The organism is Bacillus sp. SJ-10 (assembly GCF_002843505.1).
GTDB lineage: Bacteria > Bacillota > Bacilli > Bacillales > Bacillaceae > Bacillus > Bacillus velezensis.
In genome coordinates this window covers 645,001-875,686 of sequence record NZ_CP025258.1, presented here as the reverse complement: position 1 = coordinate 875,686, position 230,686 = coordinate 645,001, and the positions used below count along the sequence as shown (strand labels likewise).

At 44.4% G+C, this 230,686-nt stretch carries 207 protein-coding genes, 6 tRNA genes, 2 rRNA genes, 5 pseudogenes and 1 riboswitch (1 of these 221 cut by a window edge); of the genes and pseudogenes, 67 read left to right on the top strand and 153 right to left on the bottom strand.

The window, feature by feature from the left end:
* Positions 1-178: 178 nt before the first annotated feature.
* Positions 179-2,230: a catalase gene (locus CXL14_RS04450; RefSeq protein ID WP_014419245.1), complete on the bottom strand. Its 2,052-nt coding sequence runs from the start codon at positions 2,228-2,230 to the stop codon at positions 179-181.
* A gap of 200 nt (positions 2,231-2,430) precedes the next feature.
* Here CXL14_RS04450 and citH point away from each other — a divergent pair, with 200 nt between their 5' ends.
* Positions 2,431-3,711 (top strand): citrate transporter CitH, encoded by a 1,281-nt coding sequence (gene citH / locus CXL14_RS04445; protein WP_014419246.1) that lies wholly within the window; start codon positions 2,431-2,433, stop codon positions 3,709-3,711.
* A 41-nt stretch (positions 3,712-3,752) separates the two neighbouring features.
* Here citH and bglS read toward each other — a convergent pair whose 3' ends face one another.
* Both bglS and licT read right to left on the bottom strand, forming a co-directional pair.
* A complete protein-coding gene (gene bglS, locus CXL14_RS04440; RefSeq protein WP_014419247.1) occupies positions 3,753-4,484 on the bottom strand; it encodes a beta-glucanase in 732 nt (243 codons plus the stop codon).
* Positions 4,485-4,715: 231 nt separating this feature from the next.
* Positions 4,716-5,543, bottom strand: a complete 828-nt coding sequence (gene licT, locus CXL14_RS04435) for a BglG family transcription antiterminator LicT (RefSeq protein ID WP_014419248.1) — start codon at positions 5,541-5,543, stop codon at positions 4,716-4,718.
* 171 nt (positions 5,544-5,714) lie between these two features.
* Here licT and CXL14_RS04430 point away from each other — a divergent pair, with 171 nt between their 5' ends.
* The gene (locus tag CXL14_RS04430; protein ID WP_101287936.1) at positions 5,715-6,965 is read left to right on the top strand and encodes an MFS transporter; all 1,251 of its coding nucleotides are present in this window, start codon (positions 5,715-5,717) and stop codon (positions 6,963-6,965) included.
* Positions 6,966-6,995: 30 nt separating this feature from the next.
* Here CXL14_RS04430 and CXL14_RS04425 read toward each other — a convergent pair whose 3' ends face one another.
* The 14 genes and pseudogenes from CXL14_RS04425 to CXL14_RS04360 form a co-directional block, all read right to left on the bottom strand.
* Positions 6,996-8,435, bottom strand: coding sequence for a DEAD/DEAH box helicase (locus CXL14_RS04425; RefSeq protein WP_014419250.1), 1,440 nt, complete (start codon positions 8,433-8,435; stop codon positions 6,996-6,998).
* Between the two features lie 54 nt (positions 8,436-8,489).
* A complete protein-coding gene (locus CXL14_RS04420) occupies positions 8,490-8,864 on the bottom strand; it encodes a hypothetical protein (protein WP_014419251.1) in 375 nt (124 codons plus the stop codon).
* Positions 8,865-8,965: 101 nt separating this feature from the next.
* Complete coding sequence (locus tag CXL14_RS04415; RefSeq protein ID WP_014722030.1) at positions 8,966-9,181, bottom strand: hypothetical protein; 216 nt, start codon at positions 9,179-9,181, stop codon at positions 8,966-8,968.
* A 16-nt stretch (positions 9,182-9,197) separates the two neighbouring features.
* The gene (locus tag CXL14_RS04410) at positions 9,198-9,563 is read right to left on the bottom strand and encodes a YxiJ family protein (RefSeq protein WP_014722031.1); all 366 of its coding nucleotides are present in this window, start codon (positions 9,561-9,563) and stop codon (positions 9,198-9,200) included.
* 1 nt (position 9,564) lies between these two features.
* On the bottom strand, positions 9,565-10,410 hold the full coding sequence (locus CXL14_RS04405; protein WP_014419254.1) for a hypothetical protein: 846 nt from the start codon (positions 10,408-10,410) through the stop codon (positions 9,565-9,567).
* Position 10,411: 1 nt separating this feature from the next.
* Positions 10,412-11,017, bottom strand: a pseudogene (locus tag CXL14_RS04400) (hypothetical protein).
* Positions 10,944-11,255, bottom strand: coding sequence for a YxiF family protein (locus CXL14_RS20380; protein ID WP_232789963.1), 312 nt, complete (start codon positions 11,253-11,255; stop codon positions 10,944-10,946). The pseudogene CXL14_RS04400 and the gene CXL14_RS20380 overlap by 74 nt, the downstream one beginning before the upstream one ends.
* Positions 11,256-11,338: 83 nt before the next feature.
* Positions 11,339-11,630 (bottom strand): annotated as a pseudogene (locus CXL14_RS04390) (YxiG family protein).
* Positions 11,614-12,042, bottom strand: coding sequence for a WapI family immunity protein (locus CXL14_RS04385; RefSeq protein WP_014419257.1), 429 nt, complete (start codon positions 12,040-12,042; stop codon positions 11,614-11,616). The pseudogene CXL14_RS04390 and the gene CXL14_RS04385 overlap by 17 nt, the downstream one beginning before the upstream one ends.
* 185 nt (positions 12,043-12,227) lie before the next feature.
* The gene (locus CXL14_RS04380) at positions 12,228-12,674 is read right to left on the bottom strand and encodes a hypothetical protein (protein WP_014419258.1); all 447 of its coding nucleotides are present in this window, start codon (positions 12,672-12,674) and stop codon (positions 12,228-12,230) included.
* A 14-nt stretch (positions 12,675-12,688) separates the two neighbouring features.
* A complete protein-coding gene (locus CXL14_RS04375) occupies positions 12,689-19,648 on the bottom strand; it encodes a DNRLRE domain-containing protein (protein ID WP_014419259.1) in 6,960 nt (2,319 codons plus the stop codon).
* 161 nt (positions 19,649-19,809) lie between these two features.
* The gene (locus CXL14_RS04370; RefSeq protein WP_025650036.1) at positions 19,810-20,874 is read right to left on the bottom strand and encodes a polysaccharide lyase family 1 protein; all 1,065 of its coding nucleotides are present in this window, start codon (positions 20,872-20,874) and stop codon (positions 19,810-19,812) included.
* Positions 20,875-21,015: 141 nt separating this feature from the next.
* Positions 21,016-21,927 carry a DMT family transporter gene (locus CXL14_RS04365; RefSeq protein WP_021494691.1) on the bottom strand — a complete coding sequence of 304 codons (912 nt, stop codon included), beginning with the start codon at positions 21,925-21,927 and terminating at the stop codon, positions 21,016-21,018.
* Positions 21,928-22,074: 147 nt separating this feature from the next.
* Positions 22,075-22,521, bottom strand: a complete 447-nt coding sequence (locus CXL14_RS04360) for a universal stress protein (RefSeq protein WP_017418568.1) — start codon at positions 22,519-22,521, stop codon at positions 22,075-22,077.
* Positions 22,522-22,770: 249 nt separating this feature from the next.
* On the opposite strand from CXL14_RS04360, the gene CXL14_RS04355 reads away from it, so the two are divergent.
* Positions 22,771-25,902 carry a DUF3427 domain-containing protein gene (locus tag CXL14_RS04355; RefSeq protein ID WP_029972973.1) on the top strand — a complete coding sequence of 1,044 codons (3,132 nt, stop codon included), beginning with the start codon at positions 22,771-22,773 and terminating at the stop codon, positions 25,900-25,902.
* Here the strand turns inward: CXL14_RS04355 and CXL14_RS04350 are convergent.
* The 3 genes from CXL14_RS04350 to CXL14_RS04340 form a co-directional block, all read right to left on the bottom strand.
* Positions 25,891-26,280, bottom strand: a complete 390-nt coding sequence (locus tag CXL14_RS04350; protein ID WP_014419264.1) for a (deoxy)nucleoside triphosphate pyrophosphohydrolase — start codon at positions 26,278-26,280, stop codon at positions 25,891-25,893. The two genes, CXL14_RS04355 and CXL14_RS04350, sit on opposite strands and share 12 nt — an antisense overlap.
* Before the next feature lie 218 nt (positions 26,281-26,498).
* Positions 26,499-29,228: an AAA domain-containing protein gene (locus CXL14_RS04345; protein ID WP_014419265.1), complete on the bottom strand. Its 2,730-nt coding sequence runs from the start codon at positions 29,226-29,228 to the stop codon at positions 26,499-26,501.
* Between the two features lie 123 nt (positions 29,229-29,351).
* On the bottom strand, positions 29,352-30,758 hold the full coding sequence (locus CXL14_RS04340) for an arabinan endo-1,5-alpha-L-arabinosidase AbnB (RefSeq protein ID WP_014419266.1): 1,407 nt from the start codon (positions 30,756-30,758) through the stop codon (positions 29,352-29,354).
* Between the two features lie 241 nt (positions 30,759-30,999).
* Between CXL14_RS04340 and hutP the strand changes: the two genes are divergently transcribed.
* From hutP to CXL14_RS04310, 6 genes are all read left to right on the top strand, one after another.
* On the top strand, positions 31,000-31,446 hold the full coding sequence (gene hutP, locus CXL14_RS04335; protein ID WP_004393292.1) for a histidine utilization transcription antiterminator HutP: 447 nt from the start codon (positions 31,000-31,002) through the stop codon (positions 31,444-31,446).
* A 112-nt stretch (positions 31,447-31,558) separates the two neighbouring features.
* Entirely contained in the window at positions 31,559-33,097 is a 1,539-nt protein-coding gene (gene hutH / locus CXL14_RS04330) for a histidine ammonia-lyase (protein ID WP_014722041.1), read from the top strand.
* Positions 33,094-34,758: a urocanate hydratase gene (gene hutU / locus CXL14_RS04325; protein WP_014419268.1), complete on the top strand. Its 1,665-nt coding sequence runs from the start codon at positions 33,094-33,096 to the stop codon at positions 34,756-34,758. The genes hutH and hutU overlap by 4 nt, the downstream gene beginning before the upstream one ends.
* Position 34,759: 1 nt before the next feature.
* Positions 34,760-36,025, top strand: coding sequence for an imidazolonepropionase (hutI, locus tag CXL14_RS04320; RefSeq protein ID WP_014419269.1), 1,266 nt, complete (start codon positions 34,760-34,762; stop codon positions 36,023-36,025).
* Entirely contained in the window at positions 36,018-36,968 is a 951-nt protein-coding gene (gene hutG, locus CXL14_RS04315; protein WP_014419270.1) for a formimidoylglutamase, read from the top strand. The genes hutI and hutG overlap by 8 nt, the downstream gene beginning before the upstream one ends.
* A gap of 70 nt (positions 36,969-37,038) precedes the next feature.
* The gene (locus tag CXL14_RS04310; protein ID WP_014419271.1) at positions 37,039-38,457 is read left to right on the top strand and encodes an amino acid permease; all 1,419 of its coding nucleotides are present in this window, start codon (positions 37,039-37,041) and stop codon (positions 38,455-38,457) included.
* A gap of 38 nt (positions 38,458-38,495) precedes the next feature.
* Here CXL14_RS04310 and CXL14_RS04305 read toward each other — a convergent pair whose 3' ends face one another.
* From CXL14_RS04305 to CXL14_RS04275, 7 genes are all read right to left on the bottom strand, one after another.
* The gene (locus CXL14_RS04305; RefSeq protein WP_014419272.1) at positions 38,496-39,797 is read right to left on the bottom strand and encodes a pyrimidine-nucleoside phosphorylase; all 1,302 of its coding nucleotides are present in this window, start codon (positions 39,795-39,797) and stop codon (positions 38,496-38,498) included.
* A gap of 27 nt (positions 39,798-39,824) precedes the next feature.
* Positions 39,825-41,006 carry a NupC/NupG family nucleoside CNT transporter gene (locus CXL14_RS04300; protein WP_004393280.1) on the bottom strand — a complete coding sequence of 394 codons (1,182 nt, stop codon included), beginning with the start codon at positions 41,004-41,006 and terminating at the stop codon, positions 39,825-39,827.
* A gap of 92 nt (positions 41,007-41,098) precedes the next feature.
* Positions 41,099-41,767: a deoxyribose-phosphate aldolase gene (gene deoC / locus CXL14_RS04295; RefSeq protein ID WP_004393277.1), complete on the bottom strand. Its 669-nt coding sequence runs from the start codon at positions 41,765-41,767 to the stop codon at positions 41,099-41,101.
* 90 nt (positions 41,768-41,857) lie between these two features.
* A complete protein-coding gene (locus CXL14_RS04290) occupies positions 41,858-42,799 on the bottom strand; it encodes a DNA-binding transcriptional repressor DeoR (protein WP_014419273.1) in 942 nt (313 codons plus the stop codon).
* Between the two features lie 70 nt (positions 42,800-42,869).
* Positions 42,870-43,682 carry a sugar-phosphatase gene (gene yidA / locus CXL14_RS04285; RefSeq protein ID WP_014419274.1) on the bottom strand — a complete coding sequence of 271 codons (813 nt, stop codon included), beginning with the start codon at positions 43,680-43,682 and terminating at the stop codon, positions 42,870-42,872.
* Between the two features lie 68 nt (positions 43,683-43,750).
* Positions 43,751-44,275: a hypothetical protein gene (locus CXL14_RS04280; RefSeq protein WP_014419275.1), complete on the bottom strand. Its 525-nt coding sequence runs from the start codon at positions 44,273-44,275 to the stop codon at positions 43,751-43,753.
* Positions 44,265-44,684 carry a lipocalin family protein gene (locus CXL14_RS04275; RefSeq protein WP_007407821.1) on the bottom strand — a complete coding sequence of 140 codons (420 nt, stop codon included), beginning with the start codon at positions 44,682-44,684 and terminating at the stop codon, positions 44,265-44,267. The genes CXL14_RS04280 and CXL14_RS04275 overlap by 11 nt, the downstream gene beginning before the upstream one ends.
* A gap of 110 nt (positions 44,685-44,794) precedes the next feature.
* On the opposite strand from CXL14_RS04275, the gene CXL14_RS04270 reads away from it, so the two are divergent.
* Complete coding sequence (locus CXL14_RS04270; RefSeq protein ID WP_014419276.1) at positions 44,795-45,181, top strand: hypothetical protein; 387 nt, start codon at positions 44,795-44,797, stop codon at positions 45,179-45,181.
* Between the two features lie 160 nt (positions 45,182-45,341).
* Entirely contained in the window at positions 45,342-45,704 is a 363-nt protein-coding gene (locus CXL14_RS04265; RefSeq protein WP_007407823.1) for a hypothetical protein, read from the top strand.
* A gap of 50 nt (positions 45,705-45,754) precedes the next feature.
* Here CXL14_RS04265 and CXL14_RS04260 read toward each other — a convergent pair whose 3' ends face one another.
* A complete protein-coding gene (locus tag CXL14_RS04260) occupies positions 45,755-46,147 on the bottom strand; it encodes a hypothetical protein (protein ID WP_007407824.1) in 393 nt (130 codons plus the stop codon).
* Positions 46,148-46,276: 129 nt separating this feature from the next.
* Between CXL14_RS04260 and CXL14_RS04255 the strand changes: the two genes are divergently transcribed.
* The gene (locus CXL14_RS04255; protein WP_022554000.1) at positions 46,277-47,239 is read left to right on the top strand and encodes an iron-hydroxamate ABC transporter substrate-binding protein; all 963 of its coding nucleotides are present in this window, start codon (positions 46,277-46,279) and stop codon (positions 47,237-47,239) included.
* 40 nt (positions 47,240-47,279) lie between these two features.
* On the opposite strand, the gene CXL14_RS04250 is transcribed toward CXL14_RS04255, so the two are convergent.
* The 7 genes from CXL14_RS04250 to CXL14_RS04220 form a co-directional block, all read right to left on the bottom strand.
* On the bottom strand, positions 47,280-47,627 hold the full coding sequence (locus tag CXL14_RS04250; protein ID WP_004393256.1) for a YxeA family protein: 348 nt from the start codon (positions 47,625-47,627) through the stop codon (positions 47,280-47,282).
* 13 nt (positions 47,628-47,640) lie between these two features.
* Positions 47,641-49,509: an ABC transporter permease YxdM gene (gene yxdM / locus CXL14_RS04245; RefSeq protein ID WP_094296185.1), complete on the bottom strand. Its 1,869-nt coding sequence runs from the start codon at positions 49,507-49,509 to the stop codon at positions 47,641-47,643.
* Positions 49,484-50,257 carry an ABC transporter ATP-binding protein YxdL gene (gene yxdL, locus CXL14_RS04240; RefSeq protein WP_007614823.1) on the bottom strand — a complete coding sequence of 258 codons (774 nt, stop codon included), beginning with the start codon at positions 50,255-50,257 and terminating at the stop codon, positions 49,484-49,486. The genes yxdM and yxdL overlap by 26 nt, the downstream gene beginning before the upstream one ends.
* A gap of 143 nt (positions 50,258-50,400) precedes the next feature.
* The gene (yxdK, locus tag CXL14_RS04235) at positions 50,401-51,378 is read right to left on the bottom strand and encodes a two-component system sensor histidine kinase YxdK (RefSeq protein ID WP_088056366.1); all 978 of its coding nucleotides are present in this window, start codon (positions 51,376-51,378) and stop codon (positions 50,401-50,403) included.
* Positions 51,375-52,064, bottom strand: a complete 690-nt coding sequence (gene yxdJ, locus CXL14_RS04230; RefSeq protein ID WP_004393241.1) for a two-component system response regulator YxdJ — start codon at positions 52,062-52,064, stop codon at positions 51,375-51,377. Before yxdJ ends, yxdK begins: the two co-directional genes overlap by 4 nt.
* 149 nt (positions 52,065-52,213) lie before the next feature.
* The gene (locus tag CXL14_RS04225; protein WP_088056365.1) at positions 52,214-53,653 is read right to left on the bottom strand and encodes a sensor histidine kinase; all 1,440 of its coding nucleotides are present in this window, start codon (positions 53,651-53,653) and stop codon (positions 52,214-52,216) included.
* The gene (locus CXL14_RS04220; RefSeq protein WP_014419282.1) at positions 53,650-54,372 is read right to left on the bottom strand and encodes a response regulator transcription factor; all 723 of its coding nucleotides are present in this window, start codon (positions 54,370-54,372) and stop codon (positions 53,650-53,652) included. The genes CXL14_RS04225 and CXL14_RS04220 overlap by 4 nt, the downstream gene beginning before the upstream one ends.
* Positions 54,373-54,614: 242 nt before the next feature.
* Between CXL14_RS04220 and CXL14_RS04215 the strand changes: the two genes are divergently transcribed.
* The 5 genes from CXL14_RS04215 to CXL14_RS04195 all read left to right on the top strand — a co-directional run bounded on the left by CXL14_RS04215 (position 54,615) and on the right by CXL14_RS04195 (position 58,260).
* Positions 54,615-55,526: an ABC transporter ATP-binding protein gene (locus CXL14_RS04215; protein ID WP_014419283.1), complete on the top strand. Its 912-nt coding sequence runs from the start codon at positions 54,615-54,617 to the stop codon at positions 55,524-55,526.
* Positions 55,523-56,281, top strand: a complete 759-nt coding sequence (locus CXL14_RS04210; RefSeq protein ID WP_007614844.1) for an ABC transporter permease — start codon at positions 55,523-55,525, stop codon at positions 56,279-56,281. Before CXL14_RS04215 ends, CXL14_RS04210 begins: the two co-directional genes overlap by 4 nt.
* A 16-nt stretch (positions 56,282-56,297) precedes the next feature.
* The gene (locus CXL14_RS04205; RefSeq protein ID WP_021494674.1) at positions 56,298-57,032 is read left to right on the top strand and encodes an ABC transporter permease; all 735 of its coding nucleotides are present in this window, start codon (positions 56,298-56,300) and stop codon (positions 57,030-57,032) included.
* Between the two features lie 284 nt (positions 57,033-57,316).
* A complete protein-coding gene (locus tag CXL14_RS04200; RefSeq protein ID WP_029325769.1) occupies positions 57,317-57,523 on the top strand; it encodes a plantaricin C family lantibiotic in 207 nt (68 codons plus the stop codon).
* 95 nt (positions 57,524-57,618) lie between these two features.
* A complete protein-coding gene (locus tag CXL14_RS04195; protein ID WP_007614849.1) occupies positions 57,619-58,260 on the top strand; it encodes a response regulator transcription factor in 642 nt (213 codons plus the stop codon).
* A gap of 48 nt (positions 58,261-58,308) precedes the next feature.
* On the opposite strand, the gene CXL14_RS04190 is transcribed toward CXL14_RS04195, so the two are convergent.
* Positions 58,309-58,893 carry a flavoprotein gene (locus tag CXL14_RS04190; protein WP_032863857.1) on the bottom strand — a complete coding sequence of 195 codons (585 nt, stop codon included), beginning with the start codon at positions 58,891-58,893 and terminating at the stop codon, positions 58,309-58,311.
* Between the two features lie 211 nt (positions 58,894-59,104).
* Here CXL14_RS04190 and CXL14_RS04185 point away from each other — a divergent pair, with 211 nt between their 5' ends.
* Together CXL14_RS04185 and CXL14_RS04180 are read left to right on the top strand one after the other, a co-directional pair.
* Positions 59,105-62,293, top strand: coding sequence for a type 2 lanthipeptide synthetase LanM family protein (locus CXL14_RS04185; RefSeq protein WP_014419285.1), 3,189 nt, complete (start codon positions 59,105-59,107; stop codon positions 62,291-62,293).
* A gap of 51 nt (positions 62,294-62,344) precedes the next feature.
* Positions 62,345-64,537, top strand: a complete 2,193-nt coding sequence (locus CXL14_RS04180) for a peptidase domain-containing ABC transporter (protein ID WP_053285296.1) — start codon at positions 62,345-62,347, stop codon at positions 64,535-64,537.
* 291 nt (positions 64,538-64,828) lie between these two features.
* Here the strand turns inward: CXL14_RS04180 and iolJ are convergent, their stop codons facing one another.
* The 10 genes from iolJ to iolA form a co-directional block, all read right to left on the bottom strand.
* Entirely contained in the window at positions 64,829-65,701 is an 873-nt protein-coding gene (gene iolJ, locus CXL14_RS04175; RefSeq protein WP_053285295.1) for a 6-phospho-5-dehydro-2-deoxy-D-gluconate aldolase, read from the bottom strand.
* Between the two features lie 2 nt (positions 65,702-65,703).
* A complete protein-coding gene (iolI, locus tag CXL14_RS04170) occupies positions 65,704-66,546 on the bottom strand; it encodes a 2-keto-myo-inositol isomerase (protein WP_007407832.1) in 843 nt (280 codons plus the stop codon).
* 87 nt (positions 66,547-66,633) lie between these two features.
* On the bottom strand, positions 66,634-67,503 hold the full coding sequence (locus tag CXL14_RS04165) for a sugar phosphate isomerase/epimerase family protein (protein WP_007407833.1): 870 nt from the start codon (positions 67,501-67,503) through the stop codon (positions 66,634-66,636).
* 19 nt (positions 67,504-67,522) lie between these two features.
* Positions 67,523-68,557 carry a bifunctional inositol 2-dehydrogenase/D-chiro-inositol 1-dehydrogenase gene (locus CXL14_RS04160; protein WP_014419289.1) on the bottom strand — a complete coding sequence of 345 codons (1,035 nt, stop codon included), beginning with the start codon at positions 68,555-68,557 and terminating at the stop codon, positions 67,523-67,525.
* A gap of 22 nt (positions 68,558-68,579) precedes the next feature.
* Positions 68,580-69,875: an MFS transporter gene (locus CXL14_RS04155; protein WP_053285294.1), complete on the bottom strand. Its 1,296-nt coding sequence runs from the start codon at positions 69,873-69,875 to the stop codon at positions 68,580-68,582.
* Positions 69,876-69,887: 12 nt separating this feature from the next.
* Positions 69,888-70,784, bottom strand: a complete 897-nt coding sequence (gene iolE, locus CXL14_RS04150) for a myo-inosose-2 dehydratase (protein ID WP_032875530.1) — start codon at positions 70,782-70,784, stop codon at positions 69,888-69,890.
* Between the two features lie 15 nt (positions 70,785-70,799).
* Positions 70,800-72,713 carry a 3D-(3,5/4)-trihydroxycyclohexane-1,2-dione acylhydrolase (decyclizing) gene (gene iolD, locus CXL14_RS04145; protein ID WP_101287698.1) on the bottom strand — a complete coding sequence of 638 codons (1,914 nt, stop codon included), beginning with the start codon at positions 72,711-72,713 and terminating at the stop codon, positions 70,800-70,802.
* A gap of 24 nt (positions 72,714-72,737) precedes the next feature.
* Positions 72,738-73,730, bottom strand: coding sequence for a 5-dehydro-2-deoxygluconokinase (gene iolC / locus CXL14_RS04140; RefSeq protein WP_007407838.1), 993 nt, complete (start codon positions 73,728-73,730; stop codon positions 72,738-72,740).
* A 23-nt stretch (positions 73,731-73,753) separates the two neighbouring features.
* Complete coding sequence (gene iolB / locus CXL14_RS04135) at positions 73,754-74,569, bottom strand: 5-deoxy-glucuronate isomerase (RefSeq protein ID WP_101287697.1); 816 nt, start codon at positions 74,567-74,569, stop codon at positions 73,754-73,756.
* Positions 74,570-74,642: 73 nt separating this feature from the next.
* Positions 74,643-76,106 (bottom strand): methylmalonate-semialdehyde dehydrogenase, encoded by a 1,464-nt coding sequence (gene iolA, locus CXL14_RS04130; protein ID WP_045209395.1) that lies wholly within the window; start codon positions 76,104-76,106, stop codon positions 74,643-74,645.
* Between the two features lie 443 nt (positions 76,107-76,549).
* Between iolA and CXL14_RS04125 the strand changes: the two genes are divergently transcribed.
* The 3 genes from CXL14_RS04125 (at position 76,550) to CXL14_RS04115 (ending at position 79,825) form a co-directional block, all read left to right on the top strand.
* Positions 76,550-77,305 carry a DeoR/GlpR family DNA-binding transcription regulator gene (locus CXL14_RS04125; protein WP_014419296.1) on the top strand — a complete coding sequence of 252 codons (756 nt, stop codon included), beginning with the start codon at positions 76,550-76,552 and terminating at the stop codon, positions 77,303-77,305.
* Positions 77,306-77,382: 77 nt separating this feature from the next.
* Entirely contained in the window at positions 77,383-78,315 is a 933-nt protein-coding gene (locus CXL14_RS04120) for an aldo/keto reductase (RefSeq protein ID WP_014419297.1), read from the top strand.
* A 121-nt stretch (positions 78,316-78,436) separates the two neighbouring features.
* Positions 78,437-79,825: a sugar porter family MFS transporter gene (locus CXL14_RS04115; protein ID WP_014419298.1), complete on the top strand. Its 1,389-nt coding sequence runs from the start codon at positions 78,437-78,439 to the stop codon at positions 79,823-79,825.
* Positions 79,826-79,867: 42 nt separating this feature from the next.
* Here the strand turns inward: CXL14_RS04115 and htpG are convergent, their stop codons facing one another.
* Together htpG and CXL14_RS20375 are read right to left on the bottom strand one after the other, a co-directional pair.
* Positions 79,868-81,748 (bottom strand): molecular chaperone HtpG, encoded by a 1,881-nt coding sequence (gene htpG / locus CXL14_RS04110; protein WP_014419299.1) that lies wholly within the window; start codon positions 81,746-81,748, stop codon positions 79,868-79,870.
* Positions 81,749-81,919: 171 nt separating this feature from the next.
* The gene (locus CXL14_RS20375) at positions 81,920-82,168 is read right to left on the bottom strand and encodes a hypothetical protein (RefSeq protein ID WP_014306134.1); all 249 of its coding nucleotides are present in this window, start codon (positions 82,166-82,168) and stop codon (positions 81,920-81,922) included.
* A gap of 127 nt (positions 82,169-82,295) precedes the next feature.
* Here CXL14_RS20375 and CXL14_RS04100 point away from each other — a divergent pair, with 127 nt between their 5' ends.
* Complete coding sequence (locus tag CXL14_RS04100; RefSeq protein ID WP_014419300.1) at positions 82,296-83,117, top strand: SDR family oxidoreductase; 822 nt, start codon at positions 82,296-82,298, stop codon at positions 83,115-83,117.
* Between the two features lie 56 nt (positions 83,118-83,173).
* Here CXL14_RS04100 and CXL14_RS04095 read toward each other — a convergent pair whose 3' ends face one another.
* The 4 genes from CXL14_RS04095 to CXL14_RS04075 form a co-directional block, all read right to left on the bottom strand.
* Complete coding sequence (locus CXL14_RS04095; RefSeq protein WP_014419301.1) at positions 83,174-83,773, bottom strand: response regulator transcription factor; 600 nt, start codon at positions 83,771-83,773, stop codon at positions 83,174-83,176.
* Complete coding sequence (locus tag CXL14_RS04090) at positions 83,770-84,906, bottom strand: sensor histidine kinase (protein WP_014419302.1); 1,137 nt, start codon at positions 84,904-84,906, stop codon at positions 83,770-83,772. The genes CXL14_RS04095 and CXL14_RS04090 overlap by 4 nt, the downstream gene beginning before the upstream one ends.
* A 118-nt stretch (positions 84,907-85,024) precedes the next feature.
* Positions 85,025-86,074 (bottom strand): Delta(5) desaturase DesA, encoded by a 1,050-nt coding sequence (locus CXL14_RS04085; RefSeq protein WP_014419303.1) that lies wholly within the window; start codon positions 86,072-86,074, stop codon positions 85,025-85,027.
* 244 nt (positions 86,075-86,318) lie between these two features.
* Positions 86,319-87,476 (bottom strand): TetR/AcrR family transcriptional regulator, encoded by a 1,158-nt coding sequence (locus CXL14_RS04075; RefSeq protein ID WP_014419304.1) that lies wholly within the window; start codon positions 87,474-87,476, stop codon positions 86,319-86,321.
* Between the two features lie 141 nt (positions 87,477-87,617).
* Between CXL14_RS04075 and CXL14_RS04070 the strand changes: the two genes are divergently transcribed.
* Positions 87,618-88,955 carry an aldehyde dehydrogenase family protein gene (locus tag CXL14_RS04070; RefSeq protein ID WP_014419305.1) on the top strand — a complete coding sequence of 446 codons (1,338 nt, stop codon included), beginning with the start codon at positions 87,618-87,620 and terminating at the stop codon, positions 88,953-88,955.
* Between the two features lie 37 nt (positions 88,956-88,992).
* Here CXL14_RS04070 and CXL14_RS04065 read toward each other — a convergent pair whose 3' ends face one another.
* Positions 88,993-90,213: an outer membrane protein assembly factor BamB family protein gene (locus tag CXL14_RS04065; protein ID WP_089072494.1), complete on the bottom strand. Its 1,221-nt coding sequence runs from the start codon at positions 90,211-90,213 to the stop codon at positions 88,993-88,995.
* A 130-nt stretch (positions 90,214-90,343) separates the two neighbouring features.
* The gene (locus CXL14_RS04060) at positions 90,344-90,781 is read right to left on the bottom strand and encodes a DUF5391 family protein (protein ID WP_101287695.1); all 438 of its coding nucleotides are present in this window, start codon (positions 90,779-90,781) and stop codon (positions 90,344-90,346) included.
* Positions 90,782-90,904: 123 nt separating this feature from the next.
* Between CXL14_RS04060 and CXL14_RS04055 the strand changes: the two genes are divergently transcribed.
* The 3 genes from CXL14_RS04055 (at position 90,905) to CXL14_RS04045 (ending at position 92,985) form a co-directional block, all read left to right on the top strand.
* The gene (locus tag CXL14_RS04055; RefSeq protein ID WP_014722059.1) at positions 90,905-91,216 is read left to right on the top strand and encodes an ArsR/SmtB family transcription factor; all 312 of its coding nucleotides are present in this window, start codon (positions 90,905-90,907) and stop codon (positions 91,214-91,216) included.
* Positions 91,217-91,293: 77 nt separating this feature from the next.
* Positions 91,294-92,460 (top strand): MFS transporter, encoded by a 1,167-nt coding sequence (locus CXL14_RS04050; protein WP_014419309.1) that lies wholly within the window; start codon positions 91,294-91,296, stop codon positions 92,458-92,460.
* Positions 92,461-92,529: 69 nt separating this feature from the next.
* On the top strand, positions 92,530-92,985 hold the full coding sequence (locus CXL14_RS04045; protein ID WP_014419310.1) for an RDD family protein: 456 nt from the start codon (positions 92,530-92,532) through the stop codon (positions 92,983-92,985).
* Positions 92,986-93,021: 36 nt separating this feature from the next.
* Here the strand turns inward: CXL14_RS04045 and CXL14_RS04040 are convergent, their stop codons facing one another.
* A complete protein-coding gene (locus CXL14_RS04040; protein ID WP_014419311.1) occupies positions 93,022-93,708 on the bottom strand; it encodes a VOC family protein in 687 nt (228 codons plus the stop codon).
* 298 nt (positions 93,709-94,006) lie between these two features.
* Here CXL14_RS04040 and ahpC point away from each other — a divergent pair, with 298 nt between their 5' ends.
* A complete protein-coding gene (ahpC, locus tag CXL14_RS04035) occupies positions 94,007-94,570 on the top strand; it encodes an alkyl hydroperoxide reductase subunit C (RefSeq protein ID WP_004393188.1) in 564 nt (187 codons plus the stop codon).
* A 13-nt stretch (positions 94,571-94,583) separates the two neighbouring features.
* Entirely contained in the window at positions 94,584-96,113 is a 1,530-nt protein-coding gene (ahpF, locus tag CXL14_RS04030; protein WP_007614902.1) for an alkyl hydroperoxide reductase subunit F, read from the top strand.
* A 42-nt stretch (positions 96,114-96,155) separates the two neighbouring features.
* On the opposite strand, the gene CXL14_RS04025 is transcribed toward ahpF, so the two are convergent.
* Together CXL14_RS04025 and CXL14_RS04020 are read right to left on the bottom strand one after the other, a co-directional pair.
* Entirely contained in the window at positions 96,156-97,388 is a 1,233-nt protein-coding gene (locus CXL14_RS04025) for a Fic family protein (RefSeq protein ID WP_014419312.1), read from the bottom strand.
* Between the two features lie 140 nt (positions 97,389-97,528).
* A complete protein-coding gene (locus CXL14_RS04020; RefSeq protein ID WP_014419313.1) occupies positions 97,529-98,875 on the bottom strand; it encodes an amino acid permease in 1,347 nt (448 codons plus the stop codon).
* A gap of 145 nt (positions 98,876-99,020) precedes the next feature.
* Positions 99,021-99,101, bottom strand: a riboswitch (glycine riboswitch).
* A gap of 298 nt (positions 99,102-99,399) precedes the next feature.
* Here CXL14_RS04020 and fbp point away from each other — a divergent pair.
* The gene (gene fbp / locus CXL14_RS04015; protein ID WP_014419314.1) at positions 99,400-101,325 is read left to right on the top strand and encodes a fructose-1,6-bisphosphatase; all 1,926 of its coding nucleotides are present in this window, start codon (positions 99,400-99,402) and stop codon (positions 101,323-101,325) included.
* Positions 101,326-101,378: 53 nt separating this feature from the next.
* On the opposite strand, the gene CXL14_RS04010 is transcribed toward fbp, so the two are convergent.
* The 6 genes from CXL14_RS04010 to CXL14_RS03985 form a co-directional block, all read right to left on the bottom strand.
* The gene (locus tag CXL14_RS04010; RefSeq protein ID WP_101287693.1) at positions 101,379-101,843 is read right to left on the bottom strand and encodes a (2Fe-2S)-binding protein; all 465 of its coding nucleotides are present in this window, start codon (positions 101,841-101,843) and stop codon (positions 101,379-101,381) included.
* Complete coding sequence (locus CXL14_RS04005; RefSeq protein ID WP_101287691.1) at positions 101,836-102,678, bottom strand: FAD binding domain-containing protein; 843 nt, start codon at positions 102,676-102,678, stop codon at positions 101,836-101,838. Before CXL14_RS04005 ends, CXL14_RS04010 begins: the two co-directional genes overlap by 8 nt.
* Positions 102,665-104,995, bottom strand: coding sequence for a xanthine dehydrogenase family protein molybdopterin-binding subunit (locus CXL14_RS04000; protein WP_101287689.1), 2,331 nt, complete (start codon positions 104,993-104,995; stop codon positions 102,665-102,667). The genes CXL14_RS04005 and CXL14_RS04000 overlap by 14 nt, the downstream gene beginning before the upstream one ends.
* A gap of 5 nt (positions 104,996-105,000) precedes the next feature.
* Positions 105,001-105,621 (bottom strand): NTP transferase domain-containing protein, encoded by a 621-nt coding sequence (locus CXL14_RS03995; RefSeq protein WP_101287687.1) that lies wholly within the window; start codon positions 105,619-105,621, stop codon positions 105,001-105,003.
* Complete coding sequence (locus CXL14_RS03990) at positions 105,618-106,634, bottom strand: XdhC family protein (protein ID WP_101287685.1); 1,017 nt, start codon at positions 106,632-106,634, stop codon at positions 105,618-105,620. Before CXL14_RS03990 ends, CXL14_RS03995 begins: the two co-directional genes overlap by 4 nt.
* Before the next feature lie 69 nt (positions 106,635-106,703).
* Positions 106,704-107,720, bottom strand: a complete 1,017-nt coding sequence (locus tag CXL14_RS03985; protein WP_101287683.1) for an FUSC family protein — start codon at positions 107,718-107,720, stop codon at positions 106,704-106,706.
* Between the two features lie 235 nt (positions 107,721-107,955).
* Between CXL14_RS03985 and CXL14_RS03980 the strand changes: the two are divergent.
* Positions 107,956-108,284: pseudogene (locus CXL14_RS03980) on the top strand (fructose-bisphosphatase class III); the annotation flags it as partial.
* A 95-nt stretch (positions 108,285-108,379) separates the two neighbouring features.
* Here CXL14_RS03980 and CXL14_RS03975 read toward each other — a convergent pair.
* Positions 108,380-111,409 carry a DEAD/DEAH box helicase gene (locus tag CXL14_RS03975; protein ID WP_101287681.1) on the bottom strand — a complete coding sequence of 1,010 codons (3,030 nt, stop codon included), beginning with the start codon at positions 111,407-111,409 and terminating at the stop codon, positions 108,380-108,382.
* 188 nt (positions 111,410-111,597) lie between these two features.
* On the opposite strand from CXL14_RS03975, the gene CXL14_RS03970 reads away from it, so the two are divergent.
* A complete protein-coding gene (locus CXL14_RS03970; protein WP_032868085.1) occupies positions 111,598-113,244 on the top strand; it encodes a DUF2075 domain-containing protein in 1,647 nt (548 codons plus the stop codon).
* Complete coding sequence (locus CXL14_RS03965) at positions 113,241-113,546, top strand: nucleotide pyrophosphohydrolase (protein ID WP_032868087.1); 306 nt, start codon at positions 113,241-113,243, stop codon at positions 113,544-113,546. Before CXL14_RS03970 ends, CXL14_RS03965 begins: the two co-directional genes overlap by 4 nt.
* Positions 113,547-113,913: 367 nt before the next feature.
* Here the strand turns inward: CXL14_RS03965 and CXL14_RS03960 are convergent, their stop codons facing one another.
* The 5 genes from CXL14_RS03960 to CXL14_RS20365 form a co-directional block, all read right to left on the bottom strand.
* Positions 113,914-115,797: a UvrD-helicase domain-containing protein gene (locus CXL14_RS03960; RefSeq protein WP_101287679.1), complete on the bottom strand. Its 1,884-nt coding sequence runs from the start codon at positions 115,795-115,797 to the stop codon at positions 113,914-113,916.
* Complete coding sequence (locus CXL14_RS03955) at positions 115,778-117,811, bottom strand: AAA family ATPase (RefSeq protein ID WP_101287678.1); 2,034 nt, start codon at positions 117,809-117,811, stop codon at positions 115,778-115,780. The genes CXL14_RS03960 and CXL14_RS03955 overlap by 20 nt, the downstream gene beginning before the upstream one ends.
* Positions 117,812-118,006: 195 nt before the next feature.
* Complete coding sequence (locus CXL14_RS03950) at positions 118,007-118,960, bottom strand: hypothetical protein (RefSeq protein ID WP_225917429.1); 954 nt, start codon at positions 118,958-118,960, stop codon at positions 118,007-118,009.
* 557 nt (positions 118,961-119,517) lie between these two features.
* Positions 119,518-119,832: a hypothetical protein gene (locus CXL14_RS20370; protein WP_232789955.1), complete on the bottom strand. Its 315-nt coding sequence runs from the start codon at positions 119,830-119,832 to the stop codon at positions 119,518-119,520.
* Complete coding sequence (locus CXL14_RS20365) at positions 119,822-120,349, bottom strand: type I restriction enzyme subunit R domain-containing protein (protein ID WP_232789954.1); 528 nt, start codon at positions 120,347-120,349, stop codon at positions 119,822-119,824. The genes CXL14_RS20370 and CXL14_RS20365 overlap by 11 nt, the downstream gene beginning before the upstream one ends.
* Before the next feature lie 309 nt (positions 120,350-120,658).
* Here CXL14_RS20365 and CXL14_RS03940 point away from each other — a divergent pair, with 309 nt between their 5' ends.
* Positions 120,659-120,871, top strand: a complete 213-nt coding sequence (locus CXL14_RS03940) for a hypothetical protein (protein ID WP_050594981.1) — start codon at positions 120,659-120,661, stop codon at positions 120,869-120,871.
* A 221-nt stretch (positions 120,872-121,092) separates the two neighbouring features.
* On the opposite strand, the gene rlmH is transcribed toward CXL14_RS03940, so the two are convergent.
* The 5 genes from rlmH to CXL14_RS03915 form a co-directional block, all read right to left on the bottom strand.
* Positions 121,093-121,572 (bottom strand): 23S rRNA (pseudouridine(1915)-N(3))-methyltransferase RlmH, encoded by a 480-nt coding sequence (gene rlmH / locus CXL14_RS03935; RefSeq protein ID WP_007407874.1) that lies wholly within the window; start codon positions 121,570-121,572, stop codon positions 121,093-121,095.
* 80 nt (positions 121,573-121,652) lie between these two features.
* On the bottom strand, positions 121,653-121,823 hold the full coding sequence (locus CXL14_RS03930) for a CxxH/CxxC protein (RefSeq protein WP_004393147.1): 171 nt from the start codon (positions 121,821-121,823) through the stop codon (positions 121,653-121,655).
* A gap of 153 nt (positions 121,824-121,976) precedes the next feature.
* Positions 121,977-122,105: a hypothetical protein gene (locus tag CXL14_RS20505; RefSeq protein WP_254926342.1), complete on the bottom strand. Its 129-nt coding sequence runs from the start codon at positions 122,103-122,105 to the stop codon at positions 121,977-121,979.
* A 289-nt stretch (positions 122,106-122,394) separates the two neighbouring features.
* Positions 122,395-123,558, bottom strand: coding sequence for a hypothetical protein (locus CXL14_RS03920; RefSeq protein WP_101287676.1), 1,164 nt, complete (start codon positions 123,556-123,558; stop codon positions 122,395-122,397).
* Positions 123,559-123,568: 10 nt separating this feature from the next.
* Positions 123,569-124,318, bottom strand: a complete 750-nt coding sequence (locus CXL14_RS03915) for a YiiX/YebB-like N1pC/P60 family cysteine hydrolase (RefSeq protein ID WP_101287933.1) — start codon at positions 124,316-124,318, stop codon at positions 123,569-123,571.
* Positions 124,319-124,499: 181 nt separating this feature from the next.
* Between CXL14_RS03915 and CXL14_RS03910 the strand changes: the two genes are divergently transcribed.
* The gene (locus tag CXL14_RS03910; protein WP_101287674.1) at positions 124,500-125,480 is read left to right on the top strand and encodes an aldo/keto reductase; all 981 of its coding nucleotides are present in this window, start codon (positions 124,500-124,502) and stop codon (positions 125,478-125,480) included.
* 29 nt (positions 125,481-125,509) lie between these two features.
* Here the strand turns inward: CXL14_RS03910 and CXL14_RS03905 are convergent, their stop codons facing one another.
* The 8 genes from CXL14_RS03905 to CXL14_RS03875 all read right to left on the bottom strand — a co-directional run bounded on the left by CXL14_RS03905 (position 125,510) and on the right by CXL14_RS03875 (position 132,340).
* A complete protein-coding gene (locus CXL14_RS03905) occupies positions 125,510-125,983 on the bottom strand; it encodes a GNAT family N-acetyltransferase (RefSeq protein ID WP_101287672.1) in 474 nt (157 codons plus the stop codon).
* A 47-nt stretch (positions 125,984-126,030) separates the two neighbouring features.
* Entirely contained in the window at positions 126,031-126,165 is a 135-nt protein-coding gene (locus tag CXL14_RS20500) for a hypothetical protein (RefSeq protein ID WP_007407881.1), read from the bottom strand.
* Positions 126,152-127,267: a response regulator aspartate phosphatase gene (locus tag CXL14_RS03900; RefSeq protein ID WP_101287670.1), complete on the bottom strand. Its 1,116-nt coding sequence runs from the start codon at positions 127,265-127,267 to the stop codon at positions 126,152-126,154. Before CXL14_RS03900 ends, CXL14_RS20500 begins: the two co-directional genes overlap by 14 nt.
* A 130-nt stretch (positions 127,268-127,397) precedes the next feature.
* Positions 127,398-128,288: an arginase gene (rocF, locus tag CXL14_RS03895; protein WP_007407883.1), complete on the bottom strand. Its 891-nt coding sequence runs from the start codon at positions 128,286-128,288 to the stop codon at positions 127,398-127,400.
* Positions 128,289-128,361: 73 nt separating this feature from the next.
* The gene (locus CXL14_RS03890) at positions 128,362-129,762 is read right to left on the bottom strand and encodes an amino acid permease (RefSeq protein ID WP_021494640.1); all 1,401 of its coding nucleotides are present in this window, start codon (positions 129,760-129,762) and stop codon (positions 128,362-128,364) included.
* 223 nt (positions 129,763-129,985) lie between these two features.
* Entirely contained in the window at positions 129,986-131,191 is a 1,206-nt protein-coding gene (locus CXL14_RS03885) for an ornithine--oxo-acid transaminase (protein ID WP_004393130.1), read from the bottom strand.
* A 229-nt stretch (positions 131,192-131,420) separates the two neighbouring features.
* Positions 131,421-132,056 (bottom strand): SdpI family protein, encoded by a 636-nt coding sequence (locus tag CXL14_RS03880; RefSeq protein WP_053285282.1) that lies wholly within the window; start codon positions 132,054-132,056, stop codon positions 131,421-131,423.
* Positions 132,053-132,340 carry an autorepressor SdpR family transcription factor gene (locus CXL14_RS03875; RefSeq protein ID WP_015240946.1) on the bottom strand — a complete coding sequence of 96 codons (288 nt, stop codon included), beginning with the start codon at positions 132,338-132,340 and terminating at the stop codon, positions 132,053-132,055. Before CXL14_RS03875 ends, CXL14_RS03880 begins: the two co-directional genes overlap by 4 nt.
* 174 nt (positions 132,341-132,514) lie before the next feature.
* Between CXL14_RS03875 and CXL14_RS03870 the strand changes: the two genes are divergently transcribed.
* Positions 132,515-133,930, top strand: a complete 1,416-nt coding sequence (locus tag CXL14_RS03870; protein WP_053285281.1) for a sigma-54 interaction domain-containing protein — start codon at positions 132,515-132,517, stop codon at positions 133,928-133,930.
* 45 nt (positions 133,931-133,975) lie between these two features.
* On the opposite strand, the gene CXL14_RS03865 is transcribed toward CXL14_RS03870, so the two are convergent.
* The 7 genes from CXL14_RS03865 to CXL14_RS03835 form a co-directional block, all read right to left on the bottom strand.
* Entirely contained in the window at positions 133,976-134,695 is a 720-nt protein-coding gene (locus CXL14_RS03865) for a cupin-like domain-containing protein (protein WP_007407887.1), read from the bottom strand.
* A gap of 13 nt (positions 134,696-134,708) precedes the next feature.
* Entirely contained in the window at positions 134,709-136,334 is a 1,626-nt protein-coding gene (locus CXL14_RS03860) for an ABC-F family ATP-binding cassette domain-containing protein (protein WP_007614956.1), read from the bottom strand.
* 27 nt (positions 136,335-136,361) lie between these two features.
* Complete coding sequence (locus CXL14_RS03855) at positions 136,362-137,552, bottom strand: MFS transporter (protein WP_012118887.1); 1,191 nt, start codon at positions 137,550-137,552, stop codon at positions 136,362-136,364.
* Between the two features lie 18 nt (positions 137,553-137,570).
* Positions 137,571-138,893 carry a periplasmic substrate-binding domain-containing protein gene (locus tag CXL14_RS03850; RefSeq protein ID WP_014419334.1) on the bottom strand — a complete coding sequence of 441 codons (1,323 nt, stop codon included), beginning with the start codon at positions 138,891-138,893 and terminating at the stop codon, positions 137,571-137,573.
* Complete coding sequence (locus tag CXL14_RS03845) at positions 138,890-139,897, bottom strand: ThiF family adenylyltransferase (protein ID WP_014419335.1); 1,008 nt, start codon at positions 139,895-139,897, stop codon at positions 138,890-138,892. Before CXL14_RS03845 ends, CXL14_RS03850 begins: the two co-directional genes overlap by 4 nt.
* A 231-nt stretch (positions 139,898-140,128) precedes the next feature.
* Positions 140,129-141,547: a sensor histidine kinase gene (locus CXL14_RS03840; RefSeq protein ID WP_014419336.1), complete on the bottom strand. Its 1,419-nt coding sequence runs from the start codon at positions 141,545-141,547 to the stop codon at positions 140,129-140,131.
* Positions 141,544-142,227: a response regulator transcription factor gene (locus CXL14_RS03835; RefSeq protein ID WP_014419337.1), complete on the bottom strand. Its 684-nt coding sequence runs from the start codon at positions 142,225-142,227 to the stop codon at positions 141,544-141,546. The genes CXL14_RS03840 and CXL14_RS03835 overlap by 4 nt, the downstream gene beginning before the upstream one ends.
* 213 nt (positions 142,228-142,440) lie before the next feature.
* Between CXL14_RS03835 and CXL14_RS03830 the strand changes: the two genes are divergently transcribed.
* Positions 142,441-143,352 carry a PepSY domain-containing protein gene (locus CXL14_RS03830; RefSeq protein ID WP_017418499.1) on the top strand — a complete coding sequence of 304 codons (912 nt, stop codon included), beginning with the start codon at positions 142,441-142,443 and terminating at the stop codon, positions 143,350-143,352.
* 387 nt (positions 143,353-143,739) lie between these two features.
* Here the strand turns inward: CXL14_RS03830 and CXL14_RS03825 are convergent, their stop codons facing one another.
* The 13 genes from CXL14_RS03825 to dnaB form a co-directional block, all read right to left on the bottom strand.
* On the bottom strand, positions 143,740-144,936 hold the full coding sequence (locus CXL14_RS03825; RefSeq protein ID WP_053285279.1) for a S1C family serine protease: 1,197 nt from the start codon (positions 144,934-144,936) through the stop codon (positions 143,740-143,742).
* A gap of 86 nt (positions 144,937-145,022) precedes the next feature.
* A complete protein-coding gene (locus tag CXL14_RS03820) occupies positions 145,023-145,817 on the bottom strand; it encodes an MBL fold metallo-hydrolase (protein WP_007407895.1) in 795 nt (264 codons plus the stop codon).
* A 14-nt stretch (positions 145,818-145,831) separates the two neighbouring features.
* Entirely contained in the window at positions 145,832-146,671 is an 840-nt protein-coding gene (locus CXL14_RS03815) for a two-component system regulatory protein YycI (protein ID WP_014419340.1), read from the bottom strand.
* A complete protein-coding gene (gene yycH, locus CXL14_RS03810) occupies positions 146,658-148,016 on the bottom strand; it encodes a two-component system activity regulator YycH (RefSeq protein ID WP_014419341.1) in 1,359 nt (452 codons plus the stop codon). The genes CXL14_RS03815 and yycH overlap by 14 nt, the downstream gene beginning before the upstream one ends.
* Positions 148,006-149,841 carry a cell wall metabolism sensor histidine kinase WalK gene (walK, locus tag CXL14_RS03805; RefSeq protein WP_004393106.1) on the bottom strand — a complete coding sequence of 612 codons (1,836 nt, stop codon included), beginning with the start codon at positions 149,839-149,841 and terminating at the stop codon, positions 148,006-148,008. Before walK ends, yycH begins: the two co-directional genes overlap by 11 nt.
* A gap of 6 nt (positions 149,842-149,847) precedes the next feature.
* Entirely contained in the window at positions 149,848-150,555 is a 708-nt protein-coding gene (gene walR, locus CXL14_RS03800; RefSeq protein ID WP_004393104.1) for a cell wall metabolism DNA-binding response regulator WalR, read from the bottom strand.
* A 336-nt stretch (positions 150,556-150,891) separates the two neighbouring features.
* Positions 150,892-150,964 (bottom strand) — tRNA-Phe (locus CXL14_RS03790).
* 36 nt (positions 150,965-151,000) lie between these two features.
* Positions 151,001-151,077 (bottom strand) — tRNA-Asp (locus CXL14_RS03785).
* A gap of 84 nt (positions 151,078-151,161) precedes the next feature.
* Positions 151,162-151,233 (bottom strand) — tRNA-Glu (locus CXL14_RS03780).
* 8 nt (positions 151,234-151,241) lie between these two features.
* A tRNA-Lys gene (locus CXL14_RS03775) sits at positions 151,242-151,317 on the bottom strand.
* A 202-nt stretch (positions 151,318-151,519) separates the two neighbouring features.
* Positions 151,520-152,812, bottom strand: a complete 1,293-nt coding sequence (gene purA, locus CXL14_RS03770; protein WP_014419343.1) for an adenylosuccinate synthase — start codon at positions 152,810-152,812, stop codon at positions 151,520-151,522.
* A gap of 238 nt (positions 152,813-153,050) precedes the next feature.
* A complete protein-coding gene (locus CXL14_RS03765; RefSeq protein ID WP_088056355.1) occupies positions 153,051-153,464 on the bottom strand; it encodes a VOC family protein in 414 nt (137 codons plus the stop codon).
* Positions 153,465-153,581: 117 nt separating this feature from the next.
* A complete protein-coding gene (dnaB, locus tag CXL14_RS03760) occupies positions 153,582-154,946 on the bottom strand; it encodes a replicative DNA helicase (protein WP_004393100.1) in 1,365 nt (454 codons plus the stop codon).
* Between the two features lie 170 nt (positions 154,947-155,116).
* On the opposite strand from dnaB, the gene CXL14_RS03755 reads away from it, so the two are divergent.
* Positions 155,117-155,314, top strand: a complete 198-nt coding sequence (locus CXL14_RS03755) for a DUF2188 domain-containing protein (protein ID WP_007407900.1) — start codon at positions 155,117-155,119, stop codon at positions 155,312-155,314.
* 30 nt (positions 155,315-155,344) lie between these two features.
* Here the strand turns inward: CXL14_RS03755 and CXL14_RS03750 are convergent, their stop codons facing one another.
* The gene (locus tag CXL14_RS03750; protein WP_015418617.1) at positions 155,345-155,554 is read right to left on the bottom strand and encodes a hypothetical protein; all 210 of its coding nucleotides are present in this window, start codon (positions 155,552-155,554) and stop codon (positions 155,345-155,347) included.
* A gap of 118 nt (positions 155,555-155,672) precedes the next feature.
* Between CXL14_RS03750 and CXL14_RS03745 the strand changes: the two genes are divergently transcribed.
* Both CXL14_RS03745 and CXL14_RS03740 read left to right on the top strand, forming a co-directional pair.
* Positions 155,673-155,816 carry a YycC family protein gene (locus CXL14_RS03745; RefSeq protein ID WP_014306172.1) on the top strand — a complete coding sequence of 48 codons (144 nt, stop codon included), beginning with the start codon at positions 155,673-155,675 and terminating at the stop codon, positions 155,814-155,816.
* Positions 155,817-155,979: 163 nt separating this feature from the next.
* Positions 155,980-158,022, top strand: a complete 2,043-nt coding sequence (locus tag CXL14_RS03740; RefSeq protein ID WP_088056354.1) for an ArnT family glycosyltransferase — start codon at positions 155,980-155,982, stop codon at positions 158,020-158,022.
* An 80-nt stretch (positions 158,023-158,102) separates the two neighbouring features.
* Here the strand turns inward: CXL14_RS03740 and CXL14_RS03735 are convergent, their stop codons facing one another.
* The 10 genes from CXL14_RS03735 to CXL14_RS03690 all read right to left on the bottom strand — a co-directional run bounded on the left by CXL14_RS03735 (position 158,103) and on the right by CXL14_RS03690 (position 168,209).
* A complete protein-coding gene (locus CXL14_RS03735) occupies positions 158,103-159,395 on the bottom strand; it encodes a glycosyltransferase family 4 protein (protein ID WP_088056353.1) in 1,293 nt (430 codons plus the stop codon).
* 22 nt (positions 159,396-159,417) lie between these two features.
* Complete coding sequence (locus CXL14_RS03730) at positions 159,418-160,473, bottom strand: phosphotransferase (RefSeq protein WP_088056352.1); 1,056 nt, start codon at positions 160,471-160,473, stop codon at positions 159,418-159,420.
* Complete coding sequence (locus CXL14_RS03725; RefSeq protein ID WP_021494623.1) at positions 160,466-161,653, bottom strand: carboxylate--amine ligase; 1,188 nt, start codon at positions 161,651-161,653, stop codon at positions 160,466-160,468. The genes CXL14_RS03730 and CXL14_RS03725 overlap by 8 nt, the downstream gene beginning before the upstream one ends.
* A complete protein-coding gene (locus CXL14_RS03720; RefSeq protein ID WP_088056351.1) occupies positions 161,643-162,977 on the bottom strand; it encodes a glycosyltransferase family 4 protein in 1,335 nt (444 codons plus the stop codon). The genes CXL14_RS03725 and CXL14_RS03720 overlap by 11 nt, the downstream gene beginning before the upstream one ends.
* Positions 162,974-163,630, bottom strand: coding sequence for a PIG-L deacetylase family protein (locus CXL14_RS03715; RefSeq protein WP_017418490.1), 657 nt, complete (start codon positions 163,628-163,630; stop codon positions 162,974-162,976). Before CXL14_RS03715 ends, CXL14_RS03720 begins: the two co-directional genes overlap by 4 nt.
* Before the next feature lie 87 nt (positions 163,631-163,717).
* Positions 163,718-164,281, bottom strand: coding sequence for a protein kinase family protein (locus tag CXL14_RS03710; RefSeq protein ID WP_014419354.1), 564 nt, complete (start codon positions 164,279-164,281; stop codon positions 163,718-163,720).
* Positions 164,282-164,421: 140 nt separating this feature from the next.
* Positions 164,422-164,871, bottom strand: a complete 450-nt coding sequence (gene rplI / locus CXL14_RS03705; protein WP_004393063.1) for a 50S ribosomal protein L9 — start codon at positions 164,869-164,871, stop codon at positions 164,422-164,424.
* Positions 164,868-166,847: a DHH family phosphoesterase gene (locus CXL14_RS03700; protein ID WP_007615000.1), complete on the bottom strand. Its 1,980-nt coding sequence runs from the start codon at positions 166,845-166,847 to the stop codon at positions 164,868-164,870. Before CXL14_RS03700 ends, rplI begins: the two co-directional genes overlap by 4 nt.
* Before the next feature lie 30 nt (positions 166,848-166,877).
* The gene (locus CXL14_RS03695; protein ID WP_014419355.1) at positions 166,878-167,813 is read right to left on the bottom strand and encodes a YybS family protein; all 936 of its coding nucleotides are present in this window, start codon (positions 167,811-167,813) and stop codon (positions 166,878-166,880) included.
* Between the two features lie 243 nt (positions 167,814-168,056).
* Positions 168,057-168,209, bottom strand: a complete 153-nt coding sequence (locus tag CXL14_RS03690) for a hypothetical protein (protein ID WP_004393059.1) — start codon at positions 168,207-168,209, stop codon at positions 168,057-168,059.
* A 133-nt stretch (positions 168,210-168,342) separates the two neighbouring features.
* On the opposite strand from CXL14_RS03690, the gene CXL14_RS03685 reads away from it, so the two are divergent.
* A complete protein-coding gene (locus CXL14_RS03685; protein ID WP_025650095.1) occupies positions 168,343-168,828 on the top strand; it encodes a spore coat protein in 486 nt (161 codons plus the stop codon).
* A 36-nt stretch (positions 168,829-168,864) separates the two neighbouring features.
* Here the strand turns inward: CXL14_RS03685 and CXL14_RS03680 are convergent, their stop codons facing one another.
* The gene (locus tag CXL14_RS03680) at positions 168,865-169,236 is read right to left on the bottom strand and encodes a winged helix-turn-helix transcriptional regulator (protein WP_007615010.1); all 372 of its coding nucleotides are present in this window, start codon (positions 169,234-169,236) and stop codon (positions 168,865-168,867) included.
* Positions 169,237-169,442: 206 nt separating this feature from the next.
* Between CXL14_RS03680 and CXL14_RS03675 the strand changes: the two genes are divergently transcribed.
* From CXL14_RS03675 to CXL14_RS03655, 5 genes are all read left to right on the top strand, one after another.
* A complete protein-coding gene (locus CXL14_RS03675) occupies positions 169,443-170,372 on the top strand; it encodes a manganese-dependent inorganic pyrophosphatase (protein ID WP_004393053.1) in 930 nt (309 codons plus the stop codon).
* Between the two features lie 190 nt (positions 170,373-170,562).
* The gene (locus CXL14_RS03670) at positions 170,563-171,474 is read left to right on the top strand and encodes a DMT family transporter (RefSeq protein WP_278103941.1); all 912 of its coding nucleotides are present in this window, start codon (positions 170,563-170,565) and stop codon (positions 171,472-171,474) included.
* Positions 171,475-171,820: 346 nt separating this feature from the next.
* Positions 171,821-173,242: a glycoside hydrolase family 68 protein gene (locus CXL14_RS03665; protein WP_014419358.1), complete on the top strand. Its 1,422-nt coding sequence runs from the start codon at positions 171,821-171,823 to the stop codon at positions 173,240-173,242.
* 73 nt (positions 173,243-173,315) lie between these two features.
* On the top strand, positions 173,316-174,860 hold the full coding sequence (locus CXL14_RS03660) for a glycoside hydrolase family 32 protein (protein ID WP_014419359.1): 1,545 nt from the start codon (positions 173,316-173,318) through the stop codon (positions 174,858-174,860).
* Between the two features lie 79 nt (positions 174,861-174,939).
* Complete coding sequence (locus tag CXL14_RS03655; RefSeq protein ID WP_014419360.1) at positions 174,940-175,602, top strand: GntR family transcriptional regulator; 663 nt, start codon at positions 174,940-174,942, stop codon at positions 175,600-175,602.
* Positions 175,603-175,679: 77 nt separating this feature from the next.
* On the opposite strand, the gene CXL14_RS03650 is transcribed toward CXL14_RS03655, so the two are convergent.
* From CXL14_RS03650 to CXL14_RS03615, 8 genes are all read right to left on the bottom strand, one after another.
* Complete coding sequence (locus CXL14_RS03650; protein ID WP_014419361.1) at positions 175,680-176,189, bottom strand: DinB family protein; 510 nt, start codon at positions 176,187-176,189, stop codon at positions 175,680-175,682.
* A gap of 50 nt (positions 176,190-176,239) precedes the next feature.
* Positions 176,240-177,457, bottom strand: a complete 1,218-nt coding sequence (locus CXL14_RS03645) for an MFS transporter (protein ID WP_014419362.1) — start codon at positions 177,455-177,457, stop codon at positions 176,240-176,242.
* A 91-nt stretch (positions 177,458-177,548) separates the two neighbouring features.
* Positions 177,549-178,442: a DMT family transporter gene (locus CXL14_RS03640; RefSeq protein WP_014419363.1), complete on the bottom strand. Its 894-nt coding sequence runs from the start codon at positions 178,440-178,442 to the stop codon at positions 177,549-177,551.
* A 301-nt stretch (positions 178,443-178,743) separates the two neighbouring features.
* Positions 178,744-179,112, bottom strand: coding sequence for a DUF1304 domain-containing protein (locus CXL14_RS03635; RefSeq protein ID WP_014419364.1), 369 nt, complete (start codon positions 179,110-179,112; stop codon positions 178,744-178,746).
* A 30-nt stretch (positions 179,113-179,142) separates the two neighbouring features.
* Positions 179,143-179,781, bottom strand: coding sequence for a nitroreductase family protein (locus CXL14_RS03630; protein WP_014419365.1), 639 nt, complete (start codon positions 179,779-179,781; stop codon positions 179,143-179,145).
* A 13-nt stretch (positions 179,782-179,794) separates the two neighbouring features.
* Complete coding sequence (locus tag CXL14_RS03625) at positions 179,795-180,256, bottom strand: MarR family winged helix-turn-helix transcriptional regulator (RefSeq protein WP_014722085.1); 462 nt, start codon at positions 180,254-180,256, stop codon at positions 179,795-179,797.
* Positions 180,257-180,367: 111 nt separating this feature from the next.
* Complete coding sequence (locus CXL14_RS03620; RefSeq protein WP_012118921.1) at positions 180,368-181,246, bottom strand: YitT family protein; 879 nt, start codon at positions 181,244-181,246, stop codon at positions 180,368-180,370.
* 168 nt (positions 181,247-181,414) lie between these two features.
* On the bottom strand, positions 181,415-181,867 hold the full coding sequence (locus CXL14_RS03615) for a MarR family winged helix-turn-helix transcriptional regulator (RefSeq protein WP_014419366.1): 453 nt from the start codon (positions 181,865-181,867) through the stop codon (positions 181,415-181,417).
* Positions 181,868-181,987: 120 nt separating this feature from the next.
* Between CXL14_RS03615 and CXL14_RS03610 the strand changes: the two genes are divergently transcribed.
* Together CXL14_RS03610 and CXL14_RS03605 are read left to right on the top strand one after the other, a co-directional pair.
* On the top strand, positions 181,988-182,419 hold the full coding sequence (locus CXL14_RS03610) for a GNAT family N-acetyltransferase (RefSeq protein WP_014419367.1): 432 nt from the start codon (positions 181,988-181,990) through the stop codon (positions 182,417-182,419).
* Between the two features lie 335 nt (positions 182,420-182,754).
* Positions 182,755-183,621, top strand: a complete 867-nt coding sequence (locus CXL14_RS03605) for a DUF1259 domain-containing protein (RefSeq protein WP_014419368.1) — start codon at positions 182,755-182,757, stop codon at positions 183,619-183,621.
* A gap of 246 nt (positions 183,622-183,867) precedes the next feature.
* On the opposite strand, the gene CXL14_RS03600 is transcribed toward CXL14_RS03605, so the two are convergent.
* From CXL14_RS03600 to CXL14_RS03590, 3 genes are read right to left on the bottom strand one after another with little or no spacing between them, the layout of a single operon-like run.
* Complete coding sequence (locus CXL14_RS03600) at positions 183,868-184,515, bottom strand: HAD family hydrolase (protein WP_014419369.1); 648 nt, start codon at positions 184,513-184,515, stop codon at positions 183,868-183,870.
* A gap of 2 nt (positions 184,516-184,517) precedes the next feature.
* A complete protein-coding gene (locus CXL14_RS03595; protein WP_014419370.1) occupies positions 184,518-184,946 on the bottom strand; it encodes an NUDIX domain-containing protein in 429 nt (142 codons plus the stop codon).
* Between the two features lie 14 nt (positions 184,947-184,960).
* Entirely contained in the window at positions 184,961-185,413 is a 453-nt protein-coding gene (locus CXL14_RS03590) for a hypothetical protein (RefSeq protein ID WP_014419371.1), read from the bottom strand.
* Between the two features lie 304 nt (positions 185,414-185,717).
* Here CXL14_RS03590 and CXL14_RS03585 point away from each other — a divergent pair, with 304 nt between their 5' ends.
* A complete protein-coding gene (locus CXL14_RS03585; RefSeq protein WP_014419372.1) occupies positions 185,718-186,263 on the top strand; it encodes a hypothetical protein in 546 nt (181 codons plus the stop codon).
* 128 nt (positions 186,264-186,391) lie between these two features.
* Here CXL14_RS03585 and CXL14_RS03580 read toward each other — a convergent pair whose 3' ends face one another.
* The 3 genes from CXL14_RS03580 to CXL14_RS03570 all read right to left on the bottom strand — a co-directional run bounded on the left by CXL14_RS03580 (position 186,392) and on the right by CXL14_RS03570 (position 188,702).
* Positions 186,392-186,850, bottom strand: a complete 459-nt coding sequence (locus tag CXL14_RS03580) for a hypothetical protein (protein ID WP_014419373.1) — start codon at positions 186,848-186,850, stop codon at positions 186,392-186,394.
* Positions 186,851-186,912: 62 nt separating this feature from the next.
* Positions 186,913-187,698 carry an SAR2788 family putative toxin gene (locus CXL14_RS03575; protein WP_101287668.1) on the bottom strand — a complete coding sequence of 262 codons (786 nt, stop codon included), beginning with the start codon at positions 187,696-187,698 and terminating at the stop codon, positions 186,913-186,915.
* A 14-nt stretch (positions 187,699-187,712) separates the two neighbouring features.
* A complete protein-coding gene (locus CXL14_RS03570; RefSeq protein ID WP_014419375.1) occupies positions 187,713-188,702 on the bottom strand; it encodes a S8 family peptidase in 990 nt (329 codons plus the stop codon).
* 388 nt (positions 188,703-189,090) lie between these two features.
* On the opposite strand from CXL14_RS03570, the pseudogene CXL14_RS20360 reads away from it, so the two are divergent.
* Positions 189,091-189,232: pseudogene (locus CXL14_RS20360) on the top strand (DUF255 domain-containing protein); the annotation flags it as partial.
* A gap of 42 nt (positions 189,233-189,274) precedes the next feature.
* Here CXL14_RS20360 and pdxR read toward each other — a convergent pair.
* Complete coding sequence (gene pdxR / locus CXL14_RS03560; protein WP_014419376.1) at positions 189,275-190,723, bottom strand: MocR-like pyridoxine biosynthesis transcription factor PdxR; 1,449 nt, start codon at positions 190,721-190,723, stop codon at positions 189,275-189,277.
* 128 nt (positions 190,724-190,851) lie between these two features.
* On the opposite strand from pdxR, the gene CXL14_RS03555 reads away from it, so the two are divergent.
* Positions 190,852-191,733: a DMT family transporter gene (locus CXL14_RS03555; protein WP_061890931.1), complete on the top strand. Its 882-nt coding sequence runs from the start codon at positions 190,852-190,854 to the stop codon at positions 191,731-191,733.
* 137 nt (positions 191,734-191,870) lie between these two features.
* On the top strand, positions 191,871-192,848 hold the full coding sequence (locus CXL14_RS03550; RefSeq protein ID WP_022554054.1) for an HD domain-containing protein: 978 nt from the start codon (positions 191,871-191,873) through the stop codon (positions 192,846-192,848).
* A gap of 212 nt (positions 192,849-193,060) precedes the next feature.
* Here CXL14_RS03550 and CXL14_RS03545 read toward each other — a convergent pair whose 3' ends face one another.
* Positions 193,061-193,537: a DUF4944 domain-containing protein gene (locus CXL14_RS03545; RefSeq protein WP_021494598.1), complete on the bottom strand. Its 477-nt coding sequence runs from the start codon at positions 193,535-193,537 to the stop codon at positions 193,061-193,063.
* Between the two features lie 267 nt (positions 193,538-193,804).
* Between CXL14_RS03545 and CXL14_RS03540 the strand changes: the two genes are divergently transcribed.
* Positions 193,805-195,874 carry a thioredoxin domain-containing protein gene (locus CXL14_RS03540; RefSeq protein WP_101287667.1) on the top strand — a complete coding sequence of 690 codons (2,070 nt, stop codon included), beginning with the start codon at positions 193,805-193,807 and terminating at the stop codon, positions 195,872-195,874.
* Here the strand turns inward: CXL14_RS03540 and CXL14_RS03535 are convergent.
* Positions 195,871-196,767: a CPBP family intramembrane glutamic endopeptidase gene (locus tag CXL14_RS03535; RefSeq protein WP_017418443.1), complete on the bottom strand. Its 897-nt coding sequence runs from the start codon at positions 196,765-196,767 to the stop codon at positions 195,871-195,873. The genes CXL14_RS03540 and CXL14_RS03535 overlap by 4 nt on opposite strands.
* A gap of 214 nt (positions 196,768-196,981) precedes the next feature.
* On the opposite strand from CXL14_RS03535, the gene CXL14_RS03530 reads away from it, so the two are divergent.
* Positions 196,982-198,313, top strand: coding sequence for an MFS transporter (locus CXL14_RS03530; RefSeq protein WP_101287665.1), 1,332 nt, complete (start codon positions 196,982-196,984; stop codon positions 198,311-198,313).
* A 31-nt stretch (positions 198,314-198,344) separates the two neighbouring features.
* On the opposite strand, the gene CXL14_RS03525 is transcribed toward CXL14_RS03530, so the two are convergent.
* From CXL14_RS03525 to CXL14_RS03470, 12 genes and pseudogenes are all read right to left on the bottom strand, one after another.
* Positions 198,345-198,725 carry a VOC family protein gene (locus tag CXL14_RS03525; RefSeq protein ID WP_094296144.1) on the bottom strand — a complete coding sequence of 127 codons (381 nt, stop codon included), beginning with the start codon at positions 198,723-198,725 and terminating at the stop codon, positions 198,345-198,347.
* A gap of 55 nt (positions 198,726-198,780) precedes the next feature.
* Positions 198,781-199,719, bottom strand: coding sequence for a LacI family DNA-binding transcriptional regulator (locus CXL14_RS03520; protein ID WP_021494593.1), 939 nt, complete (start codon positions 199,717-199,719; stop codon positions 198,781-198,783).
* Positions 199,720-199,781: 62 nt separating this feature from the next.
* A pseudogene (locus CXL14_RS20615) lies at positions 199,782-200,348 on the bottom strand (endonuclease/exonuclease/phosphatase family protein).
* Positions 200,345-200,902 (bottom strand): methylated-DNA--[protein]-cysteine S-methyltransferase, encoded by a 558-nt coding sequence (locus CXL14_RS03510; protein WP_101287663.1) that lies wholly within the window; start codon positions 200,900-200,902, stop codon positions 200,345-200,347. The pseudogene CXL14_RS20615 and the gene CXL14_RS03510 overlap by 4 nt, the downstream one beginning before the upstream one ends.
* Positions 200,899-201,480, bottom strand: a complete 582-nt coding sequence (locus CXL14_RS03505; RefSeq protein WP_101287662.1) for a bifunctional transcriptional activator/DNA repair enzyme AdaA — start codon at positions 201,478-201,480, stop codon at positions 200,899-200,901. The genes CXL14_RS03510 and CXL14_RS03505 overlap by 4 nt, the downstream gene beginning before the upstream one ends.
* Positions 201,481-201,674: 194 nt before the next feature.
* Positions 201,675-201,914, bottom strand: coding sequence for a 30S ribosomal protein S18 (gene rpsR, locus CXL14_RS03500; RefSeq protein WP_004392983.1), 240 nt, complete (start codon positions 201,912-201,914; stop codon positions 201,675-201,677).
* Positions 201,915-201,957: 43 nt separating this feature from the next.
* On the bottom strand, positions 201,958-202,476 hold the full coding sequence (gene ssbA, locus CXL14_RS03495; protein WP_004392979.1) for a single-stranded DNA-binding protein SsbA: 519 nt from the start codon (positions 202,474-202,476) through the stop codon (positions 201,958-201,960).
* A 39-nt stretch (positions 202,477-202,515) separates the two neighbouring features.
* Positions 202,516-202,803, bottom strand: coding sequence for a 30S ribosomal protein S6 (rpsF, locus tag CXL14_RS03490; protein ID WP_004392977.1), 288 nt, complete (start codon positions 202,801-202,803; stop codon positions 202,516-202,518).
* 111 nt (positions 202,804-202,914) lie between these two features.
* Positions 202,915-204,015 (bottom strand): redox-regulated ATPase YchF, encoded by a 1,101-nt coding sequence (ychF, locus tag CXL14_RS03485; protein WP_004392975.1) that lies wholly within the window; start codon positions 204,013-204,015, stop codon positions 202,915-202,917.
* A gap of 126 nt (positions 204,016-204,141) precedes the next feature.
* Positions 204,142-206,145, bottom strand: a complete 2,004-nt coding sequence (locus CXL14_RS03480) for a molybdopterin-dependent oxidoreductase (protein ID WP_014419385.1) — start codon at positions 206,143-206,145, stop codon at positions 204,142-204,144.
* Between the two features lie 46 nt (positions 206,146-206,191).
* A complete protein-coding gene (locus tag CXL14_RS03475; protein ID WP_004392973.1) occupies positions 206,192-206,398 on the bottom strand; it encodes a DUF951 domain-containing protein in 207 nt (68 codons plus the stop codon).
* Between the two features lie 85 nt (positions 206,399-206,483).
* Positions 206,484-207,509, bottom strand: coding sequence for a YkvI family membrane protein (locus CXL14_RS03470; protein WP_094296139.1), 1,026 nt, complete (start codon positions 207,507-207,509; stop codon positions 206,484-206,486).
* A gap of 250 nt (positions 207,510-207,759) precedes the next feature.
* Between CXL14_RS03470 and CXL14_RS20340 the strand changes: the two genes are divergently transcribed.
* Entirely contained in the window at positions 207,760-208,011 is a 252-nt protein-coding gene (locus tag CXL14_RS20340) for a GNAT family N-acetyltransferase (RefSeq protein WP_014419387.1), read from the top strand.
* Between the two features lie 264 nt (positions 208,012-208,275).
* Positions 208,276-208,890, top strand: a complete 615-nt coding sequence (gene yyaC / locus CXL14_RS03460) for a spore protease YyaC (RefSeq protein WP_004392969.1) — start codon at positions 208,276-208,278, stop codon at positions 208,888-208,890.
* A 30-nt stretch (positions 208,891-208,920) separates the two neighbouring features.
* Here yyaC and CXL14_RS03455 read toward each other — a convergent pair whose 3' ends face one another.
* The 10 genes from CXL14_RS03455 to rpmH all read right to left on the bottom strand — a co-directional run bounded on the left by CXL14_RS03455 (position 208,921) and on the right by rpmH (position 218,289).
* Positions 208,921-209,772 carry a ParB/RepB/Spo0J family partition protein gene (locus tag CXL14_RS03455; protein ID WP_014419388.1) on the bottom strand — a complete coding sequence of 284 codons (852 nt, stop codon included), beginning with the start codon at positions 209,770-209,772 and terminating at the stop codon, positions 208,921-208,923.
* Entirely contained in the window at positions 209,765-210,526 is a 762-nt protein-coding gene (gene soj, locus CXL14_RS03450; protein WP_007409899.1) for a sporulation initiation inhibitor protein Soj, read from the bottom strand. The genes CXL14_RS03455 and soj overlap by 8 nt, the downstream gene beginning before the upstream one ends.
* Positions 210,527-210,824: 298 nt before the next feature.
* Positions 210,825-211,676, bottom strand: coding sequence for a nucleoid occlusion protein (gene noc / locus CXL14_RS03445; protein WP_007615083.1), 852 nt, complete (start codon positions 211,674-211,676; stop codon positions 210,825-210,827).
* A gap of 121 nt (positions 211,677-211,797) precedes the next feature.
* Complete coding sequence (gene rsmG / locus CXL14_RS03440) at positions 211,798-212,517, bottom strand: 16S rRNA (guanine(527)-N(7))-methyltransferase RsmG (RefSeq protein ID WP_007409901.1); 720 nt, start codon at positions 212,515-212,517, stop codon at positions 211,798-211,800.
* A gap of 13 nt (positions 212,518-212,530) precedes the next feature.
* A complete protein-coding gene (mnmG, locus tag CXL14_RS03435) occupies positions 212,531-214,417 on the bottom strand; it encodes a tRNA uridine-5-carboxymethylaminomethyl(34) synthesis enzyme MnmG (protein WP_007615086.1) in 1,887 nt (628 codons plus the stop codon).
* Positions 214,418-214,433: 16 nt separating this feature from the next.
* The gene (gene mnmE, locus CXL14_RS03430; RefSeq protein WP_014419389.1) at positions 214,434-215,813 is read right to left on the bottom strand and encodes a tRNA uridine-5-carboxymethylaminomethyl(34) synthesis GTPase MnmE; all 1,380 of its coding nucleotides are present in this window, start codon (positions 215,811-215,813) and stop codon (positions 214,434-214,436) included.
* A 289-nt stretch (positions 215,814-216,102) separates the two neighbouring features.
* Positions 216,103-216,744, bottom strand: a complete 642-nt coding sequence (gene jag, locus CXL14_RS03425) for an RNA-binding cell elongation regulator Jag/EloR (RefSeq protein WP_014419390.1) — start codon at positions 216,742-216,744, stop codon at positions 216,103-216,105.
* Positions 216,741-217,490: a YidC family membrane integrase SpoIIIJ gene (gene spoIIIJ / locus CXL14_RS03420; RefSeq protein WP_014722099.1), complete on the bottom strand. Its 750-nt coding sequence runs from the start codon at positions 217,488-217,490 to the stop codon at positions 216,741-216,743. The genes jag and spoIIIJ overlap by 4 nt, the downstream gene beginning before the upstream one ends.
* 160 nt (positions 217,491-217,650) lie before the next feature.
* The gene (gene rnpA, locus CXL14_RS03415) at positions 217,651-218,001 is read right to left on the bottom strand and encodes a ribonuclease P protein component (protein ID WP_004392944.1); all 351 of its coding nucleotides are present in this window, start codon (positions 217,999-218,001) and stop codon (positions 217,651-217,653) included.
* A gap of 153 nt (positions 218,002-218,154) precedes the next feature.
* Positions 218,155-218,289 carry a 50S ribosomal protein L34 gene (gene rpmH / locus CXL14_RS03410; protein WP_003178075.1) on the bottom strand — a complete coding sequence of 45 codons (135 nt, stop codon included), beginning with the start codon at positions 218,287-218,289 and terminating at the stop codon, positions 218,155-218,157.
* A 622-nt stretch (positions 218,290-218,911) separates the two neighbouring features.
* Here rpmH and dnaA point away from each other — a divergent pair.
* The 11 genes from dnaA to CXL14_RS03355 form a co-directional block, all read left to right on the top strand.
* Entirely contained in the window at positions 218,912-220,252 is a 1,341-nt protein-coding gene (gene dnaA, locus CXL14_RS03405) for a chromosomal replication initiator protein DnaA (RefSeq protein ID WP_004392913.1), read from the top strand.
* Positions 220,253-220,436: 184 nt separating this feature from the next.
* Positions 220,437-221,573 (top strand): DNA polymerase III subunit beta, encoded by a 1,137-nt coding sequence (gene dnaN / locus CXL14_RS03400; RefSeq protein ID WP_014416704.1) that lies wholly within the window; start codon positions 220,437-220,439, stop codon positions 221,571-221,573.
* A gap of 134 nt (positions 221,574-221,707) precedes the next feature.
* A complete protein-coding gene (rlbA, locus tag CXL14_RS03395) occupies positions 221,708-221,923 on the top strand; it encodes a ribosome maturation protein RlbA (RefSeq protein WP_004392910.1) in 216 nt (71 codons plus the stop codon).
* Between the two features lie 15 nt (positions 221,924-221,938).
* Positions 221,939-223,051 carry a DNA replication/repair protein RecF gene (recF, locus tag CXL14_RS03390; protein ID WP_007409910.1) on the top strand — a complete coding sequence of 371 codons (1,113 nt, stop codon included), beginning with the start codon at positions 221,939-221,941 and terminating at the stop codon, positions 223,049-223,051.
* A 17-nt stretch (positions 223,052-223,068) separates the two neighbouring features.
* Positions 223,069-223,314 (top strand): extracellular matrix regulator RemB, encoded by a 246-nt coding sequence (gene remB, locus CXL14_RS03385; protein ID WP_004392908.1) that lies wholly within the window; start codon positions 223,069-223,071, stop codon positions 223,312-223,314.
* Between the two features lie 56 nt (positions 223,315-223,370).
* Positions 223,371-225,287 (top strand): DNA topoisomerase (ATP-hydrolyzing) subunit B, encoded by a 1,917-nt coding sequence (gene gyrB / locus CXL14_RS03380; RefSeq protein WP_014720600.1) that lies wholly within the window; start codon positions 223,371-223,373, stop codon positions 225,285-225,287.
* Between the two features lie 215 nt (positions 225,288-225,502).
* Positions 225,503-227,962 carry a DNA gyrase subunit A gene (gyrA, locus tag CXL14_RS03375; RefSeq protein ID WP_014416706.1) on the top strand — a complete coding sequence of 820 codons (2,460 nt, stop codon included), beginning with the start codon at positions 225,503-225,505 and terminating at the stop codon, positions 227,960-227,962.
* Between the two features lie 296 nt (positions 227,963-228,258).
* A 16S ribosomal RNA gene (locus tag CXL14_RS03370) occupies positions 228,259-229,808 on the top strand.
* A 100-nt stretch (positions 229,809-229,908) separates the two neighbouring features.
* Positions 229,909-229,985, top strand: a tRNA-Ile gene (locus tag CXL14_RS03365).
* 14 nt (positions 229,986-229,999) lie between these two features.
* Positions 230,000-230,075, top strand: a tRNA-Ala gene (locus CXL14_RS03360).
* A gap of 82 nt (positions 230,076-230,157) precedes the next feature.
* A 23S ribosomal RNA gene (locus CXL14_RS03355) occupies positions 230,158-230,686 on the top strand (it continues 2,401 nt past the right edge of the window).
* The 16S and 23S rRNA genes sit together here with 2 tRNA genes alongside, the layout of an rRNA operon.

The window sequence follows — 230,686 nt, the reverse complement described above, 5'->3', positions numbered from 1 at the left end:
TCCTAACTTTTATCGCGAGATAATTACTAACTTTAAACTTATGTTAACTAAAAATCAACTTCAGTTCAAGTAATATAGAGATTAAATTTTTAGTTTGTTCTATTATTAACTCAACTCTCGTTATTCTACTCTAATAACTTAAAAAGTGCCTCATTTTCAGAGGCACTCAAATATATTCTTATATGTTTCTGTCCCAATGCCGATGCTCAGCCACGGCCTTCAGAAATTGTTCATGGTTTCCGTCCGGAACAAGGCCGGGGCCGTTTTCGGTTCCGGCGGCGAGGGCGAGAAGTTCTTTTCCTTCACCGGAGGCGCCGATCGCTTTGTAATGGCTGAAGGCTTCGTTAACGAAGTCTCTGGCCGATTTTTGGGCTTTGAGGCTGTCTGTGCTTTGTTTTCCGCCCGGAATGAAAACAGCGTCGTACAGGACGGAATCCGCTGTCAGGAAAGTGGCTGACGCTTCGAGCTCCGTGCCGTTTTCTCCCTTCACGGTCCCAAGCGCGGGGCTGATGATATCGGCTCTGACTCCCGCCTGTTTGCATGCATCAAGCACTTGTTTGACTTTCTCATCAGAAAACCCGTGGTCGGTTAAAACCGCAACCTGCCTTGTCGCTGCCGTCTTCACCGTGTTTTCCTGGCTTAAGGCCGGGGAAGTGAACGTTTCATCAGATTCACGATCCTTCGGCGGCGGGTTCACGCCGATTCCTTTCGCAACACGCTCGGCTAGCCCGGCGTCGACGTGACTGAAGACATCAACCACCTGCTGCTGCACATCCTTGCTGTTCACTTTTCCGACTTCAAAACAGAACGCGGAGATGATATGTTCTTTCTCAGCGGGAGACATACTGTTCCAGAACATCTTGGCCTGAGAAAAATAGTCATTGAAGCTCTCACTGCGCTGGCGGATTTTTCTGCCTTCTACTTTTTCCTGGTAATGAACGTATCCGCCTTCTTCTTCTGAGGCCGGCGACGGATCATTGTTCTGCAGGGAATTTTTATGATAGGCGACAGGGCCCTTATTAATCGTCATCCGGTGGTAGCCGTCGTATTGGTTGTTATGGAACGGGCAGACCGGCCGGTTGATCGGAATCTCGTGAAAATTCGGCCCGCCAAGACGGATGAGCTGTGTATCTGTATAAGAGAAAAGCCGGCCTTGAAGAAGCGGATCATTGGTGAAATCAATGCCCGGCACGACATTTCCCGGGTGAAATGCAACCTGTTCCGTTTCCGCAAAGACATTGTCCTGATTGCGGTCAAGGGTCATTTTTCCGATCAGCTTGACGGGAACCAACTCCTCCGGCCACAGCTTCGTCGGATCAAGGATATCGAAATCGAATTTGAACTCGTCTTCTTCGTCAATCATCTGAACACCGAGCTCATACTCGACTTTGCCGCCGTTTTCAATCGTTTCCCACAGGTCACGGCGGTTGAAATCGGGATCTTTCCCGGCAATTTTCTGCGCTTCATCCCATACGAGGGAATGAACGCCGAGCACGGGTTTCCAGTGGAATTTGACAAAGCGCGCTTTTCCTTTCTCGTTGACGAAACGGAACGTATGCACGCCGAAGCCCTCCATCATCCGATAGCTTCGCGGGATGCCGCGGTCAGACATCGTCCACATGACCATGTGCGCGGATTCAGGATTGTTTGCGACAAAATCCCAGAACGTATCATGAGCCGTCGCAGCCTGCGGCATTTCATTGTGCGGTTCCGGTTTTATGGCGTGAACGAGATCCGGGAATTTGATCGCGTCCTGAATGAAGAACACCGGAATATTGTTTCCGACGAGGTCATAGTTCCCTTCTTCAGTATAAAACTTCGTCGCAAATCCCCTGGCGTCACGGACGGTGTCGGCTGACCCCTTGGAACCCGCCACTGTTGAGAAACGGACGAAAACAGGTGTTTTGACGGACGGGTCCTGCAAAAATTTCGCCCGTGTATATTCCGTCATCGGTTCGTACACCTGAAAATGCCCATGAACGCCGTACCCGCGCGCATGAACGACCCGTTCCGGAATCCGCTCGTGGTCAAAGTGCGTCATTTTTTCACGAAAATGAAAATCCTCCATCAGCGTGGGGCCGCGGACGCCCGCTTTTAAAGAATGCTCATCCTCAGACACGCGAAGCCCCTGATTGGTCGTCATTTTTTTGCCGCTGTTATCAGACCGGTACTGCTCCAGCTGTTCGTCCTTTGAGTGTTCATTTACTCGTTTGTTTTGATCATCACTCATGTCAGTTCCCCCTTTTAAAACGAAACATTCTACAGCACATTTACCCGCGGCGTTCTTCATATAAACTGCTGATCCGATCATTAGGATTTTAGGTCTGTATTTACATATGCGGTCATACACATTTTGAAATAAGCCATTTTCACAGAAATAAATCGTGAAAGCGCTTACCAATACAGCTGTTGAACAGGGGAGGTCATATCGTGCTTGCCATACTCGGTTTTGTGATGATGATTGTCTTTATGTATCTTATTATGTCTAACCGGCTTTCCGCTCTTATTGCTTTGATTGTCGTTCCTGTTGTGTTTGCCCTGATCAGCGGATTTGGCAAAGATCTCGGCGAGATGATGATTCAAGGCGTTACAGACCTCGCTCCTACCGGGATTATGCTGTTATTCGCCATCCTGTATTTCGGCATTATGATTGACTCAGGTCTGTTTGATCCCCTCATTGCCAAAATCCTATCGCTTGTCAAAGGGGACCCGTTAAAAATCGCCATCGGCACAGCGGTTCTGACGATGACCATTTCGCTGGACGGAGATGGGACAACAACGTATATGATTACGATTGCGGCTATGCTGCCCCTTTACAAACGGCTCGGCATGAACCGTTTGGTGCTGGCGGGTATTGCGATGCTCGGTTCGGGAGTCATGAATATTATTCCGTGGGGCGGGCCGACGGCGAGGGTTTTAGCTTCCTTGAAATTGGACACGTCGGAAGTCTTTACGCCGCTGATTCCCGCTATGATCGCCGGCGTTCTCTGGGTGATCGCCGTTGCTTATCTCCTCGGAAAAAAAGAACGGAAGCGGCTCGGCATCATTTCGATTGAACACGCACCGTCTTCTGATCCGGAGGCAGCGCCGCTGAAGCGTCCGGCTCTCCAATGGTTCAACCTGCTGCTGACTGTCGCCCTGATGGCCGCGCTGATCACCAGCCTGCTGCCAATCCCTGTTCTTTTTATGATCGCGTTCGCCATCGCCTTGATGGTCAACTATCCAAATGTCAAAGAGCAGCAAAAACGGATCTCAGCGCATGCGGGTAATGCATTAAACGTTGTCTCAATGGTGTTTGCTGCGGGCATATTCACAGGCATTCTCTCCGGCACAAAAATGGTGGATGCGATGGCGCATTCTCTCGTTTCCCTCATCCCTGATGCCATGGGCCCGCATTTGCCGTTGATCACTGCGATTGCCAGCATGCCCTTCACCTTTTTCATGTCGAATGACGCCTTTTACTTCGGTGTCCTTCCCATCATTGCCGAAGCCGCTTCCGCTTACGGAATAGACGCCGCTGAAATCGGAAGGGCCTCCTTGCTGGGGCAGCCTGTGCATCTGCTCAGCCCGCTTGTGCCATCCACCTATCTATTGGTCGGAATGGCGGGTGTCAGCTTTGGCGATCATCAAAAATTCACTATTAAATGGGCCGTGGGGACAACGATTGTGATGACGATTGCGGCGCTTTTGATTGGGATTATTTCGTTTTAATTAAAAAAGGATTTCCGTTGGCGGAAATCCTTTTCTGTACATTATTTTTTTGTATAGCGCACCCAGTCATAATGAGCGTATAGCGGATTTACACCATTGTAGGAACCGAGCCAGTCATCGACACCTATCCCATTCCACAAGTTCATCATAATCTTTCCAGGTGTTGTCGGAATTTGGTTTGTTGCAGTATGTTTTAATTGCCCGTCGACATACCATTTAATAGAGTTTGCCTGCCAATCGAATGCATACGTATGATAGGCATTGGCTGCATCAAACCCGAGATCAACAATCTTCTCATGGTTTCCTGCACCATTTGTATAATAGTTAAATTGAACCTTCGTTGTGTCTTTTCCTAAAAATTCGATATCAATCTCATCCCAAGGAGTGCCATCCGTTGGACCTGTATAAGTGAAGAACGATGAAACGATCCCTGTGTTTTTAGCCGGTTTCATTCTGACTTCATAAAGTCCATAACCATAGGTTTGAACAGAGCGGTTTTCCCCGCAGTCAAACTTGTTATAAGACGGGCTTGTCAGCGCCAAACGCATTTCACCTGATGACGTCATGGATACATTATTTGCACGCCACGTGCAGTTGAACATATCTCCATTGGAGTAACCATTTGCTTTTTTCCATAATCCGGAGTTATAGCTGTTAAAAGGTTCAAAAAACGATCCGCCTGTTTGAGCTGATGCAGTAGAAGTGATCGCACACAAACTCAAAAACAATCCAGTGACAAGAAGCAGCAGCACTCGTTTCATACGATAAAACATGTCGGCATTCCCCTTTCTTTGAAAGCGATTTCTTTATCGATCATACATGATTCTGTTAAAAGGGGACATCGGTCAGAATAATGATAATAATGAATCTTAAAAAACCTAAATTACCATCAGCACAAACAGAAATCAGCGCTCATTGTAATTTAGGTTTTGCCTGCTGATCAGTAACAATCCTAACAAGATCATATGTGAATGAAGAAAAAAATGCCAACGCTTTCATTATGCTTATTTGACTACCCTTTCTATGTGAATCGTTAAATACAGCAGCTCGTCACTGGTGAGCTTGTGTTCATACGCCCTCTCAATGCATGTTTGGATTTTCTTCGTGCATTCATACGCCCGATGGTATTTTTCTTTCACTGTCTCCAGCAAAAAATCGTCCTGGCTTTCGATATGTGTGCCGTTAAAAAGACGCTGCGCGAAAAACTTTAAGTGGGTGACAAACCGATAATAGTGAAGTGATTCCTCGTTGAAGTCAATCTTAAAATGGTATTTTACGATACTCAAAATCTCTTGCATGACTTTTGTAATGTTGATGATATTGGGCATCTCTTCATTCAGCTCGGCATTGACAATATGCAGCGCAATAAAGCCTGCTTCATCCTCCGGCAGAGACACGCCAGTCTTGTTTTTTACCATGGCCAACGCTTGTTTGCCGATTGCAAATTCGTCTTTGTACAGCCGTTTCGTTTCCCACAGTAAGGCATTTTTGATATCCAGCCCTTTTCGGTTGCGCTGGATGGCAAAGTTAATATGGTCGGTCAGCGACACATAGATGCTGTCATTGAGCTTTTTGCCGAGCTGTAATTTCGCATAGCTGATAATCTCTTCGGATACTTCCATACATTCGATCGGGATATCATACAAAAGGGTTTTGAACTTTTCGGATACATCTTTGTTATCGAGCGTGAACACTTTCTCAATGCGGGCTTCATCTACCGGGTCTCCCGTTTTCTTTTGAAAAGCAATGCCCCGGCCCATGATGACCAATTCCTGATTGCCTTCTTTGAGCACACTGACGACATTATTATTAATGACTTTCGCAATCTTCAATTCTGTCTCCCTCCCGCCTGACCATTTACCTGCTACACCTTGATTGTACATTCTTTTTGAACTAGGTCAATATCTCCATGTCAATCAGAAAACGCCGTTCAGAAATCTTTGTCCAACGATGAGGCAGCGGCGCATATAATGCAGAGAACCGGTTTTTGGGAAGGAGCGTGTGTGATGAAACGGTTTTCGAAAGAAGAAAGCAGCTGGATGCTGTATGATTGGGCCAATTCAGCTTATTCGGTCATTATTATGACGGCGGTGTTCCCCTTGTTTTTTAAAGCCGCGGCAGCGGAAAACGGTGTCAGCGCGGCTGATTCTACCGCTTATTTTGGCTATACGATTGCCGCCGCGACTTTTATTTTGGCGATGCTCGGCCCCGTCTTAGGAACGATTGCCGACTACAAAGGATGCAAGAAACGGTTTTTTGCCTTCTTTCTTCTGGTCGGTGTGGCGGGCACAGCCGCGCTGGCTTTGATTCCCGGCGAATCTTGGATGCTGTTATTAATTTGTTATACGATTTCCACGATCGGCTTTGCCGGGTCTAATGTGTTTTATGATGCGTTTCTCGTTGATGTGGCCGCAAAGGAGCGGATGAATATGGTGTCCGCCAGGGGATTTGGACTGGGCTATATCGGCAGCACGATCCCTTTTCTCCTCAGCATTGCCGTCATTCTTTCAGCACAAGCGGAGGTGATTCCGCTGTCCGCCCAGGCTGCCGGCCGCATTGCCTTTTTGATTACGGCGGCATGGTGGGGGCTGTTTTCGATCCCGCTCCTTCTCCGCGTCCGCCAGCGCTATTATATCGAGAGGGAGCCGCGGCTTGTACTCAGCAGTTTTATACGGCTGGCCGGCACGCTGAAGCAGATCAGGAAGCACCGGGCGCTGTTTTTGTTTCTGCTCGCCTATTTCTTCTACATCGACGGGGTCGGCACCATCATTACGATGTCCACGTCATACGGGGCTGACCTCGGCATCAGTGCGGCAAAGCTGCTGATTGTTTTATTTGTCACACAGGTCGTCGCCGCGCCTTTTTCGATTTTGTACGGACGGCTGGCCGAACGGTTTAAAGGAAAAACGATGCTTTATGCCGGAATCGGCGTGTATATGATTGTCTGCACGTATGCTTATTTTATGAATTCCGCTTTTGATTTCTGGGTCTTGGCTATGCTTGTCGCCACTTCCCAAGGAGGTATTCAGGCGCTGAGCCGCTCTTACTTTGCCAAGCTTGTCCCCAAACAGAACGCCAATGAGTTTTTCGGCTTTTATAATATCTTCGGCAAGTTCGCTTCGATTATCGGCCCGCTTTTGATTGCCGTGACCGCCCAGCTGACCGGAAATTCGTCAGCCGCCGTGTTCAGCCTGATCATTTTGTTTGTAATCGGGATTGGCATCCTTGCGTTCGTCCCCGAGGAGACGGCGTAAAAAAAGCCTGCGCGCGGCAGGCTTTTTTTTTTATTTCTTGGCTTTATGGACTTTCAGTTTTTTGCCTTTGACCGTCGTATTTTTCATGATGTCAAGAACGTGCGGGCCTTTGCCGTTCAGAATTTCGACGTACGATGCGTTGTCCAAAATCGTGATAATCCCGATATCATCGGCTGAAACGCCGTCGATTTTCGCAATCGTTCCGACAAAATCGACCGCTCTGAGTTTTTTCTTTTTCCCGCCGTTAAAGTACAGCTTCATGATGTCTTTGTTTAACTGTTCGCTTTTGTCTGTTTTGACATCGGGGCGGGCGTTCAGTTTTTCCGCAAAAGCCGCTTTCCGTTCCGCTGTTTCTTTCTCAGACGGCGCCTCCCGCTTCTGGATGCGGAAACCGATATATGTCTCAATGTCATTCAGAAACCGCGATTCAGACGGTGTCACAAACGTGACGGCCCGTCCGCGGTGTCCGGCGCGGCCCGTTCTGCCGGTGCGGTGCACATAGCTTTCTTTTTCAAGCGGAATATCATAATTGATGACGAGGCTGATGTTTTCAATATCAATTCCTCTGGCGGCAACGTCGGTCGCAATGAGATAGCGGAACTCGCCGCGCTTGAATTCATTCATGACGTCAAAGCGGTCTTCCTGCACCATTCCGCCGTGAATTTTATCGCAAGGGTAGCCCAGCCTGTCCAGCTCATCGGTTAACTGGATGACTCTTTCTTTTGTCCGGCAGAATATGATGCAGCTGTCCGGGTTTTCGGTGATCAGGACATCACGCAGCAATGATGATTTATCCTCTTCTTCTGTTCTGGTGACAAAATGCTCAATGTCTTTTGTCGTCAGGCCTTCCGCTTTTACTTCAATCAATTCAGGGTCTTTCATATATGTGCGGCTCAGCTTCTCGACGTCATCCGGCAGTGTCGCTGAAAACAGCATGGTGACTCTGTTTTTCGGCAGATGCTGAATGATGGCTTCCACCTGTTCAATAAATCCCATATTCAGCATTTCATCCGCTTCGTCAATCACCACATACGCCAGCCGTTCAAGCGGCAGCGTCCCTTTCTCTATATGATCAAGCACACGCCCCGGCGTTCCGGCAATGACGTGGCTTTTTTGCTTCAGTTCGGTTTTCTGTTTGTCAAAAGAAGCTTTTCCGAAAACCGCCGTGGCTTTTATCCGTTTGAAACGGCCGATATTCGTGATATCTTCTTTAATCTGCGCCGCAAGCTCGCGGGTCGGCGTTAAAATCAGGGCCTGCGGTTTGTTTTCCTCCCATTCCGCCAGCTCACAGATCGGAATGCCGAAAGCCGCGGTTTTGCCGCTGCCCGTCTGCGATTTGACGACGAGATCTTTTTTTTGCAGCGCGGCGGGGATGACGCGCCGCTGCACTTCAGTCGGCTCGGTGTATTGCAAGCCATTCAGCGCCCGTCGGATCTCGGGGCTGATCGCATATTCATTAAACTCATTCATGACTAAACTCCTTCTCTGTCCGGTTCCCCTCATTATACGCGAAATGCCGCCGCTTTACCCTGACGTTTTGCCGGGCCATTCGGGGGACTGCTTTTTCTTCATGTCAAGCACGACCCATTTGGCGCAATAAAAGCTCATGCTTCCTTCCACGTCATCGACATAATAGCGTATCGATTCCCAGCCGCCGTCGACCGGGCTGATATCCAGACGGATGTCGGTGATGCTTTCAAGATCATCCAGACGGGCAGAGCACACACCTTCAAACCGCAGCACAGCATCATACTGTCCATCAGTCAGCTTCAGCTCAAATACCGGGATTTTATCATAATACTCGTTATACCCGGTAGAGAACGTAAACTCCGTCAATTCAAAACAACCCGGCGAATCCGGCCTCAGCAGAACTGCTTTCTCATGTTTGTGCCACTCCATTTTGTGCCTCCTTTTTTTCAGCTGAATCGGCATGTCTGACTCAAATGAATTTTCTTTACAAACCCCCCATAAATTTCTTTATATGTCTGCATCCAATCTTTTCATTCTTCTAACGTATACAGATACGCATCAGGCGAATCTTTCAGATCAAACCCGCTCAAATATACGAGCATCTCCCAAACGGTTTCGTCCTCAACCGCCGGATCATCTGCAGCCACATACTCAGACGCCCAATCTGACACTTCTTCCCTCGCCGCTTGACCGTTCAGGATCAGACCAGCCTTCTTCAGACATTCTGCTCTTGTGGGTTCTTTCACGTTAGAAGCCTGCCTTTCATTTCTTGTTTAAAATGCTGACTAACAGCCTCCTGGCCCGTTCGTGCCGCCCGATTTCCCGGCTGAGCTCCGGATAATCTGTTAAAGCGTTTTTCAGCTGCACATATTGCGGATAAAGCTCAAAAAAGGATTTATATAACGCTTTACGCTGCCGCGCAGGCATTTGTTTATTCGCCAAAACAAAATCTAAGCTGCCGCAGATAAGCGCAAAATACTCATAAAAATCCCCAGCGCAGGCGGCACCCTCAAAGTCTTCTTCAAATCTTCCTGCATCTGAAGGCAGCGGACCCTCTAATTCTTTTTTGTGTAATTTCAAGCTTCTGATGACGTCATTATTTAAAGAATATCTGTTGGATCTTAACATCTCATTTAGCCGCTTTCCCATTACTGATATCCCGCTTATAAATCCCTGAATTCGAGACCGCGTAAATGGCATTGCTAGTCAGCTTCAGCTGATGCCCGGAAAGCTCATCGCCATCCGCATCACAGCACGTTATCTCTTGCACCGGCAGACTGACATCAGCCGGAATGAGAGACAGTGAATGATCATCTTTGCATATCCAAAACCCGTCATCTGAAATCGCTAGCTGGTCGTAAACCCCGGAATATGTTTTATCAGAAATAATCCAAACTCGTTTCACGTCGGTTTCATCAAACGCAGCAATGACTGTATAAGCGTAATACAGCATGTAGATCAGTCCGTCTTTTTCTGCAAGTGCATAGCAGTCATCTGCCGCGGGTGCATATATTTCTGAAAGCTGCTGATCAATGTGAATTTTCTTTAGCTGCCCGTCTAAAGTGAAGCACAGCACACTGTGCCCTTCATGATTTTCATCACTATAAATACCTTCATCACTTAAACCGATCCACAGGTTTTGTTTTTCGTCCAAAAGACTGCATGAAACCCCTGAAGGCAGAGAAAATGCACTTTGTTCTGTTCCTTCTGCTGAAAATACTTTCACTTTATACTCATGCGATTCAAAGAAAATCAACACATACCTGGCAGCCGAACTCTGTTGAAACAGCATAATATCCTCACACGGAATTTGTTCATCGATATGAACCTCTCGGGTATCGCCGGATTCCTCCGTGATCGTAAACGAAAGACTGCCATTCTGATGCTGACCAAGATACTGACGTCCGCAGTTGTCAAAGTGACAAAAACATCCTTTTACTGATTCATCGTGTATCTTGTTCATTTTTATTTTCATGTCATTGCCCCTTGTATTTATAATGCGCGGCGAGCTTTTTTTGAAATTCATCCGGAACGATCTGATTCGGGAATACAACTGATATCCAGTCTAAAACATGATCATCTAACAGCCTCCATGATTCTAACGTTTTTCCCGCAATCTCCTGATCAATGCCTAGAATACAGATCTCAAAATCTCTCTCTCCGTAAATCGCCCACTTTAAAGACGGTGAAGCCCATACGACGCGGGATGCAATGTTCAATATACAGTCATTTTTACTGTGCTTTGGATAATCAGTTAAGATTGAAAGATATTCATCTGCAGTTATATGCAAAGGGATCTTTAACCAGTTAAAATATCCGAATGTCTCGTAAAACCGATTCATATCATCCGAGTGTTCCAGAACAGCCATTAAGATAAAATCATCGTGATGATGATGCGCCAAACTTTTGAGCATCTCCCAGCCTTCTTCAGACAAGACCTAGTGGAATTCCTCGAATAGATAATAATGTTTTTGTTGTTTAAATACTTGTTCGGGCAACGTTTTGTTTTCATGAAGTAAGGAATATATTTGGGATTGAAAAACCGCCAATTCCTTTGTGTTCTTTATAAAAAAGGGATGCATTTTGTACCTCTTTCGGCGGTTTACACACAAGCTCACAGCCGTATTCTGTGTGAAATAAACAGACAGCAAATGAGAAGGACGGCTCAACTACAATAAAGCTGTTAGAAAGCAGCCGGCCTTCAATATCTTTACTCCCTAGATCACATGAATAAATCGAATTGTATTTAAGCGGATTAATCACATCCAGATTCCCTATAGCCCCCAATGATTCTTTTTGTAAATGTAAAGGAGTGCTCATATTACCTCCGCAAACGGTTTCCCGCGTAAAAGCGGTTTTGTTTGTAAGAAAAGAGAGGCAGGGAACCTCTCTTATTTGTTTATTTATGATTTCGAATGATACGCATAAAATGATTGATCATCAAAGCGAACTGTTTCAGCTTCTACAGCAATCAGCATTCTGTTCATGTCAATGAGAAAATTAGCATTTGATTGATACTCAGGAATTACAGCATTTGATAGATTACCGATTCCTTCCGGGTGGTAACTCATCTCAAATACTTGCCAATTGTATTCTTCAGGGTGAAAGCTCTTTTCTAAACACATGAAAGTCAAAATGAAGGACAGCGCACCCTCCATCTATGTAATCTATCCATTCATTAATTGTTTTGTGCATCGTATCTCCCCAATGAAGTTTTGGAGTCTTTGAGATCTGATTTTAAAGTCTTCACGAAAAGTTCTAGCTTCTCTTCATTACAGTTCACTTTATAGAAAGTCGTATTTAAGTGATTTTCCACAAATCTAATGATAAATCTGTAATATTCGTTTTCTTTATCAATACTCAAAATAAAAAATGGTTCAATTGTTTCTAAACGTATCCTGTCTTGATTCCCCGCTAATAATGCTTCAATCCCTGATGTCAGCATTTTATATTCACTTTCTAATAAAACGGCAGAGTAATCGCGGGCGATTACTTTATTAGGTTCCAACAGTTCAAACATTGTTGAGATAAAAGGATCATCCTCCGCCTCGTAATACCTTCTCGGTGTTATTTCAAGTTCCAGACAGCCGTCTCCAATTCTGGCCATGCTGTCTCCTCGTTCTCTACTTAATAGCTTTAATTTAGTAGTAAATGATTTGAATGACGCTCTGAAAGTCAAGCTAAGTTTCAATCGATTGTTCACCTTTTACTGTCTCGATTCTAATCACCAACCCGCTTATATTTTTTTTAAAAAAAGAATCCGCAGGCTCACCTATTTTTTATTTAATGCCATTATTTAATAATGTTTATAATATTTTCTCTATAACTAGATCCTATTCTGATTGTCTCGGAATCTGTTATTTCTATATGATAAAGAACATAATCCAGTAAATCTTTAATAATTGTTTTCTCTGCTAAAGGAGCTCCATTTAATATATCTTTTAACTCAACATCTTTTTCCAATAAGATTATATTTTCATGCGCAACTATTGTATTTTTGTACTCTTCTGCTGAGGTTTTCATAAAAGAGATTTTTTTATTAAACAAAGTATTTGTTTTTAAGCTCGCTGAGAATATACAAGTATCACTATCTTTATTTGAAAGAGAGTAAGAATACATTGCATATTGTTTATTTTCCATATTTTTTAATATAACAAATATTAAATCCTCTATTGTTTTATACTCTTTTTCAACCCAATCATAGTCATTGAGAGTTGATATTTCATAAAAATAGTACATTTAATTCTCTCCTTCTATCTTTTATACACTGTAAACCGCCATTGTGCACTGCCCCTTTTCCATTTCCCTTTATATATAGAAAACTTATTACTTTGTAAATGATAACCATGATTATTATGTGGTGTATGCCACTCTAGAGATCTATATATAGACCTCCCAGTCTTTTTCTTTCTCGAATAGATTATTCCCCAATAACCTCTTCCTTTTTCTCTATCCCCTTTTATACGGCCTACTTTATGAATTCTATATGGAATCCTTTTCGCGATTTTTTTTGCGCCTTTTTTAATAACTGATTTAGTCCATTTCTTTGATGCATTATATGCCTTACCAACATTCCTCTTTGCCCACTTTCCTGGAGCACCATTCCATGACCTTTTTATTACTTCCCATAGAATTCTGGCCCAATGCCCATCTGGGTCGACCTTCATCACCGGATTGTTATTGGCATAAGTATACCCATTCTGATCTAAAGAATCCCCATCACTGCCCGGGTCTGGGTCTAGTGATAAGAATACGCCGTTTCTTGGCTCGTAGTAGCGGGCCATGAGATAGTACAGGCCGGTTTCTTCGTCGTATTGGTAGCCTGCGTAGCGGTAGCGGTTGTCTTTTACTTCGTCGCTTGCTTCGGTTTTTGTCGGATTTCCCCATGCATCGTACTGATATTTGGCAACGGTTTTTCCGGTGCTGTCTGAGATCGCGGTGACGTCACCGTGTGCGTTGTAGTGATAGAAATATTTCTTGCCGTTCTCTGTATAGGATAACAGCTGGCCGCTGTCACCGTACGTGTATGATTTTGTGACGTTATTGTCGGCGTCTGTTTCATACAGGACGTTCAAGCTGTCTCCGTCGTAGAAGTAGTTTGTGACGTTTCCGTTGACGGTTTTTTGGATTCTGTTTCCTTTTTCATCGTATTTGTATGTTGCGAACGGCTTGTCTTCGCCTTTTTTCGTGACGGCGGTCAGGTTGTCTTCCGCGTCCCACGTATATGTGTATTTGCCGTCAGATGTGCGGTTGCCGTTTTTATCATAGGACAGGTCTTCGTCATTCACCTTCGTCAGCTGGTTCATGATGTTGAAGGATGCGTTGACTGATTTGCTTGCGCCGTCCTTTGTGGTGGTGACGTTTGTCCGGTTGCCGAAGCCGTCGTACGTATATTGAATGACGGTGCCGTCTTCATGAGTTTCTTTGACGAGCTGGTTGAGCTTGCCGTATTCGTACTGCACCTTTCCGCCCGCTGAGCTGTCGATGACCGTGCGGTTGCCGTTAGCGTCATATTCATAGCTTTCCCGGAAGATGCTGCCGCCGTTTTTCGCTCCGATATGAAGAGAGCTGACGAGATTCCGCTCATCATATGAAAAACTCGTGCCGACTTCATTGCCGCTGATGAATGTCTGGACATTGCCGTTTTCATCATAATCAAATGTATAGGCTGAAGTGCCGTCTTTCATTTCAATCATTTGATCAAGTTTGTTGTACGTAAAGCTGTTTGTTCCTTTTTGGCCGCCGTGGCTCCATGAGAAAGTTTTCAGCTTATCCGAATCAGCCGGATACGTCCAGCTTTGGCTGCCGCCGCGGTCGGTTAATTCGGTCAGGCGGTTTTTGTTGTCATAGGTGCGTTTTTTCGTTGTATTTTGTTCTTTGTTTGTGACCGACGTTTCATTACCGTTTTTGTCATAGGTAAAGTTGTATTTTTCAGTGCCGTTATACGCTTTTGTCTTAACCCGGTCGGTGCCGTCATAGGTCAGCGACACTTCATTTCCGTTGGCGGAAACGGTTTTCGTCAGGTTACTGTTGGCGTCATATTCACTCTTCAGTACATTGCCGAGCGGGTCGGTTGTTTTGACGAGCTTGCCCATGACGTCATATTCATATTGATAGGTCTGATCTGCGTCGGCCCGAATCGTTTTTGTCAGCTCATTTCCTTCCTTGTCATAGCTGTGAAGGATGGATGTGCCGTTTGACAGGGTCAGCTTTGTCAGCTGGTCGCCCTGATCGTATTCGTAGGCGGTTGTTTCGCCTTTCGCGTCGGTTTCAGATGTTTTCTTGCCAGTCTCGTCATATGAAGCAGTGCTTGCATAACCTAGTTCGTCTTCTTCTTTTGTGACGTAGTTTCCTTTTTCGTCATAGGTGTTTTTCGTCAGGATGCTTCCTTCGATTAAACGGATATCATCAAACCACGCCGTTCCTGTGGCGCTTTTTTGGAACAGAATGCTGATTTCGATTTTATTGATCGGCTTTGTTTTCGGAATGACTGCCGCTGTCCGGTTCCATTCTTGGGTCCCCTGCGGGAATTTGGCGGTGTAGACGCCCGTCGTTCCGTCCGCATAAGTGACGCCGGCCTGAAGAGCGTAATCATTGTCGTTCGTTAATTTTACACCGTCAGCCTTGGACATTCCTGTCAGCGTGATATATACCGGCTTATCGTCCGCGCTTTGGCCTAATGTAACGGTTTGTTTTGCGGCCGCATTGGCTTGTGATGCATTTGTGCGGGACGCTTTTAATGAGCTGTCATCATCGAAGCCTTCATCAAGGTCAGCGGCGGCTCCGCTTGTGCTCCAGCCGTCTGCTTTAGCCGTGAAACTGCTGTTTTGCACCGGGTTATAGCTTGAAGAGACTTCGCCTTTTTCCAGCTGAACCTGATCAAACCACGCTTTTCCTTTGCCGTCCTTGTCGTTATGGTCCACTTCCATATAGACGATGGCTTTTCCTGCATTGGCCGGTGTTGTAAAGGTGATCTGCCGTTTCGTCCAGTCATTCTTTCCGGCTAATGCGCCTGATTCATTGTGAATCCATTGAATGCGTTTTTGGTCTTTGTCACGCAGATCAATGTTGAAATACGCTCTTGCCTTTGTCAGATCCGTTTTGATCTGGCCGCTGAGTGTATACGTCGTATTCGGCTCAAGCTGCACTTCCTGCGTTGCGGACGCATGGCCGTGCTCTGTTCCGGCTGAAGCAGATTGTGAGGAGATCTCCAGTGCTTTTTGTCCGGACAGCGCGCCGCTTCTTGCTTTTACAGATGCAATACTTCCGCTGTCTCTCGTAGCGGTGAGATTCCAGCCCAGCTTTGTTCCTTCAAAGCTGCCGTCTTTCAGCAGGCTTGCCGAAGCTGCCAGCTCTTTGCTTGATTGAATGAGATTTCCATACTTGTCATACACGGCGGCGGATGAGGATTTTCCGCTTTGATCCGTCTCAGAAACGGCATCAAGTCCGTCGTACGCAATATCAGTGACGTTCCCCTCGGTGTCCTTCATTTTCGTTACGTCATTGTTTTTGTTGTACTGATACGTTTCGGTGCCGTAGTTGTCTTTTACGGCTGTGACGTTGCCGTCTTTATCATATTGATAGCTTTCTGTCGCTTTGCCCGCATCCGCGTCGTTCGGATCGGTGTCCTGAATGACGTTGTTGCCTTCGTATACAGTGTTGGTCGTGATTTTCAGCCCTTCGGCATCATCGATCATCTGAATCGGGTTGCCCGCCTCATTATAGCCGTACTGCACTTTGCGGCCGTTCGGCTGCGTCATGAGCAGCGTTTTTTTGTCCGCGTCATAGCTGTAGTCGTACGTTTCTTTTTTCGCATTGACGGCTTTGGTCAGGCGGTGGCCGCTATATTGGTATTCAGTGAACAGCGGTTTGTCATCCGTGCTGTTTGCAGAATACTGCTTGACGAGGCGCCCCTCGTCATCGTAGTCATAGCTTGTGACGCTGCCGTCAGTATCCGTCACCTTTTTAAGAAGGTCTTTGTCATATGAATACGAAATCTTTTTGTTTTTCGGCCCTGTAAGAGATGTGACATGGCCGTTTTCATCATAGGTAAATGTCAGCTTGCGCCCTGATGCGTCTGTTATGGCGGTCAGCTGATTGCTGTCGTTATACTCGTATACGGTTGTGTTGTTGTGTCCGTCAACGATTTTTTGGAGCTTTCCGCCTTTTTTGCTGAAATAAGCGTTCGTCTGATCTTTTGTTTTTAATACAAATTGATCGCTTGTTTCCGTCAGTTCGAGATAAACACCCGTCGGCGGCTGATACGTGCCGTCAGATTTTTTCGTGAAGATATGTGTTGTCGCGTCCTCATCAATATAAACGGCTCTGCCGTCTTCAGAAAGAATCGACGTTTCCGCATCGGCATACCAGCCTTGGCCGAACATATGGTCAGAGCTGTCAAGGCTGTTGAAGGTCCGGGAGAGTCCGAGCCCCGGTCCGCGTCCGTCGATTGACATATCTTCTTCATTGACGATGACATTTCCCGTTGCGCCGTTCAGCTGTCCGTCCGGAATGTCAATAATGGACCAGAATTCTTCCGTTCCGAGGAATTCCGCCCCTTCATGGAAAACAGGGTTAAAAGGTGCCGTCGGTATGCTGTCACCGTTTGCGTCATAGGCGGTCAGCGTAAAGGAATAGTTCTTCTTCCCTTTGTAATTGCCGTTTGCGTTTTCGTAAACAGGTGAAGGGTCAAGCGCCAGTTCGCCGCCCTTTCCGTCCGTGTGAAGCTGGAATCTTCCCGCTTTCACTTCATCGGCTGAAGGCCAGATGTGTTTGTTTTGGGTCGTCCAATGATCGGTATCACCGACATCGAATGATTGATAGTCTTTTCCGTTGTAGATGTTGATTTTGTAGCCTTTGGCGTTTTTGACTTTATCCCATATGAGATTGACATAACCCGTTTGGCTCGATTTCGTGTTCGTATAGACGTAGCCTGTCAGATTTTTCGGCTTTGCGATATCAGGCAGCGCCGGACTCGCTTCCGGTGAGGCGATCGCTTCTCCGTCTTTGTTATAGGCAATGACTTTAAATCCGTAGGTTTTCCGGTTCGCATCTCCGCCGGCGTTTTTATAAACAGAGCCCGGGTTGATCGGCAATTCCGCGCCTTTTTTGTCTTTCAGGTGAAGCGCATATTTTCCGGCGCTGATTTCCGCCTTTGTCGGCCAGATATTTTGATCTTTTGTGGACCAGGATGTTTTATTTCCGAGGTCAAGCGTTTCAAAGCTTTTGCCGTTAAAGACTTGCATTTTATACCCGGCTGCGCCTGATACGGCTTTCCAGGAAAGATCAAACCAGCCTGTGGCGTTGTTGTTATTAAAGCCTTTCGTACTTGGTTTCTGAACTCTGCCAATATTCGGAATGACGGGCTTGGCGGCCGCAGACATGGCGCCTTCTCCCTGGTCAAACACCGCGCTGACCGCGACCCAGTAATTTTTACTTGCCGGATAGCTGCCGCCGGAGTTTTTATAGACCGGCGAAGGATTAAGCGCTAATTCACTTCCGCCTTTTCCGTCTGTATGCAGCTTATATTTGCCGGAGTCGATTTCCGCTTTTGTCGGCCAAATCTTTTTCCCTCTTGTGCTCCAAGAGGTTGCATTGCCGACCGGAATGGCTTGATATTCTTTCCCGTTATAAAGCCACACTTTATAGCTTTTGGCGCCTTCAGCTTTTTTCCAGCTGATATTGAAAAATCCTGTCGAATCTCCGTTATGATACGCTTTGACAGACGGCGTGTCCGCCTTCGGAATCGTGTATGTCACTTCAATGTATGGTTTTTTAGCAGAGTTTGCTGATGACATCAGCTTCTTCCAATATTCTTTTCCGTTGCCGTTTGCGTGAAGCTTAAAGCCGTAATTGGCGCCGCCGCTGTTCCACGACTTGACTGCGGAGGTGACATCGAAGCTTGCCCATTGGCCTTTATAGACCTCTGCTTTGCCGATGTTTTTGGAGCCCGGTTTGTTCTTCCACGTAATCTTGGCATTGTCGTAATTGCTGTTAACGGTGTCGAGCCAAAGCCCCGTCGCCTTTGATCCGTAATAGGAGTGGGCTGTGTATGCTTTAAGCGTCGCTTTCGTCACCGTCATGTTTTTGATCGGCTTTAGATTATCAAACTTCATAAAAGCGTAGTTCGTTCCGGTTGTGCCGTCATAATATCCAGTTTTCAGCACGTACGCTTTCAATCCGGCGTCCCATTTCTGCGAAGCGGCAGAGTAGTTTGTCGTCGGATACGCGCTCATGACAAAGGTATCGGATGACACAGATACTGATGTTGACGGGTCAATAGATACCGGATAAACCCGCTTGGGATCTTTCAGCCATTTTTCATCGGCCGTTACATGGAGCAAGTAGCCTTCGCTGTTTTTTTCAAGCTTGAAGCTGACATCTTCTGACCTGCTGACTTCACCTGACTTTTCATCGAGATCTGAGTCGGTCATAAAAGGCTTCGGCACGGTATAGACGACATTGTCTTTATCATCAGAAAACGCGATCGAGCCGTCTTCCTGTTCTTTAGCCTGAAGGTCAGTTTTGATTTGAAAGGTGAAGGAATTGTAGCCTTCATATTTGTGAAGCACAAGGTCTTCTTTTATGTTTTCGTTAAATGTGTAGGTTTGTAAATCAATAGCAGGAAACACTTGCTGATACGTAAGCTCGTTGCTGTCTTCCTTGACTTTTGCTGAGGCATCTGTCGGAGTGATTGCAGCCTGATCGGGGCCTTTTGCGCCGGTTAATGAGTATGTGAGCTTATGATCATCATGTTCAAATGTGGCGTATAATCCGTTTTTCATTTGCTTCAGAAAATCGGAATTCAGCACTGTATTTTCCGTTCCGACTTCCTTTGAGCCGGTTTTCAATTCAGGGGAAACGTCTTCCCAGTCCGCATTGGCGGTTTCTTTCGTATGAATGGGGTCTGTGTAGATTTCCTGTTTGTACACACCCTCGCCTTCATAGTAAAGCTTTGAATTCTCAGTTCTTTCAGACGTGATCTCACCGTCTTGATTGATATCTTTTTGATCAAAAGGCATCTGCTCAGATGCTTTTTCCGCCGGAAGATCTTTTTCCGGGTCTGCGGCCGGAATGGCGGCGGTTTTCGCTTGATCTTGTTTTTCACGCGTTTCTGCCGCAAACACATCGGCAGGCGCAATGGAAATCATCAGCGTGGCCGCAAGAGTGCCGGCCAACCACTTTTTCCACTTGTTCTTTTTTCCTATTTTCATAGGTTTCCCTCCTCCTTTTGTAATATAGGCTTAACAATAGTAATATTATTGAAATTGTTTATCAATATTTTCCTAGGTATTTAAGGTTATTTTAAGGATTATAGGTATTTTGAACCTTTTATTCATATAAAAAAACCGCCGGCTGCCGGCGGTTTTTCGTATTATGGATAGCGGAGATTTGTATTTTGCGCTCCCGCGTAGGATTGGGCGAAGTTTTTGGCGTCCTGGGCTGAAAGGGTGCCATAGCTGTAATTTGATCTCGGATTCCAGCCGGTGCGCGGTGATTTCGGGGCTTTGAGCGACGGGAATGAACCGGTGTCAGTGAATTGGGCCGTCCCGTAGTCGTCTATCATTCCGCCTTTTTCATTTCCGTTACCGAAATAGTTGGCTTCTGAGAAGACAGTCGCGTTTGTATGAATGGTGAATCCTAAATTGAAATTGGTCACATAGTTGTTTTTCGCATGAAAATAGCCGTATCTCATCAGGCCCGGTGAACGCACATAGACGTTATTAAAATAGTTGTTGGTGATCGTCATATGCGGATAGCCGATATAATTGCGCCCTTCGTTATCATCATTCGGATAACCGAGAATCAGGCCGTACAGATGGTCTGTGAATTTAGAGTTAGACAGCGTCACAAAATCCGCTTTGGCGCCGACATACAGAAGCTTTCCCAAATCGCTGCGGCTGTTCGGATTGTAGCTGTGTCCTTCAAACCACACGTGGTCAATCCAGTAATTCTGTCCGTTCGCTATGTACATCGGAATGTCGTTGTTGCCTGTAATGGCGGCACTATGGCTGATAATGAGATTTTTGAAAATCACATTGTTTGAGCCGGATCCGGTGGTCAGATAGATGTTGGTCAGCCTGTGGCTGGTATAAGAGCCGACGATGGTTTTATTGGCGCCGACTGTCACAACGGCTTTACCCGGGGAAGAAATATCACTTGTGATGACGATGGTTTTGCGGTCCGTTCCGCCCGCATTGTTTTTCAAATCATTGAGATTGCTGACGTAGACGACGGGGCCGCCCTGGCCTCCCGATACGGCGGATTTTGCTTTTCCGTTATGATCCTTCGCATTTCCCGCGAACCCGGTAAGTCCCTGCATCACATCCGGATAAGCCGCTGCCGCTTCTGCCTGCTTTGATACGGAACATACGATGGCCAGACAAAGCGCAAAGCCGAGCGCAGCCAAGAAAGCGAGATGACGCGTCTTGTTTATCATGCCCTTCACTCCTTTAATCTCTTAAATTGTAAACACAAGAAGTATTATACAATTACTATCCTCTTTTTCCATGATCTGTTTGTCTGCTTTTTCGTTACGGCTGAATAGCCCCAAAATAAAAAAAGCAGTCGGTACGGCCGCCTATATACGGGTGCTGTCTGCCTGAGTTTCCGCCGGCACGGCTTTTTGCTTTCGAATCAGGGACAGCGCCATTCCCGCAAAAATCAATACAATCCCCAAAGATTGATAAAGGTCGGGGCGAAATCCCGTAAATACGGTGTCAAGCACAATCGCCACCGCCGGATCAAGAAATACGATGATTGAAATAAACCGGGTGGATAAAAACCGCAAGCTGTCAAAAAAGAGCAAATACACAATTCCCGTATGAATGATGCCGGTCGACACAATCATGATCCAGTTCACATGCGACAAATCAGAAAAAGCGCCGAAACGGACGAACGGAAGAAGAATGATGACGCCCAATCCGGTCTGCAAACAGGTGACGGCGTATGGGCTGAGGCTGTTGATGCCTTTCCCGGCCAGTGTCGTAAAAGCATAAAAAAGGGCGGCCAGCACGGCCCAAATAATACCCGATCCCATCAGCTGAGAAAATGATGTACTTCCGTTGATGCCGGAAATCAGGGCGGTGCCCAGAAAACAAATCACGATGGAAGTGACGGACACAATATGCAGTTTCTCCCGGTATATAAGGCTCCCTAGAAGAAGGACGAGAACCGGAGCCAGATGATAAACGGAAATCGCTATCGTCACTGATGTCTCCTCAAATGATTTAAATAAAAACACCCAGTTCAGCACGAGAAAAAATCCGCAGGCCAGTGTCTGCAGCACCTCACGCCGGTTCCATTGTTCGGTGCGGTACCGTCCGGAACCAAACCAGCAAACGCCCAGAAACAATGAGGCGCACAGACATCTCACAAAGACCAGTTCAATTGAAGGCACATTCGTATGTTCCGAGAAAAAGCCGATTGATCCGAAAATGACCATGGAAATGACCATTTTGATGACGGCATTTGATGTTTGTTCAGCTTGCATTGATTTGCTTCCCCCATATCATTGACTGTTTATTCAGACAAATACTAACAGCCATTTTACTTGATTCAGAGGAAGATTTCATCCTATTTTTCGAAAGACGGCGGTCTTTTCTCATTAAAAAAACCCCGCATCAGCAGGGTCTTCCGTTTAATGAACGATCAGTACAGGACAAGGAGACAATTGTGAGACCTTATGGCTCACGCTTCCGAGCATCATTTCTTTAAATCCGCTGATTCCGCGGCTTCCGACGACAATCAGATTGAAATGCTGTTCTTTCGCTATGTTTAAAATTTGATGCGCAGGTTCGCCTTGGACGTACAGGCTTTCCGCGTTTACTCCGCTTTCTGCCGCTTTCTGCTTGGCATCTTCCAGAATGGCCGCTCCTTTTTGCTCGACTTCATGTTTGATGTCTTCAATGAAGTTTTCCGGAACATAGACAATCCCTGTTAAGGCTGATGTGGAGACAACGGCTTCACGTCCCGCATAGAGAATGGTGAGTTCAGCCTGCTGTTCTTTCGCCAGATGGATCGCTGCGTCCAAAGCTTTGCTGCTCATGTCTGAACCGTCTACTGCTGCAAGAATTTTTTTAAACATATGAATCCCGCCTTTCTGCTTTTATTGTCCTCCTCTCTTTGCTGAATGTCAATTTTGCCGGCTTGCTCCGGAACATTGCGCTTACAGACTTTCTCCGTTTGTGGCGATGACGTCTTTATACCAAACCAAACTACCTCAGCGTTATTTTTTAAGCGCTTAATAAATAGGACTTTATTCTCTTCTTTTTAGTATTACCTATTGGTAAGAGTAGTGATAAAATGGAATTATTGATATAAAAAGGAGATTATGATGAGAAATCATAGAGGCTTCCATGAGGAAATTCAGCAACAACAAAAACTTTATCCAACATCACATCGCATTCAACCGGTCAGCCCAAAAGAATATGCAGAGGTTTTGACTTTACATACGGCAAAACAACTGAGCGAGACATTTCAAACACTTGTGGATCAAGATCAATATGAACAAGCGATTCAGCTGAGCGAGAAGGTTGCCTCTCAGCTTGGACAACATACGAATTTTTCATTACCACTTTCCACAGTGCTTTATAGTTTAAACGAAATGGAACTTCCTATTTCAGAGGAATTTTCTCTACATCGTCTGAAACTGCTAGGAAATCATCAAACTCATGATAACTTTTTCAAAGCATTAAAACACGAGATGTTAACGGCGGATCGGGTAGACTTTATGGTTAGTTTTACAAGGTGGTCTGGTGTTCAACTTTTGATCCCTCCGCTTCAGGAGCTTGCGAAAAGACATGTCCCTGTACGCATCATTACATCTACCTATATGGGTATTACAGAACCGAAGGCGTTAAGACATCTTCTTCAATTTGAAAATGTTGAGTTGAGAATTGTAAATGAATATAAAAAATCTTTCCATACGAAAGCATATTTATTTGAACGCTGTTCTGGACAGCATAGTGTCATTGTAGGATCTTCAAATCTATCACAAGCTGCACTTACGACTGGGTATGAGTTAAATGTTAGACTACCTGAAACCAGATATCTCCCCGTTTATCAACAAACAAAAGATTTGTTTGACACTATTTGGAATGAAAAGACACAGCCTGTTGACGAACAATTTTTACAAGCCTATGAGGAATTCCAAGCAGGAAGCCAAAAGGTAAGTGCTTCCTTTGCTGCTCAAAACTCTCTTTACAAAACGAAAATGTCCCCGAATGCCATGCAAAAGGAAGCGTTACGAAACCTTAAAAAAACAAGAAACGAAGGGGAGACAAAAGCAGTCATCATCGCCGCCACTGGAACCGGAAAAACATTTTTAGCAGCATTTGATTTTGAACAATTTAAACCAAATAAATATCTTTTTCTTGCCCACCGGGAAGAGTTACTTACAAAAGCAATCGAAACATTCCAGAAAGTCACCAATAATCATGAAGATTTTGGTTTATTGACTGGAACCAAAAAAGAAAGAGATAAACGTTTTCTATTTAGCACAGTACAAACGTTACATAAAAAAGAAACATTGGAATCCTTTTCAACAGATGAATTTGACTACATTGTGATTGATGAATTCCATCATGCAGAAGCATCTACTTATCAAGCTATATTAAACTACTTTACACCAAAGTTTTTATTAGGGTTAACTGCAACACCAGAGCGCCTTGACGGTAAAGACGTGCTTCAGATTTGTGATCATAATGTTGTTTATGAAATCAGACTCCGCGATGCACTAAAGGCAGAGCTACTTGCGCCATTTCACTATTTTGGAATTTCAGATCATACTGTAGATTACGAAAAAGTAAAAGTGAAAAATGGGCTGTACGAAGAGAAATCGCTAGTAGATCATTTAAAAACTCATAAACGAGTAGAATATATCATCAAAATGATCAACATGTATGGATTTTACGGCGAGAAAATGGTTGGCTTAGGTTTCTGTACAAACGTCGAACACGCAATATACATGAGTGATGAATTTAACAAATTGGGTTTTTATACAACTTACTTAACAGGCAATGATTCTCCTGCAAAAAGACAAGAGGTCATTCGTCAATTGGAGGATCCGCACCACAGTTTAGAACTTATATTTACAGTAGATATTTTCAACGAAGGAATAGATATTCCAAAGCTCAATCTACTATTGTTCCTTAGACCAACAGAATCGCCAACGATTTTCATTCAGCAATTAGGACGGGGACTTAGAAAAACTGACGACAAAGAGTTTGTAACGATACTGGATTTTATCGGAAACTATCAAAAGTCATTTGTTATTCCACTCGCACTATCTGGACAAACAAGCCAAAAATCGTTTGATAAAGATTCCCTCCGAGTGGCTGTGACGCATGAGTTTTCAGATTTACCTGGAGGATCTTATGTTGACCTTTCAGCCGTAACGAAGAAAGAAATTTTAAATAAGATCGATCATATTAAACTAAATTCAGATGCCATGCTGAAAACGTTATACAAGCAATTTAAACAAGAGCTAGGACGCTCTCCAGAATTAATTGATTTTCTATACTCTGAACAGGCACCTGGGCTTACCTTTTTTATAAAGAAATACAAATCGTGGGTACAGACCAAAAAGAAAATGGACGATTTGAATGTTACAGATGAAGGGATTCTCAATAACCCCTTGGTTGTAGGGATAGTAGCAAAATTAGAACAGCAATTACCTATTAAATGGCCTTATGAATGGTTAATTTTACAGAGCGGTTTTCACAAAAATATCATCACAATAGAAGATGTAAAAGAATCGTTAGAAAAACAGTTTCATATTCAAATCACAACAGATACACATGATGACCTCATTCAGCGAGCAATGGAGCGTTTAACGAAATCAGATCAAAAACAGAATTGGCGCTTTGGTACATTACAAGGTGATACATTCAATTTAGATACAGAAGTGAGCGAGATATTAAACGATCCATTATTCGGACCGTATATTAAGGAGCGCGTCCACTATGGACTGATTGAATTTAGACGTATGAACAATATAGAAGCCCTTGCTTCAAGAGAGATTAAGCTTACAATGTATCAAACCTACACAAGAAATGAGCTCATTTATCTTTTTCAGTCAACTGACCAGGAAGGGACTTGGCGAGAGGGCTTAAAAAGAGTCAAAAATCAGTATTTAATTTTTGTCACTCTTAATAAATCAGAGGATGTTGAAGACCATCTACTTTACAAGGATTATTTTATTGATCCTAGTCACTTTCATTGGCAAAGTCCTAACCATACCTCTCATGAAACTAAGGGTGGTCAAAGTATAACTCATCATAAACAAAAAGATTATTGTTATCATTTGTTTGTAAGGAAATGCAAGAAAATGCATAAAATCACCTTGCCATTTACTTATTTAGGAGAGGTAGACTATGTGTCAAGCCACGGAGACAAGCCAATGAATGTCAAATGGAAGCTCCATCAGCCTGTCCCAGAAAACTTGTATGTGGATTTAACGAATTAAAGCAGATACGGTCGGAAGATCAGCGGGTGCCCACTCTAGTGATTCTAGCTCACGAATAGGCACCCATCTGAATTCCGCATGCTCTTTCGCTACCGGCTCTCCTGATACAATCTTCGCTTTTATTGAAATTAAATTGACGATGACCTTCTCATATTCATGATGAATATCGGCTATCACATCGTCCGCAACAATTTTACAATCAAGTTCCTCTTCAATTTCTCTTACAAGTGCTTCCCGAGCATTCTCTCCTTCTTCAAGCTTTCCACCAGGAAACTCCCACAGATTAGGAAGAGACATTGTTGGAGAACGTAGAGCACATAGAATTTCATTGTTTTCATTTTGTATGACTGCGGCGGCTACTTTTATTGTTTTTTTCAAAACTAAACTTCCTTTCTTAGTCGGTAGATCAGTTAAATTACGATTTAATTATAATTCATGTTAGGACAGCTTTTTTCTATTTTCTGAAAGAGTTCAGTTGGTTAACAAAATTCTCACATCTTAAATATCTTGTTAGTTCACTTTTATTATATTAAAAAATAGCACTTTTTATAAGGAGATTAAAAATGTGATTATCCTCATTTATCAAGGTTGTTTTCTTATAAATGCTTATTTAAAAACTGTTTTATACGCTCAGGCTCTCTACTTTCGTTAGTTCTCAATCTAAGGATAGGTATTCCTGCTTTATCTAAAATTGTGTTTTTAATTCTATCTCGTCTCTTTTGATCTTTTGAGTGATGGTATGCAACACCATCTACCTCAATTACTCCAAGAGGTTCATTACCCATCTTATAGTGAAGAAGAAAATCAACTCTTGCCGCTGTTTTAATAAATTGTTTTTCGTCTTCATGTAGGTGACTTGTATCATTCACCAGATCTTTCAAACGATACTCTCTTTTAAAGTTGATTTTTTTAAATTTTTCTTCTGAAAGAATATCCCTAAGTAAGCTGGCTATAATTCTTTCTGTCTTGTATTTTGAATCACTTTTCCGAAGTTTATTTTCTCTTTCAATAAGTACTTCAGAGAATTCTTTATAAAGTAAGTCAAACACTGAAATTACTTTGCTTTCATGGTATAAACTCGATTCAGTATAGTATTCCATATACCTAATAAGTTCGGAAATTTCTTTGTTGCTTTTTTTAAATACTTCAACATCTGATACTAAAACAAAACGCTTTTTAGCTCGTGATATAGCAACATTTATTAAATTTGCGCTATCAACGAATTGAACATCATTCTTACTTCCTTTTTTATCAAGCACAGTAGAAAAAATAATACCATCGCATTCTCTTCCCTGGAATTTATGAACTGTATCTTTCAAAATCTCCTCAGGTAAACGCTGTTCGGCATGATTAATCTGTTCTCTATAAGGAGCAATAAAGCCTGTTTCATAAGATTCAGGAAACACAAGATTTTTAATCGAATCCTCATCAAGAGAATCTAATTCACGAATATTATGTTTCCCACCCTGAAACCGCATATGATTACCTTTAACAGTCTTAATGAGTACGATGGAAGGTTCATTATCACTTTTTTGTTTTGTCAAAGGAATAAGTTTCCCATCATAATATTGTTCATTACAAAATTTAATTATCATTGGCTCACATCGATAATGTTCTTTTAGAAGAGTAATCGGTATTCGATTCTTATATACTTTTATAATCGAATCAAGCATACTATTTTTAACATAATTAAAGCATGATTCTATTTCAAATTGGGAAAGCTCGGCTGATGTATCGGGAATGTGGGGGAGCTGATTCCTATCTCCTACTATCACCACATTCTTAGCACACCCAAGAGCAAGTATCCCTGGCATTAATTCTAATTGCGAGGCTTCATCTATAATTAAGTAATCAAACAAAAAACCCGCAGGTATAGACTTTTGCAAAGAAAAAGCAGTACTCAATATAATGGGAAATTGATCTATAAACGATGAAAAATATTTAGACTTTTTGAAATTCTCCTGAGTATAATGCGTTTTTCTGTCGAAATTCCCCTTTTTATTCAAATAACTCTTAAAAAGTTGTTTTGAGGTTAATTGAATTCTTTCCGTTAAATCATTGAAGTTTTTCATTTCTAGAATGTCTTCGATTCTTTTTAATTCACTTTTTAATTCCTCAAGCTTCAGTCGATAAAAATGATATTGAAGCTGTGTAATGATTTTTTCTTTATGAGATTGATCTTTTATTTGTTTCGGGCTGTATAACCCATAATAAAAAAGATATTTTGTTTGTTTAAACAATGTCATTCTATTCTTATGATTTAATGCCTCATCAACCAAAAAGTCGATGATCTTACTTTTCGTGAATTTGTAAAATGGTAGAAGTTTTGGTTGAACAGCTTCTAGTGATTCAAAATGTTTTGTATAATATTTCTGTTCCATTTCAAGATCTTTTATTTGCTGCTTTATGACTGCTTGTTTGTTTTGTAATTCAAGTAACTCTTTCATTGATCTAATATTGTTCCACAAAATTTGTTCCATTTCTACTTCAACATCCATATTAATTTCCCAGCTATTGAAGTCTTGGGGAAGCTTTGGAGGATTCTCAAAAAATTTCTTCTGATTCACCTGACTCCCTAATGATGCAAGAAAAAAACCTAGATCTGACTTCATTAATTTCTCACTGACATTTGCGACGGCAGAATTATTACTCGATACAATAGCAGCATTTTTTCCTTGCATCACAATGTTAGAAATAATATTTAGGATAGTTTGTGTCTTACCGGTTCCTGGCGGTCCTTCAATTACGCTAACCTGAGAAGAAAAAGCAGATTCAACCGCTTGAATTTGACTAAGATTCAAACCAAACGGATATATAAGCTTTTTTTCCTTATTGAAAGATTGACTAGTTTTTGTAAAATAAGCATGAAGAGCACTTTCTGTTCTTAGAGGAAGGTTATGAATTTGCCCTTCTAAAATAGCAGGTATACCATTAACTGTTCTATCCTTTATCCCAGCTATGAAAGAAAAATAATTTAACAGGTTTTTGAATTTAGTATTCTCCAGCCTTACTTTCTTAACCGCATCTTTTTTATAAATATATCTGTGCTTACCACCCCTGAAAGAAACAACTGCATATTTATCTCCATAAATAACAGAAGACTCGATGTTCTTACTAATCTCACCATTTAATTCAAAAACTTCATCTTCACTTAACGTAAGTTGTTCAAATGGATATACTTTGCAATAATCTAGCTTTTTGACTATTTTCGTTTTATCATTTAACACCATATGTATAGTGAGGTCGCCATTTTGACTGTTCAATTTCCATGTTTTAATTTGTTCAGAGTATATTGCGTCTTCTATCTGAATGATTGTACGTACCAATTGAGTACCCCCGTGTCCCAAAAATGTGTGTTAATTTATGTTATAGTATACAAAATTAATGAACTATTTACAAAATAGTGCAAAAATAGAACCCTCTAGAAGCAGGAGGGTTCTAAAAATGTTTCACTTCACTCCCCAAACAGCCTCCCCATCACCGCTCAGCACACTAAACGTCACAACTTCTTTCTCTCTCGCTGAGTCCCATTCTTTCAGGAAGACGCCGTCATAATTTGTGCCGTTCAGGTTGATTCGGGCTTTGCTGCTGTCCGTTATTGTCCAGGTTCCAGTCATTTCCCCGGAAATGGTGCCGTCGTTGTTAAGCCGGATGTTTTTTGGGGTTTTGATCGTAGCTGTGATGTCTTTTCCGTGCTGGATGAGTTTGTAGGTTCCGGATGCGGCGGCCGGCGGAATGTGTGTATCCGGTTCTCCCGCATAGCGGTATGGCGCTGCAACGGGCCATCCGTCTTTGTTCATGTACAGCCGATGCACTCTGACTTCATGCTCTTCTCCTCTGTTCGGGAAACGGGTGTGGAAAATGAGGTATGATCGTTTCGTTTTCCCGTCGTAAAACACGGAGTTGTGTCCCGGCGATACGTAGCCCGTGCCTTTTTCAGATTGTGAGGCGAAGCTATAGCCGCCCATGAGTTTAACCCCGTACGGTTCAATTGCTTTGTCGTCGAAGAAACTGCCGTCTTTTCCTTTAGCATCAAGCATGTTATGACCTGCGGCGTCATAGTACGGACCGTCCGGATTTTTAGAGCGCGCCACACGCATATTGTAACCGCCGGCTGTGTCAAGTCCGCCGAATGACAGATACAGATAGTAATATTTCGTTTCCGGATTGTAGCTGATGTACGGGCCTTCGATTCTGCTGTGATTTCCGCCGAGCAGTTTTTTTCCGTAGCCTTGGTTAGGGAGCGGGAAACCGGTTTTCGGATTCATTTCCAGTATGAAAATTCCGCCGGAGTAAGAGCCGTACACCATCCAGAGCTTGCCTTTATGGTCAAAAAACGTTTGCGGATCTACGACGTTCGGGTGAACGTTTGCATTATAAGTGGTGCCGTCTTCGCTTTTTCCTTCCATGCCTGATTTCAAAAAGATGCCTTTGTTTTTGTAGGGTCCTTCGATTTTGTCACTCACGGCGACACCGAGAGCGGATCGCGGCGAGTCTCCTTTACAGGCGTTATAGTACATGTAATATTTCCCGTCAGACAGCTGGGCGACGTCCGGCGCCCACAGCGTATCAGACTGGGCCCAGTCGAATGTCTCTTTTAATTCGGTGTAGACGTTCGGGATCAGGGGATTATTGGGATTGACGCTTGAAGATATCTGCTGCCACTGCATCAGGTTTTTCGACTTGGCGGAAGCCAAATGCGAGCCGAATACATAATATGTATCTCCTGTTTTAATGACGGACGGATCATGCACGCTGACCTCTGAAAAAACCGGATGCTGGGCTTTTGCCTGCGGCAGAGTGAACCCGATGACCGCTGCTGAGACCAGGCACACACGAAAGAAACTGGTTTTCATTTTCTGAAATCTCCTCGCTCTCTTCTTTTCTTAAAACGCTTTCAAGACAACGCTCCATTTTATGATGCGGATGGCGGAAATATGTGATCAACAGCGCCGGCTTCACGATGTACCGCTTTACTTCGATAGCAATCTGATTTGTGAAAGACTGGAAAAAAAGTTTTGACTTCTGATTCGCAAACACTTAATATAAAAAACAGTTACTAGTTATCAGAATATTTAAGAATTGAGTGAAGCATATATGACCTTACACAAAGACCGCCGCATCGGGCGACTGTCCGTCCTTCTTCTGCTTCATGAGACTGAAGAAAACCAGCAGATCAGCCGGCTGGAACGGGACGGCTGGAAAGTCTGTCTCGGCAGGGTGGGTTCAATGGATGCGCATAAGGTGGTAGCTGCAATTGAAACCGCTTCCAAAAAGAGCGGCGTCATTCAATCTGAGGGTTATCGCGAATCACATGCGCTGTATCATGCCACAATGGAAGCTTTGCACGGAGTGACGCGGGGCGAAATGCTGCTTGGCTCGCTGCTTCGTACCGTGGGCCTGAAGTTTGCCGTCTTGCGGGGAAATCCGTATGAAAGCGAGGCGGAAGGCGATTGGATCGCCGTTTCACTTTACGGCACGATCGGAGCTCCGATTAAGGGGCTTGAGCACGAAACATTCGGAGTCGGTATTAATCACATATGAATCAGCCCATAGATTTCAGATGATAGGGGGCTATGCGTGAAACATCATTTTCATGGCATAGCTCCTTTTTGTATGGGCGCTTTACCAAAGTAAAGGAAAAGGGGTTGAAATGATGGTAACGTTAGACGGTTCCTCACTGACAACCGCAGATGCCCAGCGTGTGCTGTTTGATTTTGAAGAGGTTCAGGCATCTGCCGAAAGCATGGAACGTGTGAAAAAAAGCAGGGCGGCGGTTGAACGGATCGTTCAGGAGGAGAAGACCATTTACGGGATTACAACGGGGTTCGGCAAGTTCAGCGATGTGCTGATTCAAAAAGAAGACGCCGCGGATCTGCAGCTGAATCTGATTCTTTCTCACGCGTGCGGCGTCGGTGATCCGTTTCCGGAATCTGTATCGCGGGCCATGCTGCTTTTGCGAGCCAATGCCTTGCTGAAAGGCTTTTCCGGCGTGCGGACTGAGCTGATTGATCAACTGCTCGCGTATCTCAATCATCGCATTCACCCGGTCATCCCGCAGCAAGGGTCACTAGGGGCGAGCGGAGATTTGGCGCCGCTTTCTCATCTTGCACTGGCGCTTATCGGGCAAGGCGAAGTCTTTTACGAAGGGGCCCGGATGCCGACAGCTCATGCTTTAGAAAAGACAAACCTTCAGCCGGCCGTCCTGACCTCTAAGGAAGGGCTCGCGCTGATCAACGGAACGCAGGCCATGACCGCAATGGGGCTGATCGCTTACCTCGAAGCCGAAAAACTGGCCTATCAATCGGAACGGATCGCGAGCTTAACGATCGAAGGCCTTCAGGGCATTATCGATGCGTTCGACGAGGACATTCATGCCGCCCGCGGTTATCAGGAACAGATGGATGTCGCAGAGCGAATCCGCTATTACTTGTCAGACAGCAAACTGACGACCGTCCAAGGGGAGCTGCGTGTCCAGGACGCCTATTCGATCCGCTGTATTCCTCAAGTCCACGGCGCATCATGGCAGACATTAGCGTATGTAAAAGAAAAATTAGAAATTGAGATGAATGCCGCGACAGATAACCCGCTCATTTTCGAAGACGGCGCCAAAATCATCTCAGGCGGAAACTTTCACGGACAGCCGATCGCCTTTGCCATGGATTTTCTCAAAGTAGCGGCGGCCGAACTTGCGAATATTTCTGAACGCCGTATCGAACGGCTTGTGAATCCGCAGCTGAATGACCTGCCGCCCTTTCTGAGCCCTCAGCCCGGCTTACAATCCGGAGCGATGATCATGCAATATGCGGCGGCCTCCCTCGTGTCAGAAAATAAAACCCTGGCCCATCCCGCCAGTGTCGATTCCATTCCTTCATCGGCAAACCAGGAGGATCACGTCAGCATGGGAACCATCGCCTCAAGGCACGCCTACCAGATCATCGCGAATACGAGACGGGTGCTTGCCGTTGAAGCCATTTGCGCGCTGCAGGCCGTGGAATACCGGGGTGCGGAACATTGCGCCTCGTACACAAAACAGCTCTATCTTGAAATGAGAAACATCGTGCCGTCCATACAAGAAGACCGCGTGTTTTCTTATGACATCGAGCATCTGAGTGACTGGCTGAAGAAGGAGTCTTTTCTGCCGAATGAACATCACCAAAAACTGATGACCAATGAAGGAGGACTGACAAGATGACTGATGTAAAGAAATCAATCCGCGCCGGCCGCGGCACCGAACTTGAATGCTTAGGATGGGAGCAGGAAGCCGTGCTCCGCATGCTCCGAAACAACCTTGACCCGGAGGTTGCCGAAAAGCCGGAGGATCTGATCGTATACGGCGGCATAGGCAAGGCCGCACGAAACTGGGATGCTTTTCACGCGATTGAGCGTTCCCTCAAAACGTTAAAAGATGATGAAACACTGCTGATCCAATCCGGAAAACCGGTCGGACTGTTCCGCACGCACAGCCGCGCGCCCCGCGTCCTGCTGGCTAATTCGGTTCTCGTGCCAAAATGGGCGGATTGGGAACATTTCCATGACCTTGAGAAAAAAGGGCTGATGATGTACGGGCAGATGACGGCCGGCAGCTGGATTTATATCGGCTCACAAGGCATTTTGCAAGGCACCTATGAAACCTTTGCGGAGCTTGCGAGACAGCATTTCGGCGGCAGTCTGAAAGGAACCCTTACGCTGACGGCCGGTCTTGGCGGAATGGGAGGCGCCCAGCCGCTGTCCGTCACGATGAATGATGGCGTCGTCATCGCCGTTGAAGCGGATGAAACACGGATTGATAAACGGATGGAAACAAACTATTGCGACCGTAAAACCGCATCAATTGACGAAGCGCTGCGCTGGGCCGAAGCAGCCAGACAAGCCGGAGAGCCTTTATCGATCGGCCTTCTCGGCAATGCGGCTGAGGTGCATCATGAGCTTTTGAACCGCGGCGTCCATATTGACATCGTGACCGATCAGACTTCCGCTCACGACCCGCTGATCGGCTATATTCCGGCAGGATACTCACTTGAAGAGGCCGGGCGTCTGCGCCGGGATCAGCCCGATTTATACGTAAGGCTATCCAAGCAAAGTATGAAAAAGCACGTGGAAGCCATGCTTGCCTTCAAGAAAAAAGGGGCTATCGTCTTCGATTACGGCAACAATATCCGTCAAGTTGCCAAAGATGAGGGTCTCGCCGATGCTTTTGATTTTCCGGGATTCGTTCCCGCCTACATCCGGCCTTTATTTTGTGAAGGAAAAGGGCCGTTCCGCTGGGCTGCGCTGTCGGGAGACCCCGAAGATATATACCGCACGGACGCTTTATTAAAAGAGCTGTTTCCAGAAAATCAAGCCCTTCACCGCTGGATTGACATGGCACAGAAAAAAGTCACATTCCAAGGCCTGCCGTCCCGTATTTGCTGGCTCGGCTACGGTGAACGGGAAAAGATGGGGCTCGCCATCAATGAATTGGTCAGAAACGGCGAGCTGAAAGCCCCGATCGTCATCGGAAGAGACCATTTAGACTGCGGATCTGTCGCCTCTCCGAATCGGGAAACAGAAGCGATGAAAGACGGAAGCGACGCGGTCGGCGATTGGGCGGTGCTGAACGCGCTGATCAACACGGCCTCAGGCGCAAGCTGGGTTTCTTTTCACCACGGCGGGGGCGTCGGCATGGGGTATTCCCTTCACGCGGGAATGGTCGCGGTCGCCGACGGCAGCATCCTTGCGGAACAGCGGCTTTCCCGCGTTCTGACAAGCGATCCGGGAATGGGCATCATCCGCCATGCGGACGCAGGTTATGAAAAAGCGGCTCAAGTCGCCGAGGAACAAGACATTATGATACCGATGAAAAAGGAGCGGTAACATGCCGAAACAAATAGATACCATACTCACCAACATCGGCCAGCTGCTGACGATGGAATCCGGCGGCCCCCGATCAGGCGGAAGCATGCAGGATCTTCATGTCACGGAAGATGCCGTCATCGGCATTCACGACGGGCGCATTGTTTTTGCCGGACATCAAGGAGCGGAGGAAGGATACGAGGCAAGAGACATCATCGACTGCGGGGGACGGCTCGTCACCCCCGGCCTCGTCGATCCCCATACCCATCTTGTATTCGGAGGGTCCCGGGAAAAAGAACTGAATTTAAAAATTCAGGGCATGTCCTATTTGGATATTCTGGCGCAAGGCGGCGGTATTTTGTCAACGGTCAAAGACACGAAAGCCGCCTCCGAAGAAGAACTGATTGAAAAAGGGCTTTTTCACCTCGGACGCATGCTGTCATACGGCATCACGACCGCGGAAGTAAAAAGCGGGTACGGACTCGACAAAGACACGGAGCTGAAACAGCTGACCGCAGCGAAAAAACTGGGCGGGCGCCAGCCGGTCGACCTTGTCACGACCTTTATGGGGGCACACGCCATTCCGCCTGAGTACCGGAACAGCCCTGACGAATTTCTGAATCGCATGCTGCAGCTTTTGCCTGAAATAAAAGAAGAAGGCCTCGCGCAATTTGCCGATATTTTCACAGAAACAGGCGTCTTTACCGTCAGCCAGTCGCGGAACTACCTGAAAAAGGCGTCTGAAGCTGGTTTCGGCCTGAAAATCCATGCTGATGAGATTGACCCGCTCGGCGGCGCGGAATTGGCGGCAGAACTGCATGCTGTTTCTGCCGATCATTTGGTGGGGGCGTCTGACGAAGGCATCGAAAAGCTAGCGGAGTCCGGAACGATCGCCGTCCTGTTGCCGGGCACGACTTTCTATCTCGGCAAACACACTTATGCGAGAGCCCGGGAGATGATTGATGCGGGCGTACGGGTCAGTTTGGCGACTGACTTCAACCCGGGCAGCTCACCGACGGAAAATCTCCAGCTCATTATGTCGATTGCCGCGCTTCATTTAAAAATGACCGCAGAAGAAATCTGGCATGCTGTCACCGTTAATGCCGCGTATGCGATCGGAAAAGGCGAAGAGGCCGGACAAATTAAAGCCGGACGGGCGGCTGACATTGTCATTTGGGAAGCGCCGAATTACATGTATATCCCGTATCATTACGGCGTCAATCATGTCCGCCGTGTCATCAAGAACGGAAAGACGGTCGTTTCAAGGGAGGGAGCCGCTCTTGGATAAGTATCCGTTTCTGCAAAAAGCCGGCTCCCTCTTCAACGACCGCCATGTGACAAGGATCGGCGATGTGACGGAAGCGTGGGCGGGACAAACGATCAAAGGGCCGGCTTTGATCGGCGTTCCGCTTTCTAAGTCGTCAATCAGCCATTCCGGCGCCTGCTTTGCACCCGGTGCGATCCGCCGGGCGCTCGGCGGCATTTCCGCATATTCCGCGGAGCTGCGGGAGCATGTCATTGACCATCTGTACGATATCGGCGATATTCAGATTCACGTCACGGATGTCGTCACATCTCACGAACACATTTATCGGACCATTTATGATATTCTGACGGATCAGCCTGACTGGGTGCCCTTCATTCTCGGCGGCGACAACTCCATCAGTTATTCCACCATTAAAGCCATTGCGGAAACGAAAGGAACAACGGCCGTCTTTCAATTCGACGCCCACCACGACGTCCGCAACACAGAAGACGGAGGGCCGACAAACGGCACGCCATTCCGCCGGCTGTTAGATGAAAATATCATAAGCGGACAAAACCTGATTCAGCTTGGAATCAGGGAGTTCAGCAACAGCTTGGCATATGAACAATATGTAAAAGAGCGGCAGGCAGACGTGCATACAATGGAGATGATCCGGGAGAAAGGGCTCCTCCGAACGATACAAGAGGTCTTGCCGGCCGTTCAAAAAAGAGCCGACGCCATTTTTATTTCGGTTGATATGGATGTGCTGGATCAAGCTCATGCGCCCGGCTGTCCTGCGATCGGCCCCGGAGGTCTGTATACCGAAGAACTGCTTCAGGCGGTCAGGTTTTTGCCCCAAGAGGCTGACATCTCAGGTATTGAGATCGTTGAGGTTGATCCGACACTTGATTTTCGCGATATGACAAGCCGGGCAGCCGCACACGTTATTTTACATGCATTAAAGGGATTTAAATTGTCACGTTAAAGTCAAATCCGGCACGCGTGCTCTCGGCTGCCGGAAGATTCTCACGCCACGCAAAAAGGGGGAGATCACGATGGATGTTGATCAAGGCGGCAATCAACTAAAGCGCACGATGAAAAGCAGGCACTTATTTATGATTTCATTGGGAGGGGTCATCGGCACGGGGCTGTTTTTGAGCACAGGGTATACATTGAGCCAGGCCGGGCCGGGCGGGACGATCGCCGCCTACTTAATCGGCGGCTTGATGATGTATCTTGTCATGCAGTGTCTCGGAGAATTGTCAGTAGCCATGCCTGTGACCGGTTCATTTCAAACGTATGCGACAACGTTTATCGGGCCGTCCACGGGTTTTATGGTCGGTATCATGTATTGGGTGAATTGGGTGGTGACGGTGGGATCGGAGTTTACAGCTTCCGGTATCCTCATGCAGCGCTGGTTTCCCCACAGCAGCGTCTGGATGTGGAGCGCGATTTTCGCGGCTCTCCTTTTTGCCGCCAATGCATTCTCCGTTAAATTGTTTGCAGAAACGGAGTTTTGGTTTTCCAGCGTCAAAATCGTTACCATCCTTTTATTTATCATCTTAGGCGGCGCCGCGATGTTCGGTTTGATTTCATTGCACGGTTCGGGTGAAGCTCCGATGCTGTCGAATTTCACCTCACACGGCGGACTGTTTCCGAACGGCTTTCTTGCGGTTTTCATCGCAATGATTTCCGTAAGCTTCGCCTTTTCAGGGACGGAGCTGATCGGAATTACCGCGGGTGAAACCGCCAATCCGGCAAAAGATATTCCGCGTTCGATCCGAAATGTCGCCTGGAGAACGGTCATCTTTTTTATCGGCGCCATTTTTGTGCTGTCCGGACTGATCTCCTGGAGGGAAGCCGGTGTGATTGAAAGTCCGTTTGTCGCGGTCTTTTCCCAAATCGGTATCCCATACGCCGCAGATATCATGAACTTCGTGATTTTAACGGCTTTGCTTTCGGTCGCCAACTCCGGACTGTATGCTTCCACCCGGATGCTGTGGTCTCTTGCGAATGAAAACATGATCAGCGCCCGGTTCAAAAAAGTCACGCCGAAAGGCATTCCGCTGAATGCGCTGCTCGCCAGCATGGCCGTTTCCTGCATATCCTTGATCTCAAGCATCGCCGCCCCGGGCACGGTCTACGTGGTGCTCGTGGCAATAGCCGGATTTGCCGGCGTCGTGGTGTGGATGAGCATCGCCCTGTCTCAGCTGTTATTTCGAAAACATTATGTGAAAAACGGCGGACGCGTCTCGGATCTGACCTTCCGCACACCGTTATACCCTCTCGTTCCGATCGCCGCCGTGATCTTATGTTTCGCTTCATGCGTAGGCCTTGCATTTGATCCCAATCAAAGAATCGCCCTCTTCTGCGGAATTCCTTGTATGATCCTGTGCTATCTCATTCGTTTTTTGAGAAAGAAACAGCCGAAACAATCCGTCCGTGACATTCATTTGGATAAAACCATGCCATAAAAAAGGCACATACTGATGAGGTATGTGCCTTTCTTCTCTTATTCCGTAATCAGCGTATGAATCAGTTTCGGCTCTTCCGCTTTTTCTGAGATGCGGATGTTGTCATAGACTTTGGCGGTCACGTCTTCAACGTTTTCGCGGTTGGCGTAAAGGGTGACGAGCGGCTCGCCTTTTTCGACGTTGTCACCGACTTTTTTGCGGAGCATAATGCCGACGGCAAGATCGATTTCGTCCTCTTTTGTCGCACGTCCCGCGCCCAACAGCATCGCTGCGACGCCGATTTCGTCAGCGACGATTTCTGAAACGACACCCGCTTCTTTCGCCGGAACGTCAATTTTGTACGCCGCCTGCGGAAGTTTGGACGGATCGTCAACAACAGAAGCGTCTCCTCCCTGATTGCTCAGGAACTCTTTGAACTTTTCAAGCGCTTTGCCGTTTTTCATGACTTCCTGAAGCTTCGTTCTCGCTTCTTCCAATGTCTCAGCTTTTTTCGCCAATACGACCATTTGGCTGCCGAGCGTGAGGACGAGTTCGTTTAAGTCTTCAGGCCCTTCCCCTCTTAACGTATCAATGGCTTCTTGTACTTCCAGGGCATTCCCGATCGCAAAACCGAGCGGCTGCGACATGTCAGAAATCACGGCCATCGTCTGGCGGCCGACGTTGTTTCCGATGCGGACCATTGCTTTGGCGAGGTTCACGGCGTCTTCATCCGTTTTCATAAACGCGCCGGCTCCCGTTTTGACGTCAAGCACGATGGCATCTGCTCCGGCGGCGATTTTTTTACTCATAATTGAGCTTGCGATCAGCGGGATGGAGTTCACCGTACCCGTTACATCACGCAGCGCATACAGCTTTTTATCGGCAGGCGTCAAATTGCCGCTTTGTCCGATAACGGCTACCTTGTCGCGATTCACAAGCTTGATGAATTCATCTTTTGATAATTCCACGTGGAAGCCTTCGATCGCTTCCAGCTTATCAATGGTTCCCCCCGTATGGCCAAGACCGCGGCCGGACATTTTAGCGACGGGAACGCCGAGCGCCGCGACAAGCGGTGCGAGTACGAGAGTTGTCGTGTCGCCGACCCCGCCCGTAGAGTGCTTGTCGACCTTAATGCCTTCAATGGCGGAGAGATCAATCGTTTCCCCTGAATTCACCATCGCCATTGTCAGATCTGCGCGCTCCTGATCTGTCATATCCTGAAAGTAAATCGCCATAGCCAGTGCGCTTGCCTGATAATCAGGGATGCTTCCGTCCGTGTATCCTTTTACGAAAAATTCAATTTCTTCTGTTGTCAGTTCTTTTCCATTTTGTTTTTTTACAATAAGATCTACCATTCTCATGATCTATCACCTGTCCTTCATTTATGTTCAGTGAATCAATCCGACGATCGCCGCTGTCAAGAAGCTGACGAGTGTTGCGCCGTACAGCAGCTTCAGCCCGAACCGCGCGACGACGTTTCCTTGTTTTTCATGCAGCCCTTTCACCGCACCGGTAATGATTCCGATAGAGGAGAAATTCGCGAATGAGACAAGGAATACAGATACCACTGCCTGTGTATGCGCACTGAAATGGAAATCGCCGGATGAGAGTGTCTGCATCGCCACAAATTCATTCGATACCATTTTCGTCGCCATAATGCTTCCGGCGCTCACCGCTTCATTCCACGGAATACCGGTTAAAAACGCAAACGGCGCGAATACATATCCGAGCAGCGCCTGGAATGTAATGCCGAAGACCGCGTTAAAAACGCCGTTGACCAGGGCAATGAGTGCGACAAATCCGATCAGCATCGCCGCTACGACGACGGCGACTCTGAATCCATCCATTATATACTCACCGAGCACTTCAAAAAAGGATTGCTTTTCTTCTTCAGGAACGACGATCAAATCCTCTTCTTTGCTGACGGTGTACGGGTTAATGATAGAAGCGATGATAAATCCGCCGAATAAGTTCAGCACAAGCGCCGTCACGACGTATTCAGGCTTCAGCATCATCATGTAAGAACCGACGATCGACATTGAGACCGTCGACATTGCGGACGCGCAAAGCGTATATAAGCGCTGTTCAGTAAGATAACCGAGCTGTTTTTTCAAACTGATAAAGACTTCTGATTGCCCTAAAATCGCGGATGCAACAGCGTTGTAAGATTCGATTTTCCCCATTCCGTTCACCTTGCTTAACGCAAGACCGATATACTTCGTGATGAAGGGAAGGACCTTCCAATGCTGCAGAATTCCGATTAAAGCGGATATAAAGACGATCGGCAGAAGCACGCTCATGAAGAACGTCGTCTGTTTCGCATTCACAAGCCCGCCGAATACAAAGTTAATCCCTTCTGATGCATATTCCAGCAAGTAGTTAAATCCTTTTGCAAAACCGCCGACAAGAAAATTCCCGATACCGGTGTTGAGGAGAATATAACCGAGAATCAGCTGCAGCACGAGCATGACGGCGATCGGCCGGATTCTGATTCTTTTTTTGCCGTTGCTGGCAAGCCAGGCAAGACCTAAAAACACAATGATTCCGATAATTCCGATGAGATACTTCATATGTGTTCTCCTTTTATTTGTATTCGCTTACAATTTTTTATGCATCAACAAAGAAAGAGGATGGCGGAAGCTTTCAGCTTCCGCACTGCTGATTAATAGTCGCTGCTGCCGCTGTCTCCGCCGCTCACGATAGAGACGCCCGCACTTGCGCCGATCCGGCTCGCGCCCGCAGCGATCATGCTGTCAACATCAGCTTTTGTTCTGATGCCGCCTGATGCTTTGACCCCGATGTCCGGTCCGACTGTTTTTCTCATGAGAGCAATGTCTTCAGCCGTTGCCCCGCCTGTAGAAAAACCGGTAGACGTTTTGACGAAATCGGCGCCTGCTGATACCGCTAAGCGGCACGCGCGCTCTTTTTCTTCATCTGTCAAAAGGCATGTTTCGATGATCACTTTGACGAGCGCTTTTTTATCAGCTGCTTCAACTACTGCGCGGATATCAGCTTCAACCGCTTCATCATCGCCGTCTTTTAATGCGCCGATATTGATGACCATGTCAACCTCAGTGGCTCCTTTTGAGATGGCATCCTTCGTTTCAAATGCTTTTGTTTCCGATGTCGTTGCGCCGAGAGGAAATCCGATAACGGTGCAAACGTCAACTCCCGTGCCCTTCAGTTCCTCCGCTGCGAGTTTGACCCAAGTCGGGTTTACACAAACGGAAGCGAATTTATATTCTTTTGCTTCTTTTATCAGTTGTAAAATATCTGCTTTTTGTGTATGCGGTTTCAAAGCAGTATGGTCTATTTGACTTGCAATTGACATTGTATGCACTTCCTTTTTCCTAGGATACGTTTAGAATAACCGAATTTTGAACATATGTAAATTGGTAATTGAAATTATGTTCATGAATTGTCACAATTCTTGAATGAGTTTTTTGGCCGTATGCTGATCGGTAATCAAAACGTTGGCGTACTTTCCTTTGAGGGCACCGTGAATGGCCTTGCATTTTCTGCTGCCGCCCGCCACCAGAATCGAACGCTCTTTCATTTTCAAGTCGCTGAGCTCGACTCCGATCGTCCGGCCGTTAATGCTGCTGCTGCAAATCCTGCCTTCCGCGTCAAAAAAGCGCGAACAAATATCCCCGACCCCGTGCGCTTTCAGCAATTGTTTCTCTTCTTCCCGGAAATAGCCGAGTCTGAAAAGCAGCGCCTCATCCCGGACGGTTCCGACCGTAAACAGGGCGATATTGGCTTGTCTGCCCATTTCAATGATCCGCTTAATATGTCTGTCCCGCTCGACCATCTGTTTCACATCGGCGCTGTCAAATATAACCGGCAGCGGCAAATACCTCGGCATCGTCTGAAATGCTTCGGCGAACAGCTGAATCGTTTCTGACGAATACGTATTGACATTGGAATGACTGATGCCGCCTTTCAGCTGCACAACTTCAACGCTCTTTACCTGCTTCGGCTCCATGCGGCTTGCGATCTGGTACATCGTCGTCCCCCAGCTTACGCCGAGTATATCGCCGTCCTTTACGGTTTTATGCATATAGTCTGCGCCATAGCGGCTTAAGTAATGTGTAATGGCCTGGTAATCGTCGCTTGGAGAAAAGACGACGTGCGCCTCAAGCAGCCCGTATTTTTCTTCCAGCTTCGCGCCTAGTTCGTCCAGATCCTCAAATGGGTCCATGACGCGAATTTGCACATACCCTTTTTCCTTTGCGTACTGAAGCAGCCTTGAAACGGTGGGGCGTGACAGATTAAGCCGTTCGGCGATCTGCTGCTGGCTGTAATCTGATTGATAATATAGTTTTGCCGCTTCTATGCTGAGCTGCTGTTTTTCACGATCCATGTCGCGCCTCCCCTCTCCGCTTATCATATCACCAAAATACGCGGTAAAAAAGCACCCTCTGATGGGGTGCCTATTTTTTCAGCACAAGCTCCTGAATCGCATGCGCCACGCCGTGTTCGTTATTTGATTTCGTTTCAAAATCGGCAATCTCCCTTACTTCCGGGATGGCATTGGCCATTGCCACACCGCAGCCGGCCCACTGAATCATGGACATGTCGTTGCCGTTATCGCCGATTGCCATGACGTCTTTCTGTTCAATGCCGAGTTTTTCGGCCAGCAGCTTAACCGCGTTTCCTTTACTGACTTTCGGGTGAAGAATCTCATGGAAGAATGGCGCACTTTTGACCATTGTGTATGTTTCTTTGAATGATTCCGGAATGGAAGCGATCGCTTTCTCCAGCTTGTCCGGATCGTCAATGAACATGACTTTCGGAATCAGAATATCCTTCGGCACTTCATCGATCGTGCGGAAATGAAGCGGCACTTTCGTAATGTATGATTCGTATACCGTGTATTCACTGATATCCCGGTTCGGCGTGTACAGATTGGCTGTGTCAAAGTAATGCATCGGAGTATCCAGCTGTAAGCTCAGCTCGTAAAGCGACTTCAAATCCTCAAAGCCTAATGACTGCTCGGCCACGACACCGTTTGTATACGTATTTTGGACGAGTGCGCCGTTATAGGCAATCACAAAGTCGCCTTCTTCCTGTAAGTTCAGCTCTTCCAAATACCGACGCACGCCGCCGATCGGCCGGCCCGTGCACAGGACGATATTGACCCCTTCCGCTTTGGCGGCATCAAGCGCCCCGCGGACTTCAGCCGTCACTTCATGATGATCGTTTAATAGTGTTCCGTCCATATCTATTGCGATTAACTTGTACATCCTGCATCTCCTTTGTGTCCTTTTCTTCTTATGCTTTCATCATATCGTTTTTTCGTTTCAATGAAAAATCAAACGGACGAGTTTCTCCGCCTTCTCTTCGTATAACGGGCCTGCCTCCGGATGCGGGACCGTCTTTTCCCCTTGTCAGCTTGTTCGCCGCCGTCGTCTGTTTTCTGCTTCAAGAGCATCAGCCCCGCCGCAAAGAAAGGGACGGCCGCTATGTCCAGAAGGGCAAGCTTTATTCCCATCGCTGCGGGAAAGTATGCCCATAATGAACGGCTGTTCCGCCTGATCATGATATAAGAAACGATTTCCAGCAGGATAAACAGAGCGTTCACCCACAAGTAAATGAGCATTGCCGCAAACAGAAACAGCAGAAGCGTATTCCGCAGCGTGCCGGAAAACAGAAGAGCGCGCATCATATCAAAGAATGAAAAAGACTGCATGCTGCCGTTGACGACATTGGGATTGTAAATGGTAAAACGCCCGAACTGATCAAAAAGCATAAAAAATAACCATAACAGTGAAAACCATTGAATGATATGTACGATGACACCCGTCAAAACGAGTCTGTCGGCAGCCTTATTTCTCATGTGCATCCTCCCCGCCGGTTTTTATTCTTGTCATTGTTTTTGTTTCTCCGTATATCTTCCAAATGAGCGTACCGTTTTTTCCTCTTTTCAACGTGCTTTTGACGGGATGCGGATGTCCGAGGTATTCAATCTCGATCGTCCCGTCCGTGTTTTGTGAGATCACCTTGTACACATCTGAGGGCATGGCAACCTCGCCGCGGCCTTGAATGACCTGCTTTGTCAGCACGCTGTCTTTCGTAAACGTGACGGTTTCAGATCTGACCCCGTCCATCGGGCCCGGTTTCAGCCCTGCATCCCATGTCCCGTAATAAAAAGGGGTATCGTCTGCTTTCTTTTGCGAGCAGCCTGTTATCATGACGCATCCGAAAACAAGAACCGTCATGATGAAAATCCGTATGTTCCGCAACATGATCACCTTCCTTTGAAGCTTTTTTACGCCTGTAACTTAGGCAGATGCCGTGGCACTGTGCAATTGACTACATAGTGTATAAAGACTTCACTAGATAAGGAGAATGATGAATGAACCCATATCAGTACTACACCCCGCCTGCCTATTTCCCTCAGCAGCAGGAATACGAAGTGAACCGCGTTGAGTATGAGCCGTATCAGCAGCAGGAAAGCTATTATTATGCGCCCCCTCAGTCTGAAGAGCGGCAGCCGACGGCTTTAGAACGGAGAGTCGCCCAGCTTGAAAGACAAAACGCCCAGCAAACGAGAGAGCTCACCCGCCTCTCACAAGAAGACCAGCGCCAAAACCGGGAAATCACGCGTATGAATGAGCAGATCAGACGGCTGAGCCAGTCCATTGAAATCCATACCCGCCGCTTAAACCGTTTGAATCAGCGCCTGCGCGCAGTCGAAAACAGACTCAATATTCCTTTTCACGCTACAGAAGGCGGCTTCTGAGAAAAAGGGCCGGAATACAAAGCTCGACAGGCCATCCCGAGCCTTGTATTCCGCTCTGTACATAACAGGTAAATATTTGAATCCTTTTCTTGCATGAATGCCTCTCCTATTCTTTCACATGATAAATGTGTAAAATCAATCACTCCAGGAGGTCTTCATGATGTATCAAAACCAATACAGCGGAAATCAGCTGCAGCAATGCCGCCAAACAGCACAGCAGCTTATTCAGCAGACACAGCAAAGCAGTCAGCAGTACAAGCAAATGCTCCAGCAGGAACAGCAAAACATTCAAATGCTTCAGCAGATGCTTAACCATGAACAGCATGCCGTTCATACCATTCAGCAAGCGCTGCAGGGGCATGAAGCGGCCATTCAGAAATGCCAGCAAATCGTGAATGTGTGCAATCAGCTTCAGCAGGAAGTAAGCGGACACATGCCTGCACCGATGGCAAACGCTAATGTTTCTTCATTCCCGCAAACACAGCATCACACACCGTTTCAGCAGCACTCATACCAGCAATAGGCCGGTCATGCAAATGACAAAGCGCGAGATACCGGCTTTGTCATTTGTTTTTATCTCTGTTTTGTCAGATCAATGCGATGAGCGGGTTTTCCGCCGAATTTTGCTTCCGCCTCATGCCTTACCGCTTCAAACGCTCTTGCTTCGACGTTTTGTTTAAACACATCAAGCTGTATCAAATAAGCCGCCCGCACTTTCAGCCCGTGGATGATGGAGATGACCCATAAAGGCAGCACGATATACACGCCCGGCGTGCTCGGCAGCACAAAAGCAATTGCTAAAATAATAAAATAGATAAGTCCGTATTTCAGCCATTTTTTGTTCTTGGCCCGGTAGCCGATATAGAAAAAGGCCAAGAAAGCGGTCAGCGCAAACGGCGCAAAAGTCAGCAGCAGCCACCAGCTGTGCAGCACTTCCCACCAAGTCCCTCTTTTCGTAATCAACATTCATTCCTCCTCCTTTACTACTATAACATGGATAATCAAGGAAGGTTTTCTATAAAAAACATAGACGGAATGACGTCTTCCTGCTATATTAATAATGATAATCATTATCACCGAAATAGGGGGATCATTATGAAGAAACAATCATGGCTGATCGGCCTGGCACTTCTGCTTGTTTTCGCATTAAGCGCTTGCAGCGGCGCGAAGGAAAACAACGGATCGGCATCAGGCAAAGGAAAGACAGACATGCGTACATATGAATCAACAAAAGGAAATATTGACATACCCGCACATCCGAAACGGATCGTCACTGACTTTTATGCAGGTGAGCTGCTGTCCGTTGACGCAAATGTCGTCGGGGCGGGCTCATGGGCTTTCAAAAATCCGTTTATCAAAAAACAGCTGAAAAACACCACGGACATCGGCAATCCCGTCAATGTGGAGAAAGTGATGCAGCTGAAGCCTGATTTAATCGTGCTGATGAAGGATGACCAATACGAAAAACTATCGAAAATCGCACCGACGATTGTCATTCCTTTTAACACCGCAAAGAATACGAAAGATACGGTCAGCCTATTCGGCGACATTGCCGGGGCGAAGGATAAAGCCAAAAGCTTTATGGCAGACTTCAACAAAAAAGCCGAAGCGAATCAAAAGCGCCTCAAAAACGTGATCGGCAAAGACGAGACAGTCGGCCTTTATGAAACGACGGATAAAGGCGAAATCTGGATTTTCAATGACAATTCCGGCCGCGGCGGCCAAGCCGTTTATAACGCGCTCGGATTGAAAGCGCCGGCCAAAATCGAAAAAGACATCATGAAAACGGGCGCCATGAAACAGGTTTCCCAAGAGGTCATCCCTCAATATGCGGCTGATTATATGTTCATTACCGATTACAATCCGAATGGAGAAAGCAAAACATTTGAGCGTCTGAAAGAGTCATCCGTTTGGAAAAATCTCGATGCCGTAAAGAACAACCGTGTCTTTATCAACGATTTCAACACCTTCTATCCGTATGACCCGATTGCCGTCAGCAAACAGATGGATATCATCACCGACATGCTGATCAAACGGGCTGAAGAAAATAAAAAATAAAAAAAGCGGCACAGTCATGACACTGTGCCGCTTTTCATGTTCACTTTAATTTTGACTGTACGGAGCCCGGCATATCTTCAAATCTGACTTCTTCCCAGGTCTCGACATACTTTCCTTTCGCCTTCACCTTCAAATACGCGTTCTTCCGAAGGTCTTTCCCGGCGAAAAAGGTCACTTCTTCTTTTTTCCCGGATGCGTTATATCCGTCTAATGTATACTCAGTACCGCCCGGGCTAAGATGTTTGCCATCTCGATCAATCTGTACATAAACATCTTGCTGGTGAATAAACGGATTAAATCTGTCTGTAACATCATTATGAAAAAAGAGAAGTCCGTATATGACGGCAGCGGCCGCCAAGACGGCCAGGATTGCCAATGCTTTTTTCATCTTTGCACTCCCCTTACTTGTTCATTTTTTTCAAATAGCTTGTCCGCACCGCGAGGAAGAACAGAAGCTGAAAGATGAAAAACCCTCCGATGGTCAGACTGAGCGGCCCCGCTACATCGGAATAGCCTTCCACAGCCAATGTTCTCAAGGCAAACAGCGTATGCATGACGGCAATGACAAATGGAAAGAAGAAAAGAATTGCCAATTGTATCGTCACGCTTTGTGCCATTTCACGCTCACTCAGGCCGATTTTGGCCAATGAACGGTAGCGCTCCCGGTCCTCATCTAAATCGGTGAACAGCCTGAAATATAAGAAACTTGCTGCCGCGACAAAGAATACAATTGCGATAAACAGGCCGATGAATAAACTCAGGCTCGGCAGCTGCACCGTATCATAGTACGTCCCGGCTTTTGACATAAAATCAGAATGCACGTCGATATAGTTGCCGTAGATCTCATCTTTCAGAGATTGGCTGAACCCAAGACTGTCTTTCCAATGATCGTAGCTGTAGCCGTATAATGACGCTTTATCACCGAGTGATTTGAGCTGATCAAAGGTTTGATCGTTCACCGCGATGATGGCATTCAATGAGATCAGCGGTTTTTTGACTTCTTTTACCGTCAGTTTTTGGTCAGACGGCTTGCCTTTTTGGTTCAGCAGCTTCAGCTGATCCGGCGCTTCGTTTTTGAAATTGCGGTCATACGTGCCCGGGAAATAGACAGCCTCATCATGTTTCAGGCCGCTCAGCTTGACATGGAAGTATTTTGATACATCCGATTTGCTGATCATGTAAACAGGCGGAACAGTATCTCCTTCCTGATAGCGGACATAGGAAACATTTATTTTGTCTTTCTTATACGTAAAGCCGTGTGTTTTCAGTTCATGGTCAATATCTTTCAAATGAGTCTTTTCTTTTGAATTATTGCTGAAAGATACATACTCCATCTCATAGGCGGACTCTTCCGCCCCGACGGTCGATTTGTACATTGCGAGCACGCCTGTCGCAGTAAACGCAACCGCGGAAATAATGCTGACGATAAAGAACAGGCGGGCGTTGTCTTTTAAACGATAAACAAGGTCAGAAACCCAAATGACATTTTTCCCGCGCAGATAAAAGGTTTTCCACTTCTTCAGCGCGCGCAGAATCCAGATGCTGCTTTGGCTGAAAAAGAAATACGTGCCGATGACGGTAAGCAGTAAAATGATGAACGGTTGAGTCCCGTGGACATTGCCTTTCAGAACCATGCCGTACCCGCCGCAAAGACAGGCGATACCGAATAAGGACAGAAGCACGGACGGCTTCGGCTCCGGCTTGATCTTGTCAGTGCCCTTTATTAATTTGATCACCGTATTTGATCTGACAAAAAGGATCGTGAACTGCGATAAAAGGAAAAATAAGAGCAGAAATCCGCCGGCCGTAATGCCGAGCGCTTTCCAAGGCATGTACAGAGGCAGCGCGTCCATTTCTAAAATATAAGCGCCGACCGTAAAGAACGTTTTCGAAAAAATGAATCCTCCGATAATCCCGGCTGCGATCGACATGACGCCGATGATCATGTTTTCCGCCGTAATGAGCTTTCTCAGCTGCACCGGCGTAATACCCTGCATCAGCAGAATACCGAATTCTTTATTTCTCGATTTCAAAAATGCGTTAACCGAATACAGAACAAATAAGAAAGAAAAAACAAAGATCATCCATTCCGCGGCGGTTAAGCCTTTTCTGGCGATGTTATTCAGGTAGCCTTCTTTTAGTGCCGGATGAAACAGGAACATCGCAAAGGTAAAGAAAATCAAAACGGAAAAAGCGCTGCTTAAAAAGAAAGCAAGATAGGCCCTTTTGTTTCTCGTGACGTTTTTATAAGCGAACTGAAGAAAGGTCATTTGCGTTTCCCCCCAGCATAGACAGCACATCAAGAATCTGTTCATAAAAGACTTGGCGGTTTTCCCCGCGGTAAATCTCATTAAACAGTTCGCCGTCTTTTATAAAGATGACGCGGCGGCAGTAGCTTGCCGCAACCGGATCATGGGTCACCATCAAAGCCGTGATATGATCATCCTGATTCAGGCTCTGCATCGTTTCCATGACGTCTTTTGACGCTTTGGAATCAAGGTTGCCCGTCGGTTCATCGGCCAGAATGAGTGACGGCTTATGAATGACCGCTCTTGCGATGGCGGCCCGCTGGCGCTGTCCGCCGGATACTTCAAACGTCCGTTTGTTGAGCAGGTCTTCGATTCCGAGCTTTGCCGCGATGCCGTGCAGTTTTTCTTCCATGACAGACGGCGCTTCTTTTTCAAGCGTTAACGGCAGCATGATATTTTCACCGATCGTCAGCGTGTCCAGAAGGTTGAAATCCTGAAACACAAATCCGAGCTGCTTGCGGCGGAAATGAGCGAGCTTTGTCCGCTTCAGGCGGTGCGGGTTTTCTCCGTGAATCAGGATATCGCCTGAATCCGGACGGTCAATCGTTGAAATGATATTCAAAAGCGTTGTTTTTCCGGAGCCGGACGGTCCCATCACCGCCGTGAACCCGCCTTCTTCTATTGAAAACGAAATTTGTTTTAAAGCTTGATAGGACACTTGTCCTTTATAGGTTTTATTTATATGTTTGACTTCAAGCATATTCGCCATGAAAATCCTCCTTATGGTTTTATTCTTGTTGGTCTGGGCTGCTTTCATGTAGTGCCGGGGCATTTAACATAAAAATCCCCTTGACATAAATCCATGTTATCAAGGGGAAACAAAACGAGCTATGTTGTTTTCTTAACGCAGCCTTACATTTTTGTAAGAAATGAAAATCGGACCGATGTCCCTTCACCGGGGGACGAGCTGATGTCCACCGTATGATTGAGCTTGCCCGTAATTTCTTTGACGAGATGGAGGCCGATCCCCGTAGATTCTTGGAAACGCCGCCCGTTTTCGCCGGTGTAATAAGGGTCAAACACCCGCTTGATATCTTGCGAGGGAATGCCGACACCGTAATCTTTGACTTCAAGCACCGTCCTGTCTTCATCGCGGAAGACATTCAGCTCAAGTCTGTCACTCTTGCCTGCCGAATACTTGACCGCATTTGTGACCACTTGGCCGATCGCAAATTTGAGCCATTTCGCATCGGTGTAAATCTGATGATCATCGCGAATGTCCATTTTCGGATAAACGCGGTATTGAATAAAGAATCGTTTATAGCTTTGAATGACTGATTGGAGAAGCTCTGATAAGGAAACCGCTTCGACTTTAAAATCCCGCTCAAACAGGTCAAGCCTTGATGAATAAAGAAGCGTCTCCAGCCCGAATTCAATCTGCCGAACCTCTTTTTTGATTTGTTCAAAGACGGGCTCATCTTCTTCCTGAATGATTAAATTAATGACCGACAGCGGCGTCTTTACTTGGTGCACCCATTGATTCATATACGTCACCCGCGCGTCGAGCTTGGCTTCGGTCTCATGGAGCTTCTGGTGCTGCAGCCGGGTCAGCTCCATCTGCTTTTCATACAGCTCTGAACAGAACACCGAAGAACCGAGATACGGGATGTCCGTCCCTTCCTGCTCCGAGCTGAGCCAATGATACACGCCGCGGTCTTTGTACCAGCGATAGGCAAGATAACCCGCCAAAATAAGAAGCTGCACGCCCAATATGTAAAACAGGTGGGAAAAAGAATGAAGACCCGCAAACCAGTAATAAAAGAAGACAAACAGCCCTTGAAGGAGAAAAAGCAGAATCAGCACGGCATGAGACCGGAGAAACAGCTTCATGACAGCGCCCTCAGCTGGTAGCCTTCGCCCCGCACCGATTCAATGGAAACAGGCGCATTCAGCTCCCGCAGTTTTTTTCTGAGCCGCGTGATATACACGTTAAGTGTATTATCATCGACGAAAATGTCGGTGTCCCACGTTTTTTCCATGAGCCGGTCTCTTCCCGTCACCTTTTCTCCCCGCTCAAGCAGCACTTCCAAAAGCTTGCTTTCTTTTTTAGAAAGCTCGCTTTTTTCGTCCTGAAAGCGCAGTTCAAACCGTTCCACAAAGAGCTGCACACCGGCATATTCAACCACTTTCTCTCCCTGCTTGGCAGCGTACTCTCCGTATGCCCTGCGGATCTGGCTTTTGATTTTCGCCAGCACAATATCATAAGAAAACGGTTTTTCGATATAATCATCTCCGCCGTTTTCAATCGCCATCACCTGATCCATTTCCCCGCTTCTGGCTGAGATAAAAATGATCGGGCTTGTAGAATGCTGGCGGATCTGGCGGCACCAATAATAGCCGTCATAAGACGGCAGATTGATATCAAGCAGCACCACATCAGGCTTTTCCCGCAAAAAAACATCAAGAACAGCCGTGAAATCCGCGGCGGCCACTGTTTGATATCCGTATTTTTCAAGGTAATTCTGCAATAGTCCGCGAATGTCTTCACTATCTTCCACAATCATGATTTTATTCATGCAACCATCCTCCAAAAGGATACGGCTTTTCGGAGCCCTCATTATTTGATGCCCCCATCATAATGCTTTCATCGTTTCTCTGCAACATGAGAAAGCGGGCCTTTATAAAAGACCCGCTTCTCCCTTTCTCAATGTAAGATCGATTATTTCTAATTGACATTGTTATACTTAGATGGCGGACTCGGAAAGGTCATTTTAAATCTTGTGCCAACTCCCGGCTGACTATATATATCAATATTTCCCCCATGTGCCTTGATAATTTGTTGAGCAATAGCCATTCCTAATCCAGTCCCTGAGTTATTTGACGAAGCGCTTATCCCTCTGAAATACCGATCAAATAAACATTCAACCGTCTCTTCGTCCATTCCTATCCCATCGTCTTCTATTATAATTTGTATTTCATTGTCATGTAACACGTCCTGATATAATATGACCTTTATTTTAGTGCCCGGAGGATTATGTTTAATACAATTAGCAATCAAGTTTTCAACTGCGCGCTTTAGGTACCTTTCATCCATATTAAAAAGTATCTTATTGTGACTGGATTCTAAAGCGAATCTCTTATTTTCTGACTCCGGTAGCAGCTTCATTTTTTCTAAAGTGTCATGAATTACTTTCACTACGTTTTTTTCTTCAAGATGGATTGGAAGCGACTCATTTTTCAATTGAAAAGTTAAGTTGAAATCTTCAATCAGCTTTTCCATATATTCGACACGTTCTTCCATTATTAAGGAAAAATCACGCACTTGCTGATTTTCCCACTCATATTCATTTGAAGATAAAAGAACCGTATATCCCTTAATAACCGAAAGAGGGGTTTTTAAATCATGTGAGACACCGGCCATCCACTCTTCTCGTGTCTTTTCCAATAATTCTCGCTCAGCCTTATTCCTTTGAAGCGTTGAGGTAAGTTCAGACAGAGCCTGCATTAATTCTTGATAGGTCTTATATCCAGATTTATTATGTCTATATTTGCTTGAATGAAACTTCCAATCATAAGGTTCTTCATATTTTTCTTTAGACAAATTCTCAATCCAAGATACAATAAACAGCAGGGGAGCACCTAGTTTTTTTCCGTAAAATATTGCAATGACAATCCCTGCCATAATAATAGAAACAATCCACAAGTTATTCACCCAATAGAAAAAAGGGTTATTTTTTTCCATCGGCTTTCCCAATACCCATGTTAAATCCTGATTGTTTTTCGTTTCGTACCACGTAGATAATTGATAACCTTTTTTGGCAGGATACATGTAATCTGATATTAACTCTCCAAGAATATAATGCTTAGGTATATTTTGAGGTTTATTAAAAGAAAAAACCTCATCTCCTTGTTCATCTAAAATTTGAATCCACATCCGGTTCTCTAATAAATCTTCTTTTGCTTTCGTATTTATTGAAAATTGTTTATCTGCAACAACTGTTTGGTCAACAATTTTTTTTAAGGATAAGTGCGGCGTTTCCATTTTATTCTGACCTAAGACGAGGCTGAAAAATATGATACTGCCCACAATGAGCACACCCCAAATAAACATGAGTAAAAAAAGTCTCGATACGAAGTAAAATGCTATCCTATTTCTCAGCTTCAAAATAAATCCTCATCTATAGGCTCTGCTTCAAATATATAGCCCTGTCCTCGAACCGTTTTAATCCATCTAGGTCTGCTCGGGTCTTCCTCTAATTTTTCACGTAATCGTCGTACATGTACCATTACAGTACTATCTCCGCCATAAAACTCCCCCCACACATCTTTATAAATTTGGTGTTTACTTAAAATTTGATTGGGATGTTCACAGAAATAAATCAGAAGTTTCATTTCCTGAGCAGGGCAATCTATTCTTGTCCCGTTAACAACAAGTCTTCCGGTATTGGGATCTATTTTAAAATATTCATAATCGTATACCTGTTTTAGAGGGTAAGAAGAAGAGAGTTGAGTCGTTCTCTTTAATTGGGCTTTTACACGAGCTACAATTTCTAGTGGATTAAATGGTTTAGTAATATAGTCATCTCCCCCAAAACTAAACCCTTGCAATTTATCTAAATCTGTTGTTTTTGCCGTTAAGAAGAGTATCGGCACATTTGTATGCGAGCGTATTTTGCTGCATAAGGTGAAGCCATCAGTGTCCGGAAGCATGACATCTAATAAAATAATATTTGGAAGTTCCTGATCGATTTTCAGAAGGGTTTCGCTCCCTGTCATAGCTGTGGAAATATTGCTGAAACCTTCCTTTTCAAAGCAAGTTATTAATAAGTTTAAGATATGTTCGTCATCATCCACCATGAGGATTTTGTTCTCTTCTAACGTCATAAGTTACCCTCCTTTTTATTTCTTATTTTATATGAGATCAATGACATAAAGGTCAGAAAAGGAAAGAATTTAACTTTCGTTAAGGGTTCAGAATATTCTTTCGAATTTTTAACCTTGATATTCAGGTATCAATATAACTACATACAGAAAATAAACCAGGGATGTCGTTAAGTGAATGTTTAGGAAGAGTTTCGTTTGTGTTTAAAGAACATCGCTTATGATAAAAGTGAGGTGAGAGACAAATGAATGATCAAATAGTGGTAACACACGATCTGACTAAAAAGTATAAAAAGCATACTTCTGTTGATGGATTAAACTTAAGGATTAGGCGTGGCGAAATTTATGGTTTTCTTGGACCGAATGGTGCTGGTAAAACAACAACCATCCGAATGTTATTAGGTTTAATTAAACCAACAAAAGGAAACATCGAAATCTTTGGCCAAAACCTAAACAAGAATCGTTTGCAGATATTGCAAAGAATCGGGTCACTGGTAGAATCTCCAACTTATTATGGTAATTTAACAGGTTACGAAAACTTAGAAGCTGTTAGGAGGTTACGAGGACTTCCGGAACAACAGGTCAATGAAGTATTGGAAACTGTAAGGTTATCTAAAGTAGCAAATCGACTGACTAAGGAGTATTCCCTTGGAATGAAACAACGTTTGGGAATTGCAGTTGCCCTGTTAAGCAGTCCTGATTTATTAATTCTGGATGAACCGACAAATGGTTTAGATCCATCCGGTATCCAAGAAATAAGAGAGCTAATTAAAGAATTGCCTAAATCGGGAATGAGTGTTATTGTATCCAGCCACTTATTGAGTGAAATAGATCAAATGGCTACTCAAGTGGGAATTATCAACAATGGAAAAATGATTTTTCAGGACTCGATTGCAAGTTTACATCAAAAAAGAAAACCACTATTAAAAGTCGGTGTTAGTGACGTAATCGAAGCAAAAACAATATTAAACAGGAAAGGATTAAAGGTTGATTTACAAAAAAATTATTTGTGGCTGTCTCAAACAGAACCGGAATTCGTTTCAGAAATCAATTCCATACTTCTTCATTCAGGGCTGTCTGTATTTCGACTTGAAGAAAAGACACGATCACTTGAGGATATTTTTTTAGAATTAACCGGTACAGAGGGAAGTCTATGAAAAAGTTATTATGGGCAGATCAATTAAAACTGAAACGTTCGTCGTTATTGATTGTAGTCTTATTGGTTCCCTTACTCATTATAGCATATGAGTTGGTAAATCTTACTTATCGATCTGAATACGTGGAAAAACAAGCTGAAATGTTCCATGCTGGATCAATGTGGATGTATTTACTGTATGATAACAGTTTGTTATTTGGTCTGGGTTTTCCATTAGCCGCCACACTTTCTGCGTCAATAATAGCAAATATAGAGCATCAAGCAAACGGATGGAAGCAAACCCTTTCTTTTCCTGTATCTAGAATGCGAATTTATGTAAGTAAATTTATTTGCTTAGTAGTCAGTTTATTTATTTCGTCAACAATCTTCTTGCTCGGCATGGTACTGCTGGGCAAACTGGTAGGATTCGAAGGTAGTGTACCTTGGGGACTTTTGTTTGGAGATAGTTACAGCATGTTAGTTACAGTACTGCCTATAATGGCATTCCAGATATGGTTATCTATGGTGTTTAGCAACCAAGCATTCTCAATTCTTGTAGGATCAGTATCATCTATAATGGGTTTGTTTTTGGCAGCTGCTCAATCAACGAGATGGTTTCCGCTGGCTTATCCTAGTCAATCTTCGACAGTCATTCTGCAGTATGAAGGTATAGGATATAACCCAGATCTTTCATCTTACCTTTGCATTAGCCTTTTCTTAGGGATAATTATATTATTTCTAGGCTCTATTCATTTTGCTAAACGGGATGCTTTGTAAAAAGGAGGCGAAATACTTGAAAAACATTTTATTTGTAGAACGTTTAAAGCTTAAGCGATCAAAGTTATGGATCATCTACTTATTAGGGCCTTTGTTAGGTGTATCCCTGGCATACACTAACTTTATTAAAAACTATAACCTTTTTATGAATCCCGGAGACAATCCCTGGGTAGAGGCTTGGACACAAGTTGCCTTATTTATGGGCCCTTTTGTATTGCCTATCGTAGTGGGAATTTTCGCCGCCCTTGTTTGCAGGGGGGAACATGCAGGAGGCGGTTGGAAACAGCTTCTAGCCTTACCAGTCAAACACTCAGATATCTTTCTGGGAAAGTTTCTAACAGTGGTCCGCATGATATTCATTAGTATGTCCATTTTAATCCTCTTATTTATTGGATTCGGTTATATGTTAGGCATAAGCGGGAGTCTTCCTTTACTTACAATTCTAGGTTATGGAATTAGAGGGATCTTAGCTTGTTTACCATTAATTTTATTGCAGCTTATTGTTTCAATCAGGTCTAAAACATTTGGCATACCACTCGCTGTTAGCATTGTTTTTACATTACCGGCCATTATTATTGCCAGTACACCATTAGGTCAAGTATATCCATGGACACAGCCTATGTTAGCAATGTCACCCGAAGATGAATCACCGATTCAATCAAATTTCCTGTTTTACTCAATTATGGTAATAACGTGTCTCGGTCTCCTGGTTTACGGAATAAGAAGTTTTACTAAACGAGACCTTACGTAGGGTATATGCGGTATAAACTTATGAGAATTCGAGACAAGGTAAACTAATTTGACTAGCGCTATGTAAAACAGAAATTTATATGAAGGTAAGACTAAATCTTTTTGGTTGTATTCTTTGAAACTAAACGACTAATGGAAAAGGTGATGTTTCAAAGCATAAGACATAAGAAATATAAAGATATCTTAAGACTCTTTATTTAAACATTTTTTACATTTAATAATATCTCTTCCATTTTTTTGATTATGAGTTAATATAATACTATACTTAATAAGGGGGTGAATACAATGAGTCAAGAAGCTATCATTCGTTCATGGAAAGATCCTTTTTCCCGTGAAAATTCTACACAAAATCCAGCTGGTAACCCATTCAGTGAGCTGAAAGAAGCACAAATGGATAAGTTAGTAGGTGCGGGAGACATGGAAGCAGCATGTACTTTTACATTGCCTGGTGGCGGCGGTGTTTGTACTCTAACTTCTGAATGTATTTGTTAATTTGATTTATATAGGCTGTTTCCCTTCAGAAGGAACAGCCTATATTTTATTATATAAACTATTAGAAAATTCTTAAAAAACAGGAGGGTAAATCATTGGGGAAAACTCTCGTTTGTTCAGAAAATAGCTATTTCCAAGCATATATGAATCATTTATTAACGCCAGATAGTAATGAAATAATAAATGTTAACACATTGGATGAACTAAAACAAATAATATCCAAAGAAAATTTTTCCTCTGTAATCATCGATACTTGCCACCCTAATGACTTAGTGTTGCAACTGATAAAATCGATATCTTGCCCAGTCATAATACTTAACTCCTTAGAAACTAACGTTTCAGATTATAACCCTGGTCCAATATTAAATCAAATAAATAATGTTTCAACCCTAAAACATAATGTTTTTCAATTGTCTTTCACAACTTTTTTCGACGTTGGAAAGCATTGTATTTGGAAAAAGAATGAATATATCCCTCTAGCAATACAAGAATTTAAAATTTTATATTTGCTTTATTTAAATTCAAATAAAATAGTCTGTTCTGAAGAACTTATTGAATATGCTGACCTTACTGGTAGGTCAAGTCTTTATGTACACATTAGTTCTCTTAGAGAAAAAGTAGAGGATAACCCTGGAGATCCAAAGATTCTTCAAACAAAGTTTGGAAAAGGGTACCTCTTATCTGACAGTACATATATTTGTCTTGAAAAAAAAGCAGACTCAAAAAATGTCGTGTAAAAAGGATGACCCAAAAATCATTTTAAAATGACTTTTGAGTCATCCCATTTATGTTAGTGAGGGGTGTTTTGTTCTTTCTTTAAAACCTTTTTCTATTGCTAATAAAGCTTTGTCGGGTGTAATTAGACCACGATTAGGTTTTCTTGTACCCGTCGCAATCTCAAACGCCATAATTTCAACTGGTTCAATAACAATATGCCCATCTTTTCTTAATTGTTCAATATTCCTGGAAACAACTGTTTTATTCCACATTAAATCGTTCATATTAGGAAAGAAAATAGTGTTATGTGGATGAGCTAATACAGTAGTTGCAACTAAATTCATTGCTACACCATTAGCAGTTTGTCCTAAGATGTTCGCTGTAGCTGGAATAATGCAATATATGTCCGCCCAGCGGCCAATTTCTACGTGGCTATGTCTTTTTCCGTTTTCCCCATGTTCTGAGTATACATGGTCACAAAAATAAGAAACAGTATGAGCTGGAATAAGGTCTTCCGCTGTTTTTGTCATAACAACCCTTATTTCCTTAAAGAAGCTTTTAAAATATAAGAGATACGAGGAGATGCCGACAGATGAGATTGATCCGCAAATCCCGATCAATAACTTTTTATCTTTTAATATTGAAATACTCATTTTTTTCTCCCCCTGTAAATTTTAAACAATCATACTACACAATTATTCTTTTTGTGGTGTTTATTCCAAATATTAAATATTCTTAATAAACACATATAAAATAAACCTAAACTTCTTTTAAAATTCTTTTAACTTTTAAATGGCTCTGCTATATTTATGGATAATTAAGGAATATTAATTGTTCAAATTTATTAAAAATGAGGTGTTCAATATGCATACAAAATTCAAACGGAATTCGGTATGGAATAGGTCTTCTTCGATAAGTGAAAGAAAAGTAAGGCGTTCACTTAATACTAATTGGGATGAACTAACAAACAGACGCTTCGAAAGATGGAAAAGCCTTGTTGAAAGTGATGAGGGGATTCGAATTGAGGATGTATTAGCCACCCAAAATATTGACGAAGAAACCCTAAAGCATACTATCAATGCAAAAGAAGTGGAATTTATTAATGAAGGTGATCATCAAGGATGGCTTGAAATTATTCAGCTAGTTGATGAACAATCCTATAAAAATGTAAATATAGAAGTTAGAAAAGATATTCTCTTCTTTAGTTTTATAAAACCATTTTTGAAAATAGCAAGAGGCAAATTAGAGGAAGTATTATATTCTCACTCTACTAAATCTCTGATAAAGGAAGAACTTAGTCCGTCGGTAATTGATGATTTACTTAATAATCTTGGTGAAACTTTATCAGCTATAAGTAGTCGGATATTAATATTGGAGTTAAATGTAGCAAGGGTATCAGGAAAGCTGCGGGGTGAAACTTCTGAAGAACGAGCCTCTTATTTCAATCAAGCCCTTTTAAATGACCCGGCATATGTTCGATCAATTCGAGAAGAATACATAGTTTTAACAAGGCTGTTAGCAACAAAAACAATGTATTGGATTCAAAATACTTCTGATCTCCTTGTAAGATTTCATCAGGATAAAGGGATATTAGAATCTGAGTTTAGTAATGGTCAAAAATTAGGGAAAATTATTTCCATCGATACAGGAAGTGGCGTCTCAGATACTCATAACAAAGGAAAAACAGTCGCCATTTTAAACTTTGAAACTGGAATTAAAATTGTGTATAAGCCTCGTTCATTAGAAATAGACGTAAAATTTAATAAATTTGTAAATTATCTAAATGGTAAAAATTTAAGTTTTGACTTAAAAACTGTACACACACTTAACAAAAAATCTTATGGATGGACGCAGTTTATCTCTTATAAAGAATGTCAGGAAGAACTGCAAATTGGAAAGTTTTATTGGCGTATTGGAAGTTATTTGGCTATCTTATATGCAATGAATGCGGTAGATTTTCATATGCAAAATTTAATTGCTGATGGAGAATATCCTATTTTAGTTGATTTAGAATCTTTATTTCATAATAATTCTACGTATACAGATACCAGTGCTTTTAGTCGCGCACAAGAACATATTGAACGGTCAGTTTTACGAATTGGGTTATTACCGAGAAAAATAAATAGTAAAGCTGGATTTGAAGGAATTGACCTTAGTGCATTAGGTGCACAAGAAGGACAAGTATCTCCGCATAAAACCAGTACAATAGTTGATCGAGATAAAGATACAGTCAGGATAGAAGAAAAAAACTTTCCAATTCCAGTTAGTCAGCATAGACCTATGCTGCATGGACAAATCATTAATACTGTTGCTTACGAAGGAAATATTATAAAAGGATTTGAAGAAACCTACTTCCTTTTCATGAAATATAAACAAGACATGCTCGAACAAATAGATTCTTTTAAAGGGGTTACTGTAAGACAAATATTGCGTGGTACATCTCGCTATGCAAACCTTCTGAAAATAAGTTTACATCCAGATTTCATGAGAGACGGCTTAGATCGTGAAATGATTTTAGATAAATTGTGGCTAGATACAAAATTGAATCCACGATTGAACCAAGTTGTAAATAGTGAAAAGGAAGGCTTATTCCTTGGGGATATCCCATATTTCACAAGCAAGCCTGAATCTACAAATATGTGGGATTCCAGCGGTCGAAAAATCAACAATTTTTTTAAAACAAGTGCCTTAAATGAGACAAAGGAAAAAATAAATGAAATGAATGAAAGTGACTGTCATGAACAAGTAAGCTTTATAAAAACAGCTATTTTAGTAATTAAGGATTCTTATCGTAAACATAAAGTATTTGATATAAATCCTCGATTACACGTTTTTAACCCAAAAGATTTTTTTCAAGAAGCTATTAAAATCGGAGACTTTCTTGCTAGTAGGGCGATTGAAGGTGAACAGTTAGATGGACAAGAGGATGTATCTTGGATCGGATCGTTTGTTGACAATCAACGAGAGGATCAATTCAAGATTTCAGCTGCAAATAGTTCATTATACGAGGGTGTAGGTGGTATTTCTCTCTTCCTTGCTTATTTAGGTCGCCTCTCTAACAATGAAAAATACACCAAACTATCTAAAAAAGCTTTAGTGGCAGTACACAAAAATATGTCTGCATCTAGTGATTTAGGTGCCTTTGGGGGAATTGCTTCTTACCTTTATTTGTTGGATCATTTATCAAAATTATGGAATGATGAACAACTATTGAAAAACGAACTTTATTCTGCCCTCAACAAATTAGATTCTTTGATCGAAAGGGATGAAAACAACGATATTTTAACAGGGGTGGCTGGGACAGCAGTTATTTTAATAAATTTGTTTAAACGGTATAAAGAAGAACAAATCTTAAACTTGATTACAAAATGCGGAAATCGTCTTATTCAAAATATAAACGTTATGGAAAAGGGAGTTGGATGGAAAGTCCCGGCAAACCCAACGCCAGCCTCCGGATTTGCTCATGGTGCCTCAGGAATTATATGGGCTCTTTATGAGATTTACGCAATTACTGAGCAAACTGTATTTAAAGAGGTAGCTGAAAAAGCGTTAGAATTTGAAAGAACTTTGTTTATTCCGGAAAAAAACAATTGGGCAGATATTAAACTTGAAAACGGACAGTTTCGAAATGATAATTTTGTTGCTTGGTGTAATGGCGCAGCAGGCATAGGATTAAGTAGGATATTGATCCTGCCACACAATCAAAATGAATTGATAAAAGATGAAGCACATGTCGCAATTAATACAACCCTAAAATATGGTTTTGAACATGATCATTCTTTATGCCATGGTGATTTAGGTAATCTGGACATCCTTATGTACGCAGCGGAAAACTTTAATAAAAAGTTAAGCGTAAATGTAACAGAACTAAGCCATAAAATTTTAAATGATATAAAGCTCAGAGGATGGTTAACTGGATTTGAAAAAAATAACGAATCCCCATCCTTAATGATGGGGTATGCAGGTATAGGACTTGGATTGCTTAAGATTTTTGCACCGACTGAAGTGCCATCAGTTTTGAGACTCCAATCACCTTTAGAACTAAAATTGTAAAATTAAAATGAGCCTTACTTTGTTAAGGCTCTATTTCTTAGGAGTGATCCAATGAGAAGAAGAGTTCCTCTAGTAAGGCAAATGGGACAATATGAGTGTGGGCCCGCCTGTCTCACCATGATTTTAAGTTATTATGGGAGTACTATATCTCTAAATAAAATAAGTGAACAATGTGATGCCCAAAGAAATGGCGTATCTGTATCCATTTTAAAATCAGTATCAGAATATTATGGGCTTAACTGCAAAGTATACCAAGTTTCGTTTAAAGATTTGAAAAAATATATCAATTCATATCTTCCCTGCATCATATTTTGGGATGAACGGCACTTTGTGGTTTTAGAACAGATTAAAAAAGGTCTTTTTCATATAATTGACCCCAACAGAGGAAAATTGAAATTATCCGAAGAAGAATTTAAAAGACATTATAGCAAGGTAATCTTGACTTTTAAGAAGTCAGATAAATTTAAAGAGATGATGCCATCACCCGCAGCAAAGTATTATTTACGTTATATAGTTAAAAGCCGTACTATTGTTTCACTTATCATTTTCTTTTCACTGATCACACAAGTAGTCTTCTTAGCCGTTCCTTTTTTAATTAAATATTTAGTGGATCATTCTTTAATAAGTAAATCAACAAATTCTTTTCTATTTTTAGGAATTGTAGTCATCATAGCAGTTTTTATATTGGGACTTGTTATGTTTATCCGCAATTATTTCACAATTAAACTTCAAGCTATTATAAGTAAAAGCATCTCAAACGATTTTGTGGAACATTTATTAAAATTACCTCTCAATTTTTATGAAAATCGAACAACCGGTGATATTGCAATGAGAGTAAGTAACATTTCCATGATAAGGGAGATTATAGCTAAGAATGGAGCAACAATAGTACTAGATATTATTACTTTGATTTCATTTTTTATTGCTATGTTAACTCAATCATTTAAACTTGCATTTTTTGCTATTGGATTGGCAATTATTCAATTCTTACTAATGATGATTTTGATTCCAAGAATAAAAAATTTAATCCATAATGACTTATCAATTCAAACAACCACACAAAGTTTTTTAGTGGAAGCTCTAAGAGCTATCACTTTTATTAAATCAAATGGTTTAGATCATTCTATCCTAACAAAGTGGTCAAATTACTATGATAAACAAATCGAAGCATTTTCACAGCGATACCACTTAGACGCTATAATGGATAGCATAAGTGTAAGCATCCGATATTGTGCACCCCTTCTCTTATTATGGTTTGGATCAAAAGAAGTTATCACCGGAAATTTAACACTCGGAGGCTTATTAGGGTTTAGCAGCTTAGGAACATCTTTCTTGTTGCCGATTGCTTCTTTAATAACAGGCATGCAACAATTTCAATTGGTCGGTGACACTTTTGAACGAATGCAAGATGTTATGGAAACTGAGCCCGAACAAATCAACCAAACTTCAATAATTGAAACTGAACTATCAAAACAAGATATAAAACTTGAAAATGTCACATTTACACATCATAGCTTACATATTCTTAAAGAAGTTTCATTAAACATTAAGTCAGGTACTAAATTAGCTCTCGTAGGCCGTACAGGTAGTGGAAAGACAACTTTATCAAGAATTATACTGGGGTTATACAAACCCACTAAGGGAAAAGTATTTTATGGTGAACAGGACTTGAAGAATTTAAACCTTTACGAGCTCCGAAAACAAATGGGGGTCGTATTACAAGAAAGCTTTCTTTTCAATGATACTATTGCAAACAATATAGCTGGATTTAAAAGCTTATCTCAGGATAAAATTGAACAAGCAGCAAAGAGAGTGCAGTTACATGAAGATATAATAAGAATGCCAATGGGATATAACACAATTATCGGGGAAAATGGCAGTATGTTATCAGGAGGGCAGCGTCAGCGCATAGCAATAGCAAGAGCTATCGTCGATAACCCTTCTGTAGTCATTTTAGATGAAATAACAAGTAACTTGGATACATTAACAGAGCATGAAATTGACGAATACTTTGCAAAATCAAATATTACCCGTATTGTAATAACTCATCGTCTTTTAAGCAGCCAAGACTCTGATTTAATAGTGGTATTAGATCAAGGAAAAATAGTCGAAAAAGGAAAACATCAAGAGTTATTAGAGAAAAAGGGATATTATTATGACTTATGGATAAAACAAGTAGGGGATAGACAGAAAGCTACGCTGGAAAAGCCCTTTTTCCTCAATGAGCCAACTGGAAAAACTTGAGGCTGCTGACTTTATTTTATTTCAATAACACTTGCTATACCCTTTATCTCCATGTCCGCAGACTACAATTTGAAAGACTGAAACAAAACAAGCCAGAGCAATCCCCCATTTAGAAAAAATCTTGCCGCTGTCGAACATAACCATGTGTTTATCAATGACTTTGACACCATCTACCTTTACCAATCCGCTCTCAGTCAGCAACAGGTTGATTTGATTGTGATACTTTGGTGAAACGCGAGAAGGAAATAAACGGAAAGACGAAAGCACTCACGATGTTGTGAGTGCTTTTCATCAGCCGACCTGCTGTTTTACGGCTTTACCGGCTGATCCGAACTCTCTCATTTTGCTTCGCACTGTCTCTTCCACGGCTTCAATGCCGGGTGACATGTAGCCGCGCGGTTCGTACAGATCGCCGTTTTCCTGAAACATGCGGCGTGTTTCGTCTGTCCAGGCTACCATACATTCCGTGTTGATATTGATTTTCGCGTGGCCGAGCGTGATGGCTTTTTTGACCTGATCCTGCGGAATCCCGGATGCTCCGTGGAGAACGAGGGGAATATCAGTCATGCGGGAGATAGCCTCCATTTCTTTAAATCCGAGATTCGGTTCACCTTGATATTTGCCGTGGACGGAGCCGAGGGCGGCGGCCAGCGCGTCGATATTGGTTTCTTTGACGATCCGCTCACATTCGGCGATATCGGCATAGCGGACCCCGCCGACCAGCCCGTCTTCCATGCCGCCGACCGTGCCGACTTCTGCTTCTACTGAGACGCCTTGCTTTGCCGCATAATCGGCGACTTCTTTTGTCATCGCGATGTTCTCATCAATCGGATGATGGGAGCCGTCAATCATCACTGAGCTGAATCCGGCGTCAATGGCCTGTCTGCAGCGTTCCGCACTGCTTCCGTGATCAAGATGGAGCACAACGGGAACGGTAATCGCCATTTCTTCTATTAACGCGCCGACCATGGCGGAAATCGTTTTAAATCCGCCTAAATAGTCGACCAGACGATCGGAAGCCGCGGCGATGACCGGCGATTGCTCCTTTTGCGCCGCTTGCAGAATCGCCTTCGTCCATTGGAGGCCGTTGATATTAAATTGGCCGACTGCATAATGCTCCCGTTTCGCTTCTGCAAGAAGATGTTTCATGGTGACAAAAGCCATGTTCACGCCTCCTTCATGAAGTATTTTGATACGACGGCTTCCGTTGTTTCCTTTGCCGTTTTGATCGTTTCCTCCGCAGTCAGCTTATAATATTCAGGTCTGAACAGCTCTACGGAGACAACATCATTGAATCCGATTTCTTTTAACGCTGACAGATGGGCGTCTAAGTCAATCGCACCCTGTCCAGGCCAGACGCGGTCTTCATCCGTTAAAAAGCCGATCGGGAAGTCTTCTGTATCGTCGATATGATAGATGAAAATTTTCTTTCCGTCCGCCTGCTTCAAACTCTCAATATTGGAGCCCATCGCGTGGAAATGGAAGCTGTCAAACACCAGTCCGACATTATCGCGGCCGACAGCGTTCACGATGTCATACGCCTGTTCAAATGTATTGACCGTACATTGCGGGTGCCCGACAAATTCAAGGGCAATGTTTACGCCGTACGGCTCCGCGATGTCCGAAAGCTCAGTCAGCACCTCTATGCTGCTCTTTTTGATCTCTTCTTTCAAGATTTTCCGCTCTGTCACAAGCGGCACGGCCACCACATATTTCACGCCGAGCGTTCTGCAGGTTTCCATCATGCTTTTGAATTCCGAAATGATCTCCCTATAGCCCTTCTCATCACGGTTGTTGAAGAAAACCAGTGCGTTCAGGGCAAGCGGTTTAATGTGATGGGTTCGAAAATATTCCGCCAGATCGGCCAGTGAATGGTCTTTTAAGTATTCCGGCAGCTTATCCATTGTGCGGATTTCAATATAATCATAGCCGTGCTTTTCGCACAGTTCTAAATCCTGTTTCAGGTTTGAATTCTCCAGCGTAGTCGCTTCATTAAAGCAAAGTTTCATGTCAGCCTCTCCCATCCGCGTTTTCGATATGAAGGGAGTCCGGCTGGAGGGCTTTTTTGCCCCGCTCCGCCGAACTCCGTACTCAGCTTATGCCATACCCAGTTCTTCCTTTAATTTCTTAAGCGTGGTCCGGCTTGATTCATCCGCTCTTTCGCCGACCCAAGCAAAAACGGCATTCGTCGCAATTCCGTCGAATTTCATCTCTCTCATCTTTCTGAAAATCGTCTCAAAATCGACCTCGCCTTGCCCGATGTCCAAATGTTGGTGAACCGTTACTTTCGCATCAGGCGGGTTGACGATGTAGCGCAGGCCGTGCGCCGCTTTATGATTAAAAGTATCTGCAAATAAAACATGTGTAAGGCGGTCGCCGGCTTCATCAAACATGGTCGCAATATCGCCTTTTCCGTCATCATAGAAGAACGTATGCGCAGTCGAGTAGACAAGATTGATCCAATCCTTATCAAGCGCGCGGATCATATCCATCGCACCTTTGTGCGTTTCGATAAAATCATACGGGTGAGCCTGAAGATTGAGTTTAACGCCTTCTTTTTCAAAAACGGGCAGCAGTTCATCCATGGATTTGATGAATTTTTCTTCACTTGTCAAAGGATCATATTTTGAACCGCTGAATTCACTGTTCATCAAATCCACTTCAAGTTCAACCGCAATTTCGATCGCCCGTTTCCAGTTGCGCACGGCGGCCTGTCGGCGGTCTTCATCAGGACCCGCCCAGTGGTAAAGCGGAAGAAGAGAGGACAGCTTCACACCTGTATCCTTTAAAAGGCGCTTCAATTGTTTGATTTTTGCTGAATCGACTTTCGGATATTTGTAGAAAGGACAAAAATCCTCGCGCGGGGACAGTTCGATATATTCGTATCCGAGTTCCGCCGTTTTATAGACCATTTCTTCTAACGTTAAATCATCGCGGTACATGGATGGATCTAAGGCCAGTTTCATTTCTTTCACTCCCGATCTATTATTTGTTCACAGTCGTAAATGATTGGTAGAATGCCGGTTTCTCTTGCAGCGCCACAGGCTCTTTCTGCCCGGATTCCTGAGCTTTTACGCACGCGTCAGTTGTCACTGCGGCAATATAACCGTCCCATGCCGTCGGACCGCTGACTTCGCCTTTTTTCCGGATCGAATCAATGAAGTCTTGAATTTCCACATCATACGCAGCCACAAATCGGCGCTGCCAGTCCATCAGGATATCGGTGCTGAATGTCCCTTCTTTTCTCAAACTGATGCTTGACGGTTCCGGAAGCTTGATGACGCCGTCTTCCCCGACGATCTCACATTGAATGTCATAGCCGTATTTACAGTTCACGTAGATTTCGGCATTGATGACGATGCCGCCTTTTGTTTCGATGATGACCATCTGCGGATCTTTCAGATGCGGCAGCGCATTTTTTGATTTCTTCGGATAGATGACCTGTACGGATTCATAGTCGTCATTGACGAGCCAGTGGAGGACATCAATTTCATGAACGAGCGTATCGACGACGGCCATGTCCGTTGAATAATTCGATGCGACTGTCGGGTTGCGGTGCGCACAGTGAATCATCAGCGGCTCGCCGACCACGCGGTTGTCGATCGCTTCTTTCAGCTGAACGTAACCGCTGTCATATCTGCGCATAAAACCTACCTGCACCAATCGTTTTCCCGTCTTCATTTCTTCCTCGACAATGCGCATACAGCCTTCTGCCGTTGTCGCAAGCGGCTTTTCACAAAACACGTGCTTGCCGTGCTGAATCGCTTTCAAAACGCTGGACTCGTGAGCCGGGCCCCAGCTTGTCACTAAGACGGCATCCACATTTTCAGCAGCGAGGAGGCTGTCGTCATCAGGATAAACGGAGGCGTTCAAATTGAAATCCTGAACGGTCTGCTGCGCGGCCTCCTGATTCACATCTGTGACAGCGGTAATTTCCGCACCGGACAGCTTATTTGTGATGCGGTTGATGTGCTCTTTTCCGATAGCACCGGTTCCGATAACACCTATACGTAAATTCATTGATCGCCACTCCTTCTGATAATCAAATAATGGTTCTCGTCTTTCTTTTCTCGCTGCCGTCCTGAGGAGCGCCGTACAGTTCCTCCTGTATCTGTTCAAGCGACTTGCCGGACGTATTCGGCGCGAAGACAAGCCCGATGATCATACTGGCCGTCACACATATGAGCAGAATACCGGCCATAAAACCGATGCCGAATTGTGACATGATGACCGGCACAAATAAACTCCAAATGCCGATTGAAATACGGACCAGAAAGAACATGAGCCCTTGTGCTGACGCTCTGTATTCTGTCGGGAACAACTCGCTTGCCCACAGCTGGTAGTTCGCCTGCTGGCCGGCTCCGTTATTGATGCCGATCGCTAAAACAAACAAAAGCAGCATCGGGAGTCCCTGAAAGGGCAGTAAAAACAGCGACCAGCCGACAACGGCCATACATGCGCAGATTCCGAACACCGTTTTCCGATATTTATCTGCAAAAGGCATGAAGATACAGACGACGCCGAGCCCGGTGAAGATAAACAGGGCCATCTGCAGAATGTTGGCCGTATTTGCGGATACGCCGCCGACCTGCTGGTAGATGTACGGCATGAAGAATCCCATGACGCCCGCTGCGAGATTCCATACGAGAAACACACCCATTAAAAACAAAATGTTCTTGAAAAATTTCGGCTGAAGCAGGTCAAAATAAGATGTTTTTTTCACGGCGGCAGGCCGCTCTTCACTGTTTTTCCAGGCATCCGACTCAGGTAAACGCTTTCTTATCACATATGTGATCAGGGCGATCACCAATAGATGCGCAAAGACAATTTTATTTCCTAAAAGCCCGAGGTCACCGACCAAAACGGATAACAGCAGAACCACAACGGCTCCGGCGGCCCACGCCACCTGCGCCACTCCGCAATGCCTCGCCCGGTTTTTCTCGGGGGCGTTTTCCGCGATAATGGTCCATGAAGCCGTAATATCCGCGCCTACAGAAATCCCAATAATCATGTATCCGCATAACAGCATGGGAAAGTTGAATCCAAACAAAACCAAACAAATTCCTAAGGCGTAGACGAGCATACTGTTTGTGTATACAGCTTTTCGGCCGACCTTATCAGCCAAATACCCGCCGAGCAGCGCTCCGACGGCCGCTGATATCGCATTTGCGCTGAAGGCGCTGAGCAATCCGATCTGACTGTCGGACAGCTTCAAGTAGCTGACCCACATAGATAAACCCGCTGATCCTGCCACGATGGAACCTGCATCAATGTAATTTGCTAATGCTGCGGCGATGGTCCTTTTGCTGAAAGCTGATTCCGCCTTGGCACTATTCATATAAGTCCCCCTCTAATTTGCAGGATCAAGCAGTTCACTGTCGATGTACTTTCTCGCAATCAGCGCGTACTCAAGCGGATTGGCGACTGCCGGGTCTTGTTCGGCTTCGATGACGATCCAGCCTGAATAATCATGACGGACGAGCGCTCGGTACACTTCGGTAAAATCGATGCATCCGTCTCCGGGAACCGTAAAAATGCCTTGTAAAAACGACTGCCTGAATGACTTGCCTTCCTGTCTGCACCGCTCCATAATGTCAAACCGCGCATCCTTGAAATGAACGTGTCTGATCCGATCCATATGCTTGTTGAGAATCGTCATATAGTCTCCGTCCGAGATATAGGCATGGCCGGTATCATATAGTAAATGAACATACCGCGGGTCCGTTCCATCCATCAGCCGATCAACTTCTTCCGCCGTCTGGACGCCTGTGCCGAGATGATGATGAAACGTGAGATCCAGCCCGTATTCGTCAGCGATTTTCCCGAGACGGTTCAAGCCTTGGCACAGCGTATCCCATTCTTCATCTGAGAAGTGCGGTTTTTTCTTAAATACATCAATGTCCAAGCCTTGAACACTGTACGTCTGTTCAGAAACGGTGGCGACATCCGCTCCGACTTTCTGCAAATAATCACAGTGTTCTGTAAATTGTTCAGCCGTTTTTTCAATACCGTCTTGTATGATAAAGCTGCTGAACCATTTCCCCGCAATCCGCAAGTTCCGGAGAGCCAGCTCCTTATTGAGGACGGAGGGTTCAGGGAAAAACCCTCCCACTTCCGTACCTTGAAAGCCGGCGACAACAATATCGCTTAACAAATGCTGCAGCGTATTCCCGGCTCCGATTTCCGGCATATCGTCATTGCGCCACCCAATGGGAGCGATGCCCCACAGAATATCTTGTTTGCCCATCGTGATGCCTCCCCTCTAGTACTGCTTCGCAGACTTCAGCTTCATCTCTTTCGCTTCGTATGCCCGCTGAACGCTTTCCTGCTCAGACACTTCCGCCACGCCGACATGCCACCAGCTGTCATAGCCGTCCGTCATCGTTTTCGGCAGAACCTTCATTTCAATTAAAGTGGATACGTCTTGCGTTTTCGCATCTTCAAGCGCCGCTTTCAGTTCTTCAACCGTATTGGCTCTGTATGTTTTAGCGCCGTAGCCCTCTGCCACCTTCGCGTAATCAACGTTTAAAATCTGATTGTCCTCGGTGCGGAACTCGCAGAAATAACTGCCGCTCCCGTGATCCATCTGCAGGTTGTTGATACAGCCGAATCCCGAGTTGTCAAAGAGCAGGACATTGATTTTTTTGTTATATTGAAGCGCGGTAATCAGCTCTGAGTGCAGCATCAGAAAGCTTCCGTCGCCGACGAGTGAATAGACTTCTTTGTCGGGATGGGCCAGCTTGAGGCCGAGCGTGCCTGATACTTCATATCCCATGCAGGAATAGCCGTACTCGAGGTGGTACGTATTCGGGACGCTGGAATGCCACAGCCGCTGCAAATCTCCCGGAAGAGATCCCGCCGAACTGATGACGACGCTGTCTTCAGGAATCGTGTCATTGATGGTCAACAGCGCCGTTGTTTGCGGCAGCTCAGTCTCGAGCGCGTCGGCATACTCGTTTAACACATCCTGTGAGAAATGGTTCTTAATTTCCGGTTCGAACGCATCACGTGTAAAAGTGACCTTGCCGAGCCGGCCCCGTTCAGCCAGCCATTCATCTTTCCAATCTTTAATCGCCGTGCCGAATGCACTTTTATATCCGTCTAATAAGCCGTACAGCCTGCCGAGCGTGACTTTCGCATCGGCTACGACCTGAAACGCGTCAAGCTTGTAAGCCTGCATGCGGCTGACGTTGATATTCAAAAATTTTGCTTTGTCAAAATCAAACGCCGTTTTCGAGGATGTCGCAAAGTCCGTGTACCGTGTGCCGACACCGATGATCAGATCAGCCTGGCGGGCGGCTTTGTTTGCGGCGAGTGTGCCCGTGATGCCCATGCCGCCCAGATTGTTGGCGAAATCGGCTTCAACGGTTGACTTGCCGGCCTGCGTTTCGACAAGCGGAATGCCGTATGTTTCAGAAAGCGCGATTAATTCCTCACGCGCGCCGGAGTACTTCGCGCCTCCGCCCACTAAAATGACGGGACGGCTGCTCTCCTTAATTCTCTCCGCGGCGCCTTTCAGCTCACGCTCGCTTGGCTGCATCCGGTCAATGTAATGAACGCGTTTTTCAAAGAAGCTTTCATCAAAATCAAATGCTTCTCCCTCTACATCCTGAGATATGCAGATGGTCGCCGGACCCGCTTTTGCCGGATCTGTCATCACTTCAAATGCCCGGATTAAGCTGCTCATCAGCTGCTCGGGGCGGGTAATGCGGTCCCAATAGCGGGACACGGGCTTTAACGCATCGTTTGTCGTGACGGCGGCACTGTATTCCTGCTCCACCTGCTGAAGCACCGGGTCAGGCTGCCTCGTCGCAAAGGTATCGGCCGGAAGCAGCAGCACCGGGATATTATTGGCCAGCGCCGTACCCGCGGCAGCCGTCAAGTTAGCGGCACCCGGACCGACCGATGTCGATACCGCGTAAATTTTTCTTCTCAGCATCTGCTTGCTGTATGCCATCGCGGCATGCGCCATGCCTTGTTCGTTTTTGCCTTGATAGACTTTCAGGTGCCCGGCGTCCTGCTCAAGCGCCTGCCCGATCCCCAACACATTTCCGTGGCCGAAAATCGTGAAGATGCCCTCAACGAACGGCTCTTCTTTTCCGTCAACATGAATGTACTGCCGGTTCAAGAATTTAATCAGCGCTTGTGCTGTCGTTAAGCGAATTGTCTTACCCACAAACGATCCCACCTTTTATACGTTCTATTTACCGTTAAGACTGTGCTGCGCTTCAATCAGTTCGATGATTTCACCGGCAGCCGGCATTGCTTCTGAGGAGCTGTGTTTGCTGACGACGATGGAAGCGGAAGCGCTCCCGTATTTTAAAGCCGTTTCAATATCCCGGCCGCTGACAAGTCCGTAGATGAAGGCTGACGCATAGGAATCACCCGCTCCGAAGGTCTTCAGCACCTTTGTTTTATAGGCATGCGCCCGGAAAACTTCTCCCGATCTGCTGTATGCGTATGATCCGTCAACGCCGTGCTTAATGACGACAAGGTCAGCGGAGTGCGCAAACAAATGGCGGACGGTTTCATCGTTATTTCCGCCGCTGCGGTTTTCCATTACGTCAAATTCGTCACGCGTACCGATGACGATATCGGATTGTTCCGCCACCAGCGTGTAGTACACGGCTGTTTCTTCTGCCGATTGCCATGTATACGGACGGTAGTCGAGCTCAAACACGACTTTTACGTCATGTTTTTTTGCGATATGCACCGCTTTTAAGACGGCTTCGCGCGACGGGCTTTTCGCAAGCGCCGTGCCTGACACCAGCAGCATTTTCGCGTTTGCGATGTAACCTTCATTGACTTCGGACGGCTCAAGATACAAATCCGCCACGTCATCCCGGTACATCAGAATGCTGCACTCTTCGGGACTGAGAATTTCCGTAAAAGCGAGCCCGGCTTTGCGCCCTTCTCTGTCAACGGTCATTTGTGACGTATCAACGCCCTTTCCCTGCATATAAGAAACGATGAATCTGCCGTGCTGATCATCCGGGATTTTGCCGATAAAACCGGCTTTTAATCCGAGCTTGGCGCTGCCGATCGCAATATTTGCCGGGGAGCCTCCGACATATTTAGAAAACGTCATCGTTTCTTCCATCGGCCGGTTGTATTCCGCCGCGTTCAAATCAATACACGCGCGCCCGATCGCGACAATATCAAACTCTTTTTCTTCATTAAATGTATATTTCATCGTTATCTGCCACTCCTCACTTGTTAGCGTTCCAGGATCCATTCATGGGCCGGATCATTATGAAACTTCCATTTTCGTGTCGGTCCCGCCATTACATTCAGGTAGTAAGAGGTATACCCGTCCGGAACACCAACCGGGTGATAGCCCGCCGGCACGATGACAACGTTTTCATTTTCTGCGGTCATCGTCTCGTCAATCGAGCGGTCGTCCGTGTACACACGCTGGAAGACAAACCCCTGCGGCGGGTCCGTTTCATGGTAATAGGTTTCTTCTAAAAAGGATTCAGCCGGCAGATTGTCTTGGTCATGTTTATGAGGCGGGTAGCTCGACCAGTTGCCGCTGTCCGTGTAAACTTCAACAACGAGAAGGCTGTTTGCCGATGGATCTGAATCGGGGAGAATATTATGAACGGTTCGTTTGTTTGCCAGCTTGCCGCGATGTTCCACACCGTTGTCTTCCGCTTTAATCAGCTTTGTCGGAAGCTGGTGTTCGGACGGAGAATAGCACAGCGCGACCCTCGCCCCGCTGACGGCTGTGATTCCAAAAGAGCGGTCATTGGACACATAAACGCTGTCCGTCGGTTTTCTTTCAAATACGCTTTCACGGGTGCCGATGCTTTCAAATGTCTGATCATAATCAGTGACGGTGATTTTTCCCGTTACCGCAACGATGCAGCACTCCGTCTTTTTCAAATCTTCTGTATATGTGGAACCGGGAGTGAGGTCAACGACTTTGAATCCGACGTATTTGAGGTCTGAATTGGCTGAAGTGACGTCATGTATGATGTTCACGCCTTGAGACATCTCATCGGCCTGCGGTTTGCGCAGCAAATGACTCATGTTTATTCCTCCTTAATTGATGGTAAAAGAAAACCCGGACGGAATCTCGAAGCCGTCCGGGCCGGCTGTCAGATCAATTGAAGTCAGGAGACGGGTATCGTGCCGTCACGACTTTTTTACGTGTATAGAAGTCGACGCTGTCTTTTCCGTTTGCGTGCAATGTGCCGAAGAAAGAAGACTTCCAGCCTGAGAACGGGAAGAATGCCATCGGCGCCGGCACGCCAAGGTTGATGCCGAGCATCCCCGCGTCAATATTTTCACGGAAGTAGCGGATCGCGTTCGCATTTGAAGTGAACAGACACGCGCCGTTCGCAAATTCAGACTGGTTGGCGATGTCCACCGCTTCTTTTAAGTTTTTCACGCGGATGACCGACAGAACGGGCGCAAAGATTTCATCTTTCCAGATCGTCATATCCGTCGTCACGTTGTCAAAAATCGTCGGTCCGACGAAATAGCCGTCTTCCGTTGCGTTTTCACGTCCGTCACAAAGAAGTCTCGCTCCTTCTTCGATGCCTTTTTCAATATAGCTGTGCGTGCGTTTTTTGTTGTCCTCGCGGATGACCGGGCCTAAGAACACGCCGTCATCCAGTCCGTTTCCAATCTTGATGTCCGCTGCTTTTTCCTGTAATTTCGCCATAAACTCATCGGCGATTCCCTCTTCAACCGTCACAACCGCGCATGCCATACAGCGCTCTCCTGCCGAACCGAATGCCGCGCCGATAATGTTTGTCACCGTATCTTCAAGGTGGGCGTCATTTAACACGATCGTATGGTTTTTCGCGCCCGTTAACGCCTGCACGCGTTTCAAATGTTCGCTGCCTTTTTTGAAAACATACTCGCCGACAGGTTTTGAACCGACGAATGAGATGGCTTTAATCTCCGGATGTTCAAGAACGCCGTTTACGACGTCATGCGCGCCGTGCACGACATTGAAGACGCCCTTCGGCAGACCGGCCTGTTCAAACAGCTCTGCCAGTTTTTCCGTTAACAGCGGCGTGCGCTCAGACGGCTTCAGAATGAACGTGTTTCCTAATGAAATCGCCATCGGGAACATCCAGCACGGAACCATCATTGGGAAGTTGAACGGTGCGATACCGCCGACCACCCCGATCGGATAGCGGTAATTCGCCGCCTCTACATCCGTCGCAATAGAGGCAAGTGAATCGCCCATCATGAGTGACGGCGCGCCCGCTGCGAATTCGACGTTTTCAATTCCGCGTCCCACTTCACCGAGTGCTTCTGTCGTGTTTTTACCGTTTTCCAAAGTGATCAGACGGGCAAGCTCTTCTTTGTTCTGCTGGAGAAGCTGCTGATAGTTAAATAGAATTCTCGCACGGCGCGGCACTGCCGTCTTTGACCATGTTTGAAACGCCTCTGACGCTGAGCGGACGGCGTATTCCACATCCTCCCGCGTAGAAATCGGAACCTGGCACATCACTTCTTTTGTAGCCGGATTGACAACGTCTTCATATTGATCTGTCTTACTTTCAACCCATTCACCATTGATGTAGTTTTTCAGTTTTCTGATCTCTGCCATTCTCATTGCCTCCTTAAATAGTAAACATCCTGTTCAGCTGGATAATAACGGATGAATATATTCATCTTTTACATATAAAAGACATGAATTAAACGCTTACAAATGCTAAAATGATGGTGACTCCCAATCTTCCCATGTAAAAGTTGGTCATGTACCGGAAAAAGCAAACGGTTACATCTTTCACTTTTGATTTTACAGGTTATATTTTGGTCATTTCTTGGTTACATTGTAAGCCCAACACATCTTCAAGTCAATCTAAAAAATCAAAATTTTTTCATTATTTTTATCATACTTTTTTGATCGGGAAAACAGGAACTTGGAGAACCGTGTCGAATCGTACGGTGTGAACCCTCTTTTTTATCATTTGTTAAGTAACTATTGATTAACTTCTGGTGTTTATTATATATTTTAATTACTTTAAGAATTCTAGAAGGAGTTTTTTTATGAAACTGATGCGGATTCAGGAGATGGAAGAATACATTCTCAAACACGGAGCCACTTCGCTGGATGAGCTGTGCGAGGTATTCAATGTCTCTAAAAACACGGTCAGACGCGATATTAATAAGCTTGCGGAAAAAGGGGTTATCAAAAAGGTGTACGGCGGCGTGACATCAGCCGAAAAATCTGTGCTCGTCCCTTTTGAGAACCGCACCATTCAACATCAGGATGAAAAAATCAAAATCGCCCGCTATGCGTCACGGTTTATCGAGGATCACGATCTTGTGTTTATTGATTCCGGCACGACGACCAAATCGATGCTGGAGACGCTTGATCCCGATAAGAATGTAACGGTTTTGACGAACAGCCTTGATATTATTAACGCGGCTTCATCCATGAAAAATATCGACCTGATCATCATCGGCAATAACTACAAACGGAAGACAAGGTCGTTTGTCGGCATTGATGATCCGAGCACACTCAATAAATACAACATTAACAAGGCGTTCATGTCCGCTACCGGGACAACGATCACCCACGGCCTGACGAATTCCGACTTACTGGAATACGAGGTGAAAAAGAGAATTTCCGAAAAGGCGAACGAAGTGTATCTGCTCGCGGATCATTCCAAATTCGGCAAATCCACGCTTTTGACATACGCGCCTTTCGACCGGCTTCACAGCATTGTCACTTCTCAACATCTCGATGAGGAATATACGAAGTATTGCCAAGAGCATCAAATCGACATTCACTTGGCATAGCGTTATAGTTAATAGAGAACGCTGCCGTATTTTTCCGGCAGTCGCTATGATATCCAATTTTTTCAGGGGGCGAAAACATGAGCAAAGTAACAATCGGCAAAACTGACCTAAAGGTATTTCCGATCGGTTTGGGAACAAATGCGGTCGGCGGACACAATCTCTATCCGAATCTGAATGAAGAAACGGGAAAAGAATTGGTCCGGGAAGCGATTAAAAGCGGCGTTACCATGTTAGATACCGCCTATATTTACGGTGTGGGCCGTTCTGAAGAATTAATCGGCGAGGTGCTGAAAGAATGCAACCGCAAGGATGTCTTCATCGCCACAAAAGCCGCTCACAGAAAAGAAGGCGATGACTTTGTTTTCGACAACTCACCGGCCTTTTTGAAACAATCGGTCGAAGACAGCTTGAAACGCCTGCAGACTGATTACATCGATTTATTCTACATCCATTTCCCGGATGAGCACACGCCGAAGGACGAAGCCGTTCAAGCGTTGAATGAGCTGAAAAAAGAAGGAAAAATCCGTTCCATCGGCGTATCCAATTTCTCTTTGGAGCAGCTGAAAGAAGCCAATAAAGACGGCTTAGTCGACGTGATTCAAGGAGAATACAACCTGCTGAACCGTGAGGCGGAAAAGACTTTCTTCCCTTATACGACGGAACACGGCATCTCATTCATTCCGTACTTCCCGCTCGTATCCGGACTGCTTGCCGGCAAATACGACGAGAACACAACCTTCCCTGAAGGCGACCTGCGCAATGATCAGGCGCATTTCCAAGGGGAACAGTTTAAAGAAAACATCAAAAAAGTCAACCAGCTCAAACCGATTGCCGAAAAGCACAATGCCGATACGGCGCATATCGTGCTTGCCTGGTACTTGGCGAGACCTGAAATCGATATCCTGATTCCGGGCGCCAAACGCGCGGATCAATTAAAAGACAACATGAAAGCAGCCTCCATTACGCTATCTGCTGAAGAAATCGCGTTTATCGACAAGCTGTTTTCCTAAGAAAAAAAACACGCCTTTTAAAAGGGGCGTGTTTTTTTTATGTTTATATTTTTCTCTTCGGGGAATGAAATAGTTATCTAAATAAACTATTATGCGTTCCAAAAGATGAGGAGGATCATCTGTGAAGAAAAGTACCAAAAAATACCTGATTTACTTTTTCGGAGCATTAGGCGGGCTGCTTTACGGCTATGACACCGGTGTGATTTCAGGGGCTTTGTTATTTATTAACAATGATATTCCTTTAAACACGCTGACCGAGGGATTGGTCGTCAGCATGCTGCTGCTCGGTGCGATTTTCGGGTCCGCCTTAAGCGGGACATGCTCTGACCGATGGGGCCGGAGAAAAGTGGTTTTCGTCCTTTCACTCATTTTTATTATCGGCGCGCTTGCGTGTGCGGCTTCGCAAACCGTCACTATGCTGATTATCTCCCGTGTCATACTCGGGTTAGCCGTCGGCGGCTCAACGGCGCTGGTTCCCGTTTATCTATCTGAGATGGCGCCGACAAAAATACGCGGAACGCTCGGCACATTGAATAACTTAATGATTGTAACCGGAATTTTACTCGCATATATCGTGAATTACATATTCACCCCGTTTGAAGCTTGGCGCTGGATGGTCGGTCTCGCGGCAGTACCGGCGGCGCTTTTATTAATCGGAATCGCGTTTATGCCGGAATCTCCGAGATGGCTCGTCAAACGCGGCCGTGAGCAGGAAGCCAGACAAGTCATGGAAATGACCCACGACAAAGAGGATATCGCTGTTGAATTGGCGGAAATGAAACAAGGTGAAGCTGAGAAAAAAGAATCTACACTCGGCTTGCTGAAAGCCAAATGGATCCGCCCTATGCTGCTGATCGGGATCGGCCTCGCCATCTTTCAGCAGGCGGTCGGTATCAACACGGTGATTTACTATGCGCCGACCATCTTTACAAAGGCCGGACTCGGCACTTCGGCGTCCGTTCTCGGCACGATGGGCATCGGTGTCTTAAACGTCATCATGTGTATCACCGCCATGATCTTAATTGACCGGATCGGCCGGAAAAAACTGCTGATGTGGGGAAGTGTCGGCATTACCTTGAGCCTGGCGTCACTATCAGCCATTCTCCTTCTGGCCGGCCTGTCAGCTTCAACGGCTTGGCTGACCGTGCTGTTTCTCGGCATCTATATCGTTTTCTACCAGGCGACATGGGGTCCCGTTGTGTGGGTCCTGATGCCGGAGCTGTTCCCGTCAAACGCACGCGGAGCCGCAACCGGATTTACGACATTGATTCTGTCGGCAACCAACCTGATCGTTTCACTGGTATTCCCGCTTATGCTGAGCGCCATGGGCATCGGCTGGGTATTCGGAATATTCTCAGTCATTTGCCTCTCATCCTTCTTCTTTGCCGCTTACATCGTTCCCGAAACGAAGGGCAGAAGTTTAGAAGAAATCGAAACGCACTTGAAAAAACGGTTCTCCTTAAAGAAGCGCAGCAAACAAAATCAAATTCTTAAACAGCGCACACTGTAATAAAAAAAGGAATCGCCCCCGCCGGGCGATTCCTTTTTAGCGTCATACCATGACTTTGCAGATGTCATTCGTAAACTCGACCGGATCATGGATCGGCAGCCCTTCAATCAGAAGCGCCTGATTGTACAGCAGGTTTGTGTATAATGCCAGCTTTTCCCGATCTTGTCCGTGCGCGTTCTTTAACGTCTCAAACACTTCGTGGTTCGGGTTGATTTCCAGTACTTTTTCCGCTTTGACCTGCTGGCTGTCAGGCATGGCATTCAACACTTTTTCCATTTCGATCGTCACTTCGCCGTCTGTCGCAAAGCAGACCGGATGAGATTTTAAACGTTTCGATGCTCTGACGTTCTTTACTTTATCCGCAAGAATCTCTTTCATGCTTTCGAACAGGTCTTTATATTCGTTCTCTTCGGCTTCAGTCTGCTTTTCATCTTCGTCACTGTCGATGCCTAAGTCGGCGCTGGATACGGATTTGAACTCTTTTTCCTCATAGCTTGTCAGCATTTTGATCGCGAATTCATCAATATCTTCCGTGAAATATAAAATCTCGTAGCCTTTGTCCGCCACCATTTCGGTTTGCGGCAGCTTTTCAATCCGCTCATATGAATCGCCGGACGCGTAATAGATATATTTTTGATCCTCAGGCATTCTGGACACATATTCGTCCAGAGTGACGAGCTTTTTCTCCTTAGATGAATAGAAGAGAAGCAGATCTTTTAATACGTCTTTATTCGCGCCGAAATCATTATAGACGCCGAATTTCAGCTGTCTGCCGAAAGATTCATAGAAAGATTCGTATTTTTCCCTTTTGTTCTTCAGCAGGCTCTTCAGCTCGGCTTTGATTTTTTTATTGATGTTTTTCGCAATCAGCTTCAGCTGGCGGTCGTGCTGCAGCATCTCTCTGGAAATGTTCAGCGACAGATCCTCAGAATCCACCATGCCTTTTACAAAGCTGAAATGATCCGGAAGCAGGTCGGCGCATTTGTTCATGATCAGCACGCCGTTGGAATACAGCTCCAATCCTTTTTCGAATTCCTTCGTATAATAGTCAAACGGCATGTTTTCCGGAATAAACAAAATCGAATTGTAACGCACCGCTCCATCGACGCTGATATGCACATGGGTCAGCGGTTTATCAAAACCGTAATGCTTCTCGGCGTAAAAAGCCTCGTAATCCTCATCCGTCAGCTCGCTTTTGTTTTTTCTCCAGATCGGCACCATGCTGTTGACCGTCTGTTCTTCCTGAACTTCTTCAAATTCGTTCTCGCTGCCCTCTTTCGGCTTGTTGACCGTCTCTTCCATTTTGATCGGGTAGCGGATAAAATCAGAGTACTTTTTCACGATCGCTTTGATGCGGTAGTTTTCTAAAAACTCATCATAGCTTTCATTTTCTGTGTTTTCTTTTATTTTCAAGGTGATTTCCGTACCGACGGTTTCCTTGTCACACGGCGCGATCGTGTAGCCGGCAGCCCCTTCCGACTCCCACACATACGCCTCGTCACTGCCGAGCGCTTTACTTTTCACCGTGACTTTATCAGCCACCATAAACGCCGCATAAAATCCGACGCCGAACTGGCCGATAATGTCATGGCCGTCTTTCGAGTCATTTTCTTGCTTGAAAGCGAGTGAACCGCTTTTCGCAATCGTGCCGAGATGCTGTTCAAGCTCGTCTTTTGTCATCCCGATACCGGTGTCTGTGACGGTGAGCGTTCTTGCTTCTTTGTCCGCCGTCACTTTTATGTAGTAATTGTCTTGATCAAACGTTAATGAATCATCGGTTAACGCCTTGTAATAGATTTTGTCAATCGCATCGCTCGCGTTGGAAATTAACTCGCGGAGAAAAATTTCCTTCTGCGTGTAAATGGAGTTAATCATCATGTCCAGCAATCGCTTGGATTCTGCTTTAAACTTTTTTTTCCGCACTTCAGATCTCTCCTTTAATTATGCTTTGATGTTATGTAAAATCTTTTCAGCATCTATTTATCATATACAGTGACAATTGTCAACTAGCATTAGCAGATGCATATATTGTAAATTTAACATGTTAATGGATTCATTTCACCCATTTTATCAATAAAAAAGAGAGAATGTTGATCATCCTCTCCTCTCTGCTTCTTTCCGGCGGCCGAATTCCTTCTTCATCCATATGTATGACGGGTAGAAAAACAAACTAAATAAGATAAGAGATCCCAAGTTTCGCAAAGACTCATGCAGAACATTTCTTACAGTGAGAGGAAATGTGATGTCCTGAAATAGAATAGAGATAACGGTGTAAATCACAAATCCCATAGGAACAATGGCATAACAATAAAACGCTATCTCCTTCTTATGCTGTATCTTCAAAATATGCAAACCTCCAATGATGTGTATACATAATATTAACATATTTAATAGGTATTTAGAAACAGACCTCCGTATGTTTATCCCCCTATTCAGCGGGAACAGATATAAAAAAAGGAGGAATCGTAATATGGGAAGATTAACAGACAAAACCGCAATCATCACAGGGGCCGCGACAGGTATCGGACAAGCGACGGCACGGGTTTTCGCCGATGAAGGCGCCCGCGTGATCTGCGGTGACATCAATGAAAGCGAACTGAATGAAACCGTCAGTGCCATCAGAAAAAACGGCGGGGAAGCAGAAGCCTTTCACCTTGATGTATCAGACGAAGAAAACGTAAAGTCTTTTGCGGACGGCATTCAGCGAAAGTACGGAACAATTGATATTCTGTTTAACAATGCCGGTGTTGACCAAGAGGGCGGAAAAGTCCATGAATACCCGGTCGACCTGTTTGACCGGATCATCGCCGTCGATCTGCGCGGCACATTTCTGTGCAGCAAATACCTGATTCCGCTCATGCTCGAAAAAGGAGGCTCCATCATCAACACCTCCTCCATGTCCGGCCGGGCCGCAGACCTTGACCGCTCAGGCTATAACGCCGCAAAAGGCGGAATCACGAACCTGACGAGAGCGATGGCCATTGATTACGCCAGAAGCGGAATCCGCGTCAATTCCTTATCGCCGGGGACGATTGAAACGCCGCTCATTGATAAATTGGCAGGCACGACAGAAGACGAAATGGGCGAAGCGTTCCGTGAAGCCAACAAATGGATCACGCCGCTCGGCCGGCTCGGAAAACCGGAAGAAATGGCAGCCGTCGCGCTCTTCCTCGCTTCAGACGACAGCTCTTACGTCACGGGAGAAGACATCACCGCAGACGGCGGCATCATGGCATACACTTGGCCGGGAAAAATGCTGATTGATAAGAAGTGGAAGGAAGAGACGGAGTGACGGTGAAAAAGAAACAAGCCAGTGCAAAAACACTGGCTGAACAAGCTGAGGGCGGGTTACTTAAACCAGCCCTTTTCCTTTGATCGGGTAATGGCTTCAATTCGATTTTTCACTTCTAATTTATCAAGGATCATCGAAACGTAATTGCGGACTGTGCCGCTTTTAATGCTGAGGGCGCTTGCGATTTCTTTCGTGTTTTTTCCGTCTGCGACAAGCTCGAGCACCTCTTTTTCCCGTTCGGTCAGCGGGTTTTCTTCACTATAGATGTCCTCCATTAATTCAGGTGCGTAGACGCGTCTTCCTTTCATGACGCTGCGGATGGCGCTGACGAGCTCATCGCTCGGGCTGTCCTTGAGCATGTACCCGCTGACGCCTGCTTTTAGCGCCCGCTGAAAATAGCCGGAGCGGGCAAAGGTCGTCAAAATGATGATTTTCACACCGCTGTCCTTGAGTTCTTCTGCCGCTTCAAGGCCTGATTTCCCGGGCATTTCGATATCCATCAGACAGATGTCGGGCGCATGTTTTTCCACGAAATCGATGGCATCCTGGCCGCTTGTGCCTTTGCCGACAACCGTCATATCCTCTTCTAAATTCAACAGCGAACCGAGTGCACCGAGCAGCATTTGCTGATCCTCGGCAATGAAGATGTTGATCATCTGCTACCATCCTTTTCTTTTGATTTTGAATCATTCGGGATTCTCATGGTCAGCTTTGTTCCGGCGGCTGTATCGATGGCTAAACTGCCGTTTGCGAATTCAAGACGTTCCCTCATTCCAAGCAGGCCGTGCCCCTTTGAAAAAAAGCGGTCTTCTTTGCATTGAAAGCTGCCGTCATCTTCTACCGTAATGACAACCTCTTTCCAAAGCTGCTGAATGGTGATGCGGCATACTTTGGCGCCGCTGTGTTTCACGACATTGGTGACGGCTTCTTTAATGCACATGCTGACGATGTTTTCGTTCAGCAAAGAGATATGTTTGGGCGCTTCTTTTTCTTCATACACAAATTCAATTCCTGCCGCTTCAAGAATTTGCCGAACATTGCCGAGCTCATCCTTCAATCGGATGCCTTTCATCGACGAGACAATTTGTCTGACCTCATTTAAGGAGGTGCGGGCCGTCTGCTGAACGCTTTTCAGCTCAGTGCGGGCCTGTTCAGGGTCCTTGTATATCAGCTTTCGGGCGAGGTCGCTTTTCAGTCCGATTAAGGAGAGCTTTTGTCCAAGTGTATCGTGAAGGTCCCGGGCGATGCGCTGCCTTTCTTCCAGCTTCACAAGATCGGCGATTCGCTCATTTGCATATTCTAATTTCTCCTCAAGGCGCTCTCTTGCCTTTCTGCTTCGAATGGTGAGCGGGAGCAGGATGGCACTGATCAGTGTAATGACGATAAACGGAATTTGTGTCAAAAACCACCCTTTTTTCAGAACAAGGCTGAAGTTGACGGCAACCGCCGCACTGATGATATGAATGTAATATAAGATGTAAAAAGGAACTTTGTCTCGGATATGGCCGATGAAGTAGGCGATAAAGAAGGCGAAATAAATATAGCTGAACAGCATAACTGAGCCGGTCGAAATGCCGATCAGAAGAAGCGCCCATAAGTAAAGCGGCCAGCCTTTTGCAACAAATGCAAAGCGGTATGCGCCAAAGAAAACAAGTGTGAAAATGATGCCGGCCACGATGACAAAGGTAGAAGAGCTTTTAAAAATAAAATAAAAAGGCAAGATGAAAAAAATCGTCCATATATAAGGAGAAATCCCATTCAGTTTTTGAAATTTAAAATACTTCTTCATCTTTGTTCCACCTTCTGCTGCTTGTGTCTACCATCACTTTATCAAAACACCGCCTTCATTGCATCCTCACGCATGAAGAGAAGGCCCTTTCTGATAAGAGAAAGAGCCGCGCGCCATATCAGGCATTTTTCTTTAAAGGTTCTTTCGGTACCGGTTGGGGCAGCGGTGTTTTCCGCGCCTCCCGAAAGGTGACAAATTGCTTTTCGTCCTCATCCCACAGACGGAATTTCATGGATTCAAGACTTGTTTTAAGCGTAATGGTCGGTACGTTTTTCAAAGGCTCGTGCCCCTCATGAGCGGCTTCCAGCTTGTAGTTCGGTACTTTCGGGCTTAAGTGGTGGACATGATGGTAACCGATATTGCCCGTCAGCCATTGCAAAAGCTTCGGAAGCTTGTAAAAGGAGCTTCCTTCTACCGCGGCCTGCACATAATCCCAATGCTCATCGGCTTCAAAATAAGAATCCTCAAACGTGTGCTGAACATAAAAGAGCCAGACGCCGATTGACCCCGAAATAAGGAAAATCGGACCCTGAACAAGCAAAAAGTTTTCCCAGCCGACAAGCAGGCACGTCGCAGCAGCCAATAAGACAATCGCCGCGTTCGTGAAATAGGTGTTCCAGCGCTCCTTGCGGCGGGCGCCTTTTACATTGAAACGGTTTTTAATCAGAAATACGTAAATCGGGCCGAGAATAAACATAATAAACGGATTGCGATAAAGTCTGTAGCGTACTTTTGTCCAAGCTGACGCTTCGTTATATTCCTTGACGGTCATCATCCAAATATCGCCGGTGCCCCGTTTATCTAAGTTGCTGCTCGTCGCATGATGAATGGAGTGGCTGCGCTGCCATTGAAGGAACGGAAACAGTGTCAGCACACCTGAAATAAACCCGAACAGCCGGTTCAGCTTCTTTTGTTTGAAAAAGGATTGATGGCAGCAGTCGTGGAAAATAATAAAGATTCTTGTCAAAAATCCCGCTGCTATAACAGTAAAGGCGAGGGTCAGAAGATAGGAGACATTGAGGCTGAAGTAAGCAAGAAACCAAAGGGCAAAAAACGGCACAAACGTGTTGAAAAGCTGAATGACACTATGCTTTGTATCGGCGCCGGAAAATGCGGCAACCTGCTTTTTTAAAGACGCTTGTTTTTGAGTTGCGGCGTGATTGATCATGAATGTCATGTCCCTTCTTTTTCATTATGATCCCAAGTATAACGGGGCGCCAGACGCTTTTGTAGTAGCAGCCATCATGCCTCGAATATGACATTTGTCATGTTTGGCGGCAGAATGCTGATCAGGCATCATATGGAAGGTATCTTTTTTATAAGAGATAAAGCCGGACACTTCATATCGGCACTTCTCAAAGAAAACAGCAAAAAAGAACCCCGCCTGTTTTCGGAGTTCTTTTTCATCATCCTCACAGCAAAATCACCCGATACTTCTTCACATCCAAAAACTGCAGAAACTCCCGGGCCAGCATGTCCGGCGCGTGGTCTTTTCCTTCATGAAGACGATATTGAATCAAGCCGACGAGCATGGACGCGACATAGTATGCATAGAGCTTTTTCCCCGCCTGAATGTGCAGAGGCTGATGAAGATAAAACGATTGCAGCGCTCTGAACATTTCTGGAATGACGTCAGGCACTCCCGAACCCTCTCTCAGAAAATGAACGAGCGGCAGGCCGTCCGACAGTGCCGAAAAGAGACGGACGAGCGCGGCTTCCGCTTCTTCCATGGAGCAATCGGCAGGCTCTCCTTTTACCGTCAATAATCCGATCAGATCCCGGCATGATTGATGGATGATCGTTTTCAGCAATGCTTCTTTGTTGGCGTAATGGTCATAAAAAGTGGCACGGCGGAGGTTGCTTTGACGGGCAATATCGGAAATCGTAATCGCCGCGTACTCTTTTTTTTCCGCCATTAAGCCGATCATGGCTTCTTGCAAGGCCTGCCTCGTCCGGGTCACCCGGCGGTCGGCGGGCTTTTTTTCTTCTTGTTCCGGCACCCGGCGGCCAAACAGCCAGTAAAATCGTTTTTGAGAAATTAAATCCCACACCTGTCCGCTGATCGCTTCCGGGGATGCCCCGGGCTCCTCATTCAGCCAGTACAACACAATGGCATACGTGTATAAAGCGCGGTAATGAATGTACATATCCTGTTCAGTCGGTGAGAAATCCGCATTGACCGGTGACAGCAGCACATCATGCCGGAACACATCTTTTAAAAAAGCATGAAAGTGAAAATACGGCATTTTATGACGGTCCATCATCGTTTGAAAAAACTCCCGGTGCCGGTCAACAAAAGACAGGGTCGGATGCACTTTTTGCCATCCGCCATGTAAATGAAGCACATCTTTATTCTTCAGCGAATCATACAGCGCTTCGCTCAGCCCGTCTTTCATTTCTTCCTCTATATCCTCTAAAATCGCATATTTATCCTCGTAATAAAGGTACAGTGTCCCCCGGCTCACATGCGACCGTTCGGCAATGTCCTTCATGGTCACACGGCGGATATCCCGCTCTCCAAGCATGGCCAAAAGCGCTTGTTTGATGTCAGTTGTCACAGAATCCGGCATAAGAGACACTCCTTTCATTAGACAGATCACCGCAATATGTACGGTAACGTATAGATGTGTTTACGCTGTCTTTGCCCCAAAAACACATCACATTATAATAGGCCCTGAAGAAACAAAAAAGCAACCAGAGGAGGAAGACCGATGGATCAGCATATAAAAGCAGACATCAAACGCGTCTTTGAGCTTCAGAAAAAAAATCAAAAAACGCTGCGTGCTTCAACAGCCGGGCAGCGCAGAGAAAAGCTTCAGCGCTTTTTAGATGCCGTCACCGCACATGAAGAAGAAATCATCGAGGCGATCAGACGGGACGTCCGCAAGCCTTATCATGAGGTGAAAAGAGCGGAAACGCAGGGAACGATCAAGGCGATTAAAGATAATATGAACAATCTCGACACCTGGATGGCGCCGAAACGCGTCGGCTCATCCGTCAGCCCCGACGCTGACGGCGTATTAATGTACGAGCCAAAAGGCGTCACCTTAATTCTCGGCCCATGGAATTATCCGTTTATGCTGACGATGGCTCCGCTTGCGGCTGCCATTGCGGCCGGCAACAGCGCGATTGTGAAGCTGTCCGATTTTACGATGGAGACGAGCCATATCGCCGCGACAGTTATTCGCGAGGCATTTCAAGAAGAAGAAGTCGCCATTTTTGAAGGTGAGGTCGATGTCGCCACAGAACTGCTCGACCAGCCGTTTGACCACATTTTCTTCACCGGAAGCACGAATGTCGGTAAAATCGTCATGACGGCAGCGGCGAAGCACTTGTCGTCCGTCACGCTTGAGCTTGGCGGAAAGAGTCCGACGATCATCGACAGCGGCTATGATTTGATGGACGCGGCGAAAAAAATCGCCGTCGGCAAATTTGTCAATGCGGGGCAAACATGTATCGCACCTGACTATCTCCTTATGAAGAAAGAAGTGCAGAGCACCTTTACAGATCTCCTGCAAACCATTGTCAATGCAGGTTTTATGGAGGATGATCATACGGTTGACCGCAACAAATTCACGCAGATTGTCAACGACCGCAACTTTAACCGTGTCAAAGCCCTGTATGATGATGCCATTGAAAAAGGGGCGAAAACGGCGTTCGGCGGCGTATTCGATGCGCATGACCGCACGATTTCTCCGACCGTGCTGACAAACGTCACGCCTGATATGAAGATCATGCAGGAAGAAATCTTCGCACCGATTCTGCCGATTATGAATTACGAAGATATCAGTGAAGCCGTTGATTACATCACTGAACGGGACAAGCCCCTTGCCTTGTATGTATTCAGCCATAATCAGGAGCTGATCGATTATGTTCTGCAGCATACGACGTCCGGCAATGCTTCTGTCAATGATGTCGTCGTTCATTTCACTGACGTCAACCTTCCGTTCGGCGGTGTCAATACGAGCGGGATCGGTTCATATCACGGTGTGTACGGCTTTAAAGAATTTTCTCATGAAAAAGGCGTATTTATTCAAGCCTCTAAATAAAAAAAGAATCCGCGCAGACGACGCGGATTCTTTTTTATTATTTTTTTGCTCCGAATGCGAGCAGTTTCGTATAAGTGCCGACATAGAGCGTGCCGTCTTCAGCCAGAACCGGGGAGGAAATGACATTGCTGTCTGTTTGATAGCGCCATTTTTCATTACCGTCAGCGTCAACCGCATAGACGTTTTTATCGTCAGAACCGAAGTACACATTGCCGTCCGCATCAATCAGCGGCGCCGTTCTCACAGGCCCGTCCGTATAGAAAGACCAGTTCATATTGCCGGTTTTGCTGATGGAAAACAGCTCGCCGCTTCCGGAACCGATATACACATTGCCGTTATGGTCGATCGCTAATGAAGAGCTGGAGAAACCGTTTAACGGGAACGTCCACTTTACAGCACCTGTTGATGTATAGGCGTATAAGTTGCCGTCCTGGTTTCCGGCGTAAACGGTGCCGTCTCTATCAATAACCGGATAGCCTTTAAACCCGTTGGACGTCGTTTTTGACCATTTCACTTGGCCCGTTCCGGAATTGATCGCGTAAAAGATATTATTGTACGTTGCCGTATACAGCGTGCCGTTTGACGCTAACACGGGAGCGGAGCCGACCACGCCGTTTGTTTTAAACTTCCACTTTTGCGTCCATGTCGAAGGCGACGTCGGTTTAATCGCATAGATATAGTTATCCAGCGTCGACACATACAGCGTGCCGTCAGAGCCGATAGCCGCATCGGAACTAGGCGCTCCGCTCAGCGGAACCGATGTTAAAATGTTTCCGGTTTCTTTGTCGATGAAATATAGTTTTTTATCGTGAGAAGGAAGATAAATGACACCGTTTGTTCCGAGCACCGGAGTCAGCGTATAGGTCGTCCCGAGGTTTTCCGTCACCCATTTCACAGTACCGTCCGGATGATACGCCGTCAGCTTCCCGTCTTTTGATTGAATAAATACGGTGCCGTCCCCGTCAACCGCGGCTCCCGCACCGTTTTGAGGATTGGCCGGAACATTCTTTTCCCATTTTAATGCGCCATCGGCAGTGCTTGTAAACCGGCTTTCTCTTGACCAGTTGAACATCGTCGGAGACATCGCCTGCGCGTCATACCGTCCCGCCAAGAAACCGGATGCCGCATGATTTTGTTTAAATACCGTTTCCGCAGCTTGAGCAGCCGCCGGATGCAGCCATTTTGCCCCCGGCAGATCAGAAACCGCTCCCACAGATAAAGCCGCAGCAACCGCAGCGCCGGCCGCCAATGTTTTCATTCGCAATGAAGCTGTCTTTTTTTTCAATGTCAGTTCCTCCCGTTTCTATTAAAAGCTGCTATATCACTTTGATCATACCATAATTAACCTATGAAATATTTGTATTTTCGGCAGATTTATAGAACAAATGTCACATAGCCTGCTGATGCTTCGGGGATGATCGAAACGCGGCAATATACCACACCACGTTGACGATAAAAGCCGCGCCTGACCAAACGAGAAGACCGTAATAAAGAGACAGCTCCTGCCCTAAGGAAATTGCGGTCAATAACGTCACCAACAAGACAGCCGCGCAAATGATAAACCCGATTCCGCAAAAAACGGCCATGATGATTTTCATGACACGAATACCGAGAATATACATAATGAGCGGGACCGCATATATAACAAGGATCTGGCCGACGGCGGCCCACATGCCCGCGGAATTAAAACGATTCGCGTTCGGCCCCGTTTCCGCAAGCGGAGAAAGCGAGACGAGGACCGGCAATAAACAAAACAGCAGAGCGGAAAGCAAGGTCACCGCAACCGTATTTTTTTCTTTTGATTCATGTGAATATCCTCCTGACAATAACCCGGCTTTTTTACCGGTAATCTGATAATATGTTATATTTTAGCACGGTTTTTACTTAATTTGAGAATGTTTTGTCAAAAACGAATTTACAAATCCAGAAAAATAGATATAATAAACGTTATGGAACCGATATTGATTCATAAAGCGTTATCTAACAAAACACGAAGTGATATTATGACGTGGCTTAAACACCCGGAGGACCATTTTGATGAAAAACCTTACCTTGATCAGGGACTCAGCTTCCGCACCGGAATTTGCGTCGGTGATATTCAGGCAAAGTCGGGGCTTGCGCAGTCCGTCATCTCCAGCTACCTGCTGACCATGCAAAAAGCCGGCCTGCTGGAATCCGAACGAATCGGAAAATGGACCTATTACAGAAGGAATGAAAAACAAATTAAAGCCTTTGCTGACTATGTTCAGCACCAGCTATAACCATGAAAGGAGGTTTTTTTTGTTCTAACATATCTATTTTTCTGTATATGTAGTTATAAAAGGAGGCATACATAACAATGAAAAAAAGCAGCTCCATCTTCATTCTGTTTTTGGCATTAGGGGTTTTCGGAACTATCACGACTGAAATGGGCATTATCGGCGTTCTTCCGCAAGTGGCGGACAGATTTCATATTTCTGCTTCAAAAGCGGGGTGGCTTGTCAGTATTTTCGCGTTCATCGTCGCTGTGTCGGGACCGTTTTTAACCTTGCTTGCTTCAGGTATAAACCGGAAATACATTCTGCTTTTGGCGGTGCTGATGTTTGCCGTTTCAAATGCGGTCTACGCGTATACGGCGCATTTCAGTGTCATGCTGGCGTTTCGGATCATTCCGGCTTTATGCCACCCGGTGTTCTTTTCTGTAGCGCTTGCGGCCGCGGCCCGGCTTGTCCCCGCCGGCCAATCCGGAAAAGCCGTAACGAAAGTCTTTTCAGGCATCACCGCCGGCTTTGCGTTCGGCGTGCCTTTCACGTCTTATCTGGCGGATCGTCTCTCCCTTGAATCAGCATTCCTATTCGGCGCTATCATCAGTCTCATCGCATTCACAGGTATTCTTCTCTTTTTGCCATCCATGCCGGTCACAGAAAACATGTCTTTCAGAAGCCAGCTCGGCATCCTTCGCAAGCCGGTCTTGTGGCTTAATATCGCTGCCGTCACCTGTCTCTTTGCGGCCATGTTTTCTGTCTACAGCTATTTTGCGGAGTACCTCGGACGGGTGTCCCATATGAACGGCACATGGGTCAGCTTCATGCTGATGAGCTTCGGAGTGATTATGATAGCCGGGAATTTCGTCTTCGGCGCTTTGTTATATAAAAATATGAAAAAGACCGTCATCCTGTTTCCGCTTCTTTATACAGCCGCCTACTTGCTCATATACGGGTTTGGGACGTCTTTCGCGCCGATGGCCGTCCTCGTCTTCGTATGGGGCGCCGTTCATTCCGGCGGGCTCATTGTCAGCCAGACATGGCTTACTGCGGAAGCAAAGGAGGCCCCCGAATTCGGCAACAGCCTGTTTGTCTCTTTTTCCAACCTCGGCATCACCATCGGAACGGCGGCGGGCGGCTGGTTTATTTCCCATTTGGGAATCCATCAGCTGATGTGGTGCGGCATCATGTTTGCCCTTCTGGCTTTCGGACTGATCATGGGACGCTTGGCATGGGGAAAGAGGCTGCTCGCAGAAGCTTAAGCTCCGTTGCAAAATCCGGAATGATTACGTATAATATTCCAGATTAAAGCAAGGGAGAGAAAAAGATACATGGAAAGACCGGCAGGATTTTGGATTCGGTTTCTGGCTTACGTCATTGATCAAATCATCATAGGAATTCCGATTTTTATCATTCAATTTATGGTCTCTTTTTTATTTGCGGCAGGCGTTGCGGCGGCTGACCCCTTCATGACCGAAAATCAGTTTAACATCTCTTTTCTGGTGTTCGGCGTCATCCCGATTCTTGCGAGCTCTTTTGTGATCAGTATCTTATATTTCAGCCTGCTCACGGCCTCAAAGATGCAGGGGACACTGGGAAAAGCATTGCTAGGCCTTAAGGTCGTCAATGAAGATGGCGGACGCATTTCCATCGGCCAGGCCTTCGGACGCGCTTTCGCATATATCATATCTAAGCTCATTCTTTATATCGGATTCATCATGGGCGCCTTCGGAGAGAAAAAAACGCTGCACGACATCATGTGCAGCACCCGTGTTGTCTATAAATAATGACCTCAAGTCCGGGCCTTTTGAGCCCGGGCTTTTTTATGACGGCTGTGCCCGCCTGATGTCAATGCCGCCCTTTCCGTCAGCCTCAATGCGGATCGTCCCGTTCACAATAACAGACAGCGGATGGAACTCCGCATGCTGATCAGAAAAAATCCAGCGGCGGCCGCTCGGCCCTAAAAGCAAAAACGCCCCGTCATTGTAATCACCCATAAAATGAAACCCGTTTTCACTAAGAGGCGCATGCTTTCTCACCGGAATGCCGAAACGCTGCAGCTCCCTCCCGGTTGATACGACCTCGGCAGCCGTCAGATTCACCTCACCGATATTCAGAATGGACTCAATCGAAAAACGTTCCGCGCTTGGCGGCGATGTGTCTCTCGCGATGAATTCCGCCAGATTGTTGGACGGATCTTTGAAATAAAAGGAACGCGCCTGAATATGAGAGAAATACACCTCATCCTCCCCATCTTCCGTTTGAAAAACGACTTTATCCTTTATCCACGCCTTCGCCTCATCAAAACGATTATTCGGAATGTTAAACGCAAAATGATACGTCGGTTGAGAGTGAGAATCGGCGCGCCTGAATTCCAACTCACTTTCTCCCGCCTTGATGGTAAACGAATCACCGGACTCATCAATTAAAGGAAAACCTAACACCCGTTCATAGAAGTGTTTCGTCTCCTCCAACGCACAACTGTACAAAGTAATGTTATTTATTTGCATGATCATACCCCCTTTGGTTTATACTGCCATATAGAAGGGTTGATTCCTACTGTTTCGATTCACCAATTGAGAATCCCCCTTTCGCCCGGCGCTAAACATGACAAACAGCGCCAAACCGCTTATACCAGGCGTTTTTTAACGTCTGAAGCAAAAAAAGCAGAAAATAATACCCCATATAGCTTGACAAAAAATAAATGTTATTTAATAATCTATATATAATTAGAATTATTATTGAAAGATAAAGTGAATGCTTTGTCTTTTTAATATATTTCAAATCACATTTCAGGAGGAAGATATTATGTCTTTAATCGGAAAAGAAGTACTGCCATTCGAAGCAAAAGCTTTCAAAAACGGTGAATTCATCGATGTAACAAACGAAGATTTGAAAGGTCAATGGAGCGTTTTCTGCTTCTACCCAGCGGATTTCTCTTTCGTTTGCCCGACTGAACTTGAAGATCTTCAAGGACAATACGCTGCACTGAAAGAATTAGGTGTTGAAGTATACTCTGTTTCTACAGATACTCACTTCGTACACAAAGGCTGGCATGACAGCTCTGAAAAAATCGGCAAAATCACTTACGCAATGATCGGTGACCCATCTCAAACGATCTCCCGCAACTTCGACGTTCTTGACGAAGAAACTGGTCTTGCTGACCGCGGAACATTCATCATCGATCCTGATGGCGTCATCCAAACAGTTGAAATCAATGCAGGCGGTATCGGCCGTGACGCAAGCAACCTTGTAAACAAAGTAAAAGCAGCTCAATACGTTCGTCAAAACCCAGGTGAAGTCTGCCCGGCTAAATGGGAAGAAGGCGGCGAAACACTTACACCTAGCCTTGATTTGGTAGGTAAAATCTAAGGAGTGCATTCCATTGGTACTTGACGCAAATATCAAAGCACAATTAAATCAATACATGCAGCTAATTGAGAACGACATTGTTCTCAAAGTAAGCGCCGGTGACGATGACACTTCTAAGGACATGCTGGCTCTCGTTGACGAGCTGGCTTCCATGTCATCTAAAATTTCAGTTGAAAAAACTGAATTAAACAGAACACCGAGTTTCAGCGTTAATCGTACCGGAGAAGACACAGGCGTTACATTCGCCGGTGTTCCTCTCGGCCACGAATTTACATCATTAGTGCTGGCATTGCTTCAAGTCAGCGGCAGAGCGCCTAAGGCTGATCAAAAGGTCATTGACCAGATTAAGAACATCAGCGGAGAATACCGCTTTGAGTCTTATATCAGCCTGACGTGCCACAACTGCCCTGATGTCGTCCAAGCATTAAACATGATGAGCGTGCTCAACCCGAATATCACACATACAATGATTGACGGCGCGGCATTCAAAGAAGAAGTAGAAAGCAAAAACATTATGGCTGTTCCGACTGTTTTCTTAAACGGTGAATCTTTCGGAAGCGGCCGTATGACCATCGAAGAGATTCTCGCGAAAATGGGCAGCGGCGCAGATGCGTCTGAGTTTGCCGACAAAGAGCCATTTGACGTTCTTGTTGTCGGCGGCGGACCTGCCGGCGCAAGCGCGGCGATCTACACGGCGCGTAAAGGCATCCGCACCGGTGTCGTCGCTGAACGCTTCGGCGGCCAGGTACTCGACACCATGAGCATCGAGAACTTCATCAGCGTCAAAGCGACTGAAGGACCGAAGCTCGCCGCAAGCCTTGAAGAGCACGTGAAAGATTATGATATTGACGTCATGAACCTTCAGCGTGCGAAACGCCTTGAGAAAAAAGACCTCTTCGAACTTGAACTTGAAAACGGCGCTGTACTGAAAAGTAAAACAGTGATCCTTTCAACAGGTGCCCGCTGGCGCAATGTCAACGTACCTGGTGAGCAAGAGTTCAAAAACAAAGGTGTTGCATACTGCCCGCACTGTGACGGACCATTGTTTGAAGGCAAAGACGTAGCGGTTATCGGCGGCGGAAACTCCGGAATCGAAGCGGCGATTGACCTTGCAGGTATCGTCAATCACGTGACTGTGCTGGAATTCGCGCCTGAACTGAAAGCAGACGAAGTCCTGCAAAAACGTCTTTACAGCCTGCCAAACGTCACTGTGCACAAAAATGCACAAACGAAAGAAATCACTGGCGATCAAAACGTAAACGGCATTACGTTCGTTGACCGTGAAACAGGCGAAGAAAAACACGTTGAACTTCAAGGTGTATTCGTCCAAATCGGTCTCGTGCCTAATACAGAATGGTTAGACGAAACTGTCGAACGCAACCGCATCGGCGAAATCATCGTCGATAAGAGCGGCGCGACAAGCGTTCCCGGCCTATTTGCCGCAGGGGACTGCACAGACGGCCCGTACAACCAAATCATTATCTCCATGGGATCAGGTGCAACTGCCGCTTTAGGCGCATTTGATTATTTGATCCGGAATTAATGTGAAAGCCGCCATTCATATGGCGGCTTTTTTAAATATGAATTAAGAAGGCAGTATCTCCTCTAAACAATCCTCGCTGATTTTATAAGATTTTGGCCTTCTGCTTACCAGCTCAACAAATCCTTGCTGTTCTAAATAATCCATTACTCTGTTAATTTTATGTCTCGATTTATTTGAGAGCTCCATTAAATCTTGCACCGACAGCGTAACCTGATCATTTACAAATACATTAATCGTGATAATGATATTAAAAATATCACGTTCATCCTTATAATCAGCCCATTGATCACTATCAATATAGTTCCTAATTCGTTTCAGTTTCATTAAATTAAATTCAAGATCCTCAATAATCCCTTTTTGTCCTGACAGAAGCAATTCCAGCATATCCATTAAATAAAAAGTCAGCTCTCCCCGGTTTAAAGGTGCGGGAATTTCCTCTAATGCCTTATAATACTTATCTTTGTTCTTATTAACTGCGTAAGAAAAAGTGATGGCTGAATATTTTTCTAAGTATCGGGACAAATAACTCCCAACGATAAGGCGTCCTGTTCTTCCATTGCCGTCATAAAAAGGATGAATGTATTCATAGTAGTAATGAGCTGTCATGTAACGATACAGCTGGGGATGTGTTTCATCATGAAGATAAGCAATTAAAGCCTCAAGCGCTTCTGTTATCTTCTGTTCAGAATTAACGCCGATATGGGTGGTCATGTTCCCATCGTTCACTTCAACATAGCCTTTTCTGAATAGCTCACCATCCGGCGCATCTTCTGCTCCGATTTCATCTGCGACCAGCTCGTCATATAATTCCCTAAAGTCATGAATGCTTGTAAACGACGGAATTCGGTCTATAAATTGATATGTTTTCATCAATCCGACAAACCGCTTATGTGAGGGCTCGGATTGTTCTAACGCTTTAAGAGCCTCTTTCAATTCTTTTTTTGTACTGCGGATTCCTTCAATTTCATTATTACTCTGTGCTTCATTAATAATTAATTTATCAAAATAAGGTTTGACGGCAAATTCGGGGAGCTGACTGATAAGGGATGAAATTTTGGAACTGTTTAACAACACTTCATTATTCAGCTTCATGAGTTTATGTGTATTCACATAAAATAGCTCAAATGAATCGCCCGTGGGTCGGCCTTTTCGGAACCCCCGTATGTTTAATGATGTTGAATAACTGCCATAGCTGCTTGTTCTCTTTTTACATTCTTTCTCATATGAATCAGCATCCATTTTATAAAAAAGCTTAGATAACTTCTCATACTTCATATTACCACCTCGCTTAATTTAAAATTATACACTTTTTTAAAATTATACAATCATTATAGCCTGATTTCTAACAAATATTCCCGCTTTCCAATCAAAACAAAAAACGGCGTACTGCATGGCAGTACACCGTCTGAAGCAATTCAATCTGTCTTTCTCCCTCTCGCCCGATAGATAAGAAATAATCCAATAAACCACAGCGGCGTCAGCAGCAAAGCCGGGCGCGTTGCATCCGCAAACAGCATAATCACCAGAATGACGGCAAACAGCGCCAACACGGCGTAATTGATAAACGGCGCAAACGGCGCCTTGAAAGACGAGCTTGCATGTAAGTCCGGACGGGTTTTTCTGTATCTGATATGACAGACAAGAATCACGCCCCACACCCAAATGAAACAAATCGCGCTGATGGTTGTCACGATGCCAAAGGCCGCTTCCGGTATCAATTTGCTTAAAAGAGCGCCGGCTGACAGCACAATAACCGATATCCATAATGCGCGGCTCGGCACATGATTTTTATTCAGCTTCGCAAAACTTGCAGGCGCTTGTTTCGTTTTGCTTAAGTTATACAAAATCCGGCTTGTTGAAAACATCCCGCTGTTACAAGCAGAAGCAGCAGACGTTAATACGACAAAATTAATGATTCCCGCGGCTAACGGGATGCCGACCAGACTGAAGGTCTTCACAAAAGGACTTTCCGCCGCATTCAGCTGCATCCACGGGTTAATACATAAAAGAATGAGCAATGCCCCGACGTAGAAAAATAAAATCCGTAAAGGAATTTTATTGATAGCGGACGGAATATTTTTTTTCGGATTTGACGTTTCCGCCGCCGACACACCCACTAATTCCACACCGACATAGGCGAAGATCACCATCTGGAACGAAAGCAAAAAACCTGAAAGTCCGTTCGGAAACAAGCCGCCGTGCTCCCACAGATTCGCCGCTGAAACCGTTCCGGTATGCGTTTTGAACCCAATCACCAGCAGAACCACACCGATGACAATTAACGCGAGAATCGTGACTACCTTAATTAAGGCGAACCAAAACTCCAATTCTCCAAAAATCTTAACCGTTAACAGATTAAGCCCTAATAAAATGAGCAAACAGATAAGTGCCGGAATCCACTGCGGAATATCAAACCAATATTTCACATACACACCGACGGCGATCACATCCGCCATAGCCGTCATAATCCAGCAAAACCAGTAGGTCCAGCCGGTGACAAACGCTGCACGCGGCCCTAAATACGCCTCGGCAATATCCGTTAATGATTGGTAGCCCGCTTTAGATAACAGCAGTTCTCCCAGCGCCCGCATGACGAAAAAAAGCGCAATACCTACAATAAAATACGCAAAGATGATAGAAGGACCCGCCAGCTGAATCGCCTTACCGGACCCTAAAAACAATCCGGTGCCGATCGTACCGCCAATGGCGATCAGCTGCACGTGCCGATTCGATAAGTCCCTCTTTAGCTCTCGCTGCTCCACATCTGACTCCTCCTTACCTCTCTAGTGAACGACGAGCAAAAAAAGCCAATAAAAAAAGAGATTGGATGCCCTCCAATCTCATGGTCATAAGAATATCAAATTATATTTGCGCCGCTGACAATCAACAGCATGACAAATACATATTCGGTACTCTTCTGTCCTTTTGCCTGAGATTGTGAACCCTTCGGCGCCGCGGAAAACCCGCGGTCTCTCCAGAAGCCGCTCCTGCTGTAGTGCGACCCACAGCAATCATAGCCTGCTACGTATTGAGTTTCTGATAGGAATACCTATCAGCTAACTTTTTATTTTAATGGAAGTTGAATTCATTGTCAATAGGGGGATGAGCTCACGGCGTTATCCCGGTCCAATTTTCGATGCCTGAAGCGCCGTATTTTCCGTTTTCATTGTCTCAAAAAGGTGTTATGCGGTACTATCATATAAGGTCTAATAATGTAAACATTATGTCATACTTTAAATTCACCTTATCATACAATTGCTCGTAAATAAAAAGGGGATGGACGAGATTGGAAACGAAATATTTAGATCTGCTCGCACAAAAATACGATTGTGAAGAAAAAGTGGTCACGGAAATCATTAATCTGAAAGCGATACTGAACCTGCCGAAAGGAACCGAGCATTTCGTCAGTGATCTGCACGGGGAGTATCAGGCATTCCAGCACGTGCTGCGGAACGGTTCAGGAAGGGTAAAAGAGAAGATCCGCGATATTTTCAGCGGTGTCATTTACGATAGAGAAATTGATGAGCTGGCGGCTTTGGTCTATTATCCTGAGGACAAACTGAAACTGATCAAACATGACTTTGATACGAAAGAGGCATTAAACGAGTGGTATAAAGAAACGATTCATCGGATGATTAAGCTCGTTTCTTATTGTTCTTCCAAGTACACCCGCTCCAAATTGCGCAAAGCGCTGCCCGCCCAATTTGCTTATATTTCCGAAGAGCTTCTGTACAAAACAGAACAAGCCGCCAACAAGGAACAATACTATTCCGAAATCATAGAACAGATCATTGCGCTCGGCCAGGCCGATAAGCTGATCACCGGCCTTGCCTACAGCACGCAGCGATTGGTGGTCGACCATCTGCATGTTGTCGGCGATATTTACGACCGCGGACCGCAGCCGGATAAAATCATGGAAGAGCTGATCAACTATCATTCAGTGGATATTCAATGGGGGAATCACGATGTTCTCTGGATAGGCGCTTATTCCGGCTCAAAAGTATGCCTGGCAAACATTATCCGCATCTGTGCCCGCTATGACAATCTGGATATTATTGAAGACGTTTACGGCATCAATCTGAGACCGCTATTGAACCTTGCCGAAAAATATTACGATGATAACCCGTCTTTCCGCCCGAAAGCGGACGAAAACAGACCGGAAGATGAGATTAAACAAATCACAAAAATTCATCAGGCGATCGCGATGATCCAATTCAAGCTTGAGAGCCCGATTATTAAGAGACGGCCGAACTTTAATATGGAGGAACGGCTGTTACTGGAAAAGATCGATTATGACCGCAATGAAATCACGCTGAACGGAAAAACATATCAACTGGAAAACACCTGCTTTGCGACGGTGAATCCTAAACAGCCTGACGAGCTGTTAGAAGAAGAAGCGGAAGTCATGGACAAGCTGCTGTTCTCTGTTCAGAACTCCGAAAAGCTGGGCCGCCATATGAATTTTATGATGAAAAAAGGCAGCCTTTATTTAAAATATAACGGCAACCTGCTGATTCACGGCTGTATTCCCGTCGATGAAAACGGCAGCATGGAAACGATGATGATAGAGGATAAAGCTTATGCGGGCCGTGAGCTGCTCGATGTATTTGAACGGTTCTTACGAGAAGCCTTCGCCCATCCGGAAGAAACCGATGATCTGGCGACAGATATGACGTGGTACTTATGGACAGGCGAATACTCTTCCCTCTTCGGAAAACGCGCCATGACAACCTTTGAGCGATACTTCATTAAAGAGAAGGAAACGCATAAAGAAAAGAAAAATCCGTATTACTATTTGCGTGAAGACGAAGCAGCCTGCCGAAACATCCTGAAGGAATTCGGCCTCAACCCGGATCACGGCCATATCATCAACGGCCATACACCGGTAAAAGAAATCGAAGGCGAAGATCCGATCAAGGCAAACGGAAAAATGATCGTCATCGACGGCGGCTTCTCCAAAGCCTACCAATCCACAACAGGCATCGCCGGCTACACACTCTTATACAACTCTTACGGCATGCAGCTCGTCGCCCATAAACACTTTAACTCTAAGGCCGAAGTGCTGAGCACCGGAACCGACGTCTTAACAGTGAAACGATTAGTCGACAAAGAGCTGGAGCGGAAGAAAGTGAAAGAAACAAACGTCGGTGAAGAACTGATGAAAGAAGTGGCGATTTTGGAGAAACTGCGGGAGTATCGGTATATGAAGTGAAGAATATGGAGTTCAGAGATGATTCTCTGAGCTCTTTTTTTTACGGTTACGGACTAATGAGTCCCTTTCCCTGTACGTAAAACGGATTTAACCGCTTCTTCAATCTCCCTATAACCCGTACATCTGCAAATATTGGACTCCAGCCAATTTTTTATCGTGTCATCACTTGCATTCGGCTCAGTATTCACTAAAGCATGACAATTCATGAGAAACCCCGGTGTGCAATAACCGCATTGAAACGCGAATTTTTCAATAAAGGCCTTTTGAATCGGCGTATTGATCAGTCCTTCAATTGTCGTAATGTCCTTTCCTTCCCCTTCTGCCGCAAGCATTAAACAAGATTTCATCGGCACCCCGTCCATTAATACCGTACAGGCGCCGCAATCCCCATTTAAGCAGCCCGGCTTTGCACCAGTTAATCCGAGACGAAGACGAAGAGCAAATAACAAAGTATCAGCCGGTCTGACCGTAATCTGTCTTTCCTCGCCATTTACTTTCAACGTAATAGGATCAGACATTTGGACCTCCTTCTAATTCCCGTAAGGCATCTAAAATTGTATGTTGCAAGACAAATATTCGGTATTCACTTGAGCCTTCTGCATCATCAAGAACAGGTTTGGGTACATATTGTAAAGACCTGCGTACTCTTTCTTCGGCTGATCGGCTTTTATCGTTAAGCACAGCCTCCATTTCAGCAGAACGAAACGGAAATGGACATACGCCGCTGAAGGCCATTCTGATCTCATCATCTTTTTTCAGCGCACAGACTGTCACCAATGGATACCCGACATTCCACTGCTGTCTTCTTTTGATACTGACAAATGGCAGGTCAACGTACGCTCGATCGACAACGACATGAAATAAAAAATCTCCTTTTTGCAATTGTATTTCCTTGTTAAATACTTTATTTATGGGACGGTAATGAATCCCCGCTCTCCCTGCAATCCCTAGCAAACTATCAGAAATCAGCAAAGGCAGCACGGCCTCACGGTAATAGATGCCCCCGCAAATGTTTCCGCCCAGGCTGATCTTATTTCGAGTCGTCCGATCGGCTATTTCACTGACTGTTTTACTTAATAGCGGAAATGGATTTTCTTCCTCCAGTTTCGTTAATGACACGCCCGCTCCGATCACCAGATCATTTTCATAAAAGCGGATGGTTTGAAACCCCGGAAGCGCGTTCATATCTATCACCGCATCCGTATAGATGATATTCAGCCTTCCTAACGTGATAATTTCCGTGCCGCCGGAATAATACATTGGTGTTTTCTTTTCGGCCGCAAGCGAGTGAAATAGATTGATTGTTTCTTGAATGGTCTTCGGTTTAAAATAGTCAAAATCAAACGGTATCATCTTTCCACCCCTCTCGCGTCCTCCATAATTGTTCGGGAATGAGAGGAAGTTGATTCAATTGGACACCTAAAGCGGCGGAAAGGCAATTTCCCAATGCTGCCGGCATCCCCAACAGTCCGTGTTCCCCGCCGCCGCGCGCTCCATAAGGCGCAATCACATGCGGGGTTTCAACAAATTCAATGATATATTCAGGCTGCTCTCCATAGTGAAGGGGGCGATATGTTCTAAGCTGAGGATTTAATACTCTGCCATATGAATCAAAGACAAAGGTTTCTCTTCCTCCAAATGCGATTCCCATACTCATCGCCCCCATCACTTGGCCCCTTGCCGCTTTTTCATTCAGTACAGTTCCCATATCCACAACAGAATAGGCTTTTGTAATTCGATACGTATAATCCCGTTTATCCAACTCAACTTCAATTCCCTGAGCACCGACAGCCCACTCGGGTCCCGGCTTTCCTCTTCCCGTTTCCCGGTCTAAATTCGTCATCCGGGTTAATGTGTAATTGCCGCTCGCAATGATTTGGCCGCCAATGGTATTTCCATTCGGAAATGTATATCCGTAAGCAATGTCTTTTATTTCAACATGTACAGAAGGATGATCTATAAAATAAACCTTTCCGTCGGCAACTTCCAATTCCTCGACAGGAACCCGCAACACACATGATGCCACGTCCTTAAGCTTTCGAATGGCTTCCTCCGCTGCATTCAGTACGGCATTTCCGGCCATTAACGTCCCTCTGCTCCCCACGGTTTTCCAATGCTCGGGTGTTGTTTGTGTATCTATAAGCATTTTTACATGAATTTTGCTTATATCCATTTTCATTCGTTCCGCCAGGATTTGAGCTAGCACCGTTTTTGTCCCTGTTCCAATTTCCACTACCCCTGACATCAAATTAATGCTTCCATCGGGATTAAAGGTTAAAATCACCCCGGACGTTGCATTTGTATCAAATGTTGAGGTTTTCCAAATGCAGCTGATTCCCTTCGCCCGTATCTTCCGGCCGTCGATTTCAATTCGCTGTCCCTCGTCCCAATTCATTAATTCCTTCAATCTTTCAATGCATTTCGGCACATTTCCGACCGTGCTTGAATTGAGAAGAACTTGAGTAGGTGTAGTGTCACCGGGACGAATGGCATTTTTATAGCGGAGTTCTAACGGGTCCATGTTCAGCTTTTCCGCCAATACATCCATCGTCCGCTCAAAGGCAAATAACACTTCAGCATGGCTGTAGCCCCTGAATGCACTTGGATATGGATGATTCGTATACATACAATATGAATCACACCGTATATGATCGATAGCGTACGGACCCGTACAATCAACCACCGCAGCCCGGCTGATGTCCACTCCTTTATCAGAATACGCTCCGCCATCAAATAAAAACTGAATGTCTGCCGCCTTTAAGATTCCATCCTTTGCAGCCCCTAATTTGACAATGGCATCCAACCCTATATGAACGGGAGATGTGATCATATCCTCTTCTCTCGTATTAAACAATTTGACGGGCCGGCCTCCAACCGCTTTTGATGCCAAATAGGCAATCACCTCTAACTGAACGGCTGCTTTTCCCCCGTACGCTCCTCCTACTAAAGGCGTTTTGACGATAACCTTTCCGGGTTCGATTCCAAAATACCACTGCATTAATTTTTTAATGGCAAAAGGAGCTTGAGAGGATGTGGTAATGATAATCTCCTCATCCGCGCGAATTTCAGCGATCGAGCATCTTGTCTCCATCGCAGCGTGATCAGAAGGGTTAAAGGAAATCTGGAATTCTGCTGTCACATCACTTTCCCTAAACCCGTCTTCAATATTTCCTTTTCTAACTTTATCCAGGTTTGCGATATTTGTCTTCGGAACCGGGAATACACCTTTTGTCTTCTCATAGCGGTCCGCATGTTCATGGACGAGTGGCGCATCCTTTTGAAAGGCCTCACGGGGGGAATTGACGACGGGAAGAGGTTTATAGGATACTTTGATGGCATCCGCTGCCTTTTTAGCTGTGATCGGATTTTCCGCAACAACAACAGCAACCGGCTCACCATGGTATCTGACCCTTTTATAAGCAATCGGCGATCTGTCTTTAATTTCCTCACCTGCAAGCGGAAAAGGTTCATCCCCCAATATCGCTCTCACGCCGGGAATCTTCCAAGCTTCTGAAAATTCCATAGACACAATATCGGCATGCGCATATGGACTGGTCAGCATTTTTGCGTGTAATGTGCCTGTTTCTTGAAAATCATCCGTATATTTCGCTTTACCCGTCACTTTTTCAAAGGCCTCTTTTCGAATGACACTCTTCCCGATATACTCCAACTCATTCACTCCCCGAATTTATTCAGCAGCAGCGTATAATCTTCAGCTGTATCGACGTCATAAAAAAGCAAAGGGTCTTGAAAGCTGATCATTTTTCCCGTCTTGATCATACTTTCACGGATCACATGCCGGGCGCCCTGATCTCCCTTTAACTGATGCAATACCGGAAAACATTGATTGGAGAATAAAATGGGGGGCATAGGAAGATGTTGATTTTCAGCGGCGATAAATGAATAACGGCGCTCCTTTTGATAGGAATCAATTAACGTATTGATGATATCTGCGGTGACAAACGGCTGATCTGCAAGGAGAATGATAACGGCGTCAGCCTCATACTCTGCCGCTTTTTGTAAACCGCATTGTATAGAATGGCCTTGGCCCTTATCCGCTTGCTCACATTCTGCCTGACTCCACTTATTTGATATGGGATCTAAAAAGAAAAAATCCGAAAGCCAATGCAGTGAATCTCCCTTTCTCGTTATAACGAAAATATGATCTAATTCAGATAACAAGGCATTTTTAAGAGCTATACTTCCCAGAGAGACGCCATTGAGAAATAAACTTCGCTTATCCGTTCCCATGCGTCTGCTTGTACCGGCTGCCAGGTAAATGGCTGCTGTTTTCATAAGCGGGACCTTTGTTTTCGCATTTCTTTAATCATCTCGCCGACAATGCTTACAGCAATCTCTTCAGGTCCTTGTGCCCCGATGGGAAGTCCGATAGGGGAATGAATATCTTCCGGAATCTCCGCTCCGCCTAATAGCCGCTCCGTGCGCCTTCTGGGGCCTAAAACGCCTTTATAAAACACATTCTCGTTTTTTAATGTATGTAAAATGATCTGATCTTTTTGAAAGCTGTGCGTCATAATGACAACAAAATCCCTTTTTGTCATGCTCAGCCCTTCCATGACTTCTTCCGGTGCTCCTGTAATCAAATGGCCGGCTTCAGGAAAATGTCCGTGATGACATAAAGCGGGGCGCCAGTCAATCACCGTCACATGAAAACCCGTACCGGCTGCCAACGAAACTAACGGCTTCGCATCTTCCCCTGCTCCGAAGACATATAAACAAGGTTTTGGCACCATCTGATGGATAAAAAATAAATCAGATGTATGTTCATCCCTTTTGATTCCCTTTTCTATCTGTCTCAGTTTTTGAATACGGCCTTGTTCCATAACATCCCCGGTTCCAAACACGCTGCCGTCTTCAGCTATATACAGATCTTCCTTCGGCTCTAACGTTTCAGTGAATCGTTTCACTCGGGTCACAGACTTTTTTTCATCTAAGCATGTCTTGACTGTCATCAGATTTCGTTCCAATTCTCCTTTTACAGGCTCAAGTAAAACCGTCAAAACACCATTACAGCCAACGCCCTGTCCCCAGGATAAATCGTCTTCCGCGCTCATATCAAAGCGGACAATCAACGGCTGTCCTGCAGCCCAGACCTGTTCTGCCCGTTCAACGAGATCTTCTTCCAGACAACCGGCGGATAACATTCCGACTCTTGTTTTATCCCCTAAAATCAGCATCGAAGCCCCTTCTTTCTTATAAGCGGACCCCTCTGTTTTAATGATGGTAGCCAGTACCTTAGCTTTCTTAGAATTGGCGATGACATCCAAAATCCGGTGTATATCATCCATCTCATGTCCCCCGCTTTTACCTGATCATATCTGCATCTGTATATCCGTATTCTTTATTTCCGGAAAACATTACAAACGCTTCAGCAATTTCTTCGTTTCTAAAAAAAAAGAGTCTTTATAGACCTTATGACCGGGCGGCGGGTGCGACAGCATGTCGGAGCGGAGAGATTCCAATAACATGTCCTGTTCCTTCTGTTTCCAATTGTCTGTTTCACCCTGCTGTATGCCTTTAAAACCCGCAAAGTATTCACTTAACACTTGTAAATCATTCCCCAGCTCCCTTTTGTCACTTGAAGATAAAGCTCCTTCTTTTTCCCATTCTTTTAACGTTTTCACTATATTTGATAGATACTCAAATCCGGCGCTCAACTTTTGCATCTCTATTTGATAGCTTGAAATGATGTTTTTATGTTTTTTTCTGACGGGGTTGAATTTTAAGCTGTCAGAGGCTGTTTGCAGCATCTCTTTTGCCGTATGCAGCTCCCGCAGAAGATGGTTCATTTTATATTCCATAAGGTTCCCTTTTCCTTGTCCCCACTCTGATTGCACCCATTTGGAGAGGTCTGAAAGTGTGCCGGAAAGCTGACGAGCCAATGTTTGAAAAGAGTCCGCTGCCTTTTTTGTGTAGTCCGGCGGAAAAAGGAACATGTGAACCAGAATGGCGATGATGACGCCGATCACCGTATCGATGATTCGGTCGAATGCATAATCTTTAGAGTTTCGTTCAAACGTAAAGACCAACAAAATGGTGAGCGCTGCCTGATGTAAAACCGTTACATCTATTCGCAACCACTTGGCAATATAGGTTCCGCCTAATAGCAACAGCCCCAGCATCCAGCCATTCATTGGCAAGTGACTGACAAGATAGGACGTTAACATGATCCCAATCGCAGTTCCCGCAATACGATGAAAAGAAAAGCGAATCGACTGATCTATCGTTGGCTGCAAACATAAGATAACAGACAGCGGCGCTAAATAGGGGTGATCAGAGCCCGCCAGTTTTGCCGCTTCCCAAGCAATAGCAGATGCAATCGCCATCTTCCAAACCAAAGATGTTTTGTTTTGAATTTTTTCACTTTTCATCATACGCCCCCTCCTTTCAGAAACCTTTTCCACTAGGTTTCCGTTTCGCAAAGGGATTTATACTGTTGTAGGGAAAAAGCGGAAGAAGCTGTGATTCAGAGGGGGATTCTTGAATGACGGCTTCTTTTTTTGGGGTTGGGGAAGCATTGGGAAACGATGCATTATTGAGGACTCGTTGCAGTAAATGCGCTTTAAGAAACGTGAGGTGAAGTTTTGGCTAGCGGAGAAATGTAGTCAATTAAAAGAAAGCAAAGGAGAAAATCCGATCAAGGCAAACGGAAAAATGATCGTCATCGACGGCGGCTTCTCCAAAGCCTGTCAATCCACAACAGGCATTGCTAGCTACACGCTACTGTACAACTCCTATGGCATGCAGTTCGTCGCCTATAAACACTTTGACTCAAAGGCAGAAGTTCTGAGCATCGAGACTGACGTCTTATTAACAATGAAAAGATTAGTTGACAAAAAGCAGGAGCGGAAGAAGTTAAGGGAACGAATGTGGGTGAGAAACTGCTGAAGGAAATGGTTATTTTGGAGAGGTTGCAGGAGTATCGGTATATGAAGTGAGGGCTGTGGGGTCCAGAGATTATTCTCCGGGCTCTGTTTTACAATCGATTACAAATCATCAAAAACCTCTCAAATAAAGTTTGAGAGGCTCACTATCAAACATGAAAAGTATTCATATTGCGATCAGACCTTATGATTCCGTCTACATTCTCGGCAATCGATTTATAATTTTGTTTTTTTGATAAACGATCATAATCCCCAACAATATAAAACTCTTTTTTTGCACGTGTAACTGCAACATTAATTAAATTAGGCTTTGAGCACGACCAATTTGCCGCTCCATCACTATTTTGATCCGTCCCCACTACAAAATAAACAGTGTCGGCTTCCTTTCCTTGAAAAGTATGAATAGTTCCTATTGAACTGCGAGTCCAATCATTCACCATTTTCTTTGGTACGCCCAATTCTGCCAACCGCTTTTTAATCGTTTTTTTGAGGCCATCTTTTACTGCTGTAAAAGGAGTGATAACATATATATCAGGAGCATTTGATGCATTTTTCCATTCAGAATAAATTTCCTCCGCTACTAAATCTGCCTGTTCTTTTACAAACTGTTTATTAGTCGCTACTCCCTTACAGTCAAACCATCCGCTTCTCCCTTTTTTCTTTACAGCTAAAACCATTTTATTATCATAAGCAATTTGATTGGAGATTGTAAACATCGGATCTAAGCATCTCCTGTGAACCCATAAAGGAGCGCCTACCCACTGTCCTTTACTGCTATACATTCCAAATGGATTCGCCATATCCGCCAGTGATTGTACAGAACTCCCTATTTCAATAAACCTATCTTCAATACCATAATATTTTTTTATATCTCCTAATATTGTTCGATCAATGGTAACAACCGGTTCTATCTGGATTGGATCACCAACAACGATAGCTTTTTGAGACCTCCATAATGCACCTGCCGCTTGTTGTGGAGTAGCCTGCCCCGCTTCATCAATAAACAAGTAACGAATAAAATCGCGTCCAATTCCTTTATACATTGTTCGAACACTGGCAAAGGTTGTACTGATTACTGGTGTGATTAAATGAATTACTCCCCACATATGTTGTAAACACGTTCTATGCTCAGTCTGATTTAAATCTAACTTACTTCGATAATTTAACAAACGCAGACTTGATTTTATCGCGTTATAATTAAATATCAAAAACATTTTGTGAATCTTCATACCCTTCAAAAAAAGAAGTCCTCTTTCAAAATTCAATTCATCTGTTAGCCAGGGAGTATTTAATTGCCTATATTCGTATGTACTTTGAGTATCACTCCAATAATGATCATCGGGTATCACTAATCCCTGTTTATTGTATTTATTGTTGATAGAATCCCAAAAGCTGTTTAACTCTAACCTCATTTGATTTGATCTCTTTTGCAAGAGACTCAATTCTTTCTCTTCAATTTTTATTTTCATAGTTAGTTCCTTCAATTGACCCTCTAGCTGTAATCTTTTATCTCTCTTTTTGTGAAAAATTCTTTGAAAAAAGGTTGGTTTAGATAGTGATAACGCGTAAATTTCTTGCTCTAATAGCTGCTTCTTCTGTTTATAATGATCTGTCTTTAACACCGACTTTTCCTTTTCTACCTCTAACAACAATAGCTGATTATCTACCTCTCTAATTTTCGCAAAATTTTCACATAAAGATTGCAGCTCTGCTTTTTTCTTTTTTACTGACTTCAATGTTTGTCGGAAATCTGCTACAGCATCTTTCCAATCTTTCAAGCTTATTTTTTTATATTCCTGTTCCAATTGTTCAATGAATGACAGTTCACACTCGTCATTATTTCTATAATAAAGTTTTTTAAAATAATGCGATATATTCCCTGACTTTCCTAAAGATGCCGAAAATAAACCCCAAGTATCTGTATTTTCTTTGAGAAGAGCTTTTGCAGCAAAGGGATACAATGATAATTCCTCTGCTTCTAATGCATATGCTTCTTCATAAGAAGAAAATTCACTTTTATCCGTAACTTTTCGTATTATTTCCTCTTTTTTTGGAAGGTCGTTTGAAATATTTTCAACCGCACCATTATTACTTGAAGCCACTACCATAGAATACTGATTAATAGATTCATTTATTTCATAAATAGTATATGGATAGCCATCTAAATCTAGTTTCTTCACCTTTTTCAAAGCTTTTTCAGGATGTTTAAAACACGCCATTTTTTCTGCTTTTTCAACCATAAGATTTGCAAAAATATCTTTTAACAGTGTCGTTTTTCCTGTTCCTGGTGGGCCATTCACAGAACTTATCTTTTGATTGTTATTTATAATTTGATTTACAGCTACTTGCTGCATTAAGGATAATCTATGTTCTACAGGGGACGGCCACCTGCCGTTAGGTACATTTTTAGGTTGCAAAACATCTTCAATTACAACTCTATTTTCATCAATGTTCGTTCTATTATCGACCCCTTCAATAAATTTCCGTAGTGTTTCATTTTCTCCTTGCGTGATGATGTCACTCAAGTCATCTAAGAAAAAACTATGAAAATTATTTACCCCTCCCTCTTGTCCAACCTTTAAAATTTCTTTCTCAAAATAGTGAAGTGCCAGGTTATCTATTCGTAAAAAATAACGCTCGTAAACTTCTAGTACTTTCTTAAGGGCTTTCTCTGTTACTCCATTCACAAAAATAACATCAACCTGTTCCTCAAATAGCTTCAATTGATCTCGAAATGTAATCATTAAATCATCATATGTTACTTCAAGATGTTCGGTTATTAATTTCATCACATACATAAGTACAGGAACAAAAACAGAATCCTTTACATAATTGCCTGTTTGGTCAACTAAAAAAGACACGCTAAATAGCATTTTCTGGTCTCTATTTATCATTTCTTCATTATTTCGGAATAGATCACGTAGATAACTAACAAGTTTATGTTGCTCAAAGCAACCTAAATAGTAACGAAATTGAATAAATTTTTTATCAGAATCCTTTAAATGATGCCTCTCCCAAGGCCTTTCAGAAAAAAGAACTTGTTCTGTTTTCTTTCGTTGTTGACCATCTAAAAAATAGTTTCTGCCCAATTCATCTCCTATACCATTAACTACGCTTGGTGATAGAGCCTCAACTAAGTGCCATGCCTTTAATACAGAATTTACATCAATCTTTCCCATAATTCCCTCCTATTTTGTCAACGTCAATCGGTTATTATTCTTTATTGATCCAAATGGAACCATTCTCTCTTCTCTTTTTTCGACACAATTGAATATATATTGAATAAATACTACATCTTACTTTTACTCTAAGATTACCTTGTCAATTTATGATACGATGGAGTAAAAAGACATACAGGGGTAGTCATATGAGTGAACTTGTTTTTTTAAAAAAAGATTTTAATACAGAACAAATCCTCGCCTTAAAGGAAACTCAATTAGATAACAAACCGGTTGTATACATTCTTTATAACGAAAAAAAGAAACCGACTGCATATATTGGGCAGACTGTACAGGCCACACGACGATTGAAAAATCATTTGAGAGACAAGAAGCGAAAAAGTTTAACGCAGACCATTTTCATTGGTCATGAGAGATTTCACCAGTCCGCATCCTACAATATTGAGACAAATCTTATTAATTACTTTATTGCTGAAAATCACTATCAATTGCAAAACGTTAGTCAAACTAGATCGAGAGAAATGCATCATTATTATCAAAAGAATTTTTATAACGAACAGCTTTTTGAGGAGATATGGGATCAGCTTCGGAAAGAGAACATTGTCAGTGACACTCTTGAAAACCTCAGAAATAAAGACATTTACAAACTATCTCCGTATAAAGAGCTCTCTCCCCAGCAGGTAGAGATCAAAAATGAAATTCTTGATTTTTGCAAGGTGCATATTGACAAACCAGGTAACCATGTCATTTCTATAGAAGGAGATGCCGGAACAGGGAAAAGTGTCTTACTGAGCTCGCTGTTTAACACGATTCAGGATTTATCTAAAGATGAAAGTTCACATTTAAAAAACAAGAACAATTACTTACTTGTGAACCATGGTGAAATGCTGAAGACGTATAAAAGCATCGCAAACAGCTTACCAAATCTAAAGAAAAAAAACTTAATGAAACCGACCTCCTTTATAAATCAAATGTCAAAAGCAGGGGAAACAGCTGATATTGTATTAGTAGATGAGGCTCATCTGCTTTTAACGAAAGAGGATAGATACAATAACTTCCACTACCAAAATCAGTTAGAGGAAATCATCAAACGCAGTAGAATCACTATTGTCATCTTCGATCCTAAGCAAGTGTTAAAAATTAAAAGCTATTGGAATGAAAGATTGCTTGAAGAGATCACCAATCATTATCATGCAAAAACCGTAAAGCTCACGGAGCAAATGAGAATGAATGCAAATCCAGACACACTAAAGTGGATTAACCACTTTGTCTCAAAACAATTGCTCCCTCTGCCGCAAGAAAATAAGGATACCTTCCAGCTCAAAATCTTTGAAGACCAGGCCGATTTTAAAGCTGCAATTGAGAAAAAGAATAATGAGGTAGGTCTATCACGTATTGTCTCGACCTTTGATTATATTCATAAAAAAGATGGTGCTACTTATATGGTTGATGAGGAAGGCATTAACATGCCATGGAATTCTACAAATGACAAATGGACTTGGGCAGAACATGCAGATTCAATTAAAGAGGTCGGTTCCATCTATACTGTTCAAGGCTTTGATCTAAATTATGTTGGCGTCATTCTAGGGCCTTCAGTCAGCTATGATAAGGAAAAGGATGAACTTTTCATTGACACCTCAAAATATAAAGATACAGGCGCATTCACCTCACGAGATGACATGTCTGTTGATAAAATCAGGAGAATAAAGGAAGAAATTATTCTAAACTCTATCAACGTCCTCATGAAACGAGGCATCAACGGTCTTTACATATACGCAACGGATATTAAATTAAGAAATAGATTGCTAGAGTTAAAAAGGAGCAGAAAAAAATGAGCGAAATCAAAAACTTAATTAACACGATTAATGAATTTAGAGACGCACGCAACTGGAGACGATACCACAACCCAAAGGATCTTGCCATCTCCATTTCAATTGAAGCAGCTGAGCTGTTAGAAGACTTCCAATGGAAAAGCAGCGAAGAAGCACTCAAAGCAAACGAGGAAAACATTCGTGAAGAAATTGCCGATGTTCTTATCTATTCGCTGATGCTTTGTTCAGATCTTAATATGGATGTGAAGGAGATTATTGAGGAGAAGGTTGTGAAGAATGGTCGGAAGTATCCGGTTCAAGGGTAATTATATTTCTTACAATAATTAAAGCAATCCTCACTCCTCCAAAAATAAAAGTGCATGACCATATATTTTTGGAGTGACTATAGATCGATTCTTCTAAAAATATTGCAGCTCGGCTTACTGCTGAGGGACAGAAATTAATCATAGATACTGAGTTTAAAATGTGCTTTGGATTTACTAATGTAAATTATTAAACTTAGGATTTTATACAGGCATATTCTAATATGCCTGTTTACTACTTTAAGAAAGAAGTAACCTCATTCACTTATGATAAGGCTCACCGTGTAATTTAAGAGGCAAAAATTAAGCATTGGTAAACTGATTTTACCAATGCTCTTTCATCTTAGTGATTATTTAAAATCAACATTAATTACGTCCATTTGAATTGTTTAACGCCTGCATTCTCCAACATTTGATAAATGTCATTTATCTTAGACCTTTCTTGTCCGTAGAAGCGGTTTTCACAAAAGGTAAAGATCATTCGAGTTTTTGCTCTAGACATTGCAACGAAAAATGTAAATGTTTCATCTTCTGGGGAATCCTCATAATTCCAAAAAGCTCTATCTTCTAGTCCCAATAAAATCACAGATTCAAACTCAAGACCTTTGCTTTTATGAATAGACATAATTGGAATTGAATAGATTCCCAAAAAATCCTCTATTGCTTTATTCCAAACTTTATGCTTTTCATATGAATAAAAAAGAAATTCAGATGTAAGTTTTACTTTTCTTTCTAAATAATTTCCTTTTCTATACTCAGGGTAGCTACTTTTAATTATATCTAACCCTATCAAAGTTAAAATTTCGTATAGCAATTGCTCTACTACTTTTTCTGTCACTTTCATTGTCTCATCTTTAAGAATCTTTTTAAAGTCAACTATAAAACTATTAATTTCTTTTTCTACTTGATAAGATTCTGTTTCATTATCGCCACGTAAACTTAAAACATTCGATATTAAACTGGACCAAGCTTTAGGGTCACGATCTGTTGTGGCTAAAGAAAATACATCGATTATATATTTCATAAAATTTTCCGCTAGTAAATCTTGCCATTGATCCTCTATCCTAGAGTGTATTCCTAAATTTCTTAATTCATCTATAAGCATGTCACAATACATATCTGCCCGTTGCCTAACTAAAATACCTATATCTCTTCGTTCAAGTTTTTCTTGATCAATCCACGTTTTGATTTCTAATGCCAGTGTTTTTGCTTCTTCAGAAGCATAGGTGAAGTTCCATATTTTGCATATTCCCTCATCCTTATTCTTCCATTTGTCAGATGGTATTACTACTGTTGAACCACCCATCATATCATTTATTATAGATGTTTGAATTCGGACTAAATTAGGAGCAGACCTATGATTTAGAACCATCTCAAATTCTTTAGCATTAAAGTCTTCCTTAAATTGTGTAAATACTCCCTCCATAGCACCTGCCCAACCCATAATCTTTTGTTTAAGATCACCCACAGCGGTCACTGAAACATTTGAATCCATAAAAATTGTTCTAACTAAGTCGTACTGGATTAAAGTCGTGTCCTGAAATTCATCTAAAAAAACATGACTATATGTAGCTCTGATTGCTCTTAAAATCTTGGGATTTGACCTAAATAAGTATTCAACAATTCTTGAAATCATTGGGAAGGTTAATCTTGAATTTTCTTTTTCGTTAATATAGGTTTTCCAAAGTTGAAACCTATACCAAGATTCCACTGAATTTATTCTGTCCATATGTAATGGTAATCTTTCAACTGCATATGTCTTGGCAAAAAGCTCATAATCAAAGTAGTAATTCCACCCATTTTCTTCACTAGGTTCTTCTGCTTCTTCTCTGAGAATAGGTACATCCCTTTTATTAAAATTTACTATTTCATATTCCAATGATGGTCTATAAAATTCAGGAATAGCTAAACGAAACCTATCCATTATTTGCTTAGCAAATGAATCAAATGTTAAGGATACAAACCTATTTGCAAATTCTTTTCCTGATCGTTTTTCAACACGTTCTTTTAAATTCTTAGCTGCATCTCTCTTGAAACTTATAGCTAGTATTCTAGCAGGATATGCGCTTGTATTTGTTTCTAACAAATAACATGCTTTCTGAGCCAACAATTCCGTTTTTCCTGCTCCGGGACCAGATAACACATAGGCGTTTTTCTCATACTTTACCACTTCTTGCGCAGCTCTCTCTAAAACAACTCCGTCTTTTGGAATCCAAGATTCTTTTTTTACATAGTTACTCAGATAAATCACCATCAATAAATGATTTTATTCCCTTCGTTAATTTTTTAAGAGGAATTGGTAATTTTCCATTTAATAATTTCGTATCTATATTTTCTAATGCCATAATATGAGTGCCGGGTTTACCTCTGCCTAAGAAAAAGTAATCATACCAAATCATTAATTCTTTCTGTTCGTCCGAATAGGTAATTCCTGAACCGCCCTCAGTTTTTAAGGTTGCTCTTACCCCTTTTTCTAAACGGTCCATATATTCAATAGAATCCTTCTCTTTATCTACACCTTTTGGACCACCATTTTTTGGAACTGTCTTTTTATATGCATCTAGGAAACTTTCAATCATCATGAAATCAATATCTAATGGAGCCGAATAGTAAACTCCATAGTCTTCTAAAAACTCAACCCATGAATAGAGATTTTCTCTTTCATCTTCCTTTTCTATAGACCATGTATGCATACGAGAGAATTCGTCATCGCTTAGTACTCCATTTTGTACAGAAAGTAACTCACGCTTATCGTAGCCTAATTGGATCAACTGCTGTAATGCATATTTAATTCGACCCCATCCTCCACCATTTCGTTCTAAATCTAAATCCAATAGAGTTAGATAAGGGATATTCAACTGATGTAGTAATTTCCAAAAATGATTTACGTGTCTTCCACCCAATGGGACGATCGAAATATTGCTTTGATCTAAATCGGTATCTAGAAGGTTAATTATCTTTGGAAGTATAATCTCTTCACTATCCCCTTCTCCTAAAACAACAAATTGTGAAAAATAAAGTTCTGGATATGCCATAATAGCAGCTTTTATATATTTATATTCCTCTTCCTTATCTTTTTCAGGAAGTATTATTGAATTTACGATAGTTCTTATTTCTTTTTGATCGATTCTAAAATGAAGAATTGATTTTGGATCAACTCTTTTTATCATCGAGGGTGAGTGGGTAGCAACTAAAACTTGTGCATTATCATTTTCAGAAACGTCAGTTAAGGCCTTCATTATTCGACCAAGTAAGTGCGGAGAAATATGATTTTCTGGCTCTTCAACGGCTAGCAACGTCAACACTGGTGGTTGAAGATTATACACTTTTTTATCTTCCTCAGCGTCATCTTGTAATGCCTCATTCTCAATTTCTAAAAAAGAATTTACTAGAGTTAAGTAAAAAATTGATCGTAGCCCATCACCTAATTGATCCACCTTATATTTGCTTCCTGTTTCAGTTGGTTCAAAGTAAACTTCTACCTTTTTTAGAATTGAGTCTAAATCTGCATGGTTGAAAGCAACCATAGTTGAGCCGTAGCGAAAATCATTATGGTATTTTCTCCATTGACTATTAAGTATTTCTCTTAACCGTTTAACACCATTTACTTCATCAAAAATCCCATCAACTTGCTTCATTTTTTCTTGTATGTCACTGTTAATTTCTTTAGGCCAGTTAATCCCTTTTAAAATCCTCCCTAAGATTGTTCCTGATGCATTTTTTAATTGTACGGCCGGGTCTCTTGTTGCAGGTATATATATCATTTGAACTTGGGAACGCTCACTAGCTTTAACCGGCTGTAAATCTTCATCTTCTGCTTTTGTTCCTAATGGAGATAAGACATAATATAATCCTTGCTCAATATTTCCTTCTAAAGTATATCCTTCTGATAACTCAGCTTTTAGCCTTATACGTACATAAGGACTTCCATCAACTTCACCTGCAACCATATGATTAAAGTGCGGGGGGATAGTAGTCCTTACCTTCTCAGCATCATTTTCAAGTTCATTAAAATCAATTATAGCCTCTATAGAAAGTGAAGACTCATCATAATCTAATGGATTTTCATTAGCAGGTATATGGAAATCTGACCTTTCTATTAATCTATCTCTTTGATAAGGACTAAAAAGTTTTAATAGAGCTTGGATTGCAGAAGTTTTACCACTACTGTTTGCTCCAATTAGAACTGATAATTCTTCTAATTCTATTTCAGTATTAGTTGGTCCAAAGGATCGAAAGTTATTAATTATTAATTTCGTTATTTTCAAATCAAATTAACTCCCTTTTTATAATCATTTATAAAAAACACTCCATTAACCAATCTTGTACGATTAACTTCTAATCGCTTTTGTCACCAAAAGCTCGATATCCCATCAAATTAAGATCAATAATTAAAACTAACCCTATTTACAAGTTTTATTTTTGGCTTAAATGGAACAAAGATCTCTTCATACATATACTATTTAATAATCATGTAAAACCTCACTACTTTTAAGGTATATATTTCCGGTCTGTGCTGCATGCCTTCTCTTTCTTATAATTAAAGATACAAAATCTATTTGATTTTCCAGTACAGCCATAAGATCGGTGCCATCCATTAACAGTATGGTACTACGACTTACGGAATGTATTCTAACAGCATCTTCGGAAAATCCATTTATAGATAGGAATAAACCTAAAGTATTATCAAGTTTTCTATTAATCTTTCCAGCAAAACTATCTAAATCTGAGGCATCTGATAATTGATTCCTCCACTTGGCTTCAAACAAATAATCAGTACCTTCTAGAGAAAAAGCTCCATCAATTTGTTCCCCAGTATTTCTAAATGAAGCTTTAGGATCTAAATCAAATAGTTCAAATAGGTCGTATAGAACCTTCTCAAGTTCAAAACCTCTCTTTTGATAATCTCGAGAAGTAACAAGTCTAAAATAATTTGTCTTGATTTCATCTAGTTTACTCAATACAGCTTGACTTGATCTGATTTTTTTTAGGTTTTCAAGTCTTTTTCTTTTAATTTCTTCTTCTTCTTTAATTCTCTGTGTTTGATCTTCTATTACCCTTTTAAGGTCAGCAACAGCTTGCTTTGCTCTCTCTGCCTTTCTTTTTCCATCTTCAAGTTGTTCAAGGTGACGAAAACTATCCATCTTGATCACTTCGTGTATTAGTCTTCTGATATCACCTAAGTACTTTTCCTGATCACTACATAGTTCATCAATAATATCCGAGACAATTTGTCTTTTATATCCGTTCCAGTCTGAACGATTAATAATAGTAGGATCATTTATACAATTACTTAAAAAGCTCCTTAAATTACTTTTATACCAGTATATACTGCATAGTGCCTCTTTTAATAATTCAATTACGACAGCTGAAAACTTCTTCCTCATTGCAAAAACCTCCATCAAAATATCCTTCAAATGTAAGGCATCCCATAAAATTCTCTTCACATAACCTTTACAATAAATGACTGACATCCGCTCTTATAAACAATATTCATCTTTTATTCTACTACTTCTTGTACTACCCAGCCCTTATTTTGGTATATTATATCATCAACTTCATATAATGTTACCTTATACCTCTGACCGCAATGTCTTATAAACATCTTCCACTACTGAAATATATGCATAGACAGTTTTAAAGTACGAATCGTCAGCTCCAATTAGCTTTTGGTAGGCTTCTGAATTCTTAGTTTACTCATCCATTACTCGATCAAGGAATATATCTTTAAACAAGCTATTTCGATCATTTCTTGGCTATTGTTTTTAGCCATGTTTTTACTTTTTTGCATCTACTTCTTGAGTTAATGCCTTGTGTTATGTTTCCACAATTACTCGATCTTGTGGTGAAAAATCATCTGGGAATCGCTCGTTAATTCGATGAATAATCTATTCTAAACGCATCACGCCCATCCACTGGTTTTACGTTTGCATTAAATTCTTCGGGATGTTTTAATTCGCCACCCTTTTCATTTTCAGCAACAAGCCATGATTTCGCCTTCAAAATCCTTTTGTAGCTTATAGTATTCAAGCTTCACTTTTTCTGTAATATAAACTTTCTCACGTTTTTCTTTCGGGATAAATTTCAATAGATAGCTCGTATAAATATTTTCTTCTAATAATTCCATATCAAATGTACGATCTAGCTGCGCGACATAGTTATACCATTTACCGAAGTTACGCAGTGTTACTCTAAATTCATATTGTGTATCTTCTACTATGTCATCATCATTATAAAGAGCAAATTTACGTAATTTGCTTTGCGTATCGTAAATTAAATTAAGATTCACTTTCTCTTTTAGCGTTGTTGCTTCGAAAAAAAGTTTGGAACACGTCTAATATTTCTTCCTCAGTATTAACAAAATCTAAGATAAATGTATCTTTCTTTCCCTGCATAGTTCTATTTAATCGAGAAAGTGTCTGTACTGCCTTAACTCCATGTAATTTTTTATCGACAAACATTGTATGAAGTAGCGGCTCATCAAAACCAGTTTGGTATTTCCCTGCTACTATCAATAAATTAAAATCATCCCCATGGAATGTTTCTTTTAATTGAATCTCTTTAACCCGCTCACCATTTTTTGTGACGTTCATACTCGGCACTGTGTATTCTTTATCGTCATCAGTAACTGTATAGCCTTTCTCTTTAATGAATTCCTTCATATACCGAACAGCATGAAGACGGGATGGGGTAACGATCATTGCTTTTGCGCTGCCACCAATAGCCTTTTTGGTTACTGCTCTAAACTGTTCAATCATAACTTCGTTTTTTTTCTTAATATCCAAGGATGAAATGATTGATAACATGCAAAGGAATGGTTCATTCCATTACAATTACACATTAAAAGATGGGACGAAACGAAAACATCGTTATTACGTCTGTTGCGATTTTCATAATAGAGGATCTGCTGCTTGTAAAGCTAGTTCCGTTAAAACACACGAAGCAGAGGATGCTGTTATCCAATAAATTGTACAATTTAGTTCTAATATGAAGAAGCTATCTAAACACTTACAGATATTAGTTCTAGTTCTGCTCATACGATAAGTCAGCTTAATAAAGAACTTGAAGAAGCTGAAAAAAAGTTAAAGGAAATTGAAAAATAACAGGAAAAGTATATGGAGGCCTTTGAGAAAAATATTCTTCCTTTAGATATTTTGCAAGAAAGATTACAAATGGTTTCTAATGAAAAGAGAGAGTTAGAACAAACAAAAAATGAGATTATAATTCAATTAGGTTCTGTCGATTCAAAATTAATCGAACCAGAGTTAATCGAGAAACCACTAAAAAAATGCCTATTGATTTATAAGAAGACACTCAGAGAAAATTGAAAGCAATTGCTACAATTGTTAATTGATGATATTTCAATTAAACAAATAGATATATCCAGAACCATAAGGACATAGAATTGGAATTCGATTTTACCGAACTACACATATGTAAAACTTTTACCTTAATTCACTTGTTATATCGGGAAACGGATAATGAACACACGTTTTCAATACCCGCTTCCGATAAAGAATTACCACCTTACCTACAACAATTTTTGCCTCTATTTATGATAAGGCTCCCCACGGTTAATCCGAAAAGCCCGATAAATCTGCTCTACTAAAATCAACCTCATCAGCTGATGAGGAAACGTCATTTTCGAGAAAGACAACTTTTCATCCGCCCGCTTCATCACGGCGTCGCTTAGGCCGAGTGAGCCGCCGATGACGAAGGTGATTTTGCTTTTTCCATATGTCGCCAGCTTATCTATTGTATCGGCCAGTTCTTCGGATGTTTTCATTTTTCCTTCGATGGCGAGGGCGATGACGTGGGTGTCCGGGCTGATTTTGGCCAGGATGCGTTCGCCTTCTTTGTCTTTGACGATTTTCATGTCTTGGTCGCTCAGGTTTTCCGGGGCTTTTTCGTCCGGGAGTTCAATGATGTCGATTTTTGCGTAGGCTGAGAGTCGTTTTTTGTATTCTTCAATGCCTTGCTTGAGGTATTTTTCTTTTAGTTTTCCGATGGTCACAATATTGATATTCACAGGTCATCCCCACTTTAGAAACAAGTTATTCATATATATTGTCCACAATTGTGGATATCTTTTCTGTATTTTGTGTAAGATCATTCGTTCCCTACTAGATATGTTGCAGTGTCCCCACATAATTCACAGGCTGTGGATAAACTGTTAGTATGTTCGATTTTTCTGATTTCGGGCGGAAGCTCATGATCATCTATGTACATGTCCAGCACGGTTTCGATATGTTCTTCACAAGAATAATAAGCGGTTTTCATAGTTACGTCCTCCGGTTTTCTTTTGCGCGCGGCAATTGTTCTCTTTTCAATATAACCTATTTATACACATGTTAGTAGTGCTTCGGGCTGAGTTTTATCCACAATTCGGCAAATCACGCGCAAAAAGAGCCGGTGTTTTCAGCATCCGGCTCTTTACGTGTTTTCTCTTTTTTCTAAGCGAAGGACGAACAGAATTCCTAATAGACACGCCAGCAGCGTACAGCATACATCAATCCCGTCCGGCTTTCCGTCATTTAAAAACGCGGCAAGCTTTTTCTTCATCGGCTCCCTCCTAAATTCCTCTATCTCTATGTTCGATCGGCTTTTTTCTTGTTATATAGCCTTATCATGGGGGTCACAACGATATATACAATCATAATCAATGCCCCGTTACTCACATCAGGGTATCCAATCAACATATTCATTATGACAAAAACAATGGTTATACAAATGACGGACAACAATAAGAAGAGACTGAATGATTTCAAATGAACACCTTCTTTCTTGCAGTAACATTTCATTATAAAAAGCTTACCAAAAGCGGCAAGCTCTTCCGAAATGTTTATACTCTTCAAAACCTCCCCATCACCTGCACATCATACAGCTTGAGATGGCTTTTCGGTGTGACGATGTTTTTTAAATTTGGGATGGTCAGGTCGTTCAGCTTTTTGCCCGTTTTCAGGTCGAAGGATTCGATTTTGGCGGGCTTTTTGTAGCTGTATGTGAACAGATACAGCTTTCCGTTTTGATGGGTCAGCTCCTTGAAGTCGGCTTTCATTCGGGATGCGGGGAGCGTGAAGGCCTTTTTGCTTTTTCCGGTCTCAGGGTTGATGCGGTAGACGGTTCCGAAGCCGTCAACGAAATAGAAGCTGCGCTGCTCCATGAAAAAGCTTTTTTTGAAGCTGAACGGCATGGAGTCATAGATCGTCTGTTCGTCATTTTTATAAGCGGCGATGTCATACGTTTTGATGGCGCCGCTATTTCTCATAACTTTCACCATTTGATAGATGTGATCGGCTTTTTCCCCTCTGGTGACAAAGCAGACGGCGCTGTCGTCCGCGGCGAGCTGGGATTCGACAGACGTGCCTTCTTTATACGGCCATGTCGCGATTGATGTTGTATGGAGCTTTTCTTTATCGGCCTGAATGTCTTGGACGTGATAGCCTTTTTCGTCATCTGTCGGCGTGAGTGCGAAAAGATGATCTTTAAAAAAGCCTGAAGCGCGGATATAGTGCGGGATGACGTCTTGCTTCCACTTGCCGTCAATCTGGCGGTACAGCTCTGAGCGATAGCTGCCGCCGCTCTTGTCGTAGCCCGAATTATACAGCGTGTAAAAGCCTTTCGCCCGCTCGATATATCCCGCGCTGTCTCCCGTATGCTGGTACGCTCTTTTATACGTGTGAAGGCCGTGCTGAACGGTGTAGATTCCTTTTTTGTCCTCCAGCAGCACGCTTTCGTCATGCACTTTGGCCGATCCGAGCTCAAGCCCCTTCATGTGATAAGAAGAAAGCCGTCCTTTTTCATCGGCGAAGAGGGCGTAGCTTTTTCCGCCGCCGAACGTGTCTTGGTCAGCTGCAGTGGAGAAATACAGCAGCGCCTCTTTATCTTTCAGAAAATCAGGGTCATTTAATGTGTCTCTCGCAACCTCCGCAGGATCTTCCGTGCGAAAATAGAAGAAGCATAAGACCGCTGCGGCGGCGATGATCACTAAGGGTATCCAGATGATTTTTTTCACGTTGTTCTCCTTAGTGAATGGTCAGAATCGTGGTTGTGTACGACGAGCTTGTGATGTCGCGCGGGTATACGCCTAAGCCGCCGTTAGAGTCGATATCAATCCCGGCTTTTAAGAGGAATGCCGACCACAGCAGTTTTGAGCAGTTTTTGGCGCCATCATGGCCCGTATTTCTGTTATTGACGAAGTTGAAGGAGTACTCATCACCCACTCTTGATACGGCCCAGTCAGCGGCGGCTTGTTTTTGGGCATCAGTGACTTTCACGGTCTGAACGATTGAATTGTCTTCGACTTCTCTGCCGTTATAAGCAATCTGGCGGACGCCGTCTCCCGGCACGGATTCGACAATTTTATCAGCGGATGAATACATGCCGACATGCCCGTGGTTGTAATAAGCCGTGTATGAGTTCGTGTAATAAATATTGCCTTTTGTGCTTTTCGGAAGTTTTTTGGTTCCTGACGATCCGCCCATCGCAGAGATCCCTTCTTTGGAAGCGATTACATTCCCTTGCACCTTGTCTGCCGTGATTTCTTGATGAAACTGCTTGAGAATTGCTTCTGTTGAAACGTGCTTCTGTTTGGCAAGCTCTTTGGCGGATTGGAGAACGTCTTGCGGGGTCGTGCCCTGCTGAAGGTCTGCGATTTCTTTTGCGTAGCGGGCTGCTTCTGTTTCTTTCGCTTTTACATTCAAACCGGAGAACGACAGAACCATGGTGAATGACAGGGCAAACGGGAGAACGGCTTTGAACAGCTTTTTACACATTGACTTCGCCTCTTTTCTTTGAGTATAATTTTTCCACATTTTCATTATATGACGAAATTGTGATAAAAAAATATACAATTTACAGATTTTTAAAAATTTTATAACAATATGTAAATCATATGCATAAATCATTTTCAAATATCAGGAAATCCGGTTATCATACAAGAAAGGGGGAGGACATATGAAGGACAGAACGATCGGTTCGATGCGGGTTTCCGCAATGGGGTTAGGGTGCATGGGCATGTCGGAATACTATGGCAGCCAGAGTGAGGAAGAGTCGATTTCCACACTGCATCATGCCGTTCATCTCGGCGTGAATGTGTTTGATACGGCTGATCAATATGGATTGGGTGCGAATGAAGAACTTGTCGGCAGAGCGCTCGCCCCATTCAGAAAGGAGCTGTGCCTCGCGACGAAATTCGGTTATGTCCGAAGCGAAAAGGGTGAGTTTATCGAAATTAACGGACGGCCCGATTATGTGAAAAAAGCGTGTGACGCCAGTCTGAAACGCCTTGGGACGGATTATATCGACCTATATTATCTGCACCGGGTTGATCCGCGGGTGCCGATTGAAGAAACCGTCGGCGCCATGAAGGAGCTGATAGACGAAGGAAAGGTGAGGTATATCGGATTGTCAGAGGCTTCCGCAGAAACGATCAGTCGCGCCGTCCGCATTCATCCGATTGCCGCGCTTCAATCGGAATATTCTTTATGGAGCAGGGAAGCGGAGGAGCATGTGCTGCCCGCCTGCCGTGAGCTCGGCATCTCATTTGTGCCTTACAGTCCGCTCGGCAGAGGTTTTCTTTCCGGAAAGATGACGTCGACCGAGCAGCTGGATGCCGATGATTACAGAAGAAGAACGCCGAGATTCCAGGGAGACAATTTGGCGGTGAATATAGGGCTCGTCCAAAAACTTACCGCCATTGCCCGGGAAATGAATATCACCGCGCCTCAGCTTGCGCTCGCATGGGTTCTTGCAAACGGCGATGACCTCATTCCGATTCCGGGTACAAAAAAGAAACACTACTTGGAAGAAAACCTCGCCGCTCTCGACATTGTGCTTCCCGAGGATGTGAAGGCACGATTGGATGAGATGTTTCCGATCGGCACGGCGGCCGGCGAGCGTTATCCGGAACACATGATGACATTGTTAGATGAATAACAAAAGAGGCCCATCGTGCGGGCCTCTTTTCATGACAGCTTTTTGCTCATGATGACATCCGTCTCCAGAAATCCGGTCTTCTCATACAGCTTCCGAGCCGTTTCGTTATGGGCGAACACATGGAGAGAAATCTTGCGGACACCCAGGTCTTTGGCTTTGTCCTCCAGCCTTGCGAGCGCCTCTTTCGCATAGCCGTTGCCGCGGAAAGGCGGGTGAAGGCCGAAATCATAAATAAATGCGTCCTGCTGCGGGTGGTCCGGATCGGCGTGCAGCCACAGCCAGCCGGCATTTTCCTTTCCGTCCAATGTCAGCGTCCATAAATAGTGATCGGCCGTCTCCAAGCCGTCAGGAAGCAGGTCTTCAAACGCCAGCTCCGCTAACTCCGGCGCTTCGTCAGGCAGCCACGTTCCCGCTTTTACCTTTTCTTCAGCGTAATGCTTGGTTGAATGGGCGAGATAGGACTGAAATTCTTGTCCTGTCATCGGCTGCAGCGTGATAGCCATTGAATCACTCCTTACAAAACACGGACCGAAAGCGGTATCATGAAGTATTATCCGAAGGCTCCGTTTTCCGCCGGTTTTATGATTTGTTCGGCTTGTGCCGTTGAACCAGTTTGCGCAAATAATCCAATCGAAATGAGACTTGCCAAGGCTGCTGAGAGTACAATGAATTTACATGTTTTCATTACGAATCCCCTCCGTTAATCTCAAAATTTGGTCATTGGCATCAATTGATTCCTGAAAATACTTCGCCGCCAGTTTGTAATTCTCCTGTTTTTTAAAATGCGCAGCGGCCTGATACGACAAATCGGAAACGTCACTCCACAGCTCTTTCCTTCTTAACTCGGCGAAAGCTGATTCAAGCGCTTCTTCATTGCGGTCAATAAAGACATGCTGTAAGATGCGCAGCTTTTCGGTGTATACGGGCTCGTTTTTTTCTTCAGCGGCATTCAGCGCTTTATGCAGCCAAAACCGGCCCTCATCCGTCTGTTCCTGCTTCAATAATACTCTGGCCAGCATGTACAGACTCCGGACCGAATATGCTGATTGCAAATGCTCCTTTTGATCGAGAGCCGTTTCAAACTCGACCCGCGCCTCCTCAAGCTTTTCCTGTCTTTCATAGCAAATACCTGCGTTAAAGTGGGCGAGCGCCTCAATATGCGGATCGCCCGCTTTGGCGGCTTGATGAACCGCCGTCTGCAGGAGCTCTTCGGCTTTCTGGTAGTGAAACAAGTCCATTCTGTTACAGCCGATCACCATGAAACACTGTGCTTCTCTGACCGCGTACATTTCATTGGCTTTGTAGATCTCCAACGCTTTTTCCGCGTGGTTCATCGCAAAGTAGTTTTGGCGGATTTCATAGTAGGCAATCGCCACTTGATAATTAAACTCGGCTCGTTCAATCTCATTCGGTATGTGCCGGAGCCTGCTTTCAGCAATCCGGTAAAAATTAATGGCGTTCATAAACCGTTTACGGTAAAACTCGTGCATTCCGGAAAAGAAATAATAATAGTATTGAATCATCTGGTCTGTTTTTTCTTTATCGGCGTTCAGCTGGATCGTTTTTAAAATGCCGTCTGTTTTCTCATACTCTTCCATCAAAAGCTTATAGCGGGAATCAATTAAATTAAAATAAAGGAGCACCGTTTGATTTTGTGTCATATTTTGCAGATCCGTAAGCAGTTGTTCTCTTAACGCCTCAGCCGATTCAGTGTTGTGCTTTTTGATTTCCTCATACCAGTCACTGATTTTTTTCGCAACTGTTTCGTGGGCCATCACCTCAGCCATCTGTCAGGACACCTCCCTTTCCCATTTTGTGTAATAAATATATCATATTTACAGTTCTGAAAAGAGGGTGAAAGCCTGCTAGTTTCCTCGTGGCAACAAAAAAACCCCCGCAAGTGCGGAGGCGCATATTTTATAATAGTTTTTTTCCCAATAAAGATTCTACCAGCTCGACCGCTGTTTTGCCGGTTTTGTTTTTGTGATCGAGGATCGGGTTGACTTCGACAAATTCAGCTGAAGTGATGATGTCGGCATCATACAGCATTTCCATTGCCAAGTGGCTTTCACGATAGCTGATGCCGCCGACGACAGGCGTGCCTACGCCGGGTGCGTCGCTCGGATCAAGGCCGTCGAGGTCAAGGCTGAGATGAACGCCGTCACAGTCTGACAGGTAGTCAATGGTTTCTTCAATGACCTTTGTCATGCCGAGTCTGTCAATCTCATGCATCGTATAGACCTTCATGCCTGTTTCCTTAATGTATTCACGCTCGCCTTCATCAAGCGATCTCGCGCCGATGATGACGACGTTCTCCGGCTTGATTTTCGGGGCATAGCCGCCCAGATTCACCAGCGTGTCGTGCCCGACGCCGAGGCTGACGGCCAGCGGCATTCCGTGAATATTGCCTGACGGCGATGTTTCCAGGGTGTTTAAGTCGCCGTGCGCGTCGTACCAGATGACGCCGAGCTGTTTATAGTGCTTTGCCGTTCCTGTCAGCGTTCCGATCGCGATGCTGTGATCGCCGCCCAAGACGAGAGGGAACCGCTCATTCTCAATGACGCTGTCCACCTTTTGGGCGAGCTGCTCGTTCCCCGAGAGCACAGAGTTCAGATTTTTCAGCTCTTCATCATTTTTGAGTTTTTCACGATTGACGGGGATGTCGCCTAAGTCTTCCACCGCATACCCCATGTCAGATAACCGTTCAATGAGATGCGCGTAGCGGATGGCGCTCGGGCCCATGTCCACTCCGCGTCGTGCTTGTCCTAAATCCATCGGCATTCCAATAACTGAGATATTCTTGTTCATCCGTTTTTCCACCTCAACATGTTGTATGTTGTCCTGTGCGGGTTTCTCAAAGATGACTTGGACACGAAAAGATTTAAAGCTCTATCTGTTTTTCTGACTGCTTATGCTTTTTTACATACAGATGATAGACGATAACGCACACCGCCATGAACGGGATGCCGCAATAAAGGGCGAGCCGCTGTTCTGAATCAAATGCGAGGCTGATCAGAACAACCGTGTTTAACGTCAGCCCGATAATAGGCAGCACCGGGTACAGCGGTGTTTTAAACTTCAGGTCTTCCACTTTGCCGCCTTCGCGGATGTATTTCCGTCTGAACATCAGCTGTGACAGGGAAATCGTGATCCAGCCGACCTGCGCGCTTAGTCCGGCTAATGATAAGAGAAACATGTAAACGGTTTCCGGCGCTGCTACTTTAGACAGCAGTGACAGGCAGGCGACGGCCAGCGTCACGATCAGAGCGTTCATCGGCACCCCGCGTTTATTTGTTTTGCCGAGCGATTTAAAGGCTTGTCCTTCGTTCGCCATGGCATATAAGATACGCGTCGATGCAAACAGGCCTGAGTTGGCCACTGAGAGCAGCGCAATTAAGATAACAAAGTTCATAATATCGGCGGCATATGGAATACCGATTTGTTCAAACACCACGACAAACGGGCTTTCGACCACTCCCGCCTGCTTCCACGGAATCATGCCGGCAATGACGATAATGGAGAGAACGAAAAAGACAAGCGTTCTCCATACCGTCTGCCGGATAGAGCGCGGAATCGTTTTCTCGGGATTTTCACTTTCTCCCGCGGCAACCCCGATCAGCTCCGTTCCCTGGAACGCGAAGTTTACGGTAATCATCGTAATAAGCATAGCCTTAATGCCGTTCGGAAACAATCCATCCTCATAAAAATGAGAGAAGAAAGGAGCCTGCTCGCCGTGTTTCATGTCAATCAGGCCGAACATGGCGGCGCCGCCCAAAATAATAAACAGCAGAATGACTACAATTTTAATGCCGGAAAACCAAAATTCCGACTCAGCGAACGCTTTTGTGGTAATGGCGTTCAAAAGAAACATCAGTCCGACAAACACGAGGCACCACACCCACACGGGAACATGCGGAAACCAGCGGAGCATCAATTGTCCCGCAGATAAAAACTCAATGGCGCATGTCACCGCCCAGCCGAGCCAGTACAGCCAGCCGAATGCGAAACCGAAAGCGGGGCTGATGAATTTGGTTGCGTACGTCTGAAACGACCCTGATACGGGAAGGGCAACCGCAAGCTCGCCTAAGCAGAGCATGGTCAAAAACATAATAAAGCCGCCGACCAGATAAGACAGAACCGCGCCCAGCGGTCCCGCCTGGTTAATTGTAAATCCGGTACTCAGGAAAAACCCGGTGCCGATCACTCCGCCTAATGAAATCATAAACAAATGGCGTGATTTCATTGTGCGCTGAAGCTGATTCTCTTTTTGATTTGTATTCACTATTCTGCACCCCTTCAGCAACTTGTATTGGAACCAAGCCGGTGCTTTGAAACCGATTTGCTGTCCAAAGAGCCTCTATTTGTATATGAATGTTATATTAAATTCATTTTCGTACATAAAGATACATTATACTAAAATACTGTCGCCGCGCAAATAGAGTGTGCTGAATTTTTTATTTGTAAATTCCATACAAGCCGAGGGAAAGCATTGCCGCATCAAGGTTTTACGCGTTTTGAAGCACGTTTGTGATCTTTTGGATCGCCCAGTCCAAGTCTTCCTTGGAAATCATTAACGGCGGTGCAAAACGGATCACGGTATCATGTGTTTCTTTGCATAAAAGCCCTTCGCCTTTCAGCTTTTCACAATAAGGGCGGGCCGCTTCTGTCAGTTCAACGCCGATAAACAGGCCGCGTCCGCGCACGTCTTTTATGATCGGGTTATCAATTTTCTCAAGCTCTTCTTTAAAATAACGGCCAAGCTGAAGGGAACGCTCTGCCAGCCCTTCTTCCTCAAGGACTTCAAGAGATGCGAGCGATACCGCGCAAGCGAGCGGGTTTCCGCCGAATGTCGAGCCGTGGGAACCCGGGTTAAACACGCCGAGAATGTCACGGTTCGCCGCGATGCACGAAATCGGGAAGACGCCCCCGCCGAGTGCTTTGCCTAAGATGAACATATCCGGTACGATATTTTCCCAGTCAACCGCGAATGTTTTCCCTGTGCGGCCGAGTCCCGTCTGAATTTCATCAGCGATCAGAAGTACATTTTCTTCCTTACAAATGGCTGCCGCTTCTTGTAAAAATCCTTCCGGCGGAATGACGATGCCCGCTTCTCCCTGAATCGGTTCGAATAAGAAAGCGGCTGTGTTCGGCGTAATCGCCCGGCGCAGCGCTTCTGCGTCTCCGTATGGAATTAATTTTATACCCGGAAGCATAGGTCCGAAACCGCGTTTATACTCATCTTCTGAAGAAAGGGATACCGCAAGCATCGTTCTGCCGTGGAAGTTGCCGATACACGCAATGATTTCCGCCTGGTTATCCGCTACTCCTTTGACCTCATATGCCCAGCGTCTCGCCGCTTTGACAGCGGATTCAACGGCTTCCGCCCCCGTATTCATCGGCAGAATCATATCTTTTCCGGTCAGCTTGGCTGTTTTCTCATAAAACGGACCGAGCTGATCATTATGGAACGCGCGTGACGTCAGAGTGATTTTATCCGCCTGATCCTTCAGCGCCTGAATGATCTTCGGATGTCTGTGCCCCTGGTTCACCGCAGAATAAGCACTCAGCATATCCATATATTGATTACCTTCAGGGTCTTTTACCCAAACACCCTGCGCCTCGGAAATAACAATCGGCAGAGGATGATAGTTGTTCGCGCCGTAATGTGAAGTTTGGCTGATAATTTCTTGAGATTTTGTGAAAGCTGACATAATCTGATTCCCCCTTGTTTTGTAATCATTCAACATTAGATCTTGCTTTCCCTTTTTATAAAGCAAGTTCCGTGCCAATCCGAAAAAACGGGATGTTTCGCCAGCATTCTTTCTTTTCCCGCAAAATTTTCCGGCAGTTTGCGTGCAAACTTCAGCCAAGCGCAAAATTTTTTTGCGTTTTCCGCTGACAAAATAGGAGCAATCCAATTAGATTGCTCCTACTCAACAGTTATTTATTCAATTGTCTCTGATATACAATGTAAGAATATAGTAAAGATAATATAATACAGCCGATTGCCGCAATGAAAATGACTGACACTCTATACACCGGCGGCAAAAAAGCTGCAAGCATCATGAGTATGCCCGCTAAGACAAAAATTTTCGAACTAACCCTGTGTGTATCCTTCCAAACTCTTTCACTGCTCAGCGTCCAAGGCGTTCTTATCCCTAAAAAGTAATTAGGCTTAACTTTCTGAATAAAGTTTCCAAACACCATGAAAATGACTCCCACTATAAAGTTTCCTAAATAAGATATAGGGAGATCATATCCCAGGCCGGTCAAGATGGTCATCAGATTAATGACAAACAGAACCGCAAACAATGTATTAAATATAGCCATATATGGCCGGATAAATGTTTTGTAGTTATTTTTAGGATCAATCTTAGGGATGATAACCATTAAAATATATTGAATAATCATGATGCCAATAAGCATCACCATTGCATTAAATTTAGAAGTGTAATCATTTGCGCTTCCGTTTAATCCCCAGTGTGTCGCCAAATTGTCCGGTAAAGATGAATATGTGAAAGCCCATGTGAAAACAGTTAAAACTATGATTCCTGCTGAAAAGAAATATTTTTTCATGATTCCCCGCCTTTCTTATTATCATGTTCTGAATCAGTCAGAGAAAAGAACCAGCCTATAAGATCCTGTAATACAGTGGTATTTAATGAATACATAATAAATTGGCCTTTCCTCTCATCGTGAACCAAATCAGTATTTTTCAATATGGTAAGGTGATGAGAAATACTGGGTTTTGACATGTCGAAGTGTTCCGCAATTTCACCAGCTGTCATGTCTTGTTTCTTTAATAAGTCCAAAATTCTTCTCCTTGTAGGATCGGCCAGTGCTTTAAAAGCTTTATTCAAAAACTTTCCCCCTCTCATACGTACATGATTTAGATATTTAAGTATATATCTAAATATCAACCATTTTCCTAAAAAATTCAATGGTTTTATTAACTAAATTTCCATTTATTTTTAAATATCGTTCAAGCGCAAAATTTTTTTGCGTTTCCTGTTCGATTTATTTTAAAATAATGAATGTTAAGACGATTGAGAGGGGGAATTGACCTGCACACAACCAGCGAATTTTACACACTCGTGTTACAAAGCATTCTGGAAGAGATTGATGTCGGGCTGCATGTGGTGGACGAGAAGGGCAGCACCGTCATTTACAATAAGAAAATGATGCAGATTGAAGATATGGATGAACGGGACGTCCTGCATAAAAACCTGACTGATGTATTTATGTTTTCCAATCAGCAGGACAGCACGCTCGTTCAGGCCCTTCAAGAAGGCAAAACGATTAAAAACGTGAAGCAAAGCTATTTTAATAACAAAGGCCAGGAAATCACGACGATCAACCACACCTTCCCGATTGTGCAAAACGGCGAGATCAAGGGCGCCGTGGAGATCGCCAAGGACGTCACCAAGCTCGAACGGCTGATCAGGGAGAACATGCACAGGAAAGAACAGAACAGCTACACGTTTGACAGCATTCTCGGCAACAGCCCGGTCATTCGGGAAGTCATCGAAAACGCGAAACGGGCAACCCGTACGTCATCGTCCGTTCTTTTGGCCGGCGAGACGGGAACGGGCAAGGAACTGTTCGCCCAAAGCATTCACAACGGCAGCCAGCGCTCAGGCGCCCCGTTCATCTCACAAAACTGCGCCGCCCTGCCGGATAGTCTGGTCGAAAGTATTTTATTCGGCACGAAAAAAGGCGCCTTTACCGGAGCCATCGACCAGCCCGGCTTATTTGAGCAGGCGCAGGGAGGCACCCTGCTCCTTGATGAGATCAACTCTCTCAATCTCAGCCTGCAGGCAAAACTGCTCCGCGCCCTGCAGGAAAAGAAAATCCGGCGCATCGGATCAGCTCAGGACAAACCGATTGACGTCCGCATCATCGCCACGATGAATGAAGACCCGATCACCGCCATTTCAGAAGAGCGGCTGCGCAAAGATTTATACTACCGCTTAAGCGTTGTCACGCTGATCATTCCCCCGCTCCGGGAGCGCAAGGAAGACATTCTGCCTCTGGCCGAAGTGTTTATCCAGAAAAACAACCACCTGTTCCAAATGCATGTCGATTCGATCAGTGACGATGTGCAGCGATTCTTCCTGGAATATGACTGGCCGGGCAACATTCGCGAGCTTGAACATATGATTGAAGGCGCCATGAACTTTATGACGGATGAAACGACGATTACGGCGGCCCACCTGCCTTACCAATACCGGATGAAAATCAAACCCGCTGACACGGAAAGCAAAGCCGCCGCAAGCACCCAGCCCGGCACCGATTTAAAAGACAAAATGGAAAACTTCGAAAAATACATGATCGAAAAAACCCTGAGAAAACACGGCAATAACATATCCAAAACGGCAAACGAGCTCGGAATCAGCAGACAGAGCCTGCAATACCGCCTGAAAAAATTCGGTCTGGACCGGATGAAATGAATCCATACAAAAAAAGGCTGAGATGCTCCTCAGCCTTTCGTCAGGTTATATCTGATTGGCAAGCCGCTCTCCGGTAAACCAAAAGTTCTCACTCACTGCCAATGTATGTTCCGTATTCTCGACTTGATGCCACCAATGGCGCGGCGCGTAAATGATTTCTCCCGCCTTTTGTCTGAAGCGGATCGGAGACGCCTTTTGCACCAGCGGTTTTTGCTCAATGTCTTTTTCATCAAAGACATTGATATTTCCTTCGTACAAATACGGAGAGTCGTCCGGATGATAGAAGATCCATTCCTTCTCCCCGAAGATGACGCCGTTCCACGCGTGCGTGTTGTTAAAATCCTGATGCAGCGGCGTGCCTGTCTGCTTAGAACCGAGAAAGAACCATTTCCAGTCCCGTCCCGTTTCTTCATCCGCTCTCAATGTGTCTTTTGTAAAATACTCGGGTGCGGAATAGACAAGGTCTAAGTCATTTTGGTTCAGCTGCGTAAAATTCCAGTCACAGTACCATTTGTCATCATTCTGATCAATGTACTCGATATAGTTGGAAAGCTTTACTTGTTTAAACGTTTTGACCCCTTCGATATCTGATTTCCGGATGGTGACCATTCTGTCTCCATAGTGTTCATCAATGTATTCAAGCGTCCACGGCCTGCATTCCCAGTGATCCATTGCCCCCGTCAAAATAAAAGGTTTCTTATCAGCATACTCGCTTACAAAAAGATCGTACGATAACTCATTGATTGTCAGTCTGTCAATGGTCATATCCATTCCCCTTTTATTCGGCAATCTGCCGTTTTTTTTGTTTGGCGTAACTGTATGGACCTGAAAAGATGGTGACGTTTTGATTCTCAAGCCAGAAAATCTTGTTGAACTTCTCCAGCAGGTTTCTGTCGTGAGAAACGCAGATGATGGTGCCTTGAAACTGCATCAGGCTGTTTTCGAGAATTTCCTGAGATTCAATATCCAAGTGGTTGGTCGGCTCATCCAGGATCAGGACATTCAGCTTTTTTTCCATTAAGATGGACAGCTTCAGCCTGATTCTTTCACCGCCCGACAGGACGGAAAGTTTTTTAAAGACCGACGACCCGTAAAATCCGTACTTGGCCAGCATATTCCGGGCCATGCCCTCTTCAGTCAGCAGATTTTCTTTAAAGAATTGCAGAATCGTCTGACTCGAATCTCCGACGTGGCTCTTTTGATCAATGTAGCCTATCTTAAGATTTTCCCCCACTTTAATGGTGCCGTCCGACAGTTCTCTTTCCCCGATGATGCAGCGGATCAGCGTTGTTTTGCCGACGCCGTTTCTGCCGACGATGCCGATTCTGTCTTTATGCTTTATGCGCAGGTTCACATTTTGATATAAAAGGGAAGATCCGTTGGTCACCTTTCCGTTTTCAATGAACACAATATCTTTTGAACCGGCGCCCGCTTCCTGAAATGCGTTTTTTAATTTTTGCTCCGTCCGGACCGGCTTATTGATCAGCTCAATCCTTTTCAGCGCCTTTTCCATATTATTCGCGCGTCTGTGCAGGCCGACAGACGGCGGATTCGAGCGGTTGGCCCAATCTCTCAGCTGGGCGATGGATTCCTTCATCTTCTGTATTTTTCTCTGCTGTTCTTCATATTTCTCAAACTGGGCGATGATGAATTCTTCCCGCTTTTTCAAGTATTCGCTGAATCCGTAAGGCCAAATCTTCACCTCGGTATCGTCAATCTCGAGCACCTTCATCGCCGTTTGATCGGCAAACGTTTTATCGTGGGTCGTAAACAGAATGGTTTTGTTCGATTTTTTAATAAACCCTTCAAGCCACTCAATCGCATGGACGTCCAAATGGTTGGTCGGCTCGTCCAGCAGTATAACGTCGTCGTTGCGGATTAAAATTTCAGCAAGGCCGGCTTTTGTCTTTTCGCCGCCGCTCAGCTTTGAAAACGGCTGATCCTTTAATTCGCTGAGGCTGAGCCCATTGCATACTTCATCAATCATCGCATGCATCTGGTAGCCGTTGTTCCGCTCAAATGTTTCCGTGTATTGACTGTACTTTTCCAATAAAGCAGTCAGCTCGTCATCACTCATCGGTTCCGAAAGCTTCAGCTCAATGGCCTTCATTTCCTTCTGGATCGCCGCGAGAGCTTCAAACGATTTTTCCAGATATTGATACAACGTCAGATCCTCATGGGGATCAGCGATCTGCTTCAGCAAACCGACCTTCGCCCCTTTGTTGATCGCAATCGTTCCTTCATCTGCCTCAAGCTCTCCGGAAAGCACCCTGAACAGCGTGCTTTTGCCGGAACCGTTCGGCCCGGCCACGAGCACTTTTTCGCCTTCATTGATGAAAAAAGAAACTTGTTTGAAAATGGTATCTCCCGCTAAATTTACCGTAAGATTATGAATATTCAGCAACTCACATCATCCCTTTGTCATTCTGGTTCAAAGCTCGACTTTATTCTGGATGGCGACGCTCGCTTTCAGTTTGTAAAAGCTGAGCATCATAAACAGCGACAATAAGATGGATAATACCCCGATTGCGGTCAGCAGCAAAGCTGAATCAAAATAGTCCGTTAAGAATCCGATAAACGGAAAGGCAATGAACATGAAGAGCGAGGTCATCAAACTGATAATGGACAGCAGCGTTGCTCTCGTTCTGGACGGAATCTCATTATTCACCACCTGACTGGATACGGGTTCTATCACATCATAGAGCGCGTTAATGACGACAAAAGCTGCAATCGTCACGTACAGACTGCCCGAAGGTATAAACAGATAGGCCGCCCCGATGATGCAGAATGTCAGCAGAAGCACGCGCCTCGGCGTGAATTTTTCCGCCGGCTTTGAAGAAAAGATGGAGCACAGCGCCTGCAAGATGGAGAGTCCCGCAAAAATAATGGATATATTGCGCACGGACAGCCCTTCCTGACTTAACAAATCTTGTCCGTACATATAAAAAACCGATGTAATCGCAAAGAAAACGGAGAGTGACAGCACCAGATATTTAAAGGCTTTGTTCAGCCTGAAGAAATCTTTGACTTCTTTTAAGATGTCACCGACCGTCTGCGTTTCGTGTTCACTGTTTTCAAATTTGATTTCCGTCAGCTGTGTAATGACCGCCATCGCAATCAGCTGAGTGACAATCCCGGCGATAAACACATACGACCATGATATTTCCTGCAAGTAGCCGCCGATGCCCATGGCAATCGCAAGACCGAGTATGACAAGTCCGTTATAATTTCCGATGGATTTGCCGTACCACTTTTCTTTCCCTTGTTCTTTCAGTGAATCAAACAAAAAGGCGTGATCCGTTCCTGATATAAACGTCAGCCCGATACCGTATATAATATGGGCGATGAAGAGGGCGATGAAGTTATGGAAGCTCAGGAACATCACCAAATAGATAATGACCATAAAATGGCCGAGCAAGAGCGATTTTTTTCTCCCGATTCTGTCCGAGATGACGCCGCTCGGCACTTCCGCCAGAAACATCGCCAAATTCAGGACCGATTGCAGGATGCCCACAAGAAACAATGAATAATTCATGCTTGTTAAATATAAAATCCAAATTCCCCGTTCGAAAAAGAAGTTTCCGAAAAAACCGGAGAAGTAAAGCAAATTTCGATTCCGCAAATGAATACCCCTTTCCAGCTATCTGCATTTAACATCATGAACAGAAAGGAGCCCGTCAGTCTTTACACTAAAACCCTCTATACATGGATCTTGCAGATACAGACTTTTCCCAAAACAAATTGGGCAATAATGAGTTGTATTCTCGAATAACCCAAAAAGTTCCTTCTTTTTTTCAGATCCTATGGCATCAATGATCGTTTTTTTCTTCTCTGGATCGCTGATGTCGCGGATGAAATATTTGATATAGCTCAGCTCATGCATGTAAGCCGGCAGGAACAAATGGAGCTCAATATCAAACCCGCTTTTATCCATATGGTAATAATCATTGAAATGACTGACGCGGGAGACGGATACGTCCGCTCCGGCCCGCCGAAACAGATCAGCCAGCCTTTCAATGATCTCTCCGTTGGGATAATAATCGGCATAAACGATTCGGACCGGTTCTTCTTTTGTCAAAAGGGGCGGATCTTTCTGCGGTGTCCTCCCGCTTTCCCATATACCGATCAGTGAATCAGTCGGTGTGATGATATGCCCCAAATCCCCGGCCAGCTTTTGTTTATCAAAATAATGCTGAATGAAAGTTCTCAGCATGTCGTCCTTTACCTTGAAGGTAAATAACATCGGCAAATGATTTTCTTTAAAATCAGCATATTGCCGATACCTCATGTTTAAATGATGAAACTGGGTGTGGCAGGTCACGTCCGTTTGATTCGTTTCGTACAGCCCGATGCTTTTTTCCAGATCATCATTCAAAATAAATTGGATGGTCTGAACCGTGCGGTGATCCGCGGGCGTCATTTTATATTGCGGATTCCGCTCAAATTCCAGCCCCTTCTCAAACGTTCGCTTGAATCGGTACGGGCCGTTTTCCGGCACATCGCCCCCGGCGGTCGCCGGAATCAGAAAGCTGCTCTGCAAAACGGATTCTATTTCATCAGACGGCTCGTCTAAGGTGACTTCAAAGCGTTTTTCGCCCGTTACGTTCACCCCGAGCTGATCGGATGAGACGAGGCCTTTTACATACGGAACGGCCTGTTTTATGTTCAGGAAACTGCCGAGATGGGGGCTTTGATTTTCTTTCGTCAGATGATAGATGATCGTTTGAACCACACCCTCGGCGTCACCTAAATAGTCCGGGTGAATGTCCACCTGACAGGTGCGGGGATCTTTGCGGATAATCCGGCAGTTATAGCCGTCCTGCAGGCTTTCATACATAATGCTGCAAATCATCTTGCTTGTGTAATCCTGCGTATCTAATGGGTTCAAGCGTATCGGGCTTGTGTCGATTTCTATTTTCAGAGGGTCGCCCGGTTTTCTCGCCGTACGATGCATCGTCTTCATAAAGCGCTTTCCTTTTGAGAAAGCTTCGTTTCTGTAATATGAAGGCCGTCAAAGTCCAGGCCGATGCGGGTATTCAGGGATTTCGGGCTTCCGCCTGCAAGGTATGTGATAATGTCATGAGACATAAACGAGGATATAATACCGTTTGTCGCTCCTAAGGAACCTTTGATCGGTTCATCGGGGTAACAGTTCAGAAGTCCGGCCGGCATGTTTTTTTCATAAGTGACGCCGGATTGATAGGATTCAGGCGTGAGCAGAGGCCCCCATTGGCCGCTGAAGCTGCCGACACCCCCGGTCATAAACGCGATATTCCGCTCCTTACAATACCGGTAAACCCATTCAGAAATGTTATGGGGTTTGTCAGCGGCATTTATGACGATATCAATTTCGTACGGATCTAACACACGCAGGTCCTGCGGCTGTGTAATTTCCTGATGGTAAAGTGCTGCGTCCGCATGGGGATTGATACCCGCAATATAATCTCTGCATTCTGAGATCTTTAATTTGCCTACAGAAGATTTATTATAGACGAATTGTCTGTTCAGGTTATGTACTGATACGGCATCGAAATCAATGAGAATAAAATGCTGCATGCCCGCCGCCAAAAGATTTTGAAGAATGATCGTTCCGACGCCCCCCAGACCCACGATCGCTGCCCTGCTGCCGTCTAATCTCTTTTGGATCAGATTGGGGTTTTGGTTGTATTTCTCAAAATGGTACAGCTGCTTTTCAGTGATGCGGCCTTCACGGCCGTTTTGCCATGGCTCTATTAAAGCATCCAATTTCATTAACGCATCGAAAAACTGGTTTCCCGCTTCCTCTCCCAGAAGATCAGAAAGCTCTTGTTTTTCACAGCCGGTGATCAGCCGTTCAACCGCCTCTTTGATCTCACTCGTATGCGCAAGCTTAATCGCCTTTCGATATTGAATGATAATATGCGCCGTGTAGATCAGCACCTGCACGCTGTCTTTAAACTTCCAGCGCTTACAGTCCGTTGACATCATGACATACCCCCTGAAAGATAATAACTCCCCAATGAGGGGAGTCACGGCTTTACTAGCAGCGATGCACCAAGCTTGCTGTTTCTGTATCAAGATCAAGTTCTTCAATCTTCATCAGTACACACCCCCTTTACCAATAACTAGATATTATCATCAATATTGGAAAAGGACAAGTTATTTTTTGAAAATTTAGAATTTATATATAAATTGTGATATTTCTTCCTGCTTCCCGGTTTATCCCGGCAGCCGGATGATGAACACGGAGCCTTTTCCCTGCTCACTTTTCACTTCAATTGTTCCGTTATGGCTGTCGATAATGGTTTTGGTAATGGCAAGACCCAGCCCCGCGCCGCCGGATTGACGGGATCGGGAGGTTTCCGCCCTGTAAAACCGGTCAAACAAATGAGGCACATGCTCCGGAGCGATTCCCGTTCCGTTATCCGCAATCATAAGCATGATTCCTCCGTCTTTCTGCAGGGAGACGGTGATGACACCCGTGTCTTCATCCGTATGTTGCACCGCATTGTAAAATAGATTGAGAATGACCTGCTTCATTTTGTCTTTGTCAAAAACGGCTTCTATCTTTTGATCGACAAAGAACTCGAGCTTCCGGTTTCTCGCGAGCAGCTTCAGCTGAGCCTCCATTTCCAAAATGACGTCTCCCAATGCGCCTTTTTTCATTTCAAAGATCGGCACCCGGTCAATCTTCGCGAGAAATAACAGATCCTCTATCAGCTTATTTGCCCTGGCGGATTCTGTGTACATGCTTTGAAGCGCTTTTTCTTTCTGCTCCGGCTTCTCCGCCGCTCCGCGCATTAAAATTTCGATAAAGCCGTGAATGGAGGTAAGCGGCGTTCTCAGCTCATGTGATGCGTCTGATACAAACTGCCGGATTCGTTCCTTCGCTTCTTTTTCCGCCTGAAAAGAGGTTTCAATCCGTTCCAGCATCTGATTGATGGAGATGCCCAATGACTCAATTTCGGCCTGCTTCCTATCGATCGGCAGCCGTTTATCGAGACTGCCGGCATTAATGTCACCCATCATACGCACAATGCGGGACAGCGGCTTGAGTGTGAGCCGGATCACCGGCAAGAAAACAAACAGTCCGATGACCAAAGCCGCAAAGGAAAGCACCGCGAAAATGCTGATCTGGCGGAAAAGCGAATCATTCAGAGGCTGGGTCAGCGTGCTCATCTGCACAACTCCCGCCTGCCTGCCGTCAACGGAAATCGCCTGAAACACGACGATGATTTCCTCACCCGCCTTATTGTGAGCCACCTGATAGTGAAGCGCCATTGTATCTGTCAGCGCATCCTGATACACTTTTTTCGGAAAAGAAGGAGCGGCCCCCGCGTGCGGGTCTTCTGATAAAACAGACATCTTGTATGATTGATTGATAAAAGCAACCGTCACCCCGGGGTAAATCAAATTCGGATGAGCCGATGTTTCGGAACGGGCAAGGGTTTTGATTGACCTCCATACGCTTTGATCCATTGAATTGATATAACTCTGAATGCTGATCGCCTGATTTTCATACATCGTCCGTGTCATAAACATGTACTGAGTGCCGCCGATGAAACATAACAGCAAGGCCAAAATCGCCAGTGACCTGAACAGGAGCTGGAATCGCAGGGTTCTGTACAGCCGTTTCATGCCAGATCCACCCTGTACCCGGCGCCCCGAACCGTGCGAATCACCTTGTGTTCTTTGTCCTTCAGCTTTTCGCGCAAAGAACGGATGTACACCTCGACGATATTGTCTTCCCCGTAAAAATCATAGCCCCATACCTGATCGAGAATCCTCGTTTTGCTGAGAACCGTTCCGTGGTGGAGCACTAAACATTTCAGCAGTTCATATTCGGTGGCGGACAGCTTCAAAGGCTGTTCATTGTAAAAAATCTCTCTGCTCCGGTCATCGATTCGGAAGGGGCCGAGCACCACCTCATCGAAAAGATGCGGAAACTGGTTGCGGATTCTTGCGTAAATTCTGGCAAGCAGCTCCTCAAAGCTGAACGGTTTGATCATGTAATCATCAGCGCCTTCAATCAGCGCCTTTACGCGAAACTCTACTTCATCCTTCGCGGTCAGCATGATGATGGCGGTATTGCTTGTTTTCTTAAGCATCCTTGACAGCTCAAGCCCATCCATTCCCGGCATCATCACGTCCAAAACGGCAATATGAGGCTGAAATGTTTTCACAAGATTCATCGCCGACATCCCGTCTGCCGCGGACATCACTTCAAACCCTTCATTGACAAGCCCCATCGTTAAAAAATCAATGATGGCGGGCTCGTCGTCTACAATCAGCACCTTGATGCCTTTCAACTTATCCATGATGCAGTCTCTCCTTAGATGTATCAGCCTGTGTTTATTTTTTTCGCTTCCCCTTCTATTATTCGCTTTTATCTGAAACAAAACTGAATCTAAGCTGAAAATCCGCTGAATTCAGGAAGTTTTCAGCTTAGATTCATGTTGTTTTCAGTTTGGGTCTTTACAATAAGCCTTAGTTGGGAAGCCAACAATGAAATGTTTAAGGAGGAATATATGATGGGAATTACAAAAGTTTTATCAGGAGCTGCACTGGGGACCATACTTTCAATCAGTTCTTTAACTTCAGCGCATGCGGCTGTCATTCATAAGGATGACGCAGCGCAGACGAAAGTGGAAACGAAACAGCAGGCTTCCGTTTCTATCTCTAAAGCGAAAGAGACCGCATTGAAAAACTGCAGCTGCAAAGGCGCCGTTCAATCAGCGCAAATGAAAAAAGTCAACGGCGCTTACGTATATGTTGTCAACGTCCTTGACGTAAAAGGAAAGCAGCACACCGTCAATGTCAACAGCTCCAGCGGAAAAGTCGTGAAACACCAAATTGAAAAGAAACAGCAATTCATTTCAAAATCCGGCGCTGAAAAAATCGCCGTGAAGAATTGCAAAGGAACAGTGAAGTCTTCTGAGCTGAAGACCGAACATAACGCTATGGTTTACGTGGTTCAGGTGTCAGGACAAGACGGGAAGCTTCACACATTCCATATCAATTGTAAAAACAGCAAAATCGTCAAACATGATATAAAGAATAACCAGCAACACATGACCCGTGCAAAAGCGGAATCGTTCGCACTCAGCCATTGCAAAGGCGCTGTGAAATCCGCTCAAATGAAAAAAGAAAACGGCGTATCAGTCTATGTTGTCAGCATATTCGGCCAGGACGGCAAGCTTCATACGCTCCACATGGACGGCAAAAGCGGAAAAATCCTGAAAGAAGAAGTGCAGAAAAAACAAGTGATGATCGCTTCTAAAAAAGCGCATTCCATCGCGCTCAGCCATTGCAAAGGCGCTGTGAAATCGTCTGAAATGAAGAAAGAAAACGGCGTCTACAAGTACATCGTGAAAATCACTGCCCAAAACCATACGGAACAAACGGTGAAAGTAAACGCTCAAAACGGAGCCATCTGTAAATAACAAAAAATAAGCTGCCGGCAGTTTCATCTGCCGCTTCAATTCAGCAGCACCAGTCTGTTTCAATCACAAAGTTCTAAGTTCATGTCTACCTTTTCTAAATATACCCATTTTTAACTGAACGTGTTGTGACCCACGTTCAGTTCTTTTTTTATGGCTTCTGAAAAAAGGCATAAAAAAAGCGCCCTGAAAAAGGACGTTTGATATGACATGTTTCATTTTCTTAAATTCTGCATTCTAAAATAATTCTTCCTTCACATTCACCTTCAATTTCATTCAATACGATGATCACATCAGCCGTTTTCATGTGTTTCACCTCCCCGTTTTCATAATAGTATAATATTAACAAATAAATCAATAAAAAACAGCCCGGAAATCCGGGCTGTTTTTTTATTTCTGTAATCGATCCGCTTCTGTCAGTTTGACTTCCGCTGTTTTTTTCTTTCCCGAACGGTAGAACGTGATGTTCACACGGTCGCCGATCTTTTTGCGATACAGGCGCTCACGGAGATCCACAACGTCATTGACCTTATGTCCGTCGAACCCGGTAATCACGTCGAGCTTTTTCAAACCCGCTTTTCCGGCCGGTGAAAACGCGTCGACACCCATAATGACCGCCCCGGTTTTAATGCCTTTCGGAAGTTTCAGCGTCTGGCTCCAATGGTAGCTCGCAATATCCGTTAAGGATTTCATCTCAATACCGAGGAAAGGCCGTCTGACTTCTCCGTATTTTTCTAAATCCTGAATAACGGGAATGACAAGCTTTGACGGGATGGACAGGCCGATGCCTTCAACGGCGGATTCAGCGATCTTCATTGAGTTGATGCCGACCACCTTGCCCGATATATCCATCAAAGCGCCTCCGCTATTGCCGGGATTAATCGCGGCGTCGGTCTGCAGCACTTCCGCATTCCAATCCGGCTGTCCGTCGCCGTTTGAGTCAACGGGCACTGCCCTTTCCGTGCCTGAAATGATCCCCTGTGTCACTGATCCCGCAAATTCAAGCCCGAGCGGATTTCCGATCGCAATGACCGGTTCTCCGACTTTGACTTGATCAGAATTGCCGAACTGGGCGGCCGATTTGATTTTATCAGACTTCACCTTCAGCACGGCGAGATCCATCAGACGGTCGCTCCCGATCAGCTCAGCAGGCACGCGTGAGCCATCCTTCAGGCTGATCTCAATTTCAGTCGCACCTGCAATGACATGGTGATTGGTTACGATATAAGAAGTGTTTCCGTTCTTTTTGTAAATGACGCCCGATCCGCTTCCCGCTTCGCCGCCCTCTCCCCAAATATCGGTCTTTTGGATATTGAGAACACCGACTACCGAACCTGATACACGGCTGACCATATTCGTGACAGCATCGTTGACATTGACGTTGACTGTTTTCACCTGTTCGCTGCCGAGACGCTGGCTGGTGCTTTTGCTGCTTTCTCCATGGTCTCCGCCTGTCCAGTACGGCAGCAGGAAAGCCATGAGCGCGGCCCCGACGATGACGCCGATCAGACTTGATAGAAAGTACCCTCTCTTGCTGCGGCGGGGCTGTTCGGAGGCGTACTGTTCATCATCGCGATTATAATCCACCCTATTTCAAATCCTTTCAAGAGTACTCGATTTGCTTATAGTGTGGGTCAGATCGCGGATTAATAATCATGATTCATTTGGAAAAATTACACGGCGCACAGCGGCGTCGGGATTTTCGGATCGGTATCAAATAACTGAAACGTTTCCCCGGCGACAAATCCTTTCGCAGCCAATGTCTGCTGCACGGACATTCTCGCCAGTTCCTTCATATTGTTGTCCTGGCTCAGATGCGCCAAATAGATGCGCGATGTGCCGTCGCCGATGACATCAGTCATGGCGAGCGCCGCGTCTTCATTCGAGACGTGGCCGACATCGCTTAAAATCCGCCGCTTAATGCTCCAAGGGTATCTGCCCATTTGCAGCATGCCGACATCATGGTTGCTTTCAAACACAAACACATTGGCCGAACGGATAATGCCTTTCATTCTGTCGCTCACATACCCGGTGTCCGTCATCAGCGCGAGCTTTCTGCCTTGGTAGTGGAAAACATAAAACATCGGCTCGGCCGCGTCATGAGAGACGCCGAATGACTCAACATCAAGCCCGCCGAAGGATTTCACGCTTTCCATCGGGAACAAAAACTTTTGTCCGGTATCCAGCTTGCCGATCTGATTCTCCATCGCTTTCCACGTCTTTTCATTCGCGTAGACGGGAAGACCGTACTTTCTCGCAATGACGCCGAGCCCTTTAATATGGTCGCTGTGCTCGTGAGTGACAAAGATGCCGTCGACGTCGTCTATCTTGCGGCCGATTTTCTCCATCAGCCCGTCCATCGCTTTACCGCTCAGGCCGGCATCCACCAGAAAAGAGTGCTCCTCTGTCTCCAGATAAAACGCGTTTCCGGTACTCCCGCTCGCAAGCACGCTAAATTGCAAGCCCATTGTGTCTCACTCCATTATTTATTTTGATTGTTATCAATGACTGTGCTTTCCAATGCGTTCACAGTGTACGTTTGCAGTGTCTTTTTCTTCGTCCCTTTTGACTTATCTTCAATTGTAATTCTCCATACCGGCGCCAGCACCTGCGTACTTGTCAGCGGATATTGGGCAATATAGCCGAACTTAACGCTTTTAACGGCGCAATTCGCTTTTAAGTAATTTTGAGAATACAATAATTCGACCGCATCCAGCTCAGGAATCAGGCTCTCCGTCTGGATTCGCTTGAATGACTCCAGCATGGTCTGCTCGTAAGATACGACCTCGTTTTTATCGTTCAGATGCAGAATCACCTGTCCGATCGCATCCGTGGACGAGTCAAAATCCTGATAAATAAACTGGCCGTCATACATCTGGTAAAAAATGATCTGTTTTTTATCCTTGTCGACTTTCCACAGTTTATATTTTTCACCGCCGGTTACTTTAGAGCTGACGAGCGATTCCGCATCCTCCTGCGTTTTTTGCTTCGATAAACCGACCGGATCGGTAAATTTCATTTTCAGCGTCGTAACCTTGTGATCATCCGCCGGCATCTCCATTAAAGGCTTTTGATCTTTCAAAGCATCAATATCTTCGGCGGTAAATACCTTTTGGCCCGCCGTCAGCCGGTAGCCCGTCGCGGAATCAGAGGACAGGTTGCCGAAAGTGATATGATCCATCTCCATGTCTTTTTCCACATTTGAATTTTTAATCACTTCGTATTCACTGCTCGAGCGTTTTTCAAAAAACTGATAGCCGAGAAAAATATCGAGGATGAGGAAGGCAATGATGAAGATCGTTTTTGTCTTATTCCACTCCATTATCGTCCTCCTCCTTCCCCAGCAGATCTTTCGTAATCGGGACGATCTTCCCGTTGATTTTCATACTCCAGACGGGTTCCAGTTCAACGAGATCATTCGTTGATGAAGAGACCATTTGATAGGACAGGAAGATCTGGTCGATTTTATTCACGTCGTATTTATCCTGCTGCTCCAGCAGAGACACAACCTCATTGCCGTTCATCATTTTTACGTCTTTTGTTTTAATCGGATTCGGTCCGAGAACATAGTTCGGCCGCTTGTAGCTGAGAACCTCGTCATTGGCCCATTGCAGGGTCAAAACAGGTCCGGATCCGAAAGGCTTAGACGTGCTGTTGATCACGGGCATTTGGTCTTTAAACATGTAGAAACTCAGCTGCTGGTTATCACTCACATTGAAAAATTGATAATGATCCGTCCAGCTTCCCGTATCCTCTAAATATTTATAGCTTTTCTTAATCAGCTCGCCTGTTTGATAAGAAGCGCTTTGTGCCAGGTTCCGATGCTGGAATTGAATCTGCCGCTGTGTCGAATTGATTTCCAGACGGCTGATTCCGTCAGTCAGCACATTCCGATTGTAATTCGGGTCTTCTCTGACCGTGCTCGGATCATTAAAAAGCGTCTGCTTAAACAGGTTCGTCTTAATGGTTTCCGTGATAAATTCTTTTTCCTTCATATTAAACCGCGCATTCGGCATGAGAAATTCTTTGCTTTTTCCGACCGAATAGAGGTGGTATAACGGCATACTCGACTTTTTGCTGTACAGCTCATTCATCAGATTGCGGTAATTCGCCGATTCCACAGTCACTTCCAAAATCAGCTGCTTGCTGTATGAGACCATGTAAATCTTCTTATTCGTCTTATTCTCATTAAACGGAATGACAATATGGTCAAATGAGCTGTATTCCATTGACGGATTCGACCATTTAAACATCGTTTGGAAGAAATCAATCGGAATGGTGTCATTGAATTGCAGATCGAGCTTTGCCGAATTGCCGTTTCTGCCGTAAAGCCAATTTTTAAAACCGAGCTTGTCGTATTGATCGGAAATATCCTTCATCCCTTTTACTTCCCATTGCGGCAAATCCGCCCACAGGTCATTAAAGAGCGTCTCATCATTCACTTTGTAATGAGAGCCGTTTGTATGAATAAACATATCCCGGGGTTTTACCGTTTGTGACACTTTTTGGCTCGTTTTATCAATTTTATGCTTTTCCCGGACAGTCGATTTGGTTGAGGCCGTGCCTTCTGAAAAATTGGGCTGGAATGTCCAAATTCCCCATGTTAAAACAAGACTAATGACGACCAGCACTGACAGTATGACTGTTTTTATATTTTCACGCCTCATCCCAATCATCCTCTTGCTCTTCTTTATATGGAAGAGTAAATGTAATCTTCGTTCCTTTGCCTTCTACACTGTCGGCCCAAATGTCTCCGCCGTGAGCCTGAACCATCTCTTTTGCAATCGCAAGGCCGAGCCCGGTGCCGCCGAGTTTTCTCGTGCGCGCTTTATCCACTCTGTAGAAACGGTCAAAGACTTTTTCCACATCTTTTTTCGGAATGCCGATACCTTCATCTTTTACGCTGATATAAAGCAGCTCTTCTTTCTCATTCACATCGACTGAGAAAGTGACATGTCCGCCTTCCGGTGAGTATTTCAGTGCGTTAGAAATGATATTATCGAGAACCTGCGTCACTTTATCCTGATCAATCTCCACGTACAGATTTCTGTCCGGAAGCTCGCGGATAAATTCGACATGCTGTTCTTTCGTCATTTCAAAACGATCGATAATCAGTGACATAAAGCGGATCATATGAATCCACTCCCGATTAAACTGATAATCTTTGCTGTCGAATTTAGAAAGCTGAAGCAGGTCGTTCACCAATCTGATCATGCGCTCAGTCTCATTTTGGGTCACCATTAAGAAACGCGGAGCGATATCTTTGTTTTCCCACGCGCCTTCTGCAAGCGCCTCTAAATAGCTTCGCATGGTCGTCAGCGGTGTCCGCAGCTCATGAGACACGTTGGCAACGAACTCTCTGCGCTCCCGATCGAGTTTTTCCTGTTCGGTGACATCATAAAGAACCGCGATTAAACCGTCGATTTTTCCGTGCTCTCTCTGAATAACGGAAAAATTCACCCGCAGTACAGTCGTTTCATCGTCACGTTCGATCTCCAGCAGCATTGAATCCTGCTGTTCTACTAAATCCTCAAATGTAAAGTTCTCTTTTATGCCCAATAAAGACGTAATCGGCATCTCTAAAGCCGTTTCACGTGAAACATTCAGCAGCTCAAGCGCAGGGCTGTTTAAAAGAATAATAGCCCCGTTGCGATTCGTTGCGATGACACCGTCCGTCATATACGCGATAACGGAAGAAAGCTTTCTTCTCTCCCCTTCCGTCATGGCTTGGGCATCTTCAAGCTCTCTCGTCAGATGGTTGAATGTCGTTGCGAGCTGACCGATTTCATCATGCCCGTATTTCCGCACCTTTCTGGAGAAATTTCCTTTTGCCAGTTCCATCGCCTGCTTACGCATATCTGACAGCGGATGGGTAATGGTGCGGGCGAGAAAAATACCGAGAAGAGCCGTCAGAACAAGGGCTAAGCCTGTTCCTGAAGCAAGAATAGAGTTGACGGTTTTCATCTGGTTAAAGGTATCTTCCATACTGGCCACGACATAAATCGCGCCGACAACTTCCTGATTCTCTGTGACGACAGGTTTTGCTGAAATCAGCACTCTGTTTTTGCTTTTAGGATCATAATATTTTTTTGAATAGGCCTGTTTTGTTGAGAAAATCCGTTTAAAAATCGGGTCAGTCGTCTGTTTCCCCGCTATTTCCTCGCCATAAGGCCTCGAAGAACCGACGACCTCATAGCTTTTATCAACAAATGTAATCTCCCGTATTTCATTATTCTTCGTAAAATCATTCAAAATCCGTTTGACATCATCTTTAATAACGGTGCTGTCATTATCTCCTTTATATTCCTGCTCAATATAATAGGATAGATTGTCAATCCGCTGATTTAACGATAATTCATAGGACTTGAGAAGAGAATTCTCCACCTGTTTCACAAAGTACACGCCGATAATCTGCATGGCGATGATAATGAGAAGCACATAGATCAGCGTGATCTTAAACTGAATCGACCGAAAAAAACCAACCTTATTCATCGCCGGTTAGTCCTGTTCAGGGTTTCTCAAGTAATAACCGACACCCCGTCTTGTGACGATCCAGTTCGGATGGCTCGGATTATCCTCGATTTTCTCACGGAGACGGCGCACTGTTACATCCACCGTTCTCACGTCACCGAAATAGTCATAGCCCCACACAGTCTGCAGCAGATGCTCACGCGTCATAACCTGTCCGATATGTTTGGCTAAGTAATGAAGCAATTCAAACTCACGATGGGTCAGCTCGATCGTTTCTTCTCTTTTTGATACGACATAAGCGTCAGGGAAGATGACGAGAGAACCGATATGAATGTCATTAGAAGCTGATTCTTCCTCAGCCGGCGCAACCGTAAGCTGGCGGCGCAGGTTCGCTTTGACGCGGGCCAGAAGCTCACGCGTGCTGAAAGGCTTCGTGACATAGTCATCCGCTCCGATTTCAAGCCCGATGACCTTGTCAATCTCCGAGTCTTTTGCCGTCAGCATAATAATCGGCATATCATATTTTTTCCGGACTTCCCGGCACACTTCAACTCCGTCTTTATTCGGAAGCATAATATCTAAAAGAATTAAATCAGGCTGAAGCTCCTCCACCATTTCCACGGCTTCGTTTCCGTCGTACGCACAATGCACGTCATAGCCTTCTTTTCTTAAATTAAACTCTAATATATCTGCAATCGGTTTTTCATCATCGACTACAAGGATTTTCTTATCCATCATCTTGATTTTCCTCCTGCCAGAATGACTTCATTTCATCTATTGATGTTTCATGATGATCACAATTCGGATCGTGAAAAACGTTCCCCGTCTATTATAACGGTTTCAGGTCAAAAGATAAAAAAATTAAAGAGAACAGCGCAAAAACGTATTGAACTGCCATCCTTTTGTCATGTTTTTTATTTTCTTTTAAAAAATAATATTTTTTTGAAACCTCACGAAAAAAAACGCCGTCTAGTGTTTGACGTCTTCTTCTGGGCCGGCTGAAAAGCCGGCTCTCCCTTTTTTATAACAAAAGAAAAAACGCACCTACTATTGCAGATGCGTTTGGGTAAGTGGCTCGGGACGGAATCGAACCGCCGACACACGGATTTTCAGTCCGTTGCTCTACCAACTGAGCTACCGAGCCAGATGTTTCTTTTCTATACTATAAAGTAAAGTAAAATGGCGGTCCGGACGGGACTCGAACCCGCGACCTCCTGCGTGACAGGCAGGCATTCTAACCAACTGAACTACCGGACCTTACAGTAATTTGTCCGGAGAGCCGTATCGTGGCGGCCCTCCGAGGACAAATAAGGAGTTAGCAATAACGCTAAAGTAAATCAATGACCCGTACGGGATTCGAACCCGTGTTACCGCCGTGAAAGGGCGGTGTCTTAACCGCTTGACCAACGGGCCATAAAAAGTGGTGAGCCATGAAGGACTCGAACCTTCGACCCTCTGATTAAAAGTCAGATGCTCTACCAACTGAGCTAATGGCTCTTGATGTGTCGGATTATGTATCATAGAGCATTCAGACAAAAGCTTTCTTGCAGTACTCTATTGAAGCTGTTCCGTAACAACGAGATTTATAATATCATAGAACATTCGAAAGTGGCAACTACTTTTTTGAAAAAAAACTATTATTTTTTTCCTACATAAAAAAACAAGCCTCCGTGACCGGAGGCTTGTTTGCTGCAAATTCTTAGTTAGCGCGGTATACACTGCGGATGACGTTCGTTTGTGAACGGTCGGGACCGACAGAGAAAATAGAAAGCGGAATACCTGTCAGCTGAGATACGCGTTCCAGATAATGGCGCGCATTTTCAGGAAGATCGCTTAATGTTTTTGCGCCTGTGATATCTTCCGTCCAGCCAGGCATTTCTTCATATACCGGTTCACACTCTGCGAGAGCTTTCAGACTTGCCGGGAATTCTTCAATCACTTCACCTTTGTAGCGGTAAGCGACACAGATTTTCAATGTTTCAATGCCAGTCAGCACATCGATTGAGTTCAGAGAAAGATCTGTGATTCCGCTGACGCGGCGAGCATGGCGGACAACAACGCTGTCAAACCAGCCGACACGGCGCGGACGGCCTGTCGTTGTGCCGTATTCGCGTCCGACTTCACGGATTTGATCCCCGGTTTCATCTTTCAGCTCAGTCGGGAAAGGACCGTCACCGACACGGGTTGTGTACGCTTTAGATACACCGACGACGTGCTGGATTTTTGTCGGGCCTACGCCTGAACCGATCGTCACCCCTCCGGCGACCGGGTTGGATGAAGTGACAAACGGGTATGTCCCTTGGTCAATATCAAGCATAACCCCTTGAGCGCCTTCAAATAAAACGCGGCGGCCTTCATCCAGCGCGTCATTTAAGACGACGGATGTATCGCATACATACTTTTTAATCTGCTGGCCGTATTCATAATACTCATCCAGAATATCTTCAATTTTGAAGCCTTCCGTTTCATACATTTTTTCAAGCAGACGGTTTTTCTCTTCAAGGTTCCGTTCAAGCTTTTCTGCAAACACGTCACGATCTAGCAGGTCTGCGATCCGGATGCCGATCCGCGCCGCTTTGTCCATATAAGCAGGTCCGATGCCTTTTTTCGTTGTGCCGATCTTGTTGGCCCCTTTGCGTTCTTCCTCTACTTCATCCAGTTTCAGATGGTATGGAAGAATGACGTGGGCTCTGTTGCTGATTCTCAAGTTATCCGTGCTCACATTGCGCTCATGAAGATACGCAAGCTCCGTTACGAGCGCTTTCGGATCAACAACCATTCCGTTCCCGATGACACACGCTTTATCTTTATAAAAAATTCCTGATGGGATTAAATGAAGCTTGTACGTGACTCCATCAAACTTGATGGTATGTCCTGCATTGTTTCCGCCTTGATAACGTGCGATCACTTCTGCATTTTCTGATAGGAAATCTGTAATTTTACCTTTTCCTTCATCGCCCCACTGCGTACCTACTACGACTACTGAAGACATATATCCGTGCACCTCCGTTAACCTTTCAAAACGATATCTCATTCAAACAAATTAAGTGTATCAGTGCCGAAACAGAAAGTCAATCGTAAATCCGAACATTTAAATCTTATCAATCTATATTTGTTCGCCTTAAACATGATTAAAAGCGTTTTCTATTTCATTTGCTATCTATTACTCCCGAAACTTTCATGCTTTAACAAGAAAAAGAACCCGTAATCAGGGTTCTTCAGACAGTCATTTATATGCTGCTTGTATTCATCAGGACGACCCGCCAGCCGTCAGGATCTTCGATGGTCACGCCTTTTTCTTCCCAGTACGGATTTTCGGGTGCTTTCTCCTCATATCCCATCTGCTTTAATTTCGTGCTGATGCGAATGACCTCCTGCTGATCCTGGATGTAAAAGACAAGCAGGCTGTCGCCGTGCGGAACGGGTGCCGGCTGAGACGAACCGGTTTCTTCGGTGAATTCTAAGTGGTATTGCGTATGGGGCAGGCCGAACATGACACCGCTGTAGCCTCTATGTCCGGAAAAGCTGCCGATCCTCTTCAGTCCGAGGCCCTCTTCATAAAACCTGATGATTTCTTTGAGCTGTCCGGTCGGCCGGGCAATCCGGATTTGCGCCGCTTGAAATTGCGGAAATTCCATTGTCATCATCATTCCTCCCTTAATGCCATTATATAAAAGCGCTTTCTTTATTTCGTCTGCCGAACGGACGGCATTCTCTCATTCTTTCGGATGAAAAAAAGCCTCAAGACATTGCTTGAGGCTTTACGCACCTGCCGGAACACCGCCGTCATCAAAGCGCCGTTCCAGGTTTACGAACTTATTGTATTCTTTCACAAAAGCCAGTGAGACGGTGCCCACCGGGCCGTTACGCTGTTTGGCGATAATGATTTCGATGATGTTTTTGTTTTCGGATTCTTTATCATAGTAATCATCACGATACAGGAAGGCGACGATGTCGGCATCCTGCTCAATACTTCCCGACTCACGGATATCTGACATCATCGGACGTTTATCCTGCCGCTGCTCAACACCCCGGGAGAGCTGAGACAGGGCGATGACCGGGACTTCAAGCTCCCGCGCCAGCGCTTTTAGCGCCCGTGAAATTTCCGATACCTCTTGCTGGCGGTTGTCGCTTGAACGGCCGCTTCCCTGAATGAGCTGCAAGTAGTCAATTAAAATCATGCCCAATCCGTTTTCCTGCTTCAGCCGGCGGCATTTTGAACGGATTTCGCTGACGCGGATGCCGGGGGTGTCATCTATAAAGATACCGCTGTTTGACAGGCTTCCCATCGCCATCGTCAGCTTGCCCCAATCTTCTTCCGTCAGATTTCCCGTTCTGAGATTTTGGGCGTTAATATTCCCTTCGGCGCAGAGCATACGCATGACAAGCTGCTCGGCACCCATCTCAAGACTGAATATCGCGACGCTCTCATCCGTTTTGGTGGCCACGTTTTGCGCAATATTTAAGGCGAACGCTGTTTTCCCCACAGACGGACGGGCCGCGACAATAATCAAATCATTCCGCTGAAACCCCGCTGTCATCCGGTCAAGCTCGATAAAACCGGTCGGAATCCCGGTAATATCGCCTTTCCGGTTGTGAAGCTGCTCAATGTTGTCGTATGTTTGCACAAGCACGTCTTTAATATTTTGGAAGGCGCCCGAATTTTTTCGCTGCGCGACCTCCATAATCGTTTTTTCCGCATCGCTTAATAAATCTTCAACTTCATCCTCGCGCGTATACCCGTCTTGAGCGATCGAGGTCGCCGTTCTGATTAAACGGCGGAGAATGGATTTTTCCTCAACGATTTTCGCATAATATTCTATATTAGCCGCTGTCGGAACGGAATTCGCGATGTCCGTCAGGTAAGAGACGCCTCCCACCTCTTCTAACAAATCGGTATTCGCAAGCTCTGACGTTACCGTGACCAAATCAACCGGTTCACCGCGGTCTCCGAGCACGAGCATGGCATTGTAAATTTTTTGATGTGACATTCTGTAGAAATCATCCGGAATCAACACTTCAGAAGCCAGTGTTAACGCAGACGGCTGTAAAAAAACAGCACCTAACACGGCCTGCTCAGCTTCTATGTTTTGCGGCGGCAGCCGATCATTCAGAAGGTCTGTCATGCTAAGCACCGTCCTCTCCTTAAAAAATATCCAAACTCCATTTTACCATTTCTCAAGAAAAAGAATAGAAAAATATCGCTTTCCCTGTATTTGTTAAACAGCGGCTGCGTGTTTCGCCATTCTGAATGCCGGGAAACTGATAAATAAATCGAAACCAGGAGGTAAGAAGGATGAAAACATATGCAGTAACACCCAGTGTTGATGCGGACGGATGGTTTGTGAAGGTGGAAAATGTGGCGCCGACGGCTCTTTATACATCGAAGGACGCGGCGATCGAGAAAGCGGAGCAGACGGCTAAAGAGAACAGTCCGTCTAAGCTTGTCATTTATGATCAGCATAAAAACATTGAAGAAGAACGGTCCTTTTAAGAAAAGCCTTCGCCCGAGCGAGGGCTTTTCTTATTCGATGAAACGGATGTGCAGCACCGTCTGCGCCATGAGATCGGCCGTTTTTTGATACAGCTCCCATTCTTCACAGGCGGCGAATACTTTCATCATGTCCTGCAATGTCTGTTTCAGTATGATAAATTCGTCAATTGTCCGCAGTTCTGCGGCTTTTTTCTGATAATCAGCCAGCTTCAGCTGTAATAACATCAATGGCGATTGCATAAAAAACCTCCCCCATTCTGTTATAAAGCCCCGCTTTTCAAACCTCCATTCCTTTGTCATATCCTCTTACGATAGATTTCTGATTTTAGTACAATAAAGAAACGGAAGGAGTGATCACATGAAACCGCTGCAAATTTCCGCCGAAACGGCGCAAAAACTCGCAGAATCACTGAATATGCCGCTTGAGAGAATCATGCACATGCCTCAGCACATTCTGCTTGCCAAATTAGCTGAAATCCAAAAAGAGAACGATCACAAATAAAGGCTGCTCTCTCATATATATGTGCGGGAGGCGGAAGCGATGGCTTTCCGCCTCTTTTTTTCGTGAAGAAAATTTTGGTAAAACATTCTTTGAATCGTTATCATTTATTCATAACTTTTTCATATTTATTTTTTACAATGGGGTCACAAAAGAGGTGAAACCATTGAAAACAAAACGACTGGACATCGTTCTTATCGGTATTTTATCAGCAGCGGCGGCTTTGAATATGTACGGCATTTGGCAGGATGATGCCGCCAACCAGTATTATTTGGCTGCCGTCAAAAGCATGACGCAAAGCTTTCACAACTTCTTCTATGCATCCTTTGACCCGTCCGGCTTTGTCACGGTAGACAAACCGCCTGTCGCTTTATGGATTCAAACGATTTTCGCTTTGGTCTTCGGCGTACATACATGGAGCGTGATTCTTCCTCAGGCTTTGGCGGGGCTCGGTTCCGTTCTGCTGCTGTATTTCATGATAAAGCCTTCGTTCGGCACGGGCGCGGCCAGAATCGCCGCTTTTGTCATGGCGCTGACGCCGATTGCGGCGGCCGTCAGCCGGACGAATAATCTCGACAGCATGCTCGTCTTTACACTGCTTCTCGGTTCCTGGTGTTTGATGCGCGCGGTGAAACGCGGCAAAATCATTTGGCTCTTATCCGCATTCGCACTTGTCGGTCTTGCCTTTAATATGAAAATGATGCAGGCCTACATCGTGCTTCCGGCTTTTCTGCTTTTTTATCTCATTGCATCACACACATCCATTAAGAAAAAACTGATCTCACTTCTCGCTTCTTCAGCCGTTCTCCTGGCGCTCTCCGTCTCATGGGCAGCAGCCGTTGATTCCATTTCCGCATCAAGCCGCCCCTATATCGGCAGCAGCCAGACAAACTCCGTGCTGGAGCTGGCATTCGGGTATAACGGGACGGAAAGGCTGCTCGGGCAGACGACGGGCCTCTCTCACGGCAGCATGACCGGCGGAAAAAGCGTGATGCAGGAAGGGATGGGCATGCAGCCTCCGGGAACGAACAGCCCGGCAATGGGCGGCAGCGCTCCTCAGGGAAAAAACGGGCAGGTTCAAATGCCCCGGCAGCCATCCGGACAGAACGCGGCCTTACCGCAAGGGAGCGGAACTCCTCCGGCACAAAACGGCGGCTCACAAGGCCCCGGCGGCGGAAAAAGCATGAGTATGAACATGTACGGCAACGGTACCCCGGGTGCGCTCAGGCTTTTCCAATCTGAATTATCGGGGCAAATCAGCTGGATGCTGCCTTTTGCGCTCACCGGTTTGTTCGGCGCCGTCATAAGCTGGTACAGAAACCGCCGGAAAAAAGCGGAGGAAATGAAAGAAACGATGTTTTGGACAGCATGGCTTGTGCCTGCCGCCGGTTTCTTCAGCATCGCAAGCTTTTTCCATCCGTACTACTTAATCATGCTGGCGCCTCCGATCGCAGCCCTTTCCGGAATCGGCTGGCGGGCCTTATATGATTTATACAAGCATAATAAAGGCTGGACGGGCTGGCTGCTGCCTGCGGGTGTCTTTCTCACCGCCGGTTTTCAAGTCTTCATCGTAAGCGGGTATACAAACCAGATCGGCAGCGCTTGGATGTACATCCTCGGACTGTTGGGGCTCGGCACTGTCATTGCCCTCATTGTGATGAAACACAAGCCGTTCGGAAGACAACTGACCGTGATCACCATGTGTGTGTTGATGCTCACGCCGCTGTACTGGTCAGCCACGCCGATCCTTTACGGCGGAAACAGCGTCATACCCGAATCCGGTCCGCAGCTGAAAAGCTCAAACGGCGGCAATATGTTCACCTCTGAAGTGGATACAGGCCTGCTGTCTTATTTGAAAAAGCATCAGACAGGTGAGGAATATCTGTTTGCAACGCTCACCACGGTGACTGCGGCGCCTTATATCATCCATACGAATGAATCAGTCATGGCACTCGGAGGCTTTAACGGAACCGATCCGATTTTAACCGTCTCACAGCTGAAAAAACTTGTTGATGATGGAAAAGTGAAGTATTTCTTATTATCCGGAAACAGTTCAGGCAACACAAAGCTTGTCTCATGGATTAAAAAGAACGGCACAAAAATCTCAGCTGACCAATACAGCACCGGAAAAACAACCTCAGCCCGGCAAGGAATGACAGGCGGCCCGGGCGGACAAAGTCAGCAGACTCTGTATGAGATGAAAAAATAGTTCGCAAAGAGGCTGGATAGTTAAACACCGGCCTCTTTATTTTGCTCTTGGAAGCACCTGCCATGCGGCGCCGGTATCATTCAGAAAAATGATTGATAAATACTTTCTATTTTTGAAACCATCAGTTCCTGACGCAGATGACGGCCGGCATAGGAGCGCGCTTCTTTTCCAAGCCGTTCCCTGAGAGACTGATCCGTAATCAGCATTACGAGAGCATCAGCAAGTTCGCGGCTGTTGCCGGGCTGACAGATAAGCCCTGTGTCCTCATGCCGGATCATCTCAGGGATTCCTCCGCAGTCAGTTGCGACAATGGCTTGACCTGAGAACATCGCTTCGATGATCGCTATAGGGAAATTATCATTCAATGTCGGCAGGACAAATATAGATGATTCAGCCAAAAGCGCCGGCACATCACGTCGTTTTCCGAAGAAAAACACATTTGAGAGGCCCAGTTTCCGTTTCTTTTCTTCCAGAAACCCTCTCATGTTTCCGTCTCCGATGATCCATATATCAACTCCGGATAAATGGTGCCGGATGCGGGCGAGAGCGTCCAGCAGCACATCATGTCCTTTTCGCTCGGTCAGACGGGAAACGCACGCAATCACGAGCTTTTCAGCACATTTGGACTCAGGGGCATCCTGAATGTCAATGCCGGTATGAACAGTCGTCAGCTGAGCCTCCTTCGCTCCGTACTCCAGCAAGGGCTCGTGAAAGGAGTCGCTGATTGTAATGATTTTATCCGAAGCCCGAATACCCTGCCTTTCTATTTCACTGAAATATGCCTCTTCTATTGAACCCTTTTGGATTTTATGAAACTTCATCCGGCTTTTCGTAAAATGTCCGTGCGGCGTGAAAAAAAGAGGACGCTGATACGTTTGATTAAGGTATCCCAGCAAAAATACCGCAAATAAATCCTGCGCGTGAAACAGGTCATATTGTTCTAAGTCTTTCTCCTTCAAAAATCTTTGAAAGACATGTAAATAGCTGAGATTCTTCACAAACTTCTCGTTTGCGGCGCCGTATCTGCCAACAAGAAACGCTCTGATCTCGTCAGCGGCCCGCGGGATATCTTCCTGAAAAAAAGATGGCGGCATTTGGAGCGGCGAGATGACATCCGCCTGATGACCGATGCGCTCAAAACCCGTCTTAATTGATGTGATATAACTCGCCAACCCTCCGACATTCGGGTAACGGAGAAAGGTTGCGTACAGAATACGCAATGGCTTTTTTCGTTTGGGGGAGCTTTTTCCTTCCGCACAGAACGAATACAGCATCTCTGGCTCACCTTGATATTCGATCCCGTAAAATTGATCCATGACGCGCAATAAGGCAAGAGGCACCAGACCGTTCGGCTTGCCGATCTCTTCTTTCACATCCGCTCCCCCTCTCTCAAACTTATAATCCTAATTCCCGTCCCCATTTTGACACTTTGTCAACATGATACGGCAGCAGTTCTCCTCCCCGATTGTCGAAGATTCTCCGCAATTGGGTATGAAGCCCTTTCTCAAGTGTTCTCTGCAAATAAGCCATTTTATAAAGCGTCATAGGAGGGGTCTGAAAATGAATGCCCCGCTTTTTCATTTCTTTCGTATACACTTTTACGCAATACGTCCGAATATCTTCTGCGTGCCGGCTCCAATCTTTTCTGAAACCAAGCAGAATTTCAACCAGCACCGTCATATCAAACCAAACCGGCGCGTATTTTGCGGATTCCCAATCGATGAATTGAATATCCCACGGTTCATGTCCGGACGCATCGTGGGTGCAGATATTCTGCATATGAAGATCACCGTGTGTGATGGCTGAGCCGTTTTGTATCAATTCAGGGAAAAAATCCGGCTCCTCTTGCTCAAGCAAGTTTGTGATTTGCCGATAATGAGGCTTCACGATATCTTTTGTGCGCTCATCTTTAAGAGCTCTATCCAAAAATTCCGCTGTCTTTTTGATCTGCTTTTTACGCCCTTTTCTCATGGTTTCCGATTCATATACCGGCAGCCACGACCGCCATTTACCGTCAGAAATATTCTTGTTTTCAAAGGTGCGGCTGTGCAGTTCTGCGACAGACGGAATAATATACTTGAAATGCTTCGGGTGAAATGTAAGCTGTCCCCTGATCTGGCTGACAAACTCCATAAATATCCACGTTTCATGGTCACTTTCTTCTATAAGATAGATATCCGGCAGCAAATCCCCTAAAACAGAACGGGCTTTCCCGTATATATTAATCTCGACCTTGTTTTTTTCACGGGAAGATTTATATACCTTCAATATCAGCGGAACAGTGCCGGATTTTTTCTTTACAAACAGTTTATAAATGGAGCTTCTGTCCGTCGATTTCAGGCATGTGATGTCATCCGGATTCACCGCAGCCCTTTCACCGAACGAATACGACAGTTTTTCGTCAATTCTCAGTTTTTGAAATGCGCCATACAAAATCTCCTTTTCATACATGCCGATCTTCCTTCCGCTTCCGTTTCCAGCTGTTTTTGAGATGAGACCAAGTGTTTCTGATAAATGGCATCGGGTCATTCCAAGCAAAAAGAGCGTACTCTTTTTTTCCTTTACACCCTTTCCAAAAATCCCGGAACGTCATTTCTCCTCTTTTTCGTTTCTTCAAAAACGTTAAGAAATAACGCACCTCATAAATCCAGTTGATTCCGTCTTTTTGTTCGAGCTGGGGCTTCACATGCTGCCCGGTCAAATACAGATAGTACATGTAAACGAAATGAACGCCTGCCGGTTCTGTCAGGCTATGGCTGAGCCAAAAGCGCGGATTAATTTCGATAAACTTGTAGACATTGTCCCGGGGATCCTTTTTAAATTCCGCCATGCCTACTCCCTTCAGCTGAATCGCTTCAAAAAACGGCAGGGTCTTTTCGATTAAATCAGGAAGCCGTTTGCTGACGACGTGGGCCCCCGCGCCAAAATCAGCAGGGAATTGATGGTTCTTTTGCAGAGAGAATAGGCCCATTAATTTCATTTGGTCATCATAAAAAGTGGCGACTTTATAAAAACACTGGTTGTCTCCGGGGATGATCTCCTGCACGAGCAGTTCTCCATTTTCTCTGTAGGAGCTGAACTCCTTGCGCAATTGTGCTGCATCCTTCATTACAATTGCTTTTTTGTTTACTTTTTTTCTGTATTCATGGCCGGCCACCGGTTTTAAAATACACGGGAAGTCAATATTGGCGATGGCTTCTTCCAGCTCATCCTGGTTGTTCGGAAAAAAGGTTTTCGGGCAGGGGATGTGATGCTTGACCGCTAATTCATATGCTTTGCTTTTATCTAAGACCGTTTCTAACAGAGAGTGGCTCGGGAGCAAAAATAAAAAAAAACCGGCTAATGTCTCGCGGAATTTAGATATAAATCCCGCATAATCATCAGATCCTGCGTACAGAACCGGCTTTGCTTGGAATCGCTTCCCGAAATCAGTCAGAAATGTCAGCAGTTCTTCCTCTTCTGTTAAAGGGCTGGGACATATCCCGCAATCTGCCAATCTTGATTTTCCGATACGATAAGGTCCCTCCGTGTCAAACGCGTAAACATCGATTCCTCTTCGGGCAAGACTGCGAATGATCCCAATCCCGTTTGCACTGAAATCAAGTACAACGGCTGCATGTTCATGTTTCATGATCTCCCTCCGAGCTGTTGGTATTTTGATAAATCGATTCGATATTTTTTATCATCGTCTCACTGCTTAAATATTTCTCCGCGTAGGCCTTTGCGTTTGAAGCAGCCTTCTCCCGCGCAGATTTGTTAGAGATAAAAAACGCTAAAGCCCGGGCAAGAACCTTTGCATTTCCCGGCTCGACAATAAGTCCCGTTTTGTTATGGCGGATCAGATCCGGAATACCCCCGCAATCGGTCGCGATGATAGCCGAGCCGCTGAACATCGCTTCAATAATCGAAATCGGCAGACTATCATTAATGGTCGGCAGTACGAATATATCCGTCATATTCAAAATAGCGGGAACATCATCTCTTTTTCCTAAAAAGGAGACCATAGATAGATTCAGTTTTCGAGCCTGTTCCTCTAAGGCGCTCCTCATCTCTCCGTCGCCCGCGATCAGCACTTCAACATGTTCAAGTACATCAGACGGAATTCTCGAAAGTGCGTCCAGTAAATATTTGTGACCTTTTCTCGGGCCTAATCTTGCAATACACGCGATGATGGTCTTATTTTTCGGTATCGGGGTTTTTCTTTTCCCGCCTGTTTTTGCATCGTAATCGATTCCTGTGATCACCGTTGCCATGTCTTCCTGTTCGGCTCCGAGCTTCATGAGCGGGCTGCGGAACGTATCGCTGATAATAATCAGGCGATCTGCGTATTCAATGGCTTTCATCTCTAGTTTTTTATAATAAAACTCTTCTACCGATCCTTTTTTAAAAATGTGAAATTTTAGTCTGTTGAAAGTAAACATGCCATGCGGTGTAAAAAACAAAGGTTTTTTATAAATACGGTTGAACCTGCCCAATATATTGGCTGTAAATAAATCTTGAGCATGAAACACATCATATTTTTCCAAATGAATCTTTTGAAGCATTTGCTCGTATATAAACATCAGCCGATTATTCTTCAAAATATGATCACTGTAATCCCCGTATCTGTCACTAAAGAAATCTTTTAATTTCGGAACAACATCCGCCCGCAATTCTTTTACCTGTGCGGAAGGAAACTGATTGGGGGATATGACATCCACCTTATGACCTCTTTTTTTCAGTCCTTCACTAAGCGTTTTAATATAGTTTGATAAACCGCCCGTGTGCGGGTAGTCCCAAAACGTGGCAATCAAAATGGATAACTTCTGTTTTTTTCCGTATAATCGCGGAATATGATGTGCATGTTTCATCTGAGTCTTTACTGCCGTCTTTTTTTGCGGGTGCGCTTTGACCCCGTAATAGCGGTCAAGCGTCTGAATCATATACGGATACGGGACGGAAAATGTCTTGATCATTTCCAGATCCTCCGCACGACTTCAAAAGCTTCAGCGTATTCCACACCCGCCGTCATCCCTCTGACTCTTCCTAAATGTGTAACGCCTTCATATGAACGGGGATGAGGGTAATCCCTCATTTCTACGTCATAGTGGTGAAGCGCCGCGAGTTTGGCATCCATTGTGTCTGTGATATTAACGAAGTAATTAGGCTTGAAGAGTTTATCAGCCGTATTCCTCTCCCACTCGCTTGAAGATAGCGTTTCAAACGTAAGCAGTTCGATAGGCTTTTGATTCGGAAGCGGTCTGGCGGCTGTTAAAACTGCTTGGAACGTTCTCTGGTGGTCCATATTGACATCGCCGTAATGATGTGTAAAGATTTTTTCAGGCTGATAGACGCGAATGAGCTGTTCTAATTCTTTGACAAGCTTATGAAGAGGGATACATTCCAGCTCTAAATTCGTATGCTCCAAAAAGATGACTTTCTCAATTCCTAGCTCTTGATTCGCGCGTTCGCCCAATTGTTTAATATGATGAGCTTCTTCTTTTCTTCCTAATGCTGTAATAATGGAAATCACTTTATATCCTTCATTGATCAGCCGTTTTATGGTGCCCGCTGATCCCAATAGTTCATCGTCGGGATGAGCGCCGATAACCATAATATATTCTCCCATTTTTTCCACACTCCACCAAACAAATGTTACAAATATCATATGACGACCCTAAAAAAAGGAAACTTACATATGCGGATTTTCAGAAACTTACAATTCCCTTCGCCATTCCCGGTAGCGTGACGGATTTAATTTTTTTATGGTGTTCAAAAACTCATCCGTCAAGCCGTATTTGTCCAGTCCTTTTAATAGTTTTACGGGAACTCGGGTAACGGTCGAAAAGGCTCTTTTATGGTCGATCACTTTAAGTTCACCTTGTTCGTTGATCAGAATATGCCTGATTTCGGCATCCCATCTGGCAAAACCGATATCTTTTAATTCATCCAGCATGTTTAAAATATCAGCTGTCAGTTTGACGGACAGGGATTTTTCTTTTTTGATATGGCGCGCAAGGGAGGTGCCTTTGACGTATTCCATCACAATATAATGATCTCCGTATTCATACAGTTTCGGGATCACCGGTGAACCATATCCGAGCTCTAAAGCTTCCAATTCCTTCTTACATGTCTCTTTTTTAAAAAAATATTTTACGCATTTGTTGTGTGTTAAGCGATAGACCTCCCCATCTTTTCCGTCTCCGATCAGCGGATATTGATTCAGCGCTTTTTTATTCTCCGGATAATTAAAATATGTTTCAGAAAAAAATCGTTTCATACCGACACATCCTTCGTCATGATGTAATATAATATTCAATCCGTAACGATCGGAAATGAAACAATCTCCTCATTTTCTTGCGCTGCGACGTCTGCTGACATGAAAAAAACCCGCCGGATCGGCGGGTTTTTCATTGTGTATTACGCTTCTTCTTTTACGTGAACCTTCAGCACAGCCTGAACTTCAGGGTGCAGCTTTACGGGAACGTTTGTATATCCCAGTGTGCGGATACCGTCTTGGAGCTCCAGTTTCCGTTTATCCACTTTAATCTTATGCGTTTTTTGCAGCGCTTCTGCAATCTGTTTACTTGTGACAGATCCGAATAGACGGCCGCCTTCACCGGATTTGGCACTCAGCTCAACAGTCAGCTGTTCAAGCGTTTCTTTCAAATCTTTCGCTCTTTCAAGCTCGGCAATCGCTTCTTTTTTCTCTTTTTCTTTCTGTCCTTTCAATGCGCTGATGTTTGTCGCATTTGCTTCGACAGCGAGGCCTTTTTTAATGAGAAAGTTATGTGCATAACCGTCTGCTACGTTTTTCATTTCGCCTTTTTTTCCTTTACCTTTTACATCTTGTAAGAAAATAACCTTCATCTCTGAACGCCTCCCTCAAAATATTCATCAATGGCTTCCTTCAGCCGGACGAGCGCTTCTGAGACAGAAATGCCCGATAACTGGGTTGCCGCATTGGTTAAATGCCCTCCGCCATCCAGCGCCTCCATAATAATCTGCACATTGACCTCGCCCAGCGATCTCGCACTGATGCACACCGTATGCTCATCCCGTCTGGCTACCGCAAATGAAGCTTCCACTTCACTCATCGATAAGAGGGAATCAGCCGCCTGCGCAATCAGCACCTGGTCAAAGTACTCCTCTTCGTTCTCAGGAAGAGAAGCAATCGCGATATGTTCTTTATAAAGAGACGTATGCTGGATCAGTTTCGCCCGCTTGATATAAGAACCGACGGATTCTTTGAGAACTTTCTGCACCAGAACCGTATCTGCGCCTTTCGCTCTCAAATAAGATGCGGCGTCGAACGTCCGCGAGCCCGTGCGAAGGGAAAAGCTCTTCGTATCCACTATTATACCAGCTAACAGGGCCGTCGCTTCAATCATATTGATTTTGAGCCGCTTCGGCTGGTATTCAAGTAGCTCCGTCACGAGTTCTGCGGTGGATGAAGCGTATGGCTCCATATAAACGAGCAGCGGGTCTTTAATAAATTCCTCGCCTCTGCGGTGGTGGTCAATCACAACGATGTGCTCGATTTTGTTCACGAGACGCTCTTCCATCACAAGGGACGGTTTATGTGTATCAACGACGACAAGCAGCGTGTCATCATTTGAAATTTCCATCGCCTCTTCCGGCGTGATGAACCGCGACCACAGCTCTTCATATTTTTTAATTTCTTCAATCAGGCGCTGAACGCTTGATCCGATCTGGTTCGGATCAATGACAATGTAGCCTTCTTTGCCGTTGGCCTGCGCCACCTTCAATATTCCGATTGCGGCTCCGACTGCGTCCATATCAGGAAATTTGTGCCCCATGATAATGACATTGCTGCTTTCTGAGACAATCTCCTTGAGCGCGTGAGAAATCACCCGGGCGCGCACCCTTGTGCGCTTCTCCATCGGATTTGTTTTGCCGCCGTAAAATTTCACCTTGCCGTTCGGCATTTTGATCGCCACTTGGTCGCCTCCGCGGCCGAGAGCCAAATCGAGGCTGGACTGCGCCAGATCTCCAAGCTCCTTCAAGGAAGAAACCGATGCGCCGATCCCGATGCTGAGGGTCAAAGATACAGTGTGAACGGCTGTTTTTTCTCGGATTTCATCCAAAATCGAAAATTTCGCGTTTTCAAGCTCCGTTAAAATGTGTTCATTTAACACCGCGATAAACCGCTCCGAGGACGTCCGTTTCAGGAAAATGCCGTACTCCTGCGCCCACGCATTTAATAATGAGGTGACCTGGCTGTTCATCGTACTTCTCGTTTGGTCATCCAGCCCCTGTGTGACGTCATCATAGTTATCTAAGAAGATATATGCCAGCACGGTTCTCTCATTTTCGTACTGCTTTTCAATCTGAATCTGTTCTGTCACATCAAAGAAATAAAGCAGGCGCTCATCTCTTTTAATCACTACTTTAAACTTCCGCTCATTCAAGGTGATCGTTTCCGAATCGACCTCCTGCTTGATCAGCGGCACGACGGCCTCGCATGTGTCATACAGCGAGCGTCCGACGAGCGTGCTTTCATTAAAACAGGAAGACAAAAACGGATTCGCCCACTCAATGTAATATTGGTCATTAAACAGCATAATCCCGATAGGCATTTCCATTAATGCCTCTTCGCCTACTTTTTTCAATCTATACGATAACGTGGAGATATAATCGTCAATTTCTTTTCTGATCAGAGAATCCGCACGCTTAATGAAAAACAAGATCACGGCGAGCAGCACAACGCCGATGGCTCCTATCAGCCAGTTAAAGTAAATGCTGATGAGGATTATGATGATTGACAATGCAATCAATGCATAGATGGGATACCGAAACAACGGTTTTTCATAAAAACTAGGCATTTCTATCAACTCCCCACCTGTAAGTCACACTCAATTTCGCGTCACCTTATTTCTTATGTTAAAGCCTATGTCAATGATGCCTAAGAGGAGATACACGGACAAGATGAGCGGAAAAAGCACACCCAGCACAATTGCTAAAACAGGAACGGCTTTCGGCATCTCCATTTCGCGGCAATAGAAAAAAATAAACGCTAACCCTTGAATACAAATCAGCAAGCTGAGAATAAATCCCCCATTCAATGAAACCGAATACAGCATATGCCCTTTTTCTAAAGGCAGAAACCCTAATATCGTCACAATAAAATACAGAATGACAACGCTTTGCGGGAGTTTGAGCTCTCTAAAAGGCTTCATCTTCGGAAGATCAGGGGAAAATCGCCGTAAAAGCGGCCTTGCCATAGCATAACTGAGGAAAGAAAAAACGATGCCGGTCAATACGAGCACTGTCGGAAAAAGATATTGAACCGTGCTCAGCTGACTTTCCATCAGCTTGATCTGCTTCCCGAACTGATCTCCGTAACCGAGCTGCTTTGACATGGTTTCTGCTAAAGACATCGACTCCCGAAGCTGGGACATGGTGGTATCGATCACATTCATATTAAGAAACACGATGCTGACCACAAAAAAAACGACGCCGCACAGCACATACGCCATAGCGCCGGCAGCAACCGCATAGCCGGGCTGTTTCTTTTTAAAATAATATCCCATGGCGATTCCCGTACAGGCTGCCGTAAAAGCGCCTGTAAGCCCGGTAAACGAACTTACAATAAAGCTGACAGGAAGGCTGGCAAGCCCCATCCATACCCCGGGCTTCAGACCGTGCCGAATGGTGTAAAGAATGATCGGCAGCGGCAAAGCAAAGAGAAGAATTGCTCCCAGTAAAGGAAGGTACACGACCAAAAGGGAAATGATTGCAAAAATACTGATCAAAATGGCGCCTTCTAATAGAGCCCTTGTATTTTTCACTTACTCACCTCAAACCTTGTATCATTCGAACATACGAATAGAAAAGAGCAGCTTAGACGACTGCTCTTTTGACGCCGCAATGTCTCTTTCAAGACCTGAATTTTCCATAAACTCTCCAAAATACACGTATATATTTTAACATAAGTCGAAATCGCAAGTAAAATGAGCGCGGACAGCCGCAATGTTCCATGTGAAACATGAAAACAGACAAACGGACATCCCAGTGAAAGAATGCCCGTTGTATCAGTGATCCTGATCATCCATGAAACCAGAAGTATCTCTGTTTTTCTTTTTGGTTTTTCGTACATATAACAAGACGATAACGATAAGTAAGAGAGTGGTCGCCTGCAAAACCCCGCTGCTGAAAAGGAAGAAGTTCTTTATCATGTCCCACATATAGTTTCACCTCTATTTCGTATTTCCTTTACATTGAGTTTCCCTTTCTGGAAACTTCAAAACATCAGGAACAACATCGGGACCGGGGCATATGCTGAAAGTGAAAATGAAGGATAAAGGAGATTCTTACACCATGACTGAGCGGAGAACATTAGCATGGCATGAAACGTTAGAACTGCATGAGTTAGTAGCTTTCCAGGCAAACGGACTTGTGAAATTAAAAAGAACAGAGCGGGACGTAAGCGATGCCAGATTAAAACAGCTTTACAGATTTTCCATCCATTCGCTCGAACAAAATCTGCGTGAACTGCTTCCTTTCTTCCCTGAAGCTCCCGCTTTTCGCGAGGATGAAACAGAAGAGCGCGCTGATTCTTCCTTTTACAGCGGCGGCCTGCTCATTCTGGCCAAAACGTCTGTCCGCAATTACGCCGGAGCCATTACAGAGACGGCCACACCTCAATTAAGACATGTTTTCGTCAAGCACTTAAACGCGTCCATCAAGTGGCACCAAATGGTCTTTGAGTATATGGAAGAACGCGGTCAATATCCGGCTTACAACCTGAGCGAATTGCTGAAGAATGACGTGCGCAACGCCAGAAAGGCCATCGCGATGAAATAAAAAAAAGCAGCAAGGAATTTAATCCTTTGCTGCTTCTTATTTTTGAGCGGACTGATCTTGAGGAGACGTTTTTTCCCGGTATGCCTCGAGAAACTCCCGGTTGGCATCTCCCCATTTCTTCATTTGCAAAACGATCGGTTCCAGCGACCTGCCGAATTCGGTAAGAGAATACTCCACCTTTGGAGGCACCTGCTGATATACCTCGCGATGCACGATGCCGTCCGCCTCGAGCTCGCGAAGCTGAAGCGTAAGCATACGCTGCGTAATGCTGGGACAAATGCGCCGAAACTCATTAAACCGCTTTTTTCCGCCGATCATATGATAAAACAAAATACCCTTCCACTTTCCGCCGATAACGGAAAGCGTCAGTTCAACCGGACAACCTTCTTTATTCGGATATATGTTCATTTTTCATCCTCCATAGTACCTTTTTTGATACTATATGCTGATTAGCATCTGACTTACCCAGTATTTTACTCGCAACCCTCCCCAACTCTCAACAAAAATGCTTCTTTTTCACATCAATTTTTAAGGTTTTGAAGATTACACCCTCCTCAAGACGTGTTAAACTATAAAAAGATTGTTTACACTACAAAAAAGGACAAGGAGTTATTATGGAAAAAATTCTTATTTTCGGACATCAAAACCCAGACACAGATACCATTTGCTCTGCCATTGCCTACGCTGATCTAAAAAATAAACTCGGCTTCAATGCTGAGCCCGTCCGCCTCGGACAAGTCAACGGCGAAACACAATACGCGCTTGATTATTTCAAGCAGGAAAGCCCGCGTTTGGTGGAAACAGCCGCAAACGAAGTAAACGGCGTCATCCTTGTTGACCACAATGAACGCCAGCAAAGCATCAAGGATATCGAAGACGTTCAGGTTCTTGAAGTTATCGACCACCACCGTATCGCCAACTTCGAAACAGCGGAACCTCTTTACTACCGTGCTGAGCCGGTCGGCTGTACGGCTACGATTTTAAACAAAATGTACAAAGAAAATAACGTGAAAATCGAGAAAGAAATTGCGGGCCTCATGCTGTCAGCAATCATTTCCGACTCTCTGTTATTTAAATCTCCGACTTGCACGGAGCAAGATATCGCAGCGGCAAAAGAGCTTGCTGAAATTGCCGGCGTAGATGCGGAAGAGTACGGCTTAAACATGCTGAAAGCGGGCGCCGACTTAAGCAAAAAAACGGTGGAAGAACTGATTTCTCTTGATGCGAAAGAGTTCACGCTCGGCAGCAAAAAAGTCGAAATCGCCCAAGTCAACACAGTTGATATTGAAGATGTGAAAAAGCGGCAGCCGGAATTAGAAGCGGCCCTTTCAAAAGTAATTGCTGAGAAGAACCTTGACCTGTTCCTTCTCGTGATTACGGATATTCTGGAAAACGATTCCCTTGCGCTTGCCATCGGTGATCAAGCGTCAAAAGTGGAAAAAGCATTCAACGTGACTTTAGAAAACAACACGGCTCTTTTAAAAGGCGTCGTATCCAGAAAGAAACAAGTCGTTCCTGTTTTAACAGACGCGATTGCAGAATAACCAAAACACCCCGGAAACCCGCCGGGGTGTTTTTTTATTGCTCATTCATCAGACGGCCGTTTCGTAAGCGCTTTCTCCGAAAATCATTTTGACGGGATTTGATATACAATATATAATATATCACATGAAAGGCGTTCGTTTTCCTAATTATTGTAAGTCGATATCACAACATCAGAATCGGGGGGGGTCTATCCTGGAAAAACACGCTGCTCATTCTTATTCACGAACAACAGGCATTTGGCTTGTGCTGACAGGAGCTATCTTATGGGGGGTCTCGGGAACGGTTGCCCAGTATCTGTTCCAGCACCGCCATTTTAATACAGAATGGCTGACTTCGGTGCGCCTTCTGGTGTCAGGGGCGCTTCTGCTCGGCATCGCGTACCGCAAAGAAAAAGGACGGATATGGGCTGTTTGGAAAGACAAACGGGACAGAATTCCCCTTCTTTTATTCGGGGTTTTCGGAATGTTAGGCGTTCAATACACCTACTTCGCGGCAATTGAGTACGGCAACGCGGCCGCTGCTACCGTTCTTCAGTATTTAGGGCCAGCGATCATTACATGCTTTTTAGCGATTCGCGCAAAGAGAATTCCTTCAGCAAAAGAGCTTCTCGCCGTCTTATTGGCGGTTGCCGGCACATTCATTTTGGTCACGCACGGGAATGTCGGAAGCCTGTCCATATCCGGTCTGGCTGTCTTTTGGGGCATCAGTTCGGCGTTTGCACTGGCGTTTTACACCCTTCAGCCGCATCGTCTGCTGAAGAAATGGGGATCGGCCATTATTGTCGGATGGGGCATGCTGATCGGCGGAGCCGCCCTCAGCTTGATCCGCCCGCCCTGGAAATTTGAAGGCGAGTGGTCCTTGCCGGCATATGCCGCGATTGTGTTTATCATCATTTTCGGGACGCTCATCGCTTTTTATTGCTACTTGGAAAGCCTGAAATATCTGAGTGCCTCTGAAACCAGCCTGCTCGCCTGTGCGGAGCCGCTGTCGGCAGCTTTTTTAGCTGTTATCTGGCTGCATGTTCCCTTCGGAATATCAGAATGGCTGGGTACTTTGCTGATTTTAGCCACCATCGCTTTATTATCTATCAAGAAAAAATAACCTCTCTTTTTTAGAGAGGTTTTTTCCCAGGCTCAGAGCACACCTTAGTCTCAATTACCCATAAATTAAAAGGTCTTTTTTCATTTTACTATCATCCAAAAGAGGAAAATAGACCAGTTGTCAATAGAATCAGACTCTAATAGAATGATGTCGACAAGTAAATCATGCAGGATTGTTACTGATAAAGCAGGCAAGACCTAAAATGTGTTAAGGGCAAAGTGTATTCTTTGGCGTCACCCCTTACATATTTTAGGTCTTTTTTCTGTAACAAACCTGCCATCCATGGATGCAGGAGGATCGAATCGGCAGATCGCAAAAAAAGGTACATACAAAAGGAGACATGAACATGAACATCAAAAAATTTGCAAAACAAGCCACAGTTCTAACTTTTACGACTGCACTTCTGGCAGGGGGAGCGACTCAAGCCTTCGCGAAAGAAAATACCCAAAAACCTTACAAAGAAACGTACGGCGTCTCTCATATCACACGCCATGATATGCTGCAGATCCCTAAACAGCAGCAAAGTGAAAAATACCAAGTGCCTCAATTCGACCAATCAACCATTAAAAATATCGAGTCCGCAAAAGGACTGGATGTGTGGGACAGCTGGCCGCTCCAAAACGCTGACGGAACAGTAGCTGAATACAACGGCTATCACGTCGTGTTTGCTTTAGCGGGAAGCCCGAAAGACGCTGATGACACATCCATCTACATGTTTTATCAAAAAGTCGGCGACAACTCGATCGACAGCTGGAAAAACGCGGGCCGTGTCTTTAAAGACAGCGATAAGTTCGACGCCAACGATGAAATCCTGAAAGAACAGACACAAGAATGGTCCGGTTCTGCAACCTTTACATCTGACGGAAAAATCCGTTTATTCTACACTGACTTTTCCGGTACACATTACGGTAAACAAAGCCTGACAACGGCGCAGGTAAATGTGTCAAAATCTGATGACACGCTCAAGATCAACGGAGTGGAAGATCATAAAACGATTTTTGACGGCGACGGAAAAACATATCAAAACGTTCAGCAGTTTATCGATGAAGGGAACTATACATCCGGCGACAACCACACGCTGAGAGACCCTCACTACGTTGAAGACAAAGGCCATAAATACCTTGTATTCGAAGCCAACACGGGAACAGATAACGGATACCAAGGCGAAGAATCTTTATTTAACAAAGCGTACTACGGCGGCAGCACAAACTTCTTCCGTAAAGAAAGTCAGAAGCTTCAGCAAAGTGCTAAAAAACGCGATGCTGAATTAGCGAACGGCGCCCTCGGTATCGTAGAGTTAAACGATGACTACACATTGAAAAAAGTCATGAAGCCGCTGATCACTTCAAACACGGTAACTGATGAAATCGAGCGCGCGAATGTTTTCAAAATGAACGGCAAATGGTACCTGTTCACTGATTCACGCGGTTCAAAAATGACGATCGACGGTATTAACTCAAACGATATTTACATGCTTGGTTATGTATCAAACTCTTTAACAGGTCCTTACAAGCCGCTGAACAAAACTGGTCTTGTACTGCAAATGGGTCTTGATCCTAACGATGTGACGTTCACTTACTCTCACTTCGCAGTGCCGCAAGCCAAAGGCAACAATGTCGTGATCACAAGCTACATGACAAACAGAGGCTTCTTTGAGGATAAAAAGGCAACATTTGCGCCAAGCTTCTTATTGAACATCAAAAACAAGAAAACATCCGTTGTCAAAAACAGTATCCTTGAACAAGGACAGCTTACGGTTAACAACTAATAACAACAAAAAGAAAATGCCGATACTTCATTGGCATTTTCTTTTATTTCTCAACAAGATGGTGAATTCAATCATGGTACGAAAATGGCCCATTGTAATATTGATCTTTTTGGGTGCGTTCCTGTTTGTCGGCTTACTGCCGAACAAAACCCACAATTCCTCTGACACAAACACGGAGCATAAGAAGGATTACCGGGCGGCGTATCATTTTACGACCCCGGACAAATGGAAAAACGACCCTCAAAAGCCCATTTTTTTCGAGGGGAAATATCATTACTACTATCTTTATAATCGGGATTACCCGAACGGCAACGGCACAGAATGGCGGCACGCCGTATCAGAGGACTTGGTGCACTGGACGGACGAAGGCACGGCTATTCCGAAATACACCAACGAAAACGGCGATATATGGTCCGGTTCTGTCGTCATTGATAAACACAACACGGCGGGCTTCGGCAAAAACGCGCTGGTCGCCGTCACAACGCAGCCGACAGCCAAAACAAAAGCCCAGGAACAATATTTATGGTACAGCACGGATAAAGGAAAAACGTTTACTTCCTATAGTGATCAGCCCGTGATGAAAAATCCGGGAACTAAGGATTTCCGGGACCCGAAAGTGATCTGGGATGAACAGGATGACAAATGGGTGATGGCCATGGCCGAAGGCGAAAAAATCGGTTTTTATGAATCACCCGATTTGAAAAATTGGACTTACACGGGCGGTTTTATCACTCAGCAGATCGGTCTCGTCGAATGCCCCGACCTTTATATGATGCGTGGAGATGACGGAACAGCCAAGTGGGTTCTAGGCGTAAGCGCAAACGGCAAACCCGCAGGCAAACCGAATACGTACGCGTATTGGACCGGAAACTTTGACGGGAAGGAATTTACCGCCGATCAAGAAGAACCACAATGGCTCGATTACGGCTTTGACTGGTACGGCGGCGTCACATTTGAGGACGGTAAAAGCGAAGATCCGCTGACAAAACGCTATGCGCTGGCATGGATGAACAATTGGGATTATCCGAATGAAACACCGACACTAAAAAACGGCTTTAACGGCACGGATTCTATCGTCCGTGAAATCCGCCTTCAGCAGCAGGACGGCGGCACATACAGCCTTGTGTCAGAGCCGGTTGAAGCATTGAACCAATTAACCTCTTCAACTGACAGCATAGAACACAAACAGGTGAACGGTTCAGAGACACTGCCGATCAAAGGTGATACATATCAGCTTGATATGGATATCGCTTGGTCAGATATCAAAAATGCAGGCGTCAGACTCAGAGAATCGGCAGACCAAAGCCGGCATATTGATGTCGGTATTTCAGCAGAAGGCGGCTACGCCTATGTGAACAGATCGTTTACAGGCCAGCCTGATAAAACCGGCGCATACGCCGAAAGCAAAGCCCCATTTGACGGAAACAAAGGGCGCGTCCATCTGAAAATTCTCGTAGACAAAACAAGTATTGAAGTATTTGCAGACGACGGAAAAACCGTTCTGACAAATGAAGTGTTCCCAAAACACGAAGATCAGGGAATCACGCTCTTTTCTGAAGGCGGCTCCGCTGACTTTCAGCATATTGAGATGAAGCATCTCGGTTCGATTCATTCTTAGACGTCCCTCTTCATTTCTAACCAGCGCCCGGACTGTGGTAAAATGCAAATATGTATACTACGATTCATGAGGTGTTCCATTGGATAATCAAAACAAAGAACCTGTGCTGAAAAGAACCATCATGCGGGACGAAGTGTATCGCACACTCAGAAACTGGATCATAACGGGCAAGCTCAAACCGGAAACAAAGTTAAAGGACAAGGATTTGTCGGAAACATTGGGAATCAGCCGCACCCCGATACGGGAAGCCTTATTGCGGCTGGAAGATGACGGCTTGGTGATAACAAAAGCGAACAGATGGACGCTTGTCGCTCCGATTGAGTTAAAAGAAGCGGAAAACTTGTATTCCATCGTCTGGACGCTTGAAAAACTCGCATTGCAGCAAGCTCTCCCGCATGTGGACGATGCCGTGATTCAGGAATTGAAACAGCTGAATGAAAATCTTCTTCAAATGATGAAAGACGGCGATAAACTGGCCACCCTGGAAGCGGACAATGCATTTCACCATCGCATCATTCTGCTTGCGGACAACGCCGAACTTCACAAATTGCTAGTAAGCCTGAAAGTCAAAATTCAGAGAATGGAAATCCGCTATTTCAGTGAAAACGGCGCTTTAAACAGATCATATAATGAACATTCTGATATCATTCACGCATTAGAACAGCAAGATGCCGCCGCTGCTTTTACAGCGCTTGAAGCGAATTGGAAAAACAGTTTAGAACGGCTGCAGAACATGGCATAGCAAACGAAAAAGCCAAATCACTCATATGATTTGGCTTTTTTACTGATATCACAAGACAGCCGCGTTGGCTGTCTTGTTTACTTTTTGTTTATATATAAATAAATACCGTAATCCGTAGGCACAGAAGCATACCCCATCTGTCTGAGCATGGCTGTTATATTCCCGCGATGATACGTTCCGTGGTTCACAACATGGAGGATCATATCGGCCGCTGCGGTTTTCATGATGTCACCTGACGGATGCTCTATTTCAAGGGGGAGACTGATATTTTCTTCCTTTTGCAAAAATAATTGATACCGGTCTGATAATTCCGAGAACATATCTTCCAGCTCTTCTATCTCTTTAGACAAGATGTCCTCTTTTTGCTGTTCAGCTGATTTCAGCGTATCCTCCAGACGCTCTCCGGAGAACACATCAAACCACCCCTTATCCGACAGATACACATGAGTCAATACACCGGCTATCGACGGAAAGACACTTTGAATCTCCTTACGATACACATCCTCCGGAAGCTCTTTAAGCCGGGTGAATATTTGCTGATTTGCCCAAAGATGATAATCATACAATTTCAGTGCCAGATGTCCCACATTACCCTCTCCTCTCTCGATATAGAACGTACGTTCCTAATTATACTACACTACATGCGGCTTTGTACCATCTTCTTCATTCGCAGCTGAGAAAATCCGATAAAAGCCGAAATTAATAAGAGGAGGCCTGCGCCAATATAAATAAACCGCACGCCGAATACATCCGAGATAACCCCCGTTCCGATAATGGAAAACATAAAAATGAACTGAACTAAAGCTGATCTCGCCGCTAATATATTGACCCTTGTCTTTTCGGTCGTGATGTTTTGAAGTAATGTTTCCTGCGTGAGATCTCGTAATACACAAGCCGGCCCCATACACAGCACCAGAAAAAGGGCCGTAACGGCGCTTGTGATCAACCCATAAATAAACGTGAACATTCCATATGCCAAAGCTCCCGTCAACATAAGCGGAATGAGATGATGCTGAAACTTACCGGATAGCTTATAGATGATCAGTCCGCCGATCATCGTCCCTGCATAATAGACTCCGTTGACATACCCCCACCAAGCCTCTCCTTTATGAAGGACGTCATGCACATAAGTTAAGGACACAGACCCGATCCATATCATGCCTGCCCACGATTCGATCACATCCATCACAATGAGAACCCTGAGCTGTTTTTGCTGAAATAAATACACCCAGCCGCTTGCCGCATCTGCAAAAAGGGAACGTTCCCTGACTGCTGCCGGCGCACACATGCGTACTTGAAGAAACAGAATGATGCCCAAAACCGAAGAAACCAATAACATGACAGTGACGATCATTGTATCGCTCTCTCCCAAGAACGCTATGATGACGCCGCCGAGAGACCACCCCGCAAACTGAACGGTTTGATCCGCCGCAGATAATAAACCGTTCGCTTTCGCCCTTCGATCAGGAGGAATGATTTCCCCAATCAGCGCGCTTTTTATCGGAGCAAACCATCCGTTGCAAAAAGAAATGCCTCCGATCAGACAAAACAGCAGAAAAAAGAATGCAGATGAACCAACTTGGATGACAAAAAACAAACAGACTAACAGTGTGATCTGTATCAATTGAGAACTGATTAACAAAGAACGAAGCGTGAACCGGCCGGTGACCAGCGGCAAAACGGCGCTGCCCAATACGCGACATACAATGCTGACGAACGTCATAAGAGAGGCCATCGCCGTCGAACCGGTTTTTGTAAACAAAAACAAGATGACAGCCATCGTATAAAGTGAGAACCCCAAGTTGATAGCGGTCTGGCTGTATAAAATAGCATAATACGCTCTCTTCATATTCATCCTCAGCAACCTCACTCCCCAAAGCCGATGCGCGCAGGCATCGGCTTATTTTTTCGTTTACTTTCTCTCCTTAGTGGGAGGCTTTCGTATGTCAGGCTCTCAGCTTTAATTTGATCTTCCTGCCTTCCGAAAAAGTAATCATGCTTAGGACAATGAAACAGCCTATCCACTGTATCCATGTTAAGCGCTCGCCCAAGAAAAAAGCGCCAAAGATGATTGTGATGATCGGGCCCATCATTGAAATCAAAGACCCTCTTACTGCCCCAATCCGTTTGATACCTTCCAGCATAAATAAAAAAGGAACGACTGTTGTAAATACAGCAATGATAAAAAAAAGGAAATATACGGGTGGCTGAAACGACCATAGCTCTGTCTGATAACCAAAACCCTTTCTTGCGATTAAAAAAAGCACCATGGCAATGCTTGCTAAGGACATCCCATATGCATTCATACGGATACTCCCTACTTTGCGAACAAGCTGACCGGATAAGACCAAATAAAGTCCGTAAACCGCGGACGACAGAAGAACGAGAAAAGCGCCAAATATATTAGCACTCAATTCGTGCAGGTTCCAGCCGCCAATGGAAAAAAAGATTCCTATGCTGACCACAACGACAGAAATGATGTCTGCAGCGGTTATTTTCTCCATTTTTCCGAAAAACGAGATAATCATGACAAAAATCGGATAACTCATAACGAGCATCCTTTCTACAATAGCTGAAACATAATGCAGCCCGATAAAGTCCAACAGCGGAGATAGAAAAAAAACGAGCAGACCCGTGATCCCTGCTCTGACTATATCAGCCTTTGCCGGTTTTTCAGATAATTTTGCACGATACATAAGAAAAATGATGCAAAAAAGAGGGGTTGCAATCATTTGTCTGAAAAATAGCGTTGACTCCGGGGTGGCTCCGAATGTGTAAGCCCACTTAATAAAGATCGATTTTGAGGCAAAACACAGCCTACCAACAATCATAAACAACATTCCGGCGAGAAACGGATGGTTTAGTTTTGGCGGAGTATTCACTTAGACTTTGCTCATAGATTTACACCTTTCCTTAGTGCGAATATTATTTATTTCGATTCTGTGAGCAGTTTCCCTTTTTGTTTTATATACTAAAATGTATTTCTATCACCCGAAAAAAAGCCGATGCGCGCAGGCATCGGCTTTCAAATTAATCTATCATCTTAAGAACAAGCGACCGGAATCACCCATTTATCAGGAATGATTTTCAAAACAGAATAAAAAAAGAGGGCTCCCATTCCGGAAGCCCTCACTCCGTCTGCTACGCCGCTAAAAGAAAAATAAGCGCTAAAACAGCCGGAAGTCCTTGTTTTACGATAATTGATTTGTTTGAAGTAAAGCCTCCGAAAATGGCCGCGATGACCACACAGATGACGAAAAACAGTTGAATCATATGGCCCATCGGATCAGCTCCGAGGATCAGCCCCCAAATGAGACCGGCAGCCAGAAATCCATTATACAGACCTTGATTTGCAAACATGACCGCTACATTCCGGTCACCTTCTAAATGCTTCGGCAATTTGAAGGACCGCTTAGCTGCCTTCGAATTGATAAAAAACATTTCAAGTATCATGATAAATATATGTTCTAAAGCTACAATTCCGACGAAAACAGCCGCAATTATGTCCACTGTCCCTCTCCTCTCAGCTTTACCTCAACCTTATTTCCATTGTGCGATTGTTTCGATAGGAAGACGGTAGGAAGCATATCCTTCGTCTGCCGCTTTTCCGATTGATAACAGCATGACCGGTACATAACGCTCTTTATCCATTCCGAAAACCTCGGCGATCTTTTCTTTATCGTAGCCGCCGATCGGGTTTGTGTCATAGCCGTGCGCGCGTGCCGTAAGCATCAGCTGCATGGAAACGAGGCCTCCGTCGATCAGAATCGTTTCACGGTTCACTTGCTCCGGAAGTTTTTCAAAGTGCGCCGTCAACGCAGCGATTTGTCTGTCTTTTACTTCCTGCGGCATGTAGCCCAGTTCGACCGCTTTCGAATAGATTTCTTCTAAATAGTCATCATTGTTCATATCTGCGAAAACCGCGATCACCGCAGATGATGTGCTGACTTGTGTTTGGTTAAAGCTGGCAAGCGGCGCGAGTTTTTCTTTTCCTTCAGGGCTGTCAATGACGAGAAAACGCCACGGCTGCGCGTTGACTGAAGACGGTGCTGTCGTTGCTTCTTCCAGAATTTGAGTCATTTCTTCTTTGCTGATTTTAACAGCCGGATCGTAATTCCGAATGGAACGGCGGCCTTTCATAATGTCCATAAAGTCGTTTGTTTTCAGTTCTGTTTTCATGTGTAATACACTCCTATGCTTTCATATTTTCTATATTATTCTGCATCTGCGACAATACGTTTTTTAACATACTGCGTTCTTCCTCGCTGACACCGGCAAGCATTTCCTTTATGAAACGCTCCTTCTCCTTTTTGGAAGCCTCAATTCTCTCCCGCCCCTGATCAGTAAGCCGGACAAGTATAATTCGGTTGTCCTCGGGCTTCCGCCTTCTTGTGACCATTTCTTTGGCTTCAAGCTGTTTCAAGTGTCTTGTCACGGCTGCGCCATCAATATTCACCTTTTTCTGAAGATCGCTTTGGCTGATCTCGTCGACGTAAAAAAGCACGGCGAGAAGCTCAAGGCGGGATTGGCTGATTCCGGTGCACGCTTCAAACTTCGTGCCGATCACTTTGTGCAGTGATTGGAGCTGATATAAAATCTCGCCTTCCTCTGAACAACATGCTGTCAAAACCCATCCCCACTTTCTTTTGCGCAATTAATTGACTAGTCAATATTTGATATATCAATAATATACAGCCGCCATTCTTTTTTTGCAAGTTTTTTCTCCTTTTTTAAAAAAAGCTGCCGGTTAACGGCAGCTCTCTACTTAATGATTATGGACTTTTCTGAAATTACTGCCTTTTACTTCTGCGACATCATATACCGTCACAAAGGCTTGTTTATCAATGTCATTAATAATTTCTTTCAGTTTGGTTTCTTCCAAACGGTTGATGACACATGTGATTTCTTGGAATTTTTCATGAGAAAAACCGCCGTATGCTTCTTTATAAGTAGCGCTCCGGCCCAATTCTTCACGAATGGTCTCTACCATTAATGCAGGCTCATTGGTGATAATCTGAAATGTTTTAGAACCGCTTAAGCCTTCCTCAACCACATGAATCACCTTAGATGCAATGTAGTAAGCAATGACCGAAAGCAATGCGCCTTGCAGCCCAAATACAAAAGAAACAAAAATAAACACAAACATGTTTAAAAATAAAATGAGGTCGCTCGTGCCAAACGGCAATTTCCGTGACAGAAGCACAGCCAGCATATCAATTCCATCTAATGCGCCGCCGTTGCGCAATGCCAATCCCATTCCAAAGCCGAGAATAATCCCGCCGACAACGGTGATTAACAGGGTGTCTCCCTCGATGATAGCCGGTGTGTGGTGGAAAAAACTCGTGCCCGCGGCAAGTGAGACAATACCGATAATTGATAGAAACGCAAAACCTTTCCCGATTTGCTTATATCCTAACCAGACAAACGGTATATTGATCACCGCAATTAAGATCCCAAGAGGCAAATGAAACAGCTGTGAACCGACAATGCTGAGTCCGGTTACACCGCCGTCAGATACACTATTCGGAATCAATACGGTTTCCAGTCCATACGCGGCAATAATTCCGCCGATGATGACCATGATGGCCCGTACGATTGATTTCACTCTGAATTTCTTACGTCTTTGTTTTTCGATTGTACTCATATCATTCCCCGCTTCAATTATTTTTTCTTATTTAAATATACCATAATTGATACTTTTCGTTAAAAATAAGCCTATCGGCTATGTTGAAGCAGGAACCGAGGAAGGAGATTTCACAGATAACGTATCCATTTATGACTTTAATCATTCACCAAAAGGAATTAATAACCATCAATAATCTCTTTTATTCCCCTTCTTCACATATTCCCAATCATGTTCTATATTTTTTCTCACCCGCTGAAGAAGGCTGAAAATGGTTTCTTTTTCCTCAGATGTAAAGCCGGACAGGGCTACCTCCCCAGAATGCTCTCCTTCTCTTTGCAATAACGGATAAACCTTTCTCCCTTTTTCAGTCGGGAACAGTTTTTTTATTTTTTTATTTTGATCATCAGGACGCTTTTCAATAAACCCTTGTATTTCCAATTTTTTGATTGCTCTCGCCGCTGTTGTTCGGTCTACTTTAATCATTTCCGCCACTTTTTCCTGTATCACTCCCGGGTTTTCACATATACGCACAAGATAGAGATACTGCCCTTTTGTTAAGTCTAATTCCTTAAATTCAATATTGCTGATGGAATCCAGTGCCCGTGCGATCATACCGATTTCCCGCAAAATATCAGTCATATCTTTTCAAACCCTTCATGTTTTTGTTGCATTTGCAATATAATTGTTTTATCGTTACTTCTATAAGAACACAAGCAAGCCGTGCAGTCCAGACTAACATGTGAAAAGGATTGGTTGATCATGCAGATAAAAAGGATAACAACGGAAATTGATTTACAAGCAGCGCTTGAGATTAGAAAAGCAGTATTCATTGAGGAACAGCAAGTACCTGAATCCGATGAATTTGATCAGTTCGATACACTTGAGGAACAGTGCGGGCATGTCTTGGTTTATCATGAAAATCAGCCTGCCGGCACAGGACGCGTCCGCATCGTAAACCATACAGGCAAGCTCGAACGAATCTGCATCCTGAAGCCTTACCGCAAATATGGGTTGGGCAAAGTCATCATAAGCGAATTAGAAAACATGGTAAAAGAAAAAGGCATCACCCAATGTAAACTGCATGGACAAACACATGCGGAAGGCTTTTATCACAAACTGGGCTATCAGACAGATTCACCGGAATTTATGGAAGACGGCATCCCGCATGTCTTGATGACAAAAGAGCTGTGAGCTGTCACTGAATGAGCAGCCAAACGGCTGTATGAATTATTTACCGAAAGCCTTGTATAAAGGCTTTTTTTCTTAGCCTGAACGCCTTAAAAAAATCAAACCCAGGATAAAACTACCAATTTATAGTGTTTTCATTTCTTAAATAGTCCGATCAAAAGCTTTTAATCTATTAAAAATTAACAGTTAAAGAGATTATAAAAAGGGAATGAAATCCTGAATTATGCAAGAAAGGCTGATTCTCTCTAATATGGACTGCTGACGCGTTACATTCTTTCTATCTTCACATATCTTTAATACTAAGTACGTTATAAATAGATTCCAGGAGGAGATATGAAGTGGAAGAAACGAGTATGGAGCCATCACGGCTCTGCAAAGAATTTGCTAGAATTCTCAATTCAACGCCAAGTGTCGTAAATGGCGTATGTACGGCGACAAGATTTCGAAGCAACATTCATCCGGTGGTACTCGGAAGAAGAGCCGAGGCATTTCCTTTTATTCCTCAGGCCTTTTCATTTGAAAGCATGGATCGGGAAGGCAGAGCTTTATGTTTAGGTGAGACTGTTTTACTGCAAGAAGAAGTGAACCCGTTAATGAGTGAGCTGCGCAAATTCGGTATCATCGTAACTGCCGTTCATAACCATTGGCTGTTTGATAAACCGCGTCTGATGTTTATGCATTTTGAATCAATTGATAAACCTCTCAATTTTGCAAGAAAAGTGAGAGAGGCCCTGAGAGTTCTAACTACTAAAACTGTGCGTGCGGTACCAAAAACTGACGGGGAAATGATTGAACGGCATGGTCTTTGTGACGAATTCAACGATATTCTAGGCGGAACCATGCATACGTTTGAAAATGGAATTTGTACAGTAATGAGATCCCGAACGAATATAAAACCAGTAGTACTGGGACGGCCCGGAAGATCATTTTTGCTCATTCCGCAAATGTTTTCATTTGAATCAATGACAAAAGACGGCCGTGCTCTTTGCAGCGGAGAAACTGTAATTCTGCAAAAAGAAATCAATCCATTTATCAGCATCCTTCGGAAACATGATCTGACTGTAACGTCACTTCACAATCACTGGCTGTTTGATAAACCGAGACTGATGTATATTCATTTCGAATCGATTGATAAACCTGTCAACTTCGCCTTAAAAGTGAGAGATGCTTTAAGAGTGCTTACTGATAAAGAGGTCAAAGCTTAGCATGTTTTGAAGTATCAAAAAGCGATTAAAATAATCGCTTTTACATATGATCAACCGAAAACAAAAAAGATTTACTCTTCAAAAACCAAGCCTATGTGCCTCTAGGAAAGACATAACCATACAGATTGAAGTTTGAATAAAACAAGGAGAGCAGAGGTTAGCCTTTTTTTTATATTTGGCATCTTAACTTAAGAAAAGCCGCTTTGTCGGCGGCTTTTTTATCCTGAATCCTTTAATGTGAGAATGTTAAAAAGCAGCGGAATAGTTTTTGTCTTGCAGAATCCGAAGAAGTTGATGGGGTTCTTTTACAAAGTATGTCGGTGAAGCTGCAGATAAGTGTGTAAGATTCCCCTCTCCCCATAATGCGCCCGCACTTTTCATATCAGCAGCATGAGCTGCCTCAATATCTGTCATTTGATCTCCAATATATAAACAATCGCTTATATCTGCATGTAAGTGATTTATCGCTGTTAGTAATGGCTTAGGACTCGGTTTGTACTCATCACAATCTTCAGCCGTGAGAACGACTTTAAAAAACCCATCTAATTTATTATTGATTAACTCGCCATAAGCAAATTTTTTCAATTGTGAGGTCACAATCCCCAAACCATATCCTCTTTCACTTAAACTTTCCAGCAAAGAGATAACACCCGGATACGGTCTGATTTGATGGATTTTATTTTCGAAATACTGCAATATCGAGGAACGTATTTGCTCTGCCTCGTTTGGAAATCTTCTCAAAAAAACCGCAATAGGCTTACCGACAAGAGACTCTCTCTCTTCATTCGTTAATTTTCTCTTTAATACTGTTTCAATTCCATGATTATAAGCCTCTTTTGCCAACCATTCACTATTTACCAAGGTTCCATCTAAATCGAATAAAATTGTATGCATTTTTATTTTCTCTGACTTTCAAATTTATTAAGATAACTCTCTAAAGCATTTTTAGTAGTTAACGTTAAGGGATCAGGCAAATTTTGAAGAGAAAACCAGCCAACATCAATTATTGCATTTAACTCGCAGTTTCTTACAGTCCCAGTTTGAATACTGCATTGATACGTCGGACATACCCAATGAGTCTCCTCATCATGTAAAATATGGTTTGTGACACAAAGTAAAGAATCAACCTGAATAGTGACCCCTACTTCCTCTTTTATTTCACGGATAACTGTATCTTCTGCCTTTTCCATCCACTCAACTTTACCGCCGGGTATACTCCAATGATTAGCTTCGGGGTCCTTCTTTCGTAAAACTAATAGTAATTCCTGTTCCTCATTCAGAATAAATGCTCCGACTCCCACTCTTGGGTGCTCTGTTTTTTCCACTGTTAGTCCTCCTTTTAGACAGTAGATGTCAGCTCCTTATCGCAAGGTTTTTTACCATTAAGAATATCTCTTGCAATAACGATTCCAGTAGTCGCTGCTTGAATAATTCCGCGTGCCCATCCAATGGCATCTCCGGCAACATAGAATCCAGGTACATTGGTACGAAGACCCTCTTCTGCTTGAACACGATCCCAGCATAGTTCCCATACCGGAGCGTGCAGTAAGGTATCACCATTAATAAGGTCTTCAGATAATAAAGACAAATGATTTAAAAATTCCTCCACTGCTTCTGTTACATATTGAGGAAGAACCCAATGCAGATTTGTTGGCGCTGCATCCGGCAGAGTAGATTTAATGCTATTCTGCTTCAATTTTTCTTCAATTGTTGGTATTCTGGCAACGAAATCTTCATAACGCTGGAATTGGTCAAACGGTATACTTAATTTTCCGGATACATATATAATCAACTTGAAAGAACGTTAGAAATAGTCGAAGAAAAAGCTGCAGCTGTAAACATACAATCTAAATGGACATTGATGGAGTATACGTCGACAATATAACAATTAAATTAATTCAATTCGGTTCCTCTTTCCCTAAAGAAAAACTTGTGCCTAAAAATCAGTCACATCATCCATCTTCAGCCTCCAAACATTATCAAGCCTTGATGAGGCAAGCAAACACGGAGTATCATAGTTAGACACAACAAAAAAGATCTCATTATCCAAAGTCAGATTGAGTATTTTAGTTGTATAAAATAAAGGAGGAAATAGATTGACTTTACATCATTTTATTGGGGCTGACAAAGAACTTCCTATTGGTGAGTATGGCAGGAATCCTACACTTAAGCCCATTTCCGAACTAGAAATAAAAGGAATTGATGTCAACAAACGCTCTCAATTTAAAAAAAATCGAAAGAACAGCGAAAATTCACTTGTAAAGGTTTATGACACAGAAGAAGATGCATACGGAATTGATATTGTTCATTTAGATCCTGGATATGAAGCAGTCAGAAACAAATTCACACATCCTTATATATATGAATTACAAGGGTACTTACACGCCAACAATACACCTGGCCAACGTAAATCTATTAAATCACTTTTTCTTTTCATTGAAAAACACTTGTCAAAAGGTGAATCAGTTGAAATATATTCCTGCTTAGATGGATATGAAGATGAAGATAAAGATGACAGTATGGATGTAGTTATCAATTTAAATACTTTACAATTTGGAAAACATATAAAGTTTAAAGATATAAATCACCTTAGTCATATATTCTATTTGGAAGATAAACAATATGTATTAGTCAAGAAATAAACAAGAAAAATCCCAATTGAATAATGTTAGTTTAATAAGTAAGGAAACCATTCTATACGGTTTCCTTACTTATATATATTATTATTCACTAAAAACCATGCAACTCTTTTATAAAAAGTTGAATGGTTTTAATCCCATTTTTCAAAATGCACTTTTAATCCTGGTATACTCAATATTCTTTGTATTTCTTTATCATCTTCAGTATCGATATAACTTTCTTCTTCATGAGAGCATGTTACCAACCACTCCTTTCCATCTTTGAAAAAAGACAAGTCTTCTGGTAAATGTGGCTGCTCCCAAGCATATAAAGAATTTGCGGATTCTTTCAGAATGTTTTTTGCGTTTTCATCTGTATAATAGTAATAAACTTTTGCTTTTTGATTGTCTCCTAGAATAGTACTGGCCCATTCTGATTGCTCTTTCATTACTTTCAACGAACTTTCAAGTTTTTTTAACAGAGGATCGAATGATTTTAAAGATCCCATATCTTTTCTTAAAACTAAATGAAATTCGTCGCAAATTTCGAAAGCCAAATCAATTAACTCTGAATACAGCTGATCCTTTGGGTTGTGATCAATAATTAACATAGTTACCTCCTTCTCCTATCTTTTAATTACTTTAAAGTTAGATGTTTATAAATTAATCTATATTATCTTGCTGCACCATAGAAAGCATGAGCTTTCATACGGACACCTTTTCCATGTTTATACCTAGAGATCGAGTGATAATGATAATGTTTACCTTTACCCTTTTTATCTATCTCCGGACCAACTATTTTTTTAATCGGACTTGCGGCTTTAGCAATAGATTTGGCATTGTTCTTCGACGTAGACCAAGTGTCATCACCCCTTTTAAGGCGTGCAATTGCAGCAGGTCTTTTCAAACCATTACCGATAAATAATCCTTTAGACTTTCTTACTGCCATATAATGAGAATAGGTTCTTTTACGCTTCCTAAACTCAGAATAGGCAACATAAGTCACTCCTGAAATAGTCACAGCTAATCCAATTGAAATTAAATGCGCTAAAAGTGCCTCTCCAATAACTATTCCTATAGGTATAAACCAAACAAAAGAAGCTGTTACCTCATCTGAATTAATCTCATATTTTTTATTTGTTTCCGTATCAGTAAAAGTTGCTTCTATCTTCTCATTTGTAGCATTTTCAATATTAACTTTATATTCTTTACCTTTTTCACCAGTCTTCTGCGAAATTTCATCGGTTATTAATGAAAGTTTCATATTTTCTTTATCTAAAGTCATTAAACCTTTAACTCCGCCTTTTTCCGCTGTGATTACTAATTTCTCTTCATCGTTTGTTACAATTTGGTAATCCTTATTGTTTAAAGCCTCAGCTTTTGATTCATTATGTAAAATAAAAGTGAAAGTTAATACTAGGCTTAAAATAACTGCAATACTCTTTTTAAAACATTTCATTCAAATTAACCCCTTTACTTAAAAGATAAAAAACCTTTTCCATAAATTTCATCTCTTCCTTTCTTTCCAAGATCGATGGACAATTTGGACAATACATGGTTAACCTGATTATAAATATCCTCTTTTGAATTAATTCCGAATTTATCTCTATTTTGTAAAATTAATGATATTACACCGGTAACATGTGCAGCTGCTAAAGATGTACCACTTTCAGTTTTATATCCATTATTGAGGGATAGTATCGGTATATCTACACCAGGTGCAGAAAAGTCAATCTTTCCTTTAGGTGAAAAGTTAGCTATTTTATTATTTCTATCTACAGCATTAATAGAGAGAACTTTTTCATAAGCTGCTGGATAATCAACATCTCCACCATAATTGTTACCTGCGGCCGCAACGATTATGATCCCACTGTTTACTGCTTTATCAATTGCACCTCTTAACAACGGTTTATCTTTGGATAATCCAAAACTCAAATTTATTACCTGAATATTATTATCAATACACCACTCTATAGCTTTAACAAGGTTATCTAATGAACCTTTTCCTTTTGAATTTAGTACTTTAACTGAATATATTTCAGTGTCTGGAGCAATTCCAACTAATCCAAAACTATTATCTTTAGCTGCTATAATGCCTGCAATAGCAGTTCCATGCCCCACATCATCATCTGAGGTTAAAGTCATGTTTATTGGATTAAATTCTCCTTTAACTTTCCCTTTTAAATCTTTATGCTCTTTATCAATACCACTGTCTAATATAGCAACTTTCACTTTCTGTTTCTCTCTTGAAGTCCATATTGAAGCAGCATTGATTTTTTTCACCCCCCACGGTACTTCTTGTACACGGTTATGATTAATTTTTTCTGTTCCATTTCTCTCTATATGCTTAAAAATGAATAAAAAGCACGCAAAAAAACCTAATGTAAAGATTAATATAAATAATAAAATATGAGGTTTTTTAATTGCTAACACCACTTTTTGAAGATTTGAAAATATTCTCATCCTTGGCCAAGAATAACAAAACTATTATATCAATCTACAATTAAAAATCAAAGTTTTTTTAGGAAATATTTCATTGATACATTGCAGTTATAAAGTAGTGTATTTCTTAGTCACTATAAAGAAAATTGACCTTCAAATACATATTTAAAACAAATCTCAATAACTGGCATATTAACTTAAATAATTTTGAAGACTTCTGCTAGTGACGGTTTTAAAGATAATCTTTCTCTTACGGTTCTTTGAATATCAAGTTCTCCTCATTATTTTTAAACCAGTACCCCAACCGTAGTCAGCGAACAATTCGCCATTTAACTTAATCGAATTTGATCACCGGAGTTTTCTCTTTTTATCTCGAAAACTTCCCAGGATCATGAAAGCAGGTGAGCCCATGCCAATTAACAACAAACCCAATAGATTAATCGATGAGATGTCTCCATTTACTCCAACACGCCCACACCCCCGTAAACTGGCACCCGTGGGGAGAAGAAGCATTTGAAAAAGCGAAACGCGAAAACAAGCCGATTCTTGTCATTGATAGCATGTCTCTTTCTATTAAAGTAATCATTATATATTTATCTGCTTGCCAATTCCTTAATCATCAAACCCAATTCATAAATTCCCTTTTGAAGGTCTTCAAGAGATGCATAAGCATATGATAAGCGAATATAGTTCCCTTTTTCTTGAGCATAGATACTGCCGAGATTGAGAAGTATCCCTTTTGTCAAAGCTTTTGTATAAAGTAATTTCATAGATAGTGAAGGCAATATTTTTACCCAGACAAAGAATCCTCCCTTCGGCATATTCCATGTAGCGACATTCTTCAAATTGGTTTCTAAGAGACTCATGACCAATTGTCTTCTCACCTTTAATTGACTTCTCACCTGTTCTAGATGCTGCTGGTATTCACCGGATGTAAACCACTCTGCCGCTACTCTCTGGGATAACGAACTGGAGCCGTAATCTGTTTGCATTTTTATGTCGGATAAACGTTCAATCACTGGTTCCGGCCCGACGATCCATCCAATCCTTAAGCCCGGACTTAATGTTTTCGATAAACTGCCTATGTAAAGCACATGCCCATTTTTATCAATTGTTTTAATAGGATCTGGAGGAATCTCATCTATCCATAACTCACGATAAATGTCATCTTCAATAATGGGAAGCTGTGCATTCTCACTTGCCGCAAGGATTTCTTCTCGTCTCTTTTTTGACATTAAAATACCTGTCGGATTATGAAAACAAGGATTTGTATATAAAATAGCCCTTCCCCGTTCCCCCCTTGCCATGTGGATATGTTCCGGCAAAAGTCCATCATTATCCATAGGAACTCCAGTCAGCTTCATACCGGCTGATTGAAATACGTGTAATGAATAAAGATAGGAAGGCTGGTCAAGATAAACGGTCGATCCCCTTTGCAAAAGCCCCATTGATATCAGCTGCAAGGCTTGCAGTGCGCCCGAAACAATAAGAATGGAAGAAGATGAAGCTTGAATACCGATTGTTCTTAAATAGCCGCTTAATGCCTCTCTCAAAGGCAAATATCCTTTTGGTTCCTCATACCCGAATGCCTCTATGTTTTGAGATACCTTTCCCATCATCTTTTTCATAGCAGCTAAAGGAAAAATCTCATGTGAAAGTTCTCCTTTACTGAGCTGTATAAGATCGGAATTTGATTCTGATTTATTGATCTCTTGAACAATTTTTTGGCTTGGCTGCTGGATTCCGGAGGTTACATACTGATCCCAATCGGGGGCGGAATTCTTAGCCAAAAGTGTCCATGTATTGTTCGTAACAACTGTCCCTTTGCCCATTCTGCCTTCGATTAATCCATCCGCCGTCAATTCCTCTAAAGCTGTAATGACTGTGCTCCTGTTCACCTCAAAGTGTTTGGCAAGCGTGCGCTGGCTTGGAATCTTACTTCCAATCGGCCATTCTCCATTTCCTATTTTCTCTTTTATAAATTGAATGATTTGTATGTACTTAGGAAGCTTTTTCATCTTTTTTTCTTCTGGAGCGCTCATAAAAAGTATCCTCCTTAAAGTGGTTGGGTCAAAATCTATTTAACTGGTTGAAGTCATATCATCAAATCTTTATTAATATAGAAACACATTAAATAACTGGTTGGTTTTTGTAAAGAGGAGTGAGAAAGATGCGAAAGAAAACAGTTCGAATCGGTATATCTTACAGTCTGATGATTGGGTTGTGGGCATCCGCTTTCCCGGGAATTCGCGCGGGTTTGGAGAGTTACACACCGGAACACCTCGCTTTGTTTCGCTTGTTGATTGGGTCAATGGCACTGCTGGTTTTTGCTGTTTTGACTCATATGCGTTTACCTGACATGAAGGATATCCCTGCTATTTTATCTTTAGGATTTTTAGGTTTTGCACTATATCACATTTTGCTGAATATCGGAGAAAAAACAGTCAGCGCAGGGGTAGCAAGCTTACTCGTGACCATGACACCTATTTTTTCTGCAATGTTATCTCGTCTGTTTTTTGGTGAACAGTTTGGGCTTTATAAATGGATTGGCTCTATCATAAGTTTATTAGGTGTGTTGATCATTACATTTGGGGCAGGAAACTATACACATTCAGTGAACGGCATTTTGTTAATCCTGCTGGCAGCTTTTTCGGAGAGTATTTATTTCGTTTTTCAAGCCCGCTATATAAAAAAATATGGATTTATTCCATTCGTTACATTCACTATTTGGGGCGGGACAATGCCTATGCTTGTATTTCTGCCTGGCTTAGGGGAAGAGTTTTTGAACGCTTCAATGAACTCAACATTGTCTATCGTTTACTTAGGTTTATTACCAACGGTTGTGCCTTACTTTGCACTTGCATATGTAACTTCACTCGTCGGTGTTTCAGAAGCAGCCATTTCACTTTATTTAACACCAGCCGTAGCCTTGGCCATTTCTTGGGTGTGGTTAGGTGAAGTACCTGCGTTTATTGCACTGACAGGCGGGATGGTTACAGTCGCCGGGGTGTGTTTCACTTATCTGAAAGCAAATAAAATTAGGCTCAAATGAAATGAATTTTTCAGAATTGTGATATGTTAAGTATATCAATATTAAAAAGAAGAAAATCCATGATGCGATAGTTTACAACTTCTTTGCCTGCTTGACTTTCAGTTTCTGCAATTAGCGCATCAAAGGGGTGTAAGGAAATGAAGATAACAGATAGTATTTATGGCGATGATGAAATAGATGGAATTCTTGAAGAGCTTATTTTCAGTCATCCAGTACAAAGACTAAAAGGGGTTTACCAAGGAGGAGCAAGTTATTTTGTGAATCAAAAGTGGAATGTCACGAGGTATGAACATTCCATAGGCGTAATGCTCCTCATAAAAAAGCTTGGCGGTTCTTTAGAAGAACAAATCGCAGGTTTACTTCACGATGTATCTCATACCGCATTTTCACACGTTATTGATTTTGTGTTTGAAAATAAAAATGAGGATTATCACGAAAACATTTATCATCAAATCATAACTGATTCAGAGATCCCGCATATTCTTGGTAAGTATGGATTTAATTACAAAGACATTCTATTAGACAACTCTAATTGGAATTTGCTCGAACAGCCATCTCCTGAGTTATGCGCTGACCGGATAGATTATACCTTAAGAGATATGTATCGATACGGAAACATCCTAATGGAGGAAGTTGATCATTTCTTAGATCATCTAATCATTAAAGAAGGAAAAATATACTTAAAAGATATAAAAACTGCTGAATGGTTTGTAAGAACCTATTATAAAGAGGTTATTGATTTCTTTATGAATCCTCTTAATATTTACGGTTATGATTATTTGGCTAAGACTTTAAAAACCGCTTTGGATAAACAAATCATTAACATAAACACACTGCTTGGAACAGATGAAGAAGTAATGAACATCTTGCGTTCTTCCGGGGATATAGATGTTAAAAATCTTATTAGTCGCTTACATCGAAAAGTCATTGTTAAAGAAGATAAGGCTGATTATCATTTGCATCGTAGGAATAAAATGAGGCTTATTGATCCGTCTGTATTCTATGATGACAAACTTATCCCTTCTTCTGCATTATCAAATGAAATTAAAAAGATGAACGAAAACGCTAAGAAAAAAGCTGAGGAAGGGATGTATGTAAAAATAATTTTAAACTGATTTACCTCTTATGCCTGCTTGATAAAAAACCAATACAGTTTGACAAAGCAATCATTAGGCAGACGTAGGGAACAGTCGATCGTTAATGAAAAAGTAAAACACGAAAACAAGCCGGCTCTTATCAGCATTGCTATTTCGACGTGTCACTGGCGGCATAACTCTTAGAATAACCAATAAAGGCAACCAGTTTCGGCTGCCTTTTTAATTATTTTTTAGAAACCCAAGTTTAAAAACTTTTTCTCTTCTAATTTAATGACTGTTATCTTTTCTTTGGATTCATTCCATGTTACTCTGACCTCTAATTTATGACCCTTAATATCCTCCTCGGGCATATAATCAAAGGTTGAAATGTGGTCAGGTCTTTCTCCACCCTCTTTTAAGCTTTCACCATTATATTCAGATAGAGAGTAAGGACCATTCTCTTGATAAACTTTTCCGTCGACCATCAATTCAATTTGTTTGATAGTGATTTTTTTCTCTTTATTTTTGCTACCTTGCCAGTATAAGTTTAAAAAATAGTTTGGCCCAATTGATGTTTTATCTGACTTTTCGATGGAAACCTTCCACTCATTGTCATTACTTGTCCCTTTATAAAGATCTTGTTGATCGTATATTGAATATAAAACAACAAATACCCCCAATAAAATTACAATCGGAATGATTATTTTCATTATCTTTCTTTTTTTCACATACTCCACTCCTATATTTTTATAGGAAAAAATTAAATTTAACCCAAAAGAATGATGTGGCAAAAAAAGGTTTCACTAGTGATTATACCAAATTAGCTTATTATCTAAAAAGCAATAAGGCGGATGAAGTTTAACCCTGAAAATAGAGTCATAAGCCGTTCTCCTTTTTAATGACTTGGGTGTGGTTCACAAAGTTGAGTGTATGAATTTTTTTAGAGGATTGTGGTATGTTAAACGTACAAATAATAAGAGAAAGCAGGTGAGCCCATGCCAAACAATAGTAAACCCAACAGTCTAATCACGGAGAAGTCCCCCTATCTGCTCCAACACGCCCACAACCCCGTAAACTGGCACCCTTGGGGAGAAGAAGCCTTTGAAAAAGCGAAACGCGAAAACAAGCCGGTTCTTGTCAGCATCGGCTATTCGACTTGTCATTGGTGCCACGTAATGGCTCACGAGTCCTTTGAGGACGAAGAGATCGCCGGTATATTAAACGATCAATTCATAGCCATCAAGGTTGATCGTGAAGAGCGGCCTGATGTGGATTCCGTGTATATGAGAATCTGCCAGCTGATGACGGGGCAGGGCGGGTGGCCGCTGAACGTGTTCGTCACACCAGATCAAAAGCCGTTTTATGTGGGGACGTATTTTCCGAAGACGAGCAAATATAACCGTCCGGGCTTTATCGATGTGCTTGAACATCTGTCCGAAACGTTTGCGAATGACCGGCAGCATGTCGAGGATATCGCCGAAAACGCCGCCGCTCATCTTGAAGTCAAGGTTCACCCGGCTGAGGGCATGCTTGGCGAACAGGCGGTTCATGACACGTATCGCCAGCTGGCCGGCGGGTTTGATACGGTGTACGGCGGGTTCGGCCAGGCTCCGAAATTTCCGATGCCGCATATGCTCATGTTTCTGCTTCGCTACTACAGCTATACGGGCAAGGAACAGGCTTTGGCCGGCGTAACCAAGACACTCGACGGCATGGCGAACGGCGGGATTTTTGACCACATCGGGTTCGGATTCGCCCGCTACTCGACTGATAATGAATGGCTCGTGCCGCATTTTGAGAAAATGCTGTATGACAACGCCCTTCTCCTGACCGCATATACAGAAGCCTACCAAGTCACGGGCAATGAGCGCTACAAACAGATTGCGATGCAGATCGTAACGTTTATTCAGCGGGAAATGATGCATGAAGACGGCAGCTTTTTCTCAGCTTTAGACGCCGATACTGAAGGCCGTGAGGGGAAATATTACATATGGTCCAAAAAAGAAATCATGAATCTTCTCGGTGATGAACTCGGCCCGCTTTACTGCAAGGTGTATAACATCACAGATCAAGGCAATTTTGAAGGCGAAAACATCCCGCACCTCATTTTCACGCGGCGTGAGGCCATCCTCGAAGAGACCGGCCTCACCGGAAATGAGCTGGCCGAACGCCTTGAAGAGGCAAGAACAAAATTGCTGGAGGCGCGTGAAAACAGAAGCTATCCGCATACAGATGACAAAGTGCTGACCTCATGGAACGCGCTCATGATTGCCGGGCTGGCAAAGGCCGCAAAGGTATTTCACGAGCCTGACTTTCTCAGCATGGCGGAAACAGCGATCCGCTTTCTCGAACGGCACCTCATGCCGGACGGGCGCGTCATGGTCCGCTATCGCGAGGGCGAAGTGAAAAACAAAGGGTTTATCGATGATTACGCTTTTCTCATCTGGGCTTACCTTGAACTGTATGAAGCGGGTTTTCATCCGTCTTATCTGCAGAAAGCGAAAACGTTATGTACAAGCATGCTGGAGCTGTTCTGGGATGAACGGCACGGAGGCTTCTTCTTTACGGGGAATGATGCCGAAACCCTTCTTGTCAGGGAAAAAGAGGTTTATGACGGGGCAGTGCCTTCCGGAAACAGCGCGGCTGCCGTACAGCTGCTTCGTCTCGGCCGCCTGACGGGTGACATATCACTGATTGAAAAAGCCGAAGCGATGTTTTCCGTGTTCAAACGGGAAATAGAGGCCTATCCGAGCAGCAACGCTTTCTTCATGCAAAGCGTACTGGCACACACAATGCCCCAAAAAGAAATCGTTGTTTTCGGAAGGAAAGATGACCCGGACAGAAAACGTTTCATTGAGGCGCTTCAGGAGCATTTCACTCCCGCCTATACGATTCTCGCCGCAGAACATCCGGAAGAGCTTGCCGGCATTTCTGACTTTGCCGCGGGTTATCAAATGATCGATGGGAAGACAACTGTCTACATTTGTGAAAATTTCGCCTGCCGGAGACCGACGACGGATATTGATGAAGCGATGAACACCTTACAAATCAGCAGCAGAGCCTAGGCGGCCTGCTGCTTTTCTTTTTTCACAAAACGGAACGCGAGCCATGCAAAGATGATATTGATCACCAGAGTCGATATGCAATCATATATTTCATAGCCGCCGGCTGCTGTTGTAAATATCGACGGAATGCCGCCATACACCGAATGATCCTCTGTGAGAAAGATAAATAAAAACATATTATTGGCAGCGTGACCGCCAAGGGACATCTCCAGACTGCCCGTTTTAATCGTGATAAAGGTCCAGATCATGCCAATGGTGACATATCCGATTCCCGCCCAGAGAGCTCCATTTTCCATCTCCGGATTTCCGAAATGAAGTGCGCCGAATAATCCGCCGATAATGACTGTCAGAACCACCGCGTTTGCCGTCAATTTTCCGGCGAACTGAAGCAGAAAACCGCGAAAGAGAAATTCCTCCGCAGAGGTTTGAATCGGCACCAACAAGACGGCCGCCGCTAACAGCAGCAGAAAACGTGAAGCATGGAATTCCTGAAGCATGAAACGATCCGGATGAATTGTAAAATCAATCAGCCCCGCGACAAACATCAACACAACATATGTGCCGAATCCAAAGAAAATTCTCTTCCAGTTCAGCGACTGATTCGGTGTGATGATGGATAAAAACCGCCGCTTCATAATGAAACGAACCGCTATCCAAATGCCCGGAATCGCTATGAAATAGACGATATGCTGTAAATAAATATCCGCCAGCGGGTCACTTAATGCCGCCTCATCCCAATTTATCGTCAGTGAAGGGTTGAAAGCGGACGTGAGAAACATATAAAACACGGTCAGTATGCTTCCAAAAAAGAACAAACCCACAATGACCAACAGAGAAAGAAGATATCTCGATACACTATTTCTTCCCTCTGCGGGCCGTACAAACGTATTCATATTTATGCATCAACTTCCTTTCCTTCAACATTTTACAATATAAACAGAAACAGATATAGGAAATGTTATATATTTTAAGAAGAAAGCGCTATGCCGTTTCCTTTGGCTCTGGTTATTTACACTCTGTTTTTGCCAAAAAAAGACCTTTATAATGTATTCGTCAGATAAATTTACAGTATTTTCTGATTACAATTGCAAAGTCAGGGGGTTTTTTATGAAACATCAGACATTCTCAAATGTAGCGAACCGATTAGACCGTCTCCCCATTTCGCGTGTGCACTATCAAGTATTAACCGCTCTCGGAATCATCTATTTTTTCGATCTCGCTGATCTGTTTACGCTCAGCAACGTGGCTCCGGCGCTGATTGAGCATTGGGGCGTGAAGCTGTCCACCATTGCCGACATTACGGCCGCATCCTTCCTGGGCATGTTTTTAGGCGCGTCCATCGGCGGAAGGCTGTCCGATCGGATCGGCAGGAAAAAAGCGCTGAATTGTTTTGTCCTTGTCTTTTCGATCTCATCTTTTCTGAATGCGCTGGCATGGGACATTCCGTCCTTAATGATTTTCCGCTTCTTGACCGGGCTCGGCGTCGCGGCCGCCATGATTGTGACGAACAGCTATTTGGCGGAATTTTTTCCATCCTCCGTACGGGGAAAATACATCTCCCTTTGCGCCATGATCGGACTGATCGGCGTTCCCGTCACAAACGTTGTTTCCGCTTTTGTCATTCCTTTAGGCTCATGGGGGTGGCGGCTCGTATTCGTATGGGGGGCGGCCGGTCTCATTTATTTCTTTTTTATCCGCCGGCTTGAGGAATCGCCGCGCTGGCACGAAAATCGGGGCGCATATAATCAGGCAAACACCATTATGAACCGTCTTGAAGCACGTATAGAGAAAGAAAAAGGCCCGCTTCCCGCGCCAAAAGAGGCGGCTGAAGTACATACAGTGAAGCACGCAGGCTACTTAGGGCTGTTTCAGGGCAGGAATTTAAAGATCACCATCATCCTGTCAGCGGTATGGATTCTTGAAACCTTTGGCTTTTACGGCTTTGCTTCATGGGTGCCCAGCCTGCTGAAAAGCAACGGCATCACCATGGAAAAAACGCTGTGGTACAATGTGCTTCACTCTGTCGGCGCGCCGCTTGGCGCATTGCTCGGTTCCATGATATCCGAGACGTTCCAAAGGAAATGGATTCTGGCCGCAAGCGCTTTTCTGACTGCCATTGCCGGACTGTTATACGGCATGACGTTTATTCCCGTCATGATTATTGTGTTTGGATTTGTCGTTAACGTCACGGAACGGATCTTCACCTCAAACTTATACGCCTATACTTCGGAGCCGTATCCTACGGAATATCGCTCGGCCGGGAGCGGGCTGGCGTACGGGCTCGGCCGTTTTTCCAACATATTCGGCTCCCTGCTCGTCGGATTTATTGCCGTTAAGCTCGGCTACATCAGCGTCTTTTTGTTCATCGGTGGCTGCTGGCTTCTATGTTCCGTTTTGTTAATCCTCTTCGGCCCGAAAACAAATGCTCAGCAAATTTAATCAAAAAAACAGTGCGGGTTCCCCCGCACTGTTACACTGTGATTTCTATCAAATTGCCTTCCCAATCCTCTATCACACTCTCATAATATCCGTCACCCGTTACGCGCGGGCCGCTTACAACCTGAAATCCGTCGTTTTTAAACGTCTCCGTCAATTCATTCACCCGCTCCTTGCTGCCTGTAGAAAATGCGAGATGCGCCCATCCGGTCATATTCTGTGACGGAGCTTCATCAATGCCGCCTTTTTTCATAAGTTCCAGCCTGCTTCCGGAGTCAAATGTCAGAAAATACGATTTGAAATCTTTTTTCTCATTATGATAAAGGTCATTGGCCTTGGCGCCGAAGTATGTCTCATAAAACTCTTTCATCCGTTCTAAATCTTTCACCCATATCGCTGCATGTTCAATTCGCATATGTCCGCCTCCTTTTTTTCTCAATCTAGTTATAAAGCATGAAACCCATTTCAGCTCAAGACTTTTTCCGCTGAAATTGATGCATAATTTGTTTTTTAGCCGTTTCTTCGTGAAAAAACAATAAAAATGCTTCCTTTCCGACCCGTTCCAAATGAAGTTCCAGAGATGGAATATTCAATGCCCGGCTGACGCTCAGATTTCCCTCGCCGATGATCTCCGCGTCCCATTTCTGTTCTTTCGCAAACTGGTACAAGCCGGCAGCCACGTCATCACTGTGCGCATAGATGGCCGTCGGCGCCTTGTCGAAACCCCGGAAGTGCTCACCCGCCCGCTTTCCGTCGTCCATATCATGGCATCCGACCAGAATGCGGGTTTCATCAAGAGAGCCGAAAACCGCCTTATATGCGGTTACCTTGTCGGCCGTACTCGGGCTTTTTTCCGCTTCCCGCACACATGTAAAAGCAACGTCTTGATGCCCGCGGTTCTTCAAATACAAAAAGCTTTCTCTGTATGCTGCCTGCCTGTCATTATAAGCGCAGGGAATCTCTTGATGCTGTGTATATTCACAAGCGACAATGGGACCGTATTCCAGGTAAGGTACGGCGGTTTCCCATTCATTCGCACGGGACGTGACAATCAGTCCGTCAATCTTTTTCATTTTCAGCAGTTCGAAATATGTCAACTCTATAGCGGGGTCATAGTTGGTGGGGAGAAGGGTTGTCACGTAATCATGGGCAAACGCTTCCTTCGTGATACCGTTTACAATTTTGTCAAAGCAGGGATGGTCGCTGTACGGCAAAATCACGCCGATTGTATTGGTCTTTCCGCGAATCAGATCAATGGCGGTTCGATTAGGGGTATAATCCAGCTCCTTCATCACTTGATTCACAAGACGCCTTTTCTCCTCAGATACGTACGGGTGTCGGTTTAACACGCGTGATACGGTGGCCACCGACACATTCGCCAGTTTCGCAATCTCTTTTATATTTGCCATGTGCTCCTCCATTTTCAGTGATAAAAAAGCAGCAAGAGTGGATTTCTCTTACTGCTATCTCATCATAAATCCACTGTCATTTCAACAGGGCAATGGTCAGAACCCATGATATCGGCACAAATGGCCGCTTCGCTGATCCGCGGCTTCAGTCTGTCTGAAACAATGACGTAATCAAGCCGCCAGCCGATGTTTTTCTCACGTGCGTTCGTCCTGTAAGACCACCAGGAATAGGCGCCTTCCCGATCAGGCGATCTGAATGTCGCACACAGGGAGATAGACTTAAAAAATCCGAAAGCCAACCGGAAGAACGCCGGTTTCTCGGATCAGGAGCGGGAAGCGTTCAGCGCCCTGCTGAACGCCGGATTTACCGATTCATTCCGCTATTTATATCCATAGAACACGTGCAGCGGCTTTTCTTTCGAAAAAACAGCCGTGCCTGAGTAGCCTTTTTTCACCGCATAGTTCCAATAGGCGTGATATCCTTCAGGCTGTAATGATACTTGTCCGTCCTGTACTTTTGTTTCTTGCAGACATAGAATATCCGCTGCCGTTTCCTGAACGTAAGTATTGATATCTATCTTTTTCATCACGGCACGCAAGCCGTTTACATTCCAAGAAATCAGTTTCATGTGTTCCCTCCTGTCCGGCTCAGCCGGTATTCCAGTGTTTCAATGTTTCCGCCCTCTAATGCCAGCAGCTGCTTTTTCATTTCTAAACCGCCTCTGAATCCGGTCAGTTTCCCATTTTTTCCGATGACGCGATGGCACGGAACCGTAATCAATACCGGATTTCTTCCAATTGCGGCGCCCACGGCTCTTACGGCTGCCGGTTTCTGAATCATTTCTGCTATATCCGAATAGGAGTATGTCTCGCCGTACGGTATGTCCATAAGCGCTTTCCATACAGCAAGCTGAAATTCTGTGCCGTAAAGATCCACCGGCACTGAAAAAGCTGATCTGCCATTTTCAATGTACTCGGACAGCTCTGCCGTGTAAGATGCCAGCTTTTCATCATTACGTGCCAATCGGTATTGCGGTATTGCTTTTTTTGCCCACTGCTCAAGCTCTTCAAAGCTTCCATGATTTGAACCTATAAAGCAAAGCCCCTTAGATGTGGCGGCTGTATACAGGCTCCAATCATTCCGTGTGAAGAGTGTCCAATAGATCATAGGCTCTTTACTCATATTGAACCTCCCTGTCCCATTTTGGCCGTTTTTCTGTATTCTGTGGGCGAACTCCCGGTTCTCTTTTTAAAAAGAATCGCGAAATGCGCTGTGTTTGGAATTCCGACAGTCAGAGCGATCTCCATGACTGTCATATCAGTATGCTTTAAAAGGTGTTCCGCCTTCGACAATCTTATTTTCTGTATATACGCAATCGGGGACATTCCCCTGATTTTTTTAAATGTCCGCTGTAAATGATAGGGGCTGCCGTGACACATTTCGGCCAGTACACTCAGAGTCAGGGATTCGTGATAATGGCGTTCAATGTATTCAATGATTTGAGCAATCCATTCTTCATCAGGAAGACGAAGACCGTTCGGCCGGCACCTTTTACAGGGACGAAAATGTTTATCGAGCGCTGCATCAGCCGTATCAAACACCAACACGTTTTCTTTATTCGGAACTCTCGATTTACAAGAAGGCCGGCAGAAAATCCCCGTCGTTTTTACTGCATAATAAAATGCCCCGTCATAAGAAGCATCATTGTGTATGATTGCGCTCCACTTTTCATCAGTCAGGATATTTCTGTCTGTCTCCATCTCAGCCACCCCCTGTTTTTCAGTATAAACAAATTCATTGCATAAGTACGCGTTTTTGAATAGAGGAGCAAGATAACAAAGATATAGGTGTCAGGAGCACTTCCATGTTTCATGTGAAACATTTCGGCAGGATGGAGGGGGACTGATATAAAAAAAGAGCAGGAGCCCGCAGGCTCTTGCTCTTTTCTTTCGGCTTACTCGCCAGTTACGTATGGAAGTAAAGCCATTTGACGTGCGCGTTTGATCGCGATAGTCAATTTACGTTGGTATTTCGCGTTTGTTCCAGTTACACGGCGAGGTAAGATTTTACCACGCTCAGAAACAAACTTTCTAAGAAGATCTACATCTTTGTAATCGATGTGCGTAATGCCGTTAGAAGTGAAGTAACAAACCTTACGGCGTTTCGCACGACCGCCTCTGCGTCCTCCTGCCATTGTCATTTCCCACCTTTCTCGTTATGAATATAGCGATAATCTATTAGAACGGAAGATCATCATCCGAGATGTCAATCGGCTTGCCGTCGTTGGCAAATGGATCATCATTAAAGCTGTTCCCTTGATTTCGTCTCTGGTTGTTCTGATTTCCGCCGAACGGATTATCATTTTGGCCTCCGCCAAAGTATTGGCCTCCGCCGCTGTTTCCTTCGTTGTATCCGCCTGATCCAGAACCGCCGCTGTTTTTAGGCTCAAGAAATTGAACACTTTCAGCTTGGACTTCTGTCACGAAGACACGCTGTCCCTGCTGATTTTCATAATTTCTTGTCTGGAGTCGGCCGTCTACGCCGGCAAGGCTTCCTTTTTTAAGAAAGTTTGCAACGTTTTCGGCTTGTCTTCTCCAAGTGACACAATTAATGAAATCGGCTTCACGTTCTCCGGACTGGTTCGTGAATGTACGATTCACAGCAAGAGTAAACGTGGCGACAGCCGCACCGCTTGGCGTATAACGAAGCTCTGGGTCTTTTGTCAGTCTTCCGACTAATACAACTCGGTTAAGCATATGAAAGACCACCTTTTAACATTATATATTTCAAATTGCTTATTCTTCTTCTTTAACAACGATGTGGCGAATGATATCGTCACTGATCTTAGCTAAACGGTCGAATTCAGCAACCGCTGCAGCTTCAGACTGAACGTTTAAGATTTGGTAGAAACCGTCACGGAAATCATTGATTTCGTAAGCAAGACGACGTTTACCCCAATCTTTTGTTCCAGTGATCTCCGCTCCGTTAGAAGTCAATACGTTGTTGAAACGCTCGATAACTGCCTTCTTTGACTCTTCGTCAATGTTCGGACGGATAATGTACATAACTTCGTACTTTTTCATCTGTTTGCACCTCCTTTTGGTCTAAGCGGCCCTATAATGGGCAAGGAGCAATAATTCTATTACTCACAAGTTTATATTATACCAAAGCTCTTGTCCCTTTACAACTGTGTCCTATACATTAAATCGGAAATGAATGACATCTCCGTCTTGGACTACATATTCTTTACCTTCCAGACGCACTTTTCCGGCTTCTTTCGCTCCGGACATTCCGCCGCCTGCCAAAAGGTCTTCATAAGCAACCGTTTCAGCGCGGATAAAGCCGCGTTCAAAGTCAGTGTGGATGATACCCGCACACTCAGGAGCTTTCATGCCTTTTCTGAATGTCCATGCGCGCACTTCCTGTTCGCCCGCCGTAAAGTATGTCGCAAGGCCGAGAAGAGAGTATGACGCTTTAATCAGCTGATCAAGACCTGACTCTTCGATGCCGAGCTCCTCAAGGAACATTTGCTTTTCTTCGCCTTCCAATTCAGCAATTTCAGACTCGATTTTCGCACAGACGACGATAACTTCGGCGTTTTCACCCGCGGCGTACTCCCGGATTTTCGCAACATATTCATTATCTGAAGGATCAGCCACTTCATCCTCGCTTACATTTGCCACATAAAGCACGGGTTTTGACGTAAGCAAATGAAGCTGCTTCACAAGCTTTTGCTGTTCTTCCGTAAATTCAACGGAACGGGCAGGCTTTTCTTGTTCGAAAGCTTCTTTTAATTTAGACAGAATGTCAAATTCAAAAACCGCTTCTTTGTCTTTTTGCTTCGCAAGCTTGCTTACACGCGTGATGCGTTTTTCGACTGTCTCCATGTCGGCAAGAATCAATTCAAGGTTGATCGTTTCAATATCGTCAATCGGATCGACTTTCCCTGACACGTGCGTAATATTGTCATCAGCGAATGCCCGTACAACGTGACAGATCGCATCTACCTGACGGATATGAGAAAGAAACTTATTTCCGAGTCCTTCACCTTTAGATGCGCCTTTTACGATCCCCGCGATATCAGTGAATTCAAACGCTGTCGGCACCGTTTTTTTCGGGTTCACCAATTCAGTCAGCTTTTGCAGACGTTCATCCGGCACTTCCACGATTCCCACGTTCGGATCAATTGTACAGAACGGGTAGTTGGCTGATTCGGCACCAGCCTGGGTAATTGCATTAAATAACGTCGATTTTCCGACATTCGGCAAACCGACAATTCCAGCAGTTAAAGCCATTCTTTCATCTCCTCTATATCAAACCATCATCGTATAAACGTATTGTAAACCTAGAGCAATTATAAGGAGGTTCATAGGAAAAGACAAGCTGAGAAAAAAGCATTTCCCGCCCTCTCTCTCCTTAGATTATCCTTTTTTAACCGCTACCAGACAGTCAAAAAGCGTACTTCCCATTCCATTATCGGAATTTGAATCCTTTGTGAGCATGTTGACGGAGCCTCCGAATGCCGCCCACATGCCTTCATCTATATTCACCGTCTTCGGGTGAGCCTGCTTCATGATTTTCACCCTGCCGCGCAGACTGCCGCGGTCATTGTATACCTCTGCCGTATCTCCGTCTTGAAGTGAAAGCTCCTCGGCGATATCCGGCGACAGATCCACCTGAATCTGCTGAAGCTTTTCAATAAACGGCACGTGCTGTGAATGATTGGAGCGCTGCGGGTGAATGGACAGCAGCGTATACGGGTATTTCCCGGCAAGCCCGGCGTCATGATAAACAGACTCCTCCGGCACCTCCAATTGAGGGAGGCCGCTGTATCCTTTCTCTTCTGCCAGTGACGAGACGAATTCAAATTTTCCGCTCGGGGTTAAAAATTGAAAATCACTCCACGGAACCTTTTTGACCGGAAGCGGCATATGTCCTTTTTCCTTTAATTGCTCAAGGGTGATTCCTTCTTTCTCCAAAGAAGAGAGCCCCATTTTTAAGAAATCTTCCGTACTGTAATCAAACAGCTCCCCGAATCCGAGACGCTTTGCGAGTTCCGTCCAGATCCAGCGGTCTGATTTTGCCTCTCCCTGCGGTTCCGCAAGCTTCTTGCCATATTGAACATAGTGATGATACATGCTGGAATAATAAATATCTTCCTCTTCGAAAACAACGGCCGTCGGCAGCACATAGTCACAGAGCTTCGCCGTATCGGTCATGACCGAATCAATGGCCACTGTGACCGGTGTTTTTTCAAACGCTTCCTTCACTTTTTTTGTATTCGGCACCTGTGTCAGCGGATTGCCGCACGTCACGATGATCATCTCAATCGGCGGATCGGCTGCATTCAGCGCCTCTTCAGCTTGAGTCATCATCGAAAACGTTCTCGAACTTTTCTTCAGATCAGGACGGGTGAGCTCGGCCTTTGCAAAGCTTTCACCGACTTGCACATTTCCGAAGTTTGCGCCGCCGCCTTTGATACCGACATTTCCGCTCGCCGCAGCTAAAGCGTCAATCCACCGTATCGTCCCGCCCCCGTTTTTATATCTCTGCATCCCAAGACCCATAAAAGTGGAGGCGGGACCGTCAGCATATAAATCAGCAAGATATTCAAGCACTTCTAAAGACGTTTCTGTTTTCTCAATGATCTCCTCAAAAGAAATCGTCTTCAGAAGCTTTTCTATTTCTTCAAAACCGACCGAATGCCTTTGAATGAAATCGGAATCGGTTCTGCCGGTTTGGCATAATATTTTTAAAACACCCGCCGCAAGCCAGCCATCCATGCCGGGTTTGACGGATATATACCGATCGGCAAGCTTTGCAGTCGGGTTAAAAATAGGATCAATGACCGTCAGTGTCGCTCCTTTTTTCTTCACCTGCTGCAGATGATGATAGAGGTGCATATTCGTCCGGGACACGTTTCTGCCCCATACGATCACATGCTTGCTGTGATAAATATCAAGCGGTCCATGCCCGTAAGAACGCCCGAAATCCCAGCGCTGCGCTTCAATGCCGGAACCCCAGCAAATGCTGCCCGCAATCTCCGTTGCACCGCCGTATCCATTGAAAAAACGCTGGTCGAGCGCCTTCAAAAGACCGTTATTGGCGTAATCATGACTGTGCAGCACTGCGGCAGTGCCCAACGTCTCCTTAATCACCGCCATTTTTTCCGCGATTTCATCTAACGCCTGCTCCCAGGAAATGCGGACAAATTCGCCGTCTTTCTTTTTTAAAGGAAAACGAAGCCGTTCCGGCGCATTCGTTTTCGTCTCCAGCATTCTGCCCCGGCCGCAAATTTTTCCTTCCGTAATGGGATGATTCGGGTCTCCGTCTACTTTCGTCACCTTTCCATCCTCAACTGTCACCAAAAAGCCGCAGCTGTCCCAGCAATTCAGCGGGCACGCTGACTGATGCACTTTGCTCATCGGGCCTCTTCCTCTCCTCTATATGAAAAAGCATGAGCGCCAGCCCTTATGATGTAGGCTCCTCATGCTTGACGAGTACTTTTTTCAGCTTTCTCTCAAAATCTCTTCTCGGAATCATGACACTGTGGGAACAACCCGTGCATTTGATCCGAATATCCATTCCCATCCGAATGATTTTCCACCTGTTTTCACCGCAAGGATGCGGTTTCTTCATTTCAACAATATCATTCAGGCCAAAGTCTTTATCCGCCAAGACCCTTCACCTCTCTCCATAGACTGCTTTATTTATTGTACAAAAAAAGACAGGATAAGAGCAACGGCCGCACTCAAAATGAGCATTATACTTTTTTCCATCTCCCTAAAATAGGGTAAAGAAGAAGACATACCAGCAAATAAAGACTTAAAAGCCCGTAAATGGGATATAAAATGGCGATCAAATCTGAAAAACCGATTGTCGTAAAAGGCACCATCACAGCTAAAAGAAGAGATACGAGCGTCCATCTCGGCAATTTCACAAATGCAAGCATGCGGCTGGAAAGCCCGAACAGACCGGTCACGGTTGTCGTATAGATGGCTAAAAAAAGCACGGCGGCCATACAAAGAAATAACGGATAAGGAGCGCCTTCAAGGACGGCGAAAAGAGGCATCTCATATTGTGTAAGACTGCCTGAAAGCTGCACAAGTGTTTCATTGTAAACAAATGAAATCACACCGAAAATCAGCCCGCTTGCAACGCTTGCGATTTTCGCTTCTCCCAGTCCTTTCATATCTTTCCCGATTGAAGAAAGAACAGCGACAACAGAAAGGATGTTTAAGGACGTGAAGGTAATGCTTGCCGGCCAATTATACTGGCGGGTCAAATCTATCGTCCACGTGTAATGATGGGTTGTCTGAAAAAAGACCAATGCATATAACAGCCCCGCTACAAGAATCGGTATCAAAATACTATTCAGAGATAATATTCCTTTTATATCCCAAAAGAATAAACCGACGGTCACAATGCAAAGAAGAAAAATACCGATCCAAAACGGCAGCTTGTACATTTGCAGCGTCACACCGCCGCCGGCAATCATAACCATCGTCATTGAAAACAAATAAAACATAATAAGCACATCATAGACTTTAGCAAGAGCCGGCCCCATCAGATGCTCAAGCACAGGTAAAAAGTGCGTTGATTGAACCCGATAGCTGATCTTCAACACAATATAAGCCGAAATCGTAAACATGACTGTAAACAATACAATAGCCAGTCCGCTTTCGACACCGAAAAACTGCCATATTTCCTGCCCGCTTGCATACCCAGCCCCAATCTGGCTGCTTAATATGAGCAGCATCCACTTCATCCCGGCTCTCCACACCCTCATCACCTCATAAAATTTCTGATAATCTCCGCATATTGCTACTATATTGAGTGACAGCGGCAATCATTCATACAAATGGGACAAATATGGTATGATAACGACGATTGACTATTCAGAAAATTTTATTTATATAAGGAGCTCAAATCGTGTACATCAGGCGTTTAACCGCAAATGATACCAAGCCTTACACCGATATCAGGCTCAAAGCTTAAAAGATCACCCGGACGCGAGGCTTGAATCCGGTAATGCCATCGTGCTTGGCGCCTTTGAAAAAGACAGACTGATAGGAATCCTCAAGATCTCCAAGCATTCGCTGTTTAACCTAAGACACATTGCGGTTATCGGTTCTATGTATATTTCCCCCAAACATCGAAGGTCAGGCGCGGGAAAAGCGTTACTGACGGAAGCCATCAGCCAGGCAGCAAAAAAGATGAAAGACACAGAACAGCTCCCTCTCTCTGTTACTCAACAAATGAACCCGCAAAAAAACTCTACGCTCAGTTAGGATTTACCCTCTTTTCTACAGAAAAAAGAGCGCTGAAATTAGATCATCAGCAATATGTAATGTAGATCAAATGGTCTTATTTCTTTCATGAACTTAAAGAATAACTGCTCTGAGTTCTTTTTTCTATCCCGCTCTTTTCAAACAACCGGCATGCTGATCATGACATAAGCATAAAAAAAGGCAGCGCTGGATATACTGTAAACAACCTACATCACCAAAAACAACAATGTAATACTCGTATGACATGACAAGGAAGTGAACCTTATGAATCGAAAAGGCGGGCTTTTTTCTCAAGAACGGGCAAAACAATATGTATCTCATACGGATTCTTCTGCTGCGAATCAAATACAAGCGATCCTTACTTCATCTTTACGTAAAGCAGCCGGCAGACCGTTAGTCACCGTGTGTATCGGTACAGATCGGTCGACCGGAGATTCATTAGGTCCGCTCGTAGGAACAAAGTTAGAAAAAATGAATTTAGGCAGATTGCACGTTTACGGCACGCTGTCAGATCCTGTTCACGCCGTCAATATGAAAGACAAGCTGAAAGATATTCAACATCTACATAAAAATCCGTTTATTATAGCGGTTGATGCTTGTTTAGGCCGCGTCAAAAGCGTAGGCTCATTTCAAATCGGCGATGGGCCGCTGAAGCCCGGAGCAGGTGTTCAAAAAGATCTTCCCGAAATCGGTGACGTCCATATCAACGGAATCGTCAATGTCAGCGGGTTTATGGAGTATTTTGTCCTGCAGAATACGAGGCTTCATCTTGTTATGAGCATGGCAAATGTTTTAGCAGAGGGGTTACAGCTGACAGATAAATCAGAAGGCCGGCAGGAACGGCTCAGTCCGTTTCATAAGCTGACAAGACGTATATAAAAAAACCATCTTTTTTTAAAAAGATGGTTTTTACGCTTCTCTTTCAGACAATAGTTCTAGGATACGTTCAAGATCTTCATTTGAGAAAAACTCAATCTCAATCTTCCCTTTTTTCTTTTGTCTCTTAATATTTACTGTTGTTCCGAAGTAATTTTGCAAATACGATTCCCGCTCTTTTAACACAACATCTTGAACAGGTTCTTTTTTCTTTGTTTCACGTGGAACATTGTTGTTTAACTGCTGAATCAGCTGCTCAAGCTGACGGACGTTCAGCTGTTCTTCAACCACTTTCTTCACAAGCGGTTCAAGCTTGTTTTTATTTTTCAAACCAAGCAAGGTTCTGCCGTGTCCCATGGATAACGTACCTTCTGCAATGAGGTTCTGGATGCTTTCCGGCAGCGTCAGCAGTCTTAAATGGTTGGCAATATGAGGCCTGCTTTTCCCGAGCCGTTTAGCGAGCTGTTCCTGGGTTAAATCCAAATGCTTCAGCAGTGAGTCATATGCCAGAGCTTCTTCAAGCGGTGATAAGTCTTCACGCTGAAGGTTTTCCAAAAGAGCGATTTCCCGCATCAGTGATTCAGATAAATCCCGCACGATAGCCGGCACTGTCTCTTTACCGGCAAGTTTTGCGGCGCGGTAACGGCGTTCGCCGGCTACAATATCATAGCCCTTTAATGATTTTCTCACGATAATGGGCTGAAGAATGCCATGCTGAATGATGGATTCCTTCAGTTCATCTAATGACTCATCGTCAAATTGTTTTCTTGGCTGATAAGGATTGGGGCGCAAATCACTGATTTTAATCTCTTCCACTGTCTCTTCAGACAAATCAACCTGATTAAACAACGCGTTAATCCCTTTTCCGAGCCCGCCTTTAGCCATTCGCTGCCACTTCCTTTGCTAAATCTAAATATACTTCCGCACCTCTCGAACGCGGATCGTATAATATGATCGGCTTGCCGTGACTCGGCGCCTCACTTAAACGGACATTGCGAGGGATAATGGTTTGATACACTTTATCTCTAAAGTATTTCTTTACCTCCTCTATCACTTGAATGCCGAGATTCGTTCTGGCATCAAGCATCGTCAGAAGCACTCCTTCTATCATTAAGTCGGTATTTAAATGTTTTTGCACAAGCCGAACTGTATTTAATAATTGACTCAATCCTTCAAGAGCGTAGTATTCGCACTGAACCGGGATAACGACTGAATCTGAAGCGGTAAGCGCATTAATCGTTAATAACCCGAGAGACGGAGGACAATCAATAATCATGTAATCGTAATTTTGTTTCACTGATTCTAATGCTCTTTTCAGCCTGACCTCCCGTGAGATCGTCGGAACCAATTCGATTTCCGCTCCCGCAAGCTGGATCGTGGCCGGAATGACATCTAAGTTCTCTACTGAAGTCGGTTTAATAATATCTGTAACATCTGCATCATCTACTAAAATGTCGTACACACAATGATCCACATCGGCTTTTTCAATCCCTAATCCGCTCGTTGCATTGCCCTGCGGATCAATATCAACAAGAAGAACCCTTTTACCTATGTAAGCCAAGCAAGCCCCCAGATTAACAGAAGTCGTCGTCTTCCCGACTCCGCCTTTTTGGTTCGTAATTGCTATGATTTTTCCCACGATGTCACCTACCTTCACATGAACATGTACTGTCTTGTTTCTATCTTATCAAAAAAAGAGTAAAGCGTTTTATTTTTTTCATAATTTGTTTATCAGCAAGTGAAAAAAATGTAAACGAAAAAGACACTTTCTAATATAAGTTCTCCGATAAAGTGACTTTTTTGACTGTAAAAAGACAATTCACGACACAAAAAGATAAAATTTTACATATACAATGTATAGTGCACAATAAATCTATCATTATCTCAAAATAGTTTTTTGATTAAAATAAAAACTCCCCTGCTCATCAGGAGAGTTTTTATTTAGGTATCCGAATGGTAAGCTGGATGTACTCTTCGAATTCTTCTTCTTCAGTATTCAGTCTGACGCCGCTGTCTTCTACCATGGACAGTGACTGACGAATCGTATTCATCGCAATTCTTGTATCCCTGCTGAACGCTTTGCGTCTCGGCTTTGGTTTCTGCTTATTCTGTTCAAGCATTTTCACCACTCTGTCTTCCGTCTGCTTGACGTTTAAGCTTTTCTCAATGATTTCCGCAAGCAATGTGACCTGAAGCTCCGGCTGTTTGAGCGGAATCAGTGCTCTTGCATGACGTTCCGTAATTTTTTTCTCCATAATCGCATCCTGGACCGGTTCCGGGAGCTTTAACAATCGGAGCTTGTTCGCAATCGTTGACTGGCCTTTTCCTAAGCGCTGCGCCAAGGCTTCCTGTGTTAAATCATGAAGTTCTAACAGCCTTGCGTACGCATGAGCTTCCTCAATGGAGGACAATTCTTCCCTTTGCAGGTTTTCAATCAAAGCGACAGATGCTGTTTCCGTATCAGAAAAATCTTTAATAATTGCGGGAATCTTCTCCCATTCAAGCGTCTGTACCGCTCTCCAGCGCCTTTCACCCGCAATGAGCTCATATTGTCCTTCATCTTCTGTATGTCTGACAACAATCGGCTGAATGATGCCGTGTGTATGGATAGTCATTGCTAACTCTTTGATTTTTTCATCTGAGAAAATGGTGCGTGGCTGAAAACGGTTGGGAACGATAGCATGTACCGGTATTTCGAGTATCTCTTCTTTGTTTGTATCATGCTCAGCTATCTCCGGTTCCTCTTCCTTCTCACCAAACCCGAAGAAACGAGAGAATGAATGCTTCATGTACCTACACCACCTTTAAAAACTGCCATTTTTATAATTCTATTTTCTCATGGTTTTTCCTGCTGTATCTTCATCAATTTTGCAGAAAATATGATGGAATTGTCACATCAGGCTGTCTAAATTACCCTTCAATTGGCGATTTATTTGGAGTACCCGGTTTTCTCGGATATTTTTTCGGAGTGCTTTTCGTCTTGCGAATGATCATAATGTTCCGTTCACTTTCTTCAACAGGAAGTGTAAAGGAATGAACTTGTTCAAGCTCTCCTCCCAATACTTTAATCGCCTTTTGCCCCGCTTTCAGCTCTTCATCAGCGGCTGCTGCTTTCAGTGCGGCAAATACGCCGTTTTTCTTGGCCAGCGGCAGACAAAGCTCACTCAGGACCGACAGACGCGCCACCGCACGGGCCGTCACGAGATCGAAGCTTTCCCGTACGTCTTTCCGCTGTCCGAATGTCTCCGCTCTGTCATGGACAAATGTCGTATGCTCTAATTGTAAAGCATCAGAGAGAGTTTCCAAAAACGTAATCCGCTTATTCAGTGAATCGACGATGGTGACATGCAGATGCGGGAAGCAGATTTTGATGGGCAGGCTTGGAAAACCGGCGCCGGCGCCGACATCACAAAGAGTGGTGACCTTTTCAAAATCAATATAAAATGCCGCCGTTATCGAATCATAAAAATGCTTGAGATAAACTTCCTTTTTCTCAGTGATGGATGTCAGATTCATTTTTTCGTTCCATTCCACGAGCATCCGGTAATACAACTCGAATTGCTCCAGCTGGCGGTCAGAAAGGGAAATCCCTTTCTCCGCTAAACTGGATGTAAATTCCTCTATATTCATGCCGTCATCCTTTCTATTCAGCTACCTTGGCAATACGGCCCTGCTCCAGGTATACCAGCAGGATTGAAATGTCTGCCGGATTGACGCCGGAAATACGGGACGCTTGAGCAACTGATAAAGGACGCACTTCTTTCAGCTTTTGACGGGCTTCAGTAGCAATTCCTTTAATGGCGTCATAATCAATCCGATCAGGGATTTTTTTGTTTTCCATTTTCTTCAGCTTTTCCACTTGCTGCAAGGATTTTTCGATATATCCTTCATATTTCACCTGAATTTCCACTTGTTCCGCCACATCTTGCGGAACCGGAGAATCTGCAGGTGCAAGTTTTGTCACTGTTTCATAGTTCATTTCCGGACGTTTCATTAAATCTGTGCCGCGCACTCCGTCTTTCAGCTCGCTTCCGCCGAGTGAACGGATATATTCCTGATTCTCAGGAGACGGCTTGATAATAACAGACCAGAGACGTTTTTTCTCTGCCTCGATCGCCGCTTTTTTCTTCTCAAACGCTTCATAGCGCTCATCAGAAATTAAGCCGATATCGTGGCCGATTTCCGTCAGACGAAGATCGGCGTTGTCGTGACGGAGCAGCAGTCTGTATTCCGCCCGTGAAGTCAGCAGACGGTACGGTTCATTGGTTCCTTTCGTTACCAAATCATCAATCAATACACCGATATAAGCATCGGAACGGCTGAGGATCACTTCTTCTTTTCCAAGCGCTTTGCGGCCTGCGTTGATCCCTGCCATAATTCCTTGCCCGGCTGCTTCCTCATAACCTGATGTACCGTTAATTTGACCGGCTGTGTACAGGTTAGGGATTTTTTTCGTCTCCAGTGTAGGCCAGAGCTGCGTCGGTACAATCGCGTCATACTCAATCGCGTATCCGGCTCTCATCATCTGCACCTTTTCCAGTCCCGGAATGGTCGCCAGCATCCGCTGCTGCACGTCCTCAGGAAGACTCGTGGATAAACCTTGAACGTATACTTCCTGCGTATTTCTGCCTTCCGGCTCAAGGAAAATCTGATGACGCGGTTTATCATTAAACCGAACGACTTTATCTTCAATCGAAGGACAGTATCTCGGTCCCGTTCCTTTAATCATACCGGAATACATTGGCGAACGATGCAGGTTGCTGTCGATGATCTCATGAGTCTCAGGACTCGTGTAAGTCAGCCAGCAAGGCAGCTGATCGGTAATGTATTCAACCGTTTCATATGAGAAAGCGCGCGGAACCGGGTCCCCCGGCTGGATTTCTGTTTTGCTGTAATCAATGGAATCGCTTGAGACACGAGGAGGCGTGCCCGTTTTAAAACGGACGAGATCAAAACCGAGCTCCTCTAAGTGCTCAGAAAGTTTAATAGACGGCTGCTGGTTATTCGGACCGCTTGAGTAAGACAAATCACCGAGAATGATCCGTCCTCTTAAATACGTTCCGGTTGTCAGCACGACCGTTTTTGCCTTATATTCAGCACCGGTTTGCGTAATGACACCGCGGCACTCTCCGTCTTCAATGATTAAACGCTCGGCAATCCCTTGAAGAAGTGTCAAATTCGGTGTTTTTTCCAGCGTATGCTTCATTTCGTGCTGATATTGGAATTTATCCGCCTGCGCACGCAGCGCCCGTACGGCCGGACCTTTTCCTGTATTCAGCATTCTCATTTGAATATGAGTTTTATCTATATTTCTAGCCATTTCTCCGCCGAGCGCGTCAATTTCGCGGACGACAATCCCTTTCGCGGGGCCGCCGACAGACGGATTACATGGCATAAACGCAACCATATCAAGATTAATCGTCAAAACAAGCGTTTTGGCTCCCTGGCGCGCGGATGCGAGGGCAGCCTCAACACCGGCATGCCCGGCGCCGATGACAATCACGTCGTATTGGCCTGCTTCATACCCCATGGTTTTTTCCTCCCTTTTATTTACCTAAACAAAATTGTGAAAAGAGCTGATCAATTAAGCTTTCGTGGACGGCATCACCGATGATTTCGCCCAGCAGCTCCCAGCACCTTGTCAAATCAATTTGGACCATATCAATCGGAACATCCTGTTCAATTCCGTTCAGCGCATCATCAATCGCTTGCTTTGCCTGATGCAGAATCGAGATATGACGGGTGTTGCTGACATAGGTGAGATCTCCGCTTTCGATCGCTCCTGTATAAAATAGCGACTGAATCGCTTCCTCTAAATCTTGAATGCCTTCTTCTTTCAGCAATGAGGTCGTGACGACAGGCCGGCCTTTCGCCAGTTCCTTGACGCGCTCAGCGTCAATCTTAGCCTCAAGGTCCGTCTTATTCATAATGACAATGACGTCCATTCCCTCAACCGCTTCAAACAATTTCACATCTTCTTCAGAAAGCTCTTCGCTGTGGTTAAGCACAAGCAAAATGAGATCCGCTTCCTTCAGAACCTGCCGTGACCGTTCCACACCGATTCTTTCGACGATATCTTCTGTCTCACGGATTCCGGCGGTATCGACAAGCCGAAGCGGCACGCCTCGCACGTTGACATATTCCTCAATCACATCACGCGTCGTTCCCGGAATATCGGTTACGATCGCCTTCGTTTCATGGACAAGGCTGTTAAGCAGAGAGGATTTTCCGACGTTCGGACGGCCGATGATCACGGTAGACAGTCCCTCACGCAAAATTTTCCCCTGCTCAGACGTACGGAGCAGCGCCTCGATTTCTTTCTTCACGCCGCCTGCCTTCTCCACTAAAAGCTGATGCGTCATTTCTTCGACGTCATCATATTCCGGATAATCTATATTAACCTCAACATGGGCAAGTGTTTCTAACAACTCATCACGCAGACGGCGGACAAGCGCGGAAAGCCGTCCTTCCATCTGGTTCATGGCGACATTCATGGCACGGTCCGTTTTAGCCCTGATCAGATCCATCACCGCTTCCGCCTGTGAAAGGTCAATCCGTCCGTTTAAAAATGCGCGCTTCGTAAACTCACCGGGTTCTGCCAGTCTCGCACCTTCTCTTAAAGCAAGCTGGAGCACCTGATTAACCGTCACAATACCCCCGTGACAGTTGATTTCAATGACATCTTCCCTTGTGAATGTTCTGGGCGCTCTTAAAACAGACACCATGACTTCCTCAATAATCCGTCCCGTCGTGCTGTCCGCGATATGCCCGTAATGAATGGTATGCGATTCTGCCGAACTGAGCGTTTTGCCTTTCGGACCCTTGTACATTTTGTCGGCGATCTTTACGGCTTCCGGGCCGCTCAGCCGAACGATCGCGATCGCGCCTTCACCCATCGGAGTTGAAATCGCTGCAATTGTATCCATGCTGTTCACCTCTCTTTATCTCTGTTTCCATCTATATAAAAAATTTTATTTACGCCAAAATTAAAAGATAACATAGTTTGGTTTGAAGTGGAAGATACGTTATCCACAAAGGCAGAAATTCATCCCTTATTACTTTAACTTATCCACATGTGAATAACAATTAATTTTATTTCCTAAAACCTTTTTTATCAACAGCATAGACCGAAAAAGAAAAAACTTAAACGCTAAAAATGCGATTCTGCTTAGGAATAGAGCCATTTTTGCCAATAAAAAAACCGAAGTTCCGATTTTAGCCGGACTTCGGTTTTCTGCTATCTTTATGGGAAATAACGAGATGGCGGTACCGGCCTTCACCGGTAGAAAACGTTTTGATATTTGGATGCTTTGACAGCGCGTCATGGATGATTTTTCTTTCACCTGACGGCATCGGTTCTAAATGCACATCTTTTTTCGTTTTCGACACTTGCTTGGCCAGCCTGTTTGCCAGCTGATCCAGAATTTCTCTTCTTTTCCGCCGATAATTCTCAGCGTCGACAGCGGCTTGGCGATACTGGCCGGAGCCGCGGTTCAAAACAAGCTGCGTCAATGTTTCCAGGGCATTGAGTGTTTGTCCTCTTTTGCCAATAAGCAGCGCCGCTTTTTCACCTTTAATGTGAAAACAGACTGTTTTCTTGTTTTCTTCCGTAACAATCTCAGAAGGCCCGGCAATGGAATGGATGATTTCTTCCAAATACGCTTTCGCTTCCTGAACAGGATTTCTTTTCTCTTCCAGTTCTACGATCGCATTCTTTTTTCCGAAAATACCCAAAAACCCTTTATATTCTTCTTGCACCACCGTTATTTCTACTTGATCTTTCGTCAGTTGAAGTTCCTGAAGGCCTGATTGAACTGCTTCTTCGACATTCCGTCCCGCAGCAGTCACCTTCTTCACTTTTTCTTTCCTCCCGCTTTCTGCGTTTCCGGATCGTGTTTAATGTCAGGTCCTTTAATAAGGAATGTCTGAGCAATCATAAACAGGTTTCCGACTACCCAATACAGAGAAAGCGCGCTCGGGAAGTTGATCGCAAATACGATGATCATGATCGGCATAATCCATACCATCATTGCCATTTGAGGATTCTGAGTCGGATTTCCGGCCATCATCAGCTTCTGCTGGACAAAAGTGGCCACACCGGCAACGATAGGAAGAATATAGTAAGGATCCTTCTCTCCTAGGTCAAACCATAAAAAGCTGTGCTGTGAAATGGCTTGCGTACGCATAATGGCGTGGTAGAATCCGATCAAAATCGGCATTTGAATCAGGATCGGGAAACATCCCGCCAGCGGATTAACCCCGTGCTTTGAAAACAGGGCCATCGTTTCCTGCTGAAGCTTCTGCTGCGTTTTTTGATCTTTAGAGCTATATTTTTCTCTGAGCTTCTGCATTTCAGGCTGCAGCGCCTGCATTGCTTTTGAGCTTCGAAGCTGCTTGATCATCAGCGGCAGAATCAGCAGACGAATTAAAATCGTAACGATGATGATCGATAAACCATAGTTATCGCCCGTCAGTTTAGCTACGTACGTAATAACTTCTGACAATGGATACACAACATATTTGTCCCAGAAATGCGGACTATTCGCCGTAATCGGCTCTTTCACACTCGAGCACCCGGCCAGCAGCACGAGCAGACCGACCATACTCAGTAGTAACCATATTCTCCTTTTCAAGAACGTTTCCTCCTATACCAATCTTTATAAACCTTGTATGTATTTTAGCATCTTTCAGTTTCAAATGGCGTTCATTTTTCGCCAAATAAAAGGAAGCGCTTTTAAAAACGTGAAGAAAACAAAATATGAGCTATTTTGACGAAGATTTCTTATATAATGAGGTTTTTCTGAATAAGTGCTGCAGACTCTTTTTCGTTTCTTCAAAACTGAGGTCGCCGGCGGGTTTTCTTGCGATAATAATAAAATCTTTCGGCTTGAGCAGCTCTTTTTCCTCCTGAACAGCCTGCCTTATTAACCGCTTCACCCGATTGCGCACGACGGCATTGCCGATTTTTTTACTGACAGAAAGCCCTACCCGGAGCTCTTCCTGTTTCGGCTGATCAAGCGTATACAGCACGAACTGGCGGTTTGCCATAGACGTTCCGCGTTTAAACACTTTTTGAAAATCTTCATTTTTCTTTAACCGATTTCGCTTCTTCACTTTAATTCACTCCGATATTCACTCGCAGAAACTTTTATTTCTATCTAAAAAAAACGGGCCGCCGGAATACTGAAGAAATTTCTCCAGTACCGGGCGACGCATGACATCTCACTCTCTTAATGTGAAAAAAGACCACTGACATTATTCAGTGGCCTAAGCTGATAATACTTTTCTGCCTTTGCGGCGACGGCGTGCTAATACTAGACGACCGTTTTTTGAACTCATACGGCTTCTGAAGCCATGAACTTTACTGCGTTTACGGTTATTCGGTTGGAATGTTCTTTTCATTTATGACACCTCCCTCGAGGAATAGCTGTTAAAGACAGTCTTACTTATTATATTTGTGCTGCCTATTCATTGTCAACTTCAGCAGTGCTTTTATTTCTTACAACCATAATAGGATAACATACCTTAACCAGTTTAGAAACCTTATTTTTCATATTCCTTTTTTTAACGCACAAAAAAAAGCCGCGCTCCCTCGAAAAAACGACATGTGGATAATTTTTCGGTCTTTTTTTAATATCCACAATCGTTATCGACAACATTTTCACATTGCTAACCCCTGTGGACAAAGATTTTTCAACAAGTTGTCAGGTTTGTGGATAAGATTACGAGAACCATTGCAAGTCCTCGCTTAATTTGATATTATATTTGTGTTTTAACTCTTAATTACTTATCCAGTCCATTCTCTTTATCCACAATTTGTGGATAAGTTGTGGATTGTTTTCACACAGCTTGTGTAGATTGTTGTCCACAACTTGTGGAATTTGTCGAAAAGCTGTTTTTCTACTATACTATATGTTTTCAACATTTCGTGTGTACGAATGGTCAGAGCCATATGCTCTTTTTTTGTGTTCTATAACAGGGAAAGGGCGCTGATTTTTAAAGAAAAGGAGGGCTGTGCCGGATAATGGAGAATATATTGGATCTTTGGAATCAAGCTCTAGCTCAAATTGAGAAAAAGCTAAGCAAACCGAGTTTCGAAACTTGGATGAAGTCGACGAAAGCCCATTCGCTGCAAGGAGATACCTTAACCATCACCGCTCCCAATGAATTTGCCAGAGACTGGCTGGAGTCCAGGTACTTACATCTCATTGCAGATACCATATATGAATTAACCGGGGAAGAATTGAGCGTCAAATTTGTCATTCCTCAAAATCAGGACGAAGAAGACTTTTTACCGAAACCGCAAGTGAAAAAAGCGGCAAAAGAGGAACCGTCTGATTTTCCCCAAAGCATGCTCAACCCGAAATATACATTCGACACATTCGTCATCGGATCGGGAAACCGATTCGCCCATGCAGCATCACTGGCTGTGGCGGAAGCACCCGCTAAAGCGTACAACCCTTTATTTATATACGGGGGAGTCGGCTTAGGAAAAACCCACTTAATGCACGCGATCGGCCATTATGTCATTGATCATAATCCTTCAGCCAAAGTGGTGTACCTGTCTTCTGAAAAATTCACAAATGAATTCATCAACTCAATCCGCGATAACAAAGCCGTTGATTTCCGCAACCGCTACCGGAACGTTGATGTACTTTTGATAGATGATATTCAATTTTTAGCCGGAAAAGAACAAACACAGGAAGAGTTTTTCCATACATTCAACACGCTTCATGAAGAAAGCAAACAAATCGTGATTTCCAGCGACAGACCGCCGAAAGAGATCCCGACCCTTGAAGACCGCCTGCGTTCGCGGTTCGAATGGGGATTGATTACGGATATCACACCGCCGGATCTGGAAACGCGGATTGCCATCCTGAGAAAGAAAGCGAAGGCGGAAGGCCTTGATATTCCGAACGAGGTCATGCTTTACATCGCAAATCAGATTGACAGCAACATCCGCGAACTGGAAGGGGCATTAATCCGGGTTGTCGCCTATTCATCCTTAATCAATAAAGACATTAACGCAGACCTGGCTGCGGAAGCATTGAAAGATATTATTCCGTCTTCAAAGCCGAAGGTCATTACGATAAAAGAGATTCAGCGGATTGTCGGACAGCAGTTCAACATTAAGCTTGAAGATTTCAAAGCGAAAAAGCGCACGAAATCCGTGGCGTTCCCAAGACAAATTGCGATGTATCTTTCAAGAGAAATGACGGATTCTTCTTTGCCTAAAATCGGGGAAGAATTTGGCGGCAGAGACCATACAACCGTCATTCACGCCCACGAAAAGATTTCAAAACTGCTGATTGATGACGAGCAGCTTCAGCAGCAGGTGAAAGAAATAAAAGAACTGCTTAAATAATAGTGCCCTCGGATGAATCGGGGAAAGTGTGAATAACTTTTTCATAGCCATACACAGTCTGTCCACATGTGGATAGGCTGTGTTTCCTGTCTTTTTCACAACTTATCCACAAATCCACAGGCCCTACTATTACTACTGCTATTTTTAAAATATATTAATTATATTATCCGTTAGGAGGATAAACATGAAATTTACGATTCAAAAAGATCGTTTAGTCGAAAGTGTACAAGACGTTCTAAAAGCCGTTTCATCCAGAACCACAATTCCCATTCTCACCGGTATTAAGATCGTCGCCTCAGATGAAGGAGTATCTTTCACAGGAAGTGACTCTGATATTTCAATCGAGTCATTCATTCCGAAAGAAGAAGATGATAAAGAAATCGTGACGATCGATCAGCCGGGAAGTATCGTGCTGCAAGCGCGTTTCTTCAGCGAAATCGTTAAAAAACTGCCGATGGCGACTGTTGAAATCGAAGTTCAAAATCAATATTTAACGATTATCCGTTCCGGAAAAGCCGAATTTAATTTAAACGGCCTTGATGCAGATGAATATCCGCATCTACCGCAAATCGAAGAGCATCACGCTATTCAGATTCCGACGGATCTTTTGAAAAACCTGATCCGCCAAACCGTGTTCGCTGTGTCCGCCTCAGAAACACGCCCTATCTTGACAGGTGTAAACTGGAAAGTCGAAAACGGTGAATTATTATGCACTGCCACGGATAGCCACCGACTCGCTTTAAGAAAGGCGAAGCTTGATATTCCGGAAGACAGCTCTTATAACGTGGTCATTCCCGGGAAAAGCTTAACCGAGCTGAGCAAAATTCTAGATGACAACCAAGAACTGGTTGATATCGTCATTACAGAAACCCAAGTGCTGTTCAAAGCGAAAAACGTTTTGTTCTTCTCAAGGCTGCTTGATGGAAACTATCCGGACACGACCAGCTTAATTCCGCAGGAAAGCAAAACGGAAATCGTCGTAAACACGAAGGAATTTTTACAGGCGATAGACCGTGCTTCTTTATTGGCGCGAGAAGGCCGAAACAACGTTGTAAAGCTTTCTGCCAAACCGGCGGATTCGCTGGAGATTTCATCAAATTCTCCGGAAATCGGGAAAGTGGTTGAAGCTGTGCTGGCTGACCAGATTGACGGCGAGGAATTAAATATTTCATTCAGTCCAAAATATATGATGGACGCACTGAAAGTACTTGAAGGAGCGGACATCCGTATCAGCTTTACGGGAGCGATGAGACCGTTTCTTATCCGTACGCCGAATGATGAAACCATCGTTCAGCTCATCCTTCCGGTCAGAACGTATTAATCAAACAGAATGTGCTGCCGGCTTAGTTCGGCAGCTTTTCTATTCATCAGCCGCTCCCTCAAGTTTTCCCTTTCCTTATTTCAGGATTTTTTAGTACAATTAGATATTAGTGATATTTGAAAGAGGTCGATAATATGGCAAATCCGATTTCGATTGATACAGAAATGATTACGCTTGGCCAGTTTTTAAAATTAGCCGATGTGATTCAGTCCGGCGGCATGGCGAAGTGGTTTCTGAGCGAGCATGAGGTGACTGTCAACAATGAACCTGACAATCGCCGCGGCAGAAAGCTTTACGTTGGAGACGTGGTCGCGATTGAAGGATTTGGTTCATTTCAAGTCGTCAATTAAAGCGGGTGACAGCGGTTGTATATCCAAAATTTAGAATTAACATCCTACCGTAATTATGAGCGCGCTGAGCTTCAATTCGAAAACAAGGTGAATGTGATCATCGGGGAAAATGCCCAAGGCAAAACCAATCTGATGGAAGCCATCTATGTCCTTTCGATGGCAAAATCACACCGCACCTCAAATGACAAAGAACTTATACGGTGGGACGAAGACTATGCTAAAATAGAAGGAAGAGTGATGAAGCGCAACGGGGACATCCCGATGCAGCTTGTCATCTCCAAAAAAGGTAAAAAGGGCAAGGTCAATCATATAGAGCAGCAAAAACTCAGTCAGTATGTCGGAGCGCTGAACACCATTATGTTTGCCCCCGAGGATTTAAATCTCGTCAAAGGAAGCCCTCAGGTGAGGAGGAGATTTCTCGATATGGAGATCGGGCAGGTTTCTGCCGTTTATCTGTATGATTTATCTCTTTATCAAAAAATCCTTTCACAGCGGAATCATTTTCTGAAACAGCTGCAAAGCCGGAAACAGACTGACCGGACTATGCTTGACGTTCTCACTGATCAGCTGATTGAAGCAGCCGCAAAAGTTGTCGCCAAACGTCTGCAGTTTACGGCGCAGCTTGAAAAATGGGCGCAGCCGATCCATTCCGGCATTTCCCGGGGACTTGAAGAACTGACGCTTAAGTATCACACGGCGCTTGATGTATCAGATCCCAAAGATTTGTCGAAAATAGGTAACAGCTACCAGGAGTCTTTTTCGAAATTAAAAGAAAAAGAAATAGAACGAGGCGTCACATTATTCGGACCGCATCGGGATGATGTCCTTTTTTATGTGAACGGACGCGATGTGCAGACGTACGGTTCGCAGGGACAGCAGCGTACGACGGCTTTGTCTTTGAAGCTGGCCGAAATAGATTTGATTCATGAAGAAATCGGAGAATACCCCATTTTACTTTTGGATGATGTACTAAGCGAGCTGGATGATTACCGACAGTCCCATTTGCTTCATACGATCCAAGGCCGTGTGCAGACATTTGTCACCACGACAAGCGTGGATGGCATTGACCACGATACCTTACATCAAGCAGGAATGTTCCGTGTGGAAAACGGTACGTTAGTGAAGTGAAGAAATGAGGTGAGCGATTGTATATTCATTTAGGTGACGACTTTGTCGTTTCAACACGCGATATCGTCGGCATTTTTGACTGCAAGGTCAATGTATCGCCGATCGTTGAAGAATTTCTGGACAGACAGAAAGAAAAAGTAGTGCCGTCCGTAAACGGCACGCCAAAGTCTATCGTAGTCACGACTGAGAATATATATTACTCTCCCTTATCTTCCGGCACACTGAAGAAACGTGCGCAATTTATGTTAGAAATAGATTCTTAGCGGATCTTTACAATGAATATATCGTTTAAGAAAAGTGTAGGTGAATGTGCATGGCTATGGAACAGCAGCAAAATAGTTATGATGAGAATCAGATACAGGTATTAGAAGGTTTGGAAGCTGTTCGAAAGAGACCGGGGATGTACATCGGATCAACTAACAGCAAAGGCCTTCACCACTTGGTGTGGGAAATCGTCGACAACAGTATTGACGAGGCCCTGGCCGGTTATTGTACAGATATTAATATCGAGATTGAAAAAGATAACAGCATTACCGTTAAGGACAACGGGCGCGGAATTCCGGTCGGTATCCAGGAGAAGATGGGCCGCCCTGCGGTTGAAGTCATCATGACCGTTCTCCACGCCGGCGGTAAATTTGACGGAAGCGGATATAAAGTATCCGGCGGTCTTCACGGTGTAGGGGCGTCCGTCGTAAACGCCTTGTCGACCACTCTTGACGTTACGGTTCATCGTGACGGAAAAATCCACTATCAGGCGTACGAGCGCGGTGTGCCTGTGGCCGATCTTGAAGTGATCGGTGATACTGATAAGACCGGAACGATTACGCACTTCGTTCCGGATCCGGAAATCTTCAAAGAAACAACTGTATACGACTATGATCTGCTTTCAAACCGTGTCCGGGAATTGGCCTTCCTGACAAAAGGCGTAAACATCACGATTGAAGACAAACGTGAAGGACAAGAACGGAAAAACGAGTACCACTACGAAGGCGGAATCAAAAGCTATGTTGAGTACTTAAACCGTTCCAAAGAAGTCGTTCATGAAGAGCCGATTTATATCGAAGGCGAGAAAGACGGCATAACGGTTGAAGTTGCATTGCAATACAACGACAGCTATACAAGCAATATTTATTCTTTCACAAATAATATCAACACATACGAAGGCGGGACGCACGAGGCCGGATTTAAAACTGGTCTGACCCGTGTCATAAACGACTATGCAAGAAGAAAAGGGATTTTCAAAGAAAATGATCCGAATTTAAGCGGGGATGATGTGAGAGAAGGGCTGACTGCCATTATTTCAATTAAGCACCCTGATCCGCAATTCGAAGGGCAGACGAAAACCAAGCTCGGCAACTCTGAAGCGAGAACGATCACTGACACGCTGTTTTCTTCTGCGCTGGAAACATTCCTTCTTGAAAATCCGGACTCAGCCCGCAAAATCGTTGAAAAAGGTTTAATGGCCGCAAGAGCGCGGATGGCAGCGAAAAAAGCGCGGGAATTGACCCGGCGCAAAAGTGCGCTTGAGATTTCCAATCTGCCGGGCAAACTGGCGGACTGTTCTTCTAAAGATCCGAGCATTTCCGAGCTGTATATCGTAGAGGGTGACTCTGCGGGCGGATCAGCGAAACAGGGACGGGACCGTCATTTCCAAGCCATTCTGCCGCTGCGCGGTAAGATTCTGAACGTTGAGAAAGCCAGACTTGATAAGATTCTCTCAAACAATGAGGTCAGATCAATGATCACGGCCCTCGGAACAGGAATCGGCGAAGATTTTAATCTTGAAAAAGCGCGTTATCATAAAGTGGTCATCATGACGGATGCCGATGTTGACGGCGCCCACATCAGAACGCTTTTATTAACGTTCTTCTACAGATACATGCGGGAAATCATCGAAAACGGCTATGTCTACATTGCCCAGCCGCCGCTTTATAAAGTGCAGCAGGGAAAACGGGTGGAATACGCTTATAACGATAAGCAGCTTGATGAGCTGTTAAAAGAGCTTCCGCAATCACCTAAGCCCGGCCTCCAGCGTTATAAAGGTCTTGGAGAAATGAACGCGACTCAGCTTTGGGAAACGACAATGGACCCTGCGACCAGAACGCTTCTGCAAGTCAATCTTGAAGATGCAATGGACGCTGACGAGACTTTTGAAATGCTGATGGGTGACAAAGTAGAACCGCGGAGAAACTTCATAGAAGCAAACGCCAGATACGTGAAAAATCTTGATATTTAACCAAGAAAGCCTTATTTTCGTTAAGAAATAAGGCTTTTTTCTCAAAGCGGCTTCTAAAGCCTCTGAAAACCCGCAAAACCCGTATATTCTACTAAATTAATGTGTATAAACACAAGTTTATTGATATAATGGAGAATAGTGAAATCGTATTGAAGATCATAATGGACAATCTACTCCCACATTATTTCATGTGATACTTCAGGGAGGTTTTTTTAATGAGTGAACAAAACACACCACAAGTACGTGAAGTCAATATCAGTCAGGAAATGCGGACATCCTTTCTGGACTATGCAATGAGCGTTATCGTATCCCGGGCGCTTCCGGATGTGCGTGACGGTCTGAAGCCGGTTCACAGACGGATTTTGTACGCAATGAATGATTTAGGCATGACCAGTGACAAACCATATAAAAAATCTGCCCGTATCGTCGGTGAAGTTATCGGTAAGTACCACCCGCACGGTGACTCAGCGGTTTACGAATCAATGGTCAGAATGGCGCAGGATTTTAACTACCGCTACATGCTTGTTGACGGACACGGCAACTTCGGTTCGGTTGACGGCGACTCAGCGGCCGCGATGCGTTACACAGAAGCGAGAATGTCAAAAATCGCAATGGAAATTCTGCGTGACATTACGAAAGACACGATTGACTATCAAGATAACTATGACGGTTCAGAAAGAGAGCCTGCCGTCATGCCTTCGAGATTTCCGAATCTGCTCGTAAACGGGGCTGCCGGTATTGCGGTCGGAATGGCGACAAACATTCCTCCCCATCAGCTTGGAGAAGTCATTGAAGGCGTGCTTGCCGTAAGTGAGAATCCTGAGATTACAAACCAGGAGCTGATGGAATACATCCCGGGCCCGGATTTTCCGACTGCTGGTCAGATTTTGGGCCGGAGCGGCATCCGCAAGGCATATGAATCCGGACGGGGATCAATCACAATCCGGGCTAAGGCTGAAATCGAAGAGACATCATCAGGAAAAGAAAGAATTATTGTTACGGAACTTCCTTATCAGGTGAACAAAGCGAGATTAATTGAAAAAATCGCAGATCTTGTCCGGGACAAAAAAATCGAAGGAATTACCGACCTGCGAGACGAATCCGACCGTAACGGAATGAGAATCGTCATTGAGATCCGCCGTGACGCCAATGCTCACGTCATTTTGAATAACCTGTACAAACAAACGGCCCTGCAGACGTCTTTCGGAATCAACCTGCTGGCGCTCGTTGACGGACAGCCGAAGGTGCTGAGCCTGAAACAATGTCTGGAGCATTATCTTGATCACCAAAAGGTTGTGATCCGGCGCAGAACGGCTTACGAACTCCGCAAAGCGGAAGCGAGAGCTCACATTCTGGAAGGTTTAAGAATCGCTCTCGATCATTTAGATGCCGTTATTTCTCTTATCCGCAGTTCCCAGACGGCTGAAATTGCGAGAACGGGTTTGATCGAACAATTCTCACTGACTGAAAAACAAGCGCAAGCCATTCTGGATATGCGCCTTCAGCGATTAACCGGTCTGGAGCGCGAAAAGATTGAAGAGGAATATCAATCACTTGTTGCGCTTATCGCCGAGCTGAAAGATATTTTAGCCAATGAAGAAAGAGTTCTTGAGATCATCCGTGAAGAGCTCAATGAAATCAAAGAGCGTTTCAATGATGAGAGACGCACTGAAATCGTGACGTCCGGTCTTGAAACAATTGAAGATGAAGATCTTATCGAGAGAGAAAATATCGTCATCACACTGACCCATAACGGCTATGTTAAACGTCTCCCGGCGTCCACATACCGCAGCCAAAAACGGGGCGGAAAAGGCGTACAGGGAATGGGAACGAATGAAGATGACTTTGTGGAACACTTAATTTCCACATCAACGCACGATACGATCCTGTTCTTCTCTAATAAAGGGAAAGTATACCGTTCTAAAGGATATGAAATCCCTGAATACGGCCGTACGGCAAAAGGCATTCCGATTATTAACCTTCTGGAGGTTGAAAAAGGCGAATGGATTAATGCTATTATTCCGGTCAGCACGTTTGATGAGGAGCAATACCTATTCTTTACGACCAAACAAGGGGTGTCGAAACGTACGGCACTGTCCCAGTTTGCGAATATACGGAATAACGGGCTGATCGCCCTGGGTCTCCGGGAAGACGATGAACTGATGGCCGTCCGCCTGACTGACGGCAAGAAACAAATCATCATCGGAACGAAGAACGGTTTGCTGATCCGTTTCCCTGAAGAAGATGTAAGACAAATGGGACGAACAGCTGCAGGTGTTAAAGGCATCACGCTGACAGACGATGATGTTGTGGTAGGCATGGAGATTCTTGAAGAAGACTCCCACGTCCTCATAGTGACAGAAAACGGCTACGGCAAACGCACACCGGCTTCAGAATACAGAGTTCAAAGCCGGGGCGGAAAAGGCCTTAAAACATGTAAAATCACTGACAGCAACGGTCCGTTAGTAACCGTGAAAGCAACAAAAGGCGAAGAGGACTTAATGATTATTACGGCAAGCGGCGTGTTAATCAGAATGGATATTAATGATATCTCCACTACGGGACGTGTAACACAAGGCGTCCGTCTGATCCGCATGTCTGATCAAGAGCATGTAGCCACTGTGGCGCTTGTGGAAAAGAATGAAGAAGAGCCGGAAGAAACGGAAGAAGTATAAAGTAAAAGCGCAGCTGTAACAGGCTGCGCTTTTATTATATAAAGAAATGAAAAAAAGCTTTGACACATAGCGATGATACTGATATAATTCTTTTTGTTGTCTTTTTAATAGAAAGGCAAGCCTAGCGAAAATATTTTTAAAAAAAGTATTGACCTAGCAAACTGAAAATGTTATGATTAAGAGGTCGCTTCGAGAGAAGCAACAAAGTTCTTTGAAAACTAAACAAGACAAAACGTACCTGTTAATTCAAAGTTTTAAATAAATCGCACAGCGATGTGCGTAGTCAGTCAAACACTTTATCGGAGAGTTTGATCCTGGCTCAGGACGAACGCTGGCGGCGTGCCTAATACATGCAAGTCGAGCGGACAGATGGGAGCTTGCTCCCTGATGTTAGCGGCGGACGGGTGAGTAACACGTGGGTAACCTGCCTGTAAGACTGGGATAACTCCGGGAAACCGGGGCTAATACCGGATGTTTGTTTGAACCGCATGGTTCAGACATAAAAGGTGGCTTCGGCTACCACTTACAGATGGACCCGCGGCGCATTAGCTAGTTGGTGAGGTAACGGCTCACCAAGGCGACGATGCGTAGCCGACCTGAGAGGGTGATCGGCCACACTGGGACTGAGACACGGCCCAGACTCCTACGGGAGGCAGCAGTAGGGAATCTTCCGCAATGGACGAAAGTCTGACGGAGCAACGCCGCGTGAGTGATGAAGGTTTTCGGATCGTAAAGCTCTGTTGTTAGGGAAGAACAAGTGCCGTTCAAATAGGGCGGCACCTTGACGGTACCTAACCAGAAAGCCACGGCTAACTACGTGCCAGCAGCCGCGGTAATACGTAGGTGGCAAGCGTTGTCCGGAATTATTGGGCGTAAAGGGCTCGCAGGCGGTTTCTTAAGTCTGATGTGAAAGCCCCCGGCTCAACCGGGGAGGGTCATTGGAAACTGGGGAACTTGAGTGCAGAAGAGGAGAGTGGAATTCCACGTGTAGCGGTGAAATGCGTAGAGATGTGGAGGAACACCAGTGGCGAAGGCGACTCTCTGGTCTGTAACTGACGCTGAGGAGCGAAAGCGTGGGGAGCGAACAGGATTAGATACCCTGGTAGTCCACGCCGTAAACGATGAGTGCTAAGTGTTAGGGGGTTTCCGCCCCTTAGTGCTGCAGCTAACGCATTAAGCACTCCGCCTGGGGAGTACGGTCGCAAGACTGAAACTCAAAGGAATTGACGGGGGCCCGCACAAGCGGTGGAGCATGTGGTTTAATTCGAAGCAACGCGAAGAACCTTACCAGGTCTTGACATCCTCTGACAATCCTAGAGATAGGACGTCCCCTTCGGGGGCAGAGTGACAGGTGGTGCATGGTTGTCGTCAGCTCGTGTCGTGAGATGTTGGGTTAAGTCCCGCAACGAGCGCAACCCTTGATCTTAGTTGCCAGCATTCAGTTGGGCACTCTAAGGTGACTGCCGGTGACAAACCGGAGGAAGGTGGGGATGACGTCAAATCATCATGCCCCTTATGACCTGGGCTACACACGTGCTACAATGGGCAGAACAAAGGGCAGCGAAACCGCGAGGTTAAGCCAATCCCACAAATCTGTTCTCAGTTCGGATCGCAGTCTGCAACTCGACTGCGTGAAGCTGGAATCGCTAGTAATCGCGGATCAGCATGCCGCGGTGAATACGTTCCCGGGCCTTGTACACACCGCCCGTCACACCACGAGAGTTTGTAACACCCGAAGTCGGTGAGGTAACCTTTTAGGAGCCAGCCGCCGAAGGTGGGACAGATGATTGGGGTGAAGTCGTAACAAGGTAGCCGTATCGGAAGGTGCGGCTGGATCACCTCCTTTCTAAGGATTTTAACGGAATATAAGACCTTGGGTCTTATAAACAGAACGTTCCCTGTCTTGTTTAGTTTTGAAGGAACTTTGATTCTTTCATATGGTAGATGGGCCTGTAGCTCAGCTGGTTAGAGCGCACGCCTGATAAGCGTGAGGTCGGTGGTTCGAGTCCACTCAGGCCCACCATCTTTACCCAATACGGGGCCTTAGCTCAGCTGGGAGAGCGCCTGCTTTGCACGCAGGAGGTCAGCGGTTCGATCCCGCTAGGCTCCACCAACGTGTTCTTTGAAAACTAGATAACAGAAGTAATTCACATTCAATTAGTAATGCAAGATATCACGTAGTGATTCTTTTTAACGGTTAAGTTAGAAAGGGCGCACGGTGGATGCCTTGGCACTAGGAGCCGATGAAGGACGGGACGAACACCGATATGCTTCGGGGAGCTGTAAGCAAGCTTTGATCCGGAGATTTCCGAATGGGGAAACCCACCACTCGTAATGGAGTGGTATCCATATCTGAATACATAGGATATGAGAAGGCAGACCCGGGGAACTGAAACATCTAAGTACCCGGAGGAAGAGAAAGCAAATGCGATTCCCTGAGTAGCGGCGAGCGAAACGGGACCAGCCCAAACCAAGAGGCTTGCCTCTTGGGGTTGTAGGACACTCTGTACGGAGTTACAAAGGAACGAGGTAGATGAAGAGGTCTGGAAAGGCCCGCCATAGGAGGTAACAGCCCTGTAGTCAAAACTTCGTTCTCTCCTGAGTGGATCCTGAGTACGGCGGAACACGTGAAATTCCGTCGGAATCCGGGAGGACCATCTCCCAAGGCTAAATACTCCCTAGTGACCGATAGTGAACCAGTACCGTGAGGGAAAGGTGAAAAGC

What these genes read in the sequence shown, in the direction of transcription:
- CXL14_RS03915 (WP_101287933.1), bottom strand. Translation starts at nt 124,318, where the DNA reads ATGTGTAAAAAGCTGTTCAAAGCCGTTCTCCCGTTTGCCCTGTCATTC.
- CXL14_RS04260 (WP_007407824.1), bottom strand. Translation starts at nt 46,147, where the DNA reads ATGTTGATTACGAAAAGAGGGACTTGGTGGGAAGTGCTGCACAGCTGG.
- CXL14_RS04070 (WP_014419305.1), top strand. Translation starts at nt 87,618, where the DNA reads ATGGATCAGCATATAAAAGCAGACATCAAACGCGTCTTTGAGCTTCAG.
- CXL14_RS03985 (WP_101287683.1), bottom strand. Translation starts at nt 107,720, where the DNA reads ATGATGAAAAGTGAAAAAATTCAAAACAAAACATCTTTGGTTTGGAAG.
- CXL14_RS04370 (WP_025650036.1), bottom strand. Translation starts at nt 20,874, where the DNA reads ATGATAAACAAGACGCGTCATCTCGCTTTCTTGGCTGCGCTCGGCTTT.
- CXL14_RS04340 (WP_014419266.1), bottom strand. Translation starts at nt 30,758, where the DNA reads ATGAAAACCAGTTTCTTTCGTGTGTGCCTGGTCTCAGCAGCGGTCATC.
- CXL14_RS03620 (WP_012118921.1), bottom strand. Translation starts at nt 181,246, where the DNA reads ATGAGTACAATCGAAAAACAAAGACGTAAGAAATTCAGAGTGAAATCA.
- CXL14_RS03700 (WP_007615000.1), bottom strand. Translation starts at nt 166,847, where the DNA reads ATGCCTAGTTTTTATGAAAAACCGTTGTTTCGGTATCCCATCTATGCA.
- CXL14_RS03835 (WP_014419337.1), bottom strand. Translation starts at nt 142,227, where the DNA reads ATGGATAAGTTGAAAGGCATCAAGGTGCTGATTGTAGACGACGAGCCC.
- rpsF (WP_004392977.1), bottom strand. Translation starts at nt 202,803, where the DNA reads ATGAAAAAGTACGAAGTTATGTACATTATCCGTCCGAACATTGACGAA.
- CXL14_RS04420 (WP_014419251.1), bottom strand. Translation starts at nt 8,864, where the DNA reads ATGGAGTGGCACAAACATGAGAAAGCAGTTCTGCTGAGGCCGGATTCG.
- CXL14_RS04050 (WP_014419309.1), top strand. Translation starts at nt 91,294, where the DNA reads ATGAAAAAAAGCAGCTCCATCTTCATTCTGTTTTTGGCATTAGGGGTT.
- CXL14_RS03885 (WP_004393130.1), bottom strand. Translation starts at nt 131,191, where the DNA reads ATGTCAGCTTTCACAAAATCTCAAGAAATTATCAGCCAAACTTCACAT.
- CXL14_RS04220 (WP_014419282.1), bottom strand. Translation starts at nt 54,372, where the DNA reads ATGACGTTAGAAGAGAACAAAATCCTCATGGTGGATGATGACGAACAT.
- CXL14_RS03715 (WP_017418490.1), bottom strand. Translation starts at nt 163,630, where the DNA reads ATGGGAGAATATATTATGGTTATCGGCGCTCATCCCGACGATGAACTA.
- yycH (WP_014419341.1), bottom strand. Translation starts at nt 148,016, where the DNA reads ATGAGGCGTGAAAATATAAAAACAGTCATACTGTCAGTGCTGGTCGTC.
- CXL14_RS20505 (WP_254926342.1), bottom strand. Translation starts at nt 122,105, where the DNA reads ATGAAGAAAAAGCTTGCCGCGTTTTTAAATGACGGAAAGCCGGACGGG.
- CXL14_RS03995 (WP_101287687.1), bottom strand. Translation starts at nt 105,621, where the DNA reads ATGAAAACAGCAGCCATTTACCTGGCAGCCGGTACAAGCAGACGCATG.
- CXL14_RS04250 (WP_004393256.1), bottom strand. Translation starts at nt 47,627, where the DNA reads ATGAAAAAAGCATTGGCAATCCTGGCCGTCTTGGCGGCCGCTGCCGTC.
- CXL14_RS04120 (WP_014419297.1), top strand. Translation starts at nt 77,383, where the DNA reads ATGAGCAAAGTAACAATCGGCAAAACTGACCTAAAGGTATTTCCGATC.
- iolC (WP_007407838.1), bottom strand. Translation starts at nt 73,730, where the DNA reads ATGAAATATACATTTAATGAAGAAAAAGAGTTTGATATTGTCGCGATC.
- rplI (WP_004393063.1), bottom strand. Translation starts at nt 164,871, where the DNA reads ATGAAGGTTATTTTCTTACAAGATGTAAAAGGTAAAGGAAAAAAAGGC.
- CXL14_RS03675 (WP_004393053.1), top strand. Translation starts at nt 169,443, where the DNA reads ATGGAAAAAATTCTTATTTTCGGACATCAAAACCCAGACACAGATACC.
- dnaB (WP_004393100.1), bottom strand. Translation starts at nt 154,946, where the DNA reads ATGACAGACCTTCTGAATGATCGGCTGCCGCCGCAAAACATAGAAGCT.
- CXL14_RS03580 (WP_014419373.1), bottom strand. Translation starts at nt 186,850, where the DNA reads ATGTTAATTATTGATCACAACCCAAAGGATCAGCTGTATTCAGAGTTA.
- CXL14_RS03850 (WP_014419334.1), bottom strand. Translation starts at nt 138,893, where the DNA reads ATGAAGACGATGCATCGTACGGCGAGAAAACCGGGCGACCCTCTGAAA.
- CXL14_RS04125 (WP_014419296.1), top strand. Translation starts at nt 76,550, where the DNA reads ATGAAACTGATGCGGATTCAGGAGATGGAAGAATACATTCTCAAACAC.
- spoIIIJ (WP_014722099.1), bottom strand. Translation starts at nt 217,490, where the DNA reads ATGGTCGGTCTGCTCGTGCTGCTGGCCGGGTGCTCGAGTGTGAAAGAG.
- mnmE (WP_014419389.1), bottom strand. Translation starts at nt 215,813, where the DNA reads ATGGATACAATTGCAGCGATTTCAACTCCGATGGGTGAAGGCGCGATC.
- ychF (WP_004392975.1), bottom strand. Translation starts at nt 204,015, where the DNA reads ATGGCTTTAACTGCTGGAATTGTCGGTTTGCCGAATGTCGGAAAATCG.
- iolI (WP_007407832.1), bottom strand. Translation starts at nt 66,546, where the DNA reads ATGAAACTTTGCTTTAATGAAGCGACTACGCTGGAGAATTCAAACCTG.
- CXL14_RS04300 (WP_004393280.1), bottom strand. Translation starts at nt 41,006, where the DNA reads ATGAAGTATCTCATCGGAATTATCGGAATCATTGTGTTTTTAGGTCTT.
- CXL14_RS03660 (WP_014419359.1), top strand. Translation starts at nt 173,316, where the DNA reads ATGGTACGAAAATGGCCCATTGTAATATTGATCTTTTTGGGTGCGTTC.
- CXL14_RS04005 (WP_101287691.1), bottom strand. Translation starts at nt 102,678, where the DNA reads ATGATACCGTTTGATTTTGACTATTTTAAACCGAAGACCATTCAAGAA.
- dnaA (WP_004392913.1), top strand. Translation starts at nt 218,912, where the DNA reads ATGGAGAATATATTGGATCTTTGGAATCAAGCTCTAGCTCAAATTGAG.
- ssbA (WP_004392979.1), bottom strand. Translation starts at nt 202,476, where the DNA reads ATGCTTAACCGAGTTGTATTAGTCGGAAGACTGACAAAAGACCCAGAG.
- purA (WP_014419343.1), bottom strand. Translation starts at nt 152,812, where the DNA reads ATGTCTTCAGTAGTCGTAGTAGGTACGCAGTGGGGCGATGAAGGAAAA.
- CXL14_RS03525 (WP_094296144.1), bottom strand. Translation starts at nt 198,725, where the DNA reads ATGCGAATTGAACATGCAGCGATATGGGTGAAAGATTTAGAACGGATG.
- CXL14_RS04410 (WP_014722031.1), bottom strand. Translation starts at nt 9,563, where the DNA reads ATGTTAAGATCCAACAGATATTCTTTAAATAATGACGTCATCAGAAGC.
- CXL14_RS04190 (WP_032863857.1), bottom strand. Translation starts at nt 58,893, where the DNA reads ATGAGTATTTCAATATTAAAAGATAAAAAGTTATTGATCGGGATTTGC.
- CXL14_RS04090 (WP_014419302.1), bottom strand. Translation starts at nt 84,906, where the DNA reads ATGAAGAAGTATTTTAAATTTCAAAAACTGAATGGGATTTCTCCTTAT.
- CXL14_RS04155 (WP_053285294.1), bottom strand. Translation starts at nt 69,875, where the DNA reads ATGAATAGTGCCAAGGCGGAATCAGCTTTCAGCAAAAGGACCATCGCC.
- pdxR (WP_014419376.1), bottom strand. Translation starts at nt 190,723, where the DNA reads ATGAGCGCTCCAGAAGAAAAAAAGATGAAAAAGCTTCCTAAGTACATA.
- CXL14_RS03575 (WP_101287668.1), bottom strand. Translation starts at nt 187,698, where the DNA reads ATGAAATGTTTTAAAAAGAGTATTGCAGTTATTTTAAGCCTAGTATTA.
- CXL14_RS04185 (WP_014419285.1), top strand. Translation starts at nt 59,105, where the DNA reads ATGCATACAAAATTCAAACGGAATTCGGTATGGAATAGGTCTTCTTCG.
- rpmH (WP_003178075.1), bottom strand. Translation starts at nt 218,289, where the DNA reads ATGAAAAGAACATTCCAACCGAATAACCGTAAACGCAGTAAAGTTCAT.
- CXL14_RS03570 (WP_014419375.1), bottom strand. Translation starts at nt 188,702, where the DNA reads ATGAGAATATTTTCAAATCTTCAAAAAGTGGTGTTAGCAATTAAAAAA.
- CXL14_RS03555 (WP_061890931.1), top strand. Translation starts at nt 190,852, where the DNA reads ATGCGAAAGAAAACAGTTCGAATCGGTATATCTTACAGTCTGATGATT.
- CXL14_RS03470 (WP_094296139.1), bottom strand. Translation starts at nt 207,509, where the DNA reads ATGAGGGTGTGGAGAGCCGGGATGAAGTGGATGCTGCTCATATTAAGC.
- CXL14_RS04405 (WP_014419254.1), bottom strand. Translation starts at nt 10,410, where the DNA reads ATGAAAATAAAAATGAACAAGATACACGATGAATCAGTAAAAGGATGT.
- CXL14_RS03750 (WP_015418617.1), bottom strand. Translation starts at nt 155,554, where the DNA reads ATGCAATCGCCATTGATGTTATTACAGCTGAAGCTGGCTGATTATCAG.
- ahpC (WP_004393188.1), top strand. Translation starts at nt 94,007, where the DNA reads ATGTCTTTAATCGGAAAAGAAGTACTGCCATTCGAAGCAAAAGCTTTC.
- CXL14_RS03640 (WP_014419363.1), bottom strand. Translation starts at nt 178,442, where the DNA reads ATGTTGTTTATGATTGTTGGTAGGCTGTGTTTTGCCTCAAAATCGATC.
- CXL14_RS03535 (WP_017418443.1), bottom strand. Translation starts at nt 196,767, where the DNA reads ATGAATACGTTTGTACGGCCCGCAGAGGGAAGAAATAGTGTATCGAGA.
- CXL14_RS03840 (WP_014419336.1), bottom strand. Translation starts at nt 141,547, where the DNA reads ATGAAACGGCTGTACAGAACCCTGCGATTCCAGCTCCTGTTCAGGTCA.
- CXL14_RS03755 (WP_007407900.1), top strand. Translation starts at nt 155,117, where the DNA reads ATGAAAACATATGCAGTAACACCCAGTGTTGATGCGGACGGATGGTTT.
- rocF (WP_007407883.1), bottom strand. Translation starts at nt 128,288, where the DNA reads ATGAACAAGAATATCTCAGTTATTGGAATGCCGATGGATTTAGGACAA.
- iolJ (WP_053285295.1), bottom strand. Translation starts at nt 65,701, where the DNA reads ATGGCTTTTGTCACCATGAAACATCTTCTTGCAGAAGCGAAACGGGAG.
- deoC (WP_004393277.1), bottom strand. Translation starts at nt 41,767, where the DNA reads ATGTCAATTGCAAGTCAAATAGACCATACTGCTTTGAAACCGCATACA.
- CXL14_RS03905 (WP_101287672.1), bottom strand. Translation starts at nt 125,983, where the DNA reads ATGGCTATCACGCTGCAGCCGATGACAGGACAAGAATTTCAGTCCTAT.
- iolB (WP_101287697.1), bottom strand. Translation starts at nt 74,569, where the DNA reads ATGAGTCATTTGCTGCGCAAACCGCAGGCCGATGAGATGTCTCAAGGC.
- CXL14_RS20500 (WP_007407881.1), bottom strand. Translation starts at nt 126,165, where the DNA reads ATGAAAACATGTAAATTCATTGTACTCTCAGCAGCCTTGGCAAGTCTC.
- yyaC (WP_004392969.1), top strand. Translation starts at nt 208,276, where the DNA reads ATGAATCGAAAAGGCGGGCTTTTTTCTCAAGAACGGGCAAAACAATAT.
- CXL14_RS03970 (WP_032868085.1), top strand. Translation starts at nt 111,598, where the DNA reads ATGAGTGAACTTGTTTTTTTAAAAAAAGATTTTAATACAGAACAAATC.
- CXL14_RS03540 (WP_101287667.1), top strand. Translation starts at nt 193,805, where the DNA reads ATGCCAAACAATAGTAAACCCAACAGTCTAATCACGGAGAAGTCCCCC.
- CXL14_RS03720 (WP_088056351.1), bottom strand. Translation starts at nt 162,977, where the DNA reads ATGATCAAGACATTTTCCGTCCCGTATCCGTATATGATTCAGACGCTT.
- walK (WP_004393106.1), bottom strand. Translation starts at nt 149,841, where the DNA reads ATGAATAAGGTTGGTTTTTTTCGGTCGATTCAGTTTAAGATCACGCTG.
- hutH (WP_014722041.1), top strand. Translation starts at nt 31,559, where the DNA reads ATGGTAACGTTAGACGGTTCCTCACTGACAACCGCAGATGCCCAGCGT.
- CXL14_RS03730 (WP_088056352.1), bottom strand. Translation starts at nt 160,473, where the DNA reads ATGTATGAAAAGGAGATTTTGTATGGCGCATTTCAAAAACTGAGAATT.
- CXL14_RS03880 (WP_053285282.1), bottom strand. Translation starts at nt 132,056, where the DNA reads ATGAAAAAATATTTCTTTTCAGCAGGAATCATAGTTTTAACTGTTTTC.
- CXL14_RS04025 (WP_014419312.1), bottom strand. Translation starts at nt 97,388, where the DNA reads ATGAAGTATGAGAAGTTATCTAAGCTTTTTTATAAAATGGATGCTGAT.
- CXL14_RS03940 (WP_050594981.1), top strand. Translation starts at nt 120,659, where the DNA reads ATGGAGGCCTTTGAGAAAAATATTCTTCCTTTAGATATTTTGCAAGAA.
- CXL14_RS03990 (WP_101287685.1), bottom strand. Translation starts at nt 106,634, where the DNA reads ATGGATGATATACACCGGATTTTGGATGTCATCGCCAATTCTAAGAAA.
- yidA (WP_014419274.1), bottom strand. Translation starts at nt 43,682, where the DNA reads ATGTACAAGTTAATCGCAATAGATATGGACGGAACACTATTAAACGAT.
- CXL14_RS04375 (WP_014419259.1), bottom strand. Translation starts at nt 19,648, where the DNA reads ATGAAAATAGGAAAAAAGAACAAGTGGAAAAAGTGGTTGGCCGGCACT.
- CXL14_RS04180 (WP_053285296.1), top strand. Translation starts at nt 62,345, where the DNA reads ATGAGAAGAAGAGTTCCTCTAGTAAGGCAAATGGGACAATATGAGTGT.
- CXL14_RS03520 (WP_021494593.1), bottom strand. Translation starts at nt 199,719, where the DNA reads ATGGCAAATATAAAAGAGATTGCGAAACTGGCGAATGTGTCGGTGGCC.
- hutU (WP_014419268.1), top strand. Translation starts at nt 33,094, where the DNA reads ATGACTGATGTAAAGAAATCAATCCGCGCCGGCCGCGGCACCGAACTT.
- CXL14_RS04355 (WP_029972973.1), top strand. Translation starts at nt 22,771, where the DNA reads ATGAGAAATCATAGAGGCTTCCATGAGGAAATTCAGCAACAACAAAAA.
- rpsR (WP_004392983.1), bottom strand. Translation starts at nt 201,914, where the DNA reads ATGGCAGGAGGACGCAGAGGCGGTCGTGCGAAACGCCGTAAGGTTTGT.
- CXL14_RS04215 (WP_014419283.1), top strand. Translation starts at nt 54,615, where the DNA reads ATGAATGATCAAATAGTGGTAACACACGATCTGACTAAAAAGTATAAA.
- CXL14_RS03685 (WP_025650095.1), top strand. Translation starts at nt 168,343, where the DNA reads ATGACTGAGCGGAGAACATTAGCATGGCATGAAACGTTAGAACTGCAT.
- CXL14_RS04160 (WP_014419289.1), bottom strand. Translation starts at nt 68,557, where the DNA reads ATGAATTTACGTATAGGTGTTATCGGAACCGGTGCTATCGGAAAAGAG.
- CXL14_RS04365 (WP_021494691.1), bottom strand. Translation starts at nt 21,927, where the DNA reads ATGCAAGCTGAACAAACATCAAATGCCGTCATCAAAATGGTCATTTCC.
- CXL14_RS03910 (WP_101287674.1), top strand. Translation starts at nt 124,500, where the DNA reads ATGAAGGACAGAACGATCGGTTCGATGCGGGTTTCCGCAATGGGGTTA.
- CXL14_RS03600 (WP_014419369.1), bottom strand. Translation starts at nt 184,515, where the DNA reads ATGCATACAATTTTATTCGATTTAGATGGAACCTTGGTAAATAGTGAA.
- CXL14_RS03455 (WP_014419388.1), bottom strand. Translation starts at nt 209,772, where the DNA reads ATGGCTAAAGGCGGGCTCGGAAAAGGGATTAACGCGTTGTTTAATCAG.
- walR (WP_004393104.1), bottom strand. Translation starts at nt 150,555, where the DNA reads ATGGATAAGAAAATCCTTGTAGTCGATGATGAAAAACCGATTGCAGAT.
- CXL14_RS03865 (WP_007407887.1), bottom strand. Translation starts at nt 134,695, where the DNA reads ATGACCATTGACAGACTGACAATCAATGAGTTATCGTACGATCTTTTT.
- CXL14_RS03930 (WP_004393147.1), bottom strand. Translation starts at nt 121,823, where the DNA reads ATGAAAACCGCTTATTATTCTTGTGAAGAACATATCGAAACCGTGCTG.
- CXL14_RS03765 (WP_088056355.1), bottom strand. Translation starts at nt 153,464, where the DNA reads ATGACAATGGAATTTCCGCAATTTCAAGCGGCGCAAATCCGGATTGCC.
- rsmG (WP_007409901.1), bottom strand. Translation starts at nt 212,517, where the DNA reads ATGAATATAGAGGAATTTACATCCAGTTTAGCGGAGAAAGGGATTTCC.
- bglS (WP_014419247.1), bottom strand. Translation starts at nt 4,484, where the DNA reads ATGTTTTATCGTATGAAACGAGTGCTGCTGCTTCTTGTCACTGGATTG.
- gyrA (WP_014416706.1), top strand. Translation starts at nt 225,503, where the DNA reads ATGAGTGAACAAAACACACCACAAGTACGTGAAGTCAATATCAGTCAG.
- CXL14_RS04270 (WP_014419276.1), top strand. Translation starts at nt 44,795, where the DNA reads ATGAACCCATATCAGTACTACACCCCGCCTGCCTATTTCCCTCAGCAG.
- CXL14_RS03645 (WP_014419362.1), bottom strand. Translation starts at nt 177,457, where the DNA reads ATGAATATGAAGAGAGCGTATTATGCTATTTTATACAGCCAGACCGCT.
- CXL14_RS03830 (WP_017418499.1), top strand. Translation starts at nt 142,441, where the DNA reads ATGGGAATTACAAAAGTTTTATCAGGAGCTGCACTGGGGACCATACTT.
- CXL14_RS04425 (WP_014419250.1), bottom strand. Translation starts at nt 8,435, where the DNA reads ATGAATGAGTTTAATGAATATGCGATCAGCCCCGAGATCCGACGGGCG.
- hutI (WP_014419269.1), top strand. Translation starts at nt 34,760, where the DNA reads ATGCCGAAACAAATAGATACCATACTCACCAACATCGGCCAGCTGCTG.
- CXL14_RS03480 (WP_014419385.1), bottom strand. Translation starts at nt 206,145, where the DNA reads ATGAGCAAAGTGCATCAGTCAGCGTGCCCGCTGAATTGCTGGGACAGC.
- CXL14_RS03710 (WP_014419354.1), bottom strand. Translation starts at nt 164,281, where the DNA reads ATGAAACGATTTTTTTCTGAAACATATTTTAATTATCCGGAGAATAAA.
- CXL14_RS04085 (WP_014419303.1), bottom strand. Translation starts at nt 86,074, where the DNA reads ATGATCAATCACGCCGCAACTCAAAAACAAGCGTCTTTAAAAAAGCAG.
- CXL14_RS04010 (WP_101287693.1), bottom strand. Translation starts at nt 101,843, where the DNA reads ATGTCTGATCCTATTACGTTGAAAGTAAATGGCGAGGAAAGACAGATT.
- CXL14_RS04380 (WP_014419258.1), bottom strand. Translation starts at nt 12,674, where the DNA reads ATGTACTATTTTTATGAAATATCAACTCTCAATGACTATGATTGGGTT.
- CXL14_RS04210 (WP_007614844.1), top strand. Translation starts at nt 55,523, where the DNA reads ATGAAAAAGTTATTATGGGCAGATCAATTAAAACTGAAACGTTCGTCG.
- CXL14_RS04450 (WP_014419245.1), bottom strand. Translation starts at nt 2,230, where the DNA reads ATGAGTGATGATCAAAACAAACGAGTAAATGAACACTCAAAGGACGAA.
- CXL14_RS04385 (WP_014419257.1), bottom strand. Translation starts at nt 12,042, where the DNA reads ATGGCCAGAATTGGAGACGGCTGTCTGGAACTTGAAATAACACCGAGA.
- CXL14_RS04040 (WP_014419311.1), bottom strand. Translation starts at nt 93,708, where the DNA reads ATGCAAATAAATAACATTACTTTGTACAGTTGTGCGTTGGAGGAGACG.
- CXL14_RS03815 (WP_014419340.1), bottom strand. Translation starts at nt 146,671, where the DNA reads ATGGAGTGGAATAAGACAAAAACGATCTTCATCATTGCCTTCCTCATC.
- CXL14_RS20365 (WP_232789954.1), bottom strand. Translation starts at nt 120,349, where the DNA reads ATGTTATCAATCATTTCATCCTTGGATATTAAGAAAAAAAACGAAGTT.
- hutP (WP_004393292.1), top strand. Translation starts at nt 31,000, where the DNA reads ATGACCTTACACAAAGACCGCCGCATCGGGCGACTGTCCGTCCTTCTT.
- iolE (WP_032875530.1), bottom strand. Translation starts at nt 70,784, where the DNA reads ATGGGCAAACAAGATATTCTGTGGGGCATCGCTCCCATTGGGTGGCGC.
- CXL14_RS03960 (WP_101287679.1), bottom strand. Translation starts at nt 115,797, where the DNA reads ATGGTGATTTATCTGAGTAACTATGTAAAAAAAGAATCTTGGATTCCA.
- CXL14_RS03510 (WP_101287663.1), bottom strand. Translation starts at nt 200,902, where the DNA reads ATGAGTAAAGAGCCTATGATCTATTGGACACTCTTCACACGGAATGAT.
- CXL14_RS04095 (WP_014419301.1), bottom strand. Translation starts at nt 83,773, where the DNA reads ATGATCAACATCTTCATTGCCGAGGATCAGCAAATGCTGCTCGGTGCA.
- CXL14_RS04275 (WP_007407821.1), bottom strand. Translation starts at nt 44,684, where the DNA reads ATGTTGCGGAACATACGGATTTTCATCATGACGGTTCTTGTTTTCGGA.
- CXL14_RS04265 (WP_007407823.1), top strand. Translation starts at nt 45,342, where the DNA reads ATGTATCAAAACCAATACAGCGGAAATCAGCTGCAGCAATGCCGCCAA.
- CXL14_RS03690 (WP_004393059.1), bottom strand. Translation starts at nt 168,209, where the DNA reads ATGTGGGACATGATAAAGAACTTCTTCCTTTTCAGCAGCGGGGTTTTG.
- CXL14_RS03975 (WP_101287681.1), bottom strand. Translation starts at nt 111,409, where the DNA reads ATGGGAAAGATTGATGTAAATTCTGTATTAAAGGCATGGCACTTAGTT.
- gyrB (WP_014720600.1), top strand. Translation starts at nt 223,371, where the DNA reads ATGGAACAGCAGCAAAATAGTTATGATGAGAATCAGATACAGGTATTA.
- CXL14_RS04065 (WP_089072494.1), bottom strand. Translation starts at nt 90,213, where the DNA reads ATGAAAACATTGGCGGCCGGCGCTGCGGTTGCTGCGGCTTTATCTGTG.
- CXL14_RS03820 (WP_007407895.1), bottom strand. Translation starts at nt 145,817, where the DNA reads ATGGGCTTGCAATTTAGCGTGCTTGCGAGCGGGAGTACCGGAAACGCG.
- CXL14_RS03610 (WP_014419367.1), top strand. Translation starts at nt 181,988, where the DNA reads ATGCAGATAAAAAGGATAACAACGGAAATTGATTTACAAGCAGCGCTT.
- CXL14_RS03870 (WP_053285281.1), top strand. Translation starts at nt 132,515, where the DNA reads ATGTTAAGACGATTGAGAGGGGGAATTGACCTGCACACAACCAGCGAA.
- CXL14_RS03845 (WP_014419335.1), bottom strand. Translation starts at nt 139,897, where the DNA reads ATGATGTCAACGGACTGTAAGCGCTGGAAGTTTAAAGACAGCGTGCAG.
- CXL14_RS04100 (WP_014419300.1), top strand. Translation starts at nt 82,296, where the DNA reads ATGGGAAGATTAACAGACAAAACCGCAATCATCACAGGGGCCGCGACA.
- CXL14_RS04075 (WP_014419304.1), bottom strand. Translation starts at nt 87,476, where the DNA reads ATGCCGGATTCTGTGACAACTGACATCAAACAAGCGCTTTTGGCCATG.
- noc (WP_007615083.1), bottom strand. Translation starts at nt 211,676, where the DNA reads ATGAAGCATTCATTCTCTCGTTTCTTCGGGTTTGGTGAGAAGGAAGAG.
- CXL14_RS03725 (WP_021494623.1), bottom strand. Translation starts at nt 161,653, where the DNA reads ATGAAACATGAACATGCAGCCGTTGTACTTGATTTCAGTGCAAACGGG.
- iolA (WP_045209395.1), bottom strand. Translation starts at nt 76,106, where the DNA reads ATGGCAGAGATCAGAAAACTGAAAAACTACATCAATGGTGAATGGGTT.
- CXL14_RS04045 (WP_014419310.1), top strand. Translation starts at nt 92,530, where the DNA reads ATGGAAAGACCGGCAGGATTTTGGATTCGGTTTCTGGCTTACGTCATT.
- CXL14_RS03615 (WP_014419366.1), bottom strand. Translation starts at nt 181,867, where the DNA reads ATGACTGATATTTTGCGGGAAATCGGTATGATCGCACGGGCACTGGAT.
- rlbA (WP_004392910.1), top strand. Translation starts at nt 221,708, where the DNA reads ATGGCAAATCCGATTTCGATTGATACAGAAATGATTACGCTTGGCCAG.
- CXL14_RS03900 (WP_101287670.1), bottom strand. Translation starts at nt 127,267, where the DNA reads ATGGCTGAGGTGATGGCCCACGAAACAGTTGCGAAAAAAATCAGTGAC.
- CXL14_RS04305 (WP_014419272.1), bottom strand. Translation starts at nt 39,797, where the DNA reads ATGAGAATGGTAGATCTTATTGTAAAAAAACAAAATGGAAAAGAACTG.
- CXL14_RS04165 (WP_007407833.1), bottom strand. Translation starts at nt 67,503, where the DNA reads ATGAAACTGGCCTTAGATCCATCCATGTACCGCGATGATTTAACGTTA.
- CXL14_RS04255 (WP_022554000.1), top strand. Translation starts at nt 46,277, where the DNA reads ATGAAGAAACAATCATGGCTGATCGGCCTGGCACTTCTGCTTGTTTTC.
- CXL14_RS03505 (WP_101287662.1), bottom strand. Translation starts at nt 201,480, where the DNA reads ATGGAGACAGACAGAAATATCCTGACTGATGAAAAGTGGAGCGCAATC.
- CXL14_RS04290 (WP_014419273.1), bottom strand. Translation starts at nt 42,799, where the DNA reads ATGGATCGTGAAAAACAGCAGCTCAGCATAGAAGCGGCAAAACTATAT.
- CXL14_RS04310 (WP_014419271.1), top strand. Translation starts at nt 37,039, where the DNA reads ATGGATGTTGATCAAGGCGGCAATCAACTAAAGCGCACGATGAAAAGC.
- mnmG (WP_007615086.1), bottom strand. Translation starts at nt 214,417, where the DNA reads ATGGGGTATGAAGCAGGCCAATACGACGTGATTGTCATCGGCGCCGGG.
- yxdJ (WP_004393241.1), bottom strand. Translation starts at nt 52,064, where the DNA reads ATGAATAAAATCATGATTGTGGAAGATAGTGAAGACATTCGCGGACTA.
- CXL14_RS03530 (WP_101287665.1), top strand. Translation starts at nt 196,982, where the DNA reads ATGAAACATCAGACATTCTCAAATGTAGCGAACCGATTAGACCGTCTC.
- CXL14_RS03680 (WP_007615010.1), bottom strand. Translation starts at nt 169,236, where the DNA reads ATGAACATATATCCGAATAAAGAAGGTTGTCCGGTTGAACTGACGCTT.
- yxdL (WP_007614823.1), bottom strand. Translation starts at nt 50,257, where the DNA reads ATGGCGAATATGCTTGAAGTCAAACATATAAATAAAACCTATAAAGGA.
- CXL14_RS03745 (WP_014306172.1), top strand. Translation starts at nt 155,673, where the DNA reads ATGAAACCGCTGCAAATTTCCGCCGAAACGGCGCAAAAACTCGCAGAA.
- dnaN (WP_014416704.1), top strand. Translation starts at nt 220,437, where the DNA reads ATGAAATTTACGATTCAAAAAGATCGTTTAGTCGAAAGTGTACAAGAC.
- yxdM (WP_094296185.1), bottom strand. Translation starts at nt 49,509, where the DNA reads ATGACCTTTCTTCAGTTCGCTTATAAAAACGTCACGAGAAACAAAAGG.
- CXL14_RS04200 (WP_029325769.1), top strand. Translation starts at nt 57,317, where the DNA reads ATGAGTCAAGAAGCTATCATTCGTTCATGGAAAGATCCTTTTTCCCGT.
- CXL14_RS04055 (WP_014722059.1), top strand. Translation starts at nt 90,905, where the DNA reads ATGGAACCGATATTGATTCATAAAGCGTTATCTAACAAAACACGAAGT.
- yxdK (WP_088056366.1), bottom strand. Translation starts at nt 51,378, where the DNA reads ATGAAGCTGTTTCTCCGGTCTCATGCCGTGCTGATTCTGCTTTTTCTC.
- CXL14_RS03965 (WP_032868087.1), top strand. Translation starts at nt 113,241, where the DNA reads ATGAGCGAAATCAAAAACTTAATTAACACGATTAATGAATTTAGAGAC.
- CXL14_RS20380 (WP_232789963.1), bottom strand. Translation starts at nt 11,255, where the DNA reads ATGAGCACTCCTTTACATTTACAAAAAGAATCATTGGGGGCTATAGGG.
- CXL14_RS04280 (WP_014419275.1), bottom strand. Translation starts at nt 44,275, where the DNA reads ATGAGAAATAAGGCTGCCGACAGACTCGTTTTGACGGGTGTCATCGTA.
- CXL14_RS03550 (WP_022554054.1), top strand. Translation starts at nt 191,871, where the DNA reads ATGAAGATAACAGATAGTATTTATGGCGATGATGAAATAGATGGAATT.
- CXL14_RS03630 (WP_014419365.1), bottom strand. Translation starts at nt 179,781, where the DNA reads ATGAAAACAGAACTGAAAACAAACGACTTTATGGACATTATGAAAGGC.
- CXL14_RS03665 (WP_014419358.1), top strand. Translation starts at nt 171,821, where the DNA reads ATGAACATCAAAAAATTTGCAAAACAAGCCACAGTTCTAACTTTTACG.
- CXL14_RS04360 (WP_017418568.1), bottom strand. Translation starts at nt 22,521, where the DNA reads ATGTTTAAAAAAATTCTTGCAGCAGTAGACGGTTCAGACATGAGCAGC.